The sequence below is a fragment of the Cobetia sp. 14N.309.X.WAT.E.A4 genome (assembly GCF_030397495.1).
Classification (GTDB): Bacteria; Pseudomonadota; Gammaproteobacteria; order Pseudomonadales; family Halomonadaceae; genus Cobetia; species Cobetia marina.
On record NZ_JAPNXT010000001.1, the window covers coordinates 287177 to 517862 of the forward strand.

The following is a 230686-nucleotide window of genomic DNA, read 5'->3' on the forward strand; positions in this document are numbered from 1 at the left end:
GTCGAGGCCACCAGCATGAACCTCGCCTGGTATCGCGACGGGCAATGGTTCACGCCATGCCTGGATCGCGCCGGTGTCGAGGGCACCTTGCTGGTGGCGCTAGAGGCCGAGCTCCCCGTCATGCGAGTGCGCGAAGGACTGTCATCACTGAGGGCGGCCGAGGTGGTGGTGGTGATGAATTCCGTGCAGGGCGTCTGGCCGCTGCGCACCTTGCTGGCGGCGTCGGGAGCGCCTCTGGCCCAATGGAGTGATGAGGGGCATCCGGCGCTTGCGTCACTGAACGACATTGTCGCGCGCTTGCTGGGCGAGCCCGCGTATTGATGGAAGGCGTCCAGGCTGCGGGGGCGTTCCCGAGCAGACACCTTCTTCGCCATGAAGACTGGAAATCCGATTATGCGTGTATTCAAGATCCTTCTGATGCTGGTCGTCGTGGCCGTGGCTGCGGGTATGGTGGGCTTTCGTTACTGGCAGGCACAGTTGCTGTCACCGCTGGCGATCGAGCAGGAACAGCTGTTCGAGGTCCCGCGCGGTGCCAGTCTCTCCAAGGTGGTGAGCGAGCTGGAATCCCGAGGCATCATCGAGGCCAGCTGGCCGTACAAGGTATGGGCACGTCTGGAGCCTGATGCCGTCAATGGTCTGCGCGCCGGTGAATTCCGTCTCACGCCGGGCCTGAACGGGCGTGAGCTGGTGGCACTGCTGTCCAGCGATGACGTCGTCAGCTATACCCTGACCGTGCCGGAAGGCTGGACCTTCGCCCAGATGCGTACCGCCATGGACGCCTCACCCAAGCTTGAGCACACGACTCGCGACATGAGCGATGAGGAGCTGATGGCGGCCGTAGGGGCAGAAGGCGAGAAGCCGGAAGGGCGCTTCTTCCCGGACACCTACCGCTATCACAAGGGCGTGAGCGATCTGTCGCTCTACAAGCAGGCCTACGCGCGCATGAGCAAGACGCTGGAGGACGTGTGGGCCGGGCGTGACGACGACCTGCCGATCACCACCGCGTACGAGGCCCTGATTCTGGCCTCGCTGATCGAGCGCGAGACCGGTGCCCCGGAAGAACGTGGCGAGATCGCCGGCGTGTTCAAGCGTCGCATGGAGCGTGGCATGCGCCTGCAGACCGACCCGACCGTGATCTACGGGCTGGGGGAGGATTATGATGGCTCGCTGTCGCGTGCCGATCTGCGCAAGCCGACCCCCTGGAATACCTACGTGATCACCGGCCTGCCGCCGACACCCATCGCGATGCCGGGGCGTGCCGCTCTGGAAGCCGCGGTACACCCCAAGCCAGGCGACACCTACTATTTCGTCGCCAAGGGCGAGGGCAAGCACCACTTCTCGCGCACTCTGCGAGAGCACAACAACGCCGTGCGCCGCTATATTCTCAACCGGTAATACGCCGTGAATGAGGCGAAATGTCCGCGTGGTCCGGTGATCATCGCCATGCCGCGTGGGCCTTCGTCGCGAGTCATCTGCCGTCTGAATCAGGAAACCTCATGTCTTCACGTCCGAGCGCCGCAAGCACGACGTCTTCTCGCCACACCACCCCCCTCGAGGTGAGCCCATCGACGGGGCGTTTCATCACCCTGGAAGGAGGAGAAGGTGTCGGCAAGAGCACCAATGTCGCCTTCGTGGTCGCCGAGCTCGAGGCGCACGGCATCGAGGTGGTGCGCACGCGGGAACCCGGAGGCAGTGAGCGGGCGGAAGCCATACGCCGGTTGTTGCTGGACCCGGCCCCCGCGGAGGCCTTGAGCGATGATGCCGAGCTGCTGCTGATGTTCGCCGCGCGTGCCCAGCATCTGGCCGCGACCATTCGCCCGGCGCTGGAACGTGGTGCCTGGGTGGTGTGTGATCGCTTCACCGATGCCACCTTCGCCTATCAGGGCGGCGGGCGTGGCTTGCCGCTGGCCGACATCACCACACTGGAAGCCCTGGTGCAGAAAGGGCTGCAGCCGGATCTGACGTTGCTGTTGGACATGCCGGTCGAGGCCGCACGAGGGCGTCTGGCCGCACGGCGCGCCGAGACCGGCGAAGGCGCGGATCGCATCGAGCAGGAAGCCGAGCAGTTCTTCGAAGCGGTGCGAGTCGGCTATCACCAGCGGCGCGATGCAGACCCCGAGCGCTTTGCCACCATCAATGCCGATCAGTCGCTGGCAGAGGTACAGGCCGAGATCGCCGGCGTGCTGTCGGCCCGCATCGCCGCCTGGCAGGCAGGAGAGACCGCATGAGTGCAACGCGATCCAGTGATGACGGGGTGACACTCTCGAGTTTCTCGCCGCTGCCGTGGCAGCACTCGCTGTGGCAGCACTTCACCGCCGTGCATGACAGCGGTCGCCTGCCGCACGCGGTGATGCTCAGCGGACCTTCGGGGCTTGGCAAGCAGGAACTCGCGGATGCGATGATCGCCCGTGTGCTGTGTCGCACCGCACAGGGCAAACCCGGCGCTGCCGCCTGCGGTGACTGCCATGGTTGCCACATGCTGGCGGCAGGGCATCATCCTGACCTGATGGCGGTGTCACCTCAGGACGTCGGCAAGATGATCCGTATCGACCCGATCCGCGACGTCAATCGGTTCGTCGCCCAGACGGCCCAGCAGGGCGGCTATCGTGTCATTCGCCTGCAGCCGGCGGAATCGATGAACATCGCCTCGGCCAACGCGCTGCTCAAGAGTCTCGAGGAGCCCGGCGCCAACACCCTGTTCATCCTGCTCAGTGACATGCCATCGCGCGTGCTGCCGACCATTCGCTCCCGCTGCCAGCAGTGGCCCCTGGTGATTCCGTCGGCTGAAGACAGTCTGCCGTGGTTGAGCGAGCAGCTGGGCGAAGATGCCCAATCGTTGCTGCGCATGGCAGGAGGCCTGCCGCAGCTGGCGGTGCGTCTGGGCGAGGCGGACCAGCGCCAGCTCAGGCAGGCATTGCGTGAACTGTTCGACGCGCTGGTGCGCGGGGGAGAGCCGGTGGCGGAAGCCTGGCGTCTGGAGCGCCAACCGCTGTCGCAGGTGCTGTGGTACGGTATTGCCTGGCTGGAAGATCTGATACGCATGGGCTTGTCTGGCAATACCGCGCAGCTGCGTGACCCGAGTCTTGAGCCTTTGCTGCGTCAGGCGGTCAAGAATGGCCGCACCCGTGACTGGTTCAAGCTGCTGGACTTTGCCCGTGAGCAGCGCCGTCTGCTGGCGGCGGGGGGCAACCCCAACCCGCAGCTGGTGCTGGAGTCCTGGCTGGTGCGTTGGGCAGCGCTGCTGCGTTCGTGATGCCCGTGAGCAGGAGGCAGCGCTCAACGTGCCCCGCGGGCTAGACTGACAGCAGGCGCCGCGCGAACCGCAGGACAGGCGCCATGAGATTCACGCTGCTCGGCGTCGCCGTGAGAAGAGCAGACGCCGAGCCACGAGACTGAATTCGCCGGATCACCGGCCGGAGGTGAAGGATGCACACCGCTCCACAGCAAGGCCAGAAGGCACTGTCGCTGACGATTCGCGACCAGAAGACATTGCTGGCCGCCTACATGTCGACTCTCGTGCGGGGCGGTATCTTCGTGCCGACCACCGAGCGCTACACCATGGGGCAGGAGGTCTACCTGCTGCTGACATTGCCGGAAGAATCCGAGCGCATTCCGGTCACCGGTCGCGTGGTCTGGATCTCCCCCTCGGGTGTCGGCGGTCGCCGTACCGCAGGCATCGGCATCCACTTCAGTGAAGAGGACCGCCAGGTGCGTGATCATATCGAGAACCATCTGGCCGGCATGCTGGGCAAAGGCCACGCCACCTATACGCTATGAGCTGACCCCGCTCTGCCTGTCACCCCGACCGGCGCCGCCATGCTGGCATGTCGGTCGTTCATGTTTTCGCCATGCCTCGCGTGGCCCCCAGTCTGAGAGTTTCCGGATGTTTGTCGATTCGCATTGCCACCTTGATCGCCTCAAGCTTGAAGAACATGGCGGCAGCCTTGACGCCGTGCTGGACGCCGCACGCGCCCGTCACGTGCATCAATTCCTCGCCATCGCGGTCACGCTGGACGATGTGCCCGAGATCTCGGCCATCGCCCGACAGCATGACGATGTGGTGATTTCCGCCGGTGTGCATCCGCTGCATCAGGTAGACCCGGAGCCCTCGGTCGAGGACATCAAGAAGTGTGCCGAGCGCTTCGGTGCGGTGGCCATCGGCGAGACCGGCCTCGATTATCACTACGAGAGCGTCAGCCGTGAACTGCAATACGAGCGCTTCACGCGTCATCTGATTGCCGCGCGCGAGCTGGAGCTGCCGGTCATCATCCACACCCGTGAAGCCCGCGAGGACACCCTGGCGCTGATCAAGGAGCATACCGATCCCGCCGTGGGTGGCGTGCTGCACTGCTTCACGGAAGATCTGGACATGGCACGTGTCGCGGTGGGCCACGGTTTCATGGTGTCCATCTCCGGGATCGTCACCTTCCGCAATGCCGAGCATGTCCGCGAGCTGGCGCGCGCCATCCCGCTGGATCGCCTGTTGATCGAGACCGACAGCCCCTACCTGGCGCCGGTGCCGTACCGCGGCACCTCCAACGTGCCGGGCAACGTGGTCGAGGTCGCCGAATGTATCGCTGCCGAGCGCGGCATCACCGTCGATGAGCTGGCGATGCAGACCACCGCCAACTTCTATCGTCTGTTCCGCGCCGCCGCGCCGGAAGCCCCGGACAACGTTCGCGAAGCGCTGGCCAGCAGCGGCATGCTCATCGACGGATGAGCGCCCACGGGCAGCGTGACACGCCAGGCAGGGAGGAAATGTCATGAATCCAGCCGCCATTCTCACTCGATTGGGCGACAGGGCCGGCAAGGTTGGGCCACTGCCACCGGTGGAGGCTTGGCACCCGGAGCACTGCGGCGAGATGGATCTCGTCATCCGCGCCGATGGTCGCTGGGTGCATGAAGGCACGCCGATCGGTCGTGCACGGCTGGTGCACATGCTGTCGCGGGTCATGCGGCGCGAACCCGATGGCAGCTACTGCCTGGTCACGCCGGCGGAGAAGGTCACCATCCAGGTCGAGGATCGCCCCTTCCTGGCGGTGGATTGCTCTCGTGTCGAGTCTAAACCTGATCAGACACAGCCTGGACAGGCAGCACCCGGAGAGGCTGAGCCTCAGCCTCAGCCGGACATCTGGCAGCTGGTCACCGACCAGGGTGATATCGTGCGGCTGGAAGGGGATACCCGTCTGACGCTCAGCGAGACACCGGATGGCCTGTGGTTGCCGGAAGCGCCGGTGCGCTTCGGACTCGCCGCGCGTCTGCATCGCAATCTCTACTATCGTCTGCTGGAAGAGGCCGAGATGCGCGAGCTGGACAATGGCGATCAGGCACTGGGCTTCATGAGCGACGGCCACTGGCAGATGCTCGGCGTACTGAGTGCCCGAGATCTCGACACCTGAGCCACCCGGTCTCGCCCGCGGCAGCGCCGCCTGAACCGTATTCATCAACGACGCATGGCATCCTTGCCGTCCCTCGTCAGCCATTGCAGGTCTTCATGTCTTCTACTCTCCCGCCAGTCGCGCCTGATACCCCTGTCGAGACCATCGGTGTCACGCCGGATGATGTCGCCACCGGCGGTGCGGAACCGGTCTCGCCGCTCGCGCACGCCGTCGGCCAGCTGACGCAACGGCTGACGGATCAGCAGCGTGCCGTAGTTGCACATCGCGGACGACACGCACGGGTCGCGGCGGTAGCAGGGTCCGGCAAGACCACCACGCTGGTGGCGCGAGTGCTGAGTCTGCTGGCGGAAGGCATTCCGGCGCAGCGGATTCTGGTGCTGATGTTCAACCGCTCGGCGCGCGAGGACTTCGTCGCCAAGCTGGCGCAGTCGGCGCCACCGGGCACGCGCCTGCCGGATGTCCGCACCTTCCACTCCATCGGTCATCGCCTGACCACCACCCTGGTGCGCTGGGGGTGTCTGGCGCCGCGCGAGCTGATCCAGCAGGACTGGGCGTTGGAGCGGCTGCTCAAGCAGGCCGCCCAGCGTGCCCTGGGCGATGCCGACCGCGCCGATCGTGAGGCGGCACTGGAAGGTGAGCGTCTCGAAGCGCTTGCCCAGTTCTGTGATCTGGTCAAGGCCGAGATGTGCGAACCGACGCTGCTGTATGAGCGCATGAACCTTGGTGAGCACACCGGTCACTTCGTCGAGTCCTTCGCCCAGCTTGAGCAGCTGCTCGAGCAGCATGGCCAGATGACCTATGCCGATCTGCTCTACCGGCCGCTGCGTCAGCTGGAGAAGGAGCCGGAGACCCGTGCGCGCATCCAGGGGCATCTGCAGCACGTCATCATCGATGAGTATCAGGACATCAATGAGGCGCAGCAGCGCATGCTGGCGCTGCTGGCCGGTGCGCCGTCCACTGCGGCTTCCTCGCCGGCAGTCACCGGCGAATCATCCAGCACCGTGGCAGAAGTCATGGCGGTAGGTGACGCCAACCAGTGCATCTATGAGTGGCGTGGCGCCCGCCCTGATTACATGCTGACGCGTTTCGCCGAGAGTTTCCCGTCCCCGCTGGACTTCCCGCTCAGTTACACCTTTCGCCATGGTCATCGTCTGGCATTGGCGGCCAATCACGCGATCGCCGCCAATGCGCGCCGCCCGGATCAGCTGTGTCTGGCTGCACCCGGCACACCGCCGACGCGGTTGTTCGAAGGGCAGGGGGCCGCCAGTCTGGTCGCGGCGCTGACCGCCTGGCGTGAGTCGGGGCGCAGCGGTGCCGAGGCCGCCGTGCTGGTGCGCAGCTGGGCGCTGTCGGTGCCGGTGCAGCTGCAGTTGCTCAAGGCCGGGATTCCCTTCCGTCTCGGGCAGGGCGATCGCTTCGTGTTCCGCCTGCCACTGGTGCAGGCGCTGGCAGGCTATCTGGAGCTTGCGCGTGACGTCACGCGTCTGCGTGACCCGGCACATCTGATGTTGCTGTTCACCCAGCCCACCGCCTTCGTCGCGCGCGAACGCCTCGAGCGTCTGTGTCAGCAACTGGCCGACAGCCAGCGCTGGCCGCGCAAGGAAGACCCGATGCTCGAAGGGCTCAAGCCGCTGCAGCGCCGCAACCTGCACAAGCGCTGGAAGCTGTTGTGTGATCTCCCTTCGCTGGGCGACTGGGCTCCCGCGCGGCTGCTGCGGCACGTGGTCGATGAGCTGGAAGCCGACAAGGTGCTGAGACGGGCCGCGGCCCGACGGGACAAGGGCGAGGAGGACGTGCGTCTGCTGGACGTGCTGATCGAGCAGGCGGGGGAGCTTGCCAACGACCCCGAGGCCTTCGTCAACCTGCTGCGCAATCCGGTCGAGGATGCCGCCGATGGCGTGCTGATCACCACGGTCCATGGCGCCAAGGGGCTCGAATGGCCGCTGGTAGGCCTCTGGGGCATGAACGAAGAGGACTTCCCGGCCTACTCGCGCGACAACCCGCTGTCACCGGAGCGCCTCGAGGAAGAGCGACGTCTGTGCTATGTCGGCGTGACCCGTGCTCGCGAACAGCTGCATCTGTGGCGGGATGGCGGGACCCATGCGCCGAGTCGCTTCCTGGCGGAACTGTGCGTGGAGGACTGCTCCCGCCTCGGTGACTGGATTCACGGTGCGGGCAAGCGTGCCAAGCTCGCTCGCCAGCAGGCCGGTGAGGGCGACGCATCCAGTCGCGAGGCGTCCTCTGAAAATACCGAGACCCTGCGCGTGAGCGCGCCAGCCCTTGGCGAGGCCTATCTGGCACGCCTGCCGTTGGTACGTCATGGCATCACGCCGCCGACGCTTGAGGCCTCGCCCAGGCCCAGGGCCGAGCAACAGAGCAAGCCCGGTGGCGTAGGCAAGACCGCTGACGCCGCATCCAGCCGGCGTCAGCCTCGTTCCGGGGGCCGTCATTCCCGCACGTCATCCTCGCCTCGCAGCGAGGTGTCTGGCGTGCTGCAAAGCGTCGGTGGCTGGAAGGTGGGGCAGCGTGTCGCTCATGACACCTTTGGCGAGGGCGTGATCGAAGAGGTGTCCGGCAATGACACCAATCCGCTGGTCGAAGTGCGCTTTGCCGATGGCAGCAAGCGACGCCTGATCGCCTCGCGTGCGCCACTGTCCGCTCTGTAAGACCAGACGCCCAGGGTGGCAAGGTGCGCGATTGCCAATCATCGACGTGAGGGCCATCATGCCCTCATGGCGTCACCGTCCGCTGGAAAGGAGTTCCCATGGCCCAGTATCCCGATCCTGCCGCACTGGCGGCAGCCTCCGTCTCCACCTCATCGTTGCTGGCCCCGGACCAGCGGCAGGCACCCTTGATCGACGCCAGTCAGCTGGTGACCCAGCTGGCGATGGCAGGGCTCAAGTCCCCCGTGGTACTGGATTGCCGCGCTCGCCTCGAGGATGGCGAGGCGGGCGAGCGGATGTGGCGTGAAGGGCACCTGCCGGGGGCCATCCATGTCGATATGGAACGTGATCTCTCCGCGCCCGTGCGCGAGGACGGCGTGGGCGGTCGTCATCCACTGCCGTCGCACCAGGCGACAGTCGAGCTGTTTCGCCGTCTCGGCATCACGCCCGAGCAACAGGTGGTGGTCTATGACGACATGGGCGGCCAGATGGCGGCGGCGCGCCTGTGGTGGATGCTGACCTGGGCCGGGCATCCGGATGTGCGTGTGCTGGATGGCGGCATCCAGGCCTGGAATCAGGCCATGGGCGAGCTCAAGCGCGCTCCCTCCCAGCCAGTGACCTCCGAGCCCAGTGACTGGCAGCCGAGCTTTGACGACAGCCTGCTGGTCACTGCCGAGGAGGTGGTGGACAGTCAGGCGGTGCTGCTGGATGCCCGTGGTGAAGCGCGCTTTCGCGGTGAGCAGGAGCCGGTCGACCCGGTGGCCGGCCATATCCCCGGCGCCCTGTGTCGCCCGACCCCCGGCAATCTCGAGGCCAATGGTCGTTTCAAGGACCGCATGAGCCTGATGCGCGAGCTGCGCCGGACATTGCCGGATGACAGCGCCGTGATCGCCTATTGCGGTTCCGGCATCAGCGCCTGTCAGAACATCCTGGCCTTCGCGATCGCGGGACTGCCGCTGCCGCGTCTGTACGCCGGCTCCTGGAGCGACTGGATCAGTGATCCCGAGCGCCCGGTCGCCACCGGCGAGGCCAGCGAAGGGTAGCATTCAGGCAAGCCCGACACGGATATTGCCGAAACGACAACGCCCGCCAGAGAAACCTCTGGCGGGCGTTGTCGTTTGTGGGGCGCGCTTTCCGTGCGCGCTCAGGCTGGCGTCTTGGGCTCCGCGGCGGGCTTGCGCGACTCGAAGCGCTCCAGCAGGGCAGCGTTGGCGCAGTTGCCCATCACGTTGAGGGCGGTGCGCAGGCCGTCGGTGAAGCGGTCGACGCCGGCGACCACGGCCACGCCCTCCAGCGGCAGGCCCGCCGCGCCCAGCACGGTGGTCATCGCGACCAGTCCGGCACCCGGCACGCCCGCCGTGGAAAAGCTGACCAGCAGACCGGTGGTGAAGACGGTGATCACCAGTGACGTCGTGACGTCGATACCGAACAGCTGCGCCACGAACAACGCATTGAAGCCCTGCAGCACGGCGGCGCCATCACGCTTGAGCGCGGTACCGAAGGGTAGCGCGAAGCTGGCCAGGGATTCCTGCATGCCGTAGTCGCGTGCATTGCCCAGCGCCAGCGGCAGGGTGGCACCGGAACTGGCGGTACCGAAGGCGAAGCCCAGGCTCTGGCCGAAGTGGCGCATGAAGGCCAGCGGGCGGGCACCGGTCACGGCCAGCAGCACCAGATAGAGCAGTGCCATCAAGGCCAGCGCGATGATCAGACCGATCACGTACATTCCCAGCCGCATCAGCAGATCCAGCCCCTGGGTGGCGATCACCGAGGTGATCAGCGCGAAGACACCAAGCGGGGCCAGCTTGAGCACGAAGGACAGTACCTTGAGGCTGACGGTGTAGCCGCTTTCGATCACGCGATGCAGCGGCGCGCTTTCTTCCGGTAGAGCACGCATCGCCAGCCCGATCAAGGCGGCTGCGAAGATGACCTGCAGCAGGCCGCCGCCACCCAGCGCCGTGAAGGGGTTGTTGGGCACCAGCCCCACCAGCCATTGGGCGATGCTGTCGGCGTTGCGGCCTTCAGGCGCCGAGTCCACCAGGCTCTCGGCACCGCTGCCCGGGCTGAGCCAATGAGCGACCAGCATGCCCAGCGTCAGCGCCACGGCGCTGGTGACCACGTAGCTGCCCAGCAGACGCCCGGCATGGCGGCCCACGTCGGCACCGCCTTCGCGACTGGTCAGGCTGAGGATGAGGGCACCGAAGACCATCGGTACCACCACGAACTGCAGCAGACGCAGGAAGATCTGGCCTACCGGCGTCAGCAGGTTGGCGTCGAGCCAGGCGACACTGCCCTCGGGCAAGGCACCTGCTCCGGCGTTCAGGGCAAGGCCGCTGAGGATACCCAGCCCCAGGGCGAGCAGTATCTGACGAGTGACGGACATGGTGGCTCCGAAGCAAGGGAAGTCAGGAAGAGGCGAGTCGACGCTCGGGTGCTGCGCCGTCTGACCCCGTTGGAGTGAGTGAAATCAAGGATGGCTAATGTGCTATCCATGGAAAGTTATATCAATGAAGTATTTGAGACTATTTTGGAATAACACAAGAAGCGCCCTCGTGAGAGCGCGACATCTCCCTGCTGAAGCGGACCGCGCAGCGGTCCACGGAGCAGCTCCGTACGGGAGGCCAGAAACGACAACGCCGCCGCGGCAGGGCCACGGCGGCGTTGTCAGCTGGCGGGCAGCGATGGGTCACATGTTCGGATAGTTGGGGCCACCGCCACCTTCCGGGGCGACCCAGGTGATGTTCTGCGCCGGGTCCTTGATGTCACAGGTCTTGCAGTGCACGCAGTTCTGGAAGTTGATCTGGAACTGCGGCTCACCGGCTTCCTCGATGATCTCGTAGACCCCGGCGGGGCAGTAGCGCTGGGCCGGCTCAGCGAAGCGCGGCAGGTTGTCACGCACCGGTAGCGCCGGGTCTGCCAGACGCAGGTGGCACGGCTGGTCTTCCTCGTGATTGGTGTTGGAGAGAAACACCGAGGACAGCTTGTCGAAGGACAGCTTGCCGTCCGGCTTGGGATACTCGATCTTCGTGCATTCATCCGCCGGGCGCATGCGCGCGTAGTCCGGGGTGGTGTCATGCAGGGTCGGCAGTCGGCCGCCCATCAGCTGGTCGAGGAAGTTGTAGGCGCCACCGAGGAAGGTGCCGTACTTGTGCATCGCCGGGCCGAAGCTGCGCGAGGCATCCAGCTCCTCATGGGCCCAGCTGTCCTGGAAGCGCTTGCCGAAGTCGACGAGGTCCTCGCCACCTTCATCGCCGCTCTTGATGGCGGCGAACACGGTCTCCGCCGCCAGCATGCCGGACTTCATCGCGGTGTGCAGGCCCTTGATCTTGGCGAAGTTGAGCGTACCGGCGTCACAGCCGATCAGCAGGCCACCCGGGAAGCTCATCTTCGGCAGGCAGTTGAGGCCACCCTTGGCGATGGCGCGTGCACCGTAGGAGACCCGCTTGCCGCCTTCGAGGTGCCGGGCCAGGGTCGGGTGCTGCTTCATGCGCTGGAATTCATCGAAGGGTGACAGCCACGGATTGTCGTAGGCGAGATCGACGATCAGCCCGACCACCACCTGCTGGTCATCGGTGTGATAGAGGAAGAAGCCACCTTCGGCGTTGCCCTTGAGCGGCCAGCCACTGCCGTGGACTACCAGCCCCGGCTGATGCTGCTCGGCCGGGACATCCCACAGCTCCTTGAGGCCGATGCCGTAATGCTGGGCATCGGCGTCCTTGTCGAGAGAGAAGCGCGAGATCAGCTGCTTGCCCAGATGCCCGCGGCAGCCCTCGGCGAACAGGGTGTACTTGCCGCGCAGTTCCATCCCCGGCATGTGGCCATCCTTTTCACTGCCATCGGCGGCCACGCCCATGTCGCCGACCACGATGCCGCGCACCGTGCCATCTTCTCCGTGCAGCACTTCCTGAGCGGCGAAGCCCGGGAAGATCTCGACGCCTAGTTCCTCGGCCTGCTCGCCCAGCCAGCGGGTCAGGTTGCCGGCGCTGATGATGTAGTTGCCATCGTTGTGCATGGTCTTGGGAACCAGCGCATTGGGGATGACCTGTGCCTTCTGGTCATCCTTGAGCAGCACGACTTCATCACGGGTCACGGCGGTATTGAGCGGCGCGCCGCGCTCGGCCCAGTCGGGGAAGAGTTCGGTGAGTGCGCGTGGCTCCAGCACTGCGCCTGACAGGATATGGGCGCCGACTTCAGAGCCTTTCTCGACCACGCAGACCGTCAGTTCGTGCTCCGCCTCATTGGCCTGCTGCATCAGTCGACAGGCCGCCGACAGGCCGGAAGGCCCGGCACCGACGATAACGACGTCGAAATCCATGAATTCGCGTTCCATGACCCGTCTCCTCAATCTTGATGCCCTGTATCAGGCCCCGCGGATCCGGCGGGGTGGGCGTATCACGATCAGTCGTTGCTGATCGCAGGGCTATTGATCTTCGGCGGCGCGCGTCAGGGCGGTGGCTCGCCAAAGCAAAAAACGATGCTGTGCTCGTCGTGTCGACAGTGAAGGATATGGCTCCCATCCCGTCGTGGCGAGCTGTCATGCGCAAGGCAGCCGCATAGCATGCCGCAACAGTAGCATTTAAAACGACCGTTTGTTTATTATGCTTGGGTCTGACGTAATAGCCACACGGCGTGTTGCAGGATATCGCCTGACGGGTTTCATGTCCGGGCACCCGGATGGTGGCTTTCCGGTTTGACCCCGACCCCCAATTCTGCGCAAGATGCCCCCATGAGAATGATGATCCGTTGCCATCAGGGCCGGTTGTCAACGGCCGGCGAGCAGCGTTCGCCAGCAGCAGGCAGCATGCCTTCGGGTCGTGGGATGGGGTGCCGTGACGCGGTGCTTGTCAGCACGACCTATTTTGGATGATATTCACCTATCAAACGCTTGCATGAATCGAGCGGGGGCGCCTCGAGCAGCCTCTCGCTCCATGAGAGATCAGCGAGGACACCATGAAAGTACTCGTCGCGGTGAAACGCGTCATCGATTACAACGTCAAGATTCGCGTCAAGGCGGATCAGTCTGACGTGGATCTGACCAACGTCAAGATGGCCATGAACCCCTTCTGCGAGATTGCCGTGGAAGAAGCGGTACGCCTGAAGGAAAAAGGCGTGGCGACCGAGGTCGTGGCCGTGACCATCGGGCCGAAGGCCGCCCAGGAACAGCTGCGTACCGCGCTGGCGCTGGGGGCTGATCGCGCCGTGCAGGTGATGACCGATGACGCCGTCGACTCTCTGGCAGTGGCCAAGCTGCTGGCCAAGGTGGTCGAAGAAGAGCAGCCTGGCCTGGTGATTCTCGGCAAGCAGTCCATCGATGCCGACAACAACCAGACCGGCCAGATGCTGGCGGCGCTCACCGGCATGGGGCAGGGCACCTTCGCCTCCGAGGTGGTGGTCGACGGCGAGAGCGTCAACGTCACTCGTGAGATCGACGGGGGTCTGCAGACCGTCAAGCTCAGCCTGCCGGCGGTGGTCACCACGGACCTGCGCCTCAACGAGCCGCGCTACGCCAAGCTTCCGGACATCATGAAGGCCAAGAAGAAGCTGCTGGACGTCAAGACGCCGGAAGAGCTGGGTGTCTCCACGGCCTCGAAGGTCACGCTGGTCAAGGTGACGCCGCCGGCCGAGCGCCAGGGTGGCGTCAAGGTCGGCTCCGTCGATGAGCTGGTGGACAAACTCAAGAATGAAGCAAAGGTGATCTCATGAGCATTCTCGTCATTGCCGATCATCACGATGGCCAGCTGACAGGTACCACTGCCAGTGTGGTAGCGGCTGCCAGCGCCATCGGTGGCGATATCGATGTTCTCGTCGCGGGGGAAGGTGTCGGGAGCGTTGCCGAGCAGGCCGCGAAGCTTGCCGGCGTCAAGCGTGTGCGCGTGGCGGACAACGCGGTCTACGCCCATCAGCTGGCGGAGAATGTCTCGGCACTGGTCGTGGCGCTGGCGGACGACTACAGCCATGTGCTGTCCGGTGCTTCCACCACGGCCAAGAATTTCATGCCGCGCGTGGCAGCGCTGAAGGACGTCGCACAGATTTCCGAGATCATCGCGGTCGAGAGTGCCGATACCTTCCTGCGTCCGATCTATGCCGGCAACGCCATCGCGACCGTCAAGAGTGACGACGTCCTGAAGGTGATCACCGTGCGTGCCACCGGCTTCGACCCGGTGGCGGCTGACGGCCAGGCGGCCATCGAGGCGGTGGATGTCGTCGAGGATGCCGGTGTCTCCAGCTTCGTCAACGAGACGCTGGCCGAGAGCGAGCGTCCGGAGCTGGGAGCTGCCAAGGTGGTGATCTCCGGTGGCCGCGGCATGGGCAACGGTGAGAACTTCGCTCTGCTCGACGGCATCGCCGACAAGCTGGGCGCCGCCATCGGTGCCTCACGTGCCGCCGTGGATGCCGGTTTCGTGCCCAACGACATGCAGGTCGGTCAGACCGGCAAGATCGTTGCCCCGGACCTGTACATTGCCGTCGGCATCTCCGGTGCGATCCAGCACCTGGCGGGCATGAAGGACTCCAAGGTCATCGTCGCGATCAACAAGGATGATGAGGCGCCGATCTTCCAGGTTGCGGACTACGGTCTGGTCGGTGATCTGTTCGAGGTGCTGCCGGAGCTGGAAGGCAAGCTGTAAGACAGTGCGCTGACCTCTCATCCGGCGCCGGACACCCGGACCGGAGATGAGCAGAAAACGCGACCCGCTTCGGCGGGTCGCGTTTTTTTTGTGCCCGGATCAGACATCGTCACGTCATGGCGTCTGCCTGCATGGCATCCCGAGGGCATGACATCTGACAGGCTCTGCGTGAGCGTCGGCACGCGAGGGGAAAGCCTGCAACGCGGCATTGCAGAGATGGAGGCGAGTGCGGATCGAGATCAATTGATAATTGTTCTTGTTTGTAATACCGTCCCTGCCAGTGATTTGCATTTCCACTCGCGACTCTCTGGCAGCATGGCCAGTGACCGAGGATGCAACCCAGTCTTGTTCTTCAGGAGATGTCCGTGCGGCGTTCCACTTCTTTCTCTTTCCCGAGGGCGCGCGCGTTTGGCGGCATGCTGCCCGCGCTGGCGCTGATGGTGCCTCTGTGTGCCACGAGTCTGCCGGTTCATGCACAGACGCTGCGTGACAGTGCGGCGAGTCATCAGCAGACCCAGGGGGAGTTGCAGTCGCGCATCGACGCGGCTGACGACGAGACCCGCGAATTGCTGGTGAGGCTGCGCGAGGCGCGTCAGGAAGCGGCGCGTCTGGAAAGCTATACCGCGGAACTGACCCCGCTCAATGCCGACCGTGCCGCGCGAATCGAGCGTCAGCGCACGGCGCTCGAGAATCTCGAGGCCACCCGCGAGTCCTTGCCGGGCCTGCTGCGTGAGCAGGTCAATGAGCTGGAAGCGTTCATCGAGCAGGACCTGCCCTTCCTGAAGGAAGAGCGTCTGGCGCGTGTCGCACGGCTGCGCGACAACCTGTCCAACGCCAGTCTCACCAATGACGAGCGCCTCGATCAGCTGCTCAATGCCTGGCAGCAGGAGCTGAGCTACGGCCAGGGCCTGGATACCTGGCGTGCGGGGCTGATCGGTGCGGAGGACACCGAGGTGCAATATCTGCGTGTCGGTCGCGTGGGGCTTTATTACCTGACGCTGGATGGCCAGCACGGCGGGGCATGGAAGACGCAGAATGACAGCTGGCAGGTACTGGATGACAGTGCGCTGAGCGAGTTGCGCCAGGGAATCAGCATGGCGCGTGACCAGCAGGCACCGTCACTGCTCACCTTGCCGCTGTCCGTCCCGGTGGAAAACGTGGAGCTCGACGCCTCTCCTCAGGCTGCCTCCAATGCCGCTTCGTCTACCCCGTCCGCGCAGGAGTCCAGCTGATGTCCATGATGCACAAGACATTCCCGCGACTGTCGATGTCTGGCGCGCTCAAGCGCGGGTGGCTCGGCGTGAGCCTGCTGGGTGTGCTCGGCATGAGCGCGCTGCCGGCACATGCCGTGACCGGCTCCGCGGCACAGGCACTGAGCGTCGAGCAGTTCGAGCAGGCGGCCAGTCAGGCGGAAGGTCGCGATCAGACACGCCTGGAGACGTTGCTGTCGGACAGTGAAGCGCTCAATGCGGCCGTGGCCAAGGCCGAGGCGCAACGTGACAGCCTGCGCGAGAAGCGCGAGAGCCTTGAAGCCGAAGCGAAGCAGCAGCAGGCGACCCTCAGCGGCCTGGATGACGAGCGCCAGGCGCAGCAGGGTGATCTCGGCCAGGTCTTCACGGTGGCGCGCAAGCATGCGCGGGAAGTCCGGGAAGGGGTGGCCGGCAACTGGTTGCTGGCCGGTGGGCAGGCCCGACTGCCGGACCTTGGTCCGCGGGATGAAGTGCCCGGTCGTGAGCGACTCGCGGCCCTGACGGCCGACATCGGCAGCATCGCCCGCGAAAGTGGCCGTGCGCTGCGTTTCAAGGCACCGCTGGCCGGTGCCGATGGCAGCATCAAGCCACGTGAGATCGTGCGTGTCGGCGAGCAGATGGCCTTCAGTGGCGATCTGCTGCTCTCACCGTTGTCCGATGACAAGGCCGTGGATGGTGCAAGCGCACTGGAAAGTCTCGGCCTTGCCGGCAAGACACCGGCGACCATGCGTGATCAGCTGGCGGCGTTCAATGCCGGCGATACCGATCGACTCGATTTCGATCCCACCGGGGGTGATGTCACCCGCGCCCTGTCACGTGCGCCGGGGCTGACCGAGCGACTCAAGCAGGGCGGGGCGGTCGGTTATGTGATCGTCGGGCTTGGCGTGCTGGGGCTGATCATCGCGCTGATCCAGCTGGTGCGCCTGACGGCCACACGGCGCGCGGTCAAGCGTCAGGAAGCGGATCTGACCCAGCTCAAGGATGACAACCCGCTGGGCCGCGTGCTGACCCGCTTTGAAGGCATGCGTCATGATCATGAGCCGGAAGCGCTGGAAGCGCGTCTCGATGAGGCGCTGCTCGCCGAGCAACCGAAGCTGGAGCGTGGCCAGGCACTGGTCAAGCTGCTGGCGGCCATCGCGCCACTGCTGGGTCTGCTGGGCACCGTGACCGGCATGATCGGCACCTTCCAGTCGATCACCGTCTTCGGTACCGGCGATCCGAAATTGATGGCCGGCGGCATCTCCCAGGCATTGGTGACCACCGTGCTGGGTCTGATCACCGCCGTGCCGCTGCTGTTCGCGCAGACCGGTCTGTCGAGCCTGTCGAAGGGGCTGATGGGGCGCCTGGAAGGGCGTGCCAGTGCGCGTCTGGCGGATCACCTCGAGCGTCGTGCGCCCGCCGCCGCGGCGACGGCCAATGCCCGCACGCGGGAAACCGAGCATGCCTGAGTCGCTGGCCTCTTCTTCCCTGTTGCCCGGTGCGCTGGCACCGGTCATGCGGCTGGTGGATAGCGGCGGGCCTCTGATCGTGGTGATCTGCCTGATCGCCATGCTGCTGTTCGGTCTGGCGCTGGAGCGCGGCCTTTACTGGCGGCTGGTGCATCGGCCGGCGCGCCGCCAGTTGATCCACGACTGGGTGGCGCGCAGCGAGCACCACAGCTGGTCGGCGCTCACTCACCGCGAGGTACTGACCCGCGAGCTGCTGTCACGCCTGCGCGCGCCGTTGCCGTGGCTCAAGCTGCTGGTGATGATCTGCCCGCTGGCGGGCCTTTTGGGCACCGTGACCGGCATGATCCACGTCTTCGATTCCCTGGCGATCGCCGGTACCGGCCAGGCGCGAGCGATGGCCGATGGCGTTGCGCGTGCCACCTTGCCGACCTTGGCCGGCATGGCAGTGGCGGTGGTGGGACTGTTGTTCGTGACCCGTTTCGAGCGTGTCGTGCGTCGTGAGGACCAACGCCTGCACGACCGCCTGGCGCGCGCCGTGGATGATGCCCGCAAGGGCAAGGTACCTGGCGGCATGTCCACCGCGCCTGACTCCGATTCCTCTGATACAAGCGAGACACCGCATGCGTAGACGTCGCATGGAAGCCGCGGAAGACAGCGGCGAGATCAACCTGACGCCAATGCTGGATGTCGTCTTCATCATGCTGATCTTCTTCATCGTCACCACCAGCTTCGTCAAGGAGTCGGGGGTCGAGATCCAGCGCCCCGAGGCCTCGCATGCCACGGCGCGTCCGGATGCGGCCGTGATGGTGGCGATCACCGCCGAGGGCGCGGTATGGGTCGATGGCAAGCCGGTGGATGCCCACCGTGTCGGGGACGCGGTAGCGGAGCTGGCCGACGGCCAACCGGTGGTGATCCAGGCGGATCGTCAATCGCGGACCGGGCTGCTGGTGGAGACGATGGATGCGCTGCGCAGTGCGGGAGTGCAGGACATCGCGGTCGCGGCATCGAAAGGCGAATGACATGACGCGACGTCTGTATGCCAATCGACTGATCGGATTGCTGGGCGGAGCCCTGCTGGCGCTGGCCCTGTTCTATGCCCTGGCACTGCTGGTGGCGCCGCCGGTGAACGATGCGCCGGCGCCTGAGCCGCTGTCGGTCTCGACCGTTCAGGCGCCTGAAGAGGCACCCGCCCCTGAAGCGGCGCCGGCAGAGGCCTTGCCGACACCACCGGCCGAGCCACCGCCGCCGCCTAAAGCGGCACCGATGCCGTCACCAGAGGTGACAAGCTCGGTGGCGATCCCTGAGGTCAAGACACCACTGCCGCCAACGCCGGAGCTGACGCTGGATGACAGCCTGCCGCCACTGGAGGTGAAGCGTCCTCCGAGACCGACACCGGAGCCGAAACCGGAGCCGAAACCGGATCCGAAACCCAAGCCAACGCCGAAGCCGGCCCCGGCACCCGCCTCCCAGGCGTCAGCCCAGTCCAGTGCCCAGGCCACCGCCAGTGCTTCTCGATCGGAGGCCAGGTCGACGCCGGCACCCGCGGCGCAAGGGGGCTCGCCCCGCCCGACGTTGCGCACGGCGCCTGAGTACCCCAGTCGTGCACGCCGGCGTGGCATCGAGGGCTTCGTCGAGGTGGCCTTCGTGATTCGTCCGGATGGCAATGTCGATGGCAGTTCGCTGAGGGTGGTGCGTGCAGAGCCTTCCGGTGTCTTTGATCGCGCCGCGATGAAGGCTATCGCGCGCTGGGAGTTCCCGGCGGCCCAGACAGCGCGTCAGGCGCGTCAACGGCTTGAGTTCCAGTTGCGTTGAGGCAACCCGGGCGCATGCAAAGCGGTACCTGTCATTCATGTCTTCGCCGCGAATCTGGTGTAGAAGAGAGCTGGTGTTGCAAGCAGATGGCAGGCATGACGCCTGAGGCGTATCTGAGACGTACTTGAGTCGTGGAGCAAAGGATATCCGTACGATGTCGAACCAAGACAAGCATTCCGCCGAGCGCTCACCATGCGGGCAGTCCGCGCGACAGGCGCCTGCCGAGTCAGCGACGCCTGAAGGTCTCGGCGCTCGTCTGATGACGGCGATTCGTCGCGGCGGGCGTCGCCTGACGCGCGTGACCCTGGTCTCCACCTGTCTGATGCTGATGATGGAGGTCGGGGGCGTCGCCACCGCGAATGGGGCAATGCGCGTGTCGGCGGAGGTCGCGGGGCAGCTGCGCACGCTCCAGTCACGGTTGGAGGAGGGGGATTACGACGAGGTCGGCGAGCGTGCCGAGCGGGAAGCCCGTCAGCAACGTGGCGAGGTGCGTGCGCTGTATCTGTCGTTGGCCGCCAGTGCGCGGGCAAGACAAGGGGATCAGGCCCAGGCGGCGCGTCTCTATGGTGAAGCGCGCCGGTTGCCGGGCGTCGATGCCAGTCAGGCGCGCAAGTGGCTGCGGCGCGAAGCCATGCTGAGATTGCGGGCGGGAGAGCAGGAAGCCGGTACCGCACGTCTGGCGGAGTACCTGCATGGCGGCTCGGCGAGTGCCGATGATCTGTGGCTGGCCGTCAGCCTGGAAGCCAACCGTGGCCAGTGGTCGCGGGCCGAGGACTGGCTGGAGCGCGCCAGCAGAGCGAGTGCGCCAGAAGGCGATCGTCTGAAACTTGCCGTCAGCGTCTATCAGCAGACGGGACGCCATGCTGCGGCGGTGGCACTGGTCGAGCAGGGACTTGGCGAATCGCGGGATGCGCAGGACTGGCAGCGCGCCGTGGCGCTCTATCAGCGTCTCAATCAGCAGCGGCGTGCGGCGAGTACCTGGGAAGCCGCCTGGGCGGCGGGAATCGTCAGTGGTCGCGAGGCCTATCAGCAGCGCATCGATCTGCAACTGGCCGCCGGCGCGCCGGCGCGGGCCGCGGAGTTGATCGAGGCGGGACTTTCGACGTCGGCAACTCCCGAGGGGCAGCCGTTGCTGGTAGACACGCCGGTACTGCGTCGTCAGCTGGCAGAGGCCTGGACCTCGGCGCGCGACATCGAGCACTCGTTGACGGCGTGGGCGACGGTTTCCGAGCAGAGTGGCCGTGTCGAGGATGCTCGGCAGCTGGCGGAACTGGCCTATGACTGGGGGCGCTGGGATATCGCGAGCGGTGCCCTGGCCAGTGCCGGTGAGCGCGGGGATGATTCCGCGCGTCACTGGTTGCTCAGCGGTGTGGTCGCCCGTCAGCTTGATCAGCTGGACCCCGCGCGTGAGGCCTTCAAGAAGGCGCAGGCACGCGGCGCCGAAGGGGCCGATGACTGGCTGAAGTCACTCGCGCAGCGCTGAGGCGCCCACCCCCGCGACTCCTGGCTGTCTGACCGTCAGTGCAACGAAAACGCCGCCTTTCCTGATCGTCCTGAGACGGGGAAGGCGGCGTTTGCGTATCTGGCGATCGTGTTCGCGCTGGCGTTGCTCAGCGTATCAGCCGATATCGGTCCAGACGGGCGCGTGGTCCGATGGCTTTTCCATGCCACGCAGCGCGTAATCGACACCGGAATCCTTGATCAGCGGGGTCAGACCCGGGCTGGTCATGATCAGGTCGATGCGCAGACCGCGTCTGGGCTCGCGCTCGAAGCCACGCGAGCGATAGTCGAACCAGCTGAACTGGTCATCGACTTCCGGGTGCACGTGACGGAAGCTGTCGGTCAGGCCCCAGGCGTAGAGGCGCTCCATCCACTCGCGCTCGATGGGCTGGAAGCTGGTCTTGCCTTCGCGCAGCCAGCGCTTGCGGTTGGGCTCGCCGATGCCGATGTCGCGGTCAGTCGCCGAGATGTTGTAATCGCCCATCACCACCACGTGCTGATCGGGGGTGTGGTCCTCTTCCAGCAGGCGGAACAGCTGCTGATAGAAGCGCGTCTTGTAGGGAAACTTCACCGGGTGCTCGACATTCTCGCCCTGGGGGAAGTAGCCGTTGTAGACGATCAGCGGCTCGCCGTTCGGGCCGTCGATCTCGACACCGATCATGCGTTTCTGGGCGTCCTCGGTGTCATCGGGCATGCCGTAATGCACCTTCTTCGGCACCTGGCGGGTCAGCATGGCGACGCCGTAGTGGCCCTTCTGGCCGTGCCAGACCACGTGATATCCCAGTGCCTCGATGTGCGCGTGGGGAAACTCGCTGTCCTGCACCTTGGTTTCCTGCAGGCCGATGACGTCCGGCTGATGCGCCTCGATCAGCGCTTCCAGCTGATGCGGACGCGCACGGATGCCATTGATGTTGAAGGACACCAGTCGCATCACGCCTTGCCTCCCTCATCATTCCCGCCCTTGTCGTCCTGCTCGGCAGGGGCGTCCGGATGCAGCGGCAGCAGCGGGGCGGCGTTCATGCGTTCCAGCTTGGCGGCTGCCTGGCTCTTGCGCTGATCCTTCTTCTTGGCCACATAGCGAGGTCCGGAATGTACCTGATCCGGATTCTCGGCGCGCCACTTCTTGAAGTCCTTGCGGCGGCCGGTGCGAATCTGCACCTTGTCGGCGATGGAGCGGCTCTTCTTTCTGCGTGTCATCTTCGGGCTTTCCTGTTCGGTGTCAGCAGTCGCCAGCCTCGGGCACACGCGCAAGTCAGGGCGTGGCGTGCGGGCAATCGCATCAGTTGGCGGGCATTCTACCAGCCTGCACGGGGCAGGTGCCATGCGCCATGTCACACGCCGCTCCCCTGATGCCTGCAGGACGCAGACGGTGATGGGAGGTTTCCCCATGCCCGGGCAGGGTCATCACGATGCCACGCAGGGGCGCGAAGATGGTCACGTGCTGGTACAATGATCCGGCATCATCGTTGTTACCCGCAGGCGCGACTCGCGACTGGCCGCAGGATCCGAAGCCTCACCCTCCACACGCATGTCTCAAGTACCCTGCCTTCGCGGCACGTTGCTTGAATGCCGTGCCGGGGGACGGCTCTCAGGACCCGCCAGCCTCGTTGACCTGGCCTGCAACGTACCGCCCGGTCGCTCCGGCAGGAAGCGTTCAGCGTGGCCTCGCCGGGCCCAAAGAAGATGACAGAAGACAACCATTCCACCGACACGCAGTACTGGCCGCCCTTGTGGCGACCCATGAGCCTGTCGGTTCCCTGTGCGCGGCGATGACATGACCGATGCCAGGTGAGCTGACCCTCATGGCCGACGTCCGCTCCAGCCCCTGCCGAACATTCGGGCAGGGGAGATCCGGATGCGTGAATCCGTTCAGAACAGGTGAGAGCATTCGTGCATGTCTGCACCCGGGGCCTGCGTGGCCCTGGAGACGCATACCCCCGAAGGGGAGCAGACAGGCACGGGATGACTCCCAATCCGGCAAAGGCGCATGCAGCCCGAGACGACCGCTTGTCACAAGCGGGTCAGGCGAACCAGGTGAGACCACTGGGCATGACGAACCATCCGGGTGTGGCCTGTCGTGGCGAGATTCCGAGAGCGGCCCGCGCCTGTCGCATATGAACCCTTGAAAAGAACGGATTACATGAGCGAGACGGATCAGACCCAGCCAGCCGCTGAGCAGACTCAGCAAGAGCCGCAGGACCCGAACCAGAAGCCCAGAAAGCCCAAGCGTCGCCGCCGCAAGCCGCGTCGCTCCCAGTCCAAGTGGAACCTTGATCAGTTCCAGGTCGCGCCGGTCGCCGGTCAGTGGCGCTTCCACGATTTCGATCTGCCGCTGCCGTTGATGCGTGCCATCCAGAAGGCCGGTTTCGAATACTGCACCCCGATCCAGACCCAGACCTTCGAGAAGGCGCTGCTGGGTGGTGACGTGGTCGGGCGCGCCCAGACCGGCAGCGGCAAGACGGCTGCCTTCCTGATCGCCACGCTCGCCTACTTCCTGGAAGAGAAGGCGCCGGAAGGTCAGAAGCCGGGTGCCCCGCGTGCCGTGATCATCGCGCCGACCCGTGAGCTGGCGCTGCAGATCGAGAAGGATGCCAAGGCATTCTCCGAATTCGCGCGCATCTCCGTGGCCTGCGTGGTCGGCGGGATGGACTACCAGAAGCAGCGTGAGCGTCTCGAGCGCAAGGTCGACCTGCTGGTCGCCACGCCGGGTCGCCTGCTGGACTTCCATACCAAGCGCGATGTCGATCTCTCCGAGACCGAAGTGCTGGTGGTCGACGAGGCCGACCGCATGCTGTCGATGGGCTTCATCCCGGACGTCAAGCGCATCATCCGCGCCACGCCGCGTGCCGAGGAGCGCCAGACACTGCTGTTCTCCGCCGAGCTGTCCTCCGACGTGCTGGGCCTGGCAGAGCAGTGGACGCATGAGGCCGCTCAGGTGGCGGTGGAGCATGAAGCCGCGGCCGCCATCCCGGCGGACAACGCGGGCGTGCAGGCCTACACCGTCAGCGACGACGACAAGCTGCGTCTGCTGGTCAAGCTCGTCGAGCAGGACGCACTGGAGCGCGTGGTGGTGTTCGGCAATACCCGTGCGCTGGTGCGTCGCATCGATGCCGCTCTGCGTGAGGCAGGCATCGAGGTGGCGCTGATGTCGGGTGCCGAGACCCAGACGGCACGTCTCGAGGCGCAGGAAGCCTTCCGCAACGGCAAGCTCAAGGTGCTGGTGGTCAGTGACGTGGCCGGGCGGGGTCTGCCGCTGGAAGATGCCACCCATGCCATCAACTTCACGCTGCCGGAGGTGCCGGAAGATTACGTGCATCGTGCCAGCTTCAGTGACGTGAGCCTGATCAGCTTCATCGGCGAGGAGGATGTGTTCTCCCTGCCGGAGATCGAGGAGTACATCCAGGAAACGCTGCCCCGCGAGCAACCGCCACAGGGCATGCTGTGACGCGGGGGTGATACCCCGCTCATGCTGGCTGTCTGGCCTGGATGACCGATGCCACTCATCAGGGCATGGCTCGGCAGCGCAGTCAGAAGACAGCAAGTGATGGACGGCGAACAGCTCAGGCTGTTCGCCGTCTTGCGCTAGGGCGCCGCACGGCGGTCAGCTCGGCACAAGGAGAGACACGCAATGCTGGAAGACAGTCTCAAGGGCGAGATCCAGACCGCCTATCGCAAGCTGCTTGAGGGGCTTGAGCTGACGCCGCGCTATGGGCAGCGGCTGATGATCGCCGAGATTGCACGCACCCTGGGCAACATCGAGCAGAATCCGGAAGGGTATCGCCTCGGCAACGAGCACGTCTGCGTGCTGGAGGCCGGTACCGGTACCGGCAAGACGCTCGCCTACCTGCTCTCCGCGCTGCCGGTCGCCAAGGCGCGCGGCAAGCGGCTGGTGGTCTCCACCGCCACCATCGCGTTGCAGGAGCAGGTCATGCATCAGGACCTGCCGGCGCTCAAGAAGCATTCGGGGCTGACCTTCGACTATGCGCTGGCCAAGGGGCGGCGGCGCTATCTGTGCGTACAGAAGCTGGATCAGGCGCTGGAAGGCGTCGAGGACAACCCGACCATGGCGCTGTTCGAGCGCGACATGATCGCCAGCGATGGTGGCAGCTTCGTGGAGCTGGCCGGCAAGATGGCCGAGGACTATGCCAGCGGCGAGTGGGCAGGGGACCGTGACAGCTGGCCGCTGCAGGTCGAGGATCGCGACTGGGCGCGGCTGACCACGGATCACCGCCAGTGCACCAATCGCCGCTGCAGCCACTTCTCGGCGTGCGCCTTCTTCCGTGCCCGCCGTCAGCTGGAGCAGGCCGACATCATCGTCGCCAACCATGATCTGGTGCTGGCGGATCTCTCGCTGGGCGGCGGGCTGGTGCTGCCCTCGCCCAGTGACTGCATCTACGTCTTCGATGAGGCGCATCACCTGCCGGACAAGGCGCTGGACCACTTCCACCACCGCACGCCGATCAATCAGACGCTGCGCTGGCTGGGCAATCTCAAGAAGTCGCTCACCGAGCTGAACGCGGCGCTGGGCAGTCAGCCGACCATCGGGCGCCTGCTGGCGCGCATGCCGGAGTTGCTGGCCGACATCGAGCCGCGGCTGGGCGAGGTGTTCGGGTTGGGCCACCAGCTGGCTGACCTGCCGGAGGGGGCGGGCGATGATGCCACCAATCATCGTTTCGAGCGCGGCCAGGCACCGGAGGCGCTCAAGGAGCTGGGGCACAATCTGCTCAAGGGCTTCGCGGAGCTGTCACGGGCGCTGGAGCAGATCGCCGATATCCTGCGCGAGAGTCTGGACCCGGAGAAGGCGACAGGCCTGCCCAAGGAGAATGCCGAGGACTGGTTGCCGCTGGTGGCCCTGTTGCATGGACGTGCGCTGGAAGCCCATGCGCTGTGGGAGGCCATCGGCCTGAGCGATCCCGTGGATGGCCCGCCGCATGCGCGTTGGCTGACCTTCGAGCGCTTCAATGGCGAACCGGAGATGACCGTCTCGGCCAGCCCCGTCTCGGCGGCGGAGACCCTGGCGCGCCACCTGTGGGGGACCTGTTTCGGCGCGGTACTGACGTCCGCGACCCTGACGGCGCTCAACCGCTTCGAGCGCCTGCAGGAGCGTGCTGGTCTGGCCAATCGCTATCGCTATCAGCGACTGCCCAGCCCGTTCGATTATGGCAAGGCGGTGCTGGCCATCCCGCGCGAGGCGGTGGAGCCGTCGCCGCCCGGCCCGCATGAGCAGGCGATCGTCGATTTCGTCAATGCGCTGGATGTGCGCGAGGCGGTGCTGGTGCTGTTCAGTTCGCGCAGGCAGCTGGCGGCGGTCAACAAGGCGCTGGACAACGAGACCCGCAAGCGGGTGCTGGCCCAGAGTCGCCTGCCCAAGCACGAGCTGCTCAGTCAGCACCGCAAGGCGGTGGATGGTGGTCGCGGCAGCATCATCTTCGGCCTGGCGAGCTTCGCCGAGGGGATCGATCTGCCCGGCAAGTACCTGACCCATGTGGTGATCACGCGGCTGCCGTTCGCGGTGCCGGATGACCCGGTCGGTGCGACGCTTGCAGAGTGGATCGAGTCGCGAGGCGGCAATCCGTTCATGCGCATCGCGGTGCCCGATGTGTCCATCAAGCTGGTGCAGGCCTGCGGGCGCCTGATCCGCAAGGAGGCCGATGAGGGGCGCATCACGATTCTGGATCGGCGCATCCTGACCAAGCGTTACGGTCAGCAGCTGATCGAGGCATTGCCGCCCTTCGTGCGCGAGATTGACGGCGTACGTCAGAACTGAGCCGCAAGCCCTGATCCGCAAGTGCTGATTCGCAAGTACTGATTCGCAAGTACTGAGTGGCCACAAAAAAGCCCCGCCGATCGGCGGGGCTTTTTCTGTCTGCCTGTCCGGTGCGTATCAGGCTTCGGCGGACTGCTCGAGGCGGGCGCGCAGGGCGTCCTTGAGCTTGGTGTCCATGGTCTTGAAGGTCTCTTCGGTGGTCGCCCAGTCAATGCAGGCATCGGTGATGGAAACGCCATATTCCATCTTGCTGCGGTCGGCATTGATCTTCTGGGCGCCCCAGTTGATGTGCGACTCGACCATCAGGCCCATGATGGAGCGGTTGCCCTCGAGAATCTGCTGAGTGACGTTTTCCAGCACCAGCGGCTGCAGGCCCGGGTCCTTGTTGGAGTTGGCGTGGGAGCAGTCGACCATCAGGTTGGCGGTGACGCCGGCCTTGGCCAGTTCCTGCTCGGCCAGGGCGACACTGACGCTGTCATAGTTCGGCTTGCCGTTGCCGCCCCGCAGCACGACGTGGCCGTAGGCGTTGCCGCGAGTGCGGATGATCGCGACCTGACCGGCCTGATTGATGCCCAGGAAGTTGTGGCCGTGGGAGACGGACTGCAGCGCGTTGACGGCGACATCCAGCGAGCCGTCGGTGCCGTTCTTGAAGCCGACCGGGCATGAGAGGCCAGACGCCATCTCACGGTGAGTCTGGGATTCGGTGGTGCGCGCGCCGATGGCGGACCAGCTGATGCAGTCCTGCAGGTACTGCGGGGAGATCGGGTCCAGCGCTTCAGTGGCCAGCGGCAGGCCCATCTCGGCCAGTTCGACCAGCAGGCCACGGGCGATGTGCAGGCCTTCCTCGATCTCGAAGGAATCGTTGAGGTGCGGGTCGTTGATCAATCCCTTCCAGCCGACCGTGGTGCGCGGCTTCTCGAAGTAGACGCGCATCACGATGTAGAGGCTGTCCTTGACCTCTTCCGCGAGCACCTTCAGGCGGCGAGCATAGTCGCGGGCGGCGTCCAGGTCATGGATGGAGCAGGGGCCGACCACCACCAGCAGGCGCGGATCCTCGCCGTCCAGAATGCGCTGGATGGTGCGACGGCCTTCGATGACGGTCTGCTCGGCCTTGTCGGTCAGCGGGATGTCCTGCTTGAGCGCCTGCGGAGTGATCAGTACATCCTGGGACAGGACGTTGAGGTTATTGACGTGCTGTTCTGACATGACGGTGTCCTGAGCGTTGTTCGGTCCGCAATCGTGAGCGCAGATCCTGGCAGAGGCTGTCCCCCTGCCGTGAGTGGAGTCGTGAATGGCTCCATGGTATCTGCTGCTTTGACGCTTGTCAGCGGCTTTGGCGCAATATAAATCACCTGTCAAGGTAAATGGAGGGATCAGGAGCGAGTGTCATGCCTGGCAATGAGTCAGTCGTAAAGTAATCGTTACACTTGAGCGAGTCAGCGTCGCCAAACACGGTCATCTCAGGCGTAGGCATGGAAAACCTGTGGCTTTGGCCACCACGTGTCTTGCCGTGCAAATGATAAACAGGAACACTGTGCGTTGATTTTGGTCGCCCGAACGGGTGCAAGGTAGCCAGTGTGCTGTTCGAATTGCGCGACGCATCCATGAGCATGAATGTCAAAGGGGCCGGATTCCATATGCGCGAGTCGCAATTTCCATCAGGTACTGATGCCCCGGGGACGTCTTTGCGAGTCGTCTCTAGCGGTGCCTCCACTCCCGCGGAGGGAGCGAGTGAATGAGTGTCAATGAGACAGATCAGCAGCTGGTCGAGCGCGCCCAGAAAGGGGATAACCGCGCCTTCGATCTGCTGGTCAACAAGTATCAACACAAGATTCTCGGCCTGATCAGCCGTTATGTGCATGATCATGCCGAAGTCCAGGATGTCGCCCAGGAAGCTTTCATCAAGGCCTATCGCGCCTTGCCCAATTTCCGGGCGGAGAGCGCCTTCTATACCTGGATGTATCGCATCGCCATCAATACCGCCAAGAATCATCTGGTCTCGCGGGGGCGGCGTCCCCCGGGGACGGATCTGGACATCGGGGATGCCGAGGTGCTGGATCAGTCCGGGCGTCTGGCGGATGTCGAGACACCGGAAGCGGCCATGGCGCGTGACGAGCTGGAGAAGGTGGTGTTCGATGCCATCGAGAAATTGCCGGAAGACCTGCGCACCGCCATCACGCTGCGCGAGTTCGACGGTCTGTCCTATGAGGATATCGCCGAGGTGATGCAGTGCCCGGTGGGGACCGTTCGCTCACGCATCTTCCGTGCTCGCGAATCGGTGGACAAGGCCATCCAGGGGCTGCTCAGTCCTGCTGCAGCTGGGGCGGTAGCTGACTGAGAGGGGCACTGTTGAAGATGGCGTCTGGCGGTCGAGCAGGACCCGACAGGCAAGTATCTGTCTCCGATGGTCTACATCCTTGTCTGCCGAGAAAATTCATCAAAAACAATGGCTTGTTCAGATAGTGCATGAAAAGTGAATGTTTTCTGAATGAATCGCGGAACGAACTGGCGCGCGCGTGATCATAGTGTGCAGATTGCCGGTTCGTTCAGTCGGGCCGCCAAGAGTCATGCAGCGAGCCAGTCGTGTCATGACGCCATTCGTTGTCTGAAATGCAGGTTGTGCCCCGTGATGGCCTGTCGAGTGTGAGGGTATTTACGCATGAATCTTAAGACCACCGAATCCGTGAAGGAGTCGCTGTCCGCGCTGATGGATGCGGAGGGTGACGAGCTGGATCTGCGACGTGTCCTCAAGGGGCTCGACGAATCGCCTGAGGCGGCAGACACCTGGCGTCGCTATCATCTTGCGCGCAGCGTCATGCACCGCGAGCGCGAGAGCAGCTTTACCATGGATATCTCGGCGGCCGTGAGTGCCGAGGTCGAGATGATCTCCCGTGACGCGCAGGTTGCCGAACCCGTGGCCGAGCGCCGCAGCCTCTTCTCCTTCGCAGGCTCTGCCGCGATCGCGGCGGGTGTCGCGGTGATGGTGATCACCGGTGTGCAGGTCTTCAACGGCACTGACACCGGCGTGCCGAGCCTCAACGGCTCAGGCGCGGAGCTGGCCAGCGGGGCTTCAGGCCTGCAGGGTGGCGCGGTGCATCAGGTCAGCCAGCCGTCCGTGAATGCCGAAGCTTCCCAGTGGGCACAACCGAGTGCTGCAGGCGGCCTGATGCAGGTCGGCGTGACGGCTTCTCCGTCGCGTCCCATGTTCATGGCCCCGCAGAATGGCGGTTATGACTCCGGCATGTCGTCCAGCAACGTCGCGGCGGCGGATCTTGCCCAGCGTCGACTGCTTGAAGCGTACCTGAGCAAGTCGTCCGAGCGCGGCCCCGTGCCGGAGCGCAGCGAATGGATCAGTCTGCAGGATGTCGCCCAGTAACCTTCGCTGGATGACTGGCCTGCGATGGCATCGTTGCCAGGGTAGGTGAAAGCAGCAAGGGGCGACAGGAAAAGAGGGGCAGCCAATGGCTGCCCCTCTTTTTGCGTCTGCATATCCTGGTTGCGCCCGCATATTCTGGTTGCGCCCGCATATCCTGGTCGCGTCCGGCCAGCGCCGTCACCTGGCGGTGTGGCCACTCTCCGCCTCAGTCATGTAGATAGCGATCTGCCGTCTGGATGTAGAGCGCCTCGACCTTGGCGCGTGCCCAGGGCGTGCGTCGCAGGAACTTGAGGCTCGAATTGATGCTGGGGTCACTCAGGAAGCAATTGATGGGGATCAGTTCGCCCAGCGTCTCGAATCCGTAATGGTCGACCAACCAGGTCAGCAACGCCTTGAGGGTGACCCCATGCAGGGGGTCGAGACGCGAGGTGGAGGGTGGCGGTGCTTCGCTCATGAGAGTTCCTGTGCGGACATGGGTGTCATCTCGGTCGACCGGGATGAGGGGCAATGGCGGCGGGGTGAGGTGAAGCGTCCCCCTGAAAGGCGTTATTCTACCCGTATGTGCTGCCGGCAGGTGGCGAGATTTCAGGAGTCGGCAAGATGATGCAGGAAGAAGGGCAGGTCACCGGTCATGGCAGGGAAGGGGTGTGGGTCGAGACTCAGCGCCGCTCCACCTGTGGAGCCTGCAAGGCTCGCAGCAGTTGCGGGAGCGGGCTGTTGAGCCAGTTCTCGCGCCGCAAGGCACACCGTGTGTTGATTCATGTGCCGCTTGGCGAGGCGTGGCCGATGGTCGGCGAACGGGTCGTGATCGGTATCGACGAATCCGCCTTCCTGCGCAGTGCCGGACTTCTGTATGGCCTGCCGCTGATGAGTGGCATGCTCGGCGGTATCGTGGCCGAGCAGCTGGCAGGCGCAGGGGCACTGGTGGTGCCGCTGGGCTTTGCGCTCTCGCTGGCGGCGGGGCTGGGCGTGGTGCGCTGGCATGCCGCGCGTCCTGAGCAGCAGGCGCTGTATCGTCCCCGCCTGCTGCGTCGCCTGGGAGTGGACTCGCTGGCCATCAAGGCCGTCTGACGGCTCTTGTGCTCGGCTGACAGCTGCTCGCGCGCGTGAGCGGCAGTGGTCGACCCTCGCCCGTCCCCGAGAATGCCTGCTGCATGTCGTCTGTCGCTTTCATGCGACCTGATGTTGCGTCGAGCGCGGTATCATTCGCTGAACTTCAACGCCGTCTTGGCGTCAATGAATGGGGCGTCGCTTGCGACGTCAGCATGCTGGATGGCAAGTGACAGCGTGCCTCATAACAAGTGACAGGACGTACCAGGAGTCGCATCGATGAAATCGCTTTCTCGCCTGATGGCGCCCGCGTTGGCCATGGCTGCCCTGATGGGTGCCCAGATGGCCCAGGCGCGTGAACTTCCCGATTTTACCCAGCTGGTCAAGGATTCGGCGCCTGCCGTGGTCAATATCGCGACCACCACCGAGATCAAACGTACCTCGGGCCCGGTGTTCCGTGGCCCGGATGGCCAGGAGATGCCGGAGTTCTTCAAGCACTTCTTCGGTGATCAGTTCCCCGGTCAGGGGCGTGGGGGGATCGAGAAGCGCTCCAGCCTCGGTTCCGGCTTCATCATCTCCGACGATGGCTACATCATGACCAACGCCCACGTCGTGGATGGTGCCGACGAGGTGATGGTGCGCCTGAATGACCGTCGGGAGCTGAAGGCTCAGGTGGTCGGCGAGGACAAGAAGACCGATATCGCGCTGCTCAAGGTCAAGGCGGATGATCTGCCCACTCTGCCGATGGGCGACAGTGACGCCCTGGAAGTCGGTCAGTGGGTAGCGGCCATCGGCTCGCCGTTCGGCTTCGATCACTCCGTCACGGCGGGGATCGTCAGTGCCATCGATCGCACGCTGCCCTCGGATGCCTATGTGCCCTTCATCCAGACGGATGTCGCGATCAACCCGGGCAACTCCGGGGGGCCGCTGTTTGATCTCGAGGGAGACGTGGTCGGAATCAACTCCCAGATCTACACCCGCTCCGGTGGCTTCATGGGGGTGAGCTTCGCGATTCCCATCAATGTGGCGATGGATGTGGCCGACAAGCTCAAGACCGATGGTCGCGTCGATCGTGGCTGGCTGGGGGTCGTCATCCAGCCGGTGTCCAAGGATCTGGCCGAATCCTTCGGGCTGGACCGGGCGCGTGGCGCGCTGATCGCCGATCTTGACCCGGATGGCCCGGCCGCAGCGTCCGGCCTCAAGGCGGGCGACATCATCATGGCGGTCGATGGCGATGAGGTGGAAACCTCCGCCAACCTGCCGCGCATGGTCGGTGCCAGCTCGCCGGGGGATTCGCTCAAGCTTTCCATCCTGCGAGATGGCAAGCGTCAGTCCCTGCAGGCCAAGGTAGGGCACTGGCCGGGCAGCGATCAGGACGAGATTGCCGCTGCCAGCAATGACAAGCAAGGCCTGGGCATTGCCGTGACCGAGCTTGGCAAGGCGGCGCTGGCGGAAATGAACCTCGACAATGGCGTCAAGGTGCTGGAGGTCGACCCACAGGGCGTGGCGGCAGAGGCGGGCATCACTGCCGGCGATGTGCTGGTCGAGCTCAATCAGCAGCCGTTGACCAGCGTGCAGTCGCTGCGTGACGTGGTGGCCAAGCTGCCGGCGGATCGCCCGGTCTCGCTGCGCCTGGTGCGCAACGGTCGCCCGCTGTACATCGCTCTGCGCATGCGCGATGAATGACGCGGACGCCAGCAAGGGAGGCGAGTGACGACGGGGCGCACGGGCGACTGTGCGCCCCGTCTGCATTCAGGGGCGAGCCCCTTCTCGCGGGGCTCGCAAGCATGAGGATTGCCTTGTGGCTGCCGTTCGAACGGCTGGGCGAGAGAGGTGCAAAAGGTAACGCCTTCTATCATCGCCTCAAGTCGGACTGTACAATGCGTGCAATTCGATTTCCGTCGTCTCCCGTGTTGGCCGTGTGATTTCACGGAGACGGGCACAAATACAGAGCAGTGATCCATGACCGAACGCGTAACGCCGCCGTCCTTGAAGCATATCCGCAACTTCTCAATCATCGCCCACATCGACCACGGCAAGTCCACGCTGGCTGACCGCATCATTCAGCTGTGTGAAGGCTTGAGTGACCGTGAGCTCAAGGAGCAGGTGCTTGACTCGATGGACATCGAGCGTGAGCGCGGCATCACCATCAAGGCCCAGTCGGTGACCCTCGACTACCACGCCGATGATGGCAATACCTATCAGCTGAACTTCATCGATACCCCGGGCCACGTCGACTTCTCCTATGAAGTCTCGCGCTCGCTGTATGCCTGTGAAGGGGCGCTGCTGGTGGTGGATGCCGGTCAGGGCGTCGAAGCCCAGTCGGTGGCCAACTGCTACACCGCCATCGAGCAGGGCCTCGAGGTGCTGCCGGTCCTCAACAAGATGGATCTGCCGCAGGCGGACCCGGAGAAGGTCTCCCAGGAGATCGAGGAGATCATCGGTCTGGACGCGACGGATGCCTGTCAGGTGTCGGCCAAGTCCGGCATGGGCATGGAAGCGCTGCTCGAGCGTCTGGTGCGTGACATTCCGCCGCCCAAGGGCGATCCGGAAGCGCCGCTGCAGGCGTTGATCATCGACTCCTGGTTCGACAACTACCTCGGCGTCGTCTCGCTGGTACGTATCTTCGACGGCACCCTGAAAAAGGGTGAGAAGATCCGCCTGAAGTCCACCGGCCGCGACTGGGAAACCGGCGCGATCGGTATCTTCACGCCCAAGCGCAAGGAAACCGGTGTGCTGCGTGCCGGCGAGGTGGGCTTCATCGTCGCCGGCATCAAGGACATCATGGGCGCGCCGGTGGGTGACACCATCGTGCACACCAAGACGGCCGACAAGGTCGAGCGTCTGCCGGGCTTCCAGAAGGTCAAGCCGCAGGTCTACGCCGGCATGTTCCCGATCAGCTCCGATGACTACGAGGACTTCCGTGACGCGCTGCAGAAACTGGCGCTCAACGATGCCTCGCTGGATTACGAGCCGGAGAACTCCGACGCACTGGGCTTCGGCTTCCGCGTCGGCTTCCTGGGCACCCTGCACATGGAGATCATCCAGGAGCGTCTGGAGCGCGAGTACAATCTCGACCTGCTGACGACTGCGCCGACGGTGATCTACGAGGTGCTGATGGACAACGGCGACGTGCTGCCGGTGTCCAACCCCTCGAAGCTTCCGGACATGGCCAACGTCGATGAACTGCGTGAGCCGATCTGCCGCGCCACCATCCTCGTGCCACAGGAATACGTCGGCAACGTCATCACCGAGTGCGTCAATCGTCGCGGCGTCCAGCTCGACATGCAGTTCCTGGGCAGCCAGATCCAGCTGGTCTACGAGCTGCCGATGGCCGAGGTCGTGATGGACTTCTTCGATCGCCTCAAGTCCATCTCCAAGGGCTATGCCTCTCTGGATTACAGCTTCGAGCGTTTCGAGGCGGCCAAGCTGGTACGTCTGGACGTGCTGATCAATGGCGATCGCGTCGATGCGCTGGCGGCCATCATCCACCGCGACCATGCTCACGGCCGTGGCCGACTGCTGGTCGAGAAGATGAAGGAACTGATTCCGCGTCAGATGTTCGACGTGGCGATCCAGGCGGCCGTCGGTGGCCAGGTCGTGGCACGCTCCACCGTGAAGGCGCTGCGCAAGAACGTGACCGCCAAGTGCTACGGCGGCGACGTCAGCCGCAAGAAGAAGCTGCTCGAGAAGCAGAAAGCGGGCAAGAAGCGCATGAAGCAGGTCGGCCGGGTGGAAATTCCCCAGGACGCCTTCCTTGCCGTGCTCAAGATGAACGACTGATGCAGGCCGCCGGCTGGCGGCCTGCCCCAAGACCCAGGGCAGACAGGGATGACGATGGATTTCTCGCTTGTATTGGTGATTGCCGTAGCGGTAGCCGGCGTGGTGTGGCTGATAGACCTGATTGCCCTGCGCGGTGCGCGCAAGGCGCGTCTGGCCAAGGCCGAGGCATCCGTCGAAGGGGAGCTGGACAGTGGTACGCGTGAGAAGCTGACGCGGGACCCGTGGCTGGTGGACTATGCCAAGTCGTTCTTTCCGGTACTGTTGCTGGTGCTGGTGGTGCGCTCATTCGCCTATGAGCCGTTCCAGATTCCCTCCGGCTCGATGCTGCCGACGCTCAAGATCGGCGACTTCATCCTGGTCAACAAGTATGACTATGGCCTGCGCCTGCCGGTGGTCGACACCAAGGTGCTGGAGGTCGGCGAGCCTGAGCGTGGTGACGTGATGGTGTTCCGTTTCCCGGAGGACCCGTCCACCAACTTCATCAAGCGCGTCGTCGGTCTGCCCGGTGACACCATTCGCTATGAGGGCAAGCAGCTCTACGTGAATGGTCAGGCGGTCAGCAAGACGCTCAATGCGCGCAACGTCAGTGAGCAGCCCGGCGAGAGTCTGCTGGATGAGACACTGGGGAAACACGCCCATCAAATCTACAATAACCCTCAGGACCCCGGCCCGCAGATGCGCGAGATCCGGGTGCCTGAAGGGCAGTACTTCGTGATGGGTGACAACCGCGACCATTCCAACGACAGCCGCTACTGGGGCTTCGTGCCGGAAGAGAACATCGTCGGCAAGGCGGTCGCGGTGTGGATGCACTGGAAGGACGGATTCCCGGACTTTTCCTCGGTACGCCTGATTCATTGATCAGTGCATTGACCGGGCCGCCGAGAGGCGGCCCGGTCGTGTCTGGCAGCGCCGCCCGGCGGCGTGCCAGTACCGCAAGGACGGATCTTTCGACATGGGACGATGCGTCGTGCCTGCCATGTCAACCTGCTGTTCATCATGTCGGACCCGAGGCCACGAGCCTGCGGGCAGCGCGGCTGACGAATATCGGATTGGGATGGTGGCGATCGGCAACTCCTCAAGCCGTGTAGGCTTCGGGCATCGCGAAGCATGTCGATGACGACAGGCATCAGCCGTCAAGACTGATGCACCATTCGACAGGACGCCTGCGGGCGTCAGCGACAAAAAGAGAGTAGGGAGACCTGTGAGTAGCCCGCTGAATGCCTTTGTAAAGCGTATCGGCCACACCTTCGAGGATGCCAGTCTGTTGGAACTGGCATTGACCCATCGAAGCTATGGTGGCCAGAACAATGAGCGGCTCGAGTTTCTTGGCGATTCCATCGTCAATTTCGTGATCGCCGAAGCGCTGTTCCTGCGCTTCCCCCAGGCCCGTGAGGGCCAGCTGTCACGCCTGCGTGCGCGTCTGGTCAAGGGCCAGACCCTGGCGGAGCTTGCCCGTGAGTTCAAGCTGGGCGAGAACCTGCGCCTGGGCTCCGGCGAGATGAAGAGCGGCGGTCATCGTCGCGAATCCATCCTGGCTGACGCCGTGGAAGCCGTGATCGGTGCCATCTATCTGGATGCTGGCATGCAGGTCGTGCGTGAACACGTGCTGCGCTGGTACGACAGCCGTCTTGAGGCGTTGAACCTTCAGGACACCCAGAAAGATCCCAAGACACGTCTGCAGGAATTCCTGCAATCGCGTCAGGCGGCCCTGCCGCGCTATGAGGTGACCAGCGTCGAAGGCGAAGCGCATTCGCAGACCTTCAGCGTCGATTGCCACGTCGAGATGATCGATACCAAGACCACAGGCGTCGGCTCCAGCCGTCGCCATGCTGAACAGCAGGCGGCCGAGTTCGCGCTGCAACTGCTCGAACCTGCCCGCGGAGGCCGCTCATGAGCCATACCCCAGAAGACAACGTCACCCCGAGCGGCGACGCCCCTGATGCCTCTATCGAGACGCACACCGGCAACGCCGATGCCCTCGAGGGCATGCTGGCGGCCGCCGGTGTCAGCGATCAGCCGCTGCCGGATACCCGCTGTGGCTTCGTCGCCATCGTCGGGCGCCCCAATGTCGGCAAGTCGACGCTGATGAACCACATCCTGGGCCAGAAGGTCTCGATCACCTCGCGTCGTCCGCAGACCACGCGTCACCAGGTGATGGGCATCCACACCGAGGACGGCACCCAGTGCGTCTTCGTCGATACCCCGGGGATCCACATCATGCAGCGCGATCGCAACAAGGCGATCAACCGCTTCATGAACCAGACCGCCACCCAGGCGCTGCGCGATGTGGACGCCGTGGTGTTCATCGTCGACCGCACCCGCTGGATGGAAGAAGACCAGATCGTGCTCGAGAAGCTGGCCCACGTGAAGGCGCCGGTGATTCTCGTCGTCAACAAGATCGACTGGCTGAAGGACAAGACCACTCTGGCCCCTTGGCTCCAGAGTCTGCAGGAGCGTCGTGACTTCGCGGCCATCATCCCGATGTCGGCCAAGAATGGCACCAACATCGACCTGCTGCTCGAGAACGTGATGGGGCGTCTGCCGCACGGCGAGCACATGTTCGCGGATGATCAGATCACCAACAAGAGCTCACGCTTCCTGGCCTCCGAGCTGGTGCGCGAGAAGGTGATGCGTCAGCTGGGTGACGAACTGCCGTACCAGATGACCGTCGAGATCGAGGAATTCAAGACCGATCAGCGCGGTACGCTGCACATCAGCGCGCTGATGATGGTCGAGCGTCAGGGCCAGAAGAAGATCCTGATCGGCGAGAATGGCGAGCGCATCAAGAACATCGGTCGCGAAGCGCGTCTCGAGATGGAGCGTGCCTTCGATGCCAAGGTGATGCTCAACCTGTGGGTCAAGGTCAAGCGTGGCTGGTCGGATGACGAGCGCGCGCTGAAAAGCCTGGGTTACACCCACGACAAGGACTGATGCTCCCCGCCCCCGTGGCGCGGCAGGCAAGACGACTGCCGCGCCACGGGTGGCCTCATCAGTCGAGCATCGCCTGATGCTCGGCGTTCGCCTCTGCCGGATGCCATCTTCCCTGTCCGCAAGCCCTCTCTGTCGTGAGCCTGTCCGATGACGCCGCAACCGGCCTTCCTGCTGCATCGCAAGCCGTATCGTGAAACCAGTGCCATCATCGAGTTGTTGACCCTCGAGCATGGTCGGGTGCGCGCGGTGGCACGCGGTGTCCAGCGTCCGGGCAGCAAGTCGCGGGCGCGACTGCAGCCGTTCACTCCCCTGCACGTCACCTGGCGCGGGGAAAGTGATCTCAAGACGCTCAACCTGATGGAGACCGGCGGCAGCGCCAGTCTGCTGGCGGGGGAAGGGCTTCTGTGTGGCTTCTATGCCAATGAGCTATTGACGCGCACCTTGCCGGTGGAAATGCCGGTACCGGAGCTGTTCGCGCTCTATTCGCTGACCCTGGATGACGTGGCGCTGCCTGCTCGTCGCGCCCCGGCGCTCAGGCGACTGGAATACACCCTGCTGGAAGCCCTTGAGCAATTGCCGCAGTTTCGTACGCTGGAGGATGCCCCTCTGATGCCCGACGTGCGCTACGACTATGTCGCCAGCGAGCGGCGTTTTCGCGCCCAACCCGAGGGGGCGGCAGGTATCGAGGGGCGTGCCTTGAAGCTGCTGGCCAGTGAGGACTGGGGGCACGCCGGCCTGTCGCGAGAGAGTCTGTGGCTGGCGCGGCGCGCCCTGGCGCCATTGCTGGGAGAGCGTCCGCTGCGCTCGCGTGAACTGATGCGTCAGCTGACCGCCCGGCGACGTGAAAGTCGTCAGACGGGATGATGCGGGCCTTGCCTGCAGGTCGTATCCTGTCGTCATGCAAGCTGTCTTCGTCATGGCACCTGTTGCCATGCCTATTTTCCATCTCCATCGCTAGGAGCTGATCATGCACCCGCTGCGTATCCTGCTCGGGGTCAATATTGACCACATCGCCACTCTGCGCCAGGCGCGTGGCACCCGTTATCCGGACCCGGTCCAGGCCGCGCTGGTCGCGGAGGAAGCCGGCGCCGATGGCATCACCGTGCACCTGCGTGAAGACCGTCGCCATATCCAGGAGCGCGACGTGCGTCTTCTGGCCGAGGTGCTCAATACGCGCATGAATCTCGAGATGGCCGTCAGTGGCGAGATGCTGGCGCTGGCCGAGGAAGTGCGTCCGGCCAATGTCTGCCTGGTGCCGGAGAAGCGCGAGGAACTGACCACCGAGGGTGGTCTGGATGTCGCCGGGGATCTGGAACGCATCCGCGCGGCCTGTGAGCGTCTCGCGGCGGCGGGCTGTGAAGTCTCGCTGTTCATCGACCCGGAGCCTGAGCAGATTCGTGCCGCCTTCGAGACCGGGGCGCCAGTCGTCGAGCTTCACACCGGTGCCTACGCGGATGCCAGCGGTGAAGCGGCGCGTGTCGAATTCGAGCGCATCGCGGCTGCAGCCGAGCTCGCCAACGAGCTGGGTCTGATTGTCAATGCCGGGCATGGTCTCAACTATCACAACGTCGAGGCCATCGCGGGCATCTCGGGGCTGAACGAGCTGAATATCGGTCACGCGATCATCGCGCGCGCCATGTTCGTCGGCCTCAAGGAGGCCGTCATCGAGATGAAGCGCCTGTGCATCGCAGGCCAGGAAGCGGGGCTGATGGCAGCGCTGGATGCGCACGACCATGACCATGAGCACGATGAGGATCATGAGCACGTGCAAGGGTCAGGCTGCTGCGGATGATCGTCGGGATAGGCACGGACATCGCGCGAATCGAGCGTTTCGAGGCCGGCATGGCACGTCACGGAGAGCGCTTCGCTCGGCGTCTGCTCGGAGCGCAGGAGCTGGCACGCTTCGCGGATCACCCCCAGCCGGCGGCTTTTCTGGCCAAGCGATTCGCGGCCAAGGAAGCCTTCGTCAAGGCGCTGGGCACCGGATTGCGCCAGGGCATGCGTTTCACCCAGATCCAGGTGGTGAACGATGCGTTGGGCAAGCCGTCCTTCGTGCTATCAGATGAGGCGGAAGCGCTGACCGCACGTGCCGGGATTCGTCATCTGCATCTGTCGATCAGTGATGAGCGTGATCAGGCCATCGCCTTCGTGGTGCTGGAGCGCTGAGCATCCGCTGACCGCTGACCGCTGACCGCTGACAAGTGCTGGACATGACAACGCCACCCTCGCCTTGCGGCCAGGGTGGCGTTGTCGTTGTCGGCAGTGGGATGGTGAGGAGGGGGCGGAAAAGGGAAGAGAAAAAGGGGTGGCGAAGAGCGGATGCCGTCATCAGTGCTCTCGACCAGCGCTCTCGCTCAGCGCTCGCGGTCCGAGGCGTCGGGGCGCGACTCTGCCAGGAGCGAGGTGGCTTCCTCGCTCTGTGCCCACTGGGCAAGGCTTGCGATGGCATCGAACAGCGCGGCGACATCGTCCTCCAGCTGATCCAGACCACTGACGCGCAGGCGTGTCTCCAGCGCCTCGACCAGCAGTGCCAGGCGCGGCACGCCACAGTAGCGGCAGGCACCATTCAGATAGTGCACCCCATCGAGCATGGCCTCGCCATCCTGTACCGCCCAGGCCCTGCGGATGGTGACCTCACTCTCCGGCAGACTCTTGATCAGCAGCCCCAGCATCTCCAGGGCCAGCGCCTTGCGCCCGCCGGCCATCTCGATGCCCAGTGCCATGTCGACGATGGGCAGTTCGCCATCCTGCTCGCTCAGTCCCTCGAATGCGGCGGGCATGGGAGGTGCACCCTCGGGGCGCTTGCCACGCTCGATACTGCCCGCGTCAGTGGCACTGGAGAGGGGGGGGAAGGCGGGGGCCGTGTCGTGTGGCGGGGTCTTCGGCACGCTGAGCGTGATGCCAAGGTGACGGCTCAGCATGTTGGCCAGCAGGTGCTCGTCGACCGGCTTGATGAGGTAGTCATCCATGCCCTCGGCCAGCAGCTCCCGGCGCTCGTGTGCCAGGGCGTGCGCGGTCAACGCGATGACGGGAAGGTGCTCATGGCGCATGCGCTGTTGATGGCGCAGAGCCTTGGTGGCTTCCAGGCCGTTCATGCCCGGCATCTGGATATCCATCAGTACCGCATCCACCGGCTGCTGCTGTGCCAGAGCCAACGCTTCCTCGCCACTCTGGGCGGCCAGGGTATCCAGTCCCATGTCGGTGAGCAGTTCCTCGGCCAGCAGGCGATTGGAGGGGTTGTCATCGACGACCATCACGCACTTGCGCGTCATGTTCGGCGTCTCCGCAGGCGTGGCAGCCTGAGGCAGCCCGTCAGGCATGGGGGAGGCAGGCGGCGCCTCGGGGGCCCGCGGCGATGCCGGCGAGCGCTCCGGGAGCGGAGCGGAAAGATCAGGCGTCAGCCGCCCGGCCGTGGTGCCATCCTCCAGCGGCGTGAAGGCCGGCAGCTCCTGAAGGCGTGGTGTGTCGCGCCGCGGTGAATGCAGCAGGTTGGCCAGCTTGTGGCGCATCTGCAGGCGTGTGACCGGCTTGCTGAGCAGTTCGTCGATCCCGTATTGCTGCAGGTCCTCGATATTGGCCGGCAGTGGTGCATTCAGCAGACACAGCACGCGACACGGCAGATGCTTGAGGCGCTGACTCCATTCCTCCAGCCGCTTCAGGTCACGGCTTTCCAGAGCGACTACCACGAGATCAGGCTGCTCCTCGATGCCGACGAGGTCCAGCGACCAGCGCGAGAGCAGGTAGCTCAGGGCGCGGCGCGTGGCCGGGTGTGGCTCGATGAGACAGATGCGCTGATGATCGAAGACGATCTCGCGCGGGCGCTCCTCGATGCTGCTGACGGCCACCGGCACGCTGAACAGGAAGGTGGAGCCATGTCCGGGCAGGCTTTCGACCTGGATCTCGCCACCCATCTGTTCCACCAGGCGTTTCGAGATCATCAGGCCCAGGCCGGTGCCGCCGAACTGGCGGGCGCGGGACGGGTCACCCTGGGAGAAGGCCTGGAACAGTCGGTTGCGTTGCGCACTGTCCATGCCGATGCCGGTATCGGCCACGGCAATCTTCAGGCGGGTACTGCTGCCGGATAGGTCATCCACCATCACGCGGACGATCACTTCGCCCTGTTCGGTGAACTTGACCGCATTGGCCACCAGATTGGTGACCACCTGCTTGATGCGCAGCGGGTCACCCTCGAAGCGTTGTGGCACGTCATCGTAGACCAGCCCCAGCAGGTGCAGATGCTTGCGATGCGCCTCCGGGGCGTGCATCGCCAGTACTTCCTCGATGAGCGGCTCGATGTCCATCTGGACCTTCTCGAGCTCGAGCTTGCCGGCCTCGATCTTGGAGAAGTCCAGGATGTCATTGATCAATGACATCAGCGAGGAGGAGGCGTTCTGCATGTGGCCCAGCCAGTCGCGCTGGCGGTTGTCCAGGTCACTGCGCCCCAGCAGGTTGCTGAAGCCGATGATGCCATTGAGCGGCGTGCGGATCTCATGGCTCATGTTGGCGAGGAATTCCGACTTGATGCGGTTGGCTTCCAGCGCCTTGCGGCGGGCCATGTCCAGTTCGATGTTCTTGATCTCGACGGTTTCCATCGACTCGTGCAGGTCACGCGTCGTCTGGTCGATCTGGTCCTGCATGTCTTCCCGCGCGCGCTTGAGCTGCTCGACGCTGAGATTGTAGTGCTCGGCCAGCTCGCTCATGTCGTCATTCCCCTGCACCGGCAGACGCTGGTGAGTCTCGCCGCGCGCGAGGCGGGTCATGGCTTCGCCAAGGTCATGGAAGGGCTGCAGCATGCGACGTGAGGCATGGTAGGCGAACAGCAGCAGTGCCAGTCCGAAGACCAGATTGGCCAGCCCATAGCCGACCAGCAGCTGATAGCGGTGCAGCACGATACGGGTATCGGAGGCCTCGAGAATCAGCCAGGAGATGCGGTCTCCGCGTCGTGCCTCCCGCCATGGGTCGATCACCGGTGTCACCAGCACCAGCGCGTCGGGGGCTTGCGGGTAGGCGTCGCTTTCCAGCAGCGAGCTTGTCTGTGGACGTTGGCTCGGCCCCATGTGAAGCAGGGTGCCACCCTCGGGGGTGCGCAGCGTCAACCCTCGCACGTCGCGTTGATCGATAAGCATCTGTGCCAGTTCATGCAGACGCTGGTCGTCGGCTTCCAGGGCGGCATTGGCAAGCCCGGGCATGATCGCCTGCACACTGGCCTGCAGACGCTGCATCATGGCGGTGCGTTCACGACTGATCTCACGATCCACCACATAGAGGCTGAACAGCAGGCTCGTGGCAAGCGGCAGCAGAAGCAACGCGAGCTGAAAGCGGGTTCTAAGCAGCATGGCAGTCCATCGCGACGGGGCAGCGAGCCAGAGACTCGGATGCCGCAGGAAGAGGAAAACAGGGTTGCAGCGCCGCACCTTCCGGAGGTGACGTGTCCGAGGGCCTGCGTGCAAGGCCCGCACAGCCGCCAGCGACGAGCGGCGTGCGAAAGCCAGGCTCAAGCATACCTTCCAGACTGCAGTGATGCGATGGTTCGCGCCCTGACAGGGAGGTGGCGGGAGCGATATACTGCGCACATCTTCTACACCCCCGACGTGGCCCCGATTGTCTCAGGTCTCGATGCTGCCTCCTGACGGTCAGCATCGGAGTATCCGGGCGCGTCCTTGGAGTCTGCCCCTCATGTCTCATGTCAGTGACCCCGCGGATCTTGCCGCGACTGAATTCCCCAGTCTTGCCGATGTCGTCGGCAATACGCCGTTGGTACGCCTGACGCGTATCACCGCCGGTCGCAACAACGTCTTGCTGGCCAAGCTGGAAGGCCACAATCCCGCGGGTTCCGTGAAGGATCGTCCGGCGCTTTCGATGTTCAATGAAGCCGAGGCTCGCGGCGAGATCCAGCCCGGTGACACCCTGGTGGAAGCCACCTCCGGCAACACCGGCATCGCGCTGGCGATGGTCGCGGCCATCAAGGGCTACCGCATGGTGCTGGTGATGCCCTCCACTGCCTCCAGCGAGCGCAAGCAGGCCATGGGCGCGTATGGCGCGACGCTGATCGAGGCAGACAACATGGAGCACGCGCGGGACATCGCCGATGGGATGATCGCGCGTGGCGAGGGCAAGGCCCTTGATCAGTTCGCCAATCAGGACAATCCCCTGGCGCACTACCGCACCACCGGACCGGAACTCTGGCAACAGACTCAGGGACGCATCACGCATTTCGTCTCCTCCATGGGCACGACCGGCACCATCATGGGCACCTCTCGCTATCTCAAGGAGCAGAATCCCGCCATCGAGATCGTGGGACTGCAACCGGCGGACGGCGCCAGCATCGCCGGCATCCGTCGTTGGCCCGAGGCCTATCTGCCGCGCATCTTCGATGCCTCGCGCATCGACCGCACCCTGGATATCGCTCAGCGGGACGCCGAAGTCTGCATGCGCCGTCTGGCGCGTGAGGAAGGCATTCTGGCGGGCGTGTCCTCCGGCGGCGCCCTGGCAGGGGCGCTCACGGTGGCGGAGCAGGTCGAGAACGCGGTGATCGTATTCATCGTCTGTGACCGTGGCGACCGCTATCTGTCGACCGGCCTCTACACCCACGGAGATGATCTCTGATGGCACTGCTCGGACAGAAACGCCCAGCGCGCAAACCGACGCGTCGTGAGAAGGAAGTGGCCAGTCGCGAGACGCGCAACGTCAGTGATGCCGACAGCCAATGGCTGACGGTGGAACGTCTGGCGCATGATGGGCGAGGCGTCGCGCATGACGAGAACGGCAAGACCCAGTTCATCGACCAGGCCTTGCCCGGTGAGCGGGTCACGCTGGCCATCCACCGAACCCACAAGCGCTTCAACGAGGCGCATGTGCGCTCGCGGGACAATGCTGCCGAGAGTCGCGTGACGCCGCCGTGTGCGCACTTCGGCACCTGTGGTGGTTGTGATCTCCAGCACATGGCATTGCCGGCCCAGCGCACCCACAAGGTGCAGGTGCTCAGTGAGCATGCACAGCGCAATGGCGTGGCGCTGGCGGATATCCAGCCACTGGGCGAGGACGAGCATCGTTATCGTCGGCGTGCACGCCTCGGGGTGCGCGTCACGGACAGCGGCGAGATCCAGCTGGGCTTCCGCGGCCGTGGCAGCAATCAGCTGGTGGATATCCAGGGCTGCAGCGTGCTGGTGCCGGCGCTGGATCGACTGATCACGCCGCTGCGCGAGCTGATCAATACGCTGGAAGCGCCCAAGCGTCTGGGGCATCTGGAGCTGACGGCCGCGGATGACCAGGTCATCCTGGTGATTCGACAGCTCAAGGCCGTGCCGCGTGATGCCGAGCGCTGGCAGGCCTTTGCCGAACAGCATGGGCTGGTGGTCGGCTGGCGAGTCGGGCGTGATCCGGTGGTGCTGGAATGGCTGGCCGGCACGCCGGACGCCGCCTACTCCGTGCGCGTCGGCGAGCGGACACTGCGTCTCGCCTTCTCGCCGGGTGACTTCGTGCAGGTCAATGCCGCGCTCAATCAGCGCCTGGTGGATACGGCGCTGGACTGGCTGGGCGACGTCAGTGGCCTTGCGGTCATGGACCTCTACGCCGGAGTCGGCAATCTCACGCTGGCCGTGGCGGCAGCGGGGGCCGCGAAGGTAACCGGCATCGAAGGCAGCCAAGGCATGGTGGATCAGCTGATCGCCAATGCCGAGCACAACGCGCTGCCCCAGGTGAGCGCTCGACGCGCCGACCTCAGTCGTGCGCTGCCATCACTCGAGGGTATCGACCTTCTGGTACTGGACCCGCCGCGCGATGGCGCTCAGCCTCTATGCGATGAGCTGGCACGTCACCTGCATGCCGGGAAGGTCTCCCATGCACCCGCACGGGTGCTGTACATCGCCTGTGACCCGACCACGTTGATGCGTGACGTGAAGATGCTCACCGACGCCGGCTATCGTGTCACGCGTGCGCTGATGGCGGACATGTTCGTTCACACGGCACATCTGGAATCGATGCTGCTGCTGGAGCGGATGGAAGACTGAGACGGCGCCCCCGGGCGCTGTCATCAAGATGGCAAGATATTCAAGGACATAGGGTCATGGTCAAGGTGCGCGAAGATCAGCCGCTGACCGATAGCGGTGGTGTGGACATCCCGGTGTGGGTCGCGCGACTGCGCGAGGAAGTCCCGTCGGTGAATGCCGAGGTCATGGTGCGAGCCTGTGAAGTCGCATTGAAGGTGGCGCGTGAGGCGGATGCGCGTGGCGACAAGCCCTGGCGTGAGCCGCTGGTCAGTTTCCGCTTCAGTCTCGAGATGGCGGATATCCTCTCGGAGCTGAAGCTCGACCAGCCTGCGCTGGTGGCGGCAGTGCTCTATCGCGCGGTGCGTGAGGGGCACCTGGGGCTTGAGGCCATCGACAAGCACTTCGGTGCCGAGGTGGCACGTCTGATCGAGGGCGTGCTCAACATGGCCGCCATCAGTCAGTTGCAGGCGCCCAGTCATGGCATGGCGCAGCACGATCAACAGGACAACCTGCGCAAGATGCTGGTGTCGATGATCGATGACGTGCGCATCGCGCTGATCAAGATCGCCGAGCGCACCGTCGCCCTGCGTCACGTCAAGGATGCGCCGCGCGAGAAGCGCATGCGGGTCGCCAATGAGGTCTTCGACATCTATGGTCCGCTGGCTCACCGTCTTGGCATCGGTCAGCTCAAGTGGGAGCTGGAGGATCTGTCCTTCCGCTACCGCGAGGAGACCGAATACAAGAACATCGCCAAGCAGCTGGCCGAGAAGCGTCTGGAGCGCGAGCATTATATCGCCGATCTGCTGGTCGAGATGCGCAGTCTGATGCGCGATCAGGGCATCAAGCACTTCGATGTCGCCGGCCGCGCCAAGCACATCTACTCCATCTGGCGGAAGATGAAGATCAAGCGCATCGCCTTCTCGCAGGTGTATGACGTGCGTGCGGTGCGGATTCTCGTCGGCACCGTCAGTGACTGCTATACGGCATTGGGCATCGTCCACTCGCGCTGGCACCACGTGCCTCACGAGTTCGATGACTACATCGCCAACCCGAAGAAGAATGGCTATCAGTCGCTGCACACCGCAGTGGTCGGGCCCAGCAACAAGGTCATCGAGATCCAGATCCGCACCTTCGACATGCACGAGGAGGCGGAGCTGGGCGTGTGTGCCCACTGGCGTTACAAGGGCCACGACGTCGGCCACAAGAGTCGCAGCTACGAGGACAAGATCGCCTGGTTGCGTCAGGTGCTCGAATGGCAGGACGAGGTCGGCGAGAGCGGGGGACAGGAGTCCATCCGTCAGGGCCTGAGTTCCGACGTGGCGCCTGATCGCATCTATGTCTTCACGCCGGAAGGGCACGTCATCGACCTGCCCAAGATCGCCACGCCCATCGACTTCGCCTATCGCGTGCACACCGAGGTGGGGCATCGCTGTCGTGGTGCCAAGGTTGACGGCCGTATCGTGCCGCTGACCTACAAGCTCAAGACCGGCCAGCAGGTCGAGATCCTGACGGCCACCAAGGGCGGGCCGAGTCGTGACTGGCTCAACCCCAACCTGGGCTATGTGCGCACCTCGCGCGCTCGCGCCAAGATCCAGACCTGGTTCAAGCTCCAGGCGCGGGATCAGAACGTCGACGAGGGCAAGGCGCTGCTCGAGAAGGAATTCTCGCGTCTGGCGCTGGAGAACCTTGATCGCGACAAGCTGGCCAACGCCGTCAACTATCCGACGCGTGATGACATGTACGCCGCCATTGGCGCGGGGGACCTGCGGGTCGGCCAGGTGCTGCATCAGGCGCAGCAGCTGTTCGGCGACACCGATGATCAGGAGCAGCTCGAGCGCCTGCTGCGTCAGCGCAAGCCGCAGGGCAAGGAGAAGCCGGACGCCGTCATGGTGCTGGGGGTCGGCAACCTGAAGACCACCATGGCCAACTGCTGCCATCCGGTGCCGGGGGATCAGATCGCTGGCTTCATCACCCAGGGGCGTGGCGTGACGGTGCATCGTCAGGACTGCCCGAACCTGATCCAGCTGCGCTCGGACGAGCCGCGGCGCATCGTCGATGTCGACTGGGGCCAGCGGTCACGCAGCCAGTATCCGGTGGATATCGAGATCCAGGCCTGGGACCGCTCGGGGCTCCTGCGCGATGTCACCAATGTGCTCAGTGGCGACAAGGTCAATGTGCTGTCGGTCAATACGCGCACCGACCAGCTCGACAACATCGCCACGCTCAGGATCACGCTGGAGGTCGAGAACCTCGATGTGCTGGGACGCGTGTTCGCACGTATCCAGCAGCTGCCCAACATCATCGACGTCAAGCGCCTGCGGGTCGGTGGCAACAAGTCATGAGTGCCGCAACTCCCCCCGGACGCCATGGCCTTGAGGACCTGCTGACCCTGATGGCCGTGCTGCGTGACCCGCAGTACGGCTGTCCGTGGGATCTGAAGCAGGACTACGCGAGCCTGGTGCCGCACACCCTGGAGGAGGCCTATGAAGTCGCCGACGTGATCGAGCGGGCCGCGGCAGATGCCGAGGTGCTCGACGAGCTGCCGGCGGAGCTGGGCGACCTGCTCTTTCAGGGCGTGTTCTACGCCCAGATCGCCAGCGAGCAGCAGCGTTTCGACTTCCATGACGTCATTCATGTGCTCACCGAGAAGATGCTGCGCCGCCATCCGCATGTCTTCCCGGATGGCACCCTGGCTTCGCGCCGTGAGGGCATCGCCACGCATGAGGTGGACACAGGGTCGCTGAATGCCCAGTGGGAGACCCTCAAGCAGCAGGAGTCCGGCGAGCCATCTGCCAGCCAGGCCGCTGACGTCAGCGTGCTGGATGGCGTGCCGCTGGGCCTGCCGGCGCTGACGCGGGCGGCCAAGCTCTCGAAGAAGGCCTCACGTTCGGGCTTTGACTGGCCGGACACTGCCGGTGTGCTGGACAAGATCCGCGAGGAACTCGGCGAGGTCGAGGAAGCGCTGGCCGAGGGCGATGAGGCCCATGCGCGTGAGGAGGTGGGGGATCTGCTGTTCGCGGTGGTCAATCTGGCGCGGACGCTCAAGGCGGACCCGGAACAGCAGCTGCGGGCGACCAATGCCCGTTTCGCGTCCCGGTTCCGTCATGTGGAAGCCGCGATTGCGGCAGAGGGGCGTTCGCTGAAGGAGGCCAGTCTCGCCGAGATGGATGCGCACTGGGATGAGGCCAAGCGCCGGGAGCGGGCGGCCAGTCAGTCCGAGAGCCTCGAGGATGGCTCGTCGAACGCGCGTGCGGTGACTCCGCTTGTCAGGTGATGTGATGCCGTCGTCGGGCGGCAGAAAGAAAATGTAGTAAGTTTACGCGATAGTCGGATTGTGGAGCCAAGGCCCGCGGTCGTATGCTGATGGTAAGCGATCAGGGCAAGTGCCTTGTCCTGCTTTCCGGTCTGCTGCGCCGCGGGCCTTTCGTTTGGGGCATGCGTCAGATCTCTGTGCCAGTCTCCGTGTCAGATGGCGCACGGCTTGCGACGGGCCGCGAGCCCGTCATGGATCTGTCAACTGAATGCCCCTGATGACAGGGGAAGATTCCCGCGGCGGCACCGTCACTCCCAAGGAGGGTTGCATGAGTCACGACCTGCATGAATCGTTGCGCGACAATGTGCGCATTCTCGGGGACAACCTCGGCCAGACCATCGCGGCCGATCTCGGCGATGACTTCGTCGAGCGTATCGAACGCATCCGCGCCCTGGCCAAGAAAGGCCAACAAGGCGACCTCGCGGCCCGTCGCGAGTTGATCGATTACCTGCGCGACCTTCCCGACAGCGATCTGCTGCCGGTCACCCGCGCCTTCAATCAGTTTCTGAATCTTTCCAACATCGCCGAGCAGCACTACCGCGGCCGCTTCAAGCGTGTCGAGGATTATCGTCCCGGCAGTCAGCCGGATCTGGGCGAGCTGATCACGCGTATCCGTGAGCGTGGCTTCAGTGCCCAGAAGATCGTCGAGGAGCTGTCGGCGATGCGCGTCGAGCTGGTGCTGACGGCCCACCCGACGGAAGTCATCCGCCGTACCCTGATCCAGAAGTACGATGCCATCGAAGGCTGCCTGACCCAGATGGAAGGTGCCTGTGATCGCCCGGAACAGGCGACGCTCGCGCGTGCACGCCTCTCTGAGCTGATCAGCCAGGCCTGGCATACCGACGAGATCCGTCACGAGCGCCCGACCCCGGTGGACGAGGCCAAGTGGGGCTTTGCCACCATCGAGAATTCGCTGTGGCAGGCGGTGCCTGACTTCCATCGTCAGCTGGACGAGATGACGCTGGAGGCGGCCGGCGAGCGTCTGCCGCTGGACGCCGCGCCGCTGCGCTTCGCCTCCTGGATGGGGGGCGACCGCGATGGCAACCCGAATGTCACCGCGCGGGTCACCCGCACCGTGCTGCTGCTGGGTCGCTGGATGGCGGCGGATCTCTACCTGCGGGATCTCGAGCAGCTCAAGTCCGAGCTCTCCATGTGGAAGTGCTCCGCAGCGCTGCGTGCCGAGGCCGGCGATGTGGCGGAACCTTACCGCGAGATCCTGCGGCGTCTGATCCTGCGCATGGAAAGCACCCGTGACTGGGCCAAGGCTGGCCTGGACGGCAAGCGTCACGAGGGGCTCGACATCATCGAGACGCGTGAGCAGCTCTATGCACCGCTGCTGGCCTGCTACCGCTCGCTGTGTGATGTGGGACTGGATACCATCGCCAATGGCGCCTTGCTCGACACGCTGCGCCGCGTGGCCTGTTTCGGCGTGACTCTTACCAAGCTCGACATCCGTCAGGAAAGTACGCGTCACGCTCAGGTGCTCGACGAGCTGACCCAGTCGCTGGGCATGGGCAGCTACTTCGAGTGGGATGAGCAGAAGCGCTGTGAATTCCTCGCCAGGGAGCTGGGCGGTCAGCGCCCCTTGATCCCGCGTCATTGGGAGTGCTCCACCGATACCCGCGAAGTGCTGGATACCTTCAAGGTCATCGCGCGTGAACACCGTGAGGCGCTGGGCACCTACATCATCTCGATGGCGGGCCAGGCCTCCGATGTATTGGCGGTGGCGCTGCTGATGAAGGAGGTGGGCGGTGATGTGCGCCTGCCCATCGCGCCGCTGTTCGAGACCCTGGACGACCTGGATCGCTCCGGCCCGGTCATCGACACGCTGCTGGGCATGCCGATCTATCGCAAGCACGCCGGCAATCGTCAGGAAGTGATGATCGGCTATTCCGACTCCGCCAAGGATGCCGGCCAGCTGGCGGCGGCCTGGGCACAGTATCGTGCTCAGGAGACGCTGGTGGATGTCACCAAGCGGCACGGCGTCGAACTGACGCTCTTCCATGGTCGTGGCGGCACGGTGGGTCGCGGGGGCGGTCCGGCACATGCGGCGATCCTCTCGCAGCCGCCGGGCTCGGTGACCGGTTCCCTGCGCGTGACCGAGCAGGGCGAGATGATCCGCTTCAAGTTCGGCCTGCCGGACATCGCCAGCCGCTCGATGGAGATCTATGTCTGCGCGGTCCTCGAGGCCAGCCTGCTGCCGCCGCCCGCCCCGCGTCAGGAATGGCGCGACGAGATGAATCGTCTCGCGGACGTCGCGCACAAGGCCTATGTCGGAGTGGTGCGCGAGGACCCGAACTTCGTGCCTTACTTCCGCTCGGTCACGCCGGAGACGGCACTGGCGCGCCTGCCGCTGGGGTCACGCCCGGCCAAGCGTCGTCAGGACGGAGGCGTCGAGACGCTGCGGGCGATCCCGTGGATCTTCGCCTGGACCCAGATTCGTCTGATGCTGCCGGCGTGGCTTGGCAGTGGCGAAGCCTTCGCCAATCGGCTCGAGGAAGAGGGTGGGCTGGAAATCCTGCGCGAGATGATGAACGACTGGCCGTTCTTCTCCACCTATGTCGACATGCTGGAGATGCTGCTGTCCAAGGCGGATCTCTCGACGGCGGCCTACTACGAGCAACGTCTGGTGGATGAGCCGGCGCTCAAGGAGCTGGGGCAGTCGCTGCGTGATCGTCTCGAGCGTCTGGAGAAGGTGGTGCTGGAGATCCGCGATCAACAGACGCTGCTGGAGCACATGCCGTTGATCCGTCAGGCCATCGATGTGCGCAACCCCTACATCGACCCGCTGCATGGCCTGCAGGCCGAGCTTCTGCAGCGCAACCGGGACGCCGATGGCGCCATCTCCGCCGAGCTGTCGCGCGCCCTGATGGTGACCATGGCCGGTATCTCGGCCGGTCTGCGCAACACCGGCTGAGGCGGCGGCTGACGATATCGCGTCGGCCAGTCTTGAGTCACTGCATGAAAAAGCCCCGACAGGCATGCCTGTCGGGGCTTTTCGTTGTCATGAAGCTAACGGCGAGGCTTGGTTACAGCAGGCCGCTGGCGCGCTCTCCTACCCATGGCATCAGGAAGCGTTCCCGCTGCCAGTCCTCATCCTGATTGAGCGCGACCAGGTGCAGCAGCTTGGTGAAGGCGGCCTCCAGTGTCATGTCATCACCGGACAGTACCCCGATGGTGGCAAGGCCCGCGCCTGCCGCATAGTGGCCGATGCTGACCGGGCCATGCGGACACTGGCTGATGCCGGCCAGCAGCTTGCCTTCGCCGCGCGCATCGGCCAGCACGCCCAGAAGCTCGGCGTCCGCCGGCAGATTGCCGCTGCCCCACAATTCCAACACCGCGCCCTTCACTTCGCTGCGCAGCAACTGCACTCGTACGCTCTCGGCGCTGATGCCGGGGTAGAGCGGCAGGCGGATGATGGCATCCTGGCCGAGGCAGGCGTAATCCGGCAATTCGAAGGCTGGCCCCTGGTCATCCATCAGGCGGCCTGGATAGACCACGACACGGTCATCGACCCACTCGCCCAGCAGGGGGGCATTGGGAGTGGTGAAGCCGCGGTGATCCTGGGTATACCACTTGCGGGTGCACACGCCGCGCAGCAGCTGACCGCCGAAGGCGACCACCACCTCATTGAGGGTCGGTTGGGCGGCGGCGGTGAGGGCCAGTTCGACATTGGCAAGAGCATCGCTGCCGTCGGCCTCCAATGGCAGCTGGGCACCACTGACGATCACCGGGCGGGCGGTGCCCTTGAGCTGGAAGGCGAGGCTTGACGCCGTCCAGGCGAGGGTGTCGGTGCCTTGCAGCACCACGAAGCCATCGAAACTGTCATAGGCATCGGCGATCTCGCCCGCGATCTGCTGCCAGTCAGCGGGCGTCGCCGAGGAGGAGTCGATCAGTTGCGGGAATTCGCGCAAGGTGAAGGCGGGCAGACGGCCACGACGGCTGGGCGGCAGATCCTCCAGCGCTGCTCGCAGACGCGCATCGAAGTCTCCGGCCGGCACCAGGCCCTGCTCGCTTTCGACCATGCCCAGCGTACCGCCGGTATACAGCACCAGGATGTGTGTCTCGGGAGTCATCGTATCCACCTGCCAGAAATGGGAAAGCCGGCATTGTAACGCATGCCGGCTGGCGGGTGAGACGTGCTGCCAAGGGGATGACCAGGTCAGCAGCGAGTGGGGAGGCGGCGGAAGGGCTAGCTGATGTTGCCACCGCCGATGCGCACATCCTGCTGATGGGTCATGGCGCTGATGCAAAGGACGCGCACGCCTTCCAGCAGGCTCTCCAGGCTCATGGTCGGCAGTCGGCCATCGAGGCTCTGCTCGGGGAGCGCCGGAATATGCACGAAGCCGGAGCGGATCGGACTGTGTGCCAGATGGCGTTGCACGCCGTAGAACAGGTGGTTGCAGACGAAGGTGCCGGCGGTATAGGAGACGCTGGCCGGCAGACCCGCTGCCTGAAGATCATTGACCATCGCCTTGATGGGCAGGGTGGTGAAGCAGGCATCGGGCCCTGCGACCTCGATGGGTTCATCCACCGGCTGGTGTCCGCCATTGTCCTTGATGCGGTAGTCATCCAGATTGATGGCGACGCGCTCCGGCGTGATGGCGCTGCGACCACTCGCCTGGCCCAGCATGATCACGGTATCGGGGGCGTGACGCTCGATGGCCTCCACCACGCTCTCGATCGCGGCGTAGCGAGTCACCGGCACGCGGCAGGTGCGTATCTCGACACTGTCCGATGAGCCATTCGGCAGGGCCAGGGTCTGACCCTCCAACTGCTCGATGATCTTGAGTGCCGGATTGACGCTGTCGTGGCCGAAGGGCTCGAAACCACAGAGAAGCAGACGGGACATGGGAGACTCCTTGACTGGCATCGATCACCGCAGGCCACTGCTGGCGGTGATCGATGCGCGGGTAAGCATGAGAACGAATCAGAAGGCCAGCAGCAGCATCAGGCTGATGTTGGCCATCAGCATCACCAGCGCCGGAATGATCTGGGCGCGGATGATGTGATAGCGATCATCCAGCTCCAGCAGCGCCGCCGGCACGATGTTGAAATTGGCGGCCATGGGCGTCATCAGCGTGCCGCAATAGCCCGACAGCATCCCCAGCACGCCGACGATGGCGGGATTGCCACCATGCAGGGCGATGACCAGCGGATAGCCGATCCCGGAGGTGATGACGGCGAAGGCGGCGAAGCCGTTGCCCATCAGCATGGTGAACACGGCCATGCCGACACAGTAGGCGATCACGCAGGCGATGAGACTGGTATCGGGAACCACGCTTGAGACCAGCCCCGCGATGGTCTGGCCGACACCGGCCTGATCGAACAGCAGACCGAGCGCGGCCAGGAACTGCGGCAGGATGGCGGCCCAGCCGATGGCATCCGCCAGGCGACGACCTTCCTGCATGCCGGTGCCGGGGCGCTCACGCAGCAGCAGCAGGGCAACGGCAAACGCCAGCACGGTCGCAAGCCCCAGCCCGACCAGTGCGCTCTGCCCGGTGGTGAGGGTGTAGAGGAAGGTGCCGATGGGAATCACCAGTGCCGGAATGAACAGCCGAGACCCCAGACGTTGGCGGCGCTGCTGGCGGGCTTCATCGCTGAGCTGTCCGTAATTGCCGAAGCCGAGCTGACCGGTGGCGGCCAGCAGCGCCATGGCGAGCATGGCGAGGCCGACCACGACATTGGGCAGCCACTGGCCGAAGGCCAGGCTGATCCCGAAGATCATCCAGAAGGCGCTGGTGCCAAGGCGACGCGGATGGTCGCGGTCGGTCAGGGTCAGGAGGGCAAACACCATGACGGCGAAGCCGGTGATCAGGTAAAGGGCATCGATACCGCTCATGAGTGGCTCTCCGTCACGGGAGTGGTGTAGCTGTCAGGGGCTGACGCGGAGGTTGGCTGCGAAGGGGCGGCGGGATACTCCTCGCGCAGCAGTCGATGCTCCTGCTGGATGCGCTTGTCCAGCCGGCGACACAGGATGAAGACCACGACCAGCGAGACGAGTGCGGTAGGAATGGCATAGAGCGCCATGTCCGCGAGACTGACGCTGGTGCCGCTCTTGTCCAGCACGCTCTTGATCAGCAGCAGGCCGCCCGACGCGACGAAGATCAGCTGACTGAAGAAGTTGCCGAAGTTCTCGCTGACGGCATTGAGTACCCGGATGCGCTGGCTCAGGGTCTTGAAGCGGGGGGAGGCCACGGCTTCCTCGGAGAGGTCGCGCTCGGCGGCACCGACCGACATCGGCGCGACCAGCGGACGGATCATCGCCGGGTGCCCACCCAGCTGCAGCCCGAAGGCGTTGGTCACCTTGCGCAGCAGCAGGTAGCTCAGGGTGATGCGGCCGGCACTGGCGGCACGCAGCTTCTGCACGAGATGCTCGGCCTGGTCACGCAGGCCATTGCGCTCCAGCAGGCCAATGACCGGCAGGGTGATGATGAAGAGTGACACGGCGCGGTTGTCGGTAAAGGCCTGGCCGAGGGCGCCGAGGATCTCGGTGGGCGTCATGCCGGCCACGAGTCCCGAGGCAAAGCCTGCCACCAGGACCACCAGCAGAGCGTTCAAGCGCAGTGCCAGACCGACCACGATGATGGCGACGCCGATCAATGACAACATGTGATATCTCCCGAGCCTGAGGAGGACAGTCTGTTGCGGGGGCAGGACATGGGCTTTCACCTCTGAGTGTGAGCTTGTTGTTGTGAAGTACGTGCCGCGAAGTAGGTACCGTGAAGTACGTTGTTTTACTACGCGAGTTCAGAGGGTAGGGTCAGGCAGGAATAATCCAAATGAGACATTCGGAATATATAAATTAATCGTAATTGTTAAATCGATAGAATCTATCACTTGGAGGTGCATGACAGATCTGGTCGATATCAGGCAGGCTGACATCAGCATGTCAGCGTGTGAATGCCGGAGCGGGACGCTCGCGTCAACAGGCCTCGCCGGGCGCACGCTCGAACATCACGTCAGCGCGTGCAACCGCTTGGGCAAAAGGGCGGGGCAGGGAAGAGATGAAGAATGCGCAGCATAGGACTCAGCCGTCGATGACCTCGGGGCTGCCATCATCGCGCAGACAGATGCGCTGACGTCTCCCGACCTTGAGACCCAGCGCTGCGGCGGCGATGAGAATCAGCGCGAACAGCGAGGCGATCACGTCAAGGTCATTGGTGAATTCAAGCAGTATGCCCACCGCCAGCGGGCCGAGCGCCGCCAGCATGTAGCCGGTGCCTTGCGCCATTCCCGACAGCGCCCCGGCCAGGCGAGCGTCGTTGCTGCGCAGTACCAGCAAGGTCAGCGCCATCGAGAAGCTGCCTCCTTGACCAAAGCCCAGCAGTACGGCGAACAGCCAGCGCAGTGACAGCGGGCCGACCATCAGGCCGAGCAAGCCGACCGCCGAACAGGCAAGCAGCAGCAGGATGGCGGGACGCTGATCCCGTCCCATGCGCCCGATCACCGGCGCCAGCAGGGCAGTGAGTACCTGGGCCATCACCGAGGCGGCCATCAGCCAGCCGGCCTCGACATCGCTCAAGCCACGTTGTTGCAACAGAAACGGAAGCCAGCCGAAGACGATATACGCCAGTGATGACTGGCAGCCCATGAAGAAGGTGATCTGTCGTGCCAGTGGCAGGTGCCACAGGCGTGGCGCGTCATGTTGGCCGGCCGGCAGGCGCCGAGGCCAGGGGTGCGGCATGCTCAGACGCCAGACCGGTAGGGCGATCACCACCAGCAATGCCCAGCAGCTCAAAGAGGCCTGCCAGCTGTCCAGCCAGTTGGCCAGCGGCACACTGAGCCCTGCGGCAAGGGCGGCGCCAAGGCATAGCGCCATGGTGTAGACACCGGTGAACAGGTCAGCGCGCTCGGGATGTTCGCGCTTGACGATGGCGGGCAACAGGGTGCCCGCGATACCGATACTGCCACCGCACAGCAAGGTCCCCAGATAGAGAAGGAGGGTCAGGTCGCTGGCACGCAGCCACAAGGCGATCCCCAGGGTGACAAGCGCCAGGCTCAAGGTACGCTCCGCCCCCAGTCGCCCCGCCAGGCGTGGTGCCAGTGGCGCGAACAGTCCCAGGCATATCACCGGCAGAGTCGTCAGCAGGCCGGCGGCCAGTGTGCTCAGGCCAAGGTCCTGCGTGATGCGATCCAGCAGGGGGGCCAGCGAGGACAGCGCCGGTCGTAGATTGAGGGCGACCAGTATCAGGATGAGCAGAAACAGCGGGACGGACATTCGGCGCATGAGGCAGGCCTATCCTGAAGTGAAGGAGAGTCATGAATACGCGGGCGGACAGGGGCAGTGAACCTCCTGAACGCTTGGACAGTTCTGCGAGAATACCGTCATCCTCCGGCACTGTCTTGCGGGTTCCGACCAATATGCAATACCCATGATGCAAGGCACGCCGTGCAATGAACGACCTGCCATTCACGATCTGGCATCCACAACGCAAGACGCCCAGCAGAGGCTGGGCGTCTTGTGAGATAAGGCGGGTTGCAGAGAGGGGCTCAGTATTTCGGCTCGAGCTCCAGCTCGCGAGCCCCGGGGTAGAGCTCAAGCGGTGTCTTGCGTGGCGTGGTGCCAGCTCCCTGCCCTTGCTGCCCGGTTCGTGACCTGGTGTCACCGTTGCGCCATGAGGAAAGCGGCGACGTGCGATCAGGCGAGACGCTGGTGGTTGTCGAGGCAGTGGGACGACGCAGCGCCTTGGCACGAATCAGGGACATGTCCTCGGTACTCAGCAGCAGGCCCTGCTGGGTACGCTCGATCTTCAACAGGCCCTTGAAGTGCCAGCAGCGCATCGGGGTATGGGCGACGCGGTAGCGGTGGCCCTCCACCTCCAGCGATACGGCTTCCTTGGGACGGCAGCCCCGAGGATGAAGCTGTACCTCTTCCAGCAACACCAGACGATTGAAGTCCTGGGGTTGAAGGACCTGGTTGCCTTCATGCATGCGCACCGGGAAGGCGTGGTTGTCACGGGACAGTTCACGTCGCTTGTGGTTGACGCTGCCAGACCCTTCCAGGACACCCACGCCACAGACGTGCAACAGTTCTCCGTCGATCTGCTTGATGACAAGCACCTCGACGTGGCGTTGCTTGAACAGTTGATTACGCAATGAGCTCAAGGGCATGGCGGGAATCCTCTCTGGCAGCTTCTGGCCTCTTTTCAGTGGCGGGTCGCCAGACGGGTTGGATGGCGTTGAAGCGATATCTGTCGACTATATCATACGCCGTCCTGTCGAGGATTTCCTGAATCCAGCGTCCTGGTGCAGTGATCTATGCAACCTGTCGCTGGATTCATGGGCGTCTTTGATGACAAGGGCTGAGGCGTCTGGTGCCAAGGGCTCATATCACTCGTACTTGCCAAGTACCGCCCGGCAGATGTCGGCAAAGCTGCGGGCTTCCGGGGGGTGCTCAAGGTGGAGCCCGAGGGCCTGCCCGACACGAGATGCCGCGATCAAACCACGGATGCAAGGGTGGCCATCGCTGTCCTCTTCCGTGACCAGCAGGTGGGATTCTCCGCTCTGACGCAGGGTCTCGACCAGATCGCCCACCCTGGCGCGCTTGAGCACTGACAGGGCAATGCCGTGCAGCTCGGCGCGTGGCACCTGCACCATGTCGACGGTGACCTCATCACGCTGCACATCGAAGCGTGTCATGGCCCGCATCACCACGCGCCCGCCCTGCAGCTCGCGGGAGGTGACGACGCCGGTGAAGGTGCCGTCGTGATCATGCACCAGCAGAAGACGCACGCCGGCCTGTTTCATGGTCGCCAGCGCCTGACCGATGGAGGCGCTTCCCTGGATGCTGCGACCCGCGGTCACCGAGAAATCGGTCAGCAGTTCGCTGGCGGGGCTGTCCATGTTGATGTCGCCCAGAGGCTGGAGAGGCAGGCGTGAGGTGGTGACCTGTTCAAGCGGTTTCACTTCGAGGGTGTGATAGGCAGATGGGGCGATGGCATTCATGGAATGACTCCGATACTTGATGAACGATGAGCGTCTGCAAGATGAGAGTCACGCTGATCAAGGGAGTTTCCTGCACCAGGAGTAACGACTTGTTGCTGTTGTCGCAACCACTGATGCAAGGCCCCGCTCGAGAGGCGGGCGTGTGACTGGCGCGCGGAAAGACGCTGTCTGGCAGCAGGCGAGCAAGATGGAACAGAGGCGAAGTGACTGGCAAGAAAGCCGGATGGGGCGGGGGGTGTGAAAGATCCTGCGCTGAATGACGGCCGGATGTGACAAGGCACGGCGTCCTCCCGGATCAGGAATCACGTCGTGCCTTGTTCATGCAGGGGGCAGTGAGCTCATCACCGCGTCAGCAGGCCCAGCTGTTGTTCCGGATTGGCAACAATGCGCCGCTGGCTCCGTTTCAGAGCCCTCATGTCGAAGTCCTTATGCCAGAGCTCTTATGCCAGAGCTCTTATGCCAGAGCTCTTATGCCAGGGCCCTTATGCCAAGCCCTGATGTCTGGACCCTGATGCCAGCATGCTCACGGCATCACAGCCACTCTTTCAGGTCGCCGCGCACCGAGTCCAGGAAGGTGATGAAGTCCGTCTGACCCTCACCATCGCAGCGATCGACCTTGCAGGCGAGCTTCATGCGAGTCCCGGCCACGATCTCGTCATAGACCTCCAGCGTCAGCTTCTCCACCTCGGCATCGGCAGGCTCCCGCTCGCCATCTGCCAGACTGAAAGTGGTGATCAGCGTGCCACGCAGACGGGTAGTGCCGCCTTCGGCGACGATACGGCGGACTTTCAGCCAACCTTCGCGCACCAGGACATCCCCCTGGGCATCCTTGTGCTTGTAGATCGTGCGGTAGCAGGCATTTTCCGAGGCACCCTTGGCCGCCATGCTCTGGTAGGCCTGAATCATGCGGGTCGCCATGGTGCCGGCTTCGGCAATCTTGCGACGGGCAGCACGGTGTTCGCGCTCGAGACGATCCTGCTTGGAGAAACGCTGCCACAGGTGGAAATCGCGCGTCAGAGTGGTCGCGTCCATTGAATACTCTCTTGTTGCATGAAGGCCGTTGCCCCCTGGCGGGGGAAACGGACAAGGATGGTGGCGGGAGGCAGGACCTTGTGGTCGTGTTGCTCCGGCCCGGCAGTCAGGCGTATCACTGATGGCCCTCATCATCCCTAATCCGAAGGGCGCTGCCAAGGCAAGCGTCGCCGCGCATGAGCGTCGAGCATTGCGCGGCCCCGTGGCATCCACCGTGGTTGATGCGCCATGCAGCCTCACCGGATAATGGGCCGCATTCGATGCGCGGCCAGGTCATGTCGAGGGGGATGGACATCGTGTGGATGAGGGATGGCATTTGAGGTCGGCGGCATCGATTGCGGCGCCTGTCCGCGAGACGTGATCAGGCTGGCTGTCATGCAGGAGTATCAGGCTGCCATTTGCAGGTGATGGCACTTCACTCACACTCTTGCCTGAAATCCTCTACGAGATGTGGCCCCTGGCGCAAACGCCAACAACGAAGACTTGGCACGTCCATATGCCTTTCCCGCGTCAAACGGCGACGTTATGTCACGTTATGCCCCCTTTCCTGCATGCCTTGAATGACGCGCATGGACTGTCGCCATCACGTTTCACACTCGAACGTGAGGTAGACTGGGAGCATTCAGACGGTATGAGATTCTCACACGGGACACATGGAAGGTGTCAGTTCAAAGAGGAAGGAATCATGGCGAAACCTGATCGCCGTCGGGCCGGGGAGAGGACCGGTCTGGCTGGGGTGAAGTGGCGTTGGCCGGCTCCAGGAGGGCTGGCTGAGCGGCATGCTGGGCTCTATCAATTGTTCATGTGGTGCTACATCAGTGCGCTGGGTTGCCACATCGGCTATTTCGCCCTGCTCAGCATGCAGCCCTACCCGCAGCCCGTCGTCGCCCAGGTGGTCGGGACCTTGCTCACCGTGGCTTCCATCATCCTGCATCGCAGGGGACACCTGCAGACCGCGTTGCTGCTGCTGGTCGTGCCGGTATCGCTCAAGGCGTCATGGTGGGAACACCAGTTCGGCGTGGGTGCGGGATTCGAGTACTACCACATCCTGTCGATCTTCTTCATCTGCATCGCGCCGATGGCGCGGATCACGCGTCTCCTGACCAGTGGCGGCCTGCTGATCTTCTATCTGATCGCCCAATCCCTGCCGGGGCCTGTCTACATCGGCTCCTATGAGTTCATGGCCACGGCCAGCATCGTCAATCTCGTGATCTGTGTCACCTTCATCGGCCTGGTGGCCATCGAGATGGGGTGGGAATCCGAGCGGCGCGAGAAGCGCTATCTGCGGGAATTGCGCCATGATCAGCTGACGGGGGCCCTCTCGCGGCTTGCGCTCAGGGAGGAGGGCGCACGCATGCTTCAGGAGGACGGGCTGGGGGTGTTGATGATCGACGTGGATCACTTCAAGACGATCAATGACACGCATGGGCACGCCAGCGGTGACGATGTGCTGGTGGAGCTGACACGCCGTCTGAGTCATCACCTGCGCGGCAGTGATCTGCTCTGTCGCCAGGGGGGCGAGGAGTTCGTGGCATTGTGCCCCAGCAATGATCGCCAGGGGTTGCGACACGCGGCCGACCGGCTGCTGCAGTCCATCAACGGACGCGCCTTCGTATTGAACAATGGCAAGCTGCTGCGGGTCACGGTCAGTATCGGCGTGGCCCAGGGAGGGCCGGCCACGGCAGCCGAGTCCTTGCTGCCGGAGCTGATCCGTCGTGCGGACCAGGCGATGTATCGCGCCAAGCGTACCGGTCGCAATCGGGTGGTGACGGCCTGGGACATGCTGGATGAACCCCGCAGCCAGACAGACGCGGCCGATATCCCGGCGACAGCACAAGCCACCGCCCCGATGCCGAGTCCTGCGTCATCCTCGTCAGAGATGCGTCTCTGTGTGGAGGGCTCCCAGCGCGAGACGCGACAGCAGGACACTCACGGCGAAGGTAGCTCCCATGTCGCCGGGACTGGATGCTATGGCTACAAACGTCCTTGAATCGCACCGCTCCCGATGATGGTCGCGCCACTTCCATGGCCGTGCCCGGGCAGCCCGGTGGCAAGACCCTTTCTGCGTATTCCGGAGATTGAGATTGATGATCGATACGAGTGGTGGACGCGCGGGGCGTCTCTGGCAGTACCTGTTCATGACCGCAGCCTTGTTGACGGCAGAGATGACACTGGCGGCTCCTGCAACGACGCAGGACGGTGATGTGAATGCCGGCCAGGCCAGTGCCGCCGCGCCAGCTGTGGCGCCGGCCTTGCCAACGGCTGCCAAGGCCGGCAACAGCATCTATCGCTGCATGCTCGACGGTGTCCCCACCTGGCAGCAGCAGCCCTGTCATCAAGGGGATGCGCCGGTGGCGCTGGATGACTCCCTGACGGTGGTACCCGCTGCGCAACGCGGGCCGGCAGATCTGGAGGAAGACGCCACCGCGGAGCGTCTCGAGCGCGAAAAGCAGCGGACTCTGGCGGCCCGTCAGGAGAGTCAGCGCCAATACCGGATTCGCTCGGCCATCGATGATGGCTATCTGGTGGAAGGCATGAGTGAGTCTCAGGCGGTATCCCTGCTGGGCAAGCCCAGTGATGTCAGCGAGACCATCGCCGACAATCAGTCATGTCGCCTGCTCAGCTGGTGGGGAGATGTTCGTGTCCAGTTCTGCAATGACGAGGCTGTCTCCATCACCGCGACGCAGCGGGACTGACGACCTGAACCCCTGCTGGAAGGGGGCCGAGCATGCCTGGCTGCTTGAGTCTTTCGAATCGAGGCCCGGATATTCAATTGTTTAGAATATTTGCATAATAGCGGCATCTTCTAGCGTCGATATGCCGTTATCGGGCTGGTTGTTGCTTTCTTGAGACAGCCGGGTGGTGAAGTTGCCACATTACCGAGTTTATCGAACAGTGTTAGATTACTCTCCGAACGCAGCGGCACGCCCCTCAAGTGTTATCCAGGGGCATGGCTGACTGGCCGACGAGCCAGGCTGCAACACTATTCGGTGAGGAGAACACGCATGAACAAGTCCATCCTGATTGGCGCGATCGTTGCTGCACTGGGCATTGGTGGTGGAGTGGCGATCGGCAGCTATACGGCCAGCAACTCAGGCCCTGAATACGCCGATATCGTGGCGGTGGATGCGGTGACGGAAACCGTGACCACCCCGCGTCAGGTATGCCACAACGAGACCGTGACCCATCAGGCGCCCAGCAAGGATACCCACAATGTCGTCGGCACGGCCGTCGGTGCGATCGTCGGAGGCGTGGTGGGCAATCAATTCGGCGGTGGCAACGGCAAGAAGGTATTGACCGCCGCTGGAGCCGTGGGAGGTGGCTATGCCGGCAACCAGATCCAGGGACAGATGAAGAAGGGCGATACCTACACCACGACCGAGCAGCGCTGCGAGACAGTGCAGGATGCCAGCGACAAGGTGGTGGGTTATGACGTCAAGGTCGACATGGGCGACGAGACTCGCACCGTGCGTCTTGAAGACAAGCCGGACGTGAAGCGCTTCGAGATTCGTGACGGTGAGCTGGTACTGCCACAGCAGGGCTGAGGCCAGATAGCCGAGCGGTCAGGCGGAGACGAAGAGCGTCGACAGGCGCGGCTCGATGAGTTCTCTCAAGCGTTTCCCTCGATCGCTCTGCGCAATAGTCGCCAGACCAGAAGACCCCCGACGGAATCCGTCGGGGGTCTTCTGGTTTCTGGACATCCAGCTCTCTGGGCATCCAGTCGTACCCTGTTTAGTCAGTCTGTCAGACAGTCAGGTTCTCTGGTCGTCAGCTGGCATCCGCTGTGGAGGGCAATGCCTTGGCGATCTCACGTGCCAACTGCTCGCCGGTCACACGCCAGCCTTCGCCCAGGCTGTTGACCAGTGCCGGATAGCCGTCATCCGTCAGTGGAGTCAGCGTCTGGATGTCGCCTTCCTCCAGCACGCTGCCATCCACGCCGCGCAGGCGCCAGCGACCGGTGATGACGGACTGGCCATCATGGCGACCGATGAAGCGATCCAGGCTGACGCTCAGGCGGGCACCCTTCAATCCGCTCAGGCTGGTATCCGCGATACGGTACTGGCTCAGCGGCTGGGCGGGGCTGGCTTTCAGCTGGTTCAGCAGCTGGCGGGTCAGCATGTCCTGCAGGTCATCGGCCCACAGGTTCTGGCTGGCCTGTACCAGGGTGATGTCGTCCGTCTGATAGACCAGACTGCCGCCTTCCAGATAGCTGGCCAGTTGCACCGGCATCACTTCCAGCAGGGGCGCATCGGCGGCAACGCTGCGCTGGGCAGCGGTCTGTGTCGTCTGTGGCAGCAGGTAAGCGCCACCAGTGGCGGCGGTCGTGCAACCCGCCAGTGTGCCGAGCATCAACAAACCTGCCATCAGGCCGCCGAAGCGGCCCTTGCGCGACGTTGAAGTGCGCGGTGAGGCAGACGCGCTGCACGCTTGCGGCATGGCTGCCGTGCGGGTCGAGAGACTCATGGCTGTTGTCATCATTGGGCCCTCGGAATCGGATCACGGGTCGTCGGTTTGTCGAAGATCAGGCTTGAGGGATTCTTCTCCAGCGTGTCGAGCAGCGGCTCGGCCTTCTTGAGCACGCGGTCCAGGCGCTCGAGATCTCCCTCCAGCTTGCGATAGGCAGAAGACTCCGGCGTCAGGCCATCCAGGGTGCGATTGAGGTTGTCGAGGCTGGTGCTGATGTCGCTCGGCAGCTTCTGTACCTCATCGGAACCCAGCAGGGCATCGACATGGCCGGCGGTCTTGTCGAGACGCTTCACAAGGCTCTCGGAGGCCGACAGGGTCTTGTTGAGATTGCCCAGCACCGGCTCGATGTCCAGGCCATTGAGCTTGTCGAGCAGCGCATTGAGCTTGGCTTCCATCTGCGCGAGGCCGCCTGACACGCTGGGCATGACCTCGATGTCATCGAAGGTATCGGTCTTGTACGGCGGTGGATTGTCATAGAAGTCCAGGTCGACGAACAAGGCGCCGGTCAGCAGGTTGCCGGACTTGAGCGTCGCGCGCAGACCACGCTTGAACAGTCGCTCCAGTCGCTTCTCCCACTGCTTGACGCCTTCATCATCGACCTGACCCTCGAGGCGTTCCGGTTCGATGCGAATCAGCACGGGAATCTCGAAGCTGGAGAGCGTGCGTACCCGCTGATGGGTCAGGCGGTAGGGCACGCTGACCACCGTGCCCAGTCGCACGCCGCGGAATTCCACCGGTGCGCCACGCGACAGGCCGCGCACGGTGTCGTCGACCATGATCACGTAGTCGATGGCCTGATGGAAGCTGCCTTCACGGGCCTCTTCCTGATCGGAATACAGGGTGAAGGAGGTGTTCTCCACCACCGGACGCCCACGTGGCAGGTCTTCGGGGATGCCGAAGGCGACGCCACCGCTCAGTACGCTTTCCAGTGATCCGACATCGACCTGCAAGCCCTGGGAGTCCAGGCGCAGGCTGACCCCGCTGGTGGACCAGAAGCGCGTGGTCGAGGTCACCAGCTCGTTGTAGGGCGAGTCGATGTACAGGGTGTAATGCATTTCCTTCTCGCTGGGGCGGAACTCGCTGGATTCCACGCGCCCCACGACGAAGCCCTCGTAGGTCACGGGGTCGCCATCGGACAGCACGCTGCCATCATTGCTGGTCAGGTCGATGCGCAGCCCCTTGGCGTCCTGGGTCGTGACCGGAGGTTGCTCCAGCGCCACGAAGTGGTCGGCTTCCTCGCGACTGTCGCCGGGCTGCAGCTGGATGTAGGCGCCTGACAGCACGGTATTCAGACCACTGATGCCTTCGCGTCCGATACGCGGCTTGACCACCCACAGACGCGTGTCCTCATTGAGCATGCGCTCGCTGTCCTTGGACATGCGTGCCGTGACGATGGTCTTGTCGAGGTTGTCCGACAGGCGTACGGATTCGACCTTGCCGACCTCGACGTTACGGGTCTTGATCAAGGTCTTGCCGGCCTCGATACCTTCTGCCGTCTCCATCTCGATGGTGATCTGCGGGCCACGGCTGGCGATGTTGTGCCACACCATCCAGGCACCGATCAGCAATGCCACGATCGGGACGATCCAGATCGGCGAAAGACGGCGTCGGCTTTCACGACGCGCACGAGAGTCATCACTCATAGGTCATCCTGTGACGGTGAATCGATTGGGGAGGAAGCGGGGGAGACCTCACGTTCCTTGCTTGCCTGGAGAAGGCCGCTGGTCGCGACTCGCGCCTCCTGTGGCGTATCCCAGACAAGACGTGGATCAAAGCTCTGGGCGGACAGCATCGTGAGCACCACCACGCTGGCAAAGGACAGCGCTGCCGGCCCCGGGTGCACGGACATCAGGGCGCCCAGCTGGATCAATGCCGCCAGCAGCGCCACCACGAAGACGTCGACCATCGACCAGCGGCCGATGTACTCGGTGATGCGATAGAGCGTGACGCGCGCGCGGGCATGCTGGACCTGCGGGCGTTGCGCACTGAGACACAGCCAGGCGATGGCGATCATCTTGGAGGCCGGCACCAGGATGCTGGCAATGAAGATGACCATCGCGATGGGCCAGTCTCCGTGGGACCACAGCACCACGATACCGCCGGCGATGGTCTGCGGGTCGCTCTCGCCCAGACTCACGGTACTCATGATCGGGAAGAGGTTGGCCGGCAGATACAGTATCAGCGCCGCGATCAACCACGCCCAGGTGCGTTGCAGACTATGTGTCTTGCGCTGATGGACCGGGTCGCCGCAGCGCCGGCAGTTGACGTGCTGGTCCTGCGTGCATTCATTGATCAACCCGCAGCTGTGACAGCTGCCCAGCCCCTGCAGCGCGGCCCCCAGCCCCGGTCTGGCTGTCTCCGGGGCCGGCGGCTCGCCCGCCAGAGCGAACCACATGCGATCACCGTCGATGCTGGCCAGGGTCTTGGTCATCAGCAGGGCGAAGGCACAGAAGGCCCAGAACGACGGGCCGAAGCTGATATCGGCCATGCCGGCGATCTTGACCAGACTCACCATCACGCCCACAAGGAAGACATCGGCCATCATCCAGGGGCGCAGATGGCTGAGCGTTCTGGCAATGCCGCGAATGCCGGGCAACGCCACCTTCAGGCCGATGGCCGTGTGGGTATAGATCACCCCGATCAGGTAGAGCGCCGGCAGCAGCACGATGGTCAGAATCAGCAGCACCGCCAGCGACGGATACGACTCTGCCGTTAGCGCCGCTGGCGTGTCCACCAGACTGAGGCTGGCGGAGATGCCGCGGGTGGCAAAGGCGATGAACTCGAAGGGCAGCGTCAGCCCCAGCATCACCAGGCACGCCGTCGCCAGTGCCAGGGTGCGCTGGACGGAATGGGCGTGGCGTTGGGCGAAGAGATGATCACAGCGTGGGCAGCGCGCCCGCTCGCCGGTCTTGAGCGCCGGAAGGGCCACGACCAGGTCACAGCATTCGCATGCGCGAAGTCGCCGTCGTGAGACGCTGCGCGTGACAGGCGCGAACAGTGTCGGCGGGTCACGTCTTTCCAGGGTATGGCGCGCAAGACGACGCAAGGCAGCTAGAGGACGAGGCATGTCTCTCCTGAATGAAGGGGCGCGTTGGCGCCATGCCGGATAAGGGCGAGTGGCGAGAATGACGGGGGCGAAGTCCGGGTGACTGGCGCCTGCCCCGGCGGCAGGCAAACACTGTTCGATACCTGCATGATGCCGCAAAACTCGCCTCGCACTCAATGCCCGCCAATGCGAAGCATCGCTCACGAGACATCACGGGCACCCGTGCCGTCATCGATCCACCGGACGCATGAACCGACACGCCGCCCGGAGAGGGCGGCGTGCAGGGCCATCACGCGAGGTGACGGCAATGAGGAAGCGTGCGATCAATGCTCAGACAAGATCGTCTTCCTGGCTTGCGGCTTCATGGGCCCGCTTGAGCTCTTTCGGCTCCCCGAACACGCGGCGAACCACCACATAGCAGACCGGCACCAGGAAGATCGCCAGTACCGTGGCCGAGATCATCCCGCCGATCACGCCGTTGCCGATGGCATGACGGCTGGCCGCACCGGCACCGGTCGAGATGGCCAGTGGCACGGCCCCCAGGGTGAAGGCCATGGAGGTCATCAGGATCGGGCGCAGACGCATGCGTACCGCTTCCATGGTGGCGTCGATCAGTGAGCGGCCCTGGACCTCGAGGTCCTTGGCGAATTCGACGATCAGGATCGCATTCTTCGCCGAGAGCCCGATGGTGGTCACCAGGCCGACCTGGAAGTAGACGTCATTATCCAGGCCACGCAGCCAGGTGGCGAGCAGGGCGCCGAGGACCCCCAGCGGGACGACCAGCATGACGGAGAACGGAATGCTCCAGCTCTCGTAGAGCGCGGCCAGACACAGGAAGACGAAGACCAGCGAGATGGCATACAGATAAGGTGCCATGCCGCTGCTCTGGGATTCCTGCAGCGAGATGCCGGTCCACTCCAGCGCCACGCCACCGCCCAGCTCATCGACCATGCTCTGCATTGCCGCCATGGCTTCACCGGTGGAGTAACCTTCCGCTGCGGTCCCCAGCAGTTCCATCGCGGAGACCCCGTTGTAGCGTTGCAGCTGGGGTGAGCCGAAGGTCCAGCTACCGGTGGCGATGCTCGACAGCGGGATCATCTCGCCTGCGCTGTTGTTGACGTACCATTTGTTCAGGTCACCGGGTTGCATACGGGCCTCTGCCTGCCCCTGCACGTAGACCTTCTTGGTGCGGCCGTTGTCCAGATAGTCATTGACGTAGCTGGAGCCCCAGGCCGTGGAGAGCGTGGTGTAGACATCGGAAAGGTCAATGCCCATGGCGGTGGCCTTGAGCTCATTGATCTTGACGTTGTACTGGGGTCTGTCTTCCAGTCCATTGGGGCGCAGGCCGGTGACGGCCGGGTTCTGGGCGGCCATGCCCATCAACTTGTTGCGCGCCTGTGTCAGTGCCTCATGTCCGATGCCGCCTCGGTCCACCAGCATCATGTCAAAGCCGGTGGCATTCCCCAGCTCGCGAATGGAGGGCGGGTTGACGGCGAAGGCGAGAGCGCCCTTCAAGGTATTGAAATAGGCCTGAGCCTTGCCCACGACATCGAATGCCGAGCGCTCGCGCTCATCCCATGGCTTCATGTTGACGAAGGCCAGGCCCATGTTCTGGCCGCTGCCGGCGAAACTGAAGCCTGCCACGCTGAAGACCTGGATGACGGCATCGGACTGGTCGACCAGGAAGTGATGCTCAAGCTTCTTCATCACCTCGACAGTTTCCTGCTGGGTCGAACCGGCCGGCAGCACCACCTGGTTGAAAATGTTGCCCTGGTCTTCATCGGGCAGGAAGCCGGAGGAGATCTGGGTAAAGAGTGCGCCGCAGCCGAAGACAACCAGCACATAGACGATCATCGAGCGCCCGGTGCGCTTGAGCATCCCCTGGACACCCTTCTGATAGCGGGCGTTGGACCGGTCAAAGGCACGGTTGAACAAGCCGAAGAAACCGGTGGTCTTCTCCTTGGTCGGCCTGAGCAGCGTGGCGCAAAGGGCCGGTGTCAGGATCAACGCGACCAGCACGGACAGCACCATGGCGGCCACGATGGTCACCGAGAACTGTCGATAGATCGCACCCGTGGTACCGGGGAAGAAGGCCATCGGGATGAACACGGAAGACAGCACGAGCCCGATACCGACCAGAGCGCCGGTGATCTGCCCCATGGACTTGCGCGTCGCCTCGAGCGGCGAGAGCTTTTCCTCATGCATCACGCGCTCGACGTTCTCCACCACCACGATGGCGTCATCTACCAGCAGCCCGATCGCCAACACCATGGCGAACATCGTCAGGGTGTTGATGGAATAGCCGAACAGCTCAAGGATGCCGAAGGTGCCCAGCAGCACGACGGGTACGGCGATGGTGGGGATGAGGGTGGCCCGGAAGTTCTGCAGGAACAGCAGCATCACCAGGAAGACGAGGCCGATGGCCTCAAGCAGCGTCATCACCACTTCTTCGATGGACAGCTTGATGAAGGGGGAGGTGTCATAGGGCACCTTGTAGGAGACCCCTTCCGGGAAATAGGGCGCCAGTTCGTCGAGACGCTGCTTCACTGCCTCCACGGTATCCAGCGCATTGGCCCCTGAGGACAGCATGACACCCATGCCGGCGGCAGGCTTGCCGTTGTACCGCGTGATGACACTGTAGCTTTCCGCGCCCTTTTCCACGCGTGCGACGTCTTTCAGGTAAACCTGAGAGCCGTCTGCCTGCGTCTTGAGCAGAATGTTGCCGAACTCCTCCGGTGTCTGCAGCAGCGTCCGTGCCACGATGGTGGCGTTGAGCTGTTGTCCTGCCTCTGCCGGCAGGTTGCCGAGCTGACCGGATGTGGTCTGGCTGTTCTGTGTGTCGATGGCTGCCGTGATGTCACTGGGCGTCAGGGAATAGTTGTTGAGCTTGGCCGGGTCCAGCCAGATGCGCATGGCACCCGGGGCCCCCAGCAGGCGGGTCTCGCCGACCCCATTGACACGCGCAATCTCGTCCTGGACGTTGGATGACACGTAATCGGCAAGCTCCTGGTTGGTCATGCTGTCGTCGTCCGAGACGAAGGCCATGGCCATCAGGAAGCTCGAGGAGGATTTGGTGACTTCGATACCTGCTGTCTGCACGCTGGTGGGCAGTCTTGCCTCAGCCAGTGACAGCTTGTTCTGCACCTGCACCTGGGCGATGTCGGAGTCCGTCCCGCTGGCGAAGGTCAGCGTGATGGCGGCACTGCCCGTGGAGTCCGAGGTCGAGGACATGTAAAGCAGGTTGTCGATCCCGGTCATCTGCTGCTCGATGACCTGGGTGACGGTGTTCTGAACCGTCTCGGCAGAGGCACCGGTGTAGGTGGCCTGAATCTTGATGCTGGGCGGGGCCAGTGACGGGTACTGCTCGATAGGCAGCTTCAGAATGCTCAGCGTACCGCCTAGCATCACGATGATGGCGAGCACCCAGGCAAAGATGGGGCGATCGATGAAGAATCTGACCATGACGTTTGGGGCTCCTGAAACGTCGTTCGGGATATGCGACAGGTCCTGACCTTGCGGTCATCATCTCAAGATGACCTGTCGCCCTGGTGTGCGACGAGGATCAGGCGGCCGGACTTTCGTTGCCGCCGTTCGAGCCCGTTGTCTCATCTTCCGCCACCGTGACGGGGGCACCTTCCTGGATCTTCTGCAGGCCACTGGTGATGACCCTGTCTCCCGTCTTCAGGCCCTGGAGGACGATCCACTGGTGATCGATGGCCTGGCCGGTCACCAGTTCACGGCGTTCCACCTTGTTCTCATCGTTGATCACCAGCGCTGTGGCCTTGCCGTCACTGTCGCGGCTGATCGCCTTCTGCGGTACCAGGATGGCATTTCTTGCCACTGACTCGACCAGACGTGCCTTCACGAACATGCCGGGCAGCAGGAGTTCATCCGGATTCGGGAACAGTGCCCGCAATGTCACCATGCCGGTGCTTTGATCGACGCTGACATCGGTGAACTGGAGCTTGCCCTGATGCTCGTAGCGGCTGCCGTCATCGAAGATCAGCTCCACCATGGCCATGTCGGGGGCGGACGCGGCCTTGCCGTTGCTGGCCAGCTCACGCTTGATTCTGAGGATGTCGTTGGCCGATTGGGTCACGTCGACATAGATCGGGTCCAGTTGCTGAATCGTCGCCAGAGCGGTGTCCTGGCTGGCAGTGACCAAGGCCCCCTTGGTGACGCTGGATTTGCCGATTCGCCCACTGATGGCGGCTTTCACGGTGGTGTAGTCGAGGTTGATCTGGGCACTCTTGAGAGCCGCCTTGGCGGAGGTGACATCCGCCGTGTCTTCACCGACGGTGGCGATGGCGTCATCGTAATCCTGCTGACTGACCATCTTGCGTGCCACCAGCGTCTTGTAGCGTTTCGCCTGCAGCTGCGAGGTATGCAGCGTGGCCTGGGCACGCTCAAGGCTGGCCTTGGCACTATCCACGTCCGCCTGATAGGTGCGCGGATCGATGTGATACAGCACCTGACCTTCCTCGACCACGCTGCCTTCAGTGAAGTCACGGGACTGGATGACACCACCTACCTGCGGGCGAACTTCGGAGGACTGGTAGGCGCTGGTGCGGCCTGCCAGTTCATTGGTGATCGGGATGTCCTGAGCAGTGACCGTGAGAGCTTCGACTTCCGTGGCACGCGGGGCACTCTGGGCCTGAGCGGAGGACGGGTCAGCGTCCCCGCCCTCATTGCAGCCCGTCAGCAAGGCGCCCATCAACAGCAGGCCTGCAGACCACAAGGCCGGGCGGCGCTGAATGCGGAGTTTCGGCAAGCGCCTCGATGGGCGGAGGTGACTCGGAGAAGTCGAGACCATGGAGAATCCTCAATGATGTTCTGCTGCACGGATACGTGGCCACCGCCCTGAAGGTCAGCTGCCGACAGTGGGAGGCGAAGCGAATAAAGTGTTTAGCCAGCTATTCTATCGGAAGGGCATGACATATGTATGCACTTATTGTGCAACCCTCGGGGCGCGTCCTGTCAGGCAGGCTGAAAACGGCTTGCGGGGCTGGCACCGGCAGGTTCTCTGGTCAGCTGCGGGCCGTGATGGGGACGGTCCAGCCCTGATGGTGAGCAGAGGCGGGGATGGTTCACCTCTGGTGCTGCGGGCGATGTGCTGAAGTGCACGCCGTGGGATGGGGAGGTCTGGCTTGACGGCACGAGCTGGCGTGGCGCCACGGGCGGAACGACGAGAGTGCCGTGATCAGGGGACCGAGGCTCTCCCTGTCTTCCGGCAGGCGTGACTGACGTGACAGGCGCAGGCAGGGGCGATCAGCGAAGGCGTCCTCCAGTCTGGCCGCCCACTGGTACTGCTGCTCACGCCAGCTCGTGATCCAGTCGGCCTGTGCTTCCCCGGAGGAGGGCGAGCTTGCGCCCGACACCTCTGACGGGGCATCCGGCAGGCATTGATTGATGATCAGGCCGCCGACGCAGAGCCCATGGCTTTCCAGTGCCTCGCGCGTACGGAGCGTCTCCAGACAGGGCAGCTTCTCTGGCGTACTGACCAGGATGACGCGCGCCCGGCTGGCATCCGTCAGGCACCGACGCAGCGCTTTGTAGCGGGTACGACGTTGCTCCAGCGCTTCGCTGATCGGGTCTTCGGGGGCAGAGGATCCGGTCTCGCTGGCGGTGGCTGTCTGCTGGCTGTCCAGCCACAGGCTGCGCTCCGCGACGGCTCGCCGGCGCTGGCCCAGCATGCCTTCCAGCCAGCCGCCCAGCACCTCCGGCAAGCTCAGCAGTCGGATGGTGTGCCCGCTGGGAGCCGTATCGAACAGGATGTGTCGATACGATGAGCTGTCCGGTGCCAGTGGGGCCGGCGGGGTGAGGATGATCTCGACCAGCGCATCGAAGAGCGCCGCTTCACTGGTGCCCGGTGCATGGCGTGCGAGTGCCAGCTGGCGCATCACCGTGGCGCTGCGCTCCCCGCTGACCAGTGGCGCGATGCGTTGGCGTACCTCCTCGAGATAGCGCTCGCACTCCTGTTCGGGGTCCAGCTCCATCACATCCAGGCACGCCGTGATGGCGCGCGGCCTGCCTCCCAGATCCCCGAACAGATCGCCCAGATTGTGCGCCGGGTCCGTCGACACCAGCAGTGTCGGCTCGCCTTTCTCTGCCAGCGCCAATGCCTGCGCCGCCGCGCAGCTGGTCTTGCCGACACCGCCCTTGCCGCCGAAGAACCAGATCTCGGGGCGGGGGATGGCGCCTTCCTCTTGGGTATCACGCACCCTGCCGAGGTCGGAGCGGCCTTCGGCTGCATGCGTGCGTCGAGTCCCATCCTGTCGGCGACGCCGCCTGAGCCAGTTCAGCAGCATTTGATCCCTTCCAGCGGTGAATGCTCAAGCCCCTGGCGCAGGTGCCAGTCGTGCATGCGCTCCAGCATCAGCGGCAGCATCTCCAGTGAGACGGCGGGTGCCGGATTGGGGATGCCCATCAGCTCGGCGAAGCTCATCATCATGAAGATGTCTTCCTCCTCGCGGGCGAGCTGCGCCAGGTCACGCTGCTGATTGACGCGCAGCATGGCCTCCCAGCCATCCCGCAGCCCTGCGGCACCTGTCAGCAGGCGCCTCGTCAGTCCGGGGTGTCGTGGCGAGCGCGCCATGCGGGAGTCGTCATCAGCTCTCATGGGCGCTCACCTGGGCGGGGGCTTTCAGGCTGCGGCTGGCCTCCAGCAGAATCCACAGCGCGAATACCATGATCAGGCTGCCGAAGGTGAACAGCAGCCATTGCGGGTCGTTGCTGCCCATGCCGGACCAGTCCAGGACTACCTGCTGCACCATCGCCCACAGGGTCATGATCATCAGGAAGACCATCGGAGCCAGGGTGTAGATCACCGGGCGTCCCTGACGCTTGAGCCAGACCGAGATCAGCATCAGCGAGATCCCTGCCAGCAGCTGGTTGCTGGTCCCGAACAGCGGCCACAGCAGATAGCCGCCGGAACCGAAGCCCTTGGGCTCCTGCGGCAGGATGACCAGCGCGGCGCTGGAGATGACCGCGATGCTGGTCGCGACGTGCTTGTGGCTGAGTGCCGGCATGCCGTACTCGCTGCCCAGCTCCGCGATGATGTAGCGCATCAGACGTACCGCGGAATCCAGTGTGGTGGCCGCGAAACTCACCACGATGACCGCCACCAGGGTACTGCCGATGCTGGCCGGCAGGCCAAGGTGCGAGATCAGCTGTCCTGCACCCTCCACGAAGCTGGAGAGCCCGTTGGCACCGGCGGCGGCGAAGCTTGAATAGGTGGCGGTGAAATCGGCCTGGGTCCCGAAGAGGGTCGCTACCGCGATGATGGAAATCAGCGCCAGCATGCCTTCGCCCAGTGCGCCGGTGTAGCCGATCATGCGTGCATCCGGCTCATGGGCAAGCTGCTTGGAGGTGGTCCCCGAGGCGACCAGTCCATGGAAGCCCGAGATCGCGCCGCAGGCGATGGTGATGAACAGCAGCGGATAGAAGGACATCTCGGCTTCGGTGTTGTAGGCCGGCGCCGTCAGATGTGGGCCGCCCACGGCGAGCCCCAGATACAGCAGCACCAGCCCGACCACCAGCTGATGGGAATTGATGGTGTCGCGCGGTTGCAGCAGCTTCCACACCGGCAGCACCGAGGCGATGTAGACATAGGCCATCAGCGCGACGATCCACACCAGGAAGGCACTGGAGATCGGTGAGAGGCCGAACAGCAAGGTGCCATCCTCGCCGCCTGCCATGGCGGTGAAGGTGCCGGCCAGATCAATCTGCAAGAATTCGTACTGGCCGGCCAGCAGGGCAGCGGCATACATCACCAGCAGCGCCAGTATCGAGGGCAACAGCATCTTGCCGCCACGCCGATAGACACGATGGCCGATCCAGACCGCCAGCGGAATCTGGATGAGCACCGACAGCACGCTGGCCGGGAAGTTGATGAACAGGTTGGCGATCACCCAGGCGAACACCGCGTTCAGCATCAGCACCAGAATCAGGATGATGAACAGGAACAACAGCTTGGCGCGCTTGCCGATCAGCTTGTCCGCCAGCGTGCCGATGGACTGGCCTCGATGACGCGCCGAGAGCGTCAAGGTGCCGAAGTCATGGACTCCTGCGGCAAACAGGCTGCCCAGCACGACCCACAGCACCGCCGGCAGCCAGCCCCAGTAGACGGCGATCGCCGGCCCGACGATGGGCGCTGCACCGGCGACCGAGGTGAAGTGGTGGCCCCAGAGTATCCAGCGATTGGTCGGCAGGTAGTCGGTGTCATCGCGCAGCGCATGGGCGGGAGTCACGTAATCGGGGTCGAGACGGAAGATGCGTTCCGCCAGAAAGCGCGAGTAGAAGCGATAACCGATGGCAAAGGCGAGACAGCCGAACAGGGCGAGCCAGATGGCGTTCATGGGGCGTTCCAGTAGGCGTGTGAGTGGGGCGACGGCAATGCATGGCGTGTCATCGGCGTGACGCTAACATCTATGTTTGCGCATATAACTTCGCCATTGGTCGCCCCGGGCTGACCCGACGTGGACCCTGTCTGCAAGCGCAGGCAAGCAGGTGGAATACACGTGGTGCGTGGAGACATCGCGGAAGTCGCCCGGGGCCCTGCCGGCGCTTGTCTGGTGGAACCGCGTAGCCGCTGTTGCACTTCCTCGCCTTGCGACCAAGGAGTATCAGTGGGTTGATCCACGCGACCTTGTGTTCCGCCCAGCTCTTCTATACTCCAAGCAAGTCGGAGCACAGGGAGTCGCTCATTGCCGTCATCCGGATGAGGCTCTCGATAACAATGACAAGGAGGCGCCGATGTCGTGGATCGCGGAATGCCTTTCCCGTGTCACCGCACTCCGGTGGCGGCGCTCGTGGCGCCCGTTGACGGCGGTGTCACTGATGGGGCTCGTTCCCGCGGCATGGGGAGTCGAATACAACATGCCGGTCGGCGTCACGGCCGTCAGTCGCGAGATCCACTCCCTGCACATGATCATCTTCTGGATCTGTGTGGTCATCGGGATCGTGGTGTTCGGTGTGATGGGGTACGCGATGGTCAAGCATCGCAAGTCGCGTGGTGCGGTCGCGGCCAGCTTCCACGAGAACACCCGCATCGAGATTCTATGGACCGCCATCCCGTTGCTGATCCTGGTGGTGATGGCAGTCCCCGCCACCGCCACCCTCAAGGACATGTACGACGCCTCCGAATCGGCGCTTGACGTGAAGATCACCGGGCACCAATGGCGCTGGCAATATGAGTATCTGGGCGAGGATGTCGCCTTCACCTCAAGTCTCGCGACCCCGCGTGAGCAGATCAACAACACCGCCGCCAAGGGCGAGCATTACCTGCTGGAAGTCGACAATCCGCTGGTGCTGCCCATCAATCGCAAGGTGCGCTTCCTGACGACGTCCTCCGATGTCATCCACTCCTGGTGGGTGCCGGACTTCGGCGTCAAGAAGGACGCCATCCCCGGCTTCATCAACGAGGCCTGGACCCGCATCGAGACACCCGGCACCTATCGCGGCCAATGCACCGAGCTGTGCGGCAAGGACCACGGTTTCATGCCGGTGGTGGTCGAGGCGCTGCCGGAGGCCGAATTCGATGAGTGGCTGATCGCACGCAAGGCCGAGGCCGAAGCGTCACGCAATGATGCCGGACGCGACTGGAGTCTCGAGGAGTTGATGGAGAAGGGCGAGAAGACCTACGCCACCATCTGCTCCGCCTGTCACCAGCCGGACGGCCAGGGCATGCCCCCGGCATTCCCCTCATTGGTGGGGAGTGCCATCGTCACGCAGGACATGCAGGCGCACATCGATATCGTGGTGAACGGCAAGGCAGGCACGCCCATGGCGGCCTTCGCCGATGTGCTCAGTCCGGTCGAGCTTGCGGCTGTCATCACCTATGAGCGCAATGCCTGGGGCAACGATACCGGCGAGCTGGTACAGCCAGCCGTCATCAAGGAACAGCTGTCTCAATAGCGTGCAAGCGACGCATTCAGGAGGCGTGTCATGGCCAGTGAACAGCCACGCAAGGCGGTACTTCAGGCCAGCGAGAGCGAGGGGACCGCCGGCGGCTATTCCGAAGGCGGCTCCCGTGCGGGAGGAGGCCATGGCACCGCGCCGCGCGGCATGCTGCGCTGGCTATTGACCACCAACCACAAGGATATCGGCACGCTCTATCTGATCTTCTCGCTGAGCATGCTGTTCATCGGCGGCATCATGGCACTGGTGATCCGTACCGAGCTCTTTCAGCCCGGCCTGCAGATGGTGCAGCCGGAGTTCTTCAACCAGATGACCACCATGCATGGGCTGATCATGGTGTTCGGTGCCATCATGCCGGCCTTCACGGGACTGGCCAACTGGATGATTCCGCTGCAGATCGGCGCCCCTGACATGGCGCTTCCACGTCTCAACAACTTCAGCTTCTGGCTGTTGCCGGTCGCCTTCCTGCTGCTGCTTTCCACCCTGTTGATGGAGGGCGGGGGTCCCAACTTCGGCTGGACCTTCTACGCACCGCTTTCCACCACCTATGCGCCGCCCTCGACCAGCTTCTTCATCTTCTCGCTGCACATCGCCGGCATCAGCTCGATTCTCGGCGCCATCAACATCATCGCCACCATCCTCAATCTGCGTGCGCCGGGCATGCGCCTGATGGACATGCCGCTGTTCGTCTGGACCTGGCTGATCACCGCTTTCCTGCTGATCGCGGTGATGCCGGTGCTGGCGGGTGCCATCACCATGATGCTGTTCGACATCAACTTCGGCACCAGCTACTTCAATGCCGCAGGCGGGGGAGACCCGGTGCTGTTCCAGCATCTGTTCTGGTTCTTCGGCCATCCCGAGGTCTACATCATGATCCTGCCGGCCTTCGGGATCGTGTCCGCCATCGTGCCGACCTTCTCGCGCAAGCGATTGTTCGGCTACGCCTCGATGGTCTACGCCACCGGCTCCATCGCCATCATGTCCTTCCTGGTCTGGGCGCATCACATGTTCGCCGTCGGCCTGCCATTGGTGGCGGAACTGTTCTTCATGTACACGACGATGCTGATCGCGGTGCCGACCGGCGTGAAGGTCTTCAACTGGATCGCCACCATGTTCCGCGGCTCCTTGAGCTTCGAGCCCCCGATGCTGTTTGCCATCGCCTTCATCGTCCAGTTCACCATCGGCGGCTTCTCGGGGTTGATGCTGGCCATCGCGCCAGCGGATTTCCAGTATCACGACACCTATTTCGTGGTGGCCCATTTCCATTACGTGCTGGTGCCCGGCGCGTTGTTCGCGATTCTCGCCGGGGCCTATTACTGGCTACCCAAGTGGACTGGCTTCTATCCCCACGAGGGGCTCTCGAAATGGCATTTCTGGTTGTCGGTCATCGGCGTCAATCTCACCTTCTTCCCGATGCACTTCTCGGGGCTGGCCGGCATGCCACGGCGCATTCCGGATTACGCGCTGCAATTCGCCGACTTCAACATGCTGTCCAGTATCGGGGCCTTCCTGTTCGGTATCTCGCAGCTGCTGTTCCTGGTCGTGATCATCAAGTGCGCGCGCGGCGGTGTCAGGGCGCCAGCCAAGGCCTGGGAAGGGGCGGTGGATCTTGAGTGGAGCGTGCCGAGCCCGGCACCGCTGCATACCTTCGAGATACCGCCGCAGACCCGCGATGGTCAGATCATCCGCTGAGCGATAGCCAGCGGCCAGGAGAGTGACATGTCCTCACGCGATCACGCAGCACAGCAACAGGCGGTGGCACGTACCGTGCGGCGCACGCTGCTGGCACTGGTCGGGATGCTGGGCTTCGCCTTCGCGCTGGTGCCGCTCTATGACGTCTTCTGCAATCTCACGGGCCTCAATGGCAAGGCCGCCAGTCAGGCCAGGGCTGCGGTGGCCATGGAGATCGACGAGAGCCGTTGGGTCTCGGTGCGCTTCATCACCCAGCAGGGACAGGGTCTGCCCTGGACACTCGAGGCGCTGGATGAGCAGTTCCGCATTCATCCCGGCGGCCAGTACCGCGCGCGCTTCGTGTTCACCAATCACGCCGATCATCCGGTGCGTGGTCGTGCGGTCCCCAGCGTCAGTCCTGCCGAGGGCTCGCTGCATCTGCGCAAGATCATGTGTTTCTGCTTTCAGGAACAGACGCTGGCGGCGGGAGAGCGGCGCGAGTTGCCGCTGGTCTTCCAGGTGGACCCGGATCTCCCCGAGGGCATTCGCGACCTGACGCTGGCCTATACCCTTTACCCGGTCACGATGCCGTCGATGCCGGCGGGCGACCTGGCAGAGAACTCTGCAGGAGGTGAACGATGAGCGGTGGCAGCTATTACGTTCCGGCACACAGTGCCTGGCCCATCCTCGGTGTGCTGGCCGTGGGTGGGATGATGATCGGCACGGGAATCTGGATGGTGCATGGCAGCGCTGCCTGGTTGTCAGTCATCGGCATGCTGGCCGTGGTGCTGGTGATGGCAGGATGGTTTCGCGATGTCGTTCGCGAGTCGATGGGCGGCCTTTACGACGATCAGATGGACCGCTCGTTTCGTTGGGGCATGGCGTGGTTCATCTTCTCTGAACTGATGTTCTTCGCTGCCTTCTTCGGCGCGTTGTTCTACGTACGAACTTTCGCGTTGCCATGGCTGGATGGCGAGGGTGCCAAGGGCGTGACGGCCCTGTTGTGGCCTGATTTCACGGCCAGCTGGCCCTTGATGAATCCGCCGGATGCCAGCATTGCCGGACCGAAGGAAATGCTGTCCCCCTGGCAGTTGCCGCTGGCCAATACGCTGCTGCTGGTCAGTTCCAGTGTCACCCTGACGGTGGCCCATGAGGCGCTGAAGATGGGATATCGCCGCACGGCGCGCAACTGGCTGGCGGGTACCGTGACGCTTGGGGTGTGCTTCCTGCTGTTGCAGGGGCTCGAATATTACGAGGCCTGGCATCACCTGGGGCTGACGCTTCAAGCCGGTGTCTATGGCGGTACCTTCTTCCTGCTGACCGGCTTTCATGGCCTGCATGTCACCATCGGCACCGTGATCCTGATCGTGATGCTGGTTCGGGTGATTCGCGGTCATTTTTCCCGCGAGCGCCATTTCGCCTTCGAGGCGGCTGCCTGGTATTGGCACTTCGTCGATGCGGTGTGGATCGGCCTGTTTCTGTTCGTCTACGTGTTCTGAGGCAGGCCGAAGAGCGTCGAGCGCGAGTCAGTTCAGCATTCCGGTGGAGAAGCCCATGACCAGCAGAATCACCAGACAGACCGCCAGGCCCACTCGCCACTTGAGAGACGTCAGCAGGCGTCGACTGCGGCTGCCGTCGTGTAACAGAAAGCCGGCTCCGGCGATGAGACTTGCCAGCATGCCGACGAAGACCAGCGCGATCAGCGATTTGAGCAGCATGTCACCTCCCGGGGCGCAGACGTTGTCAGGCGAGGGCAAGGCTCTCGCTCGCCCCGTATCTGACAGTCGAGCCCATCCGACGGACAAGCGCAAGTCGGCGGTGACAGCGCTGGCGTCACCGGAGGCGCCGCAGGAGCGATGTGTCGGGCGAGGCTGGTGGCTGTTCTGGGGATGCCTGATCGTGCTGGGCCTGTGTCTGTGCAGCTGGCAGGTGATGCGAGGCCAGGCGCGAGCCCAGCATCTGGAAGATACGGCCAGTGCGCCGGAACTGGTGATGCCGACGGCACCGCCAGCGAGTGCCAGCCTGATCGAGCTGCAGGGCGAGTGGCTCGCGGAGCACAGCCTGTTGCTGGATAACCGGACGTTGGACAAGCGCCATGGCGTGGCGGTGCTCACGCCTTTCAGGTCCCGGGATGGCCGCTGGTGGCTGGTGGAGCGGGGCTTCGTGGCATCGCCAGCGCCACGTGCGGACCCGGAGTTCATCACCCCTGAAGGCTCTCTGGTGATCAGGGGTCGCTGGCAGTGGTTGAACGGCCAGGGGACCAGCGGTGGGCCACTGTTCGGCCCCAACCGGGAGGGGCAGCGGTTGCAGCAGGTGGATCTGAGTGCCTGGAAGACGCTTGGCGCTCCGGCGTTTGCCGGCATCGTGCACCAGACCGGCGGTGCGGGAAGGTTCTTGCCCTGGTGGCAGCCGAGCAACATGACGCCTGAGCGCCATTACGCCTATGCCCTGCAGTGGCTGGGGCTCAGTCTCGGTGCGGCGGTGGTGATGATCGTGGGCGCGCGCCGCCAACGACAGGCCGCGCTGCGTCAGCGTCAGGTCTAGCGAGTCAAGGGACGTCTTGCTCTGGAGGAGGTGGTATGACACACGTGATGCGACAGCGTCTGAAACTCGTGGCATTGCTGGGGCTGCTGTCTGCCCCGTTGCCATTGGCGTGGGCCATGCTGAGTGTGCAGGTGGGGATACCCGAAGGGCGGGTGGCGAACGGTGCCTTGCTGCCGGACGTGATGCCGCTGCAGGACTGGTCACTGGAGTATCTCGTGAGTGCATCAGCCCCGCGACAGTCCGGGGATGACAGTGGCATGCCGCCCAGAGCCGCTCAGGGCGCGGATGAGCAGCGCTTCTGGCTCAGCTGGCCGGAGCCGGGGCGGTCGGAGCTGGCCACGGCGCAGGCCGAACGTTGGTGGCGTCTGCACCGCGCCCTAGGCAAGGAGGCGCCGCGGCTGGGGCGTCTGGTGGTGGCCGAGCAGTCCTTTCAGCATCCCCAAGTACCGGGGGAGCAGCGTGCGCTGGGCCATTGGCCCTCGGCGAATGGCGCCGGGGCCTCGCCACAGCCGTTGCGCTTGATCGACCCACAGGGGCGAGTCGTGGTGGCATACGGCCCCGAGATCACACCGCAGGCCGTCATGAAGGATGTGCGCCGATTGCTCAAGCGCAATCCGGCTGCGCCGCGCTGAGCTGAGCGTGTGATGCGTCGATCACTCGCTCGCCCCTAGCTCTCCAGCAGGGAGATACGCCATGTCTCGCCTTGTCTCGCACCCGCGCTACCCTCTGCGTCCCCGTGTCAGCGCGCGCGCCCGTCAGCGCGGTGCCGCGCTGATACCCCCGCCGCCGTTCCTGCGTCACTCAACCTCTGCCACTTCGCTGACAGGGCATCCTTTGCCTGGGAGTGTGCCGGGAATCACACCGCTGACCGCTGCTGATGACTCGATGGCCCGGCAGGCAGTCAGTCAGACAGACATCCTGCGTGTGTGGCGGATGGCTCGGCATCTGGTCGCCGGCATGCTGGGACTGGTCATTCTCGTGATCGGCCTTGGGGCCTGGACGCGCCTGGTGGATGCCGGCCTGGGATGCCCCGATTGGCCTGGCTGTTATGGCGCCCTGGTGGTGCCGGATGCGCACACGGCAAGCTTGCATAGTCCTCACCACCCGCTGGAGGGCTACAAGGCATGGGCAGAGATGATTCACCGCTATGCGGCGAGCCTGCTCGGCCTGGCGTCACTGGCATTGCTCGTGCTGGGCTGGCGTGTCCGGCGGCGTGAGCGCCGCCTGCGGCTTACCCGGTCGGCGGCAGGCATGCGTCATCGGGCGCTGGACGTGGCTACCTGTTTCCCACTGGCAGGGTGCTGGCTGTTGCTGGCGGCATTGCTGATACAAGGTGCCTTCGGCGCCTTTACCGTCACGCTGAAGCTCTGGCCACAGGTGGTGACGTTGCATCTGTTGGGCGGCCTGGGCGTGGCGAGTCTGCTGCTGTTGCTGTGGTTGTCACTGACGCGACGACTGGCGGCGCGTGACGCGAGAGCAACGCTGCCCAAGGCGGCGGACGATCACGGGCATCGTGTCTTGCGTCAGCCGTGGCTGGCCACGCTGGCAGCGGCACTGTTGCTTGGACAGCTGGCATTGGGAGGCTGGACCTCGAGCAATTATGCCGGACTCGCCTGCGAGGGTTTCCCCACCTGCAATGGCTCGCTATGGCCGGCGATGGATTGGGGAGAGGGCTTCCATCTGTCTCAGGATGTCGGCCCGAGCTATCTGCACGGACAGCTGCATGGGGAGGCGCGTACCGCCATCCATCTGGCGCATCGCGGTGGAGCGGTGTTGCTGGGCGCAATGCTGCTGATGCTCTACTGGCGCCAGCGGCGTCATGTGCAATCCGGGCATCCCGAGGCCGTCCTTCCATCGCGACCTTCCTCTTCACTGGCACGCCCGCTGGCGAGGCTGGCGGGCAATAGGCGCTTCATGTCCACGGGGACGCTCAATCCCTGGGGCTGGGCGCTGGCAGCCTGGGGGCTGCAGGCCGCGCTGGGGATCGCCAATGTGCTGTGGTGGCTGCCACTGGATCTGGCGCTGGCGCACACCCTGGGGGCCGTCATGCTGACATTGGCGATGGTGTGGGCGATGGATCGGATGAGCCAGGCTCACCGGGTTAAGCGGACGGGAATGTGTCAGACGCTGGCCTGAACGGCATGCTGATGACTGTCCCGCTGACGCAACGACGCCGCTCATGAGAGCGGCGTCGTTTTGTTTGCCAAGGCGCACCTCGGGCGGTCTCGAGACTTGCGAGAGTCTCAGGCGGCGTGACCGAAGCGTTCCTGCAGATAGGCATTGATGGTGTCGGATTCGTACATCCATTCCTCGCGGCCATCGTCATGGGTGATCAGCAGGCACGGCACCTTGACGCGACCGCCACCCTGTTCGAGGGCCTGGCGGTGAGTGGCGTTGTGCTGGGTGTCGCGCTGCTCGATGTTCAGGTTCAGCTGATGCATGCGTTTGCGCACCTTGATGCAGAACGGGCAGGTCGAGAACTGATACAGCGCCAGCCTGGCGGTCTCGGCGTCCACCTCGGCCTGCTGGGCGGGGCTACGCTCGAGCGCGCTGCCACGGGTCAGCTTTTCGCTGATCAGCATGAAGGGGGCCAGTACCAGTCGCAGAGTGCGGAAGAACAGGCGGATGATGGGGCGCATGGAAATACCTCGTGTACAGGCGGATGGTGATATGAGGTGAGTGCTTGCGCGTCGGGCCAAGCCCTCGTGACGGGCTGGACGACGCTTGCACTGCGCTTGCGATCAGTGCTCTCGATCAGGGCTCTTGATCAGCACCCTCGGTCAGCGCTCGCAAAAGCGGTGGGTTGCAGAGTGTGCGGCCATTCTAGTGTTCGTCGGCGGCTGCGTCTGCCCCATGGGCGTTGCGAATGTGGGTCATCAGCGATTGACGCAGCCAGCGATGGCCCGGGTCCTGCTCGTGGCTGGCATGCCAGATGAGGCGATAACTCAGGGCCGGCAGTTTCAGCGGCAGTTCGCGAATGACCAGTCCGTGTTGCTGGCGGCTGGCCTGGGCGAAGCTTCTGGGTGCGCAGAAGATGAGCTCACTGTGCGCGACGATGCTCAAGGCATCCCGGAAGTCCGGCACCAGTACCTTGATGCGACGCGGAGCACCATGCCGTTCGAGCCGCTCATCCAGCGACCAGCGAGAGCGGCCCTCGCAGGTGGCCTGGACATGATCGAGCGTGGCGAACTCCTCGAGAGTCAGCGGCACCGAACGCTCGAGCAGTGGATGGCCGTCGCGCAGCAACATCACGTGATCATCGCGCCACAGGGTGTGCGAGTGGAAGCCTCTCGGTAGCGCCGGGGGCTCGCTCGGCGTGTCGGTCGGATGGTCGTGTGCCCCGAGGCCGATATCCAGCAGGCCTCTTTCCATCAGATTGAGACAGTCGGCCTGCCAGCGACTGATCTCGAGACTGCCGAGCGGGAGGGCCTGGGTGAGGGCGCGGGTACAGGAGGGCATCAGCGTCGCCCAGGCGCTCTCCAGCACGGCCAGCTGGAAGCGTCGGCGGCTGGTGGCGGGCGTGAAGGTCGGCGGTGCGCTGAGATGCTCAAGACGCGAGAGCAGCTCGGCAAGCTCACCCCTGAGCCCGAGCGCACGTGGCGTGGGCCGCAGGCCATGACGCTCTCGAATGAAGAGGGGGTCATCGAACATCGCTCTCAGGCGAGCCAGGCTCTTGCTGACGGCCGACTGGGAAAGGTGCAGACGGCCCGCGGCCCGCGTGACGCTGCATTCTTCCAGAAGCACCTGCAATACCTGCAGGAGATTGAGGTCCAGGCGCGGATTGAGGAGGCCGGGTGACCGGATGCCAGCATTGGAGGGAGCATGGCGGGAAGTCGAGGTCATGAATTTCGCCAGTGGAATATCAGGGCTGAAATAATATCATTTTGCAGCATAAGTCACAGGCGCTAGTCTCTGCAGCTTCCGACTCGCTCGCCATTCGCCGCTGAGCTGCCTTCCGACTCCATGAGAGACTCCATGTCCGCGTCTTCCTCCGCTACCGCACGGCCCCTGCCGAGTGCCCGACAACTGCTGCTGCTATTGGTCGGCTGCGTGATGTTCTCGCCGCTGGCGATCGATATCTATCTCCCATCGCTGCCGGCGATGGCGCGCGAGTTTGCGCAGCCCACCGACGTGATGCAGATGACGGTGACCCTGTTTCTCGGTGCGGTGGGGGTCGGCCAGATTCTGGTCGGGCCGCTGACGGACCTCTATGGCCGTCGTCCCGCCTTGCTGGGCGGCGCGCTGGTCTATCTGGCAGGTGCCGTGGTCGCGACGCTGGCCCAGGACATCGGCATGTTGTATGTCGGGCGCATCCTGCAGGGGTTGGGGGCCTGTGCCACCGTCACGGTGGCCTTCGCGGCGGTGCGTGACTGCTATACGCCGGAGCAGGGTGCCAGGATGTACAGCTACCTCAACGGCGCGTTGTGCATCATTCCGGCGTTGGCGCCGGTTCTGGGCGGCCTGCTGGCGGTGCAGTTCGGGTGGCGATCCAACTTCCTGTTCATGGGGTTCTTCGCGCTGTGCGTCGGGTCAGCCGCCTGGCGGTTGTTCGCCGAGACGCGCCCCGCCAACACGGTGGTGGAGCGTCCGCTCTACAATTGGGCGCGGTATCGCCCGGTGCTGACCAGCTGGCGCTTCCTGTATCAGGCGCTGGTGGCCATGTCGGCGATGAGTGCGATCCTGCTGTATGTCTCCTCCTCTTCCGAGTTGCTGGTGGAAACGCTCGGCCATTCCGAGCTTGCCTTCAGCGCGATGTTTGGGGGCAACGCCGTGATCAATATCCTGACGTTCTTCTTCGCACCGCGCGTGATCACCCGGCTGGGACGCCAGCCGACGGTTCGGCTGGGACTGGCGATCATCCTGGTCTCCGGGCTGATGCAAGGGGCTGCCATGGCCTGGCTGCCGTTGTCGGCGGCAGCCTTCATGGTGCCGGTGGGAGTGCTGTCAGTCGGTTTCTCGCTGGCCCTGGGCGCCGCTTCCAGTCTGGCGCTGGAAGCCTTCGGTGAGCGTGCCGGTACGGCGGCGGCGCTGTTGGGCAGCATTCAGCTGGGGGGCTCGGCCGTCGTGGCCACCGCGCTGCTCAGTACCCCGCTGGCGCCGCAACAGGGATTGCTCCTGATCAGCGTGGTGATGATTCTTCCCTTGCTGTTGCTGGGCGCGCGCCGTCAGCCGGGGCTTGGCGTCGATGAGACACCTCAGGGCAGCTAACCGATGTGGGCTCGCGTGGGTGGTTCATTCCTGAGGCCTGACGGGAGTATGCTTGTCGCTCGATCCGCATGTCGCCAAGGAGACACCACATGGAATCAGCGGCGCGTGTGCGCGTGATACTCAACGGTGAGAAGGCACAGCAGCCTGAGCTGCGTGATGCCTTGTTCGCCCAGCGTGAGCGCACCCAGGGGTTGGAGATACGTCTGACCTTCGAAGCACAGGATGTCGCGAGGTTGGTGGATGAAGCGATCGCGGAAGGCGTCACACGCCTGATTGCCGGGGGCGGGGATGGCACGCTCAACCTGCTGGCCAATGCGCTGATGACGCATCCACGGGCTCAACGTCCGGAACTGGCCATTCTTCCGCTGGGGACGGCCAATGACCTGGCGACCTCGCTCGGGATACCGCCCGGTATCTCCGAGGCTCTGGCACTGGCCTGTGAAGGGCAATCACGAGCGGTGGATCTGGTGCAGCTCGATGATGCCTACTTCCTCAATGTCGCCTCGGCCGGGTTCGGGGCGGAGGTGACCCGCTCGACCCCGGCCGGACTCAAGAAGCTGTTCGGGGGTGGGGCCTATTCGCTGATGGGCGTGCTCAAGGCGTGGGATTTCCGTCCCTATCGAGGACGTCTCACGCTCGATGGGGTCGAGGAAGAGCTTGCGCTGTTCGTGCTGGCCATCGGCAATGGTCGGCAGGCCGGTGGCGGGCAGGAGCTGGCGCCACGGGCCTTGCTCGATGATGCCGGTTTCGATGTGCTGGTGATTCGTGATTTCCCCATCGCGCGCATCGGTGAGGTGGTGGAAGAGTTGGAATCCCTGCCTGAGAACGGTCATTTCGTGCGTTATGTGCGTACCGATACGCTGCGCTATCGGGGGGAGCCGCTGCCGGTCAATCTGGACGGCGAGAGTCATCTGATCGAGGACAGCGAGTTCAGTATCGCGCCACAGGCTCTGCAACTGGTGGTGCCAGCGGATACCGAGCTGTTGCAGGCGAAGCGCTAGCGCTCCTCTCATCATCGATGCCAGTCTGGTACACGAGCGCAGTCTGAGGTTTACTCGGGCTGCGCTCGTGGCATTTTCAGCACGAGATTTCTTCAGTCTCTTGGCCGCAATGGACGAGAGAAACGCTTGGGAGAACGATGGCATGACAGGTGTGGCAGCGTGGCATCTCTGGGTCATTCTCGGGTTGATTCTGGCGGGGCTTGAGTTGCTGGGAGCGCAATTCGTGCTGCTGGCGTTGGGGGTCAGTGCACTGAGTGGCGCTCTGGCATCCGTTCTCGGGGCGGGGCTCAACGTCCAGCTGATCAGCGTGGCGATCACGGCGCTGGTGGTCGTGCCGTTGTTCGTCCGCAAGATCCATCCCTATCTGTTGCCCAAGACGCCCTACGGTACCCTGGGCAGTGGCGCGGAGACCGGCCAGCTGGCCAGGGTGATCATCGGCAACGGCGGCAAACTTGCCGTGCGCGTGTCAGGCAATGAGTATCCGCTACGCTGGGAGGGGGAGACGAAGCCGGCAGCGGGGGACACGGTCAGGATCCTCAGCGTCGAAGGCATCACGCTCTGCGTGGAGCGCGTCGAGTAATCTGTCTCAAGGTCCGCCTCGCCGTCCTGGCGGTCGGACAAGTGGTGATATCACCATTCATTCGGGCGGCAGGAAGCTGCCCAGTTCAAGGGAGTTGAGCAACATGATCATCAGTCCGGGTCTCATCATCATTCTCTTCATCGTGGCGCTTGTCGTCATTCTGCTGGCCAAGGGATTGATGATCGTCCAGCAGTCCGAAGCCGTCGTGATAGAACGGCTCGGCAGCTACAGCCGTACTCTGGAATCCGGTATCAATCTGGTCGTGCCTTTCATCGACAAGCCGCGCTCGATTACCATTCGCCGCTATCGCCAGATCAAGGGCGACAACCTGCCGCTTGTGGTCGAGGAGACGCGCATCGACCGTCGTGAGACGGTGATGGACTTTCCGGGGCAGAGCGTGGTGACGACGGACAACGTGACGGTGACCGTCAATGGCGCTCTCTATTTCCAGATCGTCGACCCCAAGCGCGCGGTCTATGAAGTGGAGAACTTCACCCAGGCCATCGAGGTGCTCGCCAAGACCAGCCTGCGTTCCGAGATCGGACGAATGGAGCTCGACAAGCTGTTCGAGAGTCGCAAGGAAGTGAATGATGCCTTGCAGGTCACCATGGATGAGGTCGGTGACAAGTGGGGCGTCAAGGTCACCCGAGTCGAGATCCAGGACATCAGCATGCCCGATGAAGTCGAGGATGCGATGCGTCTGCAGATGGCGGCCGAGCGCCGGCGTCGTGCCACCGTCACCGAGGCCAATGGTCAGCGCGAGGCGGCCATCGCCACGGCGGAAGGTGAGAAACAGTCCGCGGTGTTGCGCGCCGAGGGCGACAAGCAGGCCTCCATCCTGCGTGCCGAAGGTGAGCGCCAGGCCATCTACCAGCTGCGTGATGCCATCGGGGCGGAAGATCCGCAGCTGGTGGTGGGCTACATGCTGGGACAGAAATACCTGCAGATGCTGCCGGACATGGCCCGTGACGGTGATCGAGTCTTCATCCCCTATGAAGCCTCGGCGCTGCTCGGTGCGATGGGCAGCTTCCGCGAGCTTGCCAATGAAGTCGGTGAGCCCACCAATGCGGGCAATGAAGGGCTGAGACGAGCCCGTCAGATGATGACAGGGGAAGCGGGACTCGGGTGATGCTCGCCGTTCATGCCAGGTTCGCTCACAGGGGCGTGCCTGCAGGGTGGCCTCCCCATGTCGTCATCGCCGATGTTTCATGATTGAACCCCCTTACTGAATATTCAGGAGCAAGACCATGTCAGCGCAGACTCAGGATCACGAAGGTTTCCTGCAAGCGGCCATCGAGGAGGCCGAGAAGGGCCATGCCGCAGGTGGCGTGCCGATCGGCTCGGTACTGGTCCACGATGGCAAGATCATCGGGCGTGGCCACAACCAGCGTCAGCAGAAGGGCAGCACGGTACTGCACGGTGAGATGGATGCGCTGGAGAATGCCGGACGTCTGCCGGCGAAGGTCTATCGCGAGTGCGTGCTCTACACTACCTTGTCACCGTGCCCGATGTGCAGTGGCGCCATCCAGCTCTACGGGATTCCCCATGTCGTCGTGGGTGAGAACAGGACCTTCATGGGTGCGGAAGACCATCTGCGCGCTCAAGGCGTCAAGGTGGACGTCGTGGACAATGCGCGTTGTCGGGAGCTGATGGAGACATTCATCCGCGAACAGCCGGAAGTATGGAACGAAGATATCGGAGAGTGATCAGAGAGTCGTCAGAGAAAAGAAATGGTGTTCGTTAACATTTTCATGCTACTGAAAGGGCGATTTGCTTGAAAAGCTGCCAAGCGAGCACCATGTTGAAGTCATCCAAGCGTTTGAACACGCTTTCGCTTGCATGAATACTCGACCTTTGTTGCAATGCTTTGCGCAGGAAACAAGGGGCTGATGACTCCCCACCTATCAAGGAGAAGACGATGAAGCTCAAGCAATGGATGATTCCCGCACTGGCCGCTGGCCTGTCCCTTGCCATCGCCGGTTGTGACAATGGCGATACCGACAAGGCCGCCCAGCAAGCCGAGACGTCTGCAGAGCAAAGCGCAGAGCAGGCTGAGCAGAGTGCCGATCAGGCTGCTGAAGCCGCTGCTGCCGAGATGGACCAGGCTGCAGATGAAGCTGCTGCTGAAATGGACGACGCGGCTGACAAGGCTGACAACATGGCTGATGACGCAGCGCAGTCCGCTGGCGCCATGGGTGATGAAGCTGCCGCCGAGAGCGATGATGCCCTCGATGCGACCAAGAACGCCGCCAGCGAGACTTACGAGTCCGCCAAGCAGGGTGTGAACGATGCCGCTGACGCCACCGCCGATGCTGCCAAGAACGCCTACGACTCCACCAAGGAGCAGGCTGCTGAACTGACCAACTCCGCTGAACAGCAGGGTGATGACGCTGCGGCAGAAGCCAACGCCGAGATCAATGAAGCTCAGAAGGCGGCCAACGAATCCGTTGATGACGCTCAGCAGTGATCGTTTGAGGCAATGCCGTCACTCACGTGAGTGAATGTCCTGCCTGCAACGCCGCGGCCCCGTGCTGCGGCGTTGTGCGTCTTGCTCTCATGCCGTCCTGAAGCGATGTAGAGCCATCGCTCTGGCGGAGGCAGCGGACACAGAAACGCCCGCCAATAGGCGGGCGTTTCTGTGTCTTGCCATCATCAGGCCACCGATGAGGGTGGACTGACCGGAGTGATCAGGTGATCAGACCGGCTTGATGTTTGCGGCCTGAAGGCCTTTCTTGCCCTGGGTGACGTCGAAGGAAACCTTCTGGCCGTCCTGCAGGGACTTGAAGCCTTCTGCCTGAATTTCAGAGAAGTGCGCGAACAGGTCGTCGCCGCCGTCGTCCGGAGAAATGAAGCCGAAACCTTTGGTGTCGTTAAACCACTTGACTGTGCCAGTTGCCATGATTCTTTCCTTGCTTACGTGATGATGTTGGTGGTCTGCCCATCAGACCGGATTGCGTTGGTGCGGCTAGGGGGAATTCCACCAGAGAGACGCGTTACGTCCTGCGACGACATCCTTTCCTGCTTGACCTACGCCTGCAGTAGAAACTGCACATGTTCGCATCTTGACCGAATAGTCAGTCGTCGTATTGGCGACGTCTGCCTGCTCAAGTAGGATGCGTACACAGAGCCAACATAGATGGAAATGCCATGAAGGTCCAGAACGTAGATTACCGCTCGGCCGATGCTGCCGAAAAATTTGTCGAATCCCTGCGCACGACAGGCTTCGGCGTGATTCGCAATCATCCGATTTCTCATGAATTGGTCGAGAAGATCTACGCTGAATGGGCGGAATTCTTCGCGAGTGCCGACAAGCTGGAGTGGCGCTACGACCCGAAGACCCAGGATGGTCTCTTCCCGGCGGATGTCTCCGAGACCGCCAAGGGGCATACGGCGCGGGACCTCAAGGAGTACTACCACATCTATCCGTGGGGGAAGATTCCGGACAGCCTGCGCGAGAATGCCATGGAGTACTACCGTCAGGCAGAAGCCTTCGCCGCGGAGCTCCTGAGCTGGGTGGAAGCGCATTCGCCCGCTGAAGTGGCCGAGCTCTATCGTGAGCCGCTCTCCAACATGATCAAGGACAGTGGGCAGACGCTCTTGCGCGTCCTGCACTATCCGCCGATGACCGGTTCGGAAGAGCCGGGTGCCGTGCGTGCCGCTGCCCATGAGGACATCAACCTGCTGACCGTGCTGCCTGCCGCCAATGAGCCGGGGCTGCAGGTGATGGATGTCGATGGTGAATGGATGGACGTGCCCTGTGATCCGGGTCAGCTGGTCATCAATGTCGGCGACATGCTCCAGGAAGCCAGTGGCGGCTATTTCCCGTCCACCACGCATCGCGTGATCAATCCGACGGGGGAAGGGTGCAGTCAGTCGCGTCTGTCCCTGCCGCTTTTCCTGCATCCGCGTCCACAAGTGGTGCTGTCTGACAAGCACACCGCGGATTCCTATCTCAAGGAACGTCTGCGCGAACTGGGCGTGATCTAGGCTTCGGTGACGACACGACAGGCTTCAACGCCACCCGCGCGGCTGCGTGGGTGGCGTTGTCGCGTCTGGACGAGGTTTGCGGGCACGAGAGGCTTGATTCCCGCCCGCCAAGACCGCATTGACTGTATTCGCAATCATGATCTGCCGTTTCACGGCTAAGGCTTTACAGATGACCGCATCGCCCGTCGTACAGGACACGCACTCCAAGACCATGGGCTATCTGCTGTGGATCTTCGGTTTCCTCGGCGCCCATCGTTTCTACTATGGCAAACCGGTCACCGGCACCATCTGGCTGTTCACCTTCGGCCTGCTGGGGATCGGCTGGCTGATCGACCTGTTCCTGATTCCCGCCATGGACCGCGAGGCGGATTTCCGCTTTCGTGAAGGGCCAATCAACTACTCGCTGAGCTGGATTCTGCTCACCTTCCTGGGCGTATTCGGCGTCCACCGCATGTACATGGGCAAGTGGCTGACCGGGCTGATCTATCTGTGTACCGGTGGGCTGTTCTTCATCGGCGTGCTCTATGATTTCTGGACGCTCAACGAGCAGATCTCCCAGGAACAGGCCCGCTGATCCACCTTCGGCAAGCGTCAGTGCCGCATCGGTCCCGGGAGGTGGCTCCGGGACTGTCCGGACGCCGCCGCCCTTCGGTGCAGGCGGCCCCAATCACAAGGATGTTCACATGATCTGGCTCAAGGCTTTCGTGGCGGCTTTTCTGGCGACCCTGATTTTCCATCAGGGGTTGTTCGGGCTCTTCTATCTGGCCGATATCCTGCCCAAGGCGCCCTACAACATGACCCCTGCCGGGCCGCTGGGCGTTCCGTCAGTGCTCTCGCTGGCCTTCTGGGGCGGGCTATGGGGACTGCCGCTATGGGCGCTGGTACGCCGCAGCACCGGCATGAGCCACTGGCTGATCAGTCTGGCATTCGGTGCCGTCGGTCCGACGGCAGTGGCCATGCTGGTCGTCTTCCCGCTCAAGGGCATCGCCGTGGTGCCGATGATGATCATCGGCGGGCTGATTCTCAATGGTGCCTGGGGGCTCGGTACCAGCCTGCTGATGCGCGTGCTGGGTGAACGTCCGGCCCCTGGTGGCCGCCCGGCAGCATGATGGCAGACCTCCCCTGGGAAATGTTGGCAATGGCCTGGGCGGCCGGGTTGTGCATCCCGCTGGGCGGGGTGATCGCGCAACTGGAGCGTAGCCACGAAACCCACGTCAAGCGCAGCTGGTTGGCTGGCATCACGGCGCTGGGGGGAGGCATCCTGCTGGCAGCGGTCGCGTTGGTGCTGGTGCCTCGCGCCATGGAATCCCTGTCCGTCCTGACTCTGCTCGGGCTGTTTCTGCTCGGGGCGCTCGTCTTCATGCAGCTGGATCGCTGGCTGGCCCGCAGCGGTGACGCCAGGGGACAGCTGCTGGCGATGTTGATGGACTTCATCCCCGAGGCGATCGCTCTCGGGGCCCTGGCATCCGCCTCACCTGCGGCGGCCATGCTGATGGCGCTGTTCATCGCCGTGCAGAACCTGCCAGAAGGTTTCAATGCCTATCGGGAGCTGGAAGGCGCTGGCCTCACCGCGCGACAGGGACTGGGCGCCTTCCTGCTGCTGTCATTGCTTGGTCCGCTGGCGGCCTTCTCCGGCCATCTGTGGTTGGCGGATGCCCCCCGGCTGCTGGGCGGGCTGATGGCCTTCGCGGCGGGAGGCATCCTGTATCTGATCTTTCAGGACATCGCTCCCCAGGCGCGAGTGGTGCATCACTGGTCTCCACCGCTGGGGGCCACGCTGGGATTCATGATCGGCATGCTCGGTGAACGTCTGGTCGGCTGATGGCAGGCGATCCGCTTGCCGACAGCAGGACTGACCGACATCGGTATTGCCATGTGTCTGCTCTTTCTTCCCTGTCACGTCTCACCACGGATATCTCATGAGCGAACACGCCAAGGACAGCGGTCTCACCGCATTGCTGGAAGAGCTGGACCGCGAGATAGAAGGCGACATCTCGCTGGGTGCCATACTGGAACATTTCAATTCACGCGGCTTCGGCCCCTTGCTGGTGTTGCCGGCGCTGCTGGTTCTGCTGCCGACCGGGGCCATTCCGGGCGTGCCGACTACCTGTGCGCTGTTCATCGGGCTGATCGCCTTCCAGCTGTTGCTGGGCCATCGCACTCCCTGGTTGCCCAGACGGCTGGCCAGCTTCAGTTTCGAGCATGAGCGCCTCACCCATGGCGTGCAGCGAGCGCGTCCCTGGACACGGCGCATCGACCGATTGCTCAAGCCGCGGCTCGGTTTCATGACACGTGGCATTGCCTATCGTCTGATCGCTGCACTGGCCATTCTGCTGGCGGCCACCATGGTGCCGCTGGAGCTGGTGCCGTTTGCCTCGGCACTGCCCGCCGCGACGCTGTTGCTGCTCGGGCTGGGGCTGATCGGTGAGGATGGCGTCGTCATTCTGCTGGCATTGGCGGTGCTGCTTGCCGATGTGGTGGCGGGATTGTGGCTGGTCGGTTGAAGGCGCTGCCCCTGCGGCGCCTCGGCGCCCGGGGCGGCTCCCCCGAAGGCATGAGTGATTCTCAGTGGAAGGGATCACGCCGAGATGGGGGCGAGGGCGGCAGTTGAGCGACGAGGATGGGCTGGCGGTCTGAAGGTTGTCAGCGATGACTTTTCAGGCTCGCATCCCTCGCTTAGACTGGACATCCGTTCATGCCGCAGGGCGTGGAGAAGTCCGTCACAAGGATATGCGGCATGTTTGACTTCATTCAGTTCGATACCGCGTTCTGGTCATTCGTGGTGGCCATCACGCTGCTCACCGTGACTCCCGGAGTGGACACCCTGCTGGTGATTCGCAACACCCTGCGTGGCGGCCTGCGCGACGGGGTGCTCACCAGTGTTGCCATCTGTGCCGGGCTCTTCGTGCATGCCCTGGTGTCGTCGGCGGGGATCTCGCTGATTCTTCTGCAATCCGCCTGGGCCTTCTCGGCACTCAAGCTGGTCGGTGCTGCCTATCTCGTATGGCTGGGGATCAAGAGTCTGCTCAGTGCGCGCCGCACTCGCGGGCTGGATATCCAGGCCGATGTCGCGCGGCAGCGGGTCTCTCTCTGGCAACCGTTGCGCGAAGGCTTCCTCTCCAACGTGCTCAACCCCAAGACCGTCGTCTTCTACATGGCGTTCCTGCCGCAGTTCATCGCACCGACCGACCCCGCCATTCTCAAGTCGCTGTGGCTGGCAGGTGTCCACTTCGTGATCGCCAACCTGTGGCAGATCGGTGTGGCGGTGATGGTGGGCGGTGCCGGGCGCTGGCTGGCTCGACCCCGTGTCGCCAGCTGGATGGAAGGCATCACCGGCACCGTGATGGTGGCACTCGGCGCGCGCCTGGCCCTGAGCCGCTGACGGCGGCGTCTGACATCTGCACGCGCCCTTTGCGGGCACGAGAGCACTCACTGCGACGGAGAAGCCGGGGATGAACGCCTTATCCCTCACGCCACATGGATCCTGCTACGCTGACCCTTGCCTCCTTCCTCAAGATCGTGACCCATCTTGAGTCTCGTGATATCAGCGATGTCTACGATTCGCGTGTCCAGCAGGTACAGGTGCTCTATCACGGCTACACCGTCGACTTCCGTCATCAGTTGTGGCGTATCCAGGAGGAGTCGGTGTGTGCCCGGCTGAGCAAGACCGGCAGCGCGGTGGAGCAACGTGATTGCTCACGCATGGCCAGCCGTCTGTTCGTCGAGACCTGTCACGCCCTGCAGCAGAGGGGGCGTGCTGCCCATCTCGACACTCGCACCATGTATTGCAAGGCGGCCGCCACCTACAAGCCCCTGCGCGACCCCTATGCCGGGATGACACCTGCCCAGCGTGAGGCGCGCAAGGCGCTGGAAGCTGCCCAGAAACGTGCGGAACGCGCCTGCAATCGTTATGTGCTGGATGCGCTGTCGAGCAACTCACTTGAGGTGCTGCGTCTGCGTCAGCGTTACTGTCGTGAAAGTGAGCGTCTGTCCTCGCGACTCAAGGGCCCTTGAGTCCGGACGCTCACCGCTGTTGCGTGGCCGGCCGAGTGTGGAAAGGCCGCGTGAGTGGATGAGGTATGCTGTCGTGAAGATCACGATGGTTCGTGTTGTCATTACATCAAGACCGGCCGCACGTCAGGCTGGCAGAAGCAGGGAATGCTAACCAATGAGTCCTTCCTACACCTTGCGTCGCCGGCTGGCCGGGGCGGGTATCGTCGTCTTGCTGCTCGTGGGGCTGGCGGCCTGGCTGTTTGCCTTCGAAGAGGGACGCTGGGTGGGCCGTGTCACGTCCCGGCCTGAGACCTTGAACCTGGAAGCCGTCGAACAGGGCAATCTACCGGTCAATCAGTTCGTGTCGCTACGCGATCACTGGGCGGTCTATCGCGAACATGCCGAGACCTTTCGTCTGGATGCGGCTGCCGAAGGTGGGCAGCGTATCGAGACGCTCTATTACCCGGTGATCTCGGACATGAACCCCTATCTGCTGGAGCTGGCAGGATTGTCACGCGCCTTCGGTGGCATCGATGGCATTCCCTCGGACGAGTGGCCGCGCATCGAGCGCATGGGCGTGCTGGTGCGTACCGATTCCGTCCAGAGTCTGAAGAACGTCCCGCCGCTCATCGAGTTCCCGGATGGCCTGTTCGGTACCGTGCTGCATGCCGAGACCGACCTGCCCGGCGATGAGCGCGCCCTGTTGAGTGAACGCTGGCCGGACATCGACCTGTCGCGGGTGATCATCATCAATGCGGGCCATCGTCCCGGCAATGTCTGGAGCATGATCGCCTACGGGCTGCTGGGGAGCGTCAGCTGGGCAGGGGGGCTGATACTGGCCTGGCGCCTGTGGCGCCGCCCTCGCGTCAGCCATTCGGCTCGTCACTCGGATGGGGCTCGCCAGATACCCCATGAGACCTCGCCCTCGACATTTCCCGCGAATCCCTCTCTCGCCCACAAGGACGAGAACTGGAAGGGCAGTCAGCGCGACAGCGGTGATGGGCGTCCGCTGAGCTATGCCGAGGCGCTGAATCGCTACGCTCCCCAGCATGAGGAAGCTCCCCGACAGGGTGACGGCCAGACGCCTCCGCTATCGGGAATCCATGCCCGACGCGATGATTGAGCCGTAGCGGAGACGCACGACGACAACGCCAGCCCTGAGGCTGGCGTTGTCGTGTGTGACGTCACGATTGGTCTCTCAGCGCGTGCGCTGGACGTTCGGCATGATTCTCTTCAGCGGCGGTCCACCAGCGCGGTGGTGTAGGGCTGATTGACCTCGCGCTCACTGACCACTCTGACGCCGTCGCTCGTGCCCTTGGCCAGCGACTCGAAGATGACGCGATACGCCAGTACTGCCTTGACGTACTCACGGGTTTCCTTGAAGGGAATGCGCTCGACGAAGCGGTCATATTCGCGCGGGGTATCGGCCAGCCAGCGATCCACGCGGCCCGGGCCTGCGTTGTAGGCCGCCGCTGCCGCAAGGCGATTGCCGGAGTAGCGGTCCAGCATCTCGCGGATATAGGTGCTGCCGAGGCGGATGTTGGTGTCCGGGTCACCGAGCGCGGCATGGCTGGGCGTGGCCAGCCCCAGGTCACGACTGACCTTGGCCGCCGTGCCCGGCATCAGCTGCATCAGCCCACGGGCACCCACGGGCGAGGTGGCGGTAGGATTGAAGGCACTCTCGCGACGCGCCAGTGCCATCAGCATCCAGGGGTCCACGCCGGCGTTGGCCCCATAGCGCTGGAAGTCCTGCTGCCAGGCGGGCGGGAAGCGCCAGGACAGGCCATCCCACAGCTTGCCGCGAATGGTCGCGAACACGGTCAGGTCATACCACTGCTGCTTGAGGGCGTAAGCCGCCAGGCGACGCGCGCCGGCGTCATCGGCCTGGCTCACGGCATTGAACCATTCCGAACGCGCCAGACCGATCTCATCGATCTCCATCAGTGCCCTGACACGCCTGACGGCCGGGGTGCGGGCAATCTCTGCCAGTTGCGCATCATCGAAGGTCTGGTCATCTCGATTGAGCGAATAGGCCTTGCCGATCCGGTCCGAGGCGAGGAAACCATAGAAGTTGCGTTCGCCACTGGCGCGTGCCCAGGCGGCGCGTGCCTCATCCCGGCGTCCCAGGCTGTCATCCGCACGGCCCAGCCAGTACTGGTATCGGGCTTCGCCACTGAAGCGTTCCGGCATCTTGAGGACCCATTCGCGTACCTCGCCCCAGGCGCCATCGCGAATGGCATTGCGCATGCGCAGGTCGAACAGCTCCTCATCATCGAGCATGGCCAGGCGCTCATCCACCCAGCCCTGGTTGTTGGGAATGTCACGTACCAGGGAATACCAGGCCAGATCACGCTCGACCTCATGACGCTGCTCATCGCTCAGCGGCATGTGCGGGCTGACCTTGCGCCAGGCCTCCAGGGCTGCCTCGGTATCCGCGCGCACGAAGCCATGCATGGCAGCGACACTGAGCGCGGCAAAGGCATGCCCACCATGACCCAGATCGGTCGGAATCCGGGTAATGGCGGCAAAGTTGCCATCCAGCTGCTCGCGTGCGGCGATGGCCTGCTGCCAGTTGCCCGACAGCTGGCGTTCCAGGTAGCTGACCATGCTGCCCTGACCGGCGGCCCAGGCGAGCATCATGCGTTCCCAGACGGCCTGATCATCGATCACGCCACGTTCGCGCAGCGTCGAGAACAGCGGGTCACAGGCGGAATCCTGCGAGCCCGAGACATGCCAGAGTTTCAGGCCGCCTTGCGAGGCACTCGCGAAATCATTGCTCAGCTGTGCCGTGTAGTAATGGCACTGTCGGCTGGCGCCGGCCGGCACGCCATCGCTGACCTCGAGCAGAGCATCATGGCGTCCGGTGCGCCCGTAGGCCGAGATGGCCTGGCCGCGCATCCACTCCCCCAGGGGGGAATCGGCGTGACGCTCCATGAAGGACAGGACTTCCGCCGGCGTTGCGTAGGGCAGGCGTGCCTTGAGCTGGTGATATTCGATATAGCCTTCCAGCACATGGCCGTTGACGGCGACCTGCTGGATATCCTGGAAGCGCTTGGCTCGGGCATCCTCCAGCGCAGCGCGGAAGCTCTGATCACTGGGGGTGGCCGCTTGCAGCGGCAGGCTGAGGCCCAGCAGCAGACTCAGGCTTGTCAAATGGCGCAACGATGTGAAGCGGCGCATGGCGCGGGCGCCGCGGCCCGGTGGGGATACGAACTTGCCTAGTGTCACCTGGAGACTCCTGCGATGAACGAGGTGAAGAGGGCTGAGGCGTCGCCCGCATCTTGCGTAGACGCCCCAGTGCCCCGATGTCGTGTATCAGGGGTTGCAGAGATAGCACCCATTGAGGGCTATCGTGGCAGCCGATGACGAGGAATGACAGTGTCGATGGATGCTGACAGTCACAATACATGCAATACCTGCGATACAGGCAATGTACGAGGAGTGTTCCCATGGGCAAGGCAATGTGGTTGACCCGCCTGTTTGGTCGCCGACACGTATTGGGCAAGGCCGGAGCGGCATTGCGTACACTCGTTCCGCTGTGCCGTGACGTGATCAGTGGACGTTATCGCCCGGTGCCGTGGAAGGCGCTGGGACTGGCCGCAGGTGCGTTGCTCTATCTGGTCTCGCCACTGGACCTGATCCCCGACATGCTGGTGGGGCTGGGGATTCTGGATGATCTGGTGATCGTGACCTGGTTGCTCGGCAAGCTCGATGATGCACTGGCCGACTATCGCCTGTGGCGCGGCGAGGTCCCCGACTCCGAGCCTTCCGATCCCTCGGCGCCCTGACGGCGCTGGCTGACCATGCGATGCCAAGGCACTGCCCATTGGCCGCATGGCGGCGATGGGGATCACCTGTCATGCTCGTGAGGAATCATCAAACACCAGTTTGAACCGCGTCATGCCGGTGACATGCACACGCGCCCTGGCGGACGATGCCTTTCATGACGAGTCTCGAGGAAATCCTGCATGCTGATCTATGCCTGTCTGCTGTTCGCGGCGCTGATGCTGGTGCTGACCAAGGCGCCCGTCGCTTGGGCCCAGCAACGTACCGGACGCTATGACAACCATGACCCCCGCGCGCAGCAGCGCGAACTCACGGGCTTCGGGGCGCGTGCGCTCGCCGCGCATCAGAACAGCAACGAGGCGTTCCCGCTGTTTGCCGCCGGGGTGCTGGTGAGTGTCATCGTCGCACCCGGCGCGCCGATCGCCACCACTCTGGCGGTGATCTTCGTGCTGGCGCGTCTGGGGTACTGGGGCTGCTATCTGGCGAATATCGCGCTCTTGCGCTCCCTGCTGTGGGGCGTCGGCTATCTGGTCTCCCTCGCGCTGATCGCGATGCCGCTATGGATGTGACGGTGACGGCGTCGGAGGCGACGGAAGACGGGCCGCACAGTCTGCTGGGGCTGGCCGTCAATCGCGCTGACGTGCCGGCGGCGGGAGGAGGGCTGGATGACGCCAGCTGGGTGAGGGCGCTGACGGGATTCGTGAGCTTCATTCCGCATACCGCGAGATTGCAGGTCAGTGTCGATGAGGTCGCCGCGCCGGCCGTGCGCATGACGTTACCCTGGCAGGCGGCACTGGTGGGGGACCCGCATCGCCACCTGGTGCACGGCGGTGTACTGACGATGTTCGCCGACACCCTGTGCGGCAGTGCCGTCCTGACGGGCCTTGAGCGTCCGGAAGTCTGCCCGACGCTGGATCTGCGTCTCGATCATTATCGTCCCGGGGTGGAAGGCATGGCGTTGATCGGCGAGGCACGCGTCCTGCGTGTCACCGAGTCGATGGTCTTCACCGAAGCGCAGATCTGGCAGCAACCGGGCAAGCTTCTGTGTCGCGCCATCGGCAACTTCGTTCGCCTGGGGGCGCGCAATACGCCTCCGGGATTTGGCGAGGCGCTGATGGCCGCCGCGCAGGGTCGCCCATCGGCCGGGGCGGCCGGCTCTGTCATCGATGGCCCGCAGAAGACCGCTGACGACGAGGCGCTCCCTGCCGTGTCGCAGCCGGTCGTCAGCCGTCCGGGGGACGGGCTGCAGCATGCCCGGCGTTTCGTCGAAGGCCAGCGCACCCGAGGGGATCTTGCAGACCTGCTGGCAAGCCTGCCCTACGCCAGAGCCATCGGACTGGACCTGTGCTCCTTGGCGCCCTCCTCGTTGGCAGAGGATGACCCGCTGCCGACCACCCCGCTTCGCTATGCGATGGCCGCCATGCCCGAGAACGTCGGCAACCCCATGTTGCCCGCCGTGCATGGAGGCGTGCTGGCGGCCGCGATGGAGACGGCCGCCACGCTCGAGGTGCTGCGCTTGAATGGCCGTGGAGGGCGTCAGGCGCGTCTGCCCAAGTTGATCGATTTCTCCATCGATTATCTGGCCACGGCGCGGGGTGACAGTGTCACGCGCATCGATTGTGAGGTGCTGCGCGAGGGGCGGCGCATGGCCAACGTGCGCGTCAGTGCCTGGCAGCACTCCAGTCAACGGCCGGTCGCCAGTGCGCGCATGCATTTCGTGCTGGAACCTCTGGCAAGAGAAGAAGAGGCCTGATCCTCAGCCACCTTCGTCAGCGACACCTCAGGGCACCCCGCGCGGGTGCCCTGTCGTCTCACGCCTGGCCTGACGGAACCTGCTGAAGGAATCAGCGCGACGCCGAGCGCAATATGCTGCCTCTAGTGCCTTGAAATCGTTCATCCTTGCCCCATATCTGGTCCACGAGAGCGTGACTCGACCCGTCCCCGAGAATGACGGGCGAGCCTTCGCCACCACCTTGCAGCGGTGACGCAGGTTGCCGCCGGTTTCCACATCAGGCACAGACATAGAGGGGTCCTTCACGATGACCACCGCCACCCACACCGAAACGCATGGCTTCCAGACAGAAGTGAAGCAGCTGCTTCACCTCATGATCCACTCGCTGTACTCCAACCGCGAGATCTTCCTGCGCGAGCTGGTCTCCAATGCCGCGGATGCCTGCGACAAGTTGCGCTACCAGGCGCTGGACAACGATGCCCTCTACGGCAACGACAGCGAGCTGCGCATCGAGATCGAGCACGATGCCGACGCGAAGACCATTACCCTGCGTGACAACGGCATCGGCATGAGCCGCGATGACGTGGTGGCCAATCTGGGCACCATCGCGCGCTCCGGTACCGCCGAGTTCATGAAGAACCTGTCAGGTGACCAGCAGAAGGATTCGCGTCTGATCGGTCAGTTCGGTGTCGGCTTCTATTCCGGCTTCATCGTCGCCGACGAGATCACCGTGCGCACCCGTCGCGCCGACCTCGATGCCGACCAGGGTGTCGAGTGGAAGTCCCGTGGCGAGGGCGAGTTCAGCGTGGCGGACATCGAGCGCGCCGAGCGCGGTACCGAGATCGTGCTGCACCTCAAGGACGATGCCCTCGAGTTCGCCGATGAACATCGCCTGCGCAACCTGGTCACCAAGTACTCCGATCACATCGAACTGCCGGTGCGCATGCAGCGTGTCGAGAAGGACGAAGAAGGCAACGAGCAGATCCACTGGGAAACCGCCAACTCCGCCACTGCGCTGTGGGTGCGCTCCAAGTCCGAGGTCAGCGACGAGGAGTACAAGAACTTCTACAAGCACGTCTCTCACGACTTCTCCGACCCGCTCAGCTGGAGCCACAACAAGGTCGAGGGCAAGCTCGAGTACACCAGCCTGCTGTTCGTGCCGGGTCGTGCGCCGTTCGACCTCTACCAGCGTGATGCCGCGCGTGGCCTGAAACTCTACGTGCAGCGCGTCTTCATCATGGATGACGCCGAACAGTTCCTGCCGCTGTACCTGCGCTTCATCAAGGGCGTGCTGGACACCAATGACCTGTCCTTGAACGTCTCGCGTGAGCTGCTGCAGCAGGACCCGCAGGTCGACAAGCTCAAGTCCGCGCTGACCAAGCGTGGCCTGGACATGCTCAAGAAGCTGGCCAAGGACCCCGAGCAGTACCAGACCTTCTGGAACCAGTTCGGCTCCGTGCTCAAGGAAGGCCCGGCGGAAGACTACGCCAACCGCGAGAAGATCGCCGAGCTGCTGCGCTTCTCCACCACGCATACCGACAGCGCCACTCAGGATCAGTCGCTGGCCCAGTACGTCGAGCGCATGAAGGAAGGTCAGAGCAAGATCTACTATCTTGTCGCCGACAGCTTCAACGCCGCCAAGTCCAGCCCGCATCTCGAGATCTTCCGCAAGAAGGGCATCGAGGTTCTGCTGCTGACCGACCGTATCGATGAGTGGCTGATGAGCCACCTCACCGAGTTCGACGGCAAGTCCTTCGCCGACGTCGCCAAGGGCGATCTCGATCTCGGCGATGTCGAGAACGAGGAAGAGAAGAAGGCCCAGGAAGAGACTGCCAAGGCCAAGGAAGATCTGGTCAAGCGTGTCAAGGAAGCGCTGTCTGATAGCGTTCAGGAAGTGCGTATCACGCACCGTCTGACCGATTCCCCGGCCTGCGTGGTGCTGCCGGAGCACGAGATGGGCTACCAGATGCGCAAGATGATGGAAGCCGCTGGCCAGCCGCTGCCGGAAGTGAAGCCGATTCTCGAGCTGAACCCGGAGCACGCCCTGGTCTCGCGTCTGGAAGGCGGCGAAGGCGACTACTTCACCGACCTCGCTCACGTGCTGCTCGATCAGGCCATCATCGCCGAAGGTGGCGCGCTGGAAGACCCGGCCGCCTACGTGCGTCGCCTGAACGGCATGCTCAGCGCCTGAGGCGACTGACCGGACACGTCACCTTGGGGCTCGAGTGCCCGTCGTGACAGGTCATTCGTGACAGGTCATTCGTGACAGGTCATTCGTGACCGGCCATGCTTGACGTGATGCCCCCGCAGCCCCGGCTGCGGGGGCATCGTGCGTTTCAGGCATCGTGCGCTTCAGACATCGTGTGTTTCAGGCATCGTGTATTTCAGCAACCGTGCCTGTCAGCCTGTCAGCCTGTCAGTCTTTCGTGTCGCTGGCGATGAGATGGGCTTCTCCAGACGGCATTTTTGGGGTTTCATGCAGCCTCATGAGATACGCTGCCAGTGATTATGCGTCTTGGATGTGTCCATTCTCATCACATGTCTCATCACATGAGCGCCGCGCATGACCTACCTGCTTTCCTGTCGACTCCCGAACCGTCATCAGTCCCTGCAGCCTCTCGCGATGGCTCGTGGCCTGCTGGCCGCCGGCGAGCGACTCCTGCGCCGTTTTGCCAGGTCACGCATGCAACGTCGACCCGGCCTCTGCCTTTTGATGGTGGTGATGGCCGTGTGCTCGGTCGCCGAGGCGGCACGCCTGGATGACGAGCTGCTGGTCAGGGACACCACCCATCAGATGCCGGACCTGCGTGCCCTTGCTGCCGGCAATCCACGCAAGGTCGCCTTCTTCGAGCTGATGATCCCGCTGGTGGTGGCCCAGAATCAGCGTCTTTCGGAACAGCGTGACTGGCTGCAGGCGATGCGTCGGCGAGCAGGCGAGGCCGGCAGAGACTACAGCGAGCGTGAGCAGGAGCGATTGAATGCCCTGTGCGAGCAGGCGCAGCAGCGCTGCAGCGTCAGCGCCGCGGACATCGGCATTCCCTGGGACGACCTGCTGGCGAGCATCGATACCCTGCCACTGGACATGGTGATGGTGCAGGCCATCGAGGAGTCCGGCTGGGGGACGTCCGGTCACGCCCGCAACGCCAACAATCTGTTCGGCATGCGCTGCTTCACCTCCGGCTGCGGTACCGGCCGGGCAGGGCGTGAATATCAGCGCTTCGAGAGTCTGGAGGCGGGGCTGGCGGCCTATTACCAGAACCTCAATGCCAACCCGCGTTATGCCAGGATGCGCCAGCTGCGGGCCCGCCTGCGCAATGCCGGCGAGCGGGTGCGCGCCGAGGATCTCATCCCGATGCTGGGCGCCTATTCGACCCGGGGCGAGGCCTACTTCGCGACGCTCAATGAGCTGTTGCGCTGGAATCGCGGCCTGATCCGTACCGTGCGTGAGCGCCTGGCGGCCAATGGTGTCTTGTCGTGAGCCCTGGTGCTGGATATCGTCCTGCGTGAATCGCTTGTCCCACGGTCTGACAGAAGGGATCATGCCCCGATGCATCTGAGCAATGATCAACGGCGGATTCTCGCCCACCCCTTTCCCTCGCGACTGCGCGATCGCACGCCGGCCACCAGTGCCGAGAACAGCGATTGCGTGGTGGTGCGAGCCTGTGCCGGCAGCGGCAAGACCGTCCTGATGGTGGAGCTGGCGCGGACCTATGCCGATGAGATCCTCATCTATACCTCACTCAACCCGGCGGTCGCGGGACGTACGGCCAGCCAGCTGCCGGCCAATGTCCAGTCCCTGTCGTTGCACCAGCTGGCGCGTCAGGCGCTGCAGGAAGAGTACGGCGACAAGCTCAAGCGGCAGCCGGACATCACGCGCAGACTGTCGCCCCAGAGCCTCAACTGGCTGGGCAGCCTGTCCAGTCAGTCGCGCAGCCTGATCGCCCAGGGACTCAATACCTTCTTCACGCTGAGTGATGCCGTGCCCATGCCGGAGCATCTGCCGGAGGGCTGCGCCGACCGCTTGAGCGCCAATGAGCTGCGCCAGCTGGTCGAGAGCATGCGACTGGTGTGGGAGTGCCTGCTGGACCCGGCGGACCATCAGCAGGCGCTGTCCTTCAATGCCTTGCTCAAGCTGTGGTCCCAGCATGGTCAGTCGCTCGATGCCGATCTGGTCATGCTGGATGAGGCCCAGGACGCCACGCCGGCGCTGCTGGCCATGCTGAGACGTCAGCGCTGTGATCTGCTGCTGATCGGCGACCCACACCAGAGTCTGGCACGCCAGGCCGAGGGGCTGAGCTCGCTGGATTCGCCGCTGCTTGGCGATGCCACCGTCTACTCCCTGCCGGGGGCCTGGCGATTCGGGCCGTCACTGGCCGCGCTGGGAACGCGTCTGGCGGCCTGTTCCCCGACCTCGCGTGAGCAGGCCATGAGCGGTCTCGGGCCTGCCACGCGTCTGGCGGCACCGGGTGTGCGTGAGGCCTTGCTGACCGCCGGCGCGCGACATGCCGTGATCAGTGCCGGGCCCATCGCGGCGCTGGGTGAAGCGCTGGCACTGCATCAGCGTGGCATCGCGGTGGCATGGCTGGACGGCATCGAAGGCTATCCGCTGGCGGGTCTGCTGGACCACTGGCGCCTGTGGCGCTGCCACCAGCTGGCGGAGCAGGCCGACAGGCACGAGCAGCAGCAATGGTGGCGTCAGTTGCCGCCAGCACTGACGCGGCTTGGCCAGACCCCGGCACAGGTGCTGGGGGCTCTCGCGCGTCTCGATGATCATCAGGCGCGCAGCCTGCACGAGCTGGCCTCCTGGTACGCGCAGGCGCCGCTGGATCAATGGATCGGTGAGCTGCGCAGGCAGGATGGTGATCTGCAGGCCGCCATCCTGGCCGACCAGACCGTCACGCTGCCTTGCGTCATGCTCGGGACCGTCTTCCGCGCCAAGGGCCTGGAGTTCGATTGCGTCGTGCTGGCGGATGACCTGATGTTGCCCGGTGAACGACAGCAGCTTGCCAACCAGGTGCTGGTCACCAATCTGACCTACACCGCTGCCACGCGGGCACGACAGCTGCTGGTGCTCAACGAGCGGCTGAGCCACTGGTGGCAGGCGCAGGCCGAGAGTGAGCGCTTCCCTCTGATCCAGGAGTTGCCCGCCGAGATGCTGGCGATGTGGCGTCCGGCCGCGGGGGGGCAGGCGGCGGGGGCTGCCCATGGCAGCCGTGCCCCTCACCCCTGGTGGGGGCGCGCGCGGCTGGCCGAACTCGCCCTGACGCCCCGCAAGCGTCTGATGCTCAAGCGGACTCATCAGGCCGTCGACGAACCAGTGCGACCGACTCGGGCCGCCGCCGAGCACCGACAGACCGGTGCCGAGCTGGCCCCCGACGTGCAGACCCGGCCTCGTCACGACGACGGCCTCCAGGCGCTGGAGCGTCAGGCGCACAGGGACAGCACGGCGCGCAAGCTGTATGACATGGCCAGCCAGTTGCCGCCGGGGCGTCCGCCAGGGGGGCTGCGTAGCCTGTTGACCCCTGAAGCGCCTCCCGCGACAGCCCCTGGGACTGGCAGTGACGAGGAGAGTGGCTCCCGTGAATCCCCGGATGGCGCCGTCACGCCCCCGCGTCCGCGCAACCCGCTTTCCGATGAATGAACCCAGCGAAGACAGCCCGGCTGTCGGAGATAACGTGCCTGATCTGATGTCATTGAGCTTCAACAACCGCTACGCCCGTCTGCCGGAGCACTTCTTCAGTCGTGTTGCGCCGCAGCCACGTCAAGGCACTCGCCTGGCCGATGTGAGTCCTGACTGCGCCCGGCTGCTGGGCCTGGACTCGCTGGTGGCGGAAATGGCGTCAAGCCGGGAGGATCGCGAGTCACTTCGCCTGCTGATGGCGGGGGAGCGCCTGCTGCCGGGCATGGACGCGCTGGCCCAGAAGTACACCGGGCACCAGTTCGGTCATTACAACCCGCAGCTGGGCGATGGGCGCGGCATGCTGCTCGGTGAGCTTCATACCGAGAACGGCAGCGTCTTCGACCTGCATCTCAAGGGAGCCGGGCGTACGCCATATTCCCGCTTCGGTGATGGGCAGGCGGTGGTGCGCTCCAGCGTGCGCGAGTATCTGGCCAGTGAGTACATGGCGGCGCTGGGCATCCCGACCAGTCGCGCGCTGGCATTGGCGGTGAATGCCGAGCAGGTCCAGCGCGAGACGCTCGAGCCCGGTGCCACCGTGCTGCGGGTCTGCGAGAGTCATCTGCGCTTCGGACATTTCGAGTGGCTGGCGCACTCCGGCCGTCACGCCGACCTCAAGACGTTGATCGACCACGCCCTGCGTGAGCACTTCCCGGAGTGTCTGCCCGACACGGAGAAAGGGGCATCGCGCGCAGGTGAAGCGCCCAGCGCGCCGCTGGCGGATGAGACGCGCATCGCCGCCGCGCTTTTGATGTTCGAGACAGTGATCACTCGCACCGCGAAGCTGATCGCGGCCTGGCAGGCGTATGGCTTCGTGCATGCCGTGATGAACACCGACAACATGTCGCTGTTGGGGCTGACCTTCGATTATGGCCCCTATGCCTTCCTCGATGGCTACGAAGAGAATCTGATCCCCAACCATACCGACCAGGCCGGGCGCTATGGGTTTGCCCAGCAGCCGGGCATCGGGCTCTGGAACCTGGAGCGCCTCGGGATTGCGCTGTCCCCGCTGATCGATGTGGAAGCGCTCTCCGCCGCGCTGGGTGCCTATGAAGGCGAGTTGCAGCGCGAATATGCTCGCCTGATGCGCGCGCGTCTCGGGCTGCCGGATTCCCGGGATGAGGACATGACACTGGTGCAGCAATGGCGTGAGCTGCTGGCGGCCGGCAAGGTGGATCACACCCACGCCTATCGTCTGCTCAGCCATTGGGATGTCACGCAGGCCGCGCCGGAAGCGCTGGTCGTGCGCCTGGCGGGCGAGCGTGGGCCGCACGGCAACTCGGCAGAGGCGCGCGATGAAGCCTCGGCCTGGCTTGCACGCTATCAGACACGTGTCATGGCCATCGGGCTCTCCGCCGATGATGAGCGCCAGCGGCGCCTCGCCATGCTGGGTGTGAACCCGCTCTACGTGCCGCGCACGCATCTGTTGCTGGAAGTAATCGCGCGGGTCGAGCAGGGCGATGACACGACGCTCGAAGCGTTCCGTGAGCGCCTGGGTGCCCCGTTCCATCGTCCTGAAGAGGGCAGTCTCGAGGCGGCGCAGGTACTCGGTCAGGCGCAGGGTGTCGAGGCGGAACTCGTCGATGACTGGACACGCCCGCCGGCGGCGAATGCCGCGCCGATCTGCATGAGCTGCTCTTCCTGAGCCGCGCCTGGCGAGAGGGCTGGACCGCTTTCTGACAGTGCAAGCGCTGGCCGAGCATCCGCTGGGCGCAATGCCGGGATTACGCGCTGGTACTCACCTCGGCACCATCACGAGGGGAGGCTGCTTCGGTGGCATCCCGTTTCCCGTGGCAATGGCGGCAACAGCCATAAGCTCGAGATTATGCGATGCATAACACAAAGCTGAGCTATTCTTGGAAGGGCCTGATTCACAAACTCATTGGAAATCAGTCGCTTGGCGAGATGTGGAGTGTCGTTCAGGCATAAGCTCACTGTTATGTCGCGCATAACGTTAGCTTTATGATTGATTTTATTGCCTTTTTTGCAATGCAGCGCTTGACCCTGATACACCGACGAGAAAAGACTGATACTGGACACTCATCGTGTCACAGGGGATGTCAGGCCTCTTGGCCGTGCGTGACCCGCGGCTTGCGATTCCGGCACGCCTCACCTGTGACAGACAATAACGTCGCTGAAAGCGCATCGGGCAGGCAAGGATGACGCGAATCAGCGCTCAACAGGAACGACGCCATGAACCTTTCAAGGCTGGCAGCCTCTGGCATGAACATGGATGTGAAACGAGGTGCGCGATGCTGAATATTCTTGTCGTGCGTGAAATGCGTGCGCCCGATACTGTCTCGCAGGCCGCAGACGGACAGCAGGGCAGCGCAGACCCCACCCTGGCGCGCGGAGAATGTCGTGTCGCGCTGGACCCGGTGACGGCCGGCAAGCTGGCGCGTCATCTGGACAGCGCCATCGCTGACTCCGGCGACGCCATCGTGCACGTGGAGAGCGGCGCCGGGCGCCATGCGCACTTCGATGATGCCGCCTATGCCGAGCAGGACGGAGTCGCCATCGTCGCCGAGCAGGACATCCCGGCGGCACGTGCCGCGGCGGACCTCATCCTCTGCGTGCGTACGCCCAGCGAGTCCCAGATCAACGACTTCCGTGAGGGCGCGGTCATCGTGGCCCTGATGACGCCGTATCAGAATCCGCAATTGATCCAGACGCTTGCCCAGCGCGGGTTGACCAGCCTGTGCATGGAATTCGTGCCGCGCATCTCGCGTGCCCAGAGCATGGATGCCCTGTCCTCCCAGGCCGCCGTGGCCGGCTATCATGCCGCACTGCTGGCGGCCAACGAGTCCTCGGTATTCTTCCCGATGCTGACCACCGCTGCCGGCACCGTGCGTCCGGCACGTGTCGTGGTGGTCGGGGCCGGTGTCGCGGGGCTGCAGGCCATCGCCACCGCCAAGCGTCTCGGCGCGCAGGTCTGGGCCTATGACATTCGCGCAGCCGCCCGTGAGCAGGTCGAGTCGCTGGGGGCCAAGATGATCGATACCGGTGTCGATGCCTCCGGTGAGGGCGGTTACGCCCGTGAGCTGACCGATGAGGAGCGCGCCCAGCAGGCCGAGGCACTGGCGCGTCACATGGGCGATGCCCATGTGGTGATCTCCACCGCGGCGATTCCGGGGCGTCCGTCGCCGCGCATCATCAGCCGCGAGATGGTCGAGGGCATGAAGCCCGGCGCCGTGCTGGTGGATCTGGCGGCGGAAGGGGGCGGCAACTGTGAGCTGACCCAGCCCGGTGCCCGGGTCGAACATGGCGGCGTCACGGTGCTCGGCCCGCTGGACATGGCCTCCAGCCTGTCGGTCAATGCCAGCGAGATGTACGCCAAGAATCTCTTCAACCTGCTGACACCCTTCATGAAGGATGGCGAACTGTCGCTGGACTTCGAGGATGCGGTACTCGGCCCGATGCGCCTGACCGAAGCGGGTCGCATCACCCACGATGACGTACGCGCTCGCGCGGAGGACGCCGCATGATCGAAGGACTCTCAGCCATATACATCCTGATGCTGGCGGCCTTCGTCGGCTACGAGGTCATCTCCCGGGTACCGGTGATCCTGCATACGCCGCTGATGTCCGGTTCCAACTTCATCCATGGCATCGTGCTGGTCGGGGCGATGATCGCCCTCGGCCAGGCCGAGACCGGCATGCAGCAGTTCATCGGCTTCATCGCCGTGCTGCTGGGTGCGGGGAACGCGGTGGGCGGCTACGTCGTCACCGAGCGCATGCTGGAAATGTTCAAGGCCAGTGATCGCAGCAAGGGCGCTGACGCGGCCAACGCCATCAACGACAAGGAGGCTCGCTGATGAACTGGCTGGTCGAAACAGGATATTTCGCCGCGGCGGTGGTCTTCATTCTGGGCCTCAAGCGCATGTCGCACCCCACCACGGCGCGCAGCGGCATCCACTGGGCCGGGATCGCGATGGTCGTAGCCACGCTGCTCACCTTCCTGCACCCGCAGATTGACGGGCGCTACGGGCTGATGCTGCTGGCCATCGTGATCGGTGGCGGCATTGCCTGGTACTCGGGCAAGAAGGTCGCGATGACCGACATGCCGCAGATGATCGCCATCTACAACGGCATGGGCGGCGGCGCGGCGGCGGCGATCGCCGCGGTCGAGCTGATGCGCATGAGCGACAACCCGGGACTGATCGAGCAGCACGGCTCGCTGGCCCTGTGGCTGGGCGTGCTCGGCGCCTTGATCGGTGCGGTGGCCTTCTCCGGTTCCATCATCGCCTGGGCCAAGCTGGACGGGCGCATCAAGAAGGCTGTCCATTTCCAGAATCAGCAGCTGATCAACATGATCGTGCTGGGCCTGGCGATCTATCTCGGGGTGGTGATCGCGGCGGTGGAGCCGTCAAGCTCGCTGGTGATCGTATTCTTCGTGCTGGCACTGCTGTTCGGCGCCATGCTGGCACTGCCCATCGGTGGCGCGGACATGCCGGTGATCATCTCGCTGTTCAATGCGCTGACGGGCCTTGCGGTGGCAATGGAAGGTTTCGTGCTGGGCAATGCCGCGATGATCATCGCCGGTACCGTGGTCGGGGCGGCGGGTACGCTGCTGACCCAGCTGATGGCCAAGGCGATGAACCGACCGATCCGCAACGTGCTGTTCAAGCAGTTCGGTGGCGCAAGCGGCGCGGAGCAGGGCGAGATCGAAGGCAGCATGAAGGCTTCTGATCCGATGGACGCTGCCGTGCAGCTGGCCTTCGCCGAGCGCGTCATCATCGTGCCGGGCTATGGTCTGGCGGTGGCCCAGGCGCAGCACAAGGTCTGGGAGATGGTCGAGCTGCTGGGCGAGCGTGGAGTGGAAGTGCGCTTCGCGATCCACCCGGTCGCCGGTCGCATGCCGGGCCACATGAACGTGCTGCTGGCGGAAGCCGGGGTGCCCTACGACATGATCGCGGACCTGGACGAGATCAACAACGACTTCGAGAACACCGACGTGACGCTGGTCATCGGCGCCAATGACGTGGTCAATCCGGTCGCCAAGAACGATCCCTCTAGCCCGCTGTACGGCATGCCGATCCTCAATGCCGATCAGTCACGCAACGTGCTGGTGATCAAGCGTGGCCAGGGAGCAGGCTTCTCGGGTGTCGAGAATCACCTGTTCTATCTGGACCACACGCGCATGGTCTATGGCGATGGTCAGAAGGTGGTGGGCGACATGATCACGGCGCTCAAGACACTCTGAACTGACTGCCGGGCGGTGATCGCTGCCTGATGCAAGACGCGATGGCCATCGGCCTTCGTGACGACGCCGGCAACTTCCGGGGCTCCTGCCTTGAGAGTTGCCGGCGTTTTCGTGTTCGCCATCCCTCATCAAGGAGAGTTGAATATGACGTCATCGCCACCACTGTCAGGATGTCATCGCACACGCAGGCTTTGGCTTGCGAGGGCAGCCCGACAGGTGCCGACGACAGGCACTGACTAGAGGTACAATGCGCGACAGTTGCCGAATCCGCGTTTCTTTCTCCTTCTTACGCCACTACCAGGAGTCTTCATGTCTGCCTCTTCACCCGCTCCTCGTCGCGCCATCCGTGATCGCGAGCTTTCGGAAAGTGCACCGCAGGCAGCCGGCTTGAATGTCTGTGTGCTGGGCGGCGGCAGCTTCGGCACCGCGATCGCCTCGATCGCCGCCGACAATGGTGCCAATGTCACCCAGTGGATGCGTGATGCAAGCCAGGCCGAAGAGGTCAACACCGAGCACCGCAATTCGGGCTATCTGCCGGATTTCGTCATCAACTCGGCCGTGCGGGCCACCACCGACATGGCAGAGGCCCTCAAGAAGGCGGAACTGGTGTGCGTGGCGATTCCCTCCAAGGCGTTTCGCAATGTGGTGCGTCAAGCGCGGCCGCATCTGCGCGAGGAGCAGATTCTGGTCGCGACCACCAAGGGGATCGAGAGCGAAGGCTTCACCCTGATGAGCGAGGTGCTGGAAGAGGAAACCGGCTTCTCCCACATCGGCGTGCTCTCCGGCCCCAATCTGGCCAGTGAGATCGCTCAGCGTCAGCTGACCGCGACGGTGATCGCCTCGGATGACCCCTACACCCGTGCACGCGTACAGACGGCCTTCGGCTGTGATTACTTCCGGGTCTATGCCAGCAATGATCGTTACGGGGTGGAGCTGGGCGGGGCGCTGAAGAACATCTACGCCATCGCCGCGGGCATGGCGGCGGCCCTGGGCATGGGGGAGAACACCCGCGCCATGCTGATGACACGGGCGCTGGCCGAGATGAGCCGTTTCGCCGTGGCCAAGGGCGCCAATCCGATGACCTTCCTCGGCCTGGCTGGCGTGGGGGATCTCATCGTCACCTGCTCGTCGCCATTGTCGCGCAACTACCGGGTCGGCTACGCCCTCGGGGAGGGGCGTACTCTGGATCAGGCCGTGGAGGTGCTGGGGCAGGTCGCGGAAGGTGTCAATACGGTGCGACTGGTGCAGGATGAGTCAGAGCGTCTGGAGATCTACATGCCGCTGGTGAATGGCATGGCCAAGGTGCTCTTCGAGGATGTCGATCCTCACCACATGGCCCGCGCCCTGATGGGCGGTGAGCAATCCACGGATGTGGAATTCGTGCTGTCGCGCGAGTCCGTCAAGCAGGCGCGTCAATTGGAACCTGATGGCTCCTGAAGACTCTCAATTCCATGGGGTGGCATCGGCTGAGTGGTGCCATCCCGTTCCTCGCTCGGCGCTCCGGCCGTGCGAGCACTGTCATCGACCGCCGAGGGCGGATCTTCGTCCCGCGCGGTAGTCACCCTTCAGGAGAAAGCCATGAGTGTATTGATCATGCGTCACGGGGAGGCAAGCTCCGGCTCGCCGGACGCCAGCAGGGAATTGAGCGCCCGAGGACGTGAAGAAGCCCGCCGCATGGGGCAATGGCTGGCGCATCAGTTGCCCGCGGAACGCCGTGCCCGTCTGACCCTCGTCGTCAGCCCCTTCACCCGTGCCCAGCAGACGGCGCAGGAAGTCTCCTCGGCGCTCAAGCTTGCCGGTGAGCAACAGACGACTCTGGAAATCATCACCCCGGATGACCCGCTCACGCCGGTGCTGGATTGGCTGCAGACCCACGTCCCGCCCTGCAGCGAGGCGCGTGAGCCGCGTGACTGGCTGATCATCAGCCACAACCCGCTGGTGTCGAGCCTGGCCAGTGCGCTGGTGGATGGCCCCGGCAGCACTCAGCTGGCCTTTGCCACCGCGAGTCTGGCGTGGCTGGATGCCGATATCTGGGCGGCAGGTCTGGCGGACCTGCACCACTTCGTCAGCCCGGCGGAGCTTGACTGAACACGCGCAGGCGCGTGCCCGGGACCGGGACATGAGCTTCAGACGCAAGCGCCCCCGTCAGCCATTCGCTGTCGGGGGCGCTTGCGTTGCGTCATCCGAAAGGTGCTAGACCAATCCGCTCAGCTTGAGGAGGAAGATGCCCAGGGTGATGGTGAGCGCGGCCATCAGGGTACTGATGGCGATGATGTTGGCGGCGAGGCGATCATTGCCGCCCATGGCCCGCACCATCACGAAGCTTGCCGCCGCCGTCGGTGAGGCGAAGAACAGGAACAGCACACCGAGTTCCGTGCCGCGAAAGCCCAGCAGCACGGCGAAGGCCGTGGCCACCAGTGGCACGCTGATCATCTTCATCAGGCTGGCACTCAGCGCCAGCTGGCGGCCTTCACGCAGTGAGCGCATCGAGAGGGTGCCGCCGATGCAGATCAGCGCCAGCGGCAACGTCATGCGCGCGAAGTAGTCGCCGGAGGTTTCCAGCCACTGGGGCAGCTGCCAGCTGAACGCCGCGAAGGGCAGCGCCGCCAGGACACCGAGAATCAGCGGGTTGGTGATGATGCCGCGCGCGATGGCACTCCAGCTGGTGCGGCCATCGCCCAGATAACTCGATAGCACCACCACTGACAGCATGTTGTAGGACAGGATGACGACGCCCATCAGGATGCCGCCCATCGACAGGCCGAGATCGCCATAGAGGTTGGCTGCCAGTGCCAGCCCGACGATGGCACAGTTGCCACGAAACGCCCCCTGGACGATCTCGCCGCGCTCCTTCAGCGGAATGCGCCAGATGGCCCAGCCCCACAGCAGCAGGAAGGTCCCAAGCGTGGCGCAGGCGAAGTAGAGCAGCATGCCGGGGCGCAGGGCGTGATCGAGGTCCGCTCGCACGATGGACAGAAACACCAGTGCGGGCATGGTGCCCTTGAAGACCAGGGAAGAGGCGGTGCCGATGAAGGTGTCATCGATCCAGCCGAGACGCTTGAGACCCAGTCCCAGAAATACCATCGCGAAGACCGGCACGGTGATGTTGAGTGTCGCGACGAACAGCGCCAGCATGTCATTCATTCCAGTCTCTCGCTCATGTCAGTCTCTCGCTCATGTCAGTCTCTCGCTCATGTCAGTCCGCCCTCAGATCAGCCAGAAGCCGGTGATCAATGCTGCCGCCAGCAGTGCCCAGAACAGGCGATTGCGCAGGCGTGTGTCACGCTGCGGGCGCCTGGTCGAGCGCTCGTCCGTGGAAGACTCCAGGTCCTCGGGTGTCGGTGAGGCGTTCGAACGGGAGCCGGAAGAGGGCGAGTTGACGTGCGGATCGGGCATGGGAACTCCTGGAAGGGTGAGCGCGTGGTCCCGGCGCCTCACGGATGTCCGGCGCCTCGCCTTGCGGCAGAATAGCGCCAGCATATCAGGATTTTGCAGCGCAGCAGACTGGAAGGCGCGCGCCCGGCTTGGCGAGCGCAGGCTGTCCGCTTACCCTGTGCTGCAATCTTTCGGGCGCAGGCCCCACATCATCACAAGGAGCGGGTAACTTGCAGGACCCATACGCGACCTCTGCCGCATCGTCTTCCGTGCCCTTGCCTCATCAACCTGCGCCTGTGCCACTGCTGGCAAGCCGGGGGCTGGGGCGTCAATTCGGCCTTCACCAGGCCGTGTCCGGACTTTCCTTCAAGGCCTTTCGCGGCGAAGTGATCGGTCTGCTGGGGCCCAATGGCGCCGGCAAGACCACCAGTCTGCGCATGCTGGCAGGCACCCTGGCGGCAACCGATGGCGAACTGACGCTCGAGGGAGAGGCCTTCGATGGGCGAGCCGGTCAGCGTCAGCTCAATCGCCTGAAGCGACGGATCGGCTATCTGCCGGAAGGGGCACCACTGTGGCCGCAGCTTACCGTGCGCGAGACGCTCGAGTGCGTCGCGGGCCTGCATGGTCTGTCGCGCAGGACTCGCAAGGAGCGCCTGCCTGCCTTGATGGATCGCCTCGACATCACGCCGTTCGCCAATCAATTGTGCGCCGTGTTATCCAAAGGCTATCGCCGGCGCGTGGCACTGGCGATGGCGCTGACCCATGACCCGGACATCCTGCTGCTGGATGAGCCCACCGATGGGTTGGACCCGCTGCAGAAGGACAGCGTGCGCGCCTTCATTCGCGAGCTGGGGCGCGAGCGCCTGATCATCGTCTCCACTCATCTGCTGGAAGAGGTGCCGCGCATCTGTGATCGCGTGCTGGTCATGGCCAACGGCCAGCTGGGCTTCGATGACACGCCGGCGGCGCTGGCGACCCTGTCCGTCAGCGAGGCGGTGCCCAGTGCCTATCGTGAGCGACTCGGTGCCGCTCATGGCAGCACGTCGCCCCTGCCGGTGTGGCGGGTGATCCTGAGCCGTGAACTCAGCGAGCTGGAACTGGCCAGCGTCTCGCGGCTGCCCGGTGTCGCGGCCATCACCGCCGTGTCGCCCGAGGGCGCCGAGCGAGTGTCCCGCTCAGGGCGACGCCTGATGGCGGACCCGGCCTATCGACTGGTGGGCAGGCCCGGGCAGGACCCGCGCTCCGCGCTGGCGCGGTGGTGCAGCTACATGCAGATACGGCTCGATGAGTGCGTGCATGAGCGGGGGGACATCGAGGTGGCATTCCGTCAACTGGTGGCGCGCATGGCCGAGCAGCCCGCGCCATTGCCGCGCGTGAAGCGCCCCCTGGATGCGGATCAGGAGGTATCGTCATGAGGGCGATGATGGCGCTGGTGCGGCGTGACCTGCATCAGGCAATGACCCAGGGGGCCAGCTGGTCTCTGCTGGTGGTGATGGCGGTGCTGGCCCCGCTGGGGGCCTTCGAGGTCGGTGATCTTCTGGCACGTGATCGTGCGGACCTGGGGGCGCTGTGGCAGGTATTGCCATGGCTGCTGGTGCTATGGACACCGTTGCTGGCCCTGCGTGGCTGGCCGGAAGAGCGCGCCAATGGCCTGCTTGAATGGCTGTCAGGGCTCGGGCTTGGTCCATGGCGGCTGGCGGGTGCCCGCCTGGCAAGCGCCTGTGTGCTGGGCTGGCTGGGCCTGGCGATGACGGCACCGTTGCTGGTGCTGATCCACTGGCTGGGCGATCCCGATCTCGGCCTTGTGCTCAGCGGGTATCTTGGCATGGCGCTGTTGGTGATGGCACTGGCAAGTCTCGGTCAGGCGCTGGCGGTCCGTGCGCCCTCGGCGCTCTCGGCCTGGCTGGGGGCACTGGTGCTGGGGCTGGCGTTGATGCTGCCGGGCACGCCGGCGGTGACTGCTCAGCTGGCGCGTCATCTGGCGCCACACTGGGTGCAACTGCTGGATCTGATCAGTCTGCCGGCCCATCTCACGCCCTTCAGCGAAGGGCGTCCCGCGCTGCTGGATGTCGGCTACTTCCTGTCGTTGACCCTGGCCGGTCTGGTGCTGCAGGTGCGTGGCCTCAAGCAGGAGCGCAACACGCGTCGGCAGGCGCCCCAGTGGCTGGTCGCCCTGGCCGTGGCATCAAGTGTCACGGCCGTGCTGCTGGCCGCCCAGCGTCTGCCCGCCATGGTATCCCCGAACGCGTCCAATCCGCTGATCACGGCGCATGACCTCACCGATACCCGCCAGCACAGCCTGAGCCCTGCCAGCCGGGAGCTGCTGTCGCGGCTGACATCCCCCGTGACGCTGACCTTCGCCTACAGCGAGCGCTTTGCCGCGGACCTCCCGCAGCTGCGGGAGCTGGCGACACGTATCGAGACGCGCCTGGGCGCCTTCGCGCGTGAGCCTCAGGTGCGCCTGAAGCGGGTGGACCCGCAGCCGGACAGTGCCGATTTCACGGACCTCGAGGCCCAGGGACTCACGGCGCTTTCGCTACCTGGCGGTGAAAGAATGCTGTTCGGTCTGATCATCGATGGCCCCTATTCCGAGCGCCGTGCGATCCCGATGCTCAAGGCCTCCGATCTCGGCGGACTGGAAGCGCAGGTCGCGCGTCAGATCCAGGAAGTCTCGCGCACCCAGCCACCCCGCCTGGGCGTGATCTCCAGCCTGCCGGTGATGGGTCAGCCGAGCATGGAGCAGGGCCGGGCACTAGGCAGCTGGGGGCTGATGGAACGTCTCAATGCCCGCCTGCGCATCGACTGGCTGTCCGGCGGGGATGACCCGGCGCGCCCGATCGCCGATCAGGATGCGCTGCTGGTGATCGCCCCGCGCCTGTTGCCGACTGAGACGCTGACGGCGATCCGTGACTATCTGGATCGTGGTGGGCGAGTGCTGATGATGCTGGACCCGCTCCCCGAGATGCTGGATCAGCCAGCCCCGGCTTCTGAGGCTCTGAGCGCCTTGCTGGCCCATGCAGGACTTGAGTCACGTTCGGGCGAGGTGGTGGCGGACACCCGACTTGCCTTGCCGATCGGTCTGCTGGACGGCACGCGCGCCCTCAGTCCGACGCTGCTTGGCATCGGCCCGGACCGTCTGTCGGATGCCTTGCTGAACCAGAATGTCGATCAGCTGGTGATGTCCAGCGCCGGTTGGCTGGCCCCGCGTGAGGAGATGGCGGAGACACCGTCAGCGACCTCGCGGCAGTGGCTGATCCGAGGAGCTGACACCACGCGCCTGCTGCCGGCCGACAAGGTGTACGCCAACCGCATGGACCCGCGGCCGTTGTCCGGCCTGTCTGGACAGGGCGTCGAGGAGGGGGGGCTGGCGGTGCTGACCCACTGGCCGGCGCCAGTGGGTCAGGGAGCGCGTGACGACGGGCATGAAGACGGGCGTGAGGGCCAGCTGCTGGTGGTCAGCGATGTCGACATGGCCAGTGATCGCCTGTGGCGGCGCAGTGCGGCGGACGGCAGTGAGCGCGAGCTGAATGCCAATGCCCGTTGGCTGGAAAACGCGGTGGATGTGCTGGCGGGCAGTCCGGAGCTGGTGGCGCTGCGTGCCGGTGCCCATCAGGTGCGCGAGCTGACGCGACTGCATCAGCTGGCGGATCGCCAGGCGGCCGAGGAAACCCGTCTGCGCAATGACTGGCAGTCGCGCCTGAGTGCACTGGGGGCTGCCCCAGTGGCCGACAAGGCGGAGGCGGCACACCAGCGAACGGCACTGGATGACATGCAACAGGCGTTCGAGAGCGCACTCGCGCGCCAGCAGCGCGCGGCGAATGCCGAGCGTGATGATCTGCGTCGCAGGCTTCGTCTCTGGACCTTGCTGGCGCTGCCGGTGTTGCTGGGCCTGTTGGGTGAGCTGATCTGCTGGCGGCGCTATCACGCGAGTCGTCGAGCGGGCTATCGCCCTGCCGGGCGACTGTCCGGCCATCGTCAGCCCGGTCGTCATCGCCTCGGTGGCGGGGGACTGTCCGCGTTCACCAGCGCCGAGACGGCGTCGGCATCCGGCAGACCGGACTCATCCAGCACGTCTGACCGAGCCGCTGAGGATCATCGCGGCGAGCGCCGCAGGGGAGATGACGCATGAGTCGCTTCAATCGCGCCGGATGGGCGCTGACAGCACTGGCCTCGTTGCTGGCGATCGGGGCTCTGACGCTCGGCCCGCGTGAGTCGGGCTCGTTTCCGGATGCCGGGCCAGGCGCTCCGCTTCAGGAGGGCGAGGCCTCAAGCGCCATCCTGACACCGCTGCCGGCGTTGTCGCATGTCGCCGCGACGGCGCAGAGAATCGGCATTCGTCGCCATCCCGATGAGGCGCAGGACTGGCTGAGTCTGACGCGAGACCCGAAGGGGGATTGGCAGCTGGCATCACTGGGCAACTGGCCGGCGCGTCAGGACAAGGTGACCGGGCTGCTGCACCAGCTGAGCGAGGCACGCCTGCGCACGCGCAAGCCCGCGACTGACCAGGCGCTTCAGGCGCTGGGGCTGGCGGGGCAGTCTCCGGTAGTGAATGTCACCGGCAGTGATGGCGAGGTGAGTCTGCAACTGGGCGGCACGCCGTCGGCTGCCCGCAGTGGTGCTGATGCCTTGCCGGGGCGTTACGTGCGCTGGCTTTCGCTGCCGGATTCGCCGGTGCTGGAACTGTCTCGTGACATCGGCTTGCCGGACTGGCGGGGCGGCCTGGCGGCAAGCGAGGTGCTGGATCTGTCCGCATTGCTGCACGAGAGGCAGGGGCCGCCCGCGCTGAGTCGTGTGGAGGTGCGTCTGGCGTCTCAACCGCAGGCATCCCATTCCCCGCACACGCGGGGGCTTGCCCCCGACAGCGTAGCGGCCGAGGCCCTCATGGCGGCGCTCTCGCCCCTGAACCAGAACGATCTGCGCCTGCGTGTCGCGCAGACGGACTGGCAGCCGGCGGTCACGCTGACCCTGAACTGGTCCCACGCCGCGCGGCAGTATCGCCAGCCGCCATCGCGGGATGATCACCTGCAGCTGACGCTGTCCATCGCATCCGGCAGCAAGCCCTGGGCGCGTCTGACCCTGGAGGGCACGCGCTGGCCGGCGGCTCTGGTGCGGCGTCTCGCGGCGGTGGAGATCCAGGTCAACGGTACGCTGCGCGAGCGCTTGATCGGTCTGGGCAAGGTCATCGAGACCCATACCGGGCCTCATCCTGGCGTGTCCGCTGGCTCGGCAGAGGCGGGCGGTAGCCTCGAGGCGGGCAGACTGTCGCCAACGGCGATTCAGGCCGCTCTGCAGGCGGCTTCCCAAGCGAGCGAAGAGGTGGCTTCGACGGCGGATGCCAGGTCTGCCGCGCAAGGTGAGACATTAGGCGAGTAGCGTGGTGGCGGTGGGGCTGGCATGCTGGGAGACTGGATCAAACGACCGTTTGCTCTGTGGCATCCGGCGACACCGCCACGCAAGGTGAGGAGACTTCATGATGACAGTGCCATCCCGCAATGCCTCATCAGCATCCGCTGGGCAAGCCGCCGTGGCGGGGGCCGTAGAGGTCACGCCGCAAGCGGAGCCTCGGGAGGTGTCCGAGCCGCGAGAGTCACGTCCGCTGCTGGCGTTTGCCCATGCCAATGGCTTCACCGGCGCCTGTTACAACAGCCTGCTGGCCCCGTTGGCCGAGTCGTTCGATCTGCTGCCGGTGGACAGGCTGGCGCATGATCCCGCCTATCCGGTGGGGCGCAATCTGATCGCGTTGCGGGACGAATGGCTGGCCTGTCTGGACACGGCGCTGGGGCCGGTGGGCACGCCGGACAGTCGCAAGGTCATCGGGGTAGGGCATTCGCTGGGAGGCGTGGTCAATTACATGGCCGCGCTCAAGCAGCCGGCGCGTTTCCACTGCGTCATCCTGCTTGACCCGCCCTTGATGCTGGGACGTGATGCCATCGGCCTCAAGATCGCCAAGCGCTTCGGTTTCATCGACCGTGTCACGCCGGCAGGGCGCACGCGTGGCCGGCGTGCCCGCTGGGATTCGCCTCAGGCGATGCATGATTACCTGCGTCGCCGCTCGCTGTTCGCCAACTTCACGCCCCGCGCACTTGCGGACTACATCGAGCATGCCACGCATCGCCACGGCGATGGCAGCCTGTCGCTGAGCTTCGATACGCGTCACGAGGTGGAGATCTTCCGCCATCTGAGTGATCACCTCACGGGCTCCGTGGCCAGGCTCAAGGTGCCGGTGAAGATACTGGCAGGTGAGCAGTCGGACCTCTTGACGCCACCGCGCATCGCCAGGCTCCAACGGGCTGGGCTTGAGGTCGCCACGGTGCCGGGCGGACACATGTATCCCTTTGAGCATCCTGATCTGACGCGTGAGGCGCTGCTGGCGACCCTCACGCAATTGGCACCGGAGTTGATGGCATGAATTCCACGACGGGCACATCACGCCCATCCCCTCGTCCCTTGACGTTCACGCGTCGCTGCGGCGGCGAGATAGCGGCGCTGGAGTGGCGCTCCGAGCAGGTCAGCGCTGATGCCCCGGTATGGCTGGCGCTGCACGGCTGGCTCGACAATGCCGCCAGCTTCACGCGCCTGGCACCTCTGCTGTGTGAGCGACTGGGCATCCGGATCGTGGCCATCGACCTGGTCGGGCATGGTCGCTCGAGTCCCCAGGGGCCGGATGGCGACTATGCGGTGTGGGATTATTGTCACGATGTCATCGAAGCGCTGGAGGGGTTGCGAGGCGAGGGCATGTCGGAGGCACCGGTCACCTTGCTGGCGCACTCGCTTGGCGCTGCCGTCGCCGGACAAGTCGCAGCGGCCCTGCCGGAGCATGTCGCACGACTGGTGCTGATCGACGGTATCGGGGCGCTGGCGACACCGGCTGACGAGGTGGTGGGGCAGTTGCGCCGTGGCCTGCTGGCGCGTCATGCGCGTCCGCTCTCGCGAGAGGCCTCAGGGAGCCAGCCCTCGCGTCGTGCGCACTATCGTGGCATCGAGGAGGCGGTGGCGGCGCGTGTGGCCGGTGGCGTCACGCCCGTGGATGCCGAGACGATACGCCCGGTGGTCGAGCGCAACCTCGAACCCCTCGAAGAGGGCTGGCGGCTGTGCAGTGACCGTCGTCTGCTCAGACCCTCGGTGATGCGCTATACCCCGGAGCAGGTACTGGCGCTGCTGGCCGCCGTCAATCAGCAGGTGCTGCTGATCGAGGGGGAGCAGGGTATCCTGAGGGAGCGGCCCGAAGCGCAGCTGGCGCGAGCGGCCGTGCGCGGGCTGGAGCGTTGCGTCCTGCCCGGCGGCCATCACCTGCATCTGGAGCCGGGACATGTCGCGGCGGTCGCGGCACGGATCATCGACTGGATCGTCGCGGGCGAGTAGTCCGTCGCGCCAAGGTCATCCTTCATCATCGTCATCGGGAGACATGCCATGGCCAAGCGCAAGACCATCGCCCTGGCACTGGGGAGTGGCGGGGCACGCGGTTATGCCCATATCGGTGTCATCGAGGAAGTGCTGGCGCGGGGCTATGACATTCGCGCCATCTCCGGCTGCTCCATGGGCGCGCTGGTGGGTGGTATCTATGCCGCCGGTCAGCTCGACGCCTATCGGGATTGGGTGTGCAAGCTGGATTATTTCGATGTGCTGCGACTGGTGGACGTGACCTGGAGCCCGATGGGTGCCATCCGCGCCCGTCGCATCATGGAAGAGCTGGAGGCCCTGATCGGGGATACGCGCATCGAGGATCTGCCGATACCGCTCACTACCGTTGCCACGGACCTGATCGCCCAGAAGGAGGTCTGGTTCCAGAGCGGCAATCTGCTCGAGGCGATCCGGGCCTCCATCGCCGTGCCGGGGGTGATCACGCCGGTGCAGCGCGATCGCAAGATGCTGGTGGATGGTGGCTTGATGAATCCGTTGCCCATCACGCCGCTGGTGGCCGCGCATGTGGATCTGGTGCTGGCGGTGAATGCCACCGCGCACTCGCCGCGCAACCAGACGCTGGAGCAGATGCTGCCCCCGGCGGAGGCGGCCGAAGAGGAAGCACGCGAGGCCGCGCTGCAGGCGCAGGAGGGCGGATTCGGTGACTGGCTGCGTGGCGTGCGCCGCAGTGCCGAGCGCATGTTCTCGGCCGAGCGTGAGGCGACGCAGCCTCCTGAGCTCGCCGAGCCACCGCCATCCTCCACCTCGGCGGTGAGCCCCCTGGGCGGCGTGCCGCTGCCGCCGGGAGGCAGTCTCGCCCCGCCCTTCACGGCCTTGTCGGAGGCGCCGGAGACGGAGCCCGCCACCAGCACGGGCGCGACCCTGAACGATGTGCTGAATCAGGCCGTGAAGGAGGGCCGGGAAGATGCTGACCCGCGCGAGGCGCAGGGGCGTCAGAGCGAGAATCGGGAGTCGCGGCGCCTCGCGGAGATCGAGGAGGGAGTCGACGACGACAATTCGCCGGAGCAGGCCTGGGGCAAGCTCGACATGATGATGCGCTCCTTCGATATCACCCAGGCGACACTGGCCAAGTACAAGATCGCCGGATATCCGCCGGACATTCTGGTCGAGATCCCCAAGACGGTGTGTGGCGCCTACGAGTTCCATCGGGCCGAAGGCCTGATCAAGCTGGGCCGTCACCTGGCCGCCGAGGCGCTGGATCGTTACGAGAAGGGGCTGGATGGCTAGGAGGTCGATGAGCACGCGGCAATGACGCAAGCCCCCGCCAAACGAGATTGGCGGGGGCTTTTGGCAAGTGGCTCAGGCTGACGCTGACGCGCTGGTTCAGCCCTTGATCCATTTCTCGAAGATGGCGGCCTGCTCGCCGGTGCCCTGCATCTGGGTCAGCCACTGATCCACATAGGCTTTCCAGATGTTGTCACCCAGCGGCAGCAGATAGCCCTTCTGGGAGAAGGTGAATGGCGTGTCCGGATGCACGCTGCACAGCGCCGGGTGACGGCTGGCCTGCAGCTGGGTCTCGATGGCATCCGTCACCATCACGTCGGCGCGGTCTTCGATGATGTTGTTGAAGATGGTGCGGTTGTCATCGTGTGCCACACGGGTGGCATCACCGAGAAACTCGTTGGCGAAGCGCTCGTTGGTACCGCCCGGATTGACGGTGATGCGCACGCTTGGCTGATTGATCTGGGCGACGGTCTGGTACTTGTCGACATCTTCACAGCGCACGATGGGCGTCTTGCCGCCGGTCTGGTAGGGCAGGCTGAAGTAGGCCTGTGCCTGACGATCCAGCTTGATCGAGATACCGGACATGGCGATGTCGCACTTGCCGGAGGTGAAGTCTTCCATCAGCGTCGGCCAGCTGGTCGGAACCGTCTCGACGCTTGCGTCCAGGCTTGCGGCCAGCGAGGCGGCCATGTCGAGGTCGATGCCCTCGAACTCGCCGTCGTCTTCACGATGGCTGAAGGGGGCATAGTCACCGGTGGTGCAGACCTTCAGCACCTGAGTGTCCTTCACGCGGGAAAGCGTGCTGTCGGCCAGGGAATCGCTGGCGGCAGCGGGCATGGCAAGCGTCAGTGACAGGGTGGCTGCGGTCACGCCGCTGAAGATGGCGGTGGAGCGCGCGCGGCGTGAGGGCTGGCGTGTGGTGTGTTCAGCGTTGGGTGTCATCGGGGTGTTCCCTTGTCGTTATGGTGGCAGGCTCGGCGTGAGGCCTGCTTCAGATGTTCCGTTGCTCAGGTGTTCAGTTGCTCAGATGTCCTGTGTCGCTACTCCGTGGCGTGGCGATGGAGGGGCTTGCTCAGTCCATCAGCGGATCACGGCCCTTGCTGCGCAACAATACATAAACTGCGCCGCTGCCGCCGTCCAGCTCCAGCGCCGAGGTGAAGGCCAGCACGTCCGGCCACTGGCGCAGCCAGGCGTTGACGTGGCTCTTGATGATCGGGTGATCCGCCATGCCGGTCCACGCCTTGCCATGTACGACCAGCACACAGCGTGAGCGCCGCGCGATGGCGTCATCGATGAAGGATTCCAGCTCGCTGCGCGCCTGCTCCAGTGTGTAGCCGTGCAGATCGAGACCGGCTTCCCAGGCGATCTCGCCGCGCTTGAGGCGCTGGCGCTGGCGGTAGGGGAGGTCCGGTACCGCGAAGTCGAGCAGCTGGCTGGGCGTGACCGGTTCGACCTGGCCGTCCGTGGTGCGCGATGGCGTGCCGAGAGAGTCGGTCGAGGCTTCGCTGGCGGCAGCGCGACGCGCGGCCAGTCGGGCCTGCTCGTCACGGCTGAGCGGCTTGCGGCCGGGGTCTGCCCGGTTGCTGGTGATCTTGCGCACGCCGGCCTGTTTGAGGGCGGCGCGGAAGGCGTTGAAATCGTCGCCGTCATCCGAGCTGTCGTCGTGTCGGGGGGGCATGGCTGGGGGCTCCGCAAGCGGTGAATGGCAAGGGGCGCAGTATAGCGTGGCTGTCGGTGCTGTGAAGCACCGCGCCGTGCCGTGCAAGGTCAGTGGCGTCCCATGATGTCGCGCACGTCACGCGCGGTGACCATGGCGCGTGCAAGGGTCGCCGCCACGCCTCGTGAACGCTACAATGCCTGCGCGAGACGCCACCGACGCTTCATGACTGGCGGCGCTCGTTGTCCATCTGTCCGCTTACAGGAATCACCGTGTCCACTACTTCCGCGTCCGACCTGCGCCATCCTTCCAGCCTCAGTGAGCCGGACTCCCGTCTCGTCGAGGAGCTGGTGACTCTGCGCGACCTGATTCGCTGGGCGACCAGCGAGTTCCACGCGCACCGTCTGCACTTCGCCCACGGCACCGACTCTGCCTGGGACGAGGCGGTGGCGCTGGTGCTGGGTGCGCTGCATCTGCCGTGGGATACGGACCCCGCCGTGATCGACGCCCGTCTGCTGACCATGGAGCGTGCGCGCATCGTGGCGCTGGTGCGTGAACGCATCACCACCCGCAAGCCGCTGCCGTATCTGCTCGGTGAAGCCTTCTTCACCGGCGTGCCCTTCGATGTCGATGAGCGCGTGCTGATTCCGCGCTCGCCGATCGCCGAACTGATCGAGAGCGGCTTCTCGGCCTGGTTCCCGGAACTGCCGCCGACCCGGGTGCTGGACATGTGCACCGGTTCCGGCTGCATCGGGATCGCCACGGCGCTGGTGATGCCGACCGCCGAGGTGGATCTGGTCGATATCAGCATCGAGGCGCTGGAAGTCGCGCGTCGCAACATCGAACGTCACGATGTGGCAGGGCGGGTCATCGCCGTGCAGTCGGACCTGTTCGCGGGCGTGGCCGGCAAGCGCTATGACCTGATCGTCTCCAATCCGCCCTACGTGGACAGTTTCGATCTCTCCCACATGCCGCAGGAATTCGGCCACGAGCCGGCGCTGGCGCTGGGCGCCGGTGATGATGGCCTGGATATCGTGCGCCGTATCCTGCGCGAGGCGCGTGACTACCTGACCGACGACGGCGTGCTGATCGTCGAGGTCGGCAACTCCGAGCGCCACCTGATGGACGCGTTCCCGGACGTGCCCTTCATGTGGCTGGAGTTCGAGCGTGGCGGCAACGGCGTCTTCGCCATCGATGCCCAGACACTGGACGTCTGCGCCCCCGAATTCGCCTGAAGACAGGCTCGTCTGGTGCCTTCGCTTCAGCGCCAGACCTGAAAAAGCTCACGACAACTATTATCAGAACGCCGTCGGCCATGACCGGCGGCATCGCCTGAGGACCCCCTGAATGTCCGGAAATACCTTCGGCAAGCTGTTCACTGTCACCACCTTCGGCGAAAGCCATGGCCCGGCGCTGGGCGCCATCATCGATGGTTGCCCGCCGGGCATCGAGATCAGCGAAGCGGATCTGCAGGTCGATCTGGACCGCCGCCGTCCCGGCACCTCGCGCCACACCACCCAGCGGCGCGAGCCGGACCAGGTGCGCATTCTCTCGGGCGTGTTCGAGGGCCGCACCACCGGCACGGCCATCGGCCTGATGATCGAGAACACCGATCAGCGCTCCAAGGACTACGGCAAGATCAAGGACCAGTTCCGTCCGGCCCACGCCGACTACACCTATCACCACAAGTATGGTGAGCGTGACTACCGTGGCGGTGGCCGCAGCTCCGCGCGCGAGACGGCCATGCGCGTCGCCGCCGGTGCCATCGCCAAGAAGTATCTGGCGAGCCACGGCGTGCAGGTGCGCGGCTATCTGTCCCAGCTCGGTCCCATCGAGCTTGAGGTCAAGGACTGGTCGCTGGTCGACACCAATCCGTTCTTCTGTGGCGATGCGGACCGCCTCGAGGAGCTGGAGCAGTACATGGACGCCCTGCGCAAGGAAGGCGATTCCGTGGGCGCCAAGGTCACCGTCGAGGCGACTGGCGTACCGGTGGGTCTCGGTGAGCCGATCTTCGATCGCATCGATGCCGAGCTGGCCCATGGCCTGATGAGCATCAACGCCGTCAAGGGCGTCGAGATCGGGGACGGGTTCGCCGTGGTCAGCCAGAAGGGTACCGAGCACCGTGACGAGATGACGCCGGAAGGTTTCCTCTCCAATCATGCCGGCGGCATCCTGGGCGGCATCACCAGCGGCCAGACCCTGCGTGCCAGCATCGCGCTCAAGCCGACCTCCAGCCTGCGTCTGCCGGGTCGCAGCATCGACGTCAACGGCGAGGCGGTCGAGGTGATCACCACCGGCCGTCATGATCCGTGTGTCGGCATCCGTGCCACGCCGATCGCCGAGGCGATGGTCGCGCTGACGTTGATGGACCACCTGCTGCGCCATCGTGGCCAGAATGCCGACGTCAAGGTCGACACACCGGTGCTGCGCGAGGTGTAAGCCGCTTGCGGCGCGGCTGAACTGCTGGCGCTGCCCAGCTGTTGAACTTGTAACGCTGCCAAGCTGCTGAACTTTTAGTGAGAAAGAGACGCCCCATCCGTGGAGTGATGCCCTGCATCCTTCGTGGCTGGGGCGTCTTGCGTGGTGGGTTGGCTTGCACAAAGTAAATAAGAAAAGGCGTAAGTAGCAGGCTGCCCCCGTGTCATTCTCGCTGCTAGACTCGAATGGCAAGCATGCCAGCGGACTCGCGCACCACGCCGTGCGCGGGCAGACAACACAAGGACACTGCCATGAAGATCAATGTCGAATTCGACCTGACGCCTCAGGAGTTTCGCCAGGCGATGGGCCTGCCGGATGTGGAAGCCTTTCAACAGGAATTGATGGAGCGCTTTCGTCGTCAGATGGAAGCGGGCGTCGAGGGCTATGATCCGATGAGCCTGCTCAAGCCGCTGATGACACCGGGGGCGGGCACGCCGTTTGCCAGGTTCATGCCGCCGGGGATGGCGGAAGGCATGGCGGGGATGGGCGGCGCGTCAGCGGCCGATTCCCCGGGGGCCTCATCCAACGAGATGGGCGACAGCATGGCCAAGGGCATGGCGGCTTTCCAGCAGTACCAGAAGATGATGCTGGATACCTTGCAGCAGTTCGGTCAGCAGGGCACGGGCAACGCCAGTGGTGGGGCCAGTGGTGGCGACAGTGAGCCCGCTGGGAATGACCCGCATGCGGGAGCTGCGCAGAAGGCGGCCGCTGAGGACAGACCCAAGGCCGCCAGCGCGCGCTCACGCAGTCAGCGTGACTGATGGATGACGAGGGAAGCTGAAGGCATTGCGGTGCAGGATTATCGTCATGGGATTGCAACCGCTTCGGGAGCAGACTAGTCTTTGTGCAGTGCAGCATAATGCTGCGCTCAAAAGATGGCGCAGAGTCTTCTGCGCGCTCTTCCGGTACGGAATCCATGGGAGGAACCGTCATGCAACAGGATCAGATGTTCAACGCTTTTGCCGAGCAGGCCCGCAGCTTCTATCAGCCGATGCGCAAGCTCAACAGCCTGGTGCTCGACCACATGAGCAAGGTGGCCGAGTTCCAGATGGATGCCGCCAAGCGCTATGCCGATACCGGTTTCGAGCGTGCCCGCGCCGCGACGGAAGTGAAGAGTGTCGAGCAGCTCAGCGAATTCGGCAATCGTCAGCTGGAAGTGGCCACCGAGCTGTCCCAGCAGATGATGGACGATTCCCTGAAACTGGCGGAAATGGGCAACGAGATGCGCAGCCAGATGGAACAGGCCTATTCCGATGCGGGCAAGGAAGCCACGGACAAGGCATCTTCCGCTGCCAGCAAGGCGTCTTCCGCCACGGCGGATGCCGCGAAAGACAGCACCAGCAAGTCGGCAAGTGCCACCAGCCGCGCCAAGCAGAGCTGAAGAATCATCGAGAGGGCTGGCGCATGCGCCAGCCCTTTTTTTGGCGAGGTCAGGCATTGCCCCCATCACGGCCCGGGTGCATGCTGAGAGTCGCCCCCCGAGGCGGCAAGACGACAGATGAGAGGTCTCAGCCGGCTTTCCGTCGTATTCGCGCCTCTGGCATGAATGCGACGGAAAGCGGACTGCAAGGCTCTGGCCTGCCAAAGTGACGCCAGAGTGAAGAGAGTCGGTGCAAGGTGCCAGTGACGGCGCCGCGAACGCCTTTCGAGGGCATTGCACTGCAGAGGTACGGAAGGATTCGGTTCGATGAAATCGTGCATGTCGGCGTTCGTTCGACAGCCATGCTTCGATAGCCAATGACAAGGAGGACGGGCGATATGGTTTCAGCCCAGCAGCAGGCACTTTCTCAGGCATTCTCTCAGGCCTTTTCCCATCTGTTCCCCGATGGCGTCGACGGCGGTGAATGGGCCGGCGTGGTACAGGAAGCCAGCACCCAGTATCAGGCTCTGATGAGTGACATGCTGGAGCGCCTGTGGCCAAGTGCTGCTGCCTCCACCATCTACGACGAGATGGGACGTTGCTTCCAGGCAGGCGCGGAGGCGCTGGCACGTGACCCCCAGTTGCTGATTTCCACGCAGACCCGCCTCTTCCAGGACCAGATGGCCCTGATGCAGGGCACGCTGCGCGAGATGAGCGGTGAGAGTGTCGAGCCCGTGATCAGCCCCGCACGCTCTGATCGTCGCTTCCGCGATGAGGCCTGGCAGAGCGAACCGTATTATCACTTCCTCGTGCAGCAATATCTGCTGTTCTCGCGCGCCGTGGATGAGATGCTGGCGGGCATCAAGGGATTGCCGGAGAGCCAGAAGCGCAATCTCGAGTTCTACGCGCGCCAGTACGTCAGTGCCTTCTCGCCCTCCAACTTCGCCTCCACCAACCCGGAAGTGCAGCGGGTGACCCGCGAAACCGGCGGCCAGAGTCTGCTCGACGGCTTGAAGCGTCTGCGGGAAGACCTTGCCAACTCCGCCGAAGGCATCAATGTCGCGATGACCGACACCGAAGCCTTCCGTCTCGGCGACAACATCGCCGTCACGCCGGGGGATGTGGTGTTCGAGAATGAGCTGATCCAGCTGATCCAGTATCGCCCGGCGACGGAAAAGGCCTTCAGTACGCCGTTGCTGGTCGTGCCGCCGTGGATCAACAAGTACTACATTCTCGATCTGCGTCAGGACAATTCGATGATGCGCTGGCTGGTGGAGCAGGGGCACACCGTGTTCCTGATCTCCTGGCGCAATCCCGGGCCGGAGCAGAGCGATCTCACCTGGGCCGATTACATGCAGATGGGGCCGCTTGCCGCGATGGATGCCATCGAGCAGGCCACCGGCGAGAAGCAGGTCAATATCCTGTCCTACTGCATCGGCGGCACGCTGACGGCCAGCACCATGGCCTATCTCACGGCCAGGAAACAGGCGGATCGCGTGCGCTCGGTCAGTTACATGGCGACGTTGCAGGACTTCTCCGATCCCGGCGAGATCGGTGTCTTCCTCAACGAGCCGGTACTGCAGGGCCTTGAGAAGCAGATGGCGCAGGACGGCTACCTGGATGGCCGCGTGATGGCGTTCTCCTTCAACCTGCTGCGCGAGAATGACCTCTTCTGGTCGTTCTACGTCTCCAACTATCTCAAGGGCGAAGCGCCGACCGCGTTCGACCTGCTGTACTGGAATACCGACGGCACCAACCTGCCGGCCGGTACCCATGCCTGGTATCTGCGTCACATGTATCTGGAGAACCGCCTTGTGCAGCCCGGCGGTATCGAGCTGGACGGTGTCCCGATCGACCTCTCGCAGATCGAGATTCCCAGCTATTGGGTCTCCGCCCGCGAGGATCACATCGCCAAGTGGCAGACCACCTACAACGGCACCCAGCTGCCCAAGGCTTCCATCAAGCGCTTCGTGCTGGGTGGCTCAGGCCATATCGCGGGTATCGTCAATCCGCCGCACAAGAACAAGTACGGCTACGTCACCAATGACGAGCTGCCGGCGACACCGGATGCCTGGCTTGAAGGCACCGAGGCGCATGAAGGCTCCTGGTGGAATGACTGGCAGGCATGGATGTCCGGCAATGGTTTCGTCGAGCCGGAACCGGAAGTCTCTGCGCGCACGCCGGGTGAGGGCAAGCTCGACGTGATCGAAGCGGCGCCGGGGCGTTATGCGCGCCAGACCATTCCGGAAGTACTCGGCCAGACTGTGCCGGAAGAGATCACCTCAGCCGCACAGGCGCAGCTCAAGACCGTGCGTGATGTGCAGGAGACGGTCGAGAAGCGCATGAATGACGCGCTCAAGCAGGTCACGCTGCCACTGGAAGAGATGGTGTCGGCAATGACAGGGAGCGCGGCGGGCAAGGCGAGCAATGATGCCAGCGATGCGAAGGGCAGCAGCTCGTCCGGTGCCTCCAGGGCGCAAGGCGCCAGCACCGGGCCTGCCGCTTCCACGGCGGCATCAGCGGCTACTGAGTCAGCAGCGCCGGCAAGCAAGCCCGCCGCGCGCAAACGTGCTGCACCCAAGAGCACGGCTTCCAAAAGCACGGCTTCCAAAAGCACTGTTGCCAAGAGCACTGCTTCCAAGAGCGCAACGCCCACCAGCAGCACGGCCAGCGACAGCACTGCAAAACCGAGCACGGCAAAACCGAGCACGGCGAGCACGGCTGCCAGCAGTACAGGTAGCTCAGCGGCGAAGACCACCACGGCGAGAAAGACCTCCACGCCGCGCAAGACAGCTGCCAGCAAGACGACTGCCAACAAGACGACCGCGAGCAAGACAACTGCGGCCAAGACGACGGCGAGCAAGTCAGCCTCTGACAGCAAGCCGTCTGCGTCCGGCACCTCAACCGGCGGCGCTGCTTCCACTGCCTCGGGCTCCAGCAGCACGGCGACATCGCCCGCTGCCAAGCAGCCTGCGACACAGAGCAAGGCGGCGGCCAGTGCTCCCAAGAGCACCGCGGCAAGCAAGCCGGCGGCCTCCAGCAAGACGACAGCCAGCACCACCAAGCGCGCCGCGGCCAGCAAGCCAGCCTCCAGCTCGACGGGGAGTGCGAGCACTGGAAGCACTGCCAAGGCTGCTGGATCTGCCGCCAAGAGTGACACTGGCAGTGCGGGTGCAGATGCCAAGAGTGATACCGGCAGCGCCGCGCCCAAGCCGCGCCGTGGCCGTCCCTCCAACGCCAGCAAGGCCGCCGCCGCCAAGGCAGCGGAAGAGGCCAAGAAGGACGATGCCAAGCCTGCGGCCAGCAAGACGGATGGCTCATCGGGCAATGACAAGGACACTGGCAAGCGCTGATCAGCGGCGCCACCAGCAGGACGTTCTACAGCAACGCCAGCCCTCAGGGCTGGCGTTGTGCTTTCGAAATTCGTCAGCGGTGTCTCGAGGCCGCATCCCTTGCCCCTTCCAGCAGCTCGATCATGGCGCTGGCGGCATTCGAGAGGGTGCGGTTGTTGTGATAGAGATAGCCGAGCTGGCGTTCGATGGGGCGGTGGTCGATGGGCAGGATCTCGATCTCGTCGTCGATCATGCTTTCCGGCAGCACGCTCCAGCCCAGGCCGATGGCGACCATCATCTTGAGGGTCTCGAGGTAGTTGGTAGACATCGAGACTTCCACCGAGAGGCCGTCACGCGCGAAGGTGTCGATGACGATGCCGCGCGTGAAGGTCAGGTGGCCCGGCAGCACGGCGTCGTGCTGTGAAAGGGCGGCCAGCGGCAACGCCTTGTGTCCCGCCAGCGGGTGGTCTCGACCGCACACGAAGCGCATCTCGTCCAGCCACACCGGCACCACCGTCAGATTGGGATCGCGATGCGGTGCCAGAGTGACGACGGCCAGTTCCAGCTCCCCATCCAGTACGCCCTGATAGGCCTGTTCCGAATCCAGGAAGCGCATGTCCATGCGTACCTCGGGATGGGACATGGTAAAGGCCTTGAGCAGTGGCGGCAGACGGTGCAGGCCCACATGGTGGCTGGTCGCCATCGTCAGGCTGCCTTTTACCTCGCCGGACAGATTGCGCAACGCGCGCCGCGTGTCATCGTGCATCACCAGAATGGCACGTGCCCGCGGCAGCAGGATGTTGCCGGCCTCCGTCAGGGTGACGCGCCGCCCGATGCGATCAAACAGCCGCGCGCCGTGGAGCTGTTCCAGCTGCGCGATGCGCTTGGAGACAGCGGGTTGTGTCAGGTGCAGCTGTTCGGCCGCCAGCGAGAAGGAGGCGGTTTCCGCGACGGCAACGAAGGCCTGAAGAGAGGGAGTGTCCATGTGAGGCAGCTATCCTGTCATGAGGGCGTTCAGAAGAATGATCTTCCGTGCGATCAGAGGGAATGTCGGCTGAGGCAATGGTATTCCTTCTGGGAATCCAAAGCATGAAAAACATGAATTGCTTTTATTCATCGCCGCCGAGTACTCTCGATGACACAGGACGCGGCGGCGATGCTCGAGCCTCTGGTGGCAAGCCACCTGCGACATGGCTCGCACGACCGCCCCGCCATCAACACTGGACGACACACCTCATCAAGGGGCCGCCACGAGCCCCGAGGCAGCAAGCGCTCTTACCGTAGGGCGCCACGAGGAGACACGACATGGCCAGCCAGACCCTTTATGACAAGTTGTGGGACCAGCATCTGGTCAAGCAACGTGAAGACGGTACTGCACTCATCTACATCGACCGTCACCTGCTGCACGAAGTGACGTCGCCGCAGGCCTTCGAAGGGCTGCGTCTGGCCGGTCGCAAGCCGTGGCGTCTGGATGCCAACCTGGCAACGCCGGACCACAACGTGCCGACCTCTCTCAAGGAGCGCGCTGCCGGTATCGCGGGGATCGAGGATGAAACCTCTCGCATCCAGGTGCAGACCCTCGACGACAACTGCAACAGCTTCAACATCGAGCAGTTCACCATCAATGATGCGCGTCAGGGCATCGTGCACGTGGTCGGGCCGGAGCAGGGCGCGACCCTGCCGGGCATGACCGTGGTGTGTGGCGATTCCCACACCGCGACCCACGGTGCCTTCGCGGCACTCGCTCACGGTATCGGCACCTCTGAGGTCGAGCACGTGCTCGCCACCCAGTGTCTGATCCAGCGCAAGATGAAGAACATGCTGGTGCGCGTCGATGGTCGTCTCGGCACTGGCGTCACCGCCAAGGATGTCGTGCTCGCCATCATCGGTGAGATCGGCACCGCCGGCGGTACCGGCTATGCCATCGAATTCGGCGGCTCCGCCATCCAGGACATTTCCATGGAAGGCCGCATGACCATCTGCAACATGGCCATCGAAGCCGGGGCACGGGTCGGTCTGGTCGGGGTCGATGACATCACCATCGATTACCTGCGCGACCGTCCCTATGCGCCGAACGCCCAGCAGTGGGAAGCGGCCGTGGCCGACTGGCGCAATCTGGTCTCCGATGCAGACGCCGAATTCGACAAGGTCGTCGTGCTCAAGGCGGAAGACATCGCCCCGCAGGTCACCTGGGGCACCAGCCCGGAGCAGGTTACCAGCGTCAATGGCGTGGTGCCGGACCCGGCAGCCGCCAACGATGACACCGAAGCGCGTGGCATCACCCGTGCGCTCGAGTACATGGGCCTCAGCGCTCAGCAGAAGATCACCGACATCAAGCTGGACCGCGTGTTCATCGGCTCCTGCACCAACTCGCGTATCGAGGACTTGCGTGAAGCGGCGCGCGTGGCCGAAGGCCGTACGGTCGCCAAGAGCCTCAAGCAGGCGATGGTCGTGCCGGGCTCTGGCCTGGTGAAGGCACAGGCGGAAGCCGAAGGGCTGCACGAGATCTTCCTCGCCGCGGGCTTTGAATGGCGCGAGCCGGGCTGCTCCATGTGTCTGGCGATGAATGCCGACAAGTTGGGCGCCGGCGAGCATTGTGCTTCCACCTCCAACCGCAACTTCGAAGGCCGTCAGGGCTTCGGTGGGCGTACGCACCTCGTCAGCCCGGCCATGGCCGCCGCTGCCGCGATTGCGGGTCACTTCGTTGATGTTCGTGACTTTGCCCCCATTCCTACTTCCGATACCCACGCAGCCTGAGGAGGCCCGACATGGAAAAGTTCATTCGCCAGCAGGGCCTCGTGGCACCGCTCGATCGCGCCAACGTCGATACCGACCTGATCATCCCGAAGCAGTTTCTGAAGTCGATCAAGCGTACCGGCTTCGGCCCGAACCTCTTCGATGAGCTGCGTTATCTCGATGAGGGCTATATCGGACAGGACATCAGCAAGCGTCCGCTGAATCCGGATTTCGTGCTCAATCAGCCGCGTTACTCAGGCGCAAGCGTGCTGCTGGCACGTCGCAACTTCGGTTGCGGCTCCTCGCGGGAGCACGCGCCCTGGGCACTGACCGACTTCGGCTTCCGTGTCGTCATCGCGCCGAGCTTCGCCGATATCTTCTACAACAACTCGTTCAAGAACGGCCTGTTGTTGATCACCCTCGACGAGGGCACGGTGGATCGCCTGTTCAAGGAGGCCGAAGCGGTGGAAGGGTATCGTCTGGATATCGATCTCGAGGCACAGGCGGTCATCACGCCGTCCGGTGAGTCGATCGCCTTCGAGGTGGACAGCTTCCGCAAGCATTGCCTCATGGAAGGCCTGGATGACATCGGTCTGACTCTCAAGGATCAGGACGCCATCGACAGCTTCGAGACGCGTCATCGCGCCGAGCGTCCGTGGCTGTTCCGCGATGGCAAGACGGCCTGATCTGTCCAGCGTCACGCCAGTCAGCGCCGCAGTCGCAACACATTCGTCATGGCTCGCCGTCCAGAGTGGCAGCGAGCCCAGTCTCAGCACCGGCGGTGAACCGTCGGTCTTGCCGGATGCTCTCCGGCCCAAGGAGTTCCAGATGAGCCGCAATATCCTGATTCTGCCCGGTGATGGCATTGGCCCGGAAATCACGGCCGAAGCCGTGAAGATCCTTGAAGCCGCACGCAGCGAAGGGCTGGACATCACGCTGAGCGAAGGCAAGGTCGGTGGTGCAGGGTATGACGCGGCGGGCCATCCGCTGCCGAAGGACACGCTGGACGCCGCCAAGGCGGCGGACGCCATCCTGCTCGGCGCGGTCGGTGGCCCGCAGTGGGACAAGCTGGAAGATATCTCCCTGCGTCCGGAACGCGGCCTGCTGGGGCTGCGCAAGGAGCTTGAACTCTTCGCCAACCTGCGCCCGGCAATTCTCTACCCGCAGCTGGCCGAGGCCTCCAGCCTCAAGCCGGAAGTGGTGTCCGGTCTGGACATCATGATCGTGCGTGAGCTGACCGGTGGCATCTACTTCGGCCAGCCGCGTGGCATCGAGACGCGCGACGGACAGCAGGTCGGCTACAACACCTATGTCTACTCAGAATCCGAGATCGAGCGTATCGGCCGTACCGCCTTCGAGATGGCCCAGAAGCGCAACAAGAAGCTGTGCAGCGTCGACAAGGCCAACGTGCTGGAAGTCACCATGCTGTGGCGTGACGTGATGGAGCGCATCTCCGCCGACTACCCGGATGTCGAGCTGTCGCACATGTACGTCGACAACGCCGCCATGCAGCTGGTGCGCGCACCGAAGCAGTTCGACGTGATGGTCACCGGCAACATGTTTGGCGACATCCTGTCGGATGAGGCCGCGATGTTGACCGGTTCCATCGGCATGCTGCCGTCCGCCTCGCTCAACGCGGGTGGTCAGGGCATGTATGAGCCGTGCCACGGCAGCGCGCCGGACATCGCGGGTCAGGGCATCGCCAACCCGCTGGCGACCATCCTGTCAGTGGCGATGATGCTGCGCTACTCGCTGAATGAGGCGGCGTGGGCCGAGCGTATCGAGAAAGCCGTCGGTGTGGTGCTGGATGAAGGTCTGCGTACCGCGGACATCGCCTACGCTGGCACTCGCAAGGTCTCCACTTCCGAGATGGGCGATGCCGTGCTGGCCGCCTTCAAGGCGCAGGCGTAAGGCAATACCCGCGTGAACGCCGAAAGTGAGCGGCGTTCACGCGATGATCATGGGGGAGCCCGGCGTGCGTCGCCGGGTTCTCATGTCAGGATCTGCGGCTGGAGCGTTGGGCAAGGCTCGCCTCGTGTGAGTTGCCTGTGCTCGCTGCGGGTCATTCCTGTGCCGGGAGCTTCGGTGTCTTCCGTGTTCCCGGCCGTGCATGAACAAGGAGAACAAGCATGTTGAAAGTCGGATTTGTCGGTTGGCGTGGCATGGTCGGTTCCGTGCTGATGCAACGCATGCGTGATGACAACGATTTCGCCGGTATCGAGCCGGTATTCTTCTCCACTTCCCAGGTCGGTCAGGCCGGCCCGGACGTGGGCACGCCGGTGCCGGCGCTCAAGGATGCCAATGACATCAATGAGCTGAAGGCGCTGGACGTCATCGTCACCTGTCAGGGCGGCGACTACACCAAGCAGGTGTTCGGCCCGCTGCGTGAAGCCGGCTGGAAGGGCGACTGGATCGATGCGGCCTCCACCCTGCGCATGGAAAAGGATGCCGTGCTGGTGCTGGACCCGGTCAACCGTCACGTGATTGATGAGAAGATCGGCGCCGGCGCCAACACCTTCGTCGGCGGCAACTGCACCGTCAGCCTGATGCTGATGGGCTTGGGTGGCCTGTTCGAGGCCGGCATGGTCGAGTGGATGACCTCCATGAGCTACCAGGCGGCTTCCGGCAGCGGTGCGCGCCACATGCGTGAGCTGCTGACCCAGATGGGCCAGCTCAATGGCAGCGTGGCCTCGGAGCTTGCAGACCCGGCCAGCGCGATTCTGGATATCGACCGCAAGGTGACCGCCACCATGCGCGGCGATGATTTCGCGACCCAGCAGTTCGGTGCGCCGCTGGCCGGCTCGCTGCTGCCGTGGATCGATTCCCCGATGGAATCCGGTCAGACCCGCGAGGAGTGGAAGGCCGGTGTCGAGGCCAACAAGATTCTCGACAGCCAAGGCAACCCGATCATGATCGATGGGCTGTGCGTGCGGATCGGTGCGATGCGCTCCCACTCCCAGGCCTTCACCGTCAAGCTCAAGCAGGACGTGCCGCTGGACGAGATCGAAGACCGCCTGGCCAAGCACAACGACTGGGTCAAGGTCGTCGCCAACACCAAGGAAGACAGCCTCAAGCACCTGACACCGGCTGCTGCTACCGGCACCCTGACCGTTCCGGTCGGCCGTCTGCGCAAGCTGGCGATGGGTGGTGAATACCTGTCTGCCTTCAGTGTGGGTGACCAGCTGCTGTGGGGGGCCGCGGAGCCGCTCAAGCGCATGCTGACCATTCTGCGGGAACATCGCGCCGCCTGATCATCACGATGGCTGGCCCTCGCGGTTGAGTGCCATGGCGTGATGCAAGACGTCGCCCCCGACTCCTTGGAGCCGGGGGCGACTTTTTTGCGCTCGAAAATTCTGCAATCGAATATCGATGCACTCGAACGTCCCTGGCGAATGTCCTGGCGGACCATGCCCGGGTTCCCGGTCATTCCCCGAATGCCCAATGAAGGGTGATTGCGATGGTCGGTCGTGCCGATGATCGGCAGTGCCATGGGCATCAGATGACCGGCATGTCATTCCAATGACTGACCGGCTTCATTCCGGCTTGCGCATTTTTTGCGAATTTGGCTGGCGATGTTGATGCATGATGGCATCTCGTATGCATATTTGAGTATCGTGTCAGCCGGATGAGGTGGAGCTGGTCACTCCTGTCATCCGGGGAGCAGGTGGGCTATCAGAGGGGACGACGCCCGCTAGCGTTGAAATTTTTCTGGCTGAGTCGCGCCTTGCCTGAATCATGAGGCGGACTCTCTGGTATCTTATATGTAAGAATACGTAACATAATGCGCCGGCCGGACACTGAATCGGTCGCATACGAAGGGACACTCAATGGGACGCAAGCTTCCTCTCGCACTGGCGATCTCCTTCGCCATCTATAGTGCTCAGGCCTTGGCGGTCGGCATGGAATCGCCGCGATTGCGCTCGAATCTGAATCAACCGCTGGATGCCCGCATCGGCCTGACAGATACCTCCGGGCTTGATAGCAGCCTGATCAAGGCGAACGTCTCCGATGCCGCCGCCTTTGCGCGTGCCGGTGTGGACCGCAGCTATGTCAGTGATGATGTCAAGGTGGCCATCAAGCAGCAGGGCAGCCGCTATTATCTTCAGCTGACCACCAACGGGGCGGTACGTGAGCCCTATGTGGATCTTCTGCTGGACGTCGAGTGGCCCAATGGCAAGCTGCAGCGTCAGGTCACGCTGCTGTTCGATCCGGCGGGCTATTCCAGTCAGCCGGCACTGGTGACGCCTTCTGGTGCGCGCTCACGTCCGTTGGCCGACACGGGGTCGACACCCTCGCGTTCCGTGGTCTTCCGTGACAGTGGTCAGTCGTCTTCGGCAAGCGCTGCGCCCGCGGCGGGCGAAACGCCGTCAAGCATCAAGGTACGCAGTGGCGATTCCCTGTGGACCATCGCACGACGCGTGCGGCCGGATGCCGGGGTCAGCATCCGTCAGGCCATGCTGGCGATTCAGGAAGCCAATCCCAGTGCCTTCCCGGGCGGCAACATCAACAAGCTGAGGGCGGGGGTAGTCCTGAGCGTTCCCGATCGCGCCACCATGCTGGGCCGCTCGCGCACGGCGGCCGATCGCGAAGTGCGTGAGCAATATCAACAGTGGGTCGCGGGGGCGCAAGGCAAGACCATTCCTGCTCCGGCCAGCAAGAAGACGACGCCCGCGTCTCCGAAGGATACCGCCACGGCCAGTGAGACGCCCGCTGCAGCGCCCGCTCCCAGCGGCCCCGCCAGTGCGGGTGCTGACGGCAAGCCGCGCCTGACGCTGATCGATGAAGAGGCCACGCCGGCGAGCAAGGCGGCCGCCAGTACGCAGATTTCCGCGGGCAGCCAGCAGGCCATCGATGAACTGTCGGATCGCCTCGAATCGCTGGAAGACCAGTTGCTGACCAACCAGCAGCGTCTGGATCAACTGGAGCAGGAGCGTGACGACCTGCGCAGTGAAGTCGCTTCATTACGCAGTGAGGTCGGTGAGCTGCGTGCTTCCCTGGCCGAGCGTACCGAGCAGCTGGAAACGGCCAAGGTATTGCTGGCCAAGCAGAACCGTCTGCTGGTCAACAGCGGCATCACTCCCTTGACGCTACCCGAGAGTCTGGTCGCTGCCGGGGTGGATCTGGGCCAGCCGCGTGATGGTGAAGGCAATCTCGTGTTGCCCAGCCAGCCCTGGCCGCAGGCGACGTGGAAGTGGGTACAGGACAATCTGATGATGGTGGGCGGCGCGGCGGGAGCATTGCTGTTGCTGCTGTTGCTGTTGCTGCGTCGTCGCTCGGGGCCGAAGGATGACTCCAGCATGAGCTTCGCGGATGCCGTGCGTCACAACGACCAGGACCTGCAGGACCCGTCACGGGGTGCCTTTGGTGCTGCAGCGGGTACCGCTGACAGACAGGTCCCGGAAGAGGCGTCCGCAGTGGCAAGTCGTGGCTCTCACACTCTTGAGCCTCTGGCCCAGCCTGAGGCTGCTGCCATCAGCGAGGCGGATATCTTCATCGCCTATGGACGCTTCGATCAGGCGCAAGCCCTGCTGGAAACCGGTCTTGCAGACGATGAGAGTCGTCAGGACCTGCGTCTCAAGCTGATGGGAGTGCATGGAGAACTTGGCAATCTCGAGGCGCTGAATCACGAAAGCGAGAAGGTATTGGCGGCGGGCAATGCAGAAGAGCGTGAAGAGGCTCAGGCGCTGCTCAACCGTTACGCCGGAATGGGTAGCCCCATGCGTGCTGCCATGGGTGGCGCGGTGGCCGCAAGCAACGTGACGCATCTCTCCGGTGTCGTCAGTCAATATGCCCAGTCCCTGCGTGTGCCATCCTCGGCCAGCGCAGCCTCTGAAAGGCTGGCGGCAGGTGGCGCGAACCTGCAGGACGATGAGTGCGAGCCGGAGGGTGACGTGTCTGACTCTTCAGGCGAAGGGCAGGACAGTGGCTCGTTCGAGGATGACTTGCACGCTGATGCCGCCGTCACGAATGACACTCCGGCAGACGTGGGAGTCGCATTCGAGCCCGGCCTCAAGGGCAAGAGTCCCGAGCACGGAAAGGCGGCACCCGATACCAGTTTCTTCAGTGACAACGTGATCGATTACCAAGCGCCGGAACTGACGCTTGACGACGGTGTGGAGCCTGCGGCAGTGGCAAGTGTTGAGAAGGCGGACGAGGCACTCAAGGGTGAGGCGGTCGAATTTACCTCCGCCTCCATCGATGAGGAAGGTGAATCTGCGAAATCCAGTGCACCTTCAGGCGACGATGTGGCGCCTGCAAGCGCCTTTTCAGCAGCCGACGAGTTGCCGTCGCTGGATAGCATGACGCTGGAAGAGGTGGATGTCCCTCGTCGTGATATCTCGCAATTCGAGGTGGAGGAAGTGGCGTTCGAGTCCGGGGATCAGGATAATGCCTATCCCTCTGTCGGCATGGCAGGGGCAGGGGCTGGCGCCCAGGACAGCGTGGCTTTCCAGCAGCTCGAGGAAGCCCGCCAGTTGCTGGTGGATGGTGAGGATGATCAAGCGGCAGCGCTGCTTGAGCCGCTCTCCTCCGCCAATGACGGGATGATCCGTGAAGAGGCGCTGGCGTTGATGGAGCGCTTTGGTCTGACCTGATGCCCTTTTTTACACCGCTTGATGATAATGAAAGACGCCCGGGGCGCATCGCTCTGGGCGTCGAGTATGATGGCAGCCGCTATTGCGGTTGGCAGCGCCTCAGCCACGCACCTTCCGTGCAGGAAACGCTTGAAAAGGCGCTTTCCAAGGTGGCTTCCACTCCCATCACCGTCCACTGCAGCGGGCGTACCGATTCAGGTGTGCACGCCGTGCGTCAGGTCGTGCACTTCGATACCCCCGTGGGGCGCAGCCGCAAGGCATGGCGCATGGGCGGCAACGTCAATCTTCCCCCGGATATCGGCATCCATTGGGCGGTCCCCGTTCCCGATGACTTCCATGCCCGATTCAGCGCCATCGCGCGTCGTTATCGCTACATGATCATCAATCAGCCTTTTCGGCCGGTGATGGAGCGTCACAACGCCACCTGGTGTCGTGAACCCCTGAATGTCGCCGACATGCAGGCGGCGGCCGCCCATCTGGTAGGGGAGCTGGACTTCTCGGCCTTCCGTGCGGCAGGTTGTCAGTCGCGCTCGCCACGACGCCACGTGCATTTCATCGAGGTGAGTCGTCACGGCCAGCTGGTCATGATCGACATCCAGGCGAATGCCTTCCTGCACCACATGGTGCGCAATATCGCCGGTACCTTGATGGCCATCGGGCGTGGCGAGAAGCCTGTCGAGTGGATCGTGGAGCTGATGCGCGGGGGAGATCGCACGCGTTCGAGTGCCACGGCAGCAGCCACGGGACTTCACTTCGTCGACGTCATCTATCCGCCGCGCTATGAGCTGCCCAGGGAGCCGCTCGGGCCTGGTCTGGTGGCCCATCTCGGGGAGTGGACGGGAGAGCGCCCCTTGCCGGATTGCCCGATGGTACGCTCACGCCTGGCCCGTGCCGAAGCCGAGGGTGCCGAAGAGGCTCGGGCGGCAGGCAAGCTCAGTGAAAAGGAAGCCATTCGGCTGGCAAGCGTTGCCCGTGAGGCCGAGCGTCTCAGTCGGGAACATGAACAAGCGATTCCTGCCGCAGGATCGCCTGCCGCAGGATCGCCTGTCGCACAGAATGAATCCTCACGTTGAACGGAGTGATCCCATGACCGAGATGAGCGCTCGAGCGAGCCAGCGTACCCGAATCAAGATCTGCGGATTGACACGTGAACAGGATATCGCCGGCGCCGTGGCGGCAGGTGCCGATGCGCTGGGGTTCGTGCTGTGGGCGGGCAGCAAGCGGGCGGTGGACGTTGCTCGTCTGGCGGAGCTTTCGTGCCTGGTGCCGGCATTCGTGACGCGTGTCGGATTGTTCGTCGATGCCAGTGAGGCCGAAGTGGCCGCCGCTGCCCCGCATCTCGATCTGCTGCAATTCCATGGCAACGAAACGCCCGAGCAGTGCCGAGCCGCTGGCCGCCCCTATATCAAGGCGTTGCGCATGCGTGACGGGATCGACCTGGTGGCAGAGGCAGAACGCTTCCATGACGCACGCGGTCTGCTGCTGGATGCCTATCGTCCCGGTGTCCCCGGTGGCACGGGCGAGACCTTTGACTGGTCGCGCATCCCTCGAGAATTGCCCCTGCCGGTGATCCTGGCGGGCGGGCTCGAGGCCGGCAACGTGACGGAGGCGGTCAGGCAGGTAGCGCCCCACGCGGTCGATGTCTCGGGAGGGGTAGAGTCTGCCCCTGGCGAGAAGTCATGGGAGCGCCTCCAGGCGTTCTGTCAGGCAGTACGAGCCGCCGACTGACTCCACTGATGCCCTGCGCGGCATGCCGCAAGGCCTGCGCGGGACAGGCGCAACACTGGACTCCACAAGGCAATTGGCATCTCGCACTACCCGCAAGGGGGGCGAAGCCGCTACAATGTTTGCCAGAATCTGGAAAAGGGGCCGTACGACCAATGGGTTGCACGGTCTTTTCCTTTGGCGCCACTGACTTCCTCCAGCGTCCCGAGACAAGGGGGCGAAGAGGGTGTCAGTCGTTGCCCGCCACGTCCTTGCCTCCTGGAGAGGTGGGCGTGTGCCAACTCGCATGGCCGCCGACAGTCGTCGAGCGGTGCCCAGAACAGCAGCAAAACGGAAGCCTCCCCACCATGAGCTGGCTTGACAAGATTGTGCCGTCAATGAGCCGTATCCAACGCAAGGATCGGCGCACCTCCATTCCTGATGGCCTGTGGCGTAAATGCCCCAAGTGCGAAGCAGTCCTGTACCTTCCGGAGCTGACCAAGCACGACAACGTCTGCCCGAAGTGTGACCACCATCTGCGTCTCACTGCGCGTGCCCGTCTGTCCTGGTTCCTCGACAGCGAGGGTCGCGAGGAGATCGCGGCAGATCTGGAGCCGGTCGATCGCCTCAAGTTCCGCGATTCCAAGAAGTACAAGGATCGCCTGAGCGCCGCCCAGAAGCAGACGTCCGAAAAGGATGCGCTGGTCGCCATGCGCGGCACGCTTTCCGGACAGCCTGTCGTGGCCGTTGCCTTCGAATTCAGCTTCATGGGCGGCTCCATGGGGGCCATCGTCGGTGAGAAGTTCGTGCGTGCAGCCGAACTCGCGCTGGCGGAAGAAGTGCCGCTGGTATGCTTCGCGGCCTCCGGTGGCGCGCGCATGCAGGAAGCACTGTTCTCCCTGATGCAGATGGCCAAGACCTCCGCTGCGCTCGAGAAGCTCAAACAGGCAGGCGTACCGTACATCAGCGTGCTGACGGATCCGGTCTTCGGTGGCGTATCGGCATCGCTTGCCATGCTGGGCGACCTGAACGTTGCCGAGCCGAATGCCCTGATCGGCTTCGCTGGCCCGCGTGTCATCGAGCAGACCGTGCGCGAGAAACTGCCGGAAGGCTTCCAGCGTTCAGAGTTCCTGCTCGAGCATGGCGCGGTCGACATGATCATCCATCGTCGCGACATGCGTGAGCGTCTGTCCAGCATCCTGCTCAAGCTGCAGGGTCTGCCGGTCAAGGCTGACGTGCAGGCACCGGTGGTAGATGCCACGGAAGTCGTTGTCGAAGGTGAGGCTGTCGAGGCTGCACCGAGCGAGCCGCAGCCTGCAGAGCCGCGCTCCGCGGTTGACAGCGTGCTTGACGAGACATTCTCCGCCGACAAGCCGCAAGGCGATCGTCGCGATGGCTGAGCAGGCCAATGCGCCGGGCCACTGCAGCACCCGAGAGGTGCTGCAGTCCCGTGAGCGGCCTCCGCTGAGCGTTGCTGCCCTGCATGAGGCCGTGCCACGCGAGCTGTCACTGCAAGACTGGCTTTCGCGTCTGGAGCGCCAGCATCCCGTCAGCATCGACATGGGGCTCGCCCGCGTGCAATGCGTGGCTGAGCGTCTGGGGCTTGTCGGCCCCGGGGCTCGTCGCATTGGCGAGCGGGTCATCACCGTGGCCGGTACCAACGGCAAGGGCTCCACGGTCGCCATGCTCGAGGCGCTCGGGCGTGCGCATGGTCTGACGACCGCGACTTACACCTCTCCGCACCTGCTGCATTACAACGAGCGCGTGACCCTCGATGGGCAGCACGCCAGTGACGACGAGCTGATCACTGCCTTCGAGCAGGTGGATTCGGCGCGTCATTCGGATGCGGGAGATGGGCAGGGCGTGATCAGCCTGACCTACTTCGAGGCCGGCACGCTCGCTGGCCTGTGGTTGATCGCTCAGCGACAGCCACGGTTGGCGATTCTGGAGGTCGGTCTCGGCGGGCGTCTGGATGCCGTCAACATCATCGACTGCGATGTGGCGATGATCACCACCGTGGCACAGGATCATGCTGCCTTCCTGGGCACGGACCTCGAGAACATCGGCTTCGAGAAGGCGGGTATCCTGCGTGCAGGGCGCCCGGCCATCTTCGGCTCCGATCACTTGCCGAGCAGCTGTGCCGAGCACGCCCGCTCGCTGGGTGTGACGCCTCAGGTGCTGTGGCAGGACTTTGTCTGGCAGGACGCCTGCGAGCAGGACCTCGCCTCCCCGGCAAGGTCGTCAGCGGATGGGCTCTGGCACTGGCAGCGACTGAGCGACCCCGTCATGACCCTCGAGGCACTTCCGGACCCCGGCCTGCCACGCGACAACGCGGCCAGTGCGCTGAATGCGCTCGTCGCAGCCGGTGTGGCGCTTGAGGTGTCATGCGTGCGCCATGCCATGGCCAATGTCCAGCTCAAGGGGCGCATGCAATGGGTCCAGCGTCATGGGCGTGACTGGTGTCTGGATGTGGGGCACAACCCGCATGCGGCAGGTTATCTGGCCAGTCGTCTGGCGGCGCGCGAGCCTTCCGCTCGACCGCGTCTGGTGCTGCTGGCCATGCTGGGAGACAAGGACGCACGAGGCGTGATCGAGGCGCTGTCGCCCGTGGTGGATGGCTTCGTCGTGGCGACACTGGGCGGCGAGCGTGCTCGCCAGGCCAGTGAGCTGGCTGCCGTGGTGCGTGCCGGCCAGGGGACCGTGCTGGCGGAATGTGATTCGGTCGCTGAGGCGGCGAATTGGCTGGTGGAGCATGCCACCGCGGGGGAGGTGCTGGTCTGCGGCTCCTTCTTCACGGTCGGCGAAGCGCTGGCATGGCTTGACGACGAGGATGCCTGAGGTGAAGCAGGACCGCGGTCATTGGAATCCGGGTGCAAGGGAGATGGCACGATGAAATATGGCAAGCGAGAACGGATCAGCGGCGCAGTCATCCTGTTGGCCCTGGGCGTGATCTTCATCCCGATGTTGTTTGATGAGCCGCCGGCCCGTGATGAGCGTCCCAGTCCGGTGATGACATTGGGCAAGCCGGTGGATATCGACCGTTCGACGGTGGATGCACCGCAGCCCCCCAGCGAGCTGAAGATTGGTACCGATGTCCCCATCACCTTCGTGGATGGCAATGGCAAGGTGCGTGACAGTGATCCCGGACCCGGCATCGAAAACGCCTCCGAGTCGCGAGCTCGCGTGGCGGAGGCGCAGCAGCTGTCGCCGACCAGGTCCGTGTCCAGCAGCGAGCCGAAGGCTGCGCCGACACCGCAGCCCAAGCCGGCCCCGACGCCCAAGCCAGAGCCCAAGCCGGCGCCTGAGCCCAAGCCTGCCGTTGCCGCCAGCGCGCCATCTTCTTCCGCCGGTGGCTGGGCGGTGCAGGTCGGCAGCTTCGGCAAGCCGGCCAACGCCGAGCGACTCCAGAAGGACCTGCAGAGCAAGGGATTCGCGGCCTATCGCGTCGCGCGGGATGGCAATCTGACCGTGGTATTCGTCGGTCCCTACAAATCTTCCGAGATTGGTGAGTCCGCGCGCTCTCGCCTTCAGGAGCAGGTCAATATCAAGGGCCTTCTGGTACGCCGGAAGGAGGGTGAGTGAACGCGCTGGTCTGGATCGATTGGTTGTGTCTGGGGCTGCTGATCATCTCCGTGTTGCTGGGGTTGATGCGTGGTCTGCTCAGCGAGGCGCTGGGACTGGCAGGCTGGCTGGTGGCCTTGGTGGCGGCACGCCAGTTCGGGGCGGAAGCCGGGGCTCTGCTCGACGAGGTGATCCTGTCTCCGGGCATTCGCACCGCGGTCGGCTTCGTGCTGGTGGTACTGGGCACGGTGCTGGTCTGGGGATTGATGCTGCGTCTGCTCGAACGCCTGGTCCAGGCGGTCGGCATGGGGGGCTTCAATCGCCTGCTGGGTGGTGTCTTCGGCGCGCTTCGGGCGGCGGTGATCCTGGTACTGGTGACGGCTGTCGTCGGCCTGACACCTCTGCGTGACAGTGCGGACTGGCAGGCGGCGCAGCTGCGCCCGACGCTGGAGCAGCTGCGCGACTGGTCGCTGGCACGCTACCGTGAGTGGGACACGGGAGGGGATTGGCAGTTGCCGCAGGACGGGACGGCTCCATCCTCACAGGCTGCCGGTTTCCAGCAGCAGGCGAGTGGCCTGCTCGAGCGTGCCCGCCACGAAGGCCGCACGCTGAGTGAAGGCGTCAGTCAGCAGGTCGCCGAGCAGTTCATGCGTCAGCAGCATCAGCAGCGTGATGGTGACACCGCAGCACCTTGAGACGACAAAAGCGCCGGGCATTCTTGCTCGGCGCTTTTGTTTTGTCTGTTCGACCCCCCGAGCAGGTCAGCGCGTCGAGGTGCAGCAAGCATCGTGGTATCGATTGACCCATCGGTCAGGTGTTGCCTGTGGTGTGGGCAGGCCTGACAATTGCGGCATGTGAGCACTCATATTGCCATGTGGAGGCGCGCTGATGATGGCTGGCGCCTCCCTCTCCTAGTGTGTATCAGTGAGGTAATGACGGGATGTGCGGGATTGTAGGTTTGATGGCCAACGCCTCGGTAAACCAGGCGCTGTATGACGCGCTGACCGTATTGCAGCATCGTGGGCAGGATGCCGCGGGGATGATGACCTGGCACGAGGGTCGTTTCCTGCTGCGCAAGAGCAATGGCCTGGTGCGTGATGTCTTCCGCACTCGTCACATGCAGCGACTCAAGGGCAACATGGGTATCGGCCATGTTCGCTATCCGACCGCTGGCTCTTCCAGCGAGGCGGAATCGCAGCCGTTCTACGTCAATTCGCCCTACGGCATCACCCTGGCGCACAACGGCAACCTGACCAACTCCGAGCAGCTCAAGCAGGAGCTCTTCTCCTCCGACCTGCGTCACATCAACACCAGCTCCGATTCCGAAGTGCTGCTCAATGTCTTCGCTCACGAGCTGGGCAAGCAGGGCATGCGTCTGGGCGCGGGTGATGTCTTTGATGCGGTACGTCGTGTGCACCGTCGCTGCAAGGGTGGCTATGCCGCCGTATCGATCATCAACGGCACCGGCCTGGTCGCCTTCCGTGATCCGCACGGGATTCGTCCGGCGTGCTTCGGCAAGCGCGAGGCTGCTGAAGGTACCGAGTACATGATCGCTTCCGAATCCGTGGCGCTGGACGTCGCCGGTTTCGAGCTGATCCGTGACCTGGCACCGGGGGAAGCCGTCTTCATCGACATGGAGCGTCAGCTTCATACCCTGCAGTGCGCTGATGATCCGGTACTCAAGCCGTGCATCTTCGAGCACGTCTATCTGGCGCGTCCGGACTCCCTGCTGGACGGTGCCTATGTCTACGGCACCCGCATGCGCATGGGGGAGAAGCTGGCCGACAAGATCGTGCGGGAATGGCCGGAGCAGGACATCGATGTCGTCATCCCGATTCCGGATACCTCGCGCACGTCCGCTCTCGAGCTGGCTCAGCATCTGGGAGTGACTTACCGCGAAGGTTTCATGAAGAACCGTTACATCGGCCGTACCTTCATCATGCCGGGGCAGACGCTGCGCAAGAAGTCCGTGCGTCAGAAGCTCAACGCCATCGATATTGAGTTTGCCGGCAAGAACGTGCTGCTGGTGGATGATTCCATCGTGCGTGGCACCACCTGCAACGAGATCATCCAGATGGCCCGTGAGGCGGGCGCGAAGAATGTCTACTTCGCCTCGGCGGCGCCAGCGGTTCGCTATCCCAATGTGTACGGTATCGACATGCCGGCCGCGGAAGAGCTGATCGCCCATGGTCGTACCGAGAGGGAAATCGCGGATCTGATCGGCGCGGATCGTCTGTTCTATCAGGATCTCGATGACCTGAAGGACGCCTGTCGCGAGGTCAATCCTGCCCTCGACGAGTTCGACTGCTCCGTGTTCGATGGCATCTACGTGACCGGCGATATCGATGAGGCCTACCTCAACGACCTGCAGGCCTCACGCAACGATGGTGCCAAGAACGCAGGCGAGACCCACGCGGTCGTGGATCTACACAACGATTCCGAAGACATCGACTGACCCCATGACCTGTCTCGCGTGACAGGTCATGGCAGGGTGAGTGATTCGCAACGGGCTCCGGAGAAATCCGGAGCCCGTTGCGCGTTCAAAACCGGTAACATTGACCGACAGCTTTCTGCTCTGTTTCCCGGCTCATGAAAGAAGCGCCCGCGGCGCGTAACCTGACAATCCCGTGAGCCATGTCATCCGAGACAGAGATCAGCGGATTCCATCAGTAGAGGTACTGGACACCATGCACGACGACAATCTTTCCCGCGCCGACCTTTCCCGCGATGAGCTGGGACTGGAGACGCTCGCCATCCGCGCCGGTCACTTGCGTGGCGGTGAGCAGGAGCACGGCGAGCCCATCTACACCACGTCCAGCTTCGTCTATGGCAGTGCGGCCGAGGCGGCAGCCAAGTTCGGTGGTGACGAAGCCGGCAACATCTACTCGCGCTTCACCAACCCGACGGTGCGCTTCTTCGAGGAGCGACTGGCGGCAATGGAGGGCGGTGAGCGCTGCGTGGCCACCAGCTCCGGCATGGCCGCGATCATGTCCACCGTGCTGGCCCTGCTGGAAGCCGGGGATGAGATCGTCGCCTCGCGTTCCATCTTCGGCTCCAGTGTGAGCCTGTTCACCAAGTACTTCGGCAAGCTGGGCATCACCACGCGCTTCGTCGAACTGGGGGATCTCGAGGCCTGGCGCGCGGCCATCACACCGTCCACCAAGCTGCTGTTCGCCGAGACGCCGTCCAACCCGTTGTCCGAGATCGGTGACATCAAGGCGCTGGCAGCGCTGGCACATGAACATGATGCATGGCTTGCCATCGACAACTGCTTCTGCACCCCGGCATTGCAGCGTCCGCTGACCCTGGGCGCGGATATCGTCATCCACTCCGCCACCAAGTATCTGGATGGGCAGGGGCGGACTCTGGGCGGGGCAGTGGTCGGCAGCAGTGCGTTGATGGAAGAGGTCTTCGGCGTGGTGCGGACGTGCGGGCCCTGCCTGAGTCCCTTCAATGCCTGGGTCTTCCTCAAGGGACTGGAGACGCTCAACATTCGCATGGAGGCCCACTGTGCACGTGCGCTGGAGCTGGCGCACTGGCTGGAAGCGCATCCTGCGGTCGAGCGCGTCCACTATTCAGGCCTCGAGAGTCATCCGCAGCATGCACTCGCCAAGGCTCAGCAGAAGGCCTTCGGTGCCGTGCTGGGGGTGGTCATCAAGGGAGGTCGTGAAGGGGCCTGGTCGGTCATCGATGCCACGCGCATCCTGTCGATCACCGGCAACCTCGGTGATGTGAAGACCACCATCACGCATCCTGCCACCACCACGCATGGCCGCTTGAGTGATGAGCAGAAAGCGGCCGCCGGTATCGTGGACGGCATGGTGCGCATCGCAGTGGGCCTGGAAGATCTCGATGACATCAAGCGTGATCTGGCGCTTGGGTTGGATCGCCTGGCGTCTGCATGAGTCGACCAGCACTGTCGTGAGGGAACGCCCGGCCATGCCGGGCGTTTCTGCATCTGCTCTGCCATGACGGTGGCCGGTGTCTCGGGAAGAGAGCGCTCAGCGCCGGCATGGCTGGCGCGGCATGATGAGAAAGGGGTGGGACTATCGCTTGGCGCGTGGCAGGCCAGTGGGTAAGCTGGCAGCCATGGGAAGACATCATCACGCTACGGTGTCGTATCGCGGTTGAGAGCGTCGATCACGGCAGGTGGGCTCACGCTCGGCGCGTTGGATGACAGGACAGGGAGACAAGCATGTGGCGCAATAGTCGTCGGGGGTGGGGCTGGCCCGTCATCGTGATGCACTGGCTGTCGGCGCTGGCCATCATCGGCCTCTTCGCCCTCGGGTGGTGGATGACATCACTGGGCTATTATGATCGCTGGTATCAGCTGGGTCCCTGGTGGCATCGCTCCGTGGGCGTGGTGCTGTTCGTGATCACGTTGCTGCGCCTTGTCTGGCGAGCCATGCAGCCGACGCCACAGGCGCATGGCTCCCGCATCGAGCAGCGGGCGGCGCGCATCGGGCATGCCTTGCTGTATGCATTGCTGTTGCTGGTGATGATCTCGGGGTATCTGATCTCGACGGCGGATGGACGAGCCATCAGCGTATTCGGGCTGTTTGACGTGCCTGCCTTGCTCAGCGGGATGAAGGATCAGGCGACGTTGGCAGGAGACGTTCACTGGTACGCGGCCTGGGCGCTTGTCATCCTGTCGCTTGGTCACGCCGCTGCCGCCTTCAAGCATCATCTGATGGAGGGCCAGGACACGTTGCGACGTATGCTCTGGCCGCTGCGCTGAAAGGAATTGCCGGCCACCACGGCGGCACCATGCATGACGAATCCTCAAGGAGCTAGGACATGAACGACACATCCCTGACACCCAAGGCCTTCTCGCTGGGCAAGACGTTCGCTGGCGGCCTTCTGGCAGCGGCACTCCCCTTGATGGCGGGCCAGGCTCAGGCCTCGGACTATGTCATTGACACCAAGGGCCAGCACGCCTTCATCCAGTTCAAGATCAGCCATCTCGGCTACTCCTACGTCCTGGGTGAGTTCAAGGACTTCACGGGGACCTTCCGCTATGACGAGGGTCAGCCCGAGGCGTCAAGCGTCAAGGTCGAAGTCGATGTCGACAGCCTGGACAGCGCCCACGCCGAGCGCGACAAGCACATCAAGTCTGCTGATTTCCTGGATGCTTCCGAGTACCCGACGGCGTCTTTCGTCTCCACCGGGTTCACCTCTTCCGGTGATGGTGCCGGCAAGCTGACGGGGGATCTGACACTGCATGGCGAGACGCAGCCGATCACCATCGATGTCGATCACATCGGCGGTGGAGAAGACCCCTGGGGCGGCTATCGTCAGGGCTTCGAGGGCACCACCACGCTCAAGCTCGCCGACTATGGCATCGACACCTCCAAGCTTGGGCCAGCGGCCGCGACGGTCGACATGTACCTGGTGGTGGAAGGTATCCGTCAGTAACGGTGCCATCCGTTGCATGACCTGAGCGAATTGCCTCAGTGATCGAAGAGAACGCCCCTGTCATGTGATTGACAGGGGCGTTCTCGTATCGGCGGCCAGACTGGCGCAGGAGGCCGGTGCTCAACCACGCAGTGCGAGGTAGCTGCCGGCACCGATCATCAGGCTTGCAGCGCTGCGGTTGAGGCGTCTGACGGCTCGCGTCGAGCGCAGATGGCGACGAATGCGGCCTGCGGCGTAACCGACAGGGACGACCCCGATCAGCAAGGCACTGAGATTGAGAGCGGCCGCGATCACGATATCGCCACCACTCAGGCGGGTGATGTCCATGAAGGTCGGCAGAAAGGCGATGTAGAACAGGATGACCTTGGGGTTGGAGGCCGAGATCAGGAAGCCCTGCAGGAAGCCACGCCACCAGCTTCCGCGCATGTCGGGAATTTCCGTGTCTTCCAGGCTGGGCCGGCAGGTCCAGAGCTTGTACCCCAGGTAGATCAGATAGGCGGCCCCCAGCAGGCGGATGACCAGAAAGAGCTCGCTCCAATGGGTCGCCAGTGCCGAGAGACCGAAGACGGCCGCCAGCATGTAGCAGACGTCACTGAGGCTCATGCCGACGGCCATCGGGACACAGGCATTGCCTCCCTGGCTCATGCCACGCGCCATCAGGGCGAGGATTCCGGGGCCGGGAGTGATCCCGAAGAGGAAGATGGCAAGGAAGAAGGTCAGTCCTGATTCAAGCGTCATGAGGATTTCCTGTCGTGGAAGGCGCATCGTGGGCAACGCCTCTGTCATGAGTCGAGTATATCGCCTGTACATGGCGCGCGGACAATGAAACCGATGCGCTTGGCATGCAGGCGGAAGCCGTTGGCGGGGCTGTTGCAGGAGGGGGGTCGGTCGCGATCAGGCTGAGGCCTTCGGGCCAGTCAGGAGTGGCACGCCAGGCCAGCCGGTTGCCCGGCTGGTTCCTCGTGTCGTGCTCAGGTAGCGTGCTGCGACGCTTGAGTGCAGGTCAGGTGGGGAGGCCTCGGAAGCTACCGATCCCCCAGGATGAGATGAGGAAAGCTGTCGTCGAGGCAGTTGTGCGGGCGATGCCCGGACACCGGGTTGCCAGTCTGCTCAGTGGAGTCGAATGGCTTCACTCGCAGTCGTTCAGGACTGCCCCCGGGAAGTGACGACGCAGCATGCGGTTCTGGAACTCATCGATGAATGAGCAGTTGATGATGATGATGAAGCGCTCGAAGTGCTGGCCCGCGTTATCCTGAGTGATGGAGCTGACGCTGTGGAACAGCTGGTCATCATGGATGTGCAGAACCTCTCCCGGTGCCAGCTCGGTGGTCGCCAGCAACTCGCTGCCGGCCTTGTCGCGGTAGAGGGTATTGATGGCACCACTGACGTTCTCGCGATTGAGTACCAGAATGCTCAAGTACTTGCAGCCATCGGCGTGAATGCCTTGTCCCTGGAGAGGGTCGATGGTGCCGTCGCCGCGGACACCCGTGATCTGCATCAGGATCGGCTCACGCGGCCCGATGCCCCACATGTCGGCCCAGGCCTTGACGAAGGCGCGCACGTCGTCGCGCTCGGTGAACGCCGCTTCCAGCGGATCGTAGTATCTCAGGCGGTCCGCCATGCTGGCAGCATCATTGAAGCGTCCACCCTGTGCCATCGGGCACTCGCCAAGGGTTTCGACTTCCATCTGGTCATTCAGGTGCAGCCAGGACATGCGCTTCCAGCGTGTGTTGACGTAAGGGTCACGGGGAAGGTTGTCCAGGAAACCCTGCCAGGCGTTCAAGTCAATGTGTGGAGTGATCGTTGCCTTGCTCCAGTGCTGACGAGCCAGCTCCTCATGCACGCTTGTCGGCCAGTACTCAGAGATCCTGGGCAGCGAGAGAGCGCTATCCTCTGATGACGTTGCCGGGTAGCGATCGTTGAGAGCGCTCTGGTCCAGAGTGAGTTTACGGGAAGCATCGGCCAGCTGACGTACACCACGGTTTACGATGTTCATGCAAGAATTCCTCGATGTTTCGGCATTTAGCGCCTGTTGGAAGGTGTTGCGTTCGCAACGTCGAGGAGAATGGGAAGATGCATGAGAGAGAGTCAAACCAAGCGCGCGGCTTAGAGCGTTAATCTTGCGTAAGTATCATCAATATGGGCGTCTGGGCGATGGAGGGGTATTAGAGGTCTGATCTCCTGGCATCATGTCAGTCATGAGCGGTATTCTTTGTCGCCTTTCGGCGAAAAACGGCATGGGCAATGCGTGACACACGTGCTGGTAGCGTTGAGAGGAGGCGTGTGTCACGGCGGGTTTGGCACTGTGTTTATGCGAGGCAGACACTTAGACTGCTATTGGCTCCAGTGATGTATATCGCGATAACTCAGCGGATTCAGGCAACGTGCGTGTCCCCGCCGAGCACCGGTCGGTAGACAAGATGGTAGGGGAGGTATCCTGGATCATGGCAGATGGGTCTCGTCAGACCGGAAGAGCGACTGGAATTGCGCTCTTTGGAACAGTGGTCGCTGCCATCGCGATCGGCCTGCTGGTGGGGGTCGTGGCAGTGCAGGACATCATCGGCCGCTGGCCTTCAGCGCTGCTGATGGTGATTATTGGCGCAACTGCGGGCATCATGCTGATTCGTCATCGTCAGATGGCATATCAACAGCACACGCAGGAGGCGGTCATGCAGACTAGTGTTGTTGGCCCCTCGGCCAGCATGGGACTCCCCGCCAGTGACCAGCGCTTTCGCGAATTGCTGGAAAGCCTGCCACGTGTGGCAGTGCAGGGGTACGACAGCCAGCGCCGAGTGATCTATTGGAATGAGGCCAGCGAGCGACTGTATGGTTTCAGCGAGCAGGAAGCTCGAGGGCGTTGTCTTGAAGCCTTGCTGATACCGGATGAAATGGCGGACATCGTGGTGGATGCCCACCACGCGTGGGTCAATCACGGCACCCAGATCCCGGCGAGCGAGCTTGAGCTGAAGCACAAGTCAGGCGCACCGGTGCCGGTGTTCTCTCACCACGTCATGTTGGGTGAGCGGTCGGACAATCCATTGATGTTCTGCATCGACATCGATCTGGCGGGCGAGCGCAAGGTGCAGCGTGAGCTGGACTACATGACGCGATTCGATCCGTTGACCGAACTGCCCAATCGGCAGACGTTCGAGACTGAGCTCGAGAACATGCTCGGGGAGTGTCAGCGTCACGGCGATACCTTGATGGTGCTGTTCCTGGATATCGACCACTTCACCGAGATCAACGATACCCAGGGCTATGAGATGGGGGACCTCGTGATTCGCAGCGTCGCGTCGCGCTTGCAGGGGTTCCAGCGGAGTCAGGATCTTCTGTCACGCTTCGGCGGCGATGAATTCGTCATGGCGATGCCGCGCCTGGATTATGAAAGTGATGCCTTGTCGGTCGTGCAGCGGATCCGCGAAGATTTCCAGCGCCCCTTCCAGATAGAAGGGCGTGAGTTGTTGCTGCGTCTGAGCATCGGCGTCAGCCTCTATCCCGAGAATGGCAATGATGCGCCGGAACTGGTGCGCAATGCGGACGTCGCCAAGCACCGAGCGAAGCAGGCCGGGCGTGATGGATATCAGTTCTTCAACCAGGAAGTGCGCGATGCCATGCTGCATCAGCATCATCTGGCGGGGCGCCTTCAGACGCTGCTGAGCGAGGATGGGGGTGGCGAGCTGTTCCTCCACTTCCAGCCTCAGGTCGCGGCGCGCAGTGAGCGTATCGAGTCGGTAGAGGCGCTGATGCGCTGGCATGCGCCCGAGGGGCCCATTCCCCCGACTGACTTCATCAAGGTGGCAGAGCGCACCAATCTGATCGAGCGCCTGGGTGACTGGGTGATTCGCCAGGCATGTCGCCAGCAGGCCGAGTGGCATGCCATGGGGATCAAGGGCTATCGGATCGATATCAATATCTCCGGGCGTCAGGCGATCAACAGCGACGTCTTCCAGCGTCTTGAGGCATGCGTGGCGGAATATGGCCTGACGCCACGGGACATCGGCATCGAACTGACCGAGAACGTATTGATCGATGCTGACGTCAAGGTGCGCGATAGCCTGCGTGCCCTGCACGACAGAGGCTACAAGATCGCGATCGATGATTTCGGGACCGGCTACTCCTCGATGAGCTACCTCAAGATGCTGCCGGTGACGGCGCTCAAGATCGATCGCTCCTTCGTGATCGAATGTGCTCAGGAACCCAAGGATCGCGCCATCATGGAAGCGACGGTCTTCCTCGGGCATCGACTGGGGCTGGAGGTGGTGGCCGAGGGGGTGGAGAATATCCAGCAACTCGAGCTGTTGCGTGAAATGCGCTGTGATCTCATTCAGGGATACTACTTCTACAAGCCCATGGCGGCGGCGGACATCCAGCGGCTGCTGTCCGGGGGCAACAACCCGCCTCATCCTGGCGCCCATCGCCCGTCCAGTGATCCAACCAGTGCATCCAACGGTTGCCATTGAGTCAGCGTTGATCCGGTGCCGTTGTGGCATGGGACTGTTGCTGTGGATCGGCTTTTTAGTTTGCGGGCTAAAAGATATGATGCTGACAGTTGAAGCGGATGGACTGTCATCATCATCGATGAATCTGGGCATTCCTTCCTGACACCTGCGGGTCGAGCATCTCATGCTCCCTGCAGGTGTTTGCCGAGAGTGGCTGCGTCGTTCAATGCGCAGAGCTGTTCGCCCACTCTCGCTTCCTGCCTGCATTGCAGGTTGCGATGGTTCCTTGAGCGGGTTTCACGACCCTTCCGGCGATACCCTTGGGGTATCGATGACCGGACAAGCCAGTCCTTGTGACTGGCTTTTTTTATGCCTGTCATCCGTCCGTCAAGGTTGCCAGTCAGGCGCGGCACCCTCTCAGAACAGCCCCAGCTGTTGCGTCTCTTCGTGGGCCTTGAGTCGGACACCGACTCCCAGCAGTCGCACCGGTCGATGGCCACGTTGCCAGGCTTGCTCCATCAGCAGTGCGAAACTCCTGGCGTCCGGCAATGAGAGGGTGGAGGCGGGGAGGAGGCTTTCCAGCGTGGTGCTGGTGAAGTCGTTGAAGCGTACCTTGACGAACTGCTTGGCCAGCACCGGCTGTTCCTGGCGTGCGTGACGCTCCCCGAGGCGCTCCATCAGCATGGGAAGCTTGGCGAGGCAGGCGGAGAGATCCGGAAGATCCTGATCGAAAGTGCGTTCGACACTGATGGACTTTCGCTCTCTCTCGACCTTGACGGGGCGGTCATCAATGCCATGAGAGAGTTCATGCAGGCGATGTCCGAATTTGCCGAAGTGTTCGACCAGTGTGGTCAGTGGTGTCGTGCGGATGTCATCGCAGGTGGTAATCTCCAGCCGATTGAGGCGGGCCAGCGTGGCCGGGCCGACGCCATGCAGCTTGCCGACGGGCAGCTTACGAATGAAGGCGTCGCTGGACTCTGGCGTGATCACCGTCAGGCCATCGGGTTTCTCCCAATCACTCGCGATCTTGGCCAGGAACTTGTTGGCGGCCACGCCGATCGACAGCGTGATCCCGGTGCGCTTCAGGGCTTCTTCCTTCAGCCAGCGCGCCATCCAGGTCGCGCTTCCCTGAAATTCCTCGATGTCGCTGACGTCCAGGTAGGCTTCGTCCAGCGATAGAGGTTCCACCAGTGGTGTCAGTTCGTGAAACAGTGCCTGGATCTCCTGCGAGACGGCACGGTAGCGCTCGAAGTCGGGGGGGACGAGTATCAGTTGCGGACACAGGCGCAGGGCGCGCGCTGTGGACATCGCAGAGCGGACGCCGAAGGCGCGAGCCGGATAATTGCAGGTGGCGATCACGCCACGTTGCTCGGTGCGGCCACCGATGGCGATGGGCACCTCGCGCCACTCTGGGTGACGAAGCATCTCGACGGCGGCGTAGAAACAATCGCAGTCAGCATGAAGGATCTTGCGCATTCGCGCATCATCCTAAAAGACTGGATGGCTGTCCAGTATCAGGCGGCGTGTCGCCTCATTCTTCGCCCAGAGACGACAACGCCCGGCAGACGTGATGCCTGCCGGGCGTTGTCGTATTTCCTGTTGCCGTTGCCAGGCTACCCTGGCCGGCGGATTACAGCGTCATCGCCGCCACCCAGCCGAAGACGATCAGCGGGATGTTGTAGTGGATGAAGGTCGGCACCACGCTGTCCCAGATATGATCATGCTGTTGATCGACATTCAGGCCTGCCGTCGGGCCGAGTGTGGAGTCAGAGGCGGGGGAGCCAGCATCGCCCAGTGCGGCCGCGGTGCCGATCAGGGCGACGGTCGCCAGGGGGGAAAAGCCGAACTGCAGGGCCAGCGGGACATAGATCGCCGCGATGATCGGGATGGTGGAAAAGCTGGAGCCGATGCCCAGCGTGATGAACAGACCGACCATCAGCATGACGAGCGCGGCCAACGGCTTGTTGTCTCCGATGATGTGGAAGGAGGCATCCACCAGGGTCTGGATATCACCCGTGGCTTTCATGACGGAGGCGAAGCCGGCTGCCGAGATCATGATGAAGCCGATCAGTGCCATCATGCGCATGCCGGAGGTGAACAGGTCGTCGGCTTCGTTCCACTTGAACAGGCCACCCAGGGAAAGAATGGCGAAGCCGACCAGGCCGCCCAGGATCATCGAGCCGGAATAGAGCTGGATGCCCAGGGCGGCGATGATGGCGACCCCAGCCATGATCAGGCCGCTGCGGGATGGTGCGTGCACTGGAGTATGGTGCGGGACATTGGTCGACTTGATCTCGCGATTGGCGTAGTCACGCGGCTTGCGATAGGAGACGAAGACCGCAGTCAGCAGTCCCAGGAACATGCCGCCTACCGGAATGGCCATCGCCATCGGCACCATGCCGCGGGTGACTTCCAGCCCCATTGCCTGGCCCGCTTCATTGATGTTGGCCAGCAGGATGTCATTGAGGAAGATGGAACCGAATCCCACCGGCAGCAGCATGTAGGGAGCCGTCAGACCAAAGGTCAGGGCACAGGCGACAGCGCGGCGATCCAGGCGCAGGCGGTTCATGGCCACCAGCAGTGGCGGAATCAGGATCGGAATGAAGGCGATGTGGACAGGGATCAGGTTCTGGGACGAGATCGCCACCAATGTCACGCTGCCCAGCAAGCCGTACTTGATGGCGGTCTGACGGCGAGGGGTGCTCTCCCCATTGAGCATGCCGATCAGGCGTGCGGCAAGAAGATCCGGCAGGCCGGAGCGAGACAGGGCCACGGCAAAGGCACCGAGCGTGGCATAGGCCAGGGCGACCTTGGCACCACCGCCGACGCCGTCGTTGAAAGCGCCGAGAGTGTCAGTCAGAGACAGGCCACTGAACAGGCCGCCGACCAAGGCGCCGGCCACCAGAGCGAAGACGACCGAGACTCGGGCCAGTGACAGGCCGACCATGACCAGAACGGCCAGTATTACCGCATTCATGCGAGTACCTCATTAAGGGAGATGTGCCAATGGAGCGGGGGGTTGCAGGTGTGCGCGGCCACCCGATCCCGGGCAATACCTCGCAAGTCGTGCTGATCGCTTACGTCAGGCGGTTTCGTCCTGAAACTGCCAGAAAACGGCGCGTTATCATACCAGAGCGAGGTCCCAAGCTGAATGGCCGATGAATGACCTCATGGAACGCGGCCGCCGGCGGCACGGTTGGCGCAAGGGAAGGGCTTTTTGTAGAATGCCACGCTGCCCGGCGGCTGCAGTCGCAGGCGTTATTCAACAGGAGAGCGCATGCTGGAGCTTGAAAATGCCCGTGTCATCGGCATGGGCAATGATCGCCGTGTCTATCAGGACCCCCGTGATCCTCGGCGCTGCATCAAGGTACCGCGCTATCCCGACAAAGGAAGCCGCCAGAATCAGCGCGAGCAGCGCTACTTCGAAGGGCTCGTGAGGCGAGGTGTGCACGACTGGTCCTACGTGCCTGCCTATCATGGCAGCGTGGCGACCCGAGAGGGCCTCGGGCTGGTCTTCGATCTGATACTCGACGATGACGGCACGACCTCGCGCCGTCTGCGAGAGGTCTGTCATGAAACTCCCGAGCGGGTGGGGGAGGAGGCATTGATGGATGAGCTGGCCAACCTCTATCGCTATCTCGACAAGCGTTGGCTGATACCGTCCGACCTCAATGATCGCAACATCGTGGTCCAGTTTCGCGAGCATCAATCCCCGCGCCTGTGGTTGATCGATGGCATCTCCAATCCGGACTTCATCCCCCTCGCCACCGGTATCGCCTGGTTGGCGCGCCGCAAGATCGCCCGCCGCTATCGTCATTTTCTCAAGAAACTGATGAAGGGCGGGATGCTGACGGCAGATGCACATGCGCGCCTCGAGCGGCGTCTCTGGGGAGATTGAGCGCTTCCGACCGTATTCCCCTGTCGGGAGATGGGCCTCGAATCTCGGCGTTGAGAGAAGAGAGAAGGAAGAAGGAAGAAGGAAGAAGGAAGAAGGAAGAAGAGGGGAGTGATGAGGGCGATCGTCATTCTCAGTCACTCCCCGTCAGCCGACAGGCAGCCAAGCAGATCCCTGTCCTGACGTCTTGCCTCAGAGATTGTCGGTAAAGTGGCTCTTCATGGCATGCGTGATCTTGCGCAAGTCGTCGTGTGAAGTGATATAAGCCGGCATGGTATAGAGCCAGCGGCCGAACGGTCGCAACCAGACCCCTTGCTGACGAGCGTGAGCCTGAGCCCCTTCAAGACTTGCTGCATCGTGAACTTCTATCACGGCAGTGGCTCCCAATACGCGTATGTCGCCAATGGCGGGATGTGAGAAATCCGCGAGTTCCTCTCGTAGTACCTGATTGAGGCTGGCGATCTTGCCGAGATAATCGTCTTCCTCGAAAACCTTGAGGCTTTCCAGTGCCACTCGGCAAGCCAATGGGTTGCCCATGAACGTCGGGCCATGCATGAAGGCAGTATTGGCATCCTTGCCATCGAAGGCATGAAAGATATGGCTCTGGGCGAGGGTGGCAGCATGTCCCAGATACCCTCCCGTCAGTCCTTTTGACAGCACCATGATATCGGGCGTCACATCTGCATGCTCACAGGCAAACAGTTTTCCAGTACGTCCGAATCCTGTCGCGACCTCATCGAAGATCAACACCACGCCGAACTCGTCACATAAATCACGTGCCGCTTTCAGGTAGTGAGGCGAGTACATGTTGAGGCCGCCGGCTGCCTGGAGCAGCGGCTCCATCAGCAGGGCGGCGATGTCATCATGCGTCTCGAGCTCTCTGCGCAGCGCTGCGATGTCACCGAGGACCTCTTCATATGGCGCCGTGAATCCCGCCGTCGGTGCCGGCGCGAAATGATGTCTGGGCAGGAAGTCGGCAAACAGTGAGTGCATGCCCTCTTCCGGGTCGCAGACCGCCATGCAGCCTGCCGTGTCCCCATGGTAGGCCTTCATCAACGACAGCATTCGCGTCCGCCCGCGAGTGTCATCACGATCCTGACGCTGTTGCTGGTATTGCACTGCCATCTTCATGGCGACTTCCATGCCGACGGAGCCACTGTCCGAGAAGAACACGTGGTTCAGCCCCTCCGGGGTGATGCGCACCAGTGCCTCGGCCAGCGCCATCGCCGGTTGGTGCCGAATGCCCCCGAGCATCACATGACACAATTGAGCCGCTTGCTGCTGAATCGCGGAGACGAGTCGAGGATGGCCATAGCCATGGATCATGCACCACCAGGAGCAGGTTGCGTCCAGCAAGGTCTCGCCGTCACTCAGTGTCATGCGCGGCCCGACTCCGCCCACGACCTCAAGCGGGGCAGGCATCGCGTGCATCTGCGTATACGGATGCCAAAGTGCTTGCGGCTGATCGGCATGTGAGGCGGTCTGGGGGTAGGACATGATGTTCTCCATCGACGCTGACGGCAATTGAGTCTCTTTGTTAACCTTGAACACTTTATCAGGTTGACATGATTTGTGAAGTGTCACTTTCTGGAGGGGGTGATGTCTCTAATATTGCCGGCGAAAATAGTGCTGGGGGATTGGTGGAGCCGAAGCGAAGGTTTACTTTCCTCTGTGTCTGCATGCTTTTGAGGATACGCTCAAGAACAAGAGGGACTCGGAGTGATGATGTGTGATGAAAGAGCTACTGAAAAAGTCACAATATGAATACTTCATGAAAGCTGCGGCTTGCCAGCGAGAGAATTTACCTGCCTGTGATGTCGATGTGATTCTACAATACCGCCTGACGGCCGCTGACGCCCGCCATATAGGGACTCTAGGCTCATGTCGATTCTAATTAACGATATTTGCAGGCAGAGACTATTTTGAATTCACATATCTTTTCGAGTGCCAGCTATTGCATTCCAGAGAGCGCTTGATTAACTTGTCGTTAGTTGATTAGTGCTTCACGGCGTGGACATGCTTGGTCTATAATCCCTTCAGCTTCTGTAGGGTCTTACTGTCCCAAGTCCCTGCGTGAGCCAAATCCAGGAAGCAGCTGTTATTTGTTGTTCGGCGAATTCTTTCGCAGCACCTGTTTCCGGAAGTGAATTCCTGACTGTCCCGATACCCTTGGAGAACCCCATGTCCCTGTTGACCGATTTCATGCAGAAAGAACAAGAGCTCAAGAAACTTCAAGAGCAACTGGAAAGCCTGCGCAACGATGATCGCCTGAAGAATGAGCTGGAATTCAAGGACAAGCTTGATTCCCTGATGAGTGAATACGGCAAGTCCACTCGCGACGTGATTGGCCTGCTGGATCCGAAAGCCAGCCAGACGCCGGCAGCTGCCGCGAGTGCGGAAACCAAGGCCGGCGGCGTTCGTCGCAAGCGCAAGCTGAAGGTCTACAAGAATCCGAATACCGGTGAAGTGATCGAGACCCGTGGCGGCAATCACAAGCAGCTGAAAGAGTGGAAGGAAGAGCACGGTGCCGAAACCGTCGAATCCTGGCTCGAGCGTACCGAGAGCTGAGTTGACACTTTCCTTGAGCATCTGCTGAAGAGATGGTTGACCAGACACGAAGAAGCCCCGCCATGGCGGGGCTTCTTCGTGTCTGGCGTTCGTGTCTGGCGTTCGTGTCTGGCGCTGATGTTGCCATTGCGCTGACCTTGCTCCCCTTGGCCTGGAGGGCCTCCGAGAGCATGGCGCCTCCCGCCCTGCACGGCGAGCCTCTGATGAGAAGGCATGGCGTGGCAGGGCGGGCGAGCCTGGGCAGAGAGTGCTCCCGTCAGCTGTCGATCTGTCCCAGGTTGACCAGGCGGCCGATGGCCAGCACCTTGCCGGTCGGTTTGCCGGTCGGCGAACCACCGTTGGGCTCCAGTGTCATCTCGAGCAACTGGCCCGGACTCATGCGGCCGATCTGCTCGGCGCTCAACTCGATACCTGCCACCGGGTCCACCAGACCCAGCGAACGCGGGCCCTCCGCTGGATCGGTCAGGGTCCAGAGTTCGATGGCGCGATCCGTCGGACGCTCGATACTGACCTTGGGTGTCAGCTGAAGTCCGCCATCGGCCGTGACACTGGCGACCCAGGTCGGCGTGGCAGGGTCCTCGAGAGTCTGTAGCACCGCGACCATGCGCTGCGCGGATGACTCGGGCACTTCGGTCGCCACCGGCGGGGTGCCCTCTTGTGGTGATTGAGGCGCGAAGGGTCCCACCTGCATCGCCAGAGCAAGGGCGAGTCCGGCGCCCAGCCCCAGACCCAGCCCGCCTCCCAGCCAGCGCCACAGCCAGGGGGCTTGCGGAGCAGGAGCGCCACCCGTGTCATTGGCTGGCGTCGGAGTCTGCTTGAGGCGCGTCAGGCTGGCATCGATGCGTTTCCACAGCGAATCGGAGGCCGGTTCCGGCGGCAGGCGATCACTGACGCTCAGCCAGTGCTGCTGCCAGCGAAGTGCCATGCGGGCGGCCTCATCGTCACGTTCTATCCAGGCGCGCACCTCGGCTTCACGTTCGAGGTCCAGCAGGCCCAGGGTGTGTTCACCCAGCAACAGATTCTGCTCTTGTGGAGATTCGGGGATCGGGGAATGGTTCATCGTGACAGGCACTCCTGCAGTCGCTTGAGTCCGGCACGGATGCGGCCCTTGATGGTGCCGAGCGGGGCGCTGAGTTTTTCGGCGATCTGCTCGTGGGTCAGGCCCTTGAAGAATGCCAGCAGAATGGGTTCGCGTCGTGGGGCTTCCAGCTCACCCAGACAATCGCTCAGCTGATGGGCTGTCTGACTGTCGTGTGCTGCCGCTTCCGGGTTGGCGAGCAAGTCGGCGAGGCTGTCGAGCGCCTCGCTGTCACCGCGGGGCGTCCGTCCCTGGGCCCGCAGCTGATCCAATGCACGATAGCGCAGGATGGTGAACAGCCAGGCGCGGCCATTGCCGAGTTCACGGCGATATTGGCCGGCATTGGACCACAGCTTGATGAAGGCATCGTGGACGGCGTCCTCGGCCTGATCCCGGCTGCCGAGCAGGCGCATGGCAAGTGCCAGCATGCGGCCGGACTCAAGGTCATAGAGGCGACGAAAGGCGGTTTCATCACCGAGCGCACAGGCCTCTATGGCACTGGCGTGGTCAAAGTCGTCCGGGTCTTGCGAACTGACGGGTGTCGTGTGTGCTGGCATCGGGGGCCCGACTCCATTGGCTGGGAATCCATCGTTCAGCTGACGGTAGTCGCCCCATGAGAGGTTGGCAAGTGACATGGAGAGAGCTCCAGAGTCGTGTGAACCCCTCGGCTGTGACATTGATGGTGCACGTCGAGGAGGCATGAAGGTGATTTGATGGCGAGACATGCAGAGCATGGCGTGCTGGTCCGGTCCCGTTGAGTCGCTGTCTGTCACACGCGGGCGTGGACCGGGACAATGTCTTGCGATATGCCTGAACTAACGCGCCATTCAGGCAATTGGATGTGCTGATATCGCCAAGGGTGGGTAGTGGCTTGATGCAGCAACGGAAAATGCAGGTGCATTGCCGCTGGTCAAGGGAGTCCGCATAATGTTCTGCATGACAGCCCGGGAGGCGTGATGAAGCAGCAATTCAATACGATCGGCGTGATTGGTCGACTGGGCAGTGCTCAGGTAGTGGACACGCTCAAGCGCTTGATTCGCTTTCTTGAGGCTCGCCAGCTGGCGATGATCATCGAGGAGCGCACGGCGACGCTGTTGCTTGACCATGGCCTTGAGGTGGCGAGCCGTCGTCAGATGGGCGAGCGCTGTGATCTGGTGATCGTGGTGGGCGGTGATGGAAGTCTGCTGGGCGCGGCGCGTGCATTGTGTCGCAGTGGCACGCCGGTACTGGGCGTCAATCGCGGCCGGCTGGGCTTTCTCACCGACATCCGTCCAGATGAGCTGGAGGAAAAGGTCGCCGAGGTGCTCGAGGGTGACTACCTCAGTGAGCAGCGGTTCCTGCTGGAGGCGGAAGTCTTTCGGGACGGCGAGAAGATAGGTGCGGCGGACGGCCTCAACGATGTCGTGCTGCATCCTGGCAAGGCGGCGCGGATGATCGAGTTCGAGCTGTTCATCGATGGCCAGTTCGTCTATTCCCAGCGCTCCGATGGCTTGATCGTGGCCACTCCGACCGGCTCGACCGCCTATGCGCTCTCTGGCGGCGGGCCGATCGTCCACCCGCGCCTGGAGGCCATCACGCTGGTGCCGATGTTCCCGCATACGCTGTCCAGTCGTCCGATCGTGATCGACGCGGCCAGCGAGATACTCCTGCACATCAGCGCCAGCAACACGACCTATCCCCACATCAGCTGCGATGGCCAGACTCAGGTGGTGGCCAAGCCCGGCGATGTGCTCAAGATTCGTCGCAAGCGCGAACGTCTGACGCTGATCCATCCGCTGGAGCACAACTATTTCGAGATCTGTCGCACCAAGCTCGGCTGGAGCAACCGCCTCGGCGAATGACATCAAGGCAAGCAGCATGAACGCATTCGTGGCGCCACGGGATGGCTATGATCTGATCGGTGATGTGCACGGCTGTGGCGCCACGCTGGCGGCGCTGCTGGAGAAGCTCGGCTATCACCTGAAGGATGGCGTGTATTGTCATGCCACGCGCAAGGTGATCTTTCTTGGTGACATCATCGATCGTGGGCCTCGTATCCGACTGGCCGTCCAGTTGGCCAGCCGGATGGTGGAAGCCGGTGAGGCGTTGATCGTGATGGGCAACCATGAATACAACGCGCTGGCCTATTGTCGGCGTGCACGCCTGCGGGAGAGTGGCGATCACCGTGATTTTCTGCGCCCGCATACCTCGCGGCACAATCGCATCATTCGCGAGACGCTCGATCAGTATCAGCATCATCCCGATGAGTGGGATGACGCATTGAGCTGGTTCATGCGCATGCCACTGTGTCTTGAACTGCCGTCGCTGGGAGAGGGCAAGAGTGGTCTGCGCGTGGTCCACGCCTGTTGGGATGAAGCGCTGGTGCGTCCGTTTCTGGCGCGCTTTCCGGATGGCTGCATCGATGAAGCCTTCCTGCAGGACTCCGTCGACCCCTCGAGCTTTGCCTATCGGGTGCTGGATCGCCTGACTCGGGGGACCAGTCTGCGCTTGCCGGAGGGCGTCGAGATCCACTCGGGGGATGGCTTCACGCGCCGCAGTTTCCGGGCGCATTTCTGGGCGCGCGAGCCTCGCACCTATGGCGATGTGGTGTTCCAGCCCGACAATCTGCCGGGAGAGCTGGAGTCGCGCTGGTTGAGCGAGGGCGAGCTCGAGAAATTGCCGTATTACGGACCAGAGCAATTGCCATTGTTCCTGGGGCATTACTGGTGTGAAGGCGTGCCTGCGCTCCCGGCGACCAATATCGCCTGTCTCGATTACAGCGCCGTCAAATGCGGTCGCCTGGTCGCCTATCGCTTCAGTGGCGAAGCGACGCTGGATGCCGCCAATTTCGTCTGGGTGCCGGTGCCGCGCGAACCCTCGAGTCGTCCACTGCCGGAAGAGTTGCCGGCCGAGGAGTTGTCGGGGCGCGGTGAGATGAGTGGATAGCGTGCTGGGCCATAGTCATACCTGCCGGACTTTCTCATCGCCATTGTTTTTTTCAATAAGCAGCCAGTGAACCAAAGCGCCATCCCGGACTCAGAGTAAGTGTTCCCTTGAATGATCCCTTGCTCAGTCCGGTGCCCCCCACCGGACTTTTTTTATGCCTGTCAGTTTGTCATCGCCGCCATCGCGGCTCTCCAGACAAGTCCCTATCCAGAGTGGCATCAGCTGGATCTGCCACCGACCGCCCATCGGCGCTCTCGACGTCGGGCTACTGTCGAGAGATGCCATCACGCTGACTTGTCACTGCAAGGACACTGCATGTTCCAGGTTCTGACTCTAGACGACTCCTTCGATACGCTCGCACTGCGTCAGGCGCTGTGGGCGGAGAAGATCGGCCACCAGATCACCTCCGAGCGCGTCTCGACCCCTGACGGGGAGGCGGTGCGTCAGATGTTGTGGCTGGCGGACCCCGAGCAGCTCCCCCGCGTGATCGCGATGCTGGAGCGCCACTCACGCGGAGAGCCGCTGCGCGATGAGGCTGCGGAGGCGTCGGGTTTCTCAAGCGGCGCATCGGGCGGTCTCTGGCAGCTCGTCAGACAGACCCCGCTGACATGGCTGGTCGGGCTCGCCTGTTGCCTCACGGTACTGTGTCAGTACGTGCTGGGTCAGGCGGCGGTGTTCGAATGGCTGGCCATCGTGCCCTTTGAGCTGGTGGGCAGTCAGCACATTGCACCGGCGCCGTTGTCCACGACACTGGCGGGGGAGTGGTGGCGGCTGTGGTCGCCTTCCTTGATGCATTTCGGCATTCTGCATCTGGTCTTCAATCTGCTGTGGCTATGGGTGTTCGGGCGCCAGATCGAGGCCATCGATGGCGCCTGGCGCTTCGCGCTGGTGGTGCTGGTGAGCGGGGTGGCTGCCAACCTGGCGCAGTACGCCACCGGCAGTGTGCTGTTCGGTGGGCTCTCGGGAATCGATTTCGCCGTGATCGGCTATGTCTTCATCGCGGCTCGTCGACGGCCGATGCTGGGCTATCAGATGCAGCGCTCGCTGATGATCTTCATGTTGATCTATCTGGTGCTGTGCATGACACCGCTATCGAGTGCCATCGGCCTTGGGGCCATCGCCAATGAGGCGCATCTCGGTGGACTGCTGGCAGGACTGGTGCTGGGATTCGTGCTGCCGCGCCGCGCACCGGGCACCACGTCATGACAGCCAGGCGGATGACAATGATAGAATGGACGCATTTTGCACGGCGTGGCGTCACGTTGCCCGCGTGGCGCTGCCCCCGCGCCGTGCTCCAGCATCAGGAGAACCCCCATGAGTGACATGACTTTCGACGGGATGGTCGAACAGATGACCCCGGCCATCTACGAGAGCCTCAAGCAGTCCATGCAGCTGCGCAAATGGCCGGACGGCCGGGTGCTGACCTCGGAGCAGGTCGAGCTGTGCATGGAAGCCGTCATCAAGTACGAGGTCCACAACAACGTGCCTGCCGAGTCACGTGTCGGCTTCATCGACAACGGTACTTGCGGTCCGCGTGACGGTGACGACACTGCTTCACGCGATGAGCCGGAGCAGATCAAGTGGGTCAACTGACACTGGATGATGCACTGGACGTCGATGGCGCACCTCAGCCCGCTGTGGAGTCGGTGACCCTGAGAGGGGACATCCGCAAGATGTCCATCGTGCCTGCCGGTGAGGCGCTTGCGATCGATACCTCGGCGGATGCGCAGTCAGGCTCGCGTGAGCCGCTGGCGGCCAGCTATGGCCTGCGACTGGGCGAGATCACCCAGCCGCTGAACGCCTATATTGGCCATAAGGTACGCCTGGACTTCACCGGTCAGATCCACTGCAGCCATTGCGGGCGCAAGACCAAGAAGAGCTTCGCGCAGGGGCATTGCTATCCCTGCTTTCGCAAGCTGCCACAGTGTGATGGCTGCATCATGAAGCCGGAGACCTGCCACTTCGCGGAAGGAACCTGTCGTGATCCTCAGTGGGGTGAGGAGCATTGCTTCCAGCCGCATATCGTCTACCTGGCCAACTCCTCCGGCCTCAAGGTCGGTATCACCCGCAAGACCCAGATGCCGACGCGCTGGTTCGATCAGGGTGCCATCCAGGCCTTGCCCATCGTCGAGGTCTCCAATCGTCTGCAGTCAGGGCTGGTCGAGGTGCTGTTCAAGCAGGCACTCAATGACCGCACCAACTGGCGCGCAATGCTCAAGGGCGATGTGGCCGAGCTGGATCTGGAAGCCGAGCGTGATGCACTGCTCGAGCAGATGGCCGAGGGTCTGGCGGCGCTGCAGGCGCATTGCGGGGAAGACGCCATCCGGGTACTGGATACCACGGCATTGGCCTTCGAGTTTCCGGTGCGTACCGCGCCGACCAAGGTCACCTCGTTCAACTTCGACAAGACACCCGTGGTGGAAGGCGTTCTCGAAGGGCTCAAGGGTCAGTATCTGATCCTCGACAGCGGGGTGATCAATCTGCGCAAGTTCACGGGGTATGAGATCGAGGTCCAGCTCGGCGAATGACGTCGTCCCGTGTTGAAGAATAAGCTCAAGGCTAATGAGGATGACAACGCCCGCGCTCCCTTCCAGGAGTGCGGGCGTTGTCGTATGGCCTGGGGATATCGAAGAAAGATGCCGGCCCGACTGGTTCAGCCAGCGGATTCAGCCGGGGGATTCAGCCGAGCACGGGCTGGCGGCGCGCCTGCATGCGCTCCAGGAAGACCTGCATCACTCGGTGGTAGAGCTCGCGTCCCAGCACGACATCCTCGACCCCCGCATCCAGATTGGGGTTGTCATTGACCTCGATGACCACCACGCGATCCTCGAGCTGCTTGAGGTCAACTCCATAGAGCCCATCACCGATCAGACGTGTCGCCTTGAGAGCCGCCTTGATCACGGCGGGGGGCACATCACTCGGGTCAACGGTGGCAAAGCCGCCGGAGCGGGTGCGGGCGCCGCTGTGGTCATAGATCTGCCAATGGCCACGCGCCATGTAGTAACGGCTGGCGAACAGCACCTTGCCGTCGAGCACGCCGATACGCCAGTCGAACTCGGTCGGCAGCCATTCCTGCAGCAGCAGCAGAGCGGAGTCATGGAACAGTCGCTCGGCTTCACGCACCAGTGTCTCCGGCCCGTCAATCTTGACGATGCCGCGCGAGAAGGCACCATCCGGCACCTTCATCACCAGCGGATAGCGCATGTGCTGTCCGCGTTCGGCCAGCTGGCGCAGTTCGCCGCGATGAATCAGGCGCCCCTGTGGGGCGCTGAGGCCGCGAGCCTTCAGGAGCTCATGCAGGAAGACCTTGTTGGTACAGCGCAGAATCGACTGACTGTCGTCGATCACCACCAGCCCTTCGTGTTCGGCTCGCTTGGCCATGCGGTAGGTATGGTGGTCCAGGCTTGTGGTCTCGCGGATGAACAGCCCATCGAATTCGGCCAGACGTCCCTCGTCACGCTTGGTGATCAGACTGACATCGATGCCCAGGCGGCGTCCCTCGCGGATGAAGTGCTTGAGCGCCGTACGATTGGACGGTGGCAGTGCCTCATTCGGGTCTACCAGCATCGCCAGGTCGAAACGGTAGTGGCGGCGCGCCTTCGGGGTGCGCCAGACCTTGCGGGAATGGCGGTTGAGCGCCTGGGCAAAGCGATCCTCGTCCGTTTCCGCCAGATGGCTCAAGGATTGCGGGCGCACTCGCTTGAGGGTCCAGCGCTCGCCACGCGCCTCGAGTCGTACCTCGAGCAACGGGCAGGGCAGTCGCTCGAACAGCTTGCGACCGAGACGTGCCAGTGCGGGGTCATCGCTCTCACCGAAGGTCAGCAGCAGGTCGAGATGCGCATGCTTGCCGGTCTCGTGGGGGACTGTCTGCGGGGCGGGCAGGGCGCTCTTGCGCGTCAGCTCCTCAAGCAGCACACGGATGCTGCCCAGTTCCATGTCGATCAGTGACTTGCGCGACAGCTGGTTGAGCGTTTCCACCGACGGCAGGGCTTTCTGTCCGCGCGCCTGTGCCAGCAGCGAGACGTAATAGCCGATCCCGAGGTAATCGAGCCCGCCGCAGAGATTGATGACGTGGGTCGCGGGCTGCGGAGCGTCCTGGTCTGCCCGGGCCGTGGGCACGGAGCTGTCGTGGGAGAGCTCGGACAGAAAGTCGTGGGCGCTGATGACATCATCACTGGGATAGAAGGCGCGCCAGTCACTGACACGGTCAACCACGATACGCAGGCGGGACATTGAGTAGCCTCGAAGGGCGGGCACCGAAGCGGTGCCGAATGCAGCGCATCATGAAAAACAATCTCCGTCATCGCAATAGGCAACAAGATGAAATAATTTCATGCAAATAGGTCGAGACAAGACGTGCCTGCATGCCCAGAATGCAGCGGATTGCTACCGCCCCACGACACCTTGATTTCAGGGCTGCCTCAGGGCGCTGACAGGCGGGAGAGCCTGCATCATGACCCCCATTCTGCGTCCGGCGATCCGGGCCGATCTCGATGCTCTGGTAGAGCTCGAGGAAGTCAGTTTCGATAGCGACTGGTTCAGTCGTCGTCAGCTGTCCCATCTGATTCTGCGTGCCAATGCACGCACCCTCGTCATCATCCAGCCAGAAGGCGATGGCCCGGACGCCCTGCCGGCGGCAGGCAATGCGATGGCCGCACTGTGGCCGGCGGGCAGCGTGGCGCAGGATGACGCCACCCCGCTGCGCAGCGTGCTGGGCTATGGCACCGTGCTGTTCCGACGCAATTCACGCCGGGCACGACTCTATTCCTTCTGTCTGCATCCCGAGGCGCGCGGACGCGGTCTCGCCCAGCGTCTGCTCATCGCGCTCGAGCAGCTGGCCATCGAGCAGGGCTGTGAGCAGTTCGATCTGGAAGTGCATACCGGCAACGGTGCAGCGATCACCCTCTATGAGCGCCACGGCTTTGCCAGGAATGGTCGCCTGCGCGATTACTACGCCGACGGCGCGGCGGCCTGGAAGATGCGCAAGTCACTGGTGATTCCCTCATCAAACCCGCCCGCCAGCAGCAGCGACGTCAGGGCTGAGGGGATCTCGACGTGGGGAGATGCGGGCGCTGCCTGACGGCCGGGCATGGCGCGCGTCGCCCCCATGGGCTAGGATGCGCTGTTTATTCTTCATGGCTTCAAAGGAATCGCTCCCATGCCGTCATTCGATATTGTCTCCGAACTCGACAAGCACGAAGTTCAGAACGCCGTCGATCAGGCCAATCGCGAACTTGCGACACGCTTTGATTTCAAGGGCGTGACTGCCGGCTTCGAACTCGAGAAGGAAGAGACCGTCAATCTGGAAGCCGACGCCGATTTCCAGCTGCGTCAGATGATCGAGCTTCTCAAGGGTCGCCTGATCGCGCGTGGCATCGACGTGCGTTGCCTGGAAGAGAAGGACGCCGACACCGGCGGTGTGCGTGCCCGCCAGCAGCTGGTGCTGCGTCAGGGGCTGGACCAGCCGACCGCCAAGAAGATCGTCAAGGCGCTCAAGGATGCCAAGCTCAAGGTCCAGGCCCAGATCCAGGGTGAGAAGGTGCGCGTCACCGGCAAGAAGCGTGATGATCTCCAGGGGGCCATGGCCTTGCTGAAAGGTGACGAGAGCATCGAGCTGCCGCTGCAGTTCAACAACTTCCGCGACTGATCTTCCTCGCGCGCCTGGCGCTCATGTCACGGCTGACCGCTGTCAGCGGCAAATGTCGTCGACAAGTGTCAGGGGCGCCACTCTCAGCACCGTTCGCTCTCGGCGAGCGGTGCTGTGTTCGTTTGAATCGCTTTGAAAGCGTCACGTACCCGTTTCAGGCGCTGCGCTCTCAAAGCGTTTCACCATCTTCGTTCGTCATATTCGCGTGACGCTCGCCCCGGGTGGGTCGGGCTGCGCAAAGAGAGGTTACATGTCTGCTCCGCTCGCTATCGGCCAGCGCAATACCCTGACCATCACCAAGCGGGTCGGCTTCGGCGTCTTCCTCGACGGCGGTGACCGCGGTGAAATCCTGCTGCCGACTCCCTTCATTCCTGCCGGTGCCGATATCGGTGACGCGGTGGAAGTCTTCGTGAGTCTTGATGATGAAGACCGCCTGCTGGCCACCACGCGCTATCCGCGCGCCATGGTCGGTGAGTTCGCCGCCCTCAAGGTGGTCGAGGTCAACGACATCGGCACCTTCCTCGACAATGGCCTGGGCAAGGACCTGCTGCTGCCCTACGGCGAGCGCAAGCGTGAGCTCAAGGCGGGCCAGTTCGCCATGGTGCACGTGGGGCTCGACAAGCACAGCGATCGCATGGTCGCGTCGATGCGCCTGGATCGCTGGCTGGACAAGACTCCGGCCGAGTACACCGTCGGTCAGGAAATCTCCGGCCTGGTGGCGGCGAAGACCGAATTGGGCATGAAGATCATCATCGACAATGCCCATTGGGGGCTGGTGCACCATGATCGCATCTTCACCCGCCTGCATATCGGCAATCGTCTGCGTCTGTGGGTGCTCAAGAATGATGGCAACGGCAACATCGACCTGACCCCGCAGGCCCCGGGCCCTGCAGGCCATCAACAGCTGGCGGACCGCATCCTTGCACGTCTGGAAGCCAACGCCGGGGTGCTGCCGCTGGGTGACAAGAGCGACCCCCAGGCCATCAGCGACGCCTTCGGCGCCAGCAAGGCCAACTTCAAGCGTGCCATCGGCCACCTGAAGCGCGAGGGCAAGGTGACACTGGCCCCCACCGAGACGCGCCTGGTCAAGTGAGGCGCCGGTGATGCGTCGCGCATCGCCCGAGCGGCTTCTGCCGCGCCAGCATCACAAGCTTTCCATCGGCAATTTCGCTGCCACTCGTCGGTTCTCCGGCGGGTGGCAGTTGCGTTTGTGGGCAGCGCATGGCACCAATGAGCGTCAGGACCCTGCGGACCATGAGTCGCCCTGCGTGTCCATGACACGCCGAGCGTGCCGTGGCGTCATCCAGCGCATGCCTGATCACGCAGGAGCACCTGAGATCATCCCCACCATTGACAACAAGGATCGTCAGCCCATGTCTCCCGTTTCCACTTTCTCCTCTCGTTCGGCGTTGCGTATCCTGCTGGCCCCAGACAGCTACAAGGAAGCGCTGCCTGCGCTGGAGGCTGCCGAGGCAATGGCGAGCGGCATCCGGCGCGTAATGCCCGAGGCCGAGCTCGACCTGTGCCCGTTGGGAGATGGCGGAGAGGGCACCCTGGCGGCACTGTTGGCCGCTGCAAGCGAGGCAGATCCCATCGAGGCGCGCAGCGCTCAGGTACGTGATCCGCTGGGGCGCGAGGTCACTGCGCAATGGGGCTGGCAAGCGGGTAGCCGCACGGCCATCGTCGAGCTCGCCGAGGCCAGTGGTCTGCACCTGCTCAGCCCCGATGAGCGTGATGCGCGCATCGCCAGTACCTTCGGCGTCGGACAGCTGGTGCTTGCCGCGCTGGAGGCCGGTGCCGAGCGCCTGATCGTCACGCTGGGCGGCAGCGCGACCAACGATGGCGGCAGCGGCATGTTGCGTGCACTCGGTCTGCGCCTGCTGGATGAGGCGGGTGACGAACTGCCGGACGGAGGCGCGGCGCTGGCACGACTGGCGCGGTTGGATGCCAGTGGTCTGGACCCGCGGCTGGCGACTCTCAAGGTGTCCGCGGCGGTGGACGTCGACAACCCGCTGTGTGGCCCGCGTGGCGCGACGGCCGTGTTCGGGCCCCAGAAGGGCGCGGATGAGGCGGTGGTCAAGGAGCTGGACGTCGCGCTGGGGCGTTTCGCGCGGATGAGTGCCGAGGTGCTGGGGGAGGACCACCAGCAGCTGCCGGGCACCGGTGCCGCAGGCGGCATGGGCTACGCAGTGGCGGCCTGGCTCACGGGGGAGCTGCGCCCGGGCATCGAGCTTGTGATGGAACGACTGAGCGTGGCGCAGCGCCTGGAAGGGTGTGACCTGCTGATCACCGGCGAGGGCGGGCTGGATGGGCAGAGCCTGGGGGGCAAGACGCCCATCGGCGCGGCGCGTGCCGCCCGAGCGGCCGGAGTGCCGGCCATCGTGCTGGCAGGGCGTCTCGCGGATGGCTGGCAGGCTGCGCATGACGAAGGCGTCAGCGCCGTCTTCACCCTGTGTGACGCTGCCATGCCGCTGGAGCAGGCCCTGACACGCACCGCTGAACTGCTGGCGGACCGCTGTGAAGCCATCATGCGCCTCTGGCAGGTGGCGCAAAGCGACTGAATGTCGCCTGCACCGCAACCCCGTTCGCCTTTCGTGTCACGGGCAAGCCCGTTACCATGCACGCAGCAGCTATGGGAAAGATAGCCAGAATGCACTTCCCTCGGGAGGCATCTGGCGCTTGACTGGTAGCAGGTGGCACGCGGTGTGCGCCCGATGGTTGAGGGGACCTTGAGATGATGATTTTTCGGCGCATGAAGCGGATCTGCTGGCTGGGGCTGGCCTGGCTGTTCTTCGCGATCGGGTTTGCCGGCATGTTCCTGCCCCTGTTGCCGACGACCGTCTTCATGCTGCTGGCGCTGGCCTGTGCCAGTCGCGGCTCCCCTCGCTTCGCGCGCTACATTCGCGAACACCCCCAGATCGGGCCTCCCCTGATCTCCTGGGAGCGCGAGCGTGCCATCCCGCTGCGTGCACGCATCCTGGCGGTCGGCATGCTGGTGGTCTCGATGCTGATCATTCTCTTCACCGTTTCCGTGATGGCGGTCAAGGTCTCGTTGCTGATCTTCCTTTCCCTGTTGGCCATCTGGCTGGGCACGCGCCCCGAGCCGCGCGGGGGATACGAGGAACTCGCGCCTGCGCCTTCCCCGGCCGAGCCCTTCGATGAGCCCTCCCGACCCGTCAGCGGCGAACGCCTGCAGAACGACTAGTCATTCGCGTGTCCCGCCCCTCCCGTGAGGGGCCATTCATCGCGGGCGCGGTGGCAGGCTGCCATCGCTGCCCGATGTTTTCCTGCCGTGTGGCATCGTCCGCGCGGCGTTGATCGTGGAGTCCTTCATGTCACAACCTGCCGCCATTCATCTTGATGATTATCAAGCGCCGGCCTGGCGCATTCTCAGCACTCGGTTGACGTTCGATCTGGCGCCGTCCGCGACCCGCGTGACGGCCGTGCTGACCCTCGAGGCCAATCCCGATGCCGCCGTGGGCAGTGACGCGACGCCACCGCTGGTGCTCAATGGCGAGCACCTGACGCTGGAATCCGTGCGTGTCGATGGGCGAGCGCTCGCCAGTGATGAATACAAGGTCGACGAGACGCATCTCACCCTCGCGGCGCTGCCGGCCAGCTGTGAGCTCGAGACGGTCGTGCTGATCGACCCGGCGGCCAACACGGCACTGGAAGGGCTCTATGTGTCCTCCGGCATGTTCTGCACCCAGTGCGAGGCCGAGGGCTTCCGCCGTATCACCTATTACCCGGATCGTCCGGACGTGATGTCGGTATTCACGACGACCGTCATCGCGGACAAGGCGAACTACCCGATCCTGCTCTCCAACGGCAATCCCGTCGAGCGTGGCGAGCTGGACGGCGGCCGTCACTTCGTCACCTGGCAGGACCCGCACCTCAAGCCGTGCTACCTGTTCGCGCTGGTGGCGGGGGATCTGGTCAAGCATGCCGACAGCTTCACCACCATGAGCGGGCGTGATGTTGCCCTGGAGATCTGGGTCGAGCCGGAGAATCTCGACAAGACTCAGCACGCCATGAACTCTCTCAAGGCCTCCATGAAGTGGGATGAGGAGGTCTATGGGCGCGAGTATGACCTCGATATCTTCATGATCGTCGCGGTCAATGACTTCAACATGGGCGCGATGGAGAACAAGGGTCTCAACATCTTCAACAGCGCCTGTGTGCTGGCCAATCCCGATACCACCACCGACGCCGCCTTCCAGCGCGTCGAAGGGGTGGTGGCACACGAGTACTTCCACAACTGGTCCGGCAATCGCGTCACCTGCCGTGACTGGTTCCAGCTGTCCCTGAAGGAAGGCTTCACCGTCTATCGTGACCAGACCTTCTCCGCCGACATGAATTCGGCGCCGGTCAAGCGCATCGAAGACGTCGCCATGCTGCGCACCGCGCAGTTCGCGGAAGATGCCGGTCCCACCGCGCATCCGGTGCGCCCGGCGTCCTATATCGAGATTTCCAACTTCTACACCCTGACCATCTACGAGAAGGGGTCCGAAGTGGTGCGCATGGTCGCCAACCTGCTGGGCGAAGAGGCCTTCCGCCGCGGCAGTGACCTCTACTTCGCGCGCAACGATGGCAGCGCCGCCACCATCGAGGATTTCATCAGTGCGATGAGCGAAGCCTCCGGGCGTGACTTCACCCAGTTCATGCGCTGGTACTCTCAGGCGGGGACGCCGGAAATCAGCGCCCGTGGCAACTTCGATGCCGAGACGGGCCGCTATTCCCTGACGCTGCAGCAGTCCACCCCGGCGACACCGGGGCAGGCTGAGAAGCTGCCGCTGGTGATCCCGGTGCGCATGGGCCTGGTGGGTGCGGATGGCAGTGATCTGGCGCTCACGCTGGATGGCGAGGCGCTGGGCACGGAAACGGTGCTGGAGCTGACCGAGGCCGAGCAGACCTTCGTCTTCACTGGCCTCGAGGCCGGTGCCGACCCCGTGCCGTCGCTGCTGCGCGGCTTCTCGGCGCCGGTCAAGCTGTCCTTCGCCTACAGCCGTGAGCAGCTGGCCTTCCTGATGCAGCATGACAGCGATGGCTTCAACCGCTGGGATGCCGGTCAGCGTCTGGCGCTGGCAGCGCTCGAGGATCTGATGGCCGCCTGGCAGCAGGGCGACACCCAGGCATCACTCGATGCGCGTCTGCTGGCCGCCTATCGCTTCCTGCTCCAGAGCGAGCCGTCCGATCGTGCCGTGCTGGCCGAGATGCTGACTCTGCCGTCGGAGGCCTATATCGCCGAGCAGCAGACTGTCGTCGATGTCGATGCCATCCACTGGGCGCGCAAGACCGCCAAGGCGCAACTGGCCACGGCACTGCGCGATGATTTCGTCGCGCTCTATCACGCCAATGAGCAGCAGGGCGACTACGCGCCGACCTTCGAGCAGATGGCGCGCCGCAGCCTCAAGAATGCCGCGCTCAGCTATCTGATGAGCATCGAGGACGAGGAGGGCGTGCGTCTGGCCCAAGCTCAGCTGGCAGCGGCGCACAACATGACCGACGTACGCGCGGCATTGACGTTGCTGGTGCACTCCTCGCGCACCGAGCTGGGCGATCCGGCCCTCAAGGCCTTCGCCGAGCGCTGGTCACATGATCCGCTGGTGATGGATCAGTGGTTCTCGATCCAGGTCACGCGTCCGCAGGCCGACGTGCTGGATCGCGTGCGCTTCTTGATGGAGCACCCGGCGTTCTCGCTGACCAACCCCAACAAGGTGCGCGCCTTGATCGGTGCCTTCGCCGGCCAGAACCGCGTCAACTTCCATCGCCTCGATGGCGAAGGCTATCGCCTGCTGGCGGATGTGGTCATCGAACTCAATCGCCTGAATCCGGAAATCGCCGCGCGCATCATCACGCCGCTGACGCGCTACAAGCGTTTCGATGCCAAGCGTCAGGCGCTGATGAAGGCTGAGCTCGAGCGTATCCGTGGCGAGAAGCTGTCGCGCAATCTCTACGAGGTCGTGGAGAAGGCGCTGGCCTGATCCGCCTGATCACGTCCTCGCCCCGTCAGTTCGACTGACATGAAAAACCCCCACCCGTCACAGACGGGTGGGGGTTTTTCGTGGTGCTTGCGAACCAGGCCTTGAAGAGAGGCGTCAGTCGCGCACGTTCAGCTCTCGGTCAGTGACAGCAGGATCTTCTTGTAGCTGTCAAAGCGCACGCGGCCTATCTCGCCGCTGTCGACCGCCTGAAGCAGGGCGCAGCCCGGTTCCTTCTCGTGCTTGCAGTCACGGAAGCGGCATAGCCCCAGGTAGTCGTGGAATTCACGGAAGCCATCGGTGACCTGCTCCGGCGTCAGGTGGACCAGGCCGAATTCACGGATACCGGGTGAGTCGATCAGATCACCGCCGTCCGGCATGTGATAGAGCCAGGCCGTGGTGGTGGTGTGCATGCCCTGGCGTGATTCGGTGGAGAGCGGGCCGACACGTATCTCTTCTCGGGGCAGCAGCATGCCGACCAGTGACGACTTGCCGACGCCACTCTGACCGACGAACACCGAGGTGCGATCGCTCAGCTGTGCCTTCAGGGCGTCCAGGCCTGCCTCGCCGCGCGTGGTACAGGCGACGACGTCGTAGCCGAGTGCCTCATAGCGTGCCAGCAGGTCACGCAGCACACCACCGCTTTCGGGCAGGAGGTCAACCTTGTTGAGCACCAGCACCGGCGTGATGCCGGTGGCTTCCGCAGCGATCAGGTAGCGGTCGATCAGATTGGGTTGTGGCGCGGGTTCGGCGGCGAACACGATCATGATCTGGTCGATGTTGGCGGCCACCGGCTTGAGCACCCCCCGCATGTCCGGGCGTTCAAGCTCGGTAGTGCGGGCACCGCGTGCCACCACCACACCCGTGGCGTCGCTGGCTTCACGCCAGATCACGCGGTCACCGGTGACCAGCGTTTCCAGGTTGGCGCGCAGGTGGCAGCGATGCAGGCTGCCGGATTCACTTTCGACTTCCAGGCTGCGCCCGTAGTGGGCAATGACACGGCCGTGCTGTTCCGGGCCGTATTCGCCGGCGTCGAGCTTGTCGCGGTCCTGCGTCTCGCGCTTTTCTGCGCGCTTGGTACGCTCGGCCTGGACCTTCTCGATGCGCCATTGTTGCTGGCGGCTTAGCTTGCGTTTGCTCATGCTTGGCTGGTGACTCCGGTCGCCGTTCGTTCGCCAGGGATGGGAGCGTCTTCCCCCCTCTGCGGCGCGATTGTACCCTTTGCGCCCTCGGGTGTCGTGCGACACCCCGGGATGGCGTGTGATACTGCCGTCACAGGCGGATCCTCAGCGTCTTCCCATTCCCCGTTCAGCAAGGAGTGACCCATGGCAAATCCCACCGCGCAGGCCGATCGACTCATCTGGATCGACCTGGAAATGACCGGGCTGGACCCCGCGCGTGAGCGCATCATCGAGGTGGCCACGCTGGTCACCGACGGAGATCTCAACCTGATTGCCGAAGGGCCGGTGCTGGCCGTGCATCAGCCGGACAGCCTGCTAGAGGCGATGGATGAGTGGAACACGCGCACCCACGGCGAATCCGGACTGGTGACGCGCGTCAAGGAAAGTCAGATCGATACCGCCGAAGCCGAACGTCAGACTCTCGAGTTCCTGGCCCGCCACGTGGCGGCAGGCGCCTCGCCGATGTGCGGCAACAGCGTGCATCAGGACCGCCGTTTCCTGCAGCATGAGATGCCGTTGCTGGAAGCGTTCTTCCATTACCGCAACATCGATGTCTCGACCCTCAAGGAACTCGCCAAGCGCTGGAATCCGGCCGCGCTGGACGGTTTCAAGAAGCGGGCGACTCACCAGGCGATGGATGATATCCGCGAGTCACTGGCGGAGCTTGCGCATTACCGCAAGACCTTCCTCAAGCTGACCCAGCAGGGCATCGTCTGAACGACGCAGCGTGAGAGTCTCAGAGCGCGGTGGCCAGACGGGCGCCGCGCTTGATGGCTTGCTCCTTCAGTGCCCAGCGCACGTGCTCGCGCAGTGGCTCGCTGGGATAGGGCAGGCGGGCACGCAGGACATGCTCGACCTGCTCCGACCAGGGCGCATTGCCCAGTCCGATGGCGATGTTGGAGAGCCACTTCTCATAGCCGATACGCCGGATGGGGCTGCCTTGCGTCTTGTCGAGGAACTCCTGCTCCCCCCAGCAGAACAGCCGGATCAGCTCGATGCGATCCAGATCATGGCGTGGCGAGAAATCCGCCTCCTGGGTCGCCTTGGCAAAGCGCGTGAAGGGACAGAACAGCTGGCAGTCGTCGCAGCCATAGATGCGGTTGCCCATGGCACGGCGGAATTCTTCGGGGATGGCGCCATCCAGCTCGATGGTCAAGTAGGAGATGCAGCGACGTGCATCGACGACCTTGTCCTCGACGATGGCATCCGTCGGGCAGGCGACCTTGCAGGCGTTGCAGCTGCCACAGTGTTCCTTCTCGAAGGGGGCATCCACCGGCAGAGGCAGGTCGGTGTAGAGTTCGCCCAGGAAGAACAGGCAGCCAGCCTGCTGGTTCATCAGCATGGCGTTCTTGCCGAACCAGCCGATACCGGCCTTCTGGGCCAGCGCGCGCTCCATGACCGGAGCGGAGTCGACGAAGGCGCGGTAGCCGAACGTGCCGACTTCCTTCTCGATCTGCTTGGCCAGGTTGGCCAGCCGCTTGCGCATCAGCTTGTGGTAATCGCGTCCCAGCGCGTAGCGTGAGACGTAGGCGCGCTCGGGCTGGCTGAGTACCTGGGTGGTCTCGACCTCGGGCGGCAGGTAGTCGAGGCGCACGCTGATGACGCGCAGCGTGCCGGGCACCAGCTCCTCCGGGCGCGTGCGCCTGGTGCCGTGCTTGGCCATGAAGTTCATCTCGCCGTGATGACCATTGGCCAGCCAACGTTCCAGGTAGGCCTCGTGTTCCGAGAGGTCGACATCGGTGATCCCGACCTGCTGAAACCCCAGTTCGCGCCCCCATGTCTTGATGCGGGCTGCCAGTTCCGCCATGGCCTGAGGGTCGGCGACGCGCGAGTCATCACCGGATGTCTCGTCGGGAGAGCTTGCGGCTGCGTCGGCGGGCAGGGGCATGGTGGCGGATGAAGCAGGCATGGGCATTCCAGCTGGACAGGATGTTCAGGAGCATGGTGCACGCTGGCGTCTCACGGCGAGGAGTCGGCGGTGCGTGCGAAAGGGCGCCACCTTAGCGTAACTTGCCGATCAGCCCAAGCGGCATGTGAGGTGTGCGCTACCCAGTATTTCAGGGCGTGCGGCGCCGCTTTTCCAGGGCGCGGGCACGACTCAGTTTATCAGACATGGAGTGTGGGCATGGCCGTGAGCGATTCCTCTAACCCCTGCGATGTGACGCCGGTCTCATCCGCCACTCAAGCCTTGTGGCGTTCGGTCAATTGCCTGTGGCCCATCGCGGCGCTGCGTGACCTCGAGCATTGGCTGCTGGCGGAAGAGACCGTCTCGATGACCAACGGCTTGCCTGAAGCGTCGGTGGACAAGCGTCTGATGGGGCGGGCGGCGCAGTCAGCCTTCGACCTGCTGCGGCAGCGATGGCCCGAGACGCGCAGATTGTGTGTCCTGTGTGGTGGCGGCAACAATGCGGGCGACGGCTATCTGGTGGCGCGTCTTGCCCAGCTGGCGGGGTTCGAGGTGCGCATCATCGCTTTGAAGGATGAGGCGCAATTGACAGGCGATGCCCAGCTGGCCGCGATTGCCGCGCGGGAAGCCGGGGTCGAGCGTCACCCCTGGCCACAAGATACCGCCACGGCAGAATCATTGGTGAAGGGCTGGCCATTGCTGCTGGACGCCCTGACCGGTATCGGTCTGCGCGAGGCGCCCCGCGGCGCGGTCGCCCACGCCATCGAGCTGATCAACCAACGTCACCGGGAGGGCGCGCATGTCATGGCGCTGGATGTGCCCTCGGGGCTTGATGCCGCCACGGGGGCGGTGGCCGGTGTCGCCGTGGAGGCGGATGTCACGCTGACATTTCTGGTCGACAAGCCGGGTCTGCACACCGGGCGCGCCGAGCTGCATGCCGGACACGTCAGTCTGGCGCGGCTTGGTGCGGCTCGGGTGCTGCCGGAGGTGGTCAAGCAGACCCGAACGGCAGCGCTGCTGGCGTGCGAGTCCGTGCAGCGCCTCACGCCACGCTGGCTGGAGACCGAGCTGGTGCCGCGCTCTCCGCTGGCGCACAAGGGGGATGCCGGCAGCGTGCTGGTCTTTGGCGGCGGGCCGGGGCTTGGCGGCTCCGTTCTGCTGGCCAGTGAAGCCGCCGCGCGTGCCGGTGCCGGCAAGGTGGCGCTGCTTACCGCGCCGGCGCATGTCAGCGCCAGCCTGACACGCTGCCCGGAAGTCATGGTGCGTGGTCTCAAGAGCGGGCCGGAGGGCAGCAGTCATGACGGGTTTGCCGTACTGGAAGCCCAGATGGCACAGGCCAGCGTGACACTGGTCGGCCCCGGTATGGGGACGGAGCCGCTGGAGAGCCTGTTGTGGGGCTGGGGAGGACTGTCTCGCGTGCTCGCGGCCGACCAGCCGCTGGTGGTGGATGCCGACGCCCTGAGCCTGCTGGCCTGGCGAGCCGGTGAAGGTGAGGTGATCCGACGCGACGATTGGGTGTTGACGCCGCATCCCGGAGAGGCGGCGCGCCTGCTGGGCTGCTCGGTGGCAAAGGTCGAGCAGGACCGGCCCGGCGCCGTGCGCGCCCTGCAGCAAAGATATGGCGGCAGTGTAGTGCTCAAGGGGGCCGGCAGTCTGATTGCCAGTCCCGCCGGCGTACTGGAAGGGCCAGACGTGGCGCTGTGTCCCTATGGCAATCCCGGCATGGCCAGTGGCGGCATGGGGGACGTGCTGGGCGGCATCATCGCGGGGCTGGCGGCCCAGGCGCTCAATGGTGGCTTCGATGCACGCCAGTCACGCACCCATGAGCAGGGCACGGCACAGGCGGCGCATGTCACGCGTTGCATGGCGCAGGCGGCACGGGTCGGCGTGCTGGTGCACGCCCTGGCCGCCGACCGTGCGGTGCAGGAGCGCGGCGAGCGTGGCCTGCTCGCGGGTGATCTGGCATCCTATATGCATTTATTGCTCAATCCACGGGCCCGAAATGCGCATACTCCTGTCTGATGAAAATGCCCAGGTTGCCTTTGGCAGCCAGCTGGGCGACGTCCTTGCCGGCCGCGGGCTGGTGTTCCTGGAAGGTGAGCTGGGGGCCGGCAAGACGACTCTCACGCGTGGCGTGCTGCGTGCCTACGGGCATGAGGGGGCGGTGAAGAGTCCGACCTATACCCTGGTGGAGCCCTATGTGCTGCCACGTCCCGAGGGCGGCGAATGGCACATCAATCATTTTGATCTCTACCGGCTGGCTGACCCGGAGGAGCTTGAGTTCATCGGCGGGCGAGACCTGCTTGCCGATGACAGTCTGGCGCTGATCGAGTGGCCAAGCTGTGGTCAGGGCTTCCTGCCGGTGCCGGACCTGCGCGTGATGTTGTCCGTCGCCGAGCAGGGCCGCGAGGCCGAGTTGCATGCCCTCACACCGCGAGGAGAGGGTTGGCTTGAGGCACTGGCCGAGCGACGCGCCTCTCAGGCATGATGGCGCCTGACGTGCCGTATCATCTTCGTGGCTGCGTCTGGTCATCCTTCGCTATATTCATCCATGTTCCTTCTGTTCGAGTCACCCTTTCCGATGCCTGAAACTGCGCCCCAATCCTCTCGCCTGCGCATGATGCGCGGTCTACGTCGCTGCCTGGCGGGGGGGGTGATGTGCTCGCTGGCAAGTCTCGCGCTCGCTCCCCAGGCGCTGGCCGCCAAGGTCGAGAATCTGCGGTTGTGGACCGCGCCGGACCACACGCGGCTGGTGTTCGATCTCGATAGCGCAGCCAGTGCCAACATCTTCAGCCTCGACAATCCTCGGCGTCTGGTGATCGACCTCGCGGCAAGCGAGGTGGCCAGCAACGCGGTGAAGCGCAAGCTCGATGCGCTGGATCTGGAAGGCAGTGCCATCAAGGCGATCCGTACCGGACGACAGGACGATGCCCTGCGGGTCGTGCTGGATCTGACGCGCCAGGTCAATCCCAAGGACTTCACGCTGGCGCCGAACGACAAGTACGGCAACCGTCTGGTGGTGGATCTCGAGTTCCCGGGCGAGTCCGCGGTCGAGAATCCCATTGACCCGATCGAAGCCCGTATCCGCGAGCAGGAGCAGGCGGCAGCCAAGCGCAAGCTGAAGGGCGAGCCTGCCGCGCCGCTGCCGAGCAGCAAGGCGGCGACGCATCCCAAGCGCGATATCATCATCGCCATTGACCCCGGTCATGGCGGTGAGGACCCGGGGGCCAGCGGCCCGAGCGGTACCAAGGAGAAGGATGTGGTGCTCAAGATCGGCAAGCGCCTCAAGCGCATGTTCGACGAGCAGCCCGGCTTCAAGGCCATCCTGACCCGCAACAGCGATTACTACATCCCGCTGCGCAAGCGGACCGAGATCGCGCGTGAGCAGAAGGCAGACTTCTTCGTCTCGGTGCACGCCGACGCCTTCAACAGTCCGCGGCCGCATGGCAGCTCGGTCTTTGCGCTTTCCAGCCGAGGCGCCACCTCAGAGACCGCCCGCTGGCTGGCGGCCACCGAGAACCGTGCTGACCTGATCGGCGGCGTGGATGGCAACCTCAGCCTGAATGACAAGGATGAGATGCTGCGCGGCGTGCTGCTGGATCTGACCATGACCGCCACGCTCAATGATTCATTGGCGGCAGGCAGCGGCGTGCTGGCCAATCTGGGCCGTATCAACTCGCTGCACAAGCGTCAGGTGGAGCAGGCCGGGTTCGTGGTGCTCAAGTCGCCGGACATCCCGTCTCTGCTGGTGGAAACGGGCTTCATCTCCAATCCCCAGGAAGAGCGCAACCTCAACAGTGGCGCCTATCAGGAAAAGCTGGCGCGCTCGATCTTCTCGGGTATCCAGAGTCACTTCGAGCGCAATCCGCCGCCTGCCAGTCTGCTGGCATGGCGACGCAGCCAGGCACGAGGCGGCAACGGTGGCGAGTATCGCGTCAAGAGTGGCGATACGCTGTCAGAAGTCGCACAGCGTCACAACGTGAGCATGGCCGCGCTGAAGCAGGCCAATGGCATGAGCGGGGACACGGTCCGCGTCGGTCAGGTGCTCAAGATTCCGCGCGGCTGAGTGTCAGGCCGCCTGCTCCTTCGACGTGGCGGCAGGCGGGCGTGGCAGCCCGAGCACGCTATCCATCGGGCATGAAGCCCGTCGACTGTCCGCTGACTCGGCTCTTGCGTGCTCGCCGCACGGAGAGGCCGGGTCGGCGGGCAGTGTCGTTTTCAGAGAGACGCCCTCTACGCATGCATAATCAGGAGTTCTTCCATGTCCGTCGAGCCATCTGATACGGATGTCGCTGAAACACGTGAGCGGCGTATCCGCATCCTCAATCCGCGTCTTGCCAACCAGATCGCGGCGGGCGAGGTGGTGGAGCGACCGGCCTCCGTGGTCAAGGAGCTGGTCGAGAACGCCATCGATGCCGGCAGTACGCGCATCGAGCTGGAACTGGAAGGCGGCGGTGCGCGGCTGATTCGCGTGCGTGACAACGGCTGCGGCATCACCGAGGAGGATCTGCCGCTGGCCCTGTCACGTCACGCGACCAGCAAGATCGAGAGCCTTGATGACCTGGAGGGTGTGGCGAGTCTCGGCTTTCGAGGGGAGGCATTGGCCTCGATCAGCTCGGTCTCGCGCCTGGAGCTGTTCTCGAACGTCTCGGATGAGCCCGCCAATGGCTGGCGGGTGGTGGCGGAAGGCCGTGAGATGTCGCCGCGTGTCTCGCCGGCGCCCCATCCGCGTGGCACCAGCGTGGCCGTGCGTGACCTGTTCTTCAATACGCCGGCGCGTCGCAAGTTCATGCGTACCGAGAAGACCGAATTCGGCCATGTCGAGGAAAGCTTCCGGCGTCTCGCGCTGTCGCGTCACGACATCGGCTGGACGTTGCGCCACAACCAGAAGGTGGTGCATCAGCTGCGTGCCGGCGAGGACACGCTGACGGTGGAGCGCCGGATCGGCGCACTGCTGGGCCGCAACTTCCTCGAGCATGCGCTGCACCTGGATATCGAGGCCTCCGGCTTGCGTCTCTCCGGCTGGGTCGGCTTGCCGACACATTCGCGTGCCCAGGCGGACCAGCAATATTTCTTCGTCAATGGCCGCGTGGTGCGTGACCGTCTGGTCGCGCATGCCGTGCGTCAGGCCTATCGCGACGTGCTGTTCCACGGCCGGCATCCGGTGTTCGTGCTCTATCTGGAGCTGGACCCCACGGTGGTGGATGTCAACGTTCACCCCACCAAGCACGAAGTGCGCTTCCGCGACGGACGCCTGGTGCACGACTTCCTGTTCTCCAGCCTGCACAAGGCACTGGCCGAGGTGCGCCCCGGTGACAACAGCGCCGCGCCCACCGGTATCGAGGGCCAGGAGAAGGAGGAGGATCCCGGCTGGCAGCAGCAGGGCATGCGTCTCGGGCGTCAGGAGCAGGATGCGCAGGAGCATGGTGCGTCAGCGCAGTCATCCCCTGGTGGTGGTGCGTCGGCCGGGAAGGATCAGTCAGCCGCTGCAGGTGAGCCGACAGGCGCTGCCGCGCCCTGGAAGCCATCGTCACAGCTGCCGCCGGCCGGAGATGGCCGCTCCAGCGAGCGCCTGAGTGCTGAGCGGGTGCGTCAGTTCATGGCCGGCTATCGTGCGTTGCATCCCAGCGAAGACCATCTGCTGACGCCGGGTGGCGGGCCAGCGGGCACGACGCCTGAGCATGGCGCTGCTCGCGACCCTGCCGCCATCGCCAGTGCCGAGCGCGAGGCGCGGCGCGCCCCGCGTGTCACCCTGGGCGAAGGGATGCGCCAAGGTGAGGATGACGCACCGGCCGGTATCAGCGAATCTGCCGCCGGTTGGCAGGTCTCGGCACCGTCAGCGGAGCCATCGTCGGGAGTCCCGGCAGAGAATGTGTCCGCTGACGGCCCCACGCCTGTCGCCTCTGACATCGTGATGCGTGGCCTGCCAGCCCAGAGCGCTGAGGATGATACGCCACCGCTGGGCTACGCCATCGCGCAGCTGCACGGGGTCTACATCCTGTCGCAGACCTCGCGTGGACTGGTGATGGTCGACATGCACGCCGCCCATGAGCGCATCACCTACGAGCGCATGAAGCGCCATGTGCATGGCGGCGGTCATCTGGAGGCCCAGCCGCTGCTGGTGCCGGTGTCACTTGCCGTCAGTTCGCGCGAGATGGGTACCTTCGAGCGCGAATCCGAGGCATTCACGCGTCTGGGTGTCGAGCTGGACGCCGCCGGACCGGAAACCCTACTGGTGCGACAGGTGCCGGTGGTGCTCGGCAATGCCGATGTCGAGCCACTGGTGCGCGGCATGCTGGAGGATCTCGAGCGTTACGGCCGCAGCGATCGCATGGAAGCTCACATGAATGAGCTGCTCGCGGACATGGCCTGCCGGGGCAGCGTGCGGGCCAATCGTCGCCTGACGGTTCCCGAGATGAATGCCCTGCTGCGAGACATGGAGCGCACCGAGCGCTCCGGTCAGTGCAATCATGGCCGTCCTACCTGGACCGAACTTTCCATGAATGAACTCGACAAGCTGTTCCTGCGTGGGCAGTAAGCCTGCCCGGTATCGACAGTGGTTCACCCTTGATTCACCTCCTAGCCCAGACAATAGGTCATGACCCAGACGCAATCCCCCGACATTTCCCCCCGTGCCGCGCATGAGATGGCTGACAAACCGCCTGTCATGCTGTTGATGGGACCGACAGCCTCCGGCAAGACGGACCTGGCCATCCGCTGGCACGAGGAGCAGGGAGCGGAGCTGGTGAGCGTCGATTCCGCGCTGATCTATCGTGGCATGGACATCGGGACCGCCAAGCCCAGCGCCGAAGAGCTGGCGCGGGCGCCGCATCGGTTGATTGACTTCCTGGACCCGCTGGAGAGCTATTCGGCAGCGGAGTTTCGTCGCGATGCACTGGCGCATATCGCCGAGATCCAGTCCCGCGGCAAGATGCCGCTGCTGGTCGGTGGCACCATGATGTACTTCAAGCGGCTGCTGGAAGGTGTGGCGGAGCTGCCGGCGGCGGATCCCGCGCTGCGTGAACAGCTGGAAGCACGCGCCAGAGACGAAGGGCTGCCGGCGCTGCATGCGCAGCTTGCCAGGCTGGATCCGGCGAGCGCCGAGAGAATTCGGCCCTCGGACCCGCAGCGTCTGACACGTGCGCTGGAAGTCTGTCTGTTGAGCGGGCGCTCGATGACGGAGCTGCTCGCGGAGCAGCCGGAAGCCGAGCTTCCGTTCCGGCCGATCCCGATCGCACTGGCGCCCCATGACAGAGCCGTGTTACATGAACGTATCGAGACGCGTTTTGACCAGATGCTGGAACAGGGCCTGATTGGCGAGGTCGAAGCGCTGAAGGCTCGCCCGGAGCTGCACCCCGGGCTGCCCTCGATACGCTGTGTCGGCTATCGTCAGGTGTGGGATTATCTGGAGGGGCATCTGACGCGTGACGAGATGCGTGAGCGTGGCATCATTGCCACCCGCCAGCTCGCCAAGCGTCAATTGACCTGGCTGCGTAGCTGGAAGGGGATTCACCACGTGGATTCCATGGGTGTAAATCCTTACAGTGAAACCTTGAAAATCGTGCGCCAGACCAGCACTTAGCGTAACATGAGCTGTCACGACCCGCGCCCGTGAAGCCCCCCAAAGAGGGCAACCCGGAGCGCTGGCGAACATAACCATACTTGCCTCGAACGAGACATTTTTTACGGAGAGTCACATGTCCAAAGGTCAATCACTCCAGGACCCGTACCTGAACATCCTGCGCAAGGAACGTATTCCGGTCTCGATCTTCCTGGTCAACGGCATCAAGCTGCAGGGCCAGATCGAATCCTTCGATCAATTCGTCATCCTGCTGCGCAATACCGTCTCCCAGATGGTTTACAAGCACGCTATCTCAACCGTGGTGCCCTCGCGCAATGTGCGCCTGCCGGCCCAGGATGCGACCGTGCCCTCCACAGAAAGCTGAAATCCGAGGCGCTGATTGTTCTTCGAACGACCCGAAGCCGGTGAAACGGCCGTCCTGGTCCATGTCAATTTCCGGGACGAAAAAGAACGCGAGGATGCCGGTGAGCTCCTCGAACTCGTACGTTCGGCAGGCGCCGTGCCGGCCACCCTCATCGAGGGTAGCCGGCCCCGCCCTGACTCCCGTACGTTCATCGGAGAAGGCAAGCTTGAGGAAGTGCGTGAGGCCCTGGCCGAGCACCAAGCCGAGCTTGTGATCTTCAACCATTCATTGAGCCCTTCCCAGCAGCGTAACCTTGAAGGTTCGCTCCAGTGTCGCGTGATCGACCGCACCGGTCTGATCCTCGACATCTTTGCCCAGCGCGCGCGTACCCACGAGGGCAAGCTGCAGGTGGAGCTCGCTCAGCTCGAGTACATGTCCACCCGCCTGGTGCGTGGCTGGACCCACCTTGAGCGTCAGAAGGGCGGCATCGGTCTGCGTGGCCCGGGGGAAACCCAGCTCGAGACCGACCGTCGTCTGCTGCGTGCCCGGATCAAGTCGATTCACAAGCGGCTCGAGAAGGTGCACAAGCAGCGCGATCAGAACCGCCGTGCTCGGGCACGTGCCGAGATCCCCAGCCTGTCACTGGTCGGCTATACCAACGCCGGCAAGTCGACGCTGTTCAATGCGCTGACCACCTCTGAGGTCTATGCGGCGGATCAGCTGTTCGCCACGCTCGACCCGACGCTGCGCCGTCTGGAGCTGGAAGACGTGGGCCCTGCGGTGCTTGCGGATACCGTCGGCTTCATTCGGCACCTGCCGCACAAGCTGGTGGAAGCGTTCCAGGCCACCCTGCAGGAAGCCGCCGAGGCGGACCTGCTGGTGCACGTCATCGATGCGGCTGACCCGGAAAATGATCGCAATACCGAGCAGGTCAACGAGGTGCTCAACGAGATTGAGGCCGGTGACGTGCCACGCCTGCTGGTCATGAACAAGGTCGATCGCCTCGACATGGCGCCGCGCATCGAGCGCGACGGCTTCGGGCGTCCGCTGGTCGTATGGTTGTCGGCGCGTGACGGCAAGGGGCTGGATCTGCTGATGCAGGCCTTCTCCGAGCTGCTGTCAGACAATGTCATCTCGACCCGTCTGACGCTGGGGCCGGAGAAGTCACGCCTGCGTGCCGGTCTGCATGAGCTGGATGCCGTCAAGAGTGAAGCGTATGACGAGCAGGGCAATGCGTTGATGGACATTCGTCTCGAGAAGCGCGACTTTCTCCAGCTGTTGTCGCATCTTGGGGAATCTCCCGAGGCCTACCTCGGGGGCGAGCATGACGATCGTGAGGCCTGGCAGCGTGAGCTGTCTGCCGAGCGCGCCGAGAAGCATCGCCTCTCGGTGACGCACAAGTCCTGACGCAGTGATTGCGTCATCTGGCATCTGCAGGTACCTGATGCAGATGCCCTTGCACGGATAGTGACGTGCAGCGAGCAACAGGCATTCGACGTGAAGGGATTGTCGGATGCCGCCTGGCAGAGGATGGTTGTCAGGCAGGGCCATGGCCTTCTCCCGCAAGGGGCGCGCCGCCGTGTCATAGCAAAGAACCGGTCATCAATTGCCGGGGACGATTCCCGGCAACGAAAGCCGGCATGGGCGGCGTCATCATAATGACGAGCGGAACATCGACTGAGTGGAGACGACGTATGGCTTGGAATGAGCCGGGTGGCGGCAACCAGCATGACCCCTGGAGTGGCGGTGGCCGCAACGGGGACAAGAAAGGGGGTGGAGGCAACGGCGGTGGCAACGGTGGACCGCCCGACCTCGACGAAGCGCTGAAGAAGTTCCAGGACAAGCTCAACGGCATGCTGGGCAACGGCCGCAAGCGTCGTGGCGGCAGCGGGGGCGGCAACGGCGGCAGTGGTGGCAGCACCAATGCCTTTGCCCTGCCGGGCATCATCGGGGTGGTGCTGGTCGCCATCTGGGCGGCTTCCGGTTTCTATCTGGTCGATCAGTCCGAACGTGGCGTGGTGCTTCGCTTCGGCAAGTACAACGACATCGTCGGCCCGGGTCTGCACTGGAATCCGCCGATCATCGATGACGTTCGCGAGATCAACGTCACCAAGGTGCGCTCGCTCTCCCAGACCAAGTCGATGCTGACGCAGGACGAGAACATCGTCGAAGTGCAGATGTCCGTCCAGTATCAGGTATCCAACCCGCGTGACTTCCTGCTCAATGTGCGTGCTCCCGAGGTCAGCCTCGAGAACGCCATGGACTCTGCATTGCGTCATGAAGTCGGCAGCGCCGACATGAACGACATCCTGACCTCCGGGCGTGAGCTGCTGGCCAGCAACGTCAAGTCGCGTCTGCAGTCCTACCTGGACAACTATGGCGTGGGTCTGACATTGCAGACCATCAACGTCGAGTCCACGTCGGCGCCGGCAGCGGTCCAGGATTCCTTCGATGACGTCATCAAGGCTCGTGAGGATCGTCAGCGCACGATCAACCAGGCATTGGCCTACGAGAACTCGATTCTCCCGGCGGCTCAAGGTCAGGCGCAGCGCATCATCGAGGAAGCCGAAGGGTACAAGGAGTCGGTGGTGGCCAAGTCCCAGGGTGAGGCCAATCGCTTCACTTCCCTGCTGACCGAGTACCAGAAGGCACCGGAGATCATCCGCGAGCGCATGTACCTCGAGACCATGGGGGAAGTGCTCGGCAAGACCAACAAGGTGCTGGTGGATGTCGAGAACGGCAACTCCCTCATGTACCTGCCGTTGGACAAGCTGGCTGGCAAGTCCAATGCCACGTCCGAGGATGCCAGTGGCATGAGTCGCAGTGAGTTGGATCGCGTGTCCCGACAGGCGAGCGACGCTCTCGGCCGCAGCAGCCAGAGCAGCAATGACAGCAGCAACAGCATTCGTCGGGAGGGTCGTCAATGATCAACAATCGCTCACTGATGGCCGTGGCGGGTCTGGCCGTCGTTGCCTGGTTCGCCAGCAACAGCCTCTACACGATCGATGAGACCCAGCGCGCCATCAAGCTCAAGTTTGGTGAGGTGGTGGAAGACAACATCCAGCCGGGCCTGCATTTCAAGTTGCCGGTCTACAACACGATTCGTACCTTCGATACGCGCGTGTTGACACTGGATGCCCAGGCGAGCCGTTATCTGACCCGCGAGAAGAAGGCGGTCATCGTCGACTCCTTCGTCAAGTGGAAGATCATCGACCCGAAGCGCTACTACGAGGCGACGTCCGGTGATGAGCAGATGGCAGAGCGTCTGATCGCGCCGCGTGTCGACGAGAGTCTGCGTAACGAGTTCGGCAAGCTCGAGCTGGTGCAGATCATCTCCGAACAGCGTGATGCGCTGATGAAGAAGCCCACCGAAGAGCTCGACGCGGTGATGCGCAAGGAGCTGGGGGTGTCGATTCTCGATATCCGCGTCAAGCGCATCGACCTGCCGGACGAAGTCTCTCAGGCGGTCTATGAGCGCATGAAGACCGAGCGTCAGCGTGAGGCACGTGAATATCGTGCCCAGGGTCAGGAGCAGGCCGAGAAGATCCAGGCCAATGCGGACCGCCGTCGTTCGGTACTGCTTGCACAGGCTGAAGAGCAGGCGCAGACCCTGCGTGGTGAGGGGGACGCATCAGCGGCCGCCATCTACGCTGCGGCCTACGGGGCGGATCTGGAGTTCTTCCGCTTCTATCGCTCGCTGCAGGCCTATCGCGACAGCTTCAAGGGTGATGGCAACATGATGGTCATCCAGCCGGATAGCGAATTCTTCCGCTTCTTCAAGGATTCGCAGGGCGGCTCTCAGTAACGGCTGACCGTCCGCACCGTCATCAGGCGAACAGATGACGATGCCGCGGATGAACCCCGCACGAAGTCTCGTGTGGGGTTCATCCCGAAAGGATTCATGCTAGACTCCTGCAACCGGGCACCGCCCGGTTTTTTTGTGGCCGTTTTTCCTCTATCGACGACGTTCCCACGAAGTCCCGATGGGCCCCGGACAGGCGCTGTCAGCGTGGCAGTCCTTGCTCGCGAAGCCGCCTCAAGGCGCGGTTCGAGCCTGTCTCACGCCGTGTTTCAAGGGCGTTGCCGTCGAGTGTCCAGCGTGTTGCGCGGGTGTTTCGTCACTGAGTTGCAGCGGCATGTCCCTGCACTGACGGCACGCGCGATACGCGCCACTCCTTGTCAAAAATTTCTCGCAGGATAGCGCAATGACCATCGCAGATCGCTGGCTCCTCCCGGATGGCATGGATGAGGTACTGCCGCCTCAGGCAACCCGTATGGAGGCGCTGCGCCGCGCGCTGCTCGACCTCTATCATCGCTTCGGCTATGACCTGGTGCTGCCGCCTCCCGTCGAATTTCTTGATTCCCTGCTGACCGGTACCGGTACCGAGCTTGACCTTCAGACCTTCAAGCTGACAGATCAGATGACCGGGCGCATGATGGGAGCCAGTGCCGATGTCACCCCGCAGGTGGCACGCATGGATGCCCACTCCCTGCATCGTGAAGGGCCGGTGCGTCTGTGCTACTGCGCCAACGTGCTGCGTACCAAGGCGGACAAGCATCAGGGCGGACGCAGCCCGGTGCAGGTCGGTGCCGAGCTGTTCGGTCATGCTGGCCTTGAGGCCGACCACGAGATCCTGCACCTGGCACTTACCAGCCTCGAGCAGGCCGGTGCTGGCGAGCTGCACCTGGCGCTGGGGCACATCGGCATCTATCGTGCCTTGATCGCCGAAGCCGGCATGAGCGACGAGCACGAGCGCGAGCTGTTCGCCGCCATCGAACGCAAGCAGTATTCCGCTCTCGATGCATTGATCGATCGCGTGGTGGGTGACAAGGTGGTGGCGGGCATGCTCAAGACCCTGCCGCACCTGCACGGGGATGAAGAGATTCTTGCCCAGGCCCGGACCGCCTTTGCCGGCGCGCCCGCTGCCGTCGCCGGCGCACTGGATCAGCTTGCCGCCCTCAGTCAGGTCGTGCGTGAGCGTCACCCGCAGGTCACGTTGTACTTCGATCTCGCCGAACTGCGCGGCTATGAATATCACACCGGCATGGTGTTCGCGGCCTATGTGCCGGGCTACGGTCAGGCGCTGGCCAAGGGCGGGCGCTACGACGATACTGGGCGTGCCTTCGGACGTGCGCGTCCGGCCACCGGCTTCTCGATGGACCTGAAGCAGCTGGCGTCGCTCGCCGTGCAGCCTCCGGCCTGCGATGGCATCTGGGCACCGGCGCTCAATGACAGCGCGCTGCGCGAGTGTGTCGACCAGCTGCGCGCCGACGGCGAGCGTGTCATCGCCGCGCTACCGGGCCAGACCACCGGAGCCGATGCGCACCGTTGCAACCGCGAGCTTGTCCAGGTCGATGGCACCTGGCAGGTCGTGACGCTGCAGTCGTGATCCGCTGACGGCCATGCGTGCCAGCCAGCAGAACAGCAGGGGCCACCAGGTCCCGAGGTGCAGCTGCCCTTGAGGTGGCTGCACTTGTGAGTGGGTTTTCACCGACGGTTATTCACCGAAAGAGACTAGGAATCATGGGCAAGAATGTAGTCGTGCTCGGCACCCAATGGGGTGATGAAGGCAAGGGCAAGGTCGTTGACCTGCTGACCGAATCCGCCAGCGCCGTCGTGCGCTTCCAGGGTGGCCACAACGCCGGCCATACACTGGTGCTGGATGGCAAGAAGACCGTTCTTCACCTGATCCCGTCCGGTATCCTGCACCCGGGCAAGACCTGCGTCATCGGCAACGGCGTCGTGCTGTCTCCGGAAGCGCTGATCAAGGAGATCCGTGAGCTGGAAGCCAACGACGTGCCGGTACGTGACCGTCTGCGTCTGTCGCCGGCTTGCCCGCTGATCCTGTCCTATCACGTGCGCCTGGATCAGGCGCGCGAGAAGGCGCGTGGTGTCGCCAAGATCGGCACCACGGGTCGTGGTATCGGGCCGGCCTACGAAGACAAGGTTGCGCGTCGTGGCCTGCGTCTGGGTGACATGCTCCACCGTGAGCGTTTCGCCTCCAAGCTGGGCGAAGTGCTGGACTACCACAACTTCGTGCTGCAGCACTATCACGGCGAAGCGCCGGTCGACTTCCAGCAGGTGCTGGACGAAGCCATGGAAATGGCCGAAGAGCTGCGCCCGATGGTCTGCGACACCGTGGATCTGGTCCACTCCGTGCGCAAGGCCAACGAGAACATCCTCTTCGAGGGTGCTCAGGGCTCACTGCTCGACATCGACCACGGTACCTACCCGTACGTCACCAGCTCCAACACCACTGCCGGCGGCACCGCCACCGGTTCCGGCGTCGGCCCGCTGTATCTCGACTACGTGCTGGGCATCACCAAGGCCTACACCACCCGTGTCGGTTCCGGCCCGTTCCCGACCGAGCTGTTCGATGAGTTCGGCCGTCACCTGGCCGAGCGTGGCCACGAATTCGGTGCCACCACTGGTCGTGCGCGTCGTTGTGGCTGGTTCGATGCCGTCGCCCTGCGTCACGCCGTGCAGATCAACTCGGTCAGCGGCATCTGCCTGACCAAGCTGGACGTGCTGGATGGTCTCGAGAACATCCGGGTCTGCATCGGCTATCGCAGCAAGGATGGCGACGTGCTGGACAACCCGGTGGATTCCGAAGGCTATGAAGCCATCGAGCCGCTCTACCAGGACCTGCCGGGCTGGAGCGACTCCACCATCGGCGTGCGTGAAGTCGAGAAGCTGCCGGCCAATGCCCGTGCCTACATCAGCTTCCTGGAAGAGCAGGTCGGCGTGCCGATCGACATCATCTCCACCGGCCCGGATCGCAACGAGACCATCGTGCTGCGCAATCCGTTCCACGACTGATCATGACCACGTCGCTCTCCTGAGCGGCGCGTGATGTCGAGATGATGCAAGACCAAGACACCCCGTCGGGATTTCCCTGCGGGGTGTCTTGCGTTCCAAGGCTGGCAGCAGAAGGGCTTGTACAGTCTTGAGAGTGGCAGGGTGGGGTGGTCAGTAGGAATTTTAAATGGGAATGATTGTTATTTTTGTTGTGATCGGCGGCTATCTTGTCGGCAAACTGGTTGCCCAGGCCGCAATTTGGCGTTTTCGCTGAGTGCTTGGCTTCACATCGTTCTGATACAGGACTAAAATGGTCCCCAATTGATAACCCCGCAGTGGAGGCAAGATGCTGAAGCTTTCCAGAATGACCGATTATGCCGCCGTGGTGATGGCGCGCATCGCTCGCGAGCCGGAGTCGGCCCATGCAGCGATCGATCTCGCGGAAAGCGTTCAGTTGCCGCATCCCACCGTCAGCAAGACCTTGAAGGCGCTGGTACGCGCCGGATTGCTGGAGTCACGTCGTGGGGCGCAGGGGGGCTACCGTCTGGCGCGACCCGCCAGTGACATCACGGCCAGTGACATCATCAGCGCCATCGAAGGTCCGGTGGCCGTCACGGAATGCAGCCACGCCGATGGCGATTGCGAGCTGGTCAACACCTGTGGCGTGGCCGACAACTGGCAGAGAGTCTCGCGCGCCATCGGTGAACTGCTGGGCAGCGTGACGCTGGCACATCTGGCATCCACCACACCGCTGCGGATGCCGATCCAGTTGCCCATTCAGGCCGTCAGTCTCTACAGCGATGAAGAGGCTGCCGGGGGAGCCCCTGACAAGGACAGCAGTGCAGGAAGCGTCGTCAACGGCATGTCCGGGCGCTGAATGCTCAGCCCCACGGTTGCGGGCCAGGCTTCAGAAATATTCGAATATTCGAGCTTCGCCGCAGTTGAGGCGGGGTGATCAGGAATCTGAACAGACCCGGAGCTTCTCCGGGAGAGGAGACCAGCATGGCGAGCCAGGAGATGGAGCAGCTTGTACAGCGAGAGTACAAGCAGGGCTTCGTGACCGACATCGAGAGCGACACCATTCCGCCGGGACTGGATGAGAGCGTGATTCGCTTCATCTCGGCCAAGAAGGGTGAGCCGGAGTGGATGCTGGAGTGGCGTCTGGATGCCTATCATCAGTGGCTGAAGATGAAGGCGCCGTCCTGGGCACACCTGGATTACCCCGAGATCGACTACCAGGCGATTTCCTATTTCAGCGCCCCGAAGAAGCCGGAAGATCGTCCGCAGAGTCTGGATGAGGTGGACCCCAAACTGCTGGAGACCTACGAGAAGCTGGGTATCCCGCTGCATGAGCGCGCCGCGCTGGCTGGCGTGGCGGTGGATGCGGTATTCGACTCCGTATCGGTGACCACCACCTTCAAGAAGGAACTGTCCGAGGCGGGCGTGATCTTCTGCTCCATCTCGGAAGCCATCCAGGACTACCCGGAGCTGATCAAGCAGTATCTGGGGACCGTCGTGCCCAAGGCAGACAACTACTTCACCGCGCTGAACGCGGCCGTCTTCACCGATGGCTCCTTCGTGTTCGTGCCGGAAGGCGTGACCTGCCCGATGGAGCTTTCCACCTACTTCCGCATCAACGCCGCCAACACCGGCCAGTTCGAGCGCACCCTGATCATCTGCGAGAAGCAGGCTCAGGTCTCGTATCTGGAAGGCTGCACCGCACCGCAGCGTGATGAGAACCAGCTGCACGCCGCCGTGGTCGAGCTTGTCGCGCTGGAAGATGCCTACATCAAGTACTCCACCGTCCAGAACTGGTATCCGGGTGATGAAGACGGCAAGGGTGGCATCTACAACTTCGTCACCAAGCGCGCCGATTGCCGCGGTGATCGTTCCAAGGTGTCCTGGACCCAGGTCGAGACCGGCTCCGCGATCACCTGGAAGTACCCGTCATGCATCCTGCGTGGCAAGGACAGTGTCGGGGAGTTCTACTCCGTCGCCGTCACCAATGGTCGCCAGCAGGCGGACACCGGTACCAAGATGATCCACATCGGTGAGGGCACCAAGTCCACCATCGTCTCCAAGGGCATCTCGGCGGGCAACTCCGAGCAGTCCTATCGTGGCCTGGTCAAGATCGGTCCGCGGGCCAAGGGCGCGCGCAATTTCACCCAGTGTGACTCGCTGTTGATCGGCGATCGCTGTGGTGCGCACACCTTCCCGTATCAGGAGATCGGCAACGCCACCGCTACCGTCGAGCACGAGGCGACGACGTCCAAGATCGGCGAGGATCAGCTGTTCTACTGCCGTCAGCGCGGCATCAGCGAGGAAGATGCGGTCAACATGATCGTCAACGGTTTCTGCAAGGACGTCTTCCAGGAGCTGCCGATGGAGTTCGCCGTCGAGGCCGAGGCGCTGCTCAACGTCACCCTCGAAGGCGCCGTCGGCTAACGCCACAGCCTGTTTCGCATTCATCCCCATTCTTGAGGGCCGCTTGCGGGCGGCCTGTCAGCCAAAGGTATCATCATGCTCGTAGTCAAAGATCTGCACGTCTCGGTGGAAGGCAAGGAAATCCTCAAGGGGCTCGACCTGACCATCAACAAGGGTGAAGTCCACGCCATCATGGGGCCGAACGGTGCGGGCAAGTCCACGCTGTCTTCCGTGATCGCCGGCAAGGACGGTTATGAAGTGACCTCGGGCACCATCACCTATGAAGGCGAGGACGTGCTGGAGATGGAAGTCGAGGAGCGCGCGCGTGCCGGCCTGCTGCTGGGCTTCCAGTACCCGGTGGAGATCCCGGGGGTCAAGAATGTCTACCTGCTCAAGGCGGCGCTGAACGCCAAGCGTGAAGCCGAAGGCCTGGGCGAGATTCCGGCCCCGGAATTCATGAAGCTGATCCGCGAGAAGCTTGCCTTCATGCAGATGGATGCCAGCTTCCTGCAGCGTGCGGTGAACGAGGGCTTCTCCGGTGGCGAGAAGAAGCGCAACGAGATCCTGCAGATGCTGGTGCTGGAACCGAAGCTCGCCATGCTCGACGAGATCGACTCCGGTCTCGACATCGATGCGTTGAAGATCGTCGCCAAGGGCGTCAATTCCCTGCGCAACGAGAACCGCGCCGTACTGATGGTCACGCACTACCAGCGTCTGCTAGAGCACATCGTGCCGGACCACATCCACGTGCTGATGGATGGCCGCATCGTCAAGTCCGGCGACAAGTCGCTGGCCCTCGAACTCGAAGCCCAGGGCTATGACTGGCTGCAGGAGGAAACCGCGTAATGACAGCACTTGCTACCGCGTCCGTCCCCGGCAGCGAAGCCTTCGCCAGCGAATTCGCCGCGCGCAAGGCTCGCTTCGCGGCTGACCCGAGCTGGATGGCGGCGCGCCGTCAGGCCGGCATTGCTCGCTTTGAAGCGCTGGGTCTGCCGACTCGCAAGGTCGAGGCCTGGAAGTACACCGACACCCAGGCGCTGGGTCGCCAGCAATACCGTCTCGCCGACGATGCCCATCTCTCGGCGGCGGTGAAGGACGAGCTGGCGCTCGCCGTCGATGCTTACCGCCTGGTGTTCGTCGATGGTCTCTACAACGCCGAGCTCTCCGATGTCGCGGGCCTGCCGGACACCGTGCGTGTCGTGCCGCTGTCCCAGGCCATCATCGATCAGCCGGAAGTGATCGGCGGCTCGCTGAATCGCCTGACCGGTATCGACTTCACGCCGTTCGTGGCGCTGAACTCTGCCTTCACCGAAGAGGGTGCGGTGATTCAGGTTGGCCCGCGGACGGTGCTCGACAAGCCGGTCTATGCGCTGTTCCTGTCGCGCGCCGCCGTCGAAGGCGAGCCCGTGACCATGAGCCATCCGCGCCTGCTGGTGCAGCTGGGCAGCCGTGCCGAAGCCAGCGTGATCGAGCATCACATCGGCGAGACCGGCGCGACCAACTTCACCAACATGGTCAGCGAAGTGATGCTGGAGCGCGGCGCCGTGCTCAATCACTACAAGCTGGGTGAGGCCGCCACCGGCGAGACGCATATCGCCTCACTGCAGGTCGAGCAGCCGCGTGACAGCCAGTACCACTCCATCAACCTGAATACCGGTGGTGGTCTGGTACGCAACGACATCGTCTGCGATCTCAACGGCAGCAATGCCCATGCGCGCCTCGATGGCCTGTTCTTCGGTCGTGATCGTCAGCACGTGGATACCCACTCGCTGGTCAATCACAACGAGGCTCTGACCTTCTCGGATGAGAACTACAAGGGCATCCTGGCCGACCGCGCACGTGGCGTCTTCAATGGGCGCGTACTGGTCAAGCGTGACAGTCAGAAGATCGAGGCGCATCAGAACAACGCCAACCTGCTGCTGTCGGACCGCGCCGAGATCAATACCAAGCCGGAACTCGAGATCTATGCCGACGACGTCAAGTGCTCCCACGGCACCACGACCGGCCAGCTCGACGAGACGGCTGTCTTCGCACTGCGTGCGCGTGGCATCGATGAGCAGACGGCCCGCGGCCTGCTGACCCTGGCCTTCGCCAATGAGGTCATGTCCGGTCTGGGCATCGACGCCATCGCCGAGCGTATCGAGCGCAGCGTCGCGGGTCGCCTGCCGTCACGCTTCCACCTCGATGAGCTGGTGGATCTGAGTGTCGAGCTGGGCGGCGGGGCCGTGGCGGTGGCGCGTGATGAGGACTTCGCATGAGCGCACTCGACAATCTGATGCTCGATGTCGTGCGGGTCCGCGAGGATTTCCCGATCCTCGAGCGTCGCGTGCATGGTGACGTGCCGCTGATCTATCTCGACAGCGCCGCCACCAGCCAGACGCCGACTGCCGTCATCGACGCGATGAGCGATTATTACCGCAACACCAATGCCAATATCCACCGTGGCCTGCACAGCCTGGCGGACGAGGCGACGGCCGCTTACGAAGGGACGCGCGAGAAGGTACGTGCCTTCATCAATGCGCGCCTGACGCGTGAAGTCATCTTCACGCGCGGCACCACCGAGGCGATCAACCTGGTCGCCAACAGCTGGGGTGCCAACTGGCTGAATGCCGGTGATGAAGTGCTGATCTCGGTAATGGAGCATCACGCCAACATCGTGCCCTGGCAGATGCTGGCGGAACGCCTGGATATCGTCATCAAGGTGATACCGTGCGACGACGATGGCGTGCTCGACATGGCGGCCTACCGTGACCTGCTGGGCGAGAAGACGCGCCTGGTCTGCGTCAATCAGGTCTCCAACGCCCTGGGCAGCATCAACCCGGTGGCCGAGATGGCCAGGCTGGCGCATGCTCACGACGCGCTGATTCTGGTCGATGGCGCCCAGGCGGTGCCGCATCAGCAGGTCGATGTACGCGAGATCGACGCCGACTTCTATGTCTTCTCGGGCCACAAGATGTATGGCCCGACCGGCATCGGCGTGCTCTACGGCAAGGAAGCGCTGCTCGATGCCATGCCACCGTGGCAGGGCGGCGGCGAGATGATTCGCACGGTCTCGTTCGAGAACGGCACCCTGTTCGCAGATCTGCCGCACAAGTTCGAGGCTGGCACGCCGCCCATCGCCGAGGTCATCGGGCTGGGCAAGGCCATCGACTGGCTGGACTGCACCCACATGGCGCTGATCACGCGCTGGGAGCAGCAGCTGATGCGCCATGCCACCGAGCGCATGCGCGAAGTGGACGGGCTGCGCATCATCGGCAACTCGCCCGACAAGGCCGGCGCGATCTCCTTTGTGGTCGACGGTGCCCACGCCCAGGACATCGGTCTGCTGATCGATCAGCTGGGGGTCGCCATCCGGACCGGTCATCACTGCGCTCAGCCGGTGCTGCGACGTTTCGGTGTCGATGCCACCTGTCGCGCCTCCTTCGCGGCCTACAACACGCCGGAGGAGATCGACCTGTTCGTCGAGGCTCTGCAGCGCGTGCTGACCATGGTGCGCTGAGCATCCCCTGCGGTGGCCCTGACGGGCGCTGATCAATGAGGCTCGCGCATGGCGGGCCTCATTGCTATCGGCGCTTGCCAGGGGATGTTGTGACCCGCACATCCTGAGTGAACCCACAGTATTCTTGATCCGCATGGCTGTCATGCGGTTCGGCAAGGAGAGGGCATGAGCCACACTGAAGACCAGCTGGCCAGCCTCGGCAAGGGCCAGAAGATGCCGTTGCAGCGTGACGTGGAAGGTATCTCGGTACCCTTCGGCAAGTCGGTGACCCTGCATGAGGACTCAGTGGTCGAAGTCATGCAGGCCAAGGGCGGCACCGTCAGCGTGGCGTACGAAGGCCGCATGTACCTGATCGAGAGCTTCAGCCTCGATGCACTGGGACTGGACGCCGTGCCGCGCCCGCATCTGCCGGCCGGGCAGAGCGACGCCGAGATAGAGGCCTTCGTCTGGGCGCAGCTGCGCACCTGTTTCGACCCCGAGATCCCGGTGGACATCGTCGAGCTCGGGCTGGTCTATGGCTGTCGTATCGACACCCTGATCAGCGGCGAGAAGATGGTCAATCTGAAGATGACGTTGACGGCACCGGGCTGCGGCATGGGCAACGTGATCGCCGAGGATGCCAAGCGCAAGATCCTGGGCGCGGAGGATGTCTCCAAGGTTCACGTCGAGATCGTGTTCTCGCCCCCCTGGTCGCGGGAGATGATGAGTGAAGAGGCGCGCCTGGAACTTGGCATGTTCTGACGCTGCGTGTCGCTCGGGCGCAATCGCGCAACGGGCGGCACGGCCGTCTTGACGGAACCTCTCGCGCCAATCGCTTTCCAAGCCGTGCCAAGGACTGCACCATGGCGCCGTCGTTGCGTCATGTGGCGTCGAAGATCGTGATTCTCTGCCAGCAAGGAATATCCCAATGCGCTACCCGACAGCCTTACGTGTCCTGACCGCCAGCCTGATAATGAGTACTGCCGTCAGTGCACAGGCGTCATGGACACTGGACAGCGATGCCTCACAACTGAATTTCCAGTCCACCAAGATGAGCAAGAACGGTGCCAGCACCGTCGAGCAGCACGCCTTCGATTCCTGGCGTGCTCGCGTCAATGATGCGGGCCAGTTGTCGGTCGAGATTGACCTGGACTCCGCCGATACCGGTATCGAGATCCGTGATCAGCGTGTCAGCGAGAAACTCTTTGAGGCCGGTGACTATCCCCTGGCCGTGCTGACCGCGTCACTGGACATGCCGACGCTCAAGGTCATGGAGCCGGGCGATACCCAGCATGTCAGCCTGGAAGGGCAGCTGACGCTGCATGACAGTACCCAGACCCTGCCGGTGAGCTTGCAGGTGACACGTCTGCAGGGGGAGCGCTGGCTGGTGCAGACGGACGCGCCGGTGATGGTCGATGCCAGCCAGTTCTCGCTGGTGGATGGCATCCGTACCCTGCGTGACCTGGCGGGACTGGGCAACATCGCGACCCAGGTGCCGGTCAGCGTCAAGGCGATCATGACGCAGGAAGAGTGAGCCGACAGGCGTCTGCCCTGACCCCGTGGCTTCGAGCCTGCAGGCGTCATCTCGCTGGTGCTGCGTGCATGGCTTGGGTAGGCTGGGCGCTCATGCTTGCATGATGCAGTGAATGGCGATATTCGGTAGTGACAGGCAAGGATGGGTGCGGGGAGCAGATGCGACGAGTGATCAAGCGGGCCGTGATGGCCATGATTGGCCTGTTGGTCGTGAGCCTGATGATAGTGGTCGGGCTCAATCTGTGGGTCGTGATGTCGACCCGTGATCGCATCGCGTCTTCCCCGCTGACCTGCGAAAGCCGTGAAGTGGGAATCGTCTTCGGGACCTCCCATGGCCTGGTAGGCGGAGGACGCAACCCGCACTATCAGGCTCGTCTCGACACCGCAGCCCAGCTCTACCGGCTGCATCGAGTGAGCAACCTGCTGCTGTCAGGGGACAATCGTACGCGTTATTACAATGAGCCGATGACCATGTGGCGTGACTTGCGTGATCGCAATGTGCCACAGCAGTTCATGACGCTGGATTACGCCGGATTCTCGACCTTCGATACGCTGGTGCGTGCGCACAAGGTCTTCGGTGTCGATCAGGCGGTGCTGGTCACGCAGCCCTGGCATCTGCCACGGGCACTGTTCATCGCTGACGTGCTGGGGTTGGATGCCGTCGGCTGTCCGGCGGTTTCCGAGCGTCGGCCTGCGGGGCTGCGGCTGATGCTGCGCGAATGGCTGGCGCGTGCCGCCACGGTGGGGGATCTTTACCTGTGGGGCCGCAAGCCGCGTTTCCTGGGGCCGGCGGAGCGACTGCCGACACCGGTATTGCCCGCCGTACCGGCCGTGACAGGCAGTTGACGACAGCGGCTCAGCGTATCGGGCGGCCAACACGAAAAGCCCCCGTCTTCCGATAGGAAGCGGGGGCTTTTCGTGTCTGCTCGAGGCTTTTTCCGCTGAGCGGGCCCGAGGTCAGCCTGCGCGGCGGCGTGCCGCGATGCCGGTCTGGTGACGATAGAGCTCGCGAATCAATTGGCGGCAGTTGTGGAAGCACGCTTCCAGCACCTTCTCCATGCTGTCCGGGAGAGGATGCGTGAAGGCCGTCGAGCAGGCCTGCATCAGCACGCGCTCCTGTTCGAGCAGTTCGTTGATCAGAACCTGATTGTCATTGCTGACGATGCTCTTCAGGCGACTCCACAGCCACATGTAGTCATCACGCTCGACATCAGCGTCTCGCGGCATCAGGCTCAGATGCTTGCGCGTCTCGACTTCCAGCGCCTGCTTGAGCTCCACGCGCCGGGCATAGAAGGGTTCAAAGGCCTTCAGCAGCCCGGGACGCAGCCGTTCGGCGTTGTCCTCGAAATAATCAAGACTGTCTGCCAGGGCTTCCTGGACGCTATCCATCGCCACCTGGCGATTGTCGAGAAACATGGGCGGTCACCTCCTCCGTCAGGAGAGATTGTGCGGGTGAAAACAGTGTTTTTCTACCCCTGATGTGCAGAAAGTCCTGATATTTCTTCCCGTAGCGTCAATCCACTCATTTTACGACAGTTCGATGACGTTATCGTGACGTCCGACAGTGTCACGGCTGTCCGTGATCAGCGTCATGTCTCCCAGAATGCTCTGGCAAGCCGGCGGCATCTCACCCCTTGGGCTTGGGCGGGATCTTCCTGGCGGGTGCGGCGGACTTGGCGATGTGGTCGATGATCATCCCCGCGATGTCCTTGCCGGTTGCCGTTTCAATGCCCTGCAGACCCGGTGAGGAGTTCACTTCCATGATCACCGGGCCATGGTTGGCGCGCAGCAGGTCGACACCGGCGACGGCCAGGCCCATGGCCTTGGCGGCGCGGATGGCGGTGGAGCGCTCTTCCGGCGTGATGCGAATCTCGCTGGCCGTGCCGCCACGGTGCAGGTTGGAGCGAAACTCGCCATCGGCGGCCTGGCGCTTCATGGAGGCGACCACCTTGTCTCCCACCACCAGGCAGCGGATGTCGGCGCCACGCGCTTCCTTGATGTATTCCTGCACCATGATGTTGGCTTTCATGCCCATGAAGGCCTGGATCACGCTCTCGGCGGCCTGGTTGGTCTCGGCGAGCACCACGCCGATGCCCTGGGTGCCTTCCAGCAGCTTGATGACCAGCGGCGCGCCCTTGACCATGGTGATCAGGTCGGGGATGTCATCCGGCGAATGCGCGAAGCCGGTGACCGGCAGGCCCAGTCCCTTGCGCGACAGCAGCTGCAGCGAGCGCAGCTTGTCACGCGAGCGCGCGATGGCCACGGAGTCGTTGACCACGTAGGTACCCATCATCTCGAACTGGCGCAGTACCGCACAGCCATAGAAGGTGACGGAGGCGCCGATGCGTGGCACCACGGCGTCGAAATGCTCGATCTCGGCACCCTTGTAATGGATGGAGGGGCGGTGCGAGGCGATGTTCATGTAGCAGCGCAGCGTGTCCACGACGCGTGCGGTATGCCCGCGGGCTTCGGCTGCCTCGATCAGGCGGCGAGTGGAGTAGAGGCGGGAATTGCGCGACAGGATACCGATATGCATGAAATCCTCCAGAGCCGAAAGGGCCGTCAGGAATGAGAAGGTGGCGAAAGGATGAAAGAGGTGCGTCAGGAGGCGTCTTGCGCGAGCGCCGCGAAGGCGGCGTGCCCGTTCGAGTCATGCCGGGGGCGAGTCTTGCGCAATGTGAAGGTCGTCAGGGCTCGCCATGCAGATAGGCGGCACCCGGTGCCACCAGCAGGCGACGCAGTGCACGGCGCCCCAGCAGGATGGGGTGGCGCATCTGGGAGCGATCGACCAGTGTCATGTCGATGTCGTAGTCGAGCCCGGCGAGCTGCATGCGGGAGCGAATCACGTAGCGCCACTGTGCCTGACCGTTGGAAGACCTGACCCGACGCCGGTCGTGGACCCGTGTCTCGACATCATGGGGCGGAGAATCACTGCCGCCACTGCGCGTGATGAAGCGTACCCACAGGTCTTCATCCTTCTCGAAGACCTCGATGTTCTCTGCGTGCAGTGCGCTCGAGTGCGCGCCAGTGTCGATCTTGGCGTTGAGGTGCAGATGCAGCTCCGGCAGCTCGATCAGTTCACGCCGCCCGACGACGGCTCGCGGCCGAAAGCCGAGCAGATCGTGGTTCAGGGATCTGAGATCCAGAGGCGGTGCCTTGTGAGCGTGATGACGAGCAGGGGTCTTGGAATGCGGCATGTTTCATCCTGAATCAGAGGGCATGACCTGGCCTGGAGGTCGGGTCACGGCATGAAAGGCACCGTGGTGATCGCAATGGCGCGTGGCAGACAGCGGGATTGCGACCAGACGGGCGCGCAGCATAGTCACTTACCGTATCAGCAGCAATCCTTGTTGGCATATCTTTGGCTGCGAGCAGCGCCGCTCCCGTGCCTGGCGCCTTGCAGAGCGCTTTCACCGGGCAGTTCTCGCGCACGATGATCAGGCCTCTCCCAAGTGTCGTGGGTTATGCGCATGATCTCAAGGACTGTGATGCTCACCTGTCGCTTGCGCTGGCGACCACCGGGCAAGGTGCTGGGCCTAGAGCTAGGCATAGGGCTGGGCCTGGGGCCGAACGAGGTACGTGGCGCAGTGCCGGGCACGAGCCGAGAGGAGAGATTGGCCAGGACGGGCCGGCAGGGGATTGGCCATCAGGACCGGCGAGGGCGGCGGGTCCTGATGGCAGGGCTGGCTCAGTGGCTCAGTAATTCAGAGGCTGAGAGGCTGAGAGGCTGAGAGGCTCAGAGGCTCAGTGGCGTTGCGTCGGCGCCACCGTCCGGCCGGTGAGCGACGCCAGGGCGAGCCCCAGGGCGCTGTCGGGTTCGGCGTTGCGCAGCGTCATCAGTACCGGCAGACGCAGACGCGGAATCAGCGCCAGATCACGGGCGAGAGCCTGGAAGCTGGCCTGCGGGCAGTTGGCCAGTCGCACGAGGAAGGTCGGCAGGCGCTCGGCATCTTCCAGATGGGCATAACCGCGTGCGGCGATCGCGACCAGCACATCCACGCTGGCGGCGCTCTCGTCCGCCAATAGCGTATCCAGCCATTCGGCGGCCGCTGGCAGGGGGCTGGCAGCCGCTGCACGCAGGCAGGCGCACAGGGTTTCCAGGTCTCCCAGCTCCCGTGCCGTCTGACCGCGGCGAATCAGACTGTCGAGCAGCTCCGCCTCCAGACTGTCCGTCAGCGGACTGGCCAGCTGCGGATGGGCCGGGGGAGCCTGCTCCAGGCACAGGGCGAGCGCGCGCAGCGGCGTGTCGGGAAGATAGCCGATCCGTTCGATCATCGCCTCGGCAAGTTCATTGGTGAACTCACCGCGACGCGTCAGTCCATCGGCGATGCCCTGCAGGCCAACGCTGGGCCAGTCATCAAGGGGCAGTTGCGCGGCGAGATAGCGTTCCGCCTGTTCGTAGTACTGACTGGCAGGGCGATCACAGTCGATGCTGGCGCGGGCATGCAGCATGGCGCGCAGGCTGTCATCTGGAGTGAAGGCCAGGGGATTGTCCTGCATGAGGTTGTCGATCTTGCCTGCCTCGGCCTGCAACAGGTCAGAACGACCGACGCTCAGTGCCGTCTGGCCGAGTGTGGTCAGAAGGCGTTCGAGGAATGCATCTCGTTGCGGCGGAGAAAGCCGGCCTTCTTCATCCAGCGGCAGGGCCAGAAACCATACCAGCGGATCGTCGATGCCAGCGGGTCGGAAGACGCACGCCAGTCGGGCCTGTCCCTTGAAAGGTTGCGACCACGGCTGTTGCTGGGTCTCGAAGGCTTCCAGCTCTTCAAGGCTCAAGGGGGACAGGATGCGCCCCAGATGATAAAGGTGCACGTCAGCACCGGTGCGCTGGAAGAAGTTGCTCAGGGAGGAGAGTGGAGTCATGAGGCTCACCGCTGCGGTTGGGCTCCCCGGACGCAGTGCGCGTCCGGGACGGCCTGAGATTGGGCGTGATATCGGCAAGGATACGCCATGAATGGCTGAGACTTTAGCGATTCGCCTCTTGGCATGCCACCCGCGAAGGCTGTCGCGCATTGTCGCAACACCTTGATTGCAGAAGGATTGCCGGCTATGGGGTCTTTGGGAGACGTCCTGGTGACTCGCTGATGAAAATTTGATCAATTTTCTCCTGCCCAGGTCTGGTGCGGCTTGCAGCGAGGAAGCACAAGGTTATCCACAGTATCGTCCACGGAAGACGTGAATAACTGTCATCCTGATGACCTCAGCCTGTCATCGTTAGCCGCTACCCGGTGGCGTGCTCTTGAGAGGGCACACTCAATCCGAGTGGCAGCGGTCGTTGCGCCCGCCGGGACGCCTCGGCGCATGGCTGGTCAGCAGAGGCAGGCATGCTAGAATCTCACCATTGCTCGCGCATGTAGCGTTATTCCTTTTCGTTCTTACCAAAGTGGAGGAAATGTTTGGGAATGCGCGACAGGCTCGTTATTCTATAAAACTAAATCACATATAAATGCTGTCGCTTATGCCTGATTCGTTGCTGTCATGTGCTCGCTGCGTGTGGGACGGTGGATGACGTCTGCACTTCGACACATGCCTTGCCCGCATAAGTCTGCCACCATCGAGGATTTCCGATGCGCCATTCACGTTCATTTGCTGCCGTCTTCTCTGCCACTGCTCTCAAGGGCACCGTGATGGCAGCGGCATTGGGGGCTGCTGCCATGGGCAGCCTGGCCGCTCACGCCGACACCCTGAAGGTCGGCATGTCCGGGGGCTACTTCCCGTTCACCTTCGTCAAGCAGGACAAGCTGCAGGGCTTTGAGGTGGATGTCCTGAATGCCGTGGGCGAGATCACCGGCGACGATGTCGAATTCGTCACCATGAGCTTCTCCGGTCTGATCGGTGCACTGGAAGCGGGTCGTATCGATACCGTGGCCAACCAGATCACCATCACCGATGCGCGCAAGGCCAAGTTCGCCTTCACCCAGCCGTACGTCTATGACGGGGCGCAGGTGGTCAAGCGTCGTGGCAATGACGAGATCACCGGCGTCGAGTCCCTCAAGGGGCACAGCGTGGCGGTCAATCTGGGGTCCAACTACGAAGCGCTGATGAAGGAGCTGCCGTACGCCGACCAGATCGACATCAAGACCTATGAATCCAACATCGAGCAGGACACCGCCCTGGGCCGTGTCGATGCCTTCGTGATGGACCGCGTCAGCGCAAGCCAGGTGATTCAGAAGACACCGTTGCCGCTGGAGCTGGCAGGCACGCCGTTCTCACGTCTCGAGAACGCGCTGCCGTTCCGCAAGGATGCCGAAGGCGAAGCCAAGCGTGACGCGGTGGATGCCGCGCTGACCGAGCTCAAGGAAAATGGTCGTCTGGCCGAGATTTCCAACAAGTGGTTCGGCAATGACATCACCACGCCTTGAACATTGACGGGCGCGCCCTGATACAGGGGGCACCCGTGGGCGAGCCTGACGCATGACGGTGTCATGTGCAGGCGCGTCAATCGATGTCGTGAGCAAACGGGGTGACGGCACAACCGTCACCCCGTTGCCGTGATGATGCTCCACGTGTCGCCGGGATATTGCCGTCATCACGTCGATGGGCGTCTTCCGTGAGACTCTCAGCCAAGCCCTCAGCCTGTCCGGATAACGAATGGATACTCTCAATATCGATTACATGCTTGGCCTGCTGCCGGTCATGCTCAAATACCTGCCACTGACACTCAAGATGGCCTGTATCGGCATGGTGGCCGCGCTGGTACTGGCCTCGCTGTTGGCGGTAGTGCGGGTGCTGAAGGTACCGGTGCTCAACGCGCTGACCGTGGTGTTCATCTCCTTTTTCCGCGGTACGCCGCTGCTGGTGCAGCTGTTCCTGTTCTACTACGGCCTGCCGCAGGTGATGTCGTTCCTCACCCAGATCGATGGCGTGACCGCGACGATTCTGGGCCTGACGCTGCACTTCTCTGCCTACATGGCCGAGTCGATCCGTGCGGCCATCGTCGGCGTCGATCGCAGCCAGACCGAGGCGGCGCTGTCCATCGGCATGACCAATGTCCAGTTGATGCGTCGCATCGTGCTGCCACAGGCAGCCCGTGTGGCGGCTCCCACGCTGATGAACTACTTCGTGGACATGATCAAGTCCACGTCGCTGGCCTTCACGCTGGGGGTGACCGAACTGATGGGCGCGACCCAGAAGGAAGCGGCCAGCAGCTTCCTGTACTTTGAATCCTTCATCATGGTGGCCATCGTCTACTGGGTGATGGTGGAAGGGCTGTCCTTCGTGCAGCGCTGGATGGAGAAACGTCTCAACAAGGCCTATCAGCGATGATTGCAGTCAGAAATCTGATCAAGAAATTCGGCGGGCAGGCCGTGCTCGATGGCATCACGCTGGAAGTGAAGCAGGGCGAGATCATCGTCGTCATCGGCCCGTCGGGTACCGGCAAGTCCACCTTGCTGCGTTGCATCAACTTCCTGGAACAACCCGATGACGGGGAAATCCAGATCGGCGAGCACAAGGTCGCAGCCACACGCGCCAGTCGCCATGACATTCTTGCCCTGCGTCGCAACAGCGCCTTCGTGTTCCAGAACTATGCGCTGTTCGCCAACAAGACGGCGCTTGAGAACATTGCCGAGGGCCTGATCGTCGTCAATGGCTGGCCCAAGGCCAAGGCGCATCAACGCGCCCGCGAGATTCTCGAGCGCATCGGCATGAGCGAGAAGGCGGATGCCTTCCCGGCGGCGCTTTCCGGCGGACAGCAGCAGCGCATCGGCATCGGGCGTGCCATGGCGGCCCAGGCCGAGGTCATCCTGTTCGATGAGCCGACCTCGGCGCTCGACCCGGAATGGGTCGACGAAGTGCTGGAGCTGATGAAGCAGCTGGCGGTGGAGCGTCAGACCATGATCGTGGTCACTCACGAGATGCAGTTTGCGCGGGAAGTCGCTGACCGCGTCATCTTCATGGAAGGCGGGCGTATCGTCGAGCAGGGGCCACCGAGTCAGCTGTTCAGCGCGCCGAAGGATGACCGCACCCGCGCCTTCCTGCGCAAGGTGCTCGATGAAGTCCCGCCGCAGGGAGCGGCAGGTATCTGAGCGGCTGCCATCTCAAGGGCAACCCTCATCACGACGGCCCACCTGCCTGCGCAGGTGGGCCGTCGTGGTTGGTGAGGCCCGTCGTGATTGATGGCGATCGTCGTGATTGCCCGGGCGCATCGCGGGGATGCGCCCGGGGCAGAAGAGGACGGCGACTAGCTGCGTCGCGGCATGCTGTGCACCCTGGCCACCGCATCATCGAGAGCCAGGGCCACACGCTCTTCCAGCAGCTCCTGTTCGGCAGGGGTCATGTAGAAGGCCATGTCCACATCATGACGGATGTAGCGCGGTGCCAGCTGATTGAGCGCGATGCAGGCGACATCCTCGCGGCTGTCGCCATCCATGCCGCTGGCCGTGGCATGCAGGCGTATGCCATCGAACACTAGCTGCTCCATGTAATTGTGGACGCCCATCGACTGTGGGCTCCCCTGGGTCGAGCAAGACGCTGCGTGCTGTCCGTGCATGATGAGTCTCCCTTGTGACGTGACGAAGGCGGTCATTGCCTGCTGTCGAAAGGCCGGTCTCCTGTGCCCGTCCGACGGACAGAGCCTCAGCCCGACAACAGACGCGCTTCTGCCTCTTCAATATGATCAGCCAGCCCGGACAATACCAGCGTATCGCCACACGCGAGACGAAGATCACCGGTGGGCTCCTCGATGCAGTCCCCGTTGGCGCGCACGATGCGGGAGATCAGGATACCGCTGCGCTCCGGCAGGGAGATCTCGTCCAGTCGGCGCTCACAGGCCCAGGTACTCTCGGTCAGGGTCACGGGATGGCGTCTCAGCAGCGGGTTGCCACGCTTGTCGGTCAGCTGGGACTGCTGGCCGTGGAAGTAGCCATGCAGCAGACTGTAGCGGGCCTCGCGGGCCTTCTGGATCGAGCGCGCCACACGGCGAAATGGCACCTCGAGATTGACCAGCACATGCGAGACCAGCATCAATGAGCCTTCCAGTACCTCCGGGATCACCTCGGTCGCGCCGGCGGCCTTGTAGGTGTCCAGGTCGGCATCATCCTGGGTGCGCACCAGCACCTTGAGCTCGGGGAGCTGCAACGGCTGGATGGCATGCAGGATGGCCAGTGCATGCGGCAGCTGGTTGACGGTGATCACCACCTGGCGGGCGCGCTCGATGCCCAGTGCGCGCAGAATGTCCTGACGCTGGGCATCACCGAAGACCACCGGTTCACCCGCGCTGGCGGCTTCATGCACGCGGATGGGGTCGGCATCGATGGCGATCCACTGGAGCTTCTCCTGGGTCAGGAAGCGCCCGACCGTCTGACCGACACGCCCGAAGCCGCACACGATGACGTGGTCGTGCAGCGGGGCCGTGGCCTCGCTCAACTGCGCCGTGGTGTGCGGATTTTCCTGGGTGGGGGTATGTGAGCGGCAGGCACGTTGCGACAGATGCTGGTTGTGACGAATGAGCGAGGGCGTGACGACCAGCGAGCCGATGATGATCGCCACCACCAGTCCCACGGTATCGGTGTCCATCAGCTGCTGTTGACTGGCCAGTGCCAGCAGGGCAAACCCGAACTCTCCGCCCTGTGACAGCACCAGGCCGGTGCGCATGGCCGAATCCAGTGGTCGTCCGGAGAGTCTGGCAAGCCCCGTGATCAATAGTGCCTTGGTGGTCAGCAGACAGATCACGCCGGTCACCACCCAGTACCACTGTGCCAGCAGGACATGCGGGTCGAGCAGCATGCCCACCGAGACGAAGAACAGGCCCAGCAGGATGTCCCGGAACGGGCGAATGTCCGCCTCAATCTGATGCCGGTAATGGCTTTCACCGAGCATCATGCCCGCCAGGAAGGCGCCGAGCGCCATCGAAAGGTGCAGGCTATGGGTCAGCCAGGCCGAGAACAGGGCCACCAGCAATACGGTGAGCACGAACAGCTCTTCCGAGCGTGAGCGCGCGACTTCCTGAAAGACCAGTGGCAGCACCCATTTGCCGATGGCCATCATCACCACCACCAGGCCGATGCCCTTGGCCAGCATCACGCCCAGATCGCTGAGCAGCTGGCTGCCATCTCCCGCCATGGCCGGAATCAGGATCAGGAACAGCAGGGCGGCAAGGTCCTGAAACAGCAACACTCCCACCGCGGCATGGCCGTGGGGGCTGTCCAGCTCGTTCCAGCGCGCCAGCTCCCGCGTCACGATGGCCGTGGAAGAAAGTCCCAGTGCGCCGGCCGCGACCAGCGCCGCGGCAGGGGGCAGCCCCAATGCGCAGCCCAGCGCCCAGAAGAGTCCGCTGCAGACCACCACCTGGGAGGCGCCCAGTCCGAAGACGGTGGTCTTGAGGGCTCGCATGCGGGGCATCGAGAATTCCAATCCCAGCGAGAACAACAGAAAGACCAGGCCGAACTCCGACAGAAAGGCCAGCTCTTCCGGACGGCCTATCCAGCCTGCCAGATGCGGGCCGACCAGAAAGCCCACCGCCAGATAGGCCAGTACCGGTGGCAGGTGCAGGCGTCGGAACAGCGCCGCCGCGACCACCGAGGCCCCCAGCAGGATCATCACGTCATTGAACAGGCTATCTGCCATCTGGCCCTCCTGGCCTTCCAAGCGTATGAACGGGATAATACCGTGAACGCATCATGCATGAATTGACGGAGGTGTCATGAACCCGACCGAAATACCCCAGGACGGCGAACTCGCCGGCAACGCGCATGACGAATTGCGTGACCTGCTGGCACGCCTGGAAGCGACGATGAAGGCGGCGGATCTGTGGCGCATGGAGACACCGACCCCAGAGGCCTTCATGAGCGTGGAGCCCTTCTGCGTGGACCGCATGGACATGGGGCAGTGGCTGCGTTTCGTGTTCATCGCGCGTCTCGAGGCACTGTGTGACGCGCGTGGCAGCTTCCCGGTGAAGTGTGACGTGGCGCCTGCCATCGAGGCCTGGTTGAAGGATGCGCGTCCGGAGCGCCGCGTGGCGATGACGGAAGTCGTACGCGAGATCGATACGCTGATCACCGACAACTGAGTCGTCGCGGTTCACACGGGAGACGGGTATGCCGTACTACTTCGCCTACGGAAGCAACATGAATCCGGCGCGTGTCGCGGCACGCATCGGTGACACGCGTCGTGCCCTGCATGGCTGGCTGGAGGAGCATCGACTGAGTTTCGACAAGGCGTCGCGTGTTCCGGGGATCGCACATGCCAATGTGCAACCGGCGCGGGGTGAGCGTGTCGAAGGGGTGCTCTACGAGCTGCGCGACCCTGAGCAGATCACCCTGATGGACCCCTACGAGGGGCGCCCACATGAATATGAGCGCTTTCGTCATGCCATCGTGACACGTGACGGTGTCATCGAGGCCTGGGTGTACATCGCCTTGCCGGAGCGCACCGGTCAGGGACTCAAGCCGGCCCGTGAGTATCTCGAGCACCTGCTTGGCGGGCGTGACTTCCTGACCCCGGACTATTTCACGGCATTGGCAGACGTGGAAGCGGTGCACTCGCTGGATGATGACACGCTCGCACGGCTGGGGCTGTCACGCAGCACACCGCGCTGAGACGCCAGAGACGACAGCCGTGACGAAAAAAGCCCGCCCCTCATCACGAGGGGCGGGCTTTTTCATGGCAACGCCCTGGCAACATCATGCCACCAGGGGAAGGCCGAGGGGCGCTCAGCGTTGCTCGGTCAGTACCGGGTCCAGATTCGTCTGGTCACGACGGCTGGTCAGCATGCCGATGATCAGGCCCGCCAGTGCAGGTGCCAGCCAGCCCAGATTCATGGAGGCCAGCGGCAGCAGCGGCTCGATTCGGTGCGAGATGGCCATCAGGGAATCGATGCCACTGGCTTCGAAGCCATCGAGCAGGCTGACCAGCAGGGTCAGGCCCAGGCTCCAGGCGAATACGCGCGGTGCATCATGCAGGCGCGGGCGCAGGTAGGAGAGCAGCGTCAGCACCAGCACCAGCGGATAGAGCGTGACCAGCACCGGAATCGAGACGCTGATCAGCGTCGAGAGGCCCAGGTTGGCGATCAACGCCGAGGCCACGGCCATCACGATCACCAGCAAACGGTAGGGCACGCTCGGCAGCAGGCGATGGAAGAACTCGCCGCAGGAGGTCAGCAGGCCCACCGCGGTGGTCAGACACGCCAGAGTGATGACCAGCGCCAGAATCAGCTTGCCGGCATCCCCGAACAAGGCCTCGACGTAGACCGGAATCAGTTCGCCCTTGGCGGCTTCCGTCACCAGAGCATGGCTGGTGGCGCCCATGTAGGTCAGCGGCAGATAGACGGCGGCGAGACAGATCGCGGCGATCGCGCCGGCCCACAGGGTGTAGCGCGTCACGTCAGCGGTGGCGGTGATGCCACGCGCCTTGATCGCGGAGACGATCAGGATGCCGAACACCATCGAGGCCAGCGCATCCATGGTCAGGTAGCCCTGCTGGAAGCCGGTCATGAAGGGCGCTTCGGCCCACTCGGGGCTCACCGGGCCCAGCGGTCCCTGCGGGTCGATGATGGTGAACAGCGCGATCAGTGCCAGCAGCGCGATCAACAGCGGAGTCAGCCACTTGCCGACCACGTCCATCAGCTTGCCGGGGCTCAGGGCGATCAGGGTGGCAATGCCGAAGAACACCACCGAGTGCAATGCCAGGCCTGACTCGGGCGTCATGTCGATGAACGGACGCATGCCCATCTCGAAGGCGACGGTGCCGGTACGCGGGATGGCGAACATCGGCCCGATGGACAGATAGATGGCGACGCCGAAGGCCGCTGCCGCCCACTTGGGCAGCGGGGAGGTGATCTTGTCGAGCCCGCCGCCGATCACGGCGACCGCAACGATTCCGGCCAGCGGCATGCCGACACCGGTGGTCAGAAAGCCGAGTGCGGCTGGCCAGAACTCGGCACCTGCGCCCTGACCTACCTGAGGCGGGAAGATGATGTTGCCAGCGCCAAGGAAGAGCGCAAATGTCATGAAGCCCAGCGCCACGATATCGAGGCTGGAAAGTCGTGTTTTCAAGATGACGTCCTACGGATTCAGCGGATGCGTTGCGGCAGCAGGATGTCGGAGTCGACACGCTGCCGGGAAGCCGTTGGCCAGCGACAGGGGTGAGGTCACCAGCAGACTCGGGCTCGCGGGGTAGTGCGAAGCCCGCGTCTCATGGCGAGAAACAGGCCAACCTGTGAGTCGCCTGAATCTGACGCGGCGCATTATCGTTGATTTCACGCATCAAGACAAAGTGAGTACTTCCTCCCGAGCAGTCCGCTTGCCGGTCTGATCGCGACGTGAACCGTCAGGTGGGGGAAGCCGGGGGCAGCGGGATGAAGTGAGGCCATCCATCCGGCACCACGAATACCCGCCATTGAGAGGAGGCCTCGTGTCGCGAGTCCAAGGGCCGGTGCGGCGCGCGTTCCAGCCATAGCTGACGCGGATGCTGAGGCGGCGCCTGCCGGGGAGTGCCCGTTGGCGGGTTCGCTTCCCCGTCAGAGGGCGCGAAATAGTCCTCGAGCCAGAGTTGCAGCTCGCGCCACCCGGTCAGTGATTGCACTGGGGGAGGGGCCAGCCAGGCGGGCTTTTCCCTGAGACACCCCAGCAGCGGCGCGGTATCCATCGCGGTACTGTCGAGGCTCTGGCAGAAGGCGGCAAACTGGCTCACGGGGACCCACCAGCCAGCCTGCGCCGCGCTTGAAGGATGGCAGTGACGCGGTGGCGGCAGCTGCTCATCGGCAGGTGTCTCCGGCTGCCAAGGGCGAAACAGACCGCCGGGCATGGCCAGGCATTGGCCCGCGAGCCACCCGGGGGGCGAGCCTCCCGTCGCCTTGGCGGCGTCGCTCACGGGTAGACCAAGCGCCTGACGAATCGTCTGTTGCCCCCGCTCGCTGAGCGCCAGTGGCAGCTGGTGCGCAAGACTGCGTCGCGTCTTGATGGCGAGACTGTCGGCGCCGCCCGGGCCGATCCAGCGCTCCAGGCCATCCGCCGGCCCCGGACCTTGTGGTAATCCCAGATAGAACTTGATCGCGACTTCCAGGTGGGTGGGGGTCGTATCGCCTGCCGCCAGATACAGCATGTCCAGCTCGCCCAGCGTGATCTTGCCTTCCATGATCCTGAGATTGTGGGCCAACAGTCGGCTGCCCGGGGCGTGGGCCAGCACGAACCGCCACAGCAGCTCGTGATAGAGACCGAGCCGATGGTGGCGACGCTCATCCACCGCGGATTCCAGTGCCTCGGGGGCCTGCTCAAGCTCGCTCAGCCAGCGATGGCGAGCGATGACGTCGCCCAGTCCCAATGCCTCGAGAGCCGGGCGCTGATAGGGGAGCAGTGTCAGCAGGTCCGGGGCACTCAACAGCCAGGCGATATCCCTGACGCGCGGATGCGTATAGCGCTCGCATTCGCCACGCAGGGTCTGCCCGGCAGTCTTCGGCCAGCGGGTGAAAGGGGCCTGAAAAGGCGCGTCATTGTCAGGAATGGGTGGCGGGTTGGGCATGTCGCCAGTGTAACGCTCACTCACCCACGCGGCCATTCGTGCCAGAGGGACCCGCGACCTCTGCTGACGGTGTTGGCGAGGGCATCGTCTTTGAGGATTGATTCCTCATGAGAACCAACCCGTGATGGTCAGGCCGGTACTCCACGCGCTGCACGTCTCTCGGCGTGTTCAACAAAGAATGTACGCAACATGCAGACAAGATGCAGGCAATGTGCGCGTGTCTCTTGAGGTCTGAATGCCCCCTTGTCATCTGACCGGGACGGAGCCGTCATCTGACGATCGCGCCCAGGCAGCGTGCTTGAGCCAGGCCCCCCCGGCGATGGTGGAAGCGACCTTCGGCGTGCCCGGTGGGCGAGGAACAATTCGGTCGGCCGGGGTGAACAATCCTTTGCTCTGCAAGGGAGTTATCCGGCTTCCTGTCGCTGGCCAACAGAAAAATAAATGCATTATTTCTCTTTCTGCTGCATCCAGTCTCAAGGCCTTGGCGTATGTCTCATCAGAACATGACGACACACTTCACCGCTGGCGACATGTTCTCCCGAGGGGAGTCTCGAGACGGGGACTTCTCTCGAGCACCGAAGGATTCTGCCAGGGCAAGGCGTCAGTCAGATGGCTGGCTCGGCACGGAATCAGGAAGTTTCTGCGCCATTATGGTTATACAAGAGTTGTCCGTGACTCTGACATGAATTGTCGATATCGAGGGGCGCGCGGAAGATGCTGGCCCCGGAATCGACAGCCCACCGCGAGTTTGTTGCTCAAGGCGAAACAGTGAGCTTCCAATGGCACGGCTAGTTAGAAAGCGGAATAAATATTAGTCTGTTAATTATCGAAGCGAAGCACGACCCACAGCCAATGGAGGACGGAGCCCGGACAGGGGCTACCCGCCAGATCCTTCACTCGCTGACAACGACTTCACGCGGAATCATCCGCTACCCAGGACCAGGAGATAGACCATGAAGAACACCACACTGAAGACATTGATCGCCGCCGCCGTCATCGCCACTGCCAGCACGTCCGCCCTTGCCGCTGATGACAGCCCTGCCGCTCTGCGCGTCCAGAATGCGCTGAACAGCCAGCAGATCATCGGCCAGTCCCAGCCGGCAGCCACCAGCCAGCAGAGCTTCGCGGAGACTGGAATGAGCGTTGCCGCCGGACGTGTCGAGCAATCACTCAATGCCGAGCACATTCGTGGCCAGCAGACCGCTGCCGTATCCCGGGCCAATGACACCGTTTCCGAGCAGGGCAAGAGTGTCGCAGCCAGCCGAGTCCAGCAGAGCATCAGCGACAACGCCTGAGCCGACGCAACGCTGAGTCGTCAACGGGTCGCAAGACACGGCCTCTCGGCGCGTCGCTCTCAAGCACTCTGTCTTTCCCTACCTCTTTCGTCAGTGTCATTTCCAGGAGTCACATCATGAAGACCTTCAATGCCCTCATCGCCGCCGCCGTTCTCTCCGTCACCACCGCAGGCGTTGCCAACGCTGATAGCGTTGCCGACCAGCAGGTCCGCGCCACCATCAGCGAATCCGTGATCCACGGTCAGGCCCAGCAGGCAGCGACTCAGCCGCTGCACCTCAACGACGCCGGCAAGAGTGTTGCGGCCAGTCGTGTCGAGCAGGCGCTGAACAACCAGAGCGTCAATGGTCAGCAGGCGCAGATCACTCGTGATTCCCGCGAGTACGTCAATGATGCCGGCAAGAGCGTTTCCGCTACCCGCGTCCAGCATGCCCTGAGCGAAAGCGTCTGAGGACAGGGGATCGCATTGGTGGATGGTCTTGGCTACCGCCACCGGGTAGGTCGTCTCTGCGCATGGTATGTGCTGGATGTCGACAAGGTGTTAGAGGATTTTCTTGAGTCTTCGTGAGGCATTCTTGCCAAAATTTACGCCGGTTGGATGCTGATATCTGCGATGTATCATTGAGAAGACTTGAGACGATTTCTGGGGCGCAAGGCGTGATAGGCGCTCGAGAATGACAAGCCAGTCAGCCCTCGCAAGGAAGGATTTTTAATCTGGATAATTGCAGATATTTCCCGCGTTTTTCGTGAAGATTCATCGCCAGTTCATGGTGAGAGTGTCATGGTGAGTCACGGTGATTAAACGTTGTTGATTGCCGAGCGGCATGCCGGAAATGTCGAGGCCGGATGCCATGATATCGATCAAGTGGAGACCCATGATGGTGCGCGGAAAACTCAAGAAGGTGGCAGGTTCAGTGTTGTTGGGTATCGGCCTGATGTCGGGGAATGCGATGGCGGATGATGTCGTCGATAAGCCCAAGGTGCTCATCTTCGATGTCAATGAAACGCTGTTGGACCTGACCTCGATGCGCAGTTCGGTCGGTGAGGCACTGGGGGGAAGAGAAGACCTGCTGCCCCTGTGGTTCTCGACCATGCTGCATTACTCCCTGGTGTCTACCGTGACCCGGGATTATCACGACTTCGGGCAGATCGGTGTCGCCTCGTTGCTGGTGGTCGCGCAGAACAACGGTGTCGAACTGACGGATGAGCAGGCGAAGAAGGCCATCATCACACCGTTGCTGACACTCCCGCCTCACCCTGACGTCAAGGAAGGTCTGGCCAGGCTCAAGGCTGAAGGCTACAAGATCGTCAGTCTGACCAACTCGTCCAACAAGGGCGTCAAGGCCCAGTTCGAGAACGCGGGACTGCTGCCGTATTTTGATGCTCGCTACAGCATTGAAGATATCCAGATCTACAAGCCGGACCTGCGTTCCTATGAGTGGGTGCTGGACAAGCTCGATGTCGAACCTGAAGAAGCCATGATGGTCGCTGCACATGGTTGGGATGTCGCGGGTGCCAAGGAAGCGGGCTTGCAGACCACGTTCATCGCCCGCCCGGGCAAGGCACTCTTCCCGCTGTCAAAGGCGCCGGATCATGTCGTGAAGGATGTGAACGAACTGGCCGACATCCTGGAGTAATTTCCTTGATTGGCGGGGGCTATCGAGATCCTGTCACCCTGAAGTCCGCGGTATCGGTGGGGCTGGCGAGTCTCCATTGACAGAAATCACATCCTGTCAATCGGGAGACTGCCAGTCCCGTCGCCTGGCAGATTCACCGTGGATACTTCGCAAGTATTCTGGCGATATTGTCGAGATTTCGTGATGGTGGTTCGCTGTCATGCGCTGTCATGCGCTGTGTTTCGTTGATGTGGATCGATGGTGCGTGATGATGGAATGGCGCGCTGGCAGGTCGCATCGAGATGGCGTGACAGTCCTCAGGCGATCTCGAGAAGGATGTTTGTCAGAAAGACCCAGAGTGCTTGAGAAAGCCCCCCCGCAGGCACGATTTCTCAAGCGCTTTCCTGTCCTGGGTGTCGCTGTCCCGACATTCATTGCCCGCCCGATTGGCGGGTTTTTTTATGTCTCGCGTCCAGGGGCGGTGCCATGGTGAGGGCGCGCCAGAAGAGGGGGAGCGCAGGCCGAGCAGGCGTACTGCATCGCGCGGTCGGGGTCTGAGCGAGGGGAGCGCAGGTGGCAGAAGGCAATGTCAATGGTAGGCTGGGCGGCATTCCCCTTTTCCAGACAGGAGCGCAGAGATGAACGACGCATCACCCCAGCATGGCCACCGTAGTCCGCAGATCATCGAGCCTCAGGGCCAGGCGGATGCCTGTGTCATCTGGTTGCATGGGCTGGGGGCGGACGGCAGTGATTTCGTGCCCGTGGTGCCGGCGCTGGGATTGCCGGCGGATCACGGCGTACGTTTCGTCTTCCCGCACGCGCGTGAGCTGGCCGTGACCGTCAATGGTGGCATGCGCATGCCGGCCTGGTACGACATTCTCGAGATGAATCTTGGGCGGCGTGTCGATGAAGTGCAGCTGCGCGAGTCCGCGGCTTACGTGCATGCCTTGATCGAGGAGCAGGTCGCGCAGGGAATCGCCAGTGAGCGCATTCTGCTGGCAGGCTTTTCTCAGGGCGGTGCCGTGGTCTACGAGGCGGCGTTGAGCTGTGAGCGGCCGTTGGGTGGGTTGCTGGCGCTCTCCACCTATTTCGCCACCAGCGCGACCATCACGCCGTCAGCCGCCAATCAGGGGCTGGCCATCAGTGTCCATCACGGCACCCAGGATGACATCGTGCCGCTGGCACTGGGGGAGGCTGGCGCCGAGAGTGCTCGCGCCCTCGGGCATCCGCTTGAATGGCAGACCTGGCCGATGGCGCACGCCGTGTGTCTCGAGGAGATCGAGGCGATCGGCGAATGGTTCACGGCACGCCTGCTGGCCTGATCGGCCGCCAGTCCCACAACGCCGCTGACGGAGTGATTCGTCAGCGGCGTTTTCATGTGCCGGCAGCGCGGGTCACGTTCAGCAGCGATAGCGATAGGCGAGATGTTCATCCTTGCGCGGGCCGGTGATGCGCCAGTCGAGGTCGAAGCCGCAGGGCTTGTCATCCGCATCGCGCACGATGACGAGGGTGGCGGAATAGAGGTCATCGATGCACAGGTGTGCCTCGCGGCTGATGAAGTGGTCACCATCGCCTGCGGGAGCCTCGATCAGGTCGAACAGGAAGACCGCCGCATCGCGGCCGCGGCGCTCATGGCTCAGTGACAGGGCCGTGCCGTCGGGGCTCAGTCGCCAGCGATAGCGATTGCGGAACGTGACACTGCTGGCCTGGCCCTCCAGTCGGAACTGCCCCTGTTCATTGAAGAGGATGTCCCACGAGTCTTCCGCCCCAGTCCTGCCGGCCCCATCAGGCATCTCCTTCTCGAGGCGCACTTCACCGCTGCCATGGCCGGACCAGGCGTTGCGTGAGGCAGGCCCTGAGCGTGACGAAAATTTCAGGTGGCGTATCTGCTCAAGCAGCGTGTGGAGGGTTACAATGCCTGTCAACTTTCTCTGCCTAACGGGTTTACTCGTCATGTCCTACCTGATCGGTGTCACGGCCCTGTGGGCCTTCTCGTTTTCCCTGATCGGCGTCTACCTGTCCGGTCAGGTCGATAGCTATCTGGCCGTGCTGACACGCATCGTGCTGGCCAGCCTGATCTTTGCTCCCTTTCTGCGCCCACGGGCGATCAGTGGCCGCATCCGCTGGCAGCTGATGGCCATCGGTGCGGTGCAGCTGGGGCTGATGTACATCTTCTTCTACCGCTCCTTCCTGCTGTTGCCCGTCCCGGAAGTGCTGCTGTTCACGATCTTCACGCCCATCTACATCACCCTCCTGGATGACATGATGAAACGTCGGCTGTCGCCATTCTACCTGCTCACGGCGATGGTGGCGGTCATCGGTGCGGCGATCATTCGCTACGACGGGGTCACCGAGGGCTTCTGGCTCGGCTTTGCCGTCGTCCAGGGGGCCAATCTGTGCTTTGCCATCGGCCAGGTCGCCTATCGTCATCTCTCGCCCCAGCTGCCTGAAGGTGTCGCGCACCGTCATGTGTTCGGCTGGTTCTATCTTGGCGCCCTGGCGCTGGTGGTCGTGATGTTCCTGCTGTTCGGCAATACCGACAAGCTGCCTTCGCAGCCGGTGCACTTCGTGGTGCTGGGCTGGTTGGGCATCGTGGCGTCCGGGATGGGCTACTTCCTGTGGAACAAGGGAGCGACGCGCGTCGATGCCGGTACCCTGGCGATCATGAACAATGCGCTGGTACCGGCGGGACTGCTGGTCAATCTGCTGATCTGGAATCGCGACGCGGACCTGCCGCGTCTCGCGCTGGGCGGGGCGGTCATCGTGCTGGCGCTGTTGATCAATCAGTTCTGGGCGCGCCAGCGTGAGCAGCGCGCGCGTGAGGCGCAGAGCGTTCGCTAGGCATCGGCTCCGTGCAGCGCGTTGCGCAGGGTCGTGGTCAATCGTGCGAGGGTCTCATCGTTCTGCAGTTGGGCCGCATTGAGGCGCAGGCCGGGGCTGACCGCCTTGAACAGGTAGCCGGGCAGAGTGGCGATGCCAGCCTCGAGCAGCTCGCGGTGCAGGCGGGAAAGGGCCGCGCCATCGAGTCCCGGCAGGCCGCACCACTGCAGATAGCCACCACTGACACCGGGCAGCCAGACGCCATCGCCGAGAGCAGAGGCAAGCGTCTCGCGCAGCAGTTGCAGGCGCTTCGCGTAGCAGCGGCGCATGCGGTGGACATGGCGCCCGTAATCGCCGCTGGCGATCAGTTCCGCGAGGGCGGCGTGCATCCATGGCATGTCGCCCATGCCATCGGCCCAGCGTGCGCGAATCAGCCCCTGCATGCCCAGCTCGGCGTCAGGCGTCACGCTTTCGGGCCGTGGGAGCCACACCCAGCCACAGCGTGCTCGCGGGTCGAGCGTCTTGGACAGCGAGCCCACCGTGATCACGCCGGGTGCCTGTTCCGGTGATATTGTCTGTCCCAGTGGCGTTGTCTGCGCCGGTGACGGTGCCTGGCGCTGATGGAGGTCCATCAGCCAGGGCAGGCGGGTGTCGAAGCTCAGTTCCGCGAAGGTGGCATTCTCGATGATCTGTACCTCGTGGCGTTGGGCCAGCTTGAGCAGGCGATCTCGATCCGTCAGGCTCAGCTGGCCACCCAGCGGGTTGTGGCAATCCGGTGAGACGATCAGCGCGTCGAGGGCGGCCTTGCCGTGTCGGTGCCAGGCCGTGGGCGGCATCTCTGGCCGCGTCTTGCCTGCACACGTCTGCCGCCTGTCCATCTGCCTTGCCTCTCCTTCCTCCAGCAGTCTGGCCAATGCCTCGATATCCAGTCCGCTTCCAGCATGTGTCGGCAGGGCAATGGCTTCGTGACCATTGGCTTCCACCGCCGCAAGCACACCGAAATAGCCGGGGGCCTCGATGCCGATGCGACAGCGTCCCCGGCTTGCGCGCCATTGTCGGAGAATCAGCGACATGCCTTGCTGAGCCCCCTGACACAGCAACAGGGTGTCACCGTGACAGTGATGGCCATGGTGGCTGAGGTGAGAGGCGATGGCCTCGCGCAGGGCGGGGGAGCCCGGGGGCAGCGCGTAGGCGCTGGGGGATTCGGCGTGATGCTTGAGCTTCTGGCGCACCAGCCGATAGAGGCGCCGCACGGCGGGCGCATCCAGCTCGGGATGCGCCGCGCCCAGCGGAGCCAGCGCCGGGTCGCTGGCATGTGCCATGGCCTGCCAGGCCGGGTCATCGATGGCCAGTGACGGAGTGGCAAGAGGGGTGCAGCGTGACGGGGCGGCGTCGTGATCGCGGCTGGCGGAAGAGGGAGGTGCCGCTGCGGCCGCGACCTGAAATCCCCGGCGCGGGACAGCCACGAGGAAGCCGGCGGATTCCAGCTCGCCATAGGCGCGGATCACGCTGTTGAGTCCCAGTCCTGACAGGGCCGCCTGGCGGCGCAATGAGGGCAGCCGTTGTCCGGGGACGAGTTGCCCCGTGGCCAGCTCGGCTTTCAAGCGCGTCGCCAGCTGTTGGTAGCGCGGCGCTGATGGGAGGTCTTGAGTGCCACTCATGCGGACTGTATCCCCTGAAAAAGCCATTCTCTGTATCTTGTATCCCCTGGTGCCTTCGCGGCAAGCTCATGTCACATCACGCCGGCGATGCATGACGCGCTCGGTGTGAGCGCTCCTCGGGACAGTGAGGTCCCGTCTCTCGTGCTATGGAGTCAATCTGATGTGGATGCCGTTGACCTTCGTCTTCCTGTTCGCCACCGGGTTCATCGCCGCACGTTTCGGCACCCTGGATGCTGAGCCTTTCACGCTGCTGCTGGTGCGCAGTCTGCTGGTACTGCCGGTGCTGGGGCTGATCCTGTGGATACGCCGCAAGCCGCGCCAGTGGGGGCAGCGCCATGACAAGCTGGCTCAGATGGGCATCGGCATGCTGTTGCACGGCGCCTATCTGGGTGGCGTGTTCGCGGCGGTCAAGGCCGGGCTGCCCGCGGGGCTGACGGCCTTGCTGGTCAGCCTGCACCCTCTGGTGACGGCTGCGCTGTCACTGCCGCTGTTCGGTATCCGTCTGGGCGCCAGGCAGTGGCTGGGGCTGGGGTGTGGCGCGATTGGCGTCAGTCTGGTGCTGGGGGCGGGCGTGCTTCAGGGGGCAGGCGCCGCAAGCGCCACGCTCGAGTGGCCGATGATCGGCCTGCTGTGGTGTCTGGTGGCGCTCATCGGCGTGTCCAGCTCGACGCTGTGGCAGAAGCGTGTCGGTGGTCGGATGGGGCTGGTGGAGGGGCTGGTATTCCAGTATCTGGGAGCGGGCTGTGTCTTCCTCATCGCAGCCAGCAGCGTAGGTAGCTTCGCCTTCGACCCGACGCCTCGTCTGCTGCTGACCCTCGCCTGGCTGGTGATCGCCATCTCGGTGGGTGCCATCTGGTTGCTGATGCTGATGCTCGAACGTGGCGAGGCCCACCAGGTCGCACGTACCTTCTTCCTGGTGCCACCGTGTGCCGCGCTGATGGCCTGGTGGCTGTTCGATGAGCAGTGGACCGCCTTGATGATGGTGGGAGCGGCGCTGGTCGTGCTGGGACTGGTGCTGGATCGCCCCCGTCCGGGCAAGGTAGCCAGGGCGCCGGCTGACGACACGTCGCCGTCAGCGCCCGAGACGTCGGCACCGAGCAGCGGGCAGGCCGCCTCGCGCTGATTCACCCTGAAAGCACAACGCCCCGCCGGCCCGTGATGGGCTGGCGGGGCGTTGTCGTCAGTGGCCAGTCAGATGCGCGACTCAGAAGCGATAGCTGATACCGGCCATGGTCACGATCGGGTCGATCTCGACCTTGTCGTTGACGCTGCCCGCCACGGTGACATCGGAATCGATAGCCAGATACCAGGCAGCGACGTTGGCCGCCCAATGCTCATTGATGACCAGGTCGACACCGATCTGTGCGGCCGCGCCCCAGCTGTCATCCATCTCGAGCTTGGTGCCGTCATCGAGGGTTTCGTCGGAGAAGTGGGTGTAATTGACGCCTGCACCGATGTACGGCTGGATGCGGGAGTCACGTCCACCGAGGGGGTAGTACTGCAGTGTCAGGGTCGGTGGCAGATGATCGACGGAGCCGGCCTTCTGGCCGTTCAGCGAGATGTCATGCTCGAAATTCTGCGCGGCCAGCAGCTCGATCCCCAGGGTATCGGTGAAGCGATACCCCAGAGTGAAGGCGAAGGCGCTGTCATCATCGACGTCCACGTCGGCACCGATGGCATCGATGCGACCGTTGTCGCTCTTAGGCGAGACCTTGGCGACACCCGCACGCGTCCAGAACTGGCCGGCACCATAATCGAGGTTCTCGAGGCCTGAGGCGGTCGACGAGAACGGCGCAGCGACAGCCGACGTGGCAGTCAGCGTGAGCGCGGCCGTGATCGCCGCCATGCGCAGCGGGCGTGAAGAGGACCGGCAGAAGGAGAAGGGCAAGAAGGACTGTGCGGCTGACATGTTCGCTCCCGAAGTGACAGGGGGTGAGAAAGGAGATGTCAGTCTAGGAGCTCATGTCGCCGAAAAATTGATCCATGACAAGGGTTTGCCGTCATGTACGACAAGGGTCCGTCACACTTGATTCAAATCAAGTTCCGTCTGTCTCGCCGACTGTCCGCGCATGCAAGAACGCCGCAGGCCCTGAGGCCTGCGGCGTTCTTGTGCGTCGTCAATGAGGCAAGGGGATCACCCCTGATGCGTCATGGCTCGGCGCGGCTCGTCAGTGCGTGTTTCAGCACTTAGAAGCGGTAGGTGACACCGGCACCGACGGTGACCGGGTCCAGCTCGGTGTCGTTCACGTCCTGGCCGTTGATCTTGGTGTCGGCCTTGACGTCAGCGTAACGAGCGAAGCCATTGACGGCCCAGGATTCGTTGATGTTGAGGTCAACACCCAGCTCGGCAGCAGCGCCGTAGCTGTCGTCGATGTCCATGCTCTGGCCACCGGCAGACTCACCGGAGAAGTGGGTGTAGTTCAGGCCGACGCCAGCGTAAGGCTGAACGCGAGCTTCGGTACCGCCCAGCGGGTAGTACTGCAGCATCAGGTTGATCGGCATCTGATCGAAGCCACCGTCGCTGTTTTTCCAGTCGGTGCTGAATGCTTCAGTGGACTGCAGAGCAACTGCCAGGTTGTCGTGGAACATGTAGCCCACGGAGCCGGCGAAACCGGATTCATCCTTGGCGATCAGGCCATTGCCGTTGTTGCTCTTGCCGTCGACCTTGGCAACGCCGCCGCGCAGGAAGATGTCGCCCTTGCCGTAGGCCAGTGCAGATTGTGCACCCATTGCCATGGTGCCGGCGATGACGGTAGCAGTCAGGATCTTGATGGTTTTCATGTGATGTTCTCCTTGAAGCTTGTGGCCTCGGGGGCTTCCTGTCGGCGGTGCCTGGCGAACTCGGGGGATGTACCGAGTGTGGCAAGGCTGCCTTGTTCAGGGGACGAGATGAACTATAAAAAACACTGTTCTTTTTGGCAAGCATTTTTTTAGAACAATGTTTGAAAACATATTTGACGTCTTGTTAGCGGATGTTACCGATTATTTCAGAAAAGGTGCATGTCTCGAGGATGAGACTGGAGGTGGCGCAGGACAGCGACAGGGCCGTTCATTTTCACGACAGATTCATGAGACGTTGGTCGTAGGCGGCTCGTGAGGTGAGCGCATGCTACGCAATGCGTGATGCGCCCACCAGTGTGGGAATTCAGCGACGCTTGCGCTGGGCACGTGCTTCAAGCTCGTTGAGCCATCGACTGACCTCGTCACTCTGCGCGGGACAGTCGAGGTAGACGGCCAGAAACTCTCGCCACTCCGCTGCCTGCCAGGCCTTGAGGCGGCGCCACAACACGTAGAGGTCGCGCTGGCACTCGTGACGGCGCAGCACGAAGCGTCGGGTCTTCTCCAGGTCGATGATGACGGCATCCATCTGTTCCTGCATGGCGCTGGTACCGTCGGCGGCGGGCTGTGGGCGGCTGAGGAACAGATGCTTGGGGAACAGGCAGCCGTGCATCATGCCGGCCTGATGAATCTGTCGCACGAGACGTGCGCTGGCAGTGATGACTTGCGT

At 63.6% G+C, this 230686-nt stretch carries 197 protein-coding genes and 1 pseudogene (2 of these 198 cut by a window edge); 142 read left to right on the top strand and 56 right to left on the bottom strand.

Going from position 1 to position 230686, the window contains the following annotated elements; all coding sequences use genetic code 11:
- The 9 genes from pabC to OW493_RS01305 form a co-directional block, all read left to right on the top strand.
- A protein-coding gene (pabC, locus tag OW493_RS01265; RefSeq protein WP_289862918.1) for an aminodeoxychorismate lyase crosses the window boundary here: on the top strand, nucleotides 1–321 show its end. Its footprint begins 531 nt before the window's first position; the window shows 321 of its 852 coding nt (coding positions 532–852); its start codon lies off the left edge, out of view; its stop codon occupies nucleotides 319–321.
- Between the two features lie 72 nt (nucleotides 322–393).
- Complete coding sequence (gene mltG, locus OW493_RS01270) at nucleotides 394–1395, top strand: endolytic transglycosylase MltG (protein WP_084209134.1); 1002 nt, start codon at nucleotides 394–396, stop codon at nucleotides 1393–1395.
- A 101-nt stretch (nucleotides 1396–1496) separates the two neighbouring features.
- The gene (gene tmk, locus OW493_RS01275) at nucleotides 1497–2228 is read left to right on the top strand and encodes a dTMP kinase (RefSeq protein ID WP_191236689.1); all 732 of its coding nucleotides are present in this window, start codon (nucleotides 1497–1499) and stop codon (nucleotides 2226–2228) included.
- Complete coding sequence (locus tag OW493_RS01280; protein WP_077372094.1) at nucleotides 2225–3253, top strand: DNA polymerase III subunit delta'; 1029 nt, start codon at nucleotides 2225–2227, stop codon at nucleotides 3251–3253. The genes tmk and OW493_RS01280 overlap by 4 nt, the downstream gene beginning before the upstream one ends.
- Before the next feature lie 173 nt (nucleotides 3254–3426).
- Complete coding sequence (locus OW493_RS01285; RefSeq protein ID WP_077372097.1) at nucleotides 3427–3777, top strand: PilZ domain-containing protein; 351 nt, start codon at nucleotides 3427–3429, stop codon at nucleotides 3775–3777.
- A gap of 106 nt (nucleotides 3778–3883) precedes the next feature.
- Nucleotides 3884–4720, top strand: a complete 837-nt coding sequence (locus OW493_RS01290) for a TatD family hydrolase (protein ID WP_084209132.1) — start codon at nucleotides 3884–3886, stop codon at nucleotides 4718–4720.
- Nucleotides 4721–4763: 43 nt separating this feature from the next.
- Nucleotides 4764–5399 (top strand): DUF1285 domain-containing protein, encoded by a 636-nt coding sequence (locus OW493_RS01295; RefSeq protein WP_289862925.1) that lies wholly within the window; start codon nucleotides 4764–4766, stop codon nucleotides 5397–5399.
- A gap of 95 nt (nucleotides 5400–5494) precedes the next feature.
- Nucleotides 5495–8065 carry an ATP-dependent helicase gene (locus OW493_RS01300; protein WP_289862927.1) on the top strand — a complete coding sequence of 857 codons (2571 nt, stop codon included), beginning with the start codon at nucleotides 5495–5497 and terminating at the stop codon, nucleotides 8063–8065.
- A gap of 98 nt (nucleotides 8066–8163) precedes the next feature.
- On the top strand, nucleotides 8164–9105 hold the full coding sequence (locus OW493_RS01305) for a sulfurtransferase (protein ID WP_289862929.1): 942 nt from the start codon (nucleotides 8164–8166) through the stop codon (nucleotides 9103–9105).
- Between the two features lie 101 nt (nucleotides 9106–9206).
- On the opposite strand, the gene OW493_RS01310 is transcribed toward OW493_RS01305, so the two are convergent.
- A complete protein-coding gene (locus tag OW493_RS01310) occupies nucleotides 9207–10442 on the bottom strand; it encodes a dicarboxylate/amino acid:cation symporter (RefSeq protein WP_084209129.1) in 1236 nt (411 codons plus the stop codon).
- 303 nt (nucleotides 10443–10745) lie between these two features.
- Entirely contained in the window at nucleotides 10746–12389 is a 1644-nt protein-coding gene (locus OW493_RS01315; protein WP_289862932.1) for an electron transfer flavoprotein-ubiquinone oxidoreductase, read from the bottom strand.
- 620 nt (nucleotides 12390–13009) lie between these two features.
- Between OW493_RS01315 and OW493_RS01320 the strand changes: the two genes are divergently transcribed.
- The 8 genes from OW493_RS01320 (at nucleotide 13010) to OW493_RS01355 (ending at nucleotide 20678) form a co-directional block, all read left to right on the top strand.
- Nucleotides 13010–13762, top strand: coding sequence for an electron transfer flavoprotein subunit beta/FixA family protein (locus OW493_RS01320; RefSeq protein ID WP_289862933.1), 753 nt, complete (start codon nucleotides 13010–13012; stop codon nucleotides 13760–13762).
- On the top strand, nucleotides 13759–14685 hold the full coding sequence (locus OW493_RS01325) for an FAD-binding protein (protein ID WP_084209126.1): 927 nt from the start codon (nucleotides 13759–13761) through the stop codon (nucleotides 14683–14685). The genes OW493_RS01320 and OW493_RS01325 overlap by 4 nt, the downstream gene beginning before the upstream one ends.
- A 365-nt stretch (nucleotides 14686–15050) precedes the next feature.
- The gene (locus tag OW493_RS01330; RefSeq protein WP_169477171.1) at nucleotides 15051–15917 is read left to right on the top strand and encodes a DUF3450 domain-containing protein; all 867 of its coding nucleotides are present in this window, start codon (nucleotides 15051–15053) and stop codon (nucleotides 15915–15917) included.
- On the top strand, nucleotides 15917–17383 hold the full coding sequence (locus tag OW493_RS01335; protein ID WP_255317635.1) for a MotA/TolQ/ExbB proton channel family protein: 1467 nt from the start codon (nucleotides 15917–15919) through the stop codon (nucleotides 17381–17383). Before OW493_RS01330 ends, OW493_RS01335 begins: the two co-directional genes overlap by 1 nt.
- Complete coding sequence (locus OW493_RS01340) at nucleotides 17376–18011, top strand: MotA/TolQ/ExbB proton channel family protein (RefSeq protein WP_084209124.1); 636 nt, start codon at nucleotides 17376–17378, stop codon at nucleotides 18009–18011. Before OW493_RS01335 ends, OW493_RS01340 begins: the two co-directional genes overlap by 8 nt.
- Nucleotides 18004–18402: a biopolymer transporter ExbD gene (locus OW493_RS01345; RefSeq protein ID WP_077372126.1), complete on the top strand. Its 399-nt coding sequence runs from the start codon at nucleotides 18004–18006 to the stop codon at nucleotides 18400–18402. The genes OW493_RS01340 and OW493_RS01345 overlap by 8 nt, the downstream gene beginning before the upstream one ends.
- 1 nt (nucleotide 18403) lies before the next feature.
- Nucleotides 18404–19195 carry an energy transducer TonB gene (locus OW493_RS01350; protein ID WP_289862938.1) on the top strand — a complete coding sequence of 264 codons (792 nt, stop codon included), beginning with the start codon at nucleotides 18404–18406 and terminating at the stop codon, nucleotides 19193–19195.
- 154 nt (nucleotides 19196–19349) lie between these two features.
- Nucleotides 19350–20678: a hypothetical protein gene (locus OW493_RS01355; protein ID WP_289862939.1), complete on the top strand. Its 1329-nt coding sequence runs from the start codon at nucleotides 19350–19352 to the stop codon at nucleotides 20676–20678.
- A gap of 135 nt (nucleotides 20679–20813) precedes the next feature.
- Here the strand turns inward: OW493_RS01355 and xthA are convergent, their stop codons facing one another.
- Entirely contained in the window at nucleotides 20814–21626 is an 813-nt protein-coding gene (gene xthA / locus OW493_RS01360) for an exodeoxyribonuclease III (protein ID WP_289863236.1), read from the bottom strand.
- Nucleotides 21626–21892: a hypothetical protein gene (locus OW493_RS01365; RefSeq protein WP_077372139.1), complete on the bottom strand. Its 267-nt coding sequence runs from the start codon at nucleotides 21890–21892 to the stop codon at nucleotides 21626–21628. The genes xthA and OW493_RS01365 overlap by 1 nt, the downstream gene beginning before the upstream one ends.
- Before the next feature lie 943 nt (nucleotides 21893–22835).
- On the opposite strand from OW493_RS01365, the gene OW493_RS01370 reads away from it, so the two are divergent.
- Nucleotides 22836–24140 (top strand): DEAD/DEAH box helicase, encoded by a 1305-nt coding sequence (locus tag OW493_RS01370; protein ID WP_084209121.1) that lies wholly within the window; start codon nucleotides 22836–22838, stop codon nucleotides 24138–24140.
- Between the two features lie 183 nt (nucleotides 24141–24323).
- On the top strand, nucleotides 24324–26462 hold the full coding sequence (gene dinG, locus OW493_RS01375; RefSeq protein ID WP_289862942.1) for an ATP-dependent DNA helicase DinG: 2139 nt from the start codon (nucleotides 24324–24326) through the stop codon (nucleotides 26460–26462).
- Between the two features lie 117 nt (nucleotides 26463–26579).
- On the opposite strand, the gene OW493_RS01380 is transcribed toward dinG, so the two are convergent.
- A complete protein-coding gene (locus tag OW493_RS01380; protein ID WP_077372149.1) occupies nucleotides 26580–27668 on the bottom strand; it encodes a 3-deoxy-7-phosphoheptulonate synthase in 1089 nt (362 codons plus the stop codon).
- A 529-nt stretch (nucleotides 27669–28197) separates the two neighbouring features.
- Between OW493_RS01380 and rpoE the strand changes: the two genes are divergently transcribed.
- Together rpoE and OW493_RS01390 are read left to right on the top strand one after the other, a co-directional pair.
- Entirely contained in the window at nucleotides 28198–28800 is a 603-nt protein-coding gene (rpoE, locus tag OW493_RS01385) for an RNA polymerase sigma factor RpoE (protein ID WP_077372152.1), read from the top strand.
- Nucleotides 28801–29121: 321 nt separating this feature from the next.
- Entirely contained in the window at nucleotides 29122–29838 is a 717-nt protein-coding gene (locus tag OW493_RS01390) for a sigma-E factor negative regulatory protein (protein WP_289862945.1), read from the top strand.
- Nucleotides 29839–30043: 205 nt separating this feature from the next.
- Here the strand turns inward: OW493_RS01390 and OW493_RS01395 are convergent, their stop codons facing one another.
- Nucleotides 30044–30292, bottom strand: coding sequence for a VF530 family protein (locus tag OW493_RS01395; RefSeq protein WP_084209118.1), 249 nt, complete (start codon nucleotides 30290–30292; stop codon nucleotides 30044–30046).
- A gap of 146 nt (nucleotides 30293–30438) precedes the next feature.
- Between OW493_RS01395 and OW493_RS01400 the strand changes: the two genes are divergently transcribed.
- The 9 genes from OW493_RS01400 (at nucleotide 30439) to acpS (ending at nucleotide 39768) form a co-directional block, all read left to right on the top strand.
- A complete protein-coding gene (locus tag OW493_RS01400; protein ID WP_077372161.1) occupies nucleotides 30439–30909 on the top strand; it encodes a SoxR reducing system RseC family protein in 471 nt (156 codons plus the stop codon).
- A 258-nt stretch (nucleotides 30910–31167) separates the two neighbouring features.
- Nucleotides 31168–32574: a DegQ family serine endoprotease gene (locus OW493_RS01405; RefSeq protein ID WP_289862949.1), complete on the top strand. Its 1407-nt coding sequence runs from the start codon at nucleotides 31168–31170 to the stop codon at nucleotides 32572–32574.
- A gap of 276 nt (nucleotides 32575–32850) precedes the next feature.
- Nucleotides 32851–34671 (top strand): translation elongation factor 4, encoded by a 1821-nt coding sequence (lepA, locus tag OW493_RS01410; RefSeq protein ID WP_077372164.1) that lies wholly within the window; start codon nucleotides 32851–32853, stop codon nucleotides 34669–34671.
- A 54-nt stretch (nucleotides 34672–34725) separates the two neighbouring features.
- The gene (gene lepB / locus OW493_RS01415) at nucleotides 34726–35529 is read left to right on the top strand and encodes a signal peptidase I (RefSeq protein ID WP_077372167.1); all 804 of its coding nucleotides are present in this window, start codon (nucleotides 34726–34728) and stop codon (nucleotides 35527–35529) included.
- A 343-nt stretch (nucleotides 35530–35872) separates the two neighbouring features.
- Nucleotides 35873–36565 (top strand): ribonuclease III, encoded by a 693-nt coding sequence (rnc, locus tag OW493_RS01420; protein ID WP_077372170.1) that lies wholly within the window; start codon nucleotides 35873–35875, stop codon nucleotides 36563–36565.
- 92 nt (nucleotides 36566–36657) lie between these two features.
- A complete protein-coding gene (era, locus tag OW493_RS01425; RefSeq protein ID WP_077373161.1) occupies nucleotides 36658–37602 on the top strand; it encodes a GTPase Era in 945 nt (314 codons plus the stop codon).
- Between the two features lie 147 nt (nucleotides 37603–37749).
- A complete protein-coding gene (gene recO / locus OW493_RS01430; RefSeq protein WP_077372173.1) occupies nucleotides 37750–38466 on the top strand; it encodes a DNA repair protein RecO in 717 nt (238 codons plus the stop codon).
- A gap of 103 nt (nucleotides 38467–38569) precedes the next feature.
- Nucleotides 38570–39394, top strand: a complete 825-nt coding sequence (gene pdxJ, locus OW493_RS01435; RefSeq protein WP_289862953.1) for a pyridoxine 5'-phosphate synthase — start codon at nucleotides 38570–38572, stop codon at nucleotides 39392–39394.
- Nucleotides 39391–39768: a holo-ACP synthase gene (acpS, locus tag OW493_RS01440; protein ID WP_077372179.1), complete on the top strand. Its 378-nt coding sequence runs from the start codon at nucleotides 39391–39393 to the stop codon at nucleotides 39766–39768. Before pdxJ ends, acpS begins: the two co-directional genes overlap by 4 nt.
- A gap of 188 nt (nucleotides 39769–39956) precedes the next feature.
- On the opposite strand, the gene OW493_RS01445 is transcribed toward acpS, so the two are convergent.
- On the bottom strand, nucleotides 39957–42938 hold the full coding sequence (locus tag OW493_RS01445; RefSeq protein ID WP_289862955.1) for a response regulator: 2982 nt from the start codon (nucleotides 42936–42938) through the stop codon (nucleotides 39957–39959).
- A 340-nt stretch (nucleotides 42939–43278) separates the two neighbouring features.
- On the opposite strand from OW493_RS01445, the gene cysM reads away from it, so the two are divergent.
- The 5 genes from cysM to ppc all read left to right on the top strand — a co-directional run bounded on the left by cysM (nucleotide 43279) and on the right by ppc (nucleotide 51820).
- Nucleotides 43279–44208, top strand: a complete 930-nt coding sequence (gene cysM / locus OW493_RS01450) for a cysteine synthase CysM (protein WP_077372185.1) — start codon at nucleotides 43279–43281, stop codon at nucleotides 44206–44208.
- A complete protein-coding gene (gene rlmD / locus OW493_RS01455) occupies nucleotides 44208–45611 on the top strand; it encodes a 23S rRNA (uracil(1939)-C(5))-methyltransferase RlmD (RefSeq protein ID WP_289862957.1) in 1404 nt (467 codons plus the stop codon). The genes cysM and rlmD overlap by 1 nt, the downstream gene beginning before the upstream one ends.
- Nucleotides 45612–45667: 56 nt before the next feature.
- Nucleotides 45668–47932, top strand: coding sequence for a GTP diphosphokinase (gene relA, locus OW493_RS01460; protein ID WP_077372191.1), 2265 nt, complete (start codon nucleotides 45668–45670; stop codon nucleotides 47930–47932).
- A complete protein-coding gene (gene mazG, locus OW493_RS01465) occupies nucleotides 47929–48864 on the top strand; it encodes a nucleoside triphosphate pyrophosphohydrolase (protein WP_289862960.1) in 936 nt (311 codons plus the stop codon). The genes relA and mazG overlap by 4 nt, the downstream gene beginning before the upstream one ends.
- Nucleotides 48865–49171: 307 nt before the next feature.
- Nucleotides 49172–51820: a phosphoenolpyruvate carboxylase gene (gene ppc / locus OW493_RS01470; RefSeq protein WP_077372197.1), complete on the top strand. Its 2649-nt coding sequence runs from the start codon at nucleotides 49172–49174 to the stop codon at nucleotides 51818–51820.
- A gap of 112 nt (nucleotides 51821–51932) precedes the next feature.
- On the opposite strand, the gene OW493_RS01475 is transcribed toward ppc, so the two are convergent.
- From OW493_RS01475 to OW493_RS01510, 8 genes are all read right to left on the bottom strand, one after another.
- On the bottom strand, nucleotides 51933–52979 hold the full coding sequence (locus OW493_RS01475) for an asparaginase (protein WP_077372200.1): 1047 nt from the start codon (nucleotides 52977–52979) through the stop codon (nucleotides 51933–51935).
- Nucleotides 52980–53095: 116 nt separating this feature from the next.
- Nucleotides 53096–53755 carry a pyroglutamyl-peptidase I gene (gene pcp, locus OW493_RS01480; protein WP_136938240.1) on the bottom strand — a complete coding sequence of 220 codons (660 nt, stop codon included), beginning with the start codon at nucleotides 53753–53755 and terminating at the stop codon, nucleotides 53096–53098.
- A 78-nt stretch (nucleotides 53756–53833) separates the two neighbouring features.
- A complete protein-coding gene (locus OW493_RS01485) occupies nucleotides 53834–54745 on the bottom strand; it encodes a DUF979 domain-containing protein (RefSeq protein ID WP_077372207.1) in 912 nt (303 codons plus the stop codon).
- Nucleotides 54742–55515: a DUF969 domain-containing protein gene (locus OW493_RS01490; protein ID WP_176492965.1), complete on the bottom strand. Its 774-nt coding sequence runs from the start codon at nucleotides 55513–55515 to the stop codon at nucleotides 54742–54744. Before OW493_RS01490 ends, OW493_RS01485 begins: the two co-directional genes overlap by 4 nt.
- A 418-nt stretch (nucleotides 55516–55933) precedes the next feature.
- Complete coding sequence (locus OW493_RS01495) at nucleotides 55934–57133, bottom strand: MFS transporter (protein WP_176492966.1); 1200 nt, start codon at nucleotides 57131–57133, stop codon at nucleotides 55934–55936.
- 263 nt (nucleotides 57134–57396) lie between these two features.
- Complete coding sequence (locus OW493_RS01500; RefSeq protein WP_289862967.1) at nucleotides 57397–58017, bottom strand: hypothetical protein; 621 nt, start codon at nucleotides 58015–58017, stop codon at nucleotides 57397–57399.
- Nucleotides 58018–58236: 219 nt separating this feature from the next.
- On the bottom strand, nucleotides 58237–58851 hold the full coding sequence (locus OW493_RS01505) for a CBS domain-containing protein (protein ID WP_065392490.1): 615 nt from the start codon (nucleotides 58849–58851) through the stop codon (nucleotides 58237–58239).
- 531 nt (nucleotides 58852–59382) lie between these two features.
- Complete coding sequence (locus tag OW493_RS01510; protein WP_077372220.1) at nucleotides 59383–59883, bottom strand: hypothetical protein; 501 nt, start codon at nucleotides 59881–59883, stop codon at nucleotides 59383–59385.
- An 802-nt stretch (nucleotides 59884–60685) separates the two neighbouring features.
- On the opposite strand from OW493_RS01510, the gene OW493_RS01515 reads away from it, so the two are divergent.
- From OW493_RS01515 to OW493_RS01525, 3 genes are all read left to right on the top strand, one after another.
- Nucleotides 60686–61873, top strand: coding sequence for a GGDEF domain-containing protein (locus OW493_RS01515; protein ID WP_176492968.1), 1188 nt, complete (start codon nucleotides 60686–60688; stop codon nucleotides 61871–61873).
- 97 nt (nucleotides 61874–61970) lie between these two features.
- Nucleotides 61971–62579, top strand: a complete 609-nt coding sequence (locus tag OW493_RS01520; RefSeq protein WP_289862970.1) for a hypothetical protein — start codon at nucleotides 61971–61973, stop codon at nucleotides 62577–62579.
- Between the two features lie 309 nt (nucleotides 62580–62888).
- Nucleotides 62889–63428, top strand: a complete 540-nt coding sequence (locus OW493_RS01525; RefSeq protein WP_084209110.1) for a glycine zipper 2TM domain-containing protein — start codon at nucleotides 62889–62891, stop codon at nucleotides 63426–63428.
- Between the two features lie 223 nt (nucleotides 63429–63651).
- Here the strand turns inward: OW493_RS01525 and OW493_RS01530 are convergent, their stop codons facing one another.
- The 8 genes from OW493_RS01530 to OW493_RS01565 all read right to left on the bottom strand — a co-directional run bounded on the left by OW493_RS01530 (nucleotide 63652) and on the right by OW493_RS01565 (nucleotide 75753).
- The gene (locus OW493_RS01530) at nucleotides 63652–64347 is read right to left on the bottom strand and encodes an ABC-type transport auxiliary lipoprotein family protein (RefSeq protein ID WP_170877344.1); all 696 of its coding nucleotides are present in this window, start codon (nucleotides 64345–64347) and stop codon (nucleotides 63652–63654) included.
- 11 nt (nucleotides 64348–64358) lie between these two features.
- Nucleotides 64359–65993 (bottom strand): intermembrane transport protein PqiB, encoded by a 1635-nt coding sequence (pqiB, locus tag OW493_RS01535; RefSeq protein WP_084209108.1) that lies wholly within the window; start codon nucleotides 65991–65993, stop codon nucleotides 64359–64361.
- Entirely contained in the window at nucleotides 65990–67417 is a 1428-nt protein-coding gene (locus tag OW493_RS01540; protein ID WP_084209107.1) for a paraquat-inducible protein A, read from the bottom strand. The genes pqiB and OW493_RS01540 overlap by 4 nt, the downstream gene beginning before the upstream one ends.
- Before the next feature lie 309 nt (nucleotides 67418–67726).
- Entirely contained in the window at nucleotides 67727–70858 is a 3132-nt protein-coding gene (locus tag OW493_RS01545; protein ID WP_136938232.1) for an efflux RND transporter permease subunit, read from the bottom strand.
- A 100-nt stretch (nucleotides 70859–70958) separates the two neighbouring features.
- On the bottom strand, nucleotides 70959–72167 hold the full coding sequence (locus OW493_RS01550; RefSeq protein WP_289862976.1) for an efflux RND transporter periplasmic adaptor subunit: 1209 nt from the start codon (nucleotides 72165–72167) through the stop codon (nucleotides 70959–70961).
- Nucleotides 72168–72483: 316 nt separating this feature from the next.
- Nucleotides 72484–73704, bottom strand: a complete 1221-nt coding sequence (locus OW493_RS01555) for an ArsA family ATPase (protein ID WP_289862977.1) — start codon at nucleotides 73702–73704, stop codon at nucleotides 72484–72486.
- Entirely contained in the window at nucleotides 73695–74015 is a 321-nt protein-coding gene (locus OW493_RS01560; protein WP_205700460.1) for a cory-CC-star protein, read from the bottom strand. The genes OW493_RS01555 and OW493_RS01560 overlap by 10 nt, the downstream gene beginning before the upstream one ends.
- Complete coding sequence (locus OW493_RS01565; protein ID WP_289862979.1) at nucleotides 74005–75753, bottom strand: carbon starvation protein A; 1749 nt, start codon at nucleotides 75751–75753, stop codon at nucleotides 74005–74007. Before OW493_RS01565 ends, OW493_RS01560 begins: the two co-directional genes overlap by 11 nt.
- Before the next feature lie 481 nt (nucleotides 75754–76234).
- Here OW493_RS01565 and coxB point away from each other — a divergent pair, with 481 nt between their 5' ends.
- The 4 genes from coxB to OW493_RS01585 are packed head-to-tail and all read left to right on the top strand — an operon-like array spanning nucleotide 76235 to nucleotide 80484.
- The gene (gene coxB, locus OW493_RS01570) at nucleotides 76235–77311 is read left to right on the top strand and encodes a cytochrome c oxidase subunit II (protein ID WP_240665568.1); all 1077 of its coding nucleotides are present in this window, start codon (nucleotides 76235–76237) and stop codon (nucleotides 77309–77311) included.
- 30 nt (nucleotides 77312–77341) lie between these two features.
- Complete coding sequence (gene ctaD / locus OW493_RS01575; RefSeq protein ID WP_289862980.1) at nucleotides 77342–79006, top strand: cytochrome c oxidase subunit I; 1665 nt, start codon at nucleotides 77342–77344, stop codon at nucleotides 79004–79006.
- A gap of 27 nt (nucleotides 79007–79033) precedes the next feature.
- Nucleotides 79034–79627 (top strand): cytochrome c oxidase assembly protein, encoded by a 594-nt coding sequence (locus OW493_RS01580; RefSeq protein WP_077372256.1) that lies wholly within the window; start codon nucleotides 79034–79036, stop codon nucleotides 79625–79627.
- The gene (locus OW493_RS01585) at nucleotides 79624–80484 is read left to right on the top strand and encodes a cytochrome c oxidase subunit 3 (protein ID WP_289862982.1); all 861 of its coding nucleotides are present in this window, start codon (nucleotides 79624–79626) and stop codon (nucleotides 80482–80484) included. Before OW493_RS01580 ends, OW493_RS01585 begins: the two co-directional genes overlap by 4 nt.
- 27 nt (nucleotides 80485–80511) lie before the next feature.
- Here OW493_RS01585 and OW493_RS01590 read toward each other — a convergent pair whose 3' ends face one another.
- Entirely contained in the window at nucleotides 80512–80703 is a 192-nt protein-coding gene (locus tag OW493_RS01590) for a DUF2909 domain-containing protein (RefSeq protein WP_077372262.1), read from the bottom strand.
- Between OW493_RS01590 and OW493_RS01595 the strand changes: the two genes are divergently transcribed.
- From OW493_RS01595 to OW493_RS01605, 3 genes are all read left to right on the top strand, one after another.
- The gene (locus OW493_RS01595; RefSeq protein WP_289862984.1) at nucleotides 80702–81529 is read left to right on the top strand and encodes an SURF1 family protein; all 828 of its coding nucleotides are present in this window, start codon (nucleotides 80702–80704) and stop codon (nucleotides 81527–81529) included. The two genes, OW493_RS01590 and OW493_RS01595, sit on opposite strands and share 2 nt — an antisense overlap.
- A 35-nt stretch (nucleotides 81530–81564) precedes the next feature.
- Nucleotides 81565–82161 carry a hypothetical protein gene (locus OW493_RS01600; protein WP_289862986.1) on the top strand — a complete coding sequence of 199 codons (597 nt, stop codon included), beginning with the start codon at nucleotides 81565–81567 and terminating at the stop codon, nucleotides 82159–82161.
- A gap of 301 nt (nucleotides 82162–82462) precedes the next feature.
- The gene (locus tag OW493_RS01605) at nucleotides 82463–83665 is read left to right on the top strand and encodes a COX15/CtaA family protein (RefSeq protein ID WP_289863239.1); all 1203 of its coding nucleotides are present in this window, start codon (nucleotides 82463–82465) and stop codon (nucleotides 83663–83665) included.
- A 107-nt stretch (nucleotides 83666–83772) separates the two neighbouring features.
- Here OW493_RS01605 and OW493_RS01610 read toward each other — a convergent pair whose 3' ends face one another.
- Both OW493_RS01610 and OW493_RS01615 read right to left on the bottom strand, forming a co-directional pair.
- Entirely contained in the window at nucleotides 83773–84168 is a 396-nt protein-coding gene (locus OW493_RS01610; protein ID WP_176502748.1) for a glutathione S-transferase N-terminal domain-containing protein, read from the bottom strand.
- 184 nt (nucleotides 84169–84352) lie between these two features.
- A complete protein-coding gene (locus OW493_RS01615; protein ID WP_289862989.1) occupies nucleotides 84353–85372 on the bottom strand; it encodes a LysR family transcriptional regulator in 1020 nt (339 codons plus the stop codon).
- Between the two features lie 132 nt (nucleotides 85373–85504).
- Between OW493_RS01615 and OW493_RS01620 the strand changes: the two genes are divergently transcribed.
- The 6 genes from OW493_RS01620 (at nucleotide 85505) to OW493_RS01645 (ending at nucleotide 90785) form a co-directional block, all read left to right on the top strand.
- Nucleotides 85505–86737, top strand: a complete 1233-nt coding sequence (locus OW493_RS01620) for a multidrug effflux MFS transporter (RefSeq protein ID WP_077372277.1) — start codon at nucleotides 85505–85507, stop codon at nucleotides 86735–86737.
- Between the two features lie 89 nt (nucleotides 86738–86826).
- The gene (gene yegS / locus OW493_RS01625) at nucleotides 86827–87738 is read left to right on the top strand and encodes a lipid kinase YegS (protein WP_077372280.1); all 912 of its coding nucleotides are present in this window, start codon (nucleotides 86827–86829) and stop codon (nucleotides 87736–87738) included.
- Between the two features lie 142 nt (nucleotides 87739–87880).
- Nucleotides 87881–88318, top strand: a complete 438-nt coding sequence (locus OW493_RS01630) for an NfeD family protein (RefSeq protein WP_289862991.1) — start codon at nucleotides 87881–87883, stop codon at nucleotides 88316–88318.
- Between the two features lie 103 nt (nucleotides 88319–88421).
- Entirely contained in the window at nucleotides 88422–89447 is a 1026-nt protein-coding gene (locus OW493_RS01635; protein ID WP_077372286.1) for an SPFH domain-containing protein, read from the top strand.
- A 118-nt stretch (nucleotides 89448–89565) separates the two neighbouring features.
- The gene (locus OW493_RS01640; RefSeq protein ID WP_077372290.1) at nucleotides 89566–90024 is read left to right on the top strand and encodes a nucleoside deaminase; all 459 of its coding nucleotides are present in this window, start codon (nucleotides 89566–89568) and stop codon (nucleotides 90022–90024) included.
- 212 nt (nucleotides 90025–90236) lie between these two features.
- A complete protein-coding gene (locus OW493_RS01645; RefSeq protein WP_289862993.1) occupies nucleotides 90237–90785 on the top strand; it encodes a hypothetical protein in 549 nt (182 codons plus the stop codon).
- 228 nt (nucleotides 90786–91013) lie between these two features.
- Here OW493_RS01645 and OW493_RS01650 read toward each other — a convergent pair whose 3' ends face one another.
- Nucleotides 91014–91217, bottom strand: coding sequence for a cold-shock protein (locus OW493_RS01650; RefSeq protein WP_043335501.1), 204 nt, complete (start codon nucleotides 91215–91217; stop codon nucleotides 91014–91016).
- 248 nt (nucleotides 91218–91465) lie between these two features.
- On the opposite strand from OW493_RS01650, the gene OW493_RS01655 reads away from it, so the two are divergent.
- The 8 genes from OW493_RS01655 (at nucleotide 91466) to OW493_RS01690 (ending at nucleotide 97421) form a co-directional block, all read left to right on the top strand.
- Nucleotides 91466–92305 (top strand): 2OG-Fe(II) oxygenase family protein, encoded by an 840-nt coding sequence (locus tag OW493_RS01655; RefSeq protein WP_077372292.1) that lies wholly within the window; start codon nucleotides 91466–91468, stop codon nucleotides 92303–92305.
- Nucleotides 92306–92474: 169 nt separating this feature from the next.
- Nucleotides 92475–92879, top strand: a complete 405-nt coding sequence (locus OW493_RS01660; protein ID WP_077372295.1) for a TM2 domain-containing protein — start codon at nucleotides 92475–92477, stop codon at nucleotides 92877–92879.
- 109 nt (nucleotides 92880–92988) lie between these two features.
- Nucleotides 92989–93414, top strand: coding sequence for a hypothetical protein (locus tag OW493_RS01665; RefSeq protein WP_077372298.1), 426 nt, complete (start codon nucleotides 92989–92991; stop codon nucleotides 93412–93414).
- Nucleotides 93415–93443: 29 nt separating this feature from the next.
- A complete protein-coding gene (locus tag OW493_RS01670) occupies nucleotides 93444–94127 on the top strand; it encodes a divalent cation transporter (RefSeq protein ID WP_289862997.1) in 684 nt (227 codons plus the stop codon).
- Nucleotides 94128–94224: 97 nt separating this feature from the next.
- Nucleotides 94225–94809: an exopolysaccharide biosynthesis protein gene (locus OW493_RS01675; RefSeq protein WP_084209094.1), complete on the top strand. Its 585-nt coding sequence runs from the start codon at nucleotides 94225–94227 to the stop codon at nucleotides 94807–94809.
- A gap of 233 nt (nucleotides 94810–95042) precedes the next feature.
- Nucleotides 95043–95687: a LysE family translocator gene (locus OW493_RS01680; RefSeq protein WP_077372304.1), complete on the top strand. Its 645-nt coding sequence runs from the start codon at nucleotides 95043–95045 to the stop codon at nucleotides 95685–95687.
- 95 nt (nucleotides 95688–95782) lie between these two features.
- The gene (locus tag OW493_RS01685; protein WP_191236713.1) at nucleotides 95783–96319 is read left to right on the top strand and encodes a hypothetical protein; all 537 of its coding nucleotides are present in this window, start codon (nucleotides 95783–95785) and stop codon (nucleotides 96317–96319) included.
- 154 nt (nucleotides 96320–96473) lie between these two features.
- A complete protein-coding gene (locus OW493_RS01690) occupies nucleotides 96474–97421 on the top strand; it encodes a hypothetical protein (protein WP_284728064.1) in 948 nt (315 codons plus the stop codon).
- Nucleotides 97422–97531: 110 nt separating this feature from the next.
- Here OW493_RS01690 and OW493_RS01695 read toward each other — a convergent pair whose 3' ends face one another.
- The gene (locus OW493_RS01695; protein WP_289863002.1) at nucleotides 97532–99526 is read right to left on the bottom strand and encodes a transglycosylase SLT domain-containing protein; all 1995 of its coding nucleotides are present in this window, start codon (nucleotides 99524–99526) and stop codon (nucleotides 97532–97534) included.
- 221 nt (nucleotides 99527–99747) lie between these two features.
- On the opposite strand from OW493_RS01695, the gene OW493_RS01700 reads away from it, so the two are divergent.
- From OW493_RS01700 to sixA, 12 genes are all read left to right on the top strand, one after another.
- Nucleotides 99748–100086, top strand: coding sequence for a DUF1232 domain-containing protein (locus OW493_RS01700; RefSeq protein ID WP_240704169.1), 339 nt, complete (start codon nucleotides 99748–99750; stop codon nucleotides 100084–100086).
- A 180-nt stretch (nucleotides 100087–100266) separates the two neighbouring features.
- Nucleotides 100267–100653, top strand: a complete 387-nt coding sequence (locus tag OW493_RS01705; RefSeq protein WP_077372316.1) for an MAPEG family protein — start codon at nucleotides 100267–100269, stop codon at nucleotides 100651–100653.
- A gap of 2 nt (nucleotides 100654–100655) precedes the next feature.
- Nucleotides 100656–101837 (top strand): PaaI family thioesterase, encoded by a 1182-nt coding sequence (locus OW493_RS01710; RefSeq protein ID WP_289863003.1) that lies wholly within the window; start codon nucleotides 100656–100658, stop codon nucleotides 101835–101837.
- A gap of 286 nt (nucleotides 101838–102123) precedes the next feature.
- Entirely contained in the window at nucleotides 102124–104007 is a 1884-nt protein-coding gene (gene htpG, locus OW493_RS01715) for a molecular chaperone HtpG (protein WP_279855072.1), read from the top strand.
- 372 nt (nucleotides 104008–104379) lie between these two features.
- Complete coding sequence (locus tag OW493_RS01720) at nucleotides 104380–105294, top strand: glucosaminidase domain-containing protein (protein ID WP_289863005.1); 915 nt, start codon at nucleotides 104380–104382, stop codon at nucleotides 105292–105294.
- A 69-nt stretch (nucleotides 105295–105363) separates the two neighbouring features.
- The gene (locus tag OW493_RS01725; protein WP_289863006.1) at nucleotides 105364–107457 is read left to right on the top strand and encodes an ATP-dependent helicase; all 2094 of its coding nucleotides are present in this window, start codon (nucleotides 105364–105366) and stop codon (nucleotides 107455–107457) included.
- A 34-nt stretch (nucleotides 107458–107491) separates the two neighbouring features.
- Nucleotides 107492–109138 (top strand): protein adenylyltransferase SelO, encoded by a 1647-nt coding sequence (locus OW493_RS01730; RefSeq protein ID WP_289863008.1) that lies wholly within the window; start codon nucleotides 107492–107494, stop codon nucleotides 109136–109138.
- Between the two features lie 607 nt (nucleotides 109139–109745).
- Nucleotides 109746–110978 carry an NAD(P) transhydrogenase subunit alpha gene (locus tag OW493_RS01735; protein ID WP_279874074.1) on the top strand — a complete coding sequence of 411 codons (1233 nt, stop codon included), beginning with the start codon at nucleotides 109746–109748 and terminating at the stop codon, nucleotides 110976–110978.
- Nucleotides 110975–111307, top strand: a complete 333-nt coding sequence (locus OW493_RS01740; RefSeq protein WP_077372330.1) for an NAD(P) transhydrogenase subunit alpha — start codon at nucleotides 110975–110977, stop codon at nucleotides 111305–111307. Before OW493_RS01735 ends, OW493_RS01740 begins: the two co-directional genes overlap by 4 nt.
- The gene (locus OW493_RS01745) at nucleotides 111307–112695 is read left to right on the top strand and encodes an NAD(P)(+) transhydrogenase (Re/Si-specific) subunit beta (RefSeq protein ID WP_077372333.1); all 1389 of its coding nucleotides are present in this window, start codon (nucleotides 111307–111309) and stop codon (nucleotides 112693–112695) included. The genes OW493_RS01740 and OW493_RS01745 overlap by 1 nt, the downstream gene beginning before the upstream one ends.
- A 309-nt stretch (nucleotides 112696–113004) precedes the next feature.
- Nucleotides 113005–114132: an NAD(P)H-dependent glycerol-3-phosphate dehydrogenase gene (locus OW493_RS01750; RefSeq protein ID WP_289863012.1), complete on the top strand. Its 1128-nt coding sequence runs from the start codon at nucleotides 113005–113007 to the stop codon at nucleotides 114130–114132.
- A 141-nt stretch (nucleotides 114133–114273) separates the two neighbouring features.
- Nucleotides 114274–114783 carry a phosphohistidine phosphatase SixA gene (gene sixA / locus OW493_RS01755; protein WP_077372339.1) on the top strand — a complete coding sequence of 170 codons (510 nt, stop codon included), beginning with the start codon at nucleotides 114274–114276 and terminating at the stop codon, nucleotides 114781–114783.
- A 105-nt stretch (nucleotides 114784–114888) separates the two neighbouring features.
- On the opposite strand, the gene OW493_RS01760 is transcribed toward sixA, so the two are convergent.
- Together OW493_RS01760 and OW493_RS01765 are read right to left on the bottom strand one after the other, a co-directional pair.
- On the bottom strand, nucleotides 114889–115839 hold the full coding sequence (locus OW493_RS01760) for an AEC family transporter (protein ID WP_077372342.1): 951 nt from the start codon (nucleotides 115837–115839) through the stop codon (nucleotides 114889–114891).
- A gap of 63 nt (nucleotides 115840–115902) precedes the next feature.
- Nucleotides 115903–116091 carry a hypothetical protein gene (locus OW493_RS01765; RefSeq protein WP_077372345.1) on the bottom strand — a complete coding sequence of 63 codons (189 nt, stop codon included), beginning with the start codon at nucleotides 116089–116091 and terminating at the stop codon, nucleotides 115903–115905.
- 209 nt (nucleotides 116092–116300) lie between these two features.
- Between OW493_RS01765 and OW493_RS01770 the strand changes: the two genes are divergently transcribed.
- The 6 genes from OW493_RS01770 (at nucleotide 116301) to OW493_RS01795 (ending at nucleotide 124719) form a co-directional block, all read left to right on the top strand.
- The gene (locus tag OW493_RS01770; protein WP_289863014.1) at nucleotides 116301–117485 is read left to right on the top strand and encodes an ABC transporter ATP-binding protein; all 1185 of its coding nucleotides are present in this window, start codon (nucleotides 116301–116303) and stop codon (nucleotides 117483–117485) included.
- Nucleotides 117482–120199, top strand: a complete 2718-nt coding sequence (locus OW493_RS01775; RefSeq protein WP_289863015.1) for a GldG family protein — start codon at nucleotides 117482–117484, stop codon at nucleotides 120197–120199. Before OW493_RS01770 ends, OW493_RS01775 begins: the two co-directional genes overlap by 4 nt.
- Complete coding sequence (locus OW493_RS01780) at nucleotides 120196–121443, top strand: DUF4340 domain-containing protein (RefSeq protein ID WP_289863016.1); 1248 nt, start codon at nucleotides 120196–120198, stop codon at nucleotides 121441–121443. Before OW493_RS01775 ends, OW493_RS01780 begins: the two co-directional genes overlap by 4 nt.
- 100 nt (nucleotides 121444–121543) lie before the next feature.
- Nucleotides 121544–122479, top strand: a complete 936-nt coding sequence (locus OW493_RS01785) for an alpha/beta hydrolase (RefSeq protein WP_084209780.1) — start codon at nucleotides 121544–121546, stop codon at nucleotides 122477–122479.
- Nucleotides 122476–123432: an alpha/beta hydrolase gene (locus OW493_RS01790; protein WP_289863018.1), complete on the top strand. Its 957-nt coding sequence runs from the start codon at nucleotides 122476–122478 to the stop codon at nucleotides 123430–123432. The genes OW493_RS01785 and OW493_RS01790 overlap by 4 nt, the downstream gene beginning before the upstream one ends.
- A gap of 48 nt (nucleotides 123433–123480) precedes the next feature.
- On the top strand, nucleotides 123481–124719 hold the full coding sequence (locus OW493_RS01795) for a patatin-like phospholipase family protein (RefSeq protein ID WP_289863019.1): 1239 nt from the start codon (nucleotides 123481–123483) through the stop codon (nucleotides 124717–124719).
- A gap of 96 nt (nucleotides 124720–124815) precedes the next feature.
- Here the strand turns inward: OW493_RS01795 and OW493_RS01800 are convergent, their stop codons facing one another.
- Both OW493_RS01800 and OW493_RS01805 read right to left on the bottom strand, forming a co-directional pair.
- On the bottom strand, nucleotides 124816–125658 hold the full coding sequence (locus OW493_RS01800; RefSeq protein ID WP_289863021.1) for a transporter substrate-binding domain-containing protein: 843 nt from the start codon (nucleotides 125656–125658) through the stop codon (nucleotides 124816–124818).
- A gap of 130 nt (nucleotides 125659–125788) precedes the next feature.
- A complete protein-coding gene (locus OW493_RS01805; protein WP_136938208.1) occupies nucleotides 125789–126394 on the bottom strand; it encodes a Smr/MutS family protein in 606 nt (201 codons plus the stop codon).
- Between the two features lie 251 nt (nucleotides 126395–126645).
- On the opposite strand from OW493_RS01805, the gene prmB reads away from it, so the two are divergent.
- The 5 genes and pseudogenes from prmB to phaC form a co-directional block, all read left to right on the top strand.
- Nucleotides 126646–127608: a 50S ribosomal protein L3 N(5)-glutamine methyltransferase gene (gene prmB, locus OW493_RS01810; RefSeq protein ID WP_289863024.1), complete on the top strand. Its 963-nt coding sequence runs from the start codon at nucleotides 126646–126648 to the stop codon at nucleotides 127606–127608.
- Nucleotides 127609–127720: 112 nt separating this feature from the next.
- A complete protein-coding gene (aroC, locus tag OW493_RS01815; RefSeq protein ID WP_289863026.1) occupies nucleotides 127721–128812 on the top strand; it encodes a chorismate synthase in 1092 nt (363 codons plus the stop codon).
- Between the two features lie 290 nt (nucleotides 128813–129102).
- Nucleotides 129103–129612, top strand: a complete 510-nt coding sequence (locus OW493_RS01820; RefSeq protein ID WP_084209079.1) for a DUF6489 family protein — start codon at nucleotides 129103–129105, stop codon at nucleotides 129610–129612.
- A gap of 170 nt (nucleotides 129613–129782) precedes the next feature.
- On the top strand, nucleotides 129783–130232 hold the full coding sequence (locus tag OW493_RS01825) for a phasin family protein (RefSeq protein ID WP_289863029.1): 450 nt from the start codon (nucleotides 129783–129785) through the stop codon (nucleotides 130230–130232).
- 509 nt (nucleotides 130233–130741) lie between these two features.
- Nucleotides 130742–132472 (top strand): annotated as a pseudogene (phaC, locus tag OW493_RS01830) (class I poly(R)-hydroxyalkanoic acid synthase); the annotation flags it as partial.
- A gap of 1165 nt (nucleotides 132473–133637) precedes the next feature.
- On the opposite strand, the gene OW493_RS01835 reads toward phaC, so the two are convergent.
- Nucleotides 133638–134528 carry a LysR family transcriptional regulator gene (locus OW493_RS01835; RefSeq protein WP_077372378.1) on the bottom strand — a complete coding sequence of 297 codons (891 nt, stop codon included), beginning with the start codon at nucleotides 134526–134528 and terminating at the stop codon, nucleotides 133638–133640.
- Between the two features lie 320 nt (nucleotides 134529–134848).
- On the opposite strand from OW493_RS01835, the gene leuC reads away from it, so the two are divergent.
- The 15 genes from leuC to OW493_RS01910 all read left to right on the top strand — a co-directional run bounded on the left by leuC (nucleotide 134849) and on the right by OW493_RS01910 (nucleotide 153552).
- On the top strand, nucleotides 134849–136300 hold the full coding sequence (gene leuC / locus OW493_RS01840; protein WP_141392273.1) for a 3-isopropylmalate dehydratase large subunit: 1452 nt from the start codon (nucleotides 134849–134851) through the stop codon (nucleotides 136298–136300).
- An 11-nt stretch (nucleotides 136301–136311) separates the two neighbouring features.
- The gene (gene leuD, locus OW493_RS01845; RefSeq protein WP_271301953.1) at nucleotides 136312–136965 is read left to right on the top strand and encodes a 3-isopropylmalate dehydratase small subunit; all 654 of its coding nucleotides are present in this window, start codon (nucleotides 136312–136314) and stop codon (nucleotides 136963–136965) included.
- 142 nt (nucleotides 136966–137107) lie between these two features.
- On the top strand, nucleotides 137108–138190 hold the full coding sequence (gene leuB, locus OW493_RS01850; protein WP_289863030.1) for a 3-isopropylmalate dehydrogenase: 1083 nt from the start codon (nucleotides 137108–137110) through the stop codon (nucleotides 138188–138190).
- A gap of 218 nt (nucleotides 138191–138408) precedes the next feature.
- The gene (asd, locus tag OW493_RS01855; protein WP_084209075.1) at nucleotides 138409–139530 is read left to right on the top strand and encodes an aspartate-semialdehyde dehydrogenase; all 1122 of its coding nucleotides are present in this window, start codon (nucleotides 138409–138411) and stop codon (nucleotides 139528–139530) included.
- Nucleotides 139531–140106: 576 nt separating this feature from the next.
- Nucleotides 140107–142872 (top strand): FimV/HubP family polar landmark protein, encoded by a 2766-nt coding sequence (locus OW493_RS01860; protein ID WP_289863033.1) that lies wholly within the window; start codon nucleotides 140107–140109, stop codon nucleotides 142870–142872.
- Nucleotides 142872–143945 carry a tRNA pseudouridine(38-40) synthase TruA gene (gene truA, locus OW493_RS01865; RefSeq protein ID WP_289863035.1) on the top strand — a complete coding sequence of 358 codons (1074 nt, stop codon included), beginning with the start codon at nucleotides 142872–142874 and terminating at the stop codon, nucleotides 143943–143945. The genes OW493_RS01860 and truA overlap by 1 nt, the downstream gene beginning before the upstream one ends.
- A 22-nt stretch (nucleotides 143946–143967) precedes the next feature.
- Nucleotides 143968–144600, top strand: a complete 633-nt coding sequence (locus tag OW493_RS01870; protein WP_289863240.1) for a phosphoribosylanthranilate isomerase — start codon at nucleotides 143968–143970, stop codon at nucleotides 144598–144600.
- 344 nt (nucleotides 144601–144944) lie between these two features.
- Entirely contained in the window at nucleotides 144945–145976 is a 1032-nt protein-coding gene (gene accD, locus OW493_RS01875; protein WP_077372401.1) for an acetyl-CoA carboxylase, carboxyltransferase subunit beta, read from the top strand.
- Nucleotides 145969–147414: a folylpolyglutamate synthase/dihydrofolate synthase family protein gene (locus OW493_RS01880; protein WP_289863038.1), complete on the top strand. Its 1446-nt coding sequence runs from the start codon at nucleotides 145969–145971 to the stop codon at nucleotides 147412–147414. The genes accD and OW493_RS01880 overlap by 8 nt, the downstream gene beginning before the upstream one ends.
- Nucleotides 147415–147465: 51 nt before the next feature.
- Nucleotides 147466–148158, top strand: coding sequence for an SPOR domain-containing protein (locus OW493_RS01885; RefSeq protein WP_084209070.1), 693 nt, complete (start codon nucleotides 147466–147468; stop codon nucleotides 148156–148158).
- The gene (locus tag OW493_RS01890) at nucleotides 148155–148832 is read left to right on the top strand and encodes a CvpA family protein (protein ID WP_289863041.1); all 678 of its coding nucleotides are present in this window, start codon (nucleotides 148155–148157) and stop codon (nucleotides 148830–148832) included. Before OW493_RS01885 ends, OW493_RS01890 begins: the two co-directional genes overlap by 4 nt.
- Nucleotides 148833–149077: 245 nt before the next feature.
- Nucleotides 149078–150592, top strand: coding sequence for an amidophosphoribosyltransferase (gene purF, locus OW493_RS01895; protein WP_077372413.1), 1515 nt, complete (start codon nucleotides 149078–149080; stop codon nucleotides 150590–150592).
- Between the two features lie 232 nt (nucleotides 150593–150824).
- The gene (locus OW493_RS01900; protein WP_077372415.1) at nucleotides 150825–152042 is read left to right on the top strand and encodes an O-succinylhomoserine sulfhydrylase; all 1218 of its coding nucleotides are present in this window, start codon (nucleotides 150825–150827) and stop codon (nucleotides 152040–152042) included.
- A gap of 290 nt (nucleotides 152043–152332) precedes the next feature.
- Nucleotides 152333–152875 (top strand): cytochrome b, encoded by a 543-nt coding sequence (locus tag OW493_RS01905; RefSeq protein ID WP_077372418.1) that lies wholly within the window; start codon nucleotides 152333–152335, stop codon nucleotides 152873–152875.
- Between the two features lie 59 nt (nucleotides 152876–152934).
- Nucleotides 152935–153552 carry a YceI family protein gene (locus tag OW493_RS01910; RefSeq protein ID WP_077372421.1) on the top strand — a complete coding sequence of 206 codons (618 nt, stop codon included), beginning with the start codon at nucleotides 152935–152937 and terminating at the stop codon, nucleotides 153550–153552.
- A gap of 120 nt (nucleotides 153553–153672) precedes the next feature.
- On the opposite strand, the gene OW493_RS01915 is transcribed toward OW493_RS01910, so the two are convergent.
- Both OW493_RS01915 and OW493_RS01920 read right to left on the bottom strand, forming a co-directional pair.
- Nucleotides 153673–154290 carry a LysE family translocator gene (locus tag OW493_RS01915; protein ID WP_077372424.1) on the bottom strand — a complete coding sequence of 206 codons (618 nt, stop codon included), beginning with the start codon at nucleotides 154288–154290 and terminating at the stop codon, nucleotides 153673–153675.
- Nucleotides 154291–154681: 391 nt separating this feature from the next.
- On the bottom strand, nucleotides 154682–155548 hold the full coding sequence (locus OW493_RS01920; RefSeq protein WP_077372427.1) for a 2OG-Fe dioxygenase family protein: 867 nt from the start codon (nucleotides 155546–155548) through the stop codon (nucleotides 154682–154684).
- Between the two features lie 673 nt (nucleotides 155549–156221).
- Here OW493_RS01920 and OW493_RS01925 point away from each other — a divergent pair.
- Nucleotides 156222–158012 carry an EAL domain-containing protein gene (locus OW493_RS01925; RefSeq protein WP_254696435.1) on the top strand — a complete coding sequence of 597 codons (1791 nt, stop codon included), beginning with the start codon at nucleotides 156222–156224 and terminating at the stop codon, nucleotides 158010–158012.
- Nucleotides 158013–158408: 396 nt separating this feature from the next.
- Here OW493_RS01925 and dinB read toward each other — a convergent pair whose 3' ends face one another.
- Nucleotides 158409–159467 carry a DNA polymerase IV gene (dinB, locus tag OW493_RS01930; RefSeq protein ID WP_084209067.1) on the bottom strand — a complete coding sequence of 353 codons (1059 nt, stop codon included), beginning with the start codon at nucleotides 159465–159467 and terminating at the stop codon, nucleotides 158409–158411.
- Between the two features lie 154 nt (nucleotides 159468–159621).
- Nucleotides 159622–160968, bottom strand: coding sequence for a Na+/H+ antiporter family protein (locus OW493_RS01935; protein ID WP_077372432.1), 1347 nt, complete (start codon nucleotides 160966–160968; stop codon nucleotides 159622–159624).
- Between the two features lie 300 nt (nucleotides 160969–161268).
- On the opposite strand from OW493_RS01935, the gene OW493_RS01940 reads away from it, so the two are divergent.
- Nucleotides 161269–161889: a YrbL family protein gene (locus tag OW493_RS01940; RefSeq protein WP_077372434.1), complete on the top strand. Its 621-nt coding sequence runs from the start codon at nucleotides 161269–161271 to the stop codon at nucleotides 161887–161889.
- A 189-nt stretch (nucleotides 161890–162078) separates the two neighbouring features.
- On the opposite strand, the gene bioA is transcribed toward OW493_RS01940, so the two are convergent.
- A complete protein-coding gene (bioA, locus tag OW493_RS01945; protein WP_191236734.1) occupies nucleotides 162079–163383 on the bottom strand; it encodes an adenosylmethionine--8-amino-7-oxononanoate transaminase in 1305 nt (434 codons plus the stop codon).
- Nucleotides 163384–164067: 684 nt separating this feature from the next.
- Between bioA and OW493_RS01950 the strand changes: the two genes are divergently transcribed.
- Nucleotides 164068–164454, top strand: a complete 387-nt coding sequence (locus tag OW493_RS01950) for a histone-like nucleoid-structuring protein, MvaT/MvaU family (RefSeq protein ID WP_077372437.1) — start codon at nucleotides 164068–164070, stop codon at nucleotides 164452–164454.
- Between the two features lie 256 nt (nucleotides 164455–164710).
- On the opposite strand, the gene OW493_RS01955 is transcribed toward OW493_RS01950, so the two are convergent.
- Nucleotides 164711–165514 (bottom strand): anti-sigma factor, encoded by an 804-nt coding sequence (locus OW493_RS01955; protein ID WP_289863051.1) that lies wholly within the window; start codon nucleotides 165512–165514, stop codon nucleotides 164711–164713.
- Nucleotides 165511–166167 (bottom strand): sigma-70 family RNA polymerase sigma factor, encoded by a 657-nt coding sequence (locus OW493_RS01960; protein WP_205700458.1) that lies wholly within the window; start codon nucleotides 166165–166167, stop codon nucleotides 165511–165513. Before OW493_RS01960 ends, OW493_RS01955 begins: the two co-directional genes overlap by 4 nt.
- 321 nt (nucleotides 166168–166488) lie before the next feature.
- On the opposite strand from OW493_RS01960, the gene OW493_RS01965 reads away from it, so the two are divergent.
- From OW493_RS01965 to OW493_RS01985, 5 genes are all read left to right on the top strand, one after another.
- The gene (locus tag OW493_RS01965; protein ID WP_077372443.1) at nucleotides 166489–167373 is read left to right on the top strand and encodes an NAD(+) kinase; all 885 of its coding nucleotides are present in this window, start codon (nucleotides 166489–166491) and stop codon (nucleotides 167371–167373) included.
- Nucleotides 167374–167389: 16 nt separating this feature from the next.
- On the top strand, nucleotides 167390–168457 hold the full coding sequence (locus OW493_RS01970; RefSeq protein ID WP_289863054.1) for a metallophosphoesterase: 1068 nt from the start codon (nucleotides 167390–167392) through the stop codon (nucleotides 168455–168457).
- A gap of 315 nt (nucleotides 168458–168772) precedes the next feature.
- On the top strand, nucleotides 168773–169663 hold the full coding sequence (locus tag OW493_RS01975) for a rhomboid family intramembrane serine protease (RefSeq protein WP_289863055.1): 891 nt from the start codon (nucleotides 168773–168775) through the stop codon (nucleotides 169661–169663).
- A 108-nt stretch (nucleotides 169664–169771) separates the two neighbouring features.
- The gene (locus OW493_RS01980; protein ID WP_176493003.1) at nucleotides 169772–170050 is read left to right on the top strand and encodes a DUF1315 family protein; all 279 of its coding nucleotides are present in this window, start codon (nucleotides 169772–169774) and stop codon (nucleotides 170048–170050) included.
- The gene (locus OW493_RS01985) at nucleotides 170038–170985 is read left to right on the top strand and encodes a DUF2797 domain-containing protein (RefSeq protein WP_289863057.1); all 948 of its coding nucleotides are present in this window, start codon (nucleotides 170038–170040) and stop codon (nucleotides 170983–170985) included. Before OW493_RS01980 ends, OW493_RS01985 begins: the two co-directional genes overlap by 13 nt.
- A gap of 151 nt (nucleotides 170986–171136) precedes the next feature.
- On the opposite strand, the gene OW493_RS01990 is transcribed toward OW493_RS01985, so the two are convergent.
- Entirely contained in the window at nucleotides 171137–172690 is a 1554-nt protein-coding gene (locus tag OW493_RS01990) for a RimK family protein (RefSeq protein WP_191236736.1), read from the bottom strand.
- Between the two features lie 220 nt (nucleotides 172691–172910).
- Between OW493_RS01990 and OW493_RS01995 the strand changes: the two genes are divergently transcribed.
- From OW493_RS01995 to pepN, 6 genes are all read left to right on the top strand, one after another.
- The gene (locus OW493_RS01995) at nucleotides 172911–173537 is read left to right on the top strand and encodes an N-acetyltransferase (protein WP_284728084.1); all 627 of its coding nucleotides are present in this window, start codon (nucleotides 172911–172913) and stop codon (nucleotides 173535–173537) included.
- Nucleotides 173538–173615: 78 nt separating this feature from the next.
- Nucleotides 173616–174104, top strand: coding sequence for a YajQ family cyclic di-GMP-binding protein (locus tag OW493_RS02000; RefSeq protein ID WP_077372461.1), 489 nt, complete (start codon nucleotides 173616–173618; stop codon nucleotides 174102–174104).
- A gap of 250 nt (nucleotides 174105–174354) precedes the next feature.
- Entirely contained in the window at nucleotides 174355–175197 is an 843-nt protein-coding gene (locus OW493_RS02005; protein ID WP_077372464.1) for a S1-like domain-containing RNA-binding protein, read from the top strand.
- Between the two features lie 316 nt (nucleotides 175198–175513).
- The gene (locus OW493_RS02010) at nucleotides 175514–176665 is read left to right on the top strand and encodes a glycerate kinase (protein WP_289863241.1); all 1152 of its coding nucleotides are present in this window, start codon (nucleotides 175514–175516) and stop codon (nucleotides 176663–176665) included.
- Nucleotides 176666–176838: 173 nt separating this feature from the next.
- A complete protein-coding gene (locus OW493_RS02015) occupies nucleotides 176839–177309 on the top strand; it encodes a YbaN family protein (RefSeq protein WP_240704164.1) in 471 nt (156 codons plus the stop codon).
- A 127-nt stretch (nucleotides 177310–177436) separates the two neighbouring features.
- Nucleotides 177437–180088, top strand: coding sequence for an aminopeptidase N (gene pepN, locus OW493_RS02020; RefSeq protein WP_136938180.1), 2652 nt, complete (start codon nucleotides 177437–177439; stop codon nucleotides 180086–180088).
- Nucleotides 180089–180216: 128 nt separating this feature from the next.
- On the opposite strand, the gene rsgA is transcribed toward pepN, so the two are convergent.
- Entirely contained in the window at nucleotides 180217–181227 is a 1011-nt protein-coding gene (gene rsgA / locus OW493_RS02025; RefSeq protein ID WP_077372474.1) for a small ribosomal subunit biogenesis GTPase RsgA, read from the bottom strand.
- A 183-nt stretch (nucleotides 181228–181410) separates the two neighbouring features.
- Between rsgA and orn the strand changes: the two genes are divergently transcribed.
- Entirely contained in the window at nucleotides 181411–181983 is a 573-nt protein-coding gene (orn, locus tag OW493_RS02030; RefSeq protein WP_084209058.1) for an oligoribonuclease, read from the top strand.
- 19 nt (nucleotides 181984–182002) lie between these two features.
- On the opposite strand, the gene queG is transcribed toward orn, so the two are convergent.
- Entirely contained in the window at nucleotides 182003–183073 is a 1071-nt protein-coding gene (gene queG, locus OW493_RS02035; protein ID WP_176493290.1) for a tRNA epoxyqueuosine(34) reductase QueG, read from the bottom strand.
- A 324-nt stretch (nucleotides 183074–183397) separates the two neighbouring features.
- On the opposite strand from queG, the gene OW493_RS02040 reads away from it, so the two are divergent.
- The 19 genes from OW493_RS02040 to OW493_RS02130 all read left to right on the top strand — a co-directional run bounded on the left by OW493_RS02040 (nucleotide 183398) and on the right by OW493_RS02130 (nucleotide 206177).
- Complete coding sequence (locus OW493_RS02040; protein WP_289863077.1) at nucleotides 183398–185194, top strand: NAD(P)H-hydrate dehydratase; 1797 nt, start codon at nucleotides 183398–183400, stop codon at nucleotides 185192–185194.
- Nucleotides 185175–185660 carry a tRNA (adenosine(37)-N6)-threonylcarbamoyltransferase complex ATPase subunit type 1 TsaE gene (gene tsaE, locus OW493_RS02045; protein WP_289863079.1) on the top strand — a complete coding sequence of 162 codons (486 nt, stop codon included), beginning with the start codon at nucleotides 185175–185177 and terminating at the stop codon, nucleotides 185658–185660. Before OW493_RS02040 ends, tsaE begins: the two co-directional genes overlap by 20 nt.
- A 168-nt stretch (nucleotides 185661–185828) precedes the next feature.
- The gene (locus OW493_RS02050) at nucleotides 185829–187238 is read left to right on the top strand and encodes an N-acetylmuramoyl-L-alanine amidase (RefSeq protein ID WP_084209056.1); all 1410 of its coding nucleotides are present in this window, start codon (nucleotides 185829–185831) and stop codon (nucleotides 187236–187238) included.
- Between the two features lie 195 nt (nucleotides 187239–187433).
- Nucleotides 187434–189710 (top strand): DNA mismatch repair endonuclease MutL, encoded by a 2277-nt coding sequence (gene mutL, locus OW493_RS02055; RefSeq protein ID WP_289863080.1) that lies wholly within the window; start codon nucleotides 187434–187436, stop codon nucleotides 189708–189710.
- 108 nt (nucleotides 189711–189818) lie between these two features.
- A complete protein-coding gene (gene miaA / locus OW493_RS02060; protein WP_077372492.1) occupies nucleotides 189819–190754 on the top strand; it encodes a tRNA (adenosine(37)-N6)-dimethylallyltransferase MiaA in 936 nt (311 codons plus the stop codon).
- A gap of 115 nt (nucleotides 190755–190869) precedes the next feature.
- Complete coding sequence (gene hfq, locus OW493_RS02065; RefSeq protein WP_065392483.1) at nucleotides 190870–191118, top strand: RNA chaperone Hfq; 249 nt, start codon at nucleotides 190870–190872, stop codon at nucleotides 191116–191118.
- A 15-nt stretch (nucleotides 191119–191133) separates the two neighbouring features.
- On the top strand, nucleotides 191134–192504 hold the full coding sequence (gene hflX, locus OW493_RS02070) for a ribosome rescue GTPase HflX (RefSeq protein ID WP_065392482.1): 1371 nt from the start codon (nucleotides 191134–191136) through the stop codon (nucleotides 192502–192504).
- Nucleotides 192505–192791: 287 nt separating this feature from the next.
- A complete protein-coding gene (hflK, locus tag OW493_RS02075) occupies nucleotides 192792–194024 on the top strand; it encodes an FtsH protease activity modulator HflK (protein WP_077372495.1) in 1233 nt (410 codons plus the stop codon).
- Nucleotides 194021–194902: a protease modulator HflC gene (hflC, locus tag OW493_RS02080; RefSeq protein ID WP_077372498.1), complete on the top strand. Its 882-nt coding sequence runs from the start codon at nucleotides 194021–194023 to the stop codon at nucleotides 194900–194902. Before hflK ends, hflC begins: the two co-directional genes overlap by 4 nt.
- Before the next feature lie 400 nt (nucleotides 194903–195302).
- Nucleotides 195303–196487 (top strand): ATP phosphoribosyltransferase regulatory subunit, encoded by a 1185-nt coding sequence (locus OW493_RS02085; protein ID WP_284728087.1) that lies wholly within the window; start codon nucleotides 195303–195305, stop codon nucleotides 196485–196487.
- 134 nt (nucleotides 196488–196621) lie between these two features.
- A complete protein-coding gene (locus OW493_RS02090) occupies nucleotides 196622–197917 on the top strand; it encodes an adenylosuccinate synthase (RefSeq protein WP_077372504.1) in 1296 nt (431 codons plus the stop codon).
- A 325-nt stretch (nucleotides 197918–198242) separates the two neighbouring features.
- Nucleotides 198243–198773, top strand: coding sequence for an SUF system Fe-S cluster assembly regulator (locus tag OW493_RS02095; protein WP_289863084.1), 531 nt, complete (start codon nucleotides 198243–198245; stop codon nucleotides 198771–198773).
- Between the two features lie 125 nt (nucleotides 198774–198898).
- Complete coding sequence (gene sufB, locus OW493_RS02100) at nucleotides 198899–200341, top strand: Fe-S cluster assembly protein SufB (RefSeq protein WP_077372510.1); 1443 nt, start codon at nucleotides 198899–198901, stop codon at nucleotides 200339–200341.
- 75 nt (nucleotides 200342–200416) lie between these two features.
- The gene (sufC, locus tag OW493_RS02105; protein ID WP_077372513.1) at nucleotides 200417–201166 is read left to right on the top strand and encodes a Fe-S cluster assembly ATPase SufC; all 750 of its coding nucleotides are present in this window, start codon (nucleotides 200417–200419) and stop codon (nucleotides 201164–201166) included.
- Nucleotides 201166–202578, top strand: coding sequence for a Fe-S cluster assembly protein SufD (gene sufD, locus OW493_RS02110; protein WP_289863086.1), 1413 nt, complete (start codon nucleotides 201166–201168; stop codon nucleotides 202576–202578). Before sufC ends, sufD begins: the two co-directional genes overlap by 1 nt.
- Nucleotides 202575–203819, top strand: coding sequence for a cysteine desulfurase (locus OW493_RS02115; protein ID WP_077372519.1), 1245 nt, complete (start codon nucleotides 202575–202577; stop codon nucleotides 203817–203819). The genes sufD and OW493_RS02115 overlap by 4 nt, the downstream gene beginning before the upstream one ends.
- 165 nt (nucleotides 203820–203984) lie before the next feature.
- Nucleotides 203985–204560 carry a putative Fe-S cluster assembly protein SufT gene (gene sufT, locus OW493_RS02120; protein WP_077372522.1) on the top strand — a complete coding sequence of 192 codons (576 nt, stop codon included), beginning with the start codon at nucleotides 203985–203987 and terminating at the stop codon, nucleotides 204558–204560.
- Between the two features lie 166 nt (nucleotides 204561–204726).
- Nucleotides 204727–205332 carry a YceI family protein gene (locus tag OW493_RS02125; protein ID WP_084209049.1) on the top strand — a complete coding sequence of 202 codons (606 nt, stop codon included), beginning with the start codon at nucleotides 204727–204729 and terminating at the stop codon, nucleotides 205330–205332.
- A gap of 218 nt (nucleotides 205333–205550) precedes the next feature.
- Entirely contained in the window at nucleotides 205551–206177 is a 627-nt protein-coding gene (locus tag OW493_RS02130; protein WP_240704208.1) for an ElyC/SanA/YdcF family protein, read from the top strand.
- A 111-nt stretch (nucleotides 206178–206288) separates the two neighbouring features.
- On the opposite strand, the gene OW493_RS02135 is transcribed toward OW493_RS02130, so the two are convergent.
- From OW493_RS02135 to OW493_RS02150, 4 genes are all read right to left on the bottom strand, one after another.
- Nucleotides 206289–206747 (bottom strand): hypothetical protein, encoded by a 459-nt coding sequence (locus OW493_RS02135; protein WP_077372529.1) that lies wholly within the window; start codon nucleotides 206745–206747, stop codon nucleotides 206289–206291.
- Between the two features lie 211 nt (nucleotides 206748–206958).
- Nucleotides 206959–207867, bottom strand: coding sequence for a 30S ribosomal protein S6--L-glutamate ligase (gene rimK / locus OW493_RS02140; protein WP_077372532.1), 909 nt, complete (start codon nucleotides 207865–207867; stop codon nucleotides 206959–206961).
- 151 nt (nucleotides 207868–208018) lie between these two features.
- Nucleotides 208019–208528, bottom strand: coding sequence for a RimK/LysX family protein (locus tag OW493_RS02145; protein ID WP_077372535.1), 510 nt, complete (start codon nucleotides 208526–208528; stop codon nucleotides 208019–208021).
- Between the two features lie 547 nt (nucleotides 208529–209075).
- Nucleotides 209076–210194, bottom strand: a complete 1119-nt coding sequence (locus OW493_RS02150) for a DUF3549 family protein (protein ID WP_289863089.1) — start codon at nucleotides 210192–210194, stop codon at nucleotides 209076–209078.
- Between the two features lie 764 nt (nucleotides 210195–210958).
- Between OW493_RS02150 and OW493_RS02155 the strand changes: the two genes are divergently transcribed.
- From OW493_RS02155 to OW493_RS02165, 3 genes are all read left to right on the top strand, one after another.
- Entirely contained in the window at nucleotides 210959–211693 is a 735-nt protein-coding gene (locus OW493_RS02155) for an amino acid ABC transporter substrate-binding protein (protein WP_103751385.1), read from the top strand.
- 229 nt (nucleotides 211694–211922) lie between these two features.
- Nucleotides 211923–212597: an amino acid ABC transporter permease gene (locus tag OW493_RS02160; protein ID WP_077372544.1), complete on the top strand. Its 675-nt coding sequence runs from the start codon at nucleotides 211923–211925 to the stop codon at nucleotides 212595–212597.
- The gene (locus OW493_RS02165) at nucleotides 212594–213358 is read left to right on the top strand and encodes an amino acid ABC transporter ATP-binding protein (protein ID WP_077372546.1); all 765 of its coding nucleotides are present in this window, start codon (nucleotides 212594–212596) and stop codon (nucleotides 213356–213358) included. The genes OW493_RS02160 and OW493_RS02165 overlap by 4 nt, the downstream gene beginning before the upstream one ends.
- A 155-nt stretch (nucleotides 213359–213513) precedes the next feature.
- Here the strand turns inward: OW493_RS02165 and OW493_RS02170 are convergent, their stop codons facing one another.
- Entirely contained in the window at nucleotides 213514–213771 is a 258-nt protein-coding gene (locus OW493_RS02170; protein ID WP_084209043.1) for a late competence development ComFB family protein, read from the bottom strand.
- A 137-nt stretch (nucleotides 213772–213908) separates the two neighbouring features.
- A complete protein-coding gene (locus tag OW493_RS02175) occupies nucleotides 213909–215897 on the bottom strand; it encodes a cation:proton antiporter (protein WP_289863092.1) in 1989 nt (662 codons plus the stop codon).
- Nucleotides 215898–215973: 76 nt separating this feature from the next.
- On the opposite strand from OW493_RS02175, the gene OW493_RS02180 reads away from it, so the two are divergent.
- Nucleotides 215974–216339, top strand: a complete 366-nt coding sequence (locus OW493_RS02180) for a YqcC family protein (RefSeq protein ID WP_084209041.1) — start codon at nucleotides 215974–215976, stop codon at nucleotides 216337–216339.
- A gap of 28 nt (nucleotides 216340–216367) precedes the next feature.
- Nucleotides 216368–216868: a gamma-glutamylcyclotransferase family protein gene (locus OW493_RS02185; RefSeq protein ID WP_077372558.1), complete on the top strand. Its 501-nt coding sequence runs from the start codon at nucleotides 216368–216370 to the stop codon at nucleotides 216866–216868.
- Between the two features lie 114 nt (nucleotides 216869–216982).
- Here the strand turns inward: OW493_RS02185 and brnQ are convergent, their stop codons facing one another.
- Both brnQ and OW493_RS02195 read right to left on the bottom strand, forming a co-directional pair.
- A complete protein-coding gene (gene brnQ / locus OW493_RS02190) occupies nucleotides 216983–218323 on the bottom strand; it encodes a branched-chain amino acid transport system II carrier protein (RefSeq protein ID WP_219815740.1) in 1341 nt (446 codons plus the stop codon).
- 274 nt (nucleotides 218324–218597) lie between these two features.
- A complete protein-coding gene (locus OW493_RS02195) occupies nucleotides 218598–219812 on the bottom strand; it encodes a DUF1853 family protein (protein ID WP_289863094.1) in 1215 nt (404 codons plus the stop codon).
- Between the two features lie 929 nt (nucleotides 219813–220741).
- Here OW493_RS02195 and OW493_RS02200 point away from each other — a divergent pair.
- The 4 genes from OW493_RS02200 to OW493_RS02215 all read left to right on the top strand — a co-directional run bounded on the left by OW493_RS02200 (nucleotide 220742) and on the right by OW493_RS02215 (nucleotide 224019).
- Nucleotides 220742–221083 (top strand): hypothetical protein, encoded by a 342-nt coding sequence (locus OW493_RS02200; protein WP_084209039.1) that lies wholly within the window; start codon nucleotides 220742–220744, stop codon nucleotides 221081–221083.
- Nucleotides 221084–221199: 116 nt separating this feature from the next.
- Complete coding sequence (locus OW493_RS02205; RefSeq protein ID WP_176502704.1) at nucleotides 221200–221532, top strand: hypothetical protein; 333 nt, start codon at nucleotides 221200–221202, stop codon at nucleotides 221530–221532.
- Between the two features lie 427 nt (nucleotides 221533–221959).
- Complete coding sequence (locus OW493_RS02210) at nucleotides 221960–222718, top strand: haloacid dehalogenase type II (protein WP_217622088.1); 759 nt, start codon at nucleotides 221960–221962, stop codon at nucleotides 222716–222718.
- A gap of 617 nt (nucleotides 222719–223335) precedes the next feature.
- Nucleotides 223336–224019: a carboxylesterase gene (locus tag OW493_RS02215; RefSeq protein ID WP_077372570.1), complete on the top strand. Its 684-nt coding sequence runs from the start codon at nucleotides 223336–223338 to the stop codon at nucleotides 224017–224019.
- A gap of 78 nt (nucleotides 224020–224097) precedes the next feature.
- On the opposite strand, the gene OW493_RS02220 is transcribed toward OW493_RS02215, so the two are convergent.
- A complete protein-coding gene (locus tag OW493_RS02220) occupies nucleotides 224098–224622 on the bottom strand; it encodes a DUF6314 family protein (RefSeq protein WP_289863098.1) in 525 nt (174 codons plus the stop codon).
- 28 nt (nucleotides 224623–224650) lie between these two features.
- Between OW493_RS02220 and OW493_RS02225 the strand changes: the two genes are divergently transcribed.
- Entirely contained in the window at nucleotides 224651–225538 is an 888-nt protein-coding gene (locus OW493_RS02225) for a carboxylate/amino acid/amine transporter (protein ID WP_084209035.1), read from the top strand.
- Here OW493_RS02225 and OW493_RS02230 read toward each other — a convergent pair.
- Nucleotides 225535–227178, bottom strand: coding sequence for a PLP-dependent aminotransferase family protein (locus OW493_RS02230; RefSeq protein WP_289863101.1), 1644 nt, complete (start codon nucleotides 227176–227178; stop codon nucleotides 225535–225537). The genes OW493_RS02225 and OW493_RS02230 overlap by 4 nt on opposite strands.
- 160 nt (nucleotides 227179–227338) lie before the next feature.
- On the opposite strand from OW493_RS02230, the gene OW493_RS02235 reads away from it, so the two are divergent.
- Nucleotides 227339–228301 (top strand): DMT family transporter, encoded by a 963-nt coding sequence (locus OW493_RS02235; RefSeq protein WP_289863102.1) that lies wholly within the window; start codon nucleotides 227339–227341, stop codon nucleotides 228299–228301.
- 81 nt (nucleotides 228302–228382) lie between these two features.
- Here OW493_RS02235 and OW493_RS02240 read toward each other — a convergent pair whose 3' ends face one another.
- The 3 genes from OW493_RS02240 to OW493_RS02250 all read right to left on the bottom strand — a co-directional run.
- Nucleotides 228383–229087 (bottom strand): OmpW family outer membrane protein, encoded by a 705-nt coding sequence (locus OW493_RS02240; RefSeq protein ID WP_289863103.1) that lies wholly within the window; start codon nucleotides 229085–229087, stop codon nucleotides 228383–228385.
- A gap of 278 nt (nucleotides 229088–229365) precedes the next feature.
- Nucleotides 229366–229959 carry an OmpW family outer membrane protein gene (locus OW493_RS02245; protein WP_065392614.1) on the bottom strand — a complete coding sequence of 198 codons (594 nt, stop codon included), beginning with the start codon at nucleotides 229957–229959 and terminating at the stop codon, nucleotides 229366–229368.
- 364 nt (nucleotides 229960–230323) lie between these two features.
- A protein-coding gene (locus OW493_RS02250; RefSeq protein WP_289863104.1) for a lipopolysaccharide kinase InaA family protein crosses the window boundary here: on the bottom strand, nucleotides 230324–230686 show its 3' end. 501 nt of this gene lie beyond the right edge of the window; only the last 363 of its 864 coding nucleotides appear in the window; its start codon lies off the right edge, out of view; its stop codon occupies nucleotides 230324–230326.

Excerpts from the sequence above, each read along its gene's own strand:
- OW493_RS02185 (WP_077372558.1), top strand. The coding sequence starts at position 216,368 with ATGCCGTACTACTTCGCCTACGGAAGCAACATGAATCCGGCGCGTGTC.
- OW493_RS02085 (WP_284728087.1), top strand. The coding sequence starts at position 195,303 with ATGACCATCGCAGATCGCTGGCTCCTCCCGGATGGCATGGATGAGGTA.
- OW493_RS02235 (WP_289863102.1), top strand. The coding sequence starts at position 227,339 with ATGTGGATGCCGTTGACCTTCGTCTTCCTGTTCGCCACCGGGTTCATC.
- rsgA (WP_077372474.1), bottom strand. The coding sequence starts at position 181,227 with ATGAGCAAACGCAAGCTAAGCCGCCAGCAACAATGGCGCATCGAGAAG.
- OW493_RS01915 (WP_077372424.1), bottom strand. The coding sequence starts at position 154,290 with ATGACGCTTGAATCAGGACTGACCTTCTTCCTTGCCATCTTCCTCTTC.
- OW493_RS02205 (WP_176502704.1), top strand. The coding sequence starts at position 221,200 with ATGAAGACCTTCAATGCCCTCATCGCCGCCGCCGTTCTCTCCGTCACC.
- OW493_RS01980 (WP_176493003.1), top strand. The coding sequence starts at position 169,772 with ATGAGTGACATGACTTTCGACGGGATGGTCGAACAGATGACCCCGGCC.
- OW493_RS01665 (WP_077372298.1), top strand. The coding sequence starts at position 92,989 with ATGATCTGGCTCAAGGCTTTCGTGGCGGCTTTTCTGGCGACCCTGATT.
- OW493_RS01540 (WP_084209107.1), bottom strand. The coding sequence starts at position 67,417 with ATGCCTCGTCCTCTAGCTGCCTTGCGTCGTCTTGCGCGCCATACCCTG.
- OW493_RS02175 (WP_289863092.1), bottom strand. The coding sequence starts at position 215,897 with ATGGCAGATAGCCTGTTCAATGACGTGATGATCCTGCTGGGGGCCTCG.
- OW493_RS02000 (WP_077372461.1), top strand. The coding sequence starts at position 173,616 with ATGCCGTCATTCGATATTGTCTCCGAACTCGACAAGCACGAAGTTCAG.
- OW493_RS02240 (WP_289863103.1), bottom strand. The coding sequence starts at position 229,087 with ATGTCAGCCGCACAGTCCTTCTTGCCCTTCTCCTTCTGCCGGTCCTCT.
- OW493_RS01685 (WP_191236713.1), top strand. The coding sequence starts at position 95,783 with ATGGATCCTGCTACGCTGACCCTTGCCTCCTTCCTCAAGATCGTGACC.
- acpS (WP_077372179.1), top strand. The coding sequence starts at position 39,391 with ATGATCGTCGGGATAGGCACGGACATCGCGCGAATCGAGCGTTTCGAG.
- OW493_RS01630 (WP_289862991.1), top strand. The coding sequence starts at position 87,881 with ATGACAGGTGTGGCAGCGTGGCATCTCTGGGTCATTCTCGGGTTGATT.
- OW493_RS01990 (WP_191236736.1), bottom strand. The coding sequence starts at position 172,690 with ATGTCCCGCCTGCGTATCGTGGTTGACCGTGTCAGTGACTGGCGCGCC.
- OW493_RS01870 (WP_289863240.1), top strand. The coding sequence starts at position 143,968 with ATGAGCGCTCGAGCGAGCCAGCGTACCCGAATCAAGATCTGCGGATTG.
- purF (WP_077372413.1), top strand. The coding sequence starts at position 149,078 with ATGTGCGGGATTGTAGGTTTGATGGCCAACGCCTCGGTAAACCAGGCG.
- OW493_RS01860 (WP_289863033.1), top strand. The coding sequence starts at position 140,107 with ATGGGACGCAAGCTTCCTCTCGCACTGGCGATCTCCTTCGCCATCTAT.
- OW493_RS01350 (WP_289862938.1), top strand. The coding sequence starts at position 18,404 with ATGACGCGACGTCTGTATGCCAATCGACTGATCGGATTGCTGGGCGGA.
- OW493_RS01580 (WP_077372256.1), top strand. The coding sequence starts at position 79,034 with ATGTCCTCACGCGATCACGCAGCACAGCAACAGGCGGTGGCACGTACC.
- OW493_RS02230 (WP_289863101.1), bottom strand. The coding sequence starts at position 227,178 with ATGAGTGGCACTCAAGACCTCCCATCAGCGCCGCGCTACCAACAGCTG.
- mazG (WP_289862960.1), top strand. The coding sequence starts at position 47,929 with ATGAGTGCCGCAACTCCCCCCGGACGCCATGGCCTTGAGGACCTGCTG.
- OW493_RS01505 (WP_065392490.1), bottom strand. The coding sequence starts at position 58,851 with ATGAATGCCATCGCCCCATCTGCCTATCACACCCTCGAAGTGAAACCG.
- accD (WP_077372401.1), top strand. The coding sequence starts at position 144,945 with ATGAGCTGGCTTGACAAGATTGTGCCGTCAATGAGCCGTATCCAACGC.
- rpoE (WP_077372152.1), top strand. The coding sequence starts at position 28,198 with ATGAGTGTCAATGAGACAGATCAGCAGCTGGTCGAGCGCGCCCAGAAA.
- OW493_RS02095 (WP_289863084.1), top strand. The coding sequence starts at position 198,243 with ATGCTGAAGCTTTCCAGAATGACCGATTATGCCGCCGTGGTGATGGCG.
- OW493_RS01605 (WP_289863239.1), top strand. The coding sequence starts at position 82,463 with ATGGCTCGGCATCTGGTCGCCGGCATGCTGGGACTGGTCATTCTCGTG.
- OW493_RS01590 (WP_077372262.1), bottom strand. The coding sequence starts at position 80,703 with ATGCTGCTCAAATCGCTGATCGCGCTGGTCTTCGTCGGCATGCTGGCA.
- OW493_RS01825 (WP_289863029.1), top strand. The coding sequence starts at position 129,783 with ATGCAACAGGATCAGATGTTCAACGCTTTTGCCGAGCAGGCCCGCAGC.
- OW493_RS01310 (WP_084209129.1), bottom strand. The coding sequence starts at position 10,442 with ATGTCCGTCACTCGTCAGATACTGCTCGCCCTGGGGCTGGGTATCCTC.
- OW493_RS01405 (WP_289862949.1), top strand. The coding sequence starts at position 31,168 with ATGAAATCGCTTTCTCGCCTGATGGCGCCCGCGTTGGCCATGGCTGCC.
- hflC (WP_077372498.1), top strand. The coding sequence starts at position 194,021 with ATGATCAACAATCGCTCACTGATGGCCGTGGCGGGTCTGGCCGTCGTT.
- relA (WP_077372191.1), top strand. The coding sequence starts at position 45,668 with ATGGTCAAGGTGCGCGAAGATCAGCCGCTGACCGATAGCGGTGGTGTG.
- OW493_RS01305 (WP_289862929.1), top strand. The coding sequence starts at position 8,164 with ATGGCCCAGTATCCCGATCCTGCCGCACTGGCGGCAGCCTCCGTCTCC.
- OW493_RS01820 (WP_084209079.1), top strand. The coding sequence starts at position 129,103 with ATGAAGATCAATGTCGAATTCGACCTGACGCCTCAGGAGTTTCGCCAG.
- OW493_RS01955 (WP_289863051.1), bottom strand. The coding sequence starts at position 165,514 with ATGAACCATTCCCCGATCCCCGAATCTCCACAAGAGCAGAATCTGTTG.
- OW493_RS01565 (WP_289862979.1), bottom strand. The coding sequence starts at position 75,753 with ATGAACGCCATCTGGCTCGCCCTGTTCGGCTGTCTCGCCTTTGCCATC.
- OW493_RS01585 (WP_289862982.1), top strand. The coding sequence starts at position 79,624 with ATGAGCGGTGGCAGCTATTACGTTCCGGCACACAGTGCCTGGCCCATC.
- OW493_RS01800 (WP_289863021.1), bottom strand. The coding sequence starts at position 125,658 with ATGACACCCAACGCTGAACACACCACACGCCAGCCCTCACGCCGCGCG.
- OW493_RS01320 (WP_289862933.1), top strand. The coding sequence starts at position 13,010 with ATGAAAGTACTCGTCGCGGTGAAACGCGTCATCGATTACAACGTCAAG.
- OW493_RS01515 (WP_176492968.1), top strand. The coding sequence starts at position 60,686 with ATGTGGTGCTACATCAGTGCGCTGGGTTGCCACATCGGCTATTTCGCC.
- OW493_RS01780 (WP_289863016.1), top strand. The coding sequence starts at position 120,196 with ATGAGTCGCTTCAATCGCGCCGGATGGGCGCTGACAGCACTGGCCTCG.
- OW493_RS01700 (WP_240704169.1), top strand. The coding sequence starts at position 99,748 with ATGGGCAAGGCAATGTGGTTGACCCGCCTGTTTGGTCGCCGACACGTA.
- sufB (WP_077372510.1), top strand. The coding sequence starts at position 198,899 with ATGGCGAGCCAGGAGATGGAGCAGCTTGTACAGCGAGAGTACAAGCAG.
- lepA (WP_077372164.1), top strand. The coding sequence starts at position 32,851 with ATGACCGAACGCGTAACGCCGCCGTCCTTGAAGCATATCCGCAACTTC.
- OW493_RS01775 (WP_289863015.1), top strand. The coding sequence starts at position 117,482 with ATGAGGGCGATGATGGCGCTGGTGCGGCGTGACCTGCATCAGGCAATG.
- OW493_RS01790 (WP_289863018.1), top strand. The coding sequence starts at position 122,476 with ATGAATTCCACGACGGGCACATCACGCCCATCCCCTCGTCCCTTGACG.
- OW493_RS01645 (WP_289862993.1), top strand. The coding sequence starts at position 90,237 with ATGAAGCTCAAGCAATGGATGATTCCCGCACTGGCCGCTGGCCTGTCC.
- OW493_RS02200 (WP_084209039.1), top strand. The coding sequence starts at position 220,742 with ATGAAGAACACCACACTGAAGACATTGATCGCCGCCGCCGTCATCGCC.
- truA (WP_289863035.1), top strand. The coding sequence starts at position 142,872 with ATGCCCTTTTTTACACCGCTTGATGATAATGAAAGACGCCCGGGGCGC.
- OW493_RS01610 (WP_176502748.1), bottom strand. The coding sequence starts at position 84,168 with ATGCGCCCCATCATCCGCCTGTTCTTCCGCACTCTGCGACTGGTACTG.
- OW493_RS02180 (WP_084209041.1), top strand. The coding sequence starts at position 215,974 with ATGAACCCGACCGAAATACCCCAGGACGGCGAACTCGCCGGCAACGCG.
- OW493_RS01975 (WP_289863055.1), top strand. The coding sequence starts at position 168,773 with ATGTTCCAGGTTCTGACTCTAGACGACTCCTTCGATACGCTCGCACTG.
- OW493_RS01995 (WP_284728084.1), top strand. The coding sequence starts at position 172,911 with ATGACCCCCATTCTGCGTCCGGCGATCCGGGCCGATCTCGATGCTCTG.
- ctaD (WP_289862980.1), top strand. The coding sequence starts at position 77,342 with ATGGCCAGTGAACAGCCACGCAAGGCGGTACTTCAGGCCAGCGAGAGC.
- OW493_RS01285 (WP_077372097.1), top strand. The coding sequence starts at position 3,427 with ATGCACACCGCTCCACAGCAAGGCCAGAAGGCACTGTCGCTGACGATT.
- OW493_RS01315 (WP_289862932.1), bottom strand. The coding sequence starts at position 12,389 with ATGGAACGCGAATTCATGGATTTCGACGTCGTTATCGTCGGTGCCGGG.
- OW493_RS01400 (WP_077372161.1), top strand. The coding sequence starts at position 30,439 with ATGATGCAGGAAGAAGGGCAGGTCACCGGTCATGGCAGGGAAGGGGTG.
- orn (WP_084209058.1), top strand. The coding sequence starts at position 181,411 with ATGGCAAATCCCACCGCGCAGGCCGATCGACTCATCTGGATCGACCTG.
- OW493_RS01795 (WP_289863019.1), top strand. The coding sequence starts at position 123,481 with ATGGCCAAGCGCAAGACCATCGCCCTGGCACTGGGGAGTGGCGGGGCA.
- OW493_RS01965 (WP_077372443.1), top strand. The coding sequence starts at position 166,489 with ATGAAGCAGCAATTCAATACGATCGGCGTGATTGGTCGACTGGGCAGT.
- OW493_RS02090 (WP_077372504.1), top strand. The coding sequence starts at position 196,622 with ATGGGCAAGAATGTAGTCGTGCTCGGCACCCAATGGGGTGATGAAGGC.
- OW493_RS01615 (WP_289862989.1), bottom strand. The coding sequence starts at position 85,372 with ATGACCTCGACTTCCCGCCATGCTCCCTCCAATGCTGGCATCCGGTCA.
- bioA (WP_191236734.1), bottom strand. The coding sequence starts at position 163,383 with ATGTCCTACCCCCAGACCGCCTCACATGCCGATCAGCCGCAAGCACTT.
- OW493_RS01935 (WP_077372432.1), bottom strand. The coding sequence starts at position 160,968 with ATGAATGCGGTAATACTGGCCGTTCTGGTCATGGTCGGCCTGTCACTG.
- miaA (WP_077372492.1), top strand. The coding sequence starts at position 189,819 with ATGGCTGACAAACCGCCTGTCATGCTGTTGATGGGACCGACAGCCTCC.
- OW493_RS01960 (WP_205700458.1), bottom strand. The coding sequence starts at position 166,167 with ATGTCACTTGCCAACCTCTCATGGGGCGACTACCGTCAGCTGAACGAT.
- OW493_RS01675 (WP_084209094.1), top strand. The coding sequence starts at position 94,225 with ATGAGCGAACACGCCAAGGACAGCGGTCTCACCGCATTGCTGGAAGAG.
- htpG (WP_279855072.1), top strand. The coding sequence starts at position 102,124 with ATGACCACCGCCACCCACACCGAAACGCATGGCTTCCAGACAGAAGTG.
- rlmD (WP_289862957.1), top strand. The coding sequence starts at position 44,208 with ATGGCACTGCTCGGACAGAAACGCCCAGCGCGCAAACCGACGCGTCGT.
- OW493_RS02015 (WP_240704164.1), top strand. The coding sequence starts at position 176,839 with ATGATGATTTTTCGGCGCATGAAGCGGATCTGCTGGCTGGGGCTGGCC.
- OW493_RS01485 (WP_077372207.1), bottom strand. The coding sequence starts at position 54,745 with ATGAGCGGTATCGATGCCCTTTACCTGATCACCGGCTTCGCCGTCATG.
- sufD (WP_289863086.1), top strand. The coding sequence starts at position 201,166 with ATGACAGCACTTGCTACCGCGTCCGTCCCCGGCAGCGAAGCCTTCGCC.
- OW493_RS02170 (WP_084209043.1), bottom strand. The coding sequence starts at position 213,771 with ATGGGCGTCCACAATTACATGGAGCAGCTAGTGTTCGATGGCATACGC.
- OW493_RS01910 (WP_077372421.1), top strand. The coding sequence starts at position 152,935 with ATGAACGACACATCCCTGACACCCAAGGCCTTCTCGCTGGGCAAGACG.
- leuB (WP_289863030.1), top strand. The coding sequence starts at position 137,108 with ATGAGCCGCAATATCCTGATTCTGCCCGGTGATGGCATTGGCCCGGAA.
- OW493_RS02210 (WP_217622088.1), top strand. The coding sequence starts at position 221,960 with ATGGTGCGCGGAAAACTCAAGAAGGTGGCAGGTTCAGTGTTGTTGGGT.
- OW493_RS01395 (WP_084209118.1), bottom strand. The coding sequence starts at position 30,292 with ATGAGCGAAGCACCGCCACCCTCCACCTCGCGTCTCGACCCCCTGCAT.
- OW493_RS01525 (WP_084209110.1), top strand. The coding sequence starts at position 62,889 with ATGAACAAGTCCATCCTGATTGGCGCGATCGTTGCTGCACTGGGCATT.
- OW493_RS01905 (WP_077372418.1), top strand. The coding sequence starts at position 152,333 with ATGTGGCGCAATAGTCGTCGGGGGTGGGGCTGGCCCGTCATCGTGATG.
- lepB (WP_077372167.1), top strand. The coding sequence starts at position 34,726 with ATGGATTTCTCGCTTGTATTGGTGATTGCCGTAGCGGTAGCCGGCGTG.
- OW493_RS01740 (WP_077372330.1), top strand. The coding sequence starts at position 110,975 with ATGATCGAAGGACTCTCAGCCATATACATCCTGATGCTGGCGGCCTTC.
- OW493_RS02225 (WP_084209035.1), top strand. The coding sequence starts at position 224,651 with ATGTCCTACCTGATCGGTGTCACGGCCCTGTGGGCCTTCTCGTTTTCC.
- OW493_RS01885 (WP_084209070.1), top strand. The coding sequence starts at position 147,466 with ATGAAATATGGCAAGCGAGAACGGATCAGCGGCGCAGTCATCCTGTTG.
- OW493_RS01705 (WP_077372316.1), top strand. The coding sequence starts at position 100,267 with ATGCTGATCTATGCCTGTCTGCTGTTCGCGGCGCTGATGCTGGTGCTG.
- OW493_RS01925 (WP_254696435.1), top strand. The coding sequence starts at position 156,222 with ATGCAGACTAGTGTTGTTGGCCCCTCGGCCAGCATGGGACTCCCCGCC.
- OW493_RS01390 (WP_289862945.1), top strand. The coding sequence starts at position 29,122 with ATGAATCTTAAGACCACCGAATCCGTGAAGGAGTCGCTGTCCGCGCTG.
- OW493_RS01620 (WP_077372277.1), top strand. The coding sequence starts at position 85,505 with ATGTCCGCGTCTTCCTCCGCTACCGCACGGCCCCTGCCGAGTGCCCGA.
- OW493_RS02150 (WP_289863089.1), bottom strand. The coding sequence starts at position 210,194 with ATGACTCCACTCTCCTCCCTGAGCAACTTCTTCCAGCGCACCGGTGCT.
- sixA (WP_077372339.1), top strand. The coding sequence starts at position 114,274 with ATGAGTGTATTGATCATGCGTCACGGGGAGGCAAGCTCCGGCTCGCCG.
- OW493_RS02130 (WP_240704208.1), top strand. The coding sequence starts at position 205,551 with ATGATAGTGGTCGGGCTCAATCTGTGGGTCGTGATGTCGACCCGTGAT.
- OW493_RS01510 (WP_077372220.1), bottom strand. The coding sequence starts at position 59,883 with ATGGACGCGACCACTCTGACGCGCGATTTCCACCTGTGGCAGCGTTTC.
- yegS (WP_077372280.1), top strand. The coding sequence starts at position 86,827 with ATGGAATCAGCGGCGCGTGTGCGCGTGATACTCAACGGTGAGAAGGCA.
- pepN (WP_136938180.1), top strand. The coding sequence starts at position 177,437 with ATGTCACAACCTGCCGCCATTCATCTTGATGATTATCAAGCGCCGGCC.
- pcp (WP_136938240.1), bottom strand. The coding sequence starts at position 53,755 with ATGTCCCGTCTGCTTCTCTGTGGTTTCGAGCCCTTCGGCCACGACAGC.
- OW493_RS01880 (WP_289863038.1), top strand. The coding sequence starts at position 145,969 with ATGGCTGAGCAGGCCAATGCGCCGGGCCACTGCAGCACCCGAGAGGTG.
- OW493_RS01690 (WP_284728064.1), top strand. The coding sequence starts at position 96,474 with ATGAGTCCTTCCTACACCTTGCGTCGCCGGCTGGCCGGGGCGGGTATC.
- OW493_RS01760 (WP_077372342.1), bottom strand. The coding sequence starts at position 115,839 with ATGAATGACATGCTGGCGCTGTTCGTCGCGACACTCAACATCACCGTG.
- asd (WP_084209075.1), top strand. The coding sequence starts at position 138,409 with ATGTTGAAAGTCGGATTTGTCGGTTGGCGTGGCATGGTCGGTTCCGTG.
- mltG (WP_084209134.1), top strand. The coding sequence starts at position 394 with ATGCGTGTATTCAAGATCCTTCTGATGCTGGTCGTCGTGGCCGTGGCT.
- coxB (WP_240665568.1), top strand. The coding sequence starts at position 76,235 with ATGGGGCTCGTTCCCGCGGCATGGGGAGTCGAATACAACATGCCGGTC.
- OW493_RS01325 (WP_084209126.1), top strand. The coding sequence starts at position 13,759 with ATGAGCATTCTCGTCATTGCCGATCATCACGATGGCCAGCTGACAGGT.
- OW493_RS01720 (WP_289863005.1), top strand. The coding sequence starts at position 104,380 with ATGACCTACCTGCTTTCCTGTCGACTCCCGAACCGTCATCAGTCCCTG.
- OW493_RS01495 (WP_176492966.1), bottom strand. The coding sequence starts at position 57,133 with ATGCGCCGAATGTCCGTCCCGCTGTTTCTGCTCATCCTGATACTGGTC.
- OW493_RS01660 (WP_077372295.1), top strand. The coding sequence starts at position 92,475 with ATGACCGCATCGCCCGTCGTACAGGACACGCACTCCAAGACCATGGGC.
- recO (WP_077372173.1), top strand. The coding sequence starts at position 37,750 with ATGACGCCGCAACCGGCCTTCCTGCTGCATCGCAAGCCGTATCGTGAA.
- rimK (WP_077372532.1), bottom strand. The coding sequence starts at position 207,867 with ATGCATATCGGTATCCTGTCGCGCAATTCCCGCCTCTACTCCACTCGC.
- OW493_RS01735 (WP_279874074.1), top strand. The coding sequence starts at position 109,746 with ATGCTGAATATTCTTGTCGTGCGTGAAATGCGTGCGCCCGATACTGTC.
- OW493_RS01670 (WP_289862997.1), top strand. The coding sequence starts at position 93,444 with ATGGCCTGGGCGGCCGGGTTGTGCATCCCGCTGGGCGGGGTGATCGCG.
- OW493_RS02160 (WP_077372544.1), top strand. The coding sequence starts at position 211,923 with ATGGATACTCTCAATATCGATTACATGCTTGGCCTGCTGCCGGTCATG.
- OW493_RS02145 (WP_077372535.1), bottom strand. The coding sequence starts at position 208,528 with ATGCCGCATTCCAAGACCCCTGCTCGTCATCACGCTCACAAGGCACCG.
- OW493_RS02165 (WP_077372546.1), top strand. The coding sequence starts at position 212,594 with ATGATTGCAGTCAGAAATCTGATCAAGAAATTCGGCGGGCAGGCCGTG.
- OW493_RS01635 (WP_077372286.1), top strand. The coding sequence starts at position 88,422 with ATGATCATCAGTCCGGGTCTCATCATCATTCTCTTCATCGTGGCGCTT.
- OW493_RS02155 (WP_103751385.1), top strand. The coding sequence starts at position 210,959 with ATGGCAGCGGCATTGGGGGCTGCTGCCATGGGCAGCCTGGCCGCTCAC.
- hfq (WP_065392483.1), top strand. The coding sequence starts at position 190,870 with ATGTCCAAAGGTCAATCACTCCAGGACCCGTACCTGAACATCCTGCGC.
- pdxJ (WP_289862953.1), top strand. The coding sequence starts at position 38,570 with ATGCACCCGCTGCGTATCCTGCTCGGGGTCAATATTGACCACATCGCC.
- ppc (WP_077372197.1), top strand. The coding sequence starts at position 49,172 with ATGAGTCACGACCTGCATGAATCGTTGCGCGACAATGTGCGCATTCTC.
- hflK (WP_077372495.1), top strand. The coding sequence starts at position 192,792 with ATGGCTTGGAATGAGCCGGGTGGCGGCAACCAGCATGACCCCTGGAGT.
- dinG (WP_289862942.1), top strand. The coding sequence starts at position 24,324 with ATGCTGGAAGACAGTCTCAAGGGCGAGATCCAGACCGCCTATCGCAAG.
- OW493_RS01295 (WP_289862925.1), top strand. The coding sequence starts at position 4,764 with ATGAATCCAGCCGCCATTCTCACTCGATTGGGCGACAGGGCCGGCAAG.
- OW493_RS01725 (WP_289863006.1), top strand. The coding sequence starts at position 105,364 with ATGCATCTGAGCAATGATCAACGGCGGATTCTCGCCCACCCCTTTCCC.
- OW493_RS01475 (WP_077372200.1), bottom strand. The coding sequence starts at position 52,979 with ATGACTCCCGAGACACACATCCTGGTGCTGTATACCGGCGGTACGCTG.
- OW493_RS01280 (WP_077372094.1), top strand. The coding sequence starts at position 2,225 with ATGAGTGCAACGCGATCCAGTGATGACGGGGTGACACTCTCGAGTTTC.
- OW493_RS01940 (WP_077372434.1), top strand. The coding sequence starts at position 161,269 with ATGCTGGAGCTTGAAAATGCCCGTGTCATCGGCATGGGCAATGATCGC.
- mutL (WP_289863080.1), top strand. The coding sequence starts at position 187,434 with ATGTCCGTCGAGCCATCTGATACGGATGTCGCTGAAACACGTGAGCGG.
- OW493_RS01290 (WP_084209132.1), top strand. The coding sequence starts at position 3,884 with ATGTTTGTCGATTCGCATTGCCACCTTGATCGCCTCAAGCTTGAAGAA.
- OW493_RS01655 (WP_077372292.1), top strand. The coding sequence starts at position 91,466 with ATGAAGGTCCAGAACGTAGATTACCGCTCGGCCGATGCTGCCGAAAAA.
- OW493_RS01340 (WP_084209124.1), top strand. The coding sequence starts at position 17,376 with ATGCCTGAGTCGCTGGCCTCTTCTTCCCTGTTGCCCGGTGCGCTGGCA.
- OW493_RS01595 (WP_289862984.1), top strand. The coding sequence starts at position 80,702 with ATGTCACCTCCCGGGGCGCAGACGTTGTCAGGCGAGGGCAAGGCTCTC.
- OW493_RS01545 (WP_136938232.1), bottom strand. The coding sequence starts at position 70,858 with ATGGTCAGATTCTTCATCGATCGCCCCATCTTTGCCTGGGTGCTCGCC.
- OW493_RS02125 (WP_084209049.1), top strand. The coding sequence starts at position 204,727 with ATGCGCTACCCGACAGCCTTACGTGTCCTGACCGCCAGCCTGATAATG.
- OW493_RS01835 (WP_077372378.1), bottom strand. The coding sequence starts at position 134,528 with ATGGACACTCCCTCTCTTCAGGCCTTCGTTGCCGTCGCGGAAACCGCC.
- tmk (WP_191236689.1), top strand. The coding sequence starts at position 1,497 with ATGTCTTCACGTCCGAGCGCCGCAAGCACGACGTCTTCTCGCCACACC.
- OW493_RS01745 (WP_077372333.1), top strand. The coding sequence starts at position 111,307 with ATGAACTGGCTGGTCGAAACAGGATATTTCGCCGCGGCGGTGGTCTTC.
- OW493_RS01680 (WP_077372304.1), top strand. The coding sequence starts at position 95,043 with ATGTTTGACTTCATTCAGTTCGATACCGCGTTCTGGTCATTCGTGGTG.
- OW493_RS01805 (WP_136938208.1), bottom strand. The coding sequence starts at position 126,394 with ATGCCCCCCCGACACGACGACAGCTCGGATGACGGCGACGATTTCAAC.
- OW493_RS01650 (WP_043335501.1), bottom strand. The coding sequence starts at position 91,217 with ATGGCAACTGGCACAGTCAAGTGGTTTAACGACACCAAAGGTTTCGGC.
- OW493_RS01365 (WP_077372139.1), bottom strand. The coding sequence starts at position 21,892 with ATGACACGCAGAAAGAAGAGCCGCTCCATCGCCGACAAGGTGCAGATT.
- OW493_RS01555 (WP_289862977.1), bottom strand. The coding sequence starts at position 73,704 with ATGCTGCTGAACTGGCTCAGGCGGCGTCGCCGACAGGATGGGACTCGA.
- OW493_RS02005 (WP_077372464.1), top strand. The coding sequence starts at position 174,355 with ATGTCTGCTCCGCTCGCTATCGGCCAGCGCAATACCCTGACCATCACC.
- leuD (WP_271301953.1), top strand. The coding sequence starts at position 136,312 with ATGGAAAAGTTCATTCGCCAGCAGGGCCTCGTGGCACCGCTCGATCGC.
- OW493_RS01500 (WP_289862967.1), bottom strand. The coding sequence starts at position 58,017 with ATGCCCTTGAGCTCATTGCGTAATCAACTGTTCAAGCAACGCCACGTC.
- OW493_RS01335 (WP_255317635.1), top strand. The coding sequence starts at position 15,917 with ATGTCCATGATGCACAAGACATTCCCGCGACTGTCGATGTCTGGCGCG.
- OW493_RS02050 (WP_084209056.1), top strand. The coding sequence starts at position 185,829 with ATGTGCTCGCTGGCAAGTCTCGCGCTCGCTCCCCAGGCGCTGGCCGCC.
- sufC (WP_077372513.1), top strand. The coding sequence starts at position 200,417 with ATGCTCGTAGTCAAAGATCTGCACGTCTCGGTGGAAGGCAAGGAAATC.
- dinB (WP_084209067.1), bottom strand. The coding sequence starts at position 159,467 with ATGCGCAAGATCCTTCATGCTGACTGCGATTGTTTCTACGCCGCCGTC.
- queG (WP_176493290.1), bottom strand. The coding sequence starts at position 183,073 with ATGGCGGAACTGGCAGCCCGCATCAAGACATGGGGGCGCGAACTGGGG.
- OW493_RS01750 (WP_289863012.1), top strand. The coding sequence starts at position 113,005 with ATGTCTGCCTCTTCACCCGCTCCTCGTCGCGCCATCCGTGATCGCGAG.
- cysM (WP_077372185.1), top strand. The coding sequence starts at position 43,279 with ATGTCTCATGTCAGTGACCCCGCGGATCTTGCCGCGACTGAATTCCCC.
- OW493_RS01380 (WP_077372149.1), bottom strand. The coding sequence starts at position 27,668 with ATGTCAGAACAGCACGTCAATAACCTCAACGTCCTGTCCCAGGATGTA.
- OW493_RS01445 (WP_289862955.1), bottom strand. The coding sequence starts at position 42,938 with ATGCTGCTTAGAACCCGCTTTCAGCTCGCGTTGCTTCTGCTGCCGCTT.
- OW493_RS01765 (WP_077372345.1), bottom strand. The coding sequence starts at position 116,091 with ATGCCCGATCCGCACGTCAACTCGCCCTCTTCCGGCTCCCGTTCGAAC.
- OW493_RS01370 (WP_084209121.1), top strand. The coding sequence starts at position 22,836 with ATGAGCGAGACGGATCAGACCCAGCCAGCCGCTGAGCAGACTCAGCAA.
- OW493_RS01640 (WP_077372290.1), top strand. The coding sequence starts at position 89,566 with ATGTCAGCGCAGACTCAGGATCACGAAGGTTTCCTGCAAGCGGCCATC.
- OW493_RS01490 (WP_176492965.1), bottom strand. The coding sequence starts at position 55,515 with ATGTTGTCATTGATCGGCGTCGCCATCATCGTGGTCGGTCTGGCACTG.
- OW493_RS01560 (WP_205700460.1), bottom strand. The coding sequence starts at position 74,015 with ATGAGAGCTGATGACGACTCCCGCATGGCGCGCTCGCCACGACACCCC.
- OW493_RS01950 (WP_077372437.1), top strand. The coding sequence starts at position 164,068 with ATGTCCCTGTTGACCGATTTCATGCAGAAAGAACAAGAGCTCAAGAAA.
- OW493_RS01600 (WP_289862986.1), top strand. The coding sequence starts at position 81,565 with ATGACACACGTGATGCGACAGCGTCTGAAACTCGTGGCATTGCTGGGG.
- OW493_RS02245 (WP_065392614.1), bottom strand. The coding sequence starts at position 229,959 with ATGAAAACCATCAAGATCCTGACTGCTACCGTCATCGCCGGCACCATG.
- OW493_RS01970 (WP_289863054.1), top strand. The coding sequence starts at position 167,390 with ATGAACGCATTCGTGGCGCCACGGGATGGCTATGATCTGATCGGTGAT.
- pqiB (WP_084209108.1), bottom strand. The coding sequence starts at position 65,993 with ATGAGTGATGACTCTCGTGCGCGTCGTGAAAGCCGACGCCGTCTTTCG.
- era (WP_077373161.1), top strand. The coding sequence starts at position 36,658 with ATGCTGGCGGCCGCCGGTGTCAGCGATCAGCCGCTGCCGGATACCCGC.
- xthA (WP_289863236.1), bottom strand. The coding sequence starts at position 21,626 with ATGCGACTGGTGTCCTTCAACATCAATGGCATCCGTGCGCGTCCGCAT.
- OW493_RS01345 (WP_077372126.1), top strand. The coding sequence starts at position 18,004 with ATGCGTAGACGTCGCATGGAAGCCGCGGAAGACAGCGGCGAGATCAAC.
- OW493_RS02115 (WP_077372519.1), top strand. The coding sequence starts at position 202,575 with ATGAGCGCACTCGACAATCTGATGCTCGATGTCGTGCGGGTCCGCGAG.
- aroC (WP_289863026.1), top strand. The coding sequence starts at position 127,721 with ATGTCCGGAAATACCTTCGGCAAGCTGTTCACTGTCACCACCTTCGGC.
- OW493_RS01785 (WP_084209780.1), top strand. The coding sequence starts at position 121,544 with ATGACAGTGCCATCCCGCAATGCCTCATCAGCATCCGCTGGGCAAGCC.
- OW493_RS01530 (WP_170877344.1), bottom strand. The coding sequence starts at position 64,347 with ATGAGTCTCTCGACCCGCACGGCAGCCATGCCGCAAGCGTGCAGCGCG.
- leuC (WP_141392273.1), top strand. The coding sequence starts at position 134,849 with ATGGCCAGCCAGACCCTTTATGACAAGTTGTGGGACCAGCATCTGGTC.
- OW493_RS02215 (WP_077372570.1), top strand. The coding sequence starts at position 223,336 with ATGAACGACGCATCACCCCAGCATGGCCACCGTAGTCCGCAGATCATC.
- OW493_RS01355 (WP_289862939.1), top strand. The coding sequence starts at position 19,350 with ATGTCGAACCAAGACAAGCATTCCGCCGAGCGCTCACCATGCGGGCAG.
- OW493_RS02135 (WP_077372529.1), bottom strand. The coding sequence starts at position 206,747 with ATGTTTCTCGACAATCGCCAGGTGGCGATGGATAGCGTCCAGGAAGCC.
- sufT (WP_077372522.1), top strand. The coding sequence starts at position 203,985 with ATGAGCCACACTGAAGACCAGCTGGCCAGCCTCGGCAAGGGCCAGAAG.
- OW493_RS01900 (WP_077372415.1), top strand. The coding sequence starts at position 150,825 with ATGCACGACGACAATCTTTCCCGCGCCGACCTTTCCCGCGATGAGCTG.
- OW493_RS01920 (WP_077372427.1), bottom strand. The coding sequence starts at position 155,548 with ATGAACATCGTAAACCGTGGTGTACGTCAGCTGGCCGATGCTTCCCGT.
- OW493_RS01300 (WP_289862927.1), top strand. The coding sequence starts at position 5,495 with ATGTCTTCTACTCTCCCGCCAGTCGCGCCTGATACCCCTGTCGAGACC.
- tsaE (WP_289863079.1), top strand. The coding sequence starts at position 185,175 with ATGCGCATACTCCTGTCTGATGAAAATGCCCAGGTTGCCTTTGGCAGC.
- OW493_RS01520 (WP_289862970.1), top strand. The coding sequence starts at position 61,971 with ATGATCGATACGAGTGGTGGACGCGCGGGGCGTCTCTGGCAGTACCTG.